This window comes from Arcicella sp. GW822-FHT02H01 (assembly GCF_058802005.1).
Window position 1 is genome coordinate 3,386,029 of record NZ_JBXANT010000001.1, and the last position, 230,686, is coordinate 3,616,714.

Annotated in this window: 174 protein-coding genes (2 of these 174 running past the window's edge); 89 read left to right on the forward strand and 85 right to left on the reverse strand. The window is 36.2% G+C overall.

Translation table 11 applies throughout. The features are described from left to right. Positions 1–950: the 5' portion of a T9SS type A sorting domain-containing protein gene (locus AC1RNE_RS14235; RefSeq protein WP_492801669.1), read on the reverse strand. Its footprint begins 307 nt before the window's first position; the window shows 950 of its 1,257 coding nt (coding positions 1–950); it begins with the start codon at positions 948–950; its stop codon lies beyond the left edge, outside the window. Positions 951–1,304: 354 nt separating this feature from the next. Here AC1RNE_RS14235 and AC1RNE_RS14240 point away from each other — a divergent pair, with 354 nt between their 5' ends. The 6 genes from AC1RNE_RS14240 to AC1RNE_RS14265 all read left to right on the forward strand — a co-directional run bounded on the left by AC1RNE_RS14240 (position 1,305) and on the right by AC1RNE_RS14265 (position 8,660). After that, positions 1,305–2,258, forward strand: coding sequence for a glycosylasparaginase (locus tag AC1RNE_RS14240; RefSeq protein WP_492801672.1), 954 nt, complete (start codon positions 1,305–1,307; stop codon positions 2,256–2,258). 296 nt (positions 2,259–2,554) lie between these two features. Further along, on the forward strand, positions 2,555–3,100 hold the full coding sequence (locus AC1RNE_RS14245) for a hypothetical protein (RefSeq protein ID WP_492801673.1): 546 nt from the start codon (positions 2,555–2,557) through the stop codon (positions 3,098–3,100). 158 nt (positions 3,101–3,258) lie between these two features. Next, positions 3,259–4,401: a helix-turn-helix domain-containing protein gene (locus AC1RNE_RS14250; protein ID WP_492801674.1), complete on the forward strand. Its 1,143-nt coding sequence runs from the start codon at positions 3,259–3,261 to the stop codon at positions 4,399–4,401. 57 nt (positions 4,402–4,458) lie between these two features. Further along, the gene (locus AC1RNE_RS14255; protein WP_492801675.1) at positions 4,459–5,505 is read left to right on the forward strand and encodes a serine hydrolase domain-containing protein; all 1,047 of its coding nucleotides are present in this window, start codon (positions 4,459–4,461) and stop codon (positions 5,503–5,505) included. 304 nt (positions 5,506–5,809) lie between these two features. Then, complete coding sequence (fusA, locus tag AC1RNE_RS14260) at positions 5,810–7,903, forward strand: elongation factor G (protein WP_492801677.1); 2,094 nt, start codon at positions 5,810–5,812, stop codon at positions 7,901–7,903. Positions 7,904–8,015: 112 nt separating this feature from the next. Beyond that, positions 8,016–8,660 carry a hypothetical protein gene (locus AC1RNE_RS14265; RefSeq protein WP_492801678.1) on the forward strand — a complete coding sequence of 215 codons (645 nt, stop codon included), beginning with the start codon at positions 8,016–8,018 and terminating at the stop codon, positions 8,658–8,660. Between the two features lie 104 nt (positions 8,661–8,764). Here AC1RNE_RS14265 and AC1RNE_RS14270 read toward each other — a convergent pair whose 3' ends face one another. Then, positions 8,765–9,709: an AraC family transcriptional regulator gene (locus tag AC1RNE_RS14270; protein ID WP_492801679.1), complete on the reverse strand. Its 945-nt coding sequence runs from the start codon at positions 9,707–9,709 to the stop codon at positions 8,765–8,767. Between the two features lie 283 nt (positions 9,710–9,992). On the opposite strand from AC1RNE_RS14270, the gene AC1RNE_RS14275 reads away from it, so the two are divergent. From AC1RNE_RS14275 to AC1RNE_RS14285, 3 genes are all read left to right on the forward strand, one after another. Continuing rightward, positions 9,993–11,543: an aldehyde dehydrogenase family protein gene (locus AC1RNE_RS14275; protein ID WP_492801681.1), complete on the forward strand. Its 1,551-nt coding sequence runs from the start codon at positions 9,993–9,995 to the stop codon at positions 11,541–11,543. Positions 11,544–11,692: 149 nt separating this feature from the next. Next, positions 11,693–12,070, forward strand: coding sequence for a DUF779 domain-containing protein (locus tag AC1RNE_RS14280; RefSeq protein WP_492801682.1), 378 nt, complete (start codon positions 11,693–11,695; stop codon positions 12,068–12,070). A gap of 364 nt (positions 12,071–12,434) precedes the next feature. After that, positions 12,435–13,460 carry an NAD(P)H-dependent glycerol-3-phosphate dehydrogenase gene (locus AC1RNE_RS14285; RefSeq protein WP_492801684.1) on the forward strand — a complete coding sequence of 342 codons (1,026 nt, stop codon included), beginning with the start codon at positions 12,435–12,437 and terminating at the stop codon, positions 13,458–13,460. Between the two features lie 98 nt (positions 13,461–13,558). On the opposite strand, the gene AC1RNE_RS14290 is transcribed toward AC1RNE_RS14285, so the two are convergent. The 3 genes from AC1RNE_RS14290 to AC1RNE_RS14300 form a co-directional block, all read right to left on the reverse strand. Next, positions 13,559–13,951, reverse strand: a complete 393-nt coding sequence (locus AC1RNE_RS14290) for an HIT family protein (protein WP_309920890.1) — start codon at positions 13,949–13,951, stop codon at positions 13,559–13,561. Positions 13,952–14,092: 141 nt separating this feature from the next. Then, on the reverse strand, positions 14,093–14,602 hold the full coding sequence (locus AC1RNE_RS14295; protein WP_492801686.1) for a gamma carbonic anhydrase family protein: 510 nt from the start codon (positions 14,600–14,602) through the stop codon (positions 14,093–14,095). Positions 14,603–14,763: 161 nt separating this feature from the next. Continuing rightward, a complete protein-coding gene (locus AC1RNE_RS14300; RefSeq protein WP_492801687.1) occupies positions 14,764–15,321 on the reverse strand; it encodes a Riean_0653 family protein in 558 nt (185 codons plus the stop codon). A 211-nt stretch (positions 15,322–15,532) separates the two neighbouring features. Between AC1RNE_RS14300 and AC1RNE_RS14305 the strand changes: the two genes are divergently transcribed. After that, the gene (locus AC1RNE_RS14305; RefSeq protein WP_492801689.1) at positions 15,533–16,639 is read left to right on the forward strand and encodes a DUF2911 domain-containing protein; all 1,107 of its coding nucleotides are present in this window, start codon (positions 15,533–15,535) and stop codon (positions 16,637–16,639) included. Positions 16,640–16,698: 59 nt separating this feature from the next. On the opposite strand, the gene hemB is transcribed toward AC1RNE_RS14305, so the two are convergent. Continuing rightward, positions 16,699–17,670 carry a porphobilinogen synthase gene (gene hemB, locus AC1RNE_RS14310; protein WP_492801690.1) on the reverse strand — a complete coding sequence of 324 codons (972 nt, stop codon included), beginning with the start codon at positions 17,668–17,670 and terminating at the stop codon, positions 16,699–16,701. Between the two features lie 614 nt (positions 17,671–18,284). Here hemB and AC1RNE_RS14315 point away from each other — a divergent pair. The 5 genes from AC1RNE_RS14315 to AC1RNE_RS14335 all read left to right on the forward strand — a co-directional run bounded on the left by AC1RNE_RS14315 (position 18,285) and on the right by AC1RNE_RS14335 (position 25,864). Beyond that, complete coding sequence (locus AC1RNE_RS14315) at positions 18,285–20,108, forward strand: glycosyltransferase (RefSeq protein ID WP_492801692.1); 1,824 nt, start codon at positions 18,285–18,287, stop codon at positions 20,106–20,108. Positions 20,109–20,255: 147 nt separating this feature from the next. After that, positions 20,256–21,785 (forward strand): GH3 auxin-responsive promoter family protein, encoded by a 1,530-nt coding sequence (locus tag AC1RNE_RS14320; protein WP_492801693.1) that lies wholly within the window; start codon positions 20,256–20,258, stop codon positions 21,783–21,785. A 236-nt stretch (positions 21,786–22,021) separates the two neighbouring features. Further along, on the forward strand, positions 22,022–22,378 hold the full coding sequence (locus AC1RNE_RS14325; RefSeq protein WP_492801694.1) for a winged helix-turn-helix domain-containing protein: 357 nt from the start codon (positions 22,022–22,024) through the stop codon (positions 22,376–22,378). Positions 22,379–22,449: 71 nt separating this feature from the next. After that, positions 22,450–23,187, forward strand: coding sequence for a sulfite exporter TauE/SafE family protein (locus tag AC1RNE_RS14330; RefSeq protein WP_492801695.1), 738 nt, complete (start codon positions 22,450–22,452; stop codon positions 23,185–23,187). A 58-nt stretch (positions 23,188–23,245) separates the two neighbouring features. Beyond that, positions 23,246–25,864: a TonB-dependent receptor gene (locus AC1RNE_RS14335; RefSeq protein WP_492801696.1), complete on the forward strand. Its 2,619-nt coding sequence runs from the start codon at positions 23,246–23,248 to the stop codon at positions 25,862–25,864. Positions 25,865–25,918: 54 nt separating this feature from the next. Here AC1RNE_RS14335 and AC1RNE_RS14340 read toward each other — a convergent pair whose 3' ends face one another. From AC1RNE_RS14340 to AC1RNE_RS14355, 4 genes are all read right to left on the reverse strand, one after another. Further along, positions 25,919–26,491: a cytochrome c oxidase subunit 3 gene (locus AC1RNE_RS14340; protein ID WP_492801698.1), complete on the reverse strand. Its 573-nt coding sequence runs from the start codon at positions 26,489–26,491 to the stop codon at positions 25,919–25,921. An 82-nt stretch (positions 26,492–26,573) separates the two neighbouring features. After that, positions 26,574–27,380, reverse strand: a complete 807-nt coding sequence (ispE, locus tag AC1RNE_RS14345) for a 4-(cytidine 5'-diphospho)-2-C-methyl-D-erythritol kinase (protein WP_492801699.1) — start codon at positions 27,378–27,380, stop codon at positions 26,574–26,576. A 49-nt stretch (positions 27,381–27,429) separates the two neighbouring features. Next, the gene (locus AC1RNE_RS14350; protein ID WP_492801700.1) at positions 27,430–28,275 is read right to left on the reverse strand and encodes a glycerophosphodiester phosphodiesterase family protein; all 846 of its coding nucleotides are present in this window, start codon (positions 28,273–28,275) and stop codon (positions 27,430–27,432) included. A 51-nt stretch (positions 28,276–28,326) separates the two neighbouring features. Continuing rightward, a complete protein-coding gene (locus AC1RNE_RS14355; protein WP_492801701.1) occupies positions 28,327–29,166 on the reverse strand; it encodes an AraC family transcriptional regulator in 840 nt (279 codons plus the stop codon). A 123-nt stretch (positions 29,167–29,289) separates the two neighbouring features. On the opposite strand from AC1RNE_RS14355, the gene AC1RNE_RS14360 reads away from it, so the two are divergent. The 7 genes from AC1RNE_RS14360 (at position 29,290) to smpB (ending at position 35,843) form a co-directional block, all read left to right on the forward strand. Continuing rightward, positions 29,290–30,162, forward strand: coding sequence for a 3-keto-disaccharide hydrolase (locus AC1RNE_RS14360; RefSeq protein ID WP_492801703.1), 873 nt, complete (start codon positions 29,290–29,292; stop codon positions 30,160–30,162). Between the two features lie 39 nt (positions 30,163–30,201). Further along, the gene (locus AC1RNE_RS14365) at positions 30,202–30,603 is read left to right on the forward strand and encodes a Dabb family protein (RefSeq protein ID WP_492801704.1); all 402 of its coding nucleotides are present in this window, start codon (positions 30,202–30,204) and stop codon (positions 30,601–30,603) included. A gap of 199 nt (positions 30,604–30,802) precedes the next feature. Further along, positions 30,803–31,264, forward strand: coding sequence for a GNAT family N-acetyltransferase (locus AC1RNE_RS14370; protein ID WP_492801706.1), 462 nt, complete (start codon positions 30,803–30,805; stop codon positions 31,262–31,264). Between the two features lie 265 nt (positions 31,265–31,529). Then, positions 31,530–33,977: a penicillin acylase family protein gene (locus AC1RNE_RS14375; protein ID WP_492801708.1), complete on the forward strand. Its 2,448-nt coding sequence runs from the start codon at positions 31,530–31,532 to the stop codon at positions 33,975–33,977. 26 nt (positions 33,978–34,003) lie between these two features. Then, the gene (locus AC1RNE_RS14380; RefSeq protein ID WP_492801709.1) at positions 34,004–34,414 is read left to right on the forward strand and encodes a hypothetical protein; all 411 of its coding nucleotides are present in this window, start codon (positions 34,004–34,006) and stop codon (positions 34,412–34,414) included. Between the two features lie 247 nt (positions 34,415–34,661). Beyond that, positions 34,662–35,261, forward strand: coding sequence for an OmpH/Skp family outer membrane protein (locus AC1RNE_RS14385; protein WP_492801711.1), 600 nt, complete (start codon positions 34,662–34,664; stop codon positions 35,259–35,261). A gap of 126 nt (positions 35,262–35,387) precedes the next feature. Then, entirely contained in the window at positions 35,388–35,843 is a 456-nt protein-coding gene (smpB, locus tag AC1RNE_RS14390; RefSeq protein ID WP_492801713.1) for an SsrA-binding protein SmpB, read from the forward strand. Positions 35,844–36,008: 165 nt separating this feature from the next. Here smpB and AC1RNE_RS14395 read toward each other — a convergent pair whose 3' ends face one another. The 3 genes from AC1RNE_RS14395 to AC1RNE_RS14405 form a co-directional block, all read right to left on the reverse strand. Continuing rightward, a complete protein-coding gene (locus AC1RNE_RS14395; RefSeq protein ID WP_492801715.1) occupies positions 36,009–37,772 on the reverse strand; it encodes an ABC transporter ATP-binding protein in 1,764 nt (587 codons plus the stop codon). Positions 37,773–37,916: 144 nt separating this feature from the next. Continuing rightward, positions 37,917–39,116: an L-2-hydroxyglutarate oxidase gene (lhgO, locus tag AC1RNE_RS14400; protein ID WP_492801716.1), complete on the reverse strand. Its 1,200-nt coding sequence runs from the start codon at positions 39,114–39,116 to the stop codon at positions 37,917–37,919. 126 nt (positions 39,117–39,242) lie between these two features. Beyond that, the gene (locus AC1RNE_RS14405) at positions 39,243–39,788 is read right to left on the reverse strand and encodes a hypothetical protein (protein ID WP_492801718.1); all 546 of its coding nucleotides are present in this window, start codon (positions 39,786–39,788) and stop codon (positions 39,243–39,245) included. A 280-nt stretch (positions 39,789–40,068) separates the two neighbouring features. Between AC1RNE_RS14405 and AC1RNE_RS14410 the strand changes: the two genes are divergently transcribed. The 6 genes from AC1RNE_RS14410 (at position 40,069) to AC1RNE_RS14435 (ending at position 48,231) form a co-directional block, all read left to right on the forward strand. Beyond that, a complete protein-coding gene (locus AC1RNE_RS14410; RefSeq protein ID WP_492801719.1) occupies positions 40,069–40,911 on the forward strand; it encodes an OmpA family protein in 843 nt (280 codons plus the stop codon). A gap of 143 nt (positions 40,912–41,054) precedes the next feature. Next, positions 41,055–41,429, forward strand: coding sequence for a 30S ribosomal protein S6 (rpsF, locus tag AC1RNE_RS14415; protein ID WP_492801721.1), 375 nt, complete (start codon positions 41,055–41,057; stop codon positions 41,427–41,429). A 35-nt stretch (positions 41,430–41,464) separates the two neighbouring features. Next, positions 41,465–41,716 (forward strand): 30S ribosomal protein S18, encoded by a 252-nt coding sequence (gene rpsR / locus AC1RNE_RS14420; RefSeq protein ID WP_184137058.1) that lies wholly within the window; start codon positions 41,465–41,467, stop codon positions 41,714–41,716. A gap of 109 nt (positions 41,717–41,825) precedes the next feature. Beyond that, complete coding sequence (gene rplI, locus AC1RNE_RS14425) at positions 41,826–42,269, forward strand: 50S ribosomal protein L9 (protein WP_492801723.1); 444 nt, start codon at positions 41,826–41,828, stop codon at positions 42,267–42,269. Positions 42,270–42,475: 206 nt separating this feature from the next. Then, positions 42,476–45,229: a T9SS type A sorting domain-containing protein gene (locus AC1RNE_RS14430; RefSeq protein ID WP_492801725.1), complete on the forward strand. Its 2,754-nt coding sequence runs from the start codon at positions 42,476–42,478 to the stop codon at positions 45,227–45,229. Between the two features lie 149 nt (positions 45,230–45,378). Next, positions 45,379–48,231 (forward strand): T9SS type A sorting domain-containing protein, encoded by a 2,853-nt coding sequence (locus AC1RNE_RS14435; RefSeq protein ID WP_492801726.1) that lies wholly within the window; start codon positions 45,379–45,381, stop codon positions 48,229–48,231. Between the two features lie 59 nt (positions 48,232–48,290). Here the strand turns inward: AC1RNE_RS14435 and AC1RNE_RS14440 are convergent, their stop codons facing one another. After that, positions 48,291–48,758: a redoxin domain-containing protein gene (locus AC1RNE_RS14440; RefSeq protein ID WP_492801727.1), complete on the reverse strand. Its 468-nt coding sequence runs from the start codon at positions 48,756–48,758 to the stop codon at positions 48,291–48,293. Between the two features lie 30 nt (positions 48,759–48,788). Then, positions 48,789–49,820, reverse strand: coding sequence for a biotin synthase BioB (gene bioB / locus AC1RNE_RS14445; RefSeq protein WP_492801729.1), 1,032 nt, complete (start codon positions 49,818–49,820; stop codon positions 48,789–48,791). Between the two features lie 374 nt (positions 49,821–50,194). Here bioB and AC1RNE_RS14450 point away from each other — a divergent pair, with 374 nt between their 5' ends. Continuing rightward, on the forward strand, positions 50,195–51,334 hold the full coding sequence (locus AC1RNE_RS14450) for a 2-isopropylmalate synthase (protein ID WP_492801730.1): 1,140 nt from the start codon (positions 50,195–50,197) through the stop codon (positions 51,332–51,334). A gap of 70 nt (positions 51,335–51,404) precedes the next feature. Here the strand turns inward: AC1RNE_RS14450 and AC1RNE_RS14455 are convergent, their stop codons facing one another. The 4 genes from AC1RNE_RS14455 to AC1RNE_RS14470 all read right to left on the reverse strand — a co-directional run bounded on the left by AC1RNE_RS14455 (position 51,405) and on the right by AC1RNE_RS14470 (position 56,746). Further along, the gene (locus AC1RNE_RS14455; RefSeq protein WP_492801732.1) at positions 51,405–52,694 is read right to left on the reverse strand and encodes an aminotransferase class V-fold PLP-dependent enzyme; all 1,290 of its coding nucleotides are present in this window, start codon (positions 52,692–52,694) and stop codon (positions 51,405–51,407) included. Positions 52,695–52,821: 127 nt separating this feature from the next. Then, positions 52,822–54,198, reverse strand: a complete 1,377-nt coding sequence (locus AC1RNE_RS14460) for an efflux RND transporter periplasmic adaptor subunit (protein WP_492801734.1) — start codon at positions 54,196–54,198, stop codon at positions 52,822–52,824. Positions 54,199–54,251: 53 nt separating this feature from the next. After that, positions 54,252–55,709 carry a TolC family protein gene (locus tag AC1RNE_RS14465; RefSeq protein ID WP_492801735.1) on the reverse strand — a complete coding sequence of 486 codons (1,458 nt, stop codon included), beginning with the start codon at positions 55,707–55,709 and terminating at the stop codon, positions 54,252–54,254. A 290-nt stretch (positions 55,710–55,999) separates the two neighbouring features. Next, positions 56,000–56,746, reverse strand: coding sequence for a M15 family metallopeptidase (locus AC1RNE_RS14470; protein WP_492801737.1), 747 nt, complete (start codon positions 56,744–56,746; stop codon positions 56,000–56,002). Positions 56,747–56,901: 155 nt separating this feature from the next. Between AC1RNE_RS14470 and AC1RNE_RS14475 the strand changes: the two genes are divergently transcribed. Further along, a complete protein-coding gene (locus tag AC1RNE_RS14475; protein WP_492801739.1) occupies positions 56,902–58,137 on the forward strand; it encodes a nucleoside recognition domain-containing protein in 1,236 nt (411 codons plus the stop codon). A gap of 429 nt (positions 58,138–58,566) precedes the next feature. After that, positions 58,567–59,832 carry a nucleotide sugar dehydrogenase gene (locus AC1RNE_RS14480; protein ID WP_492803647.1) on the forward strand — a complete coding sequence of 422 codons (1,266 nt, stop codon included), beginning with the start codon at positions 58,567–58,569 and terminating at the stop codon, positions 59,830–59,832. Positions 59,833–59,977: 145 nt separating this feature from the next. Here AC1RNE_RS14480 and AC1RNE_RS14485 read toward each other — a convergent pair whose 3' ends face one another. The 3 genes from AC1RNE_RS14485 to aspS form a co-directional block, all read right to left on the reverse strand. Next, positions 59,978–62,443 (reverse strand): TonB-dependent receptor, encoded by a 2,466-nt coding sequence (locus AC1RNE_RS14485; RefSeq protein WP_492801740.1) that lies wholly within the window; start codon positions 62,441–62,443, stop codon positions 59,978–59,980. Beyond that, positions 62,403–63,530 (reverse strand): DUF4249 domain-containing protein, encoded by a 1,128-nt coding sequence (locus AC1RNE_RS14490; protein WP_492801741.1) that lies wholly within the window; start codon positions 63,528–63,530, stop codon positions 62,403–62,405. The genes AC1RNE_RS14485 and AC1RNE_RS14490 overlap by 41 nt, the downstream gene beginning before the upstream one ends. A 324-nt stretch (positions 63,531–63,854) precedes the next feature. Next, entirely contained in the window at positions 63,855–65,618 is a 1,764-nt protein-coding gene (aspS, locus tag AC1RNE_RS14495) for an aspartate--tRNA ligase (protein WP_323246571.1), read from the reverse strand. Positions 65,619–65,848: 230 nt separating this feature from the next. On the opposite strand from aspS, the gene crtD reads away from it, so the two are divergent. From crtD to AC1RNE_RS14510, 3 genes are all read left to right on the forward strand, one after another. After that, complete coding sequence (gene crtD / locus AC1RNE_RS14500; protein WP_492801743.1) at positions 65,849–67,327, forward strand: 1-hydroxycarotenoid 3,4-desaturase CrtD; 1,479 nt, start codon at positions 65,849–65,851, stop codon at positions 67,325–67,327. Positions 67,328–67,398: 71 nt separating this feature from the next. Continuing rightward, positions 67,399–68,289: a hypothetical protein gene (locus AC1RNE_RS14505; RefSeq protein WP_492801744.1), complete on the forward strand. Its 891-nt coding sequence runs from the start codon at positions 67,399–67,401 to the stop codon at positions 68,287–68,289. A 70-nt stretch (positions 68,290–68,359) separates the two neighbouring features. Continuing rightward, entirely contained in the window at positions 68,360–68,836 is a 477-nt protein-coding gene (locus AC1RNE_RS14510; RefSeq protein ID WP_492801746.1) for a DUF4293 domain-containing protein, read from the forward strand. Between the two features lie 248 nt (positions 68,837–69,084). On the opposite strand, the gene AC1RNE_RS14515 is transcribed toward AC1RNE_RS14510, so the two are convergent. Continuing rightward, on the reverse strand, positions 69,085–70,605 hold the full coding sequence (locus tag AC1RNE_RS14515; RefSeq protein ID WP_492801748.1) for a serine hydrolase domain-containing protein: 1,521 nt from the start codon (positions 70,603–70,605) through the stop codon (positions 69,085–69,087). A gap of 121 nt (positions 70,606–70,726) precedes the next feature. Continuing rightward, on the reverse strand, positions 70,727–72,175 hold the full coding sequence (pdxR, locus tag AC1RNE_RS14520; RefSeq protein WP_492801749.1) for a MocR-like pyridoxine biosynthesis transcription factor PdxR: 1,449 nt from the start codon (positions 72,173–72,175) through the stop codon (positions 70,727–70,729). A 95-nt stretch (positions 72,176–72,270) separates the two neighbouring features. On the opposite strand from pdxR, the gene AC1RNE_RS14525 reads away from it, so the two are divergent. The 7 genes from AC1RNE_RS14525 to AC1RNE_RS14555 all read left to right on the forward strand — a co-directional run bounded on the left by AC1RNE_RS14525 (position 72,271) and on the right by AC1RNE_RS14555 (position 84,199). Continuing rightward, positions 72,271–72,924, forward strand: coding sequence for a pyridoxamine 5'-phosphate oxidase family protein (locus AC1RNE_RS14525; protein WP_492801751.1), 654 nt, complete (start codon positions 72,271–72,273; stop codon positions 72,922–72,924). Positions 72,925–73,012: 88 nt separating this feature from the next. After that, a complete protein-coding gene (locus tag AC1RNE_RS14530) occupies positions 73,013–73,528 on the forward strand; it encodes a DinB family protein (protein ID WP_492801752.1) in 516 nt (171 codons plus the stop codon). Between the two features lie 120 nt (positions 73,529–73,648). Next, positions 73,649–74,242: an RNA polymerase sigma factor gene (locus tag AC1RNE_RS14535; protein ID WP_492801754.1), complete on the forward strand. Its 594-nt coding sequence runs from the start codon at positions 73,649–73,651 to the stop codon at positions 74,240–74,242. Positions 74,243–74,441: 199 nt separating this feature from the next. Continuing rightward, a complete protein-coding gene (locus AC1RNE_RS14540; RefSeq protein WP_492801756.1) occupies positions 74,442–75,560 on the forward strand; it encodes a FecR family protein in 1,119 nt (372 codons plus the stop codon). Between the two features lie 157 nt (positions 75,561–75,717). Then, positions 75,718–79,071: a TonB-dependent receptor gene (locus AC1RNE_RS14545; RefSeq protein ID WP_492801758.1), complete on the forward strand. Its 3,354-nt coding sequence runs from the start codon at positions 75,718–75,720 to the stop codon at positions 79,069–79,071. 11 nt (positions 79,072–79,082) lie between these two features. Further along, positions 79,083–80,723, forward strand: a complete 1,641-nt coding sequence (locus AC1RNE_RS14550) for a RagB/SusD family nutrient uptake outer membrane protein (RefSeq protein WP_492801760.1) — start codon at positions 79,083–79,085, stop codon at positions 80,721–80,723. Between the two features lie 110 nt (positions 80,724–80,833). Next, on the forward strand, positions 80,834–84,199 hold the full coding sequence (locus AC1RNE_RS14555; protein ID WP_492801762.1) for a VCBS repeat-containing protein: 3,366 nt from the start codon (positions 80,834–80,836) through the stop codon (positions 84,197–84,199). Positions 84,200–84,203: 4 nt separating this feature from the next. On the opposite strand, the gene AC1RNE_RS14560 is transcribed toward AC1RNE_RS14555, so the two are convergent. Further along, positions 84,204–85,436 (reverse strand): alkaline phosphatase family protein, encoded by a 1,233-nt coding sequence (locus AC1RNE_RS14560; RefSeq protein WP_492801764.1) that lies wholly within the window; start codon positions 85,434–85,436, stop codon positions 84,204–84,206. Positions 85,437–85,865: 429 nt separating this feature from the next. Between AC1RNE_RS14560 and AC1RNE_RS14565 the strand changes: the two genes are divergently transcribed. Next, the gene (locus tag AC1RNE_RS14565; RefSeq protein WP_492801765.1) at positions 85,866–86,855 is read left to right on the forward strand and encodes a sterol desaturase family protein; all 990 of its coding nucleotides are present in this window, start codon (positions 85,866–85,868) and stop codon (positions 86,853–86,855) included. A gap of 237 nt (positions 86,856–87,092) precedes the next feature. On the opposite strand, the gene AC1RNE_RS14570 is transcribed toward AC1RNE_RS14565, so the two are convergent. Further along, positions 87,093–88,733 carry a M28 family metallopeptidase gene (locus AC1RNE_RS14570; protein ID WP_492801767.1) on the reverse strand — a complete coding sequence of 547 codons (1,641 nt, stop codon included), beginning with the start codon at positions 88,731–88,733 and terminating at the stop codon, positions 87,093–87,095. Between the two features lie 949 nt (positions 88,734–89,682). Between AC1RNE_RS14570 and rpoB the strand changes: the two genes are divergently transcribed. The 3 genes from rpoB (at position 89,683) to rpoC (ending at position 100,002) form a co-directional block, all read left to right on the forward strand. Continuing rightward, on the forward strand, positions 89,683–93,543 hold the full coding sequence (gene rpoB / locus AC1RNE_RS14575) for a DNA-directed RNA polymerase subunit beta (RefSeq protein WP_492803649.1): 3,861 nt from the start codon (positions 89,683–89,685) through the stop codon (positions 93,541–93,543). Between the two features lie 77 nt (positions 93,544–93,620). Continuing rightward, positions 93,621–95,615, forward strand: coding sequence for a hypothetical protein (locus tag AC1RNE_RS14580; RefSeq protein WP_492801768.1), 1,995 nt, complete (start codon positions 93,621–93,623; stop codon positions 95,613–95,615). Positions 95,616–95,667: 52 nt separating this feature from the next. Further along, positions 95,668–100,002, forward strand: a complete 4,335-nt coding sequence (rpoC, locus tag AC1RNE_RS14585; RefSeq protein WP_492801769.1) for a DNA-directed RNA polymerase subunit beta' — start codon at positions 95,668–95,670, stop codon at positions 100,000–100,002. Positions 100,003–100,295: 293 nt separating this feature from the next. On the opposite strand, the gene AC1RNE_RS14590 is transcribed toward rpoC, so the two are convergent. After that, positions 100,296–101,303, reverse strand: a complete 1,008-nt coding sequence (locus AC1RNE_RS14590; RefSeq protein WP_492801771.1) for a Gfo/Idh/MocA family oxidoreductase — start codon at positions 101,301–101,303, stop codon at positions 100,296–100,298. A 223-nt stretch (positions 101,304–101,526) separates the two neighbouring features. Between AC1RNE_RS14590 and AC1RNE_RS14595 the strand changes: the two genes are divergently transcribed. From AC1RNE_RS14595 to AC1RNE_RS14605, 3 genes are all read left to right on the forward strand, one after another. Continuing rightward, the gene (locus tag AC1RNE_RS14595) at positions 101,527–102,099 is read left to right on the forward strand and encodes an adenylate kinase (protein ID WP_492801773.1); all 573 of its coding nucleotides are present in this window, start codon (positions 101,527–101,529) and stop codon (positions 102,097–102,099) included. A 76-nt stretch (positions 102,100–102,175) separates the two neighbouring features. Continuing rightward, on the forward strand, positions 102,176–103,231 hold the full coding sequence (gene obgE, locus AC1RNE_RS14600) for a GTPase ObgE (RefSeq protein ID WP_323246703.1): 1,056 nt from the start codon (positions 102,176–102,178) through the stop codon (positions 103,229–103,231). A 108-nt stretch (positions 103,232–103,339) separates the two neighbouring features. Then, positions 103,340–107,665, forward strand: coding sequence for a T9SS type A sorting domain-containing protein (locus AC1RNE_RS14605; protein WP_492801775.1), 4,326 nt, complete (start codon positions 103,340–103,342; stop codon positions 107,663–107,665). 114 nt (positions 107,666–107,779) lie between these two features. On the opposite strand, the gene AC1RNE_RS14610 is transcribed toward AC1RNE_RS14605, so the two are convergent. The 3 genes from AC1RNE_RS14610 to AC1RNE_RS14620 all read right to left on the reverse strand — a co-directional run bounded on the left by AC1RNE_RS14610 (position 107,780) and on the right by AC1RNE_RS14620 (position 109,447). Next, the gene (locus AC1RNE_RS14610) at positions 107,780–108,682 is read right to left on the reverse strand and encodes a hydroxypyruvate isomerase family protein (protein WP_492801777.1); all 903 of its coding nucleotides are present in this window, start codon (positions 108,680–108,682) and stop codon (positions 107,780–107,782) included. A 113-nt stretch (positions 108,683–108,795) separates the two neighbouring features. Beyond that, positions 108,796–109,155, reverse strand: coding sequence for a TM2 domain-containing protein (locus tag AC1RNE_RS14615; protein ID WP_309913091.1), 360 nt, complete (start codon positions 109,153–109,155; stop codon positions 108,796–108,798). Then, on the reverse strand, positions 109,118–109,447 hold the full coding sequence (locus AC1RNE_RS14620; protein ID WP_492801779.1) for a DUF2752 domain-containing protein: 330 nt from the start codon (positions 109,445–109,447) through the stop codon (positions 109,118–109,120). The genes AC1RNE_RS14615 and AC1RNE_RS14620 overlap by 38 nt, the downstream gene beginning before the upstream one ends. A gap of 330 nt (positions 109,448–109,777) precedes the next feature. Here AC1RNE_RS14620 and AC1RNE_RS14625 point away from each other — a divergent pair, with 330 nt between their 5' ends. From AC1RNE_RS14625 to AC1RNE_RS14640, 4 genes are all read left to right on the forward strand, one after another. Next, positions 109,778–110,209, forward strand: coding sequence for an HYC_CC_PP family protein (locus AC1RNE_RS14625; protein WP_492801781.1), 432 nt, complete (start codon positions 109,778–109,780; stop codon positions 110,207–110,209). Between the two features lie 103 nt (positions 110,210–110,312). Next, entirely contained in the window at positions 110,313–112,571 is a 2,259-nt protein-coding gene (locus AC1RNE_RS14630) for a TonB-dependent receptor (RefSeq protein WP_492801782.1), read from the forward strand. 5 nt (positions 112,572–112,576) lie between these two features. Next, positions 112,577–113,140, forward strand: coding sequence for a helix-turn-helix domain-containing protein (locus tag AC1RNE_RS14635; protein WP_492801784.1), 564 nt, complete (start codon positions 112,577–112,579; stop codon positions 113,138–113,140). Positions 113,141–113,223: 83 nt separating this feature from the next. Continuing rightward, a complete protein-coding gene (locus AC1RNE_RS14640) occupies positions 113,224–113,565 on the forward strand; it encodes a heavy-metal-associated domain-containing protein (protein WP_492801785.1) in 342 nt (113 codons plus the stop codon). A 110-nt stretch (positions 113,566–113,675) separates the two neighbouring features. On the opposite strand, the gene accD is transcribed toward AC1RNE_RS14640, so the two are convergent. The 4 genes from accD to AC1RNE_RS14660 all read right to left on the reverse strand — a co-directional run bounded on the left by accD (position 113,676) and on the right by AC1RNE_RS14660 (position 122,035). Further along, the gene (gene accD, locus AC1RNE_RS14645; protein WP_492801787.1) at positions 113,676–114,518 is read right to left on the reverse strand and encodes an acetyl-CoA carboxylase, carboxyltransferase subunit beta; all 843 of its coding nucleotides are present in this window, start codon (positions 114,516–114,518) and stop codon (positions 113,676–113,678) included. A 215-nt stretch (positions 114,519–114,733) separates the two neighbouring features. Continuing rightward, the gene (locus AC1RNE_RS14650; protein WP_492801789.1) at positions 114,734–117,361 is read right to left on the reverse strand and encodes a T9SS type A sorting domain-containing protein; all 2,628 of its coding nucleotides are present in this window, start codon (positions 117,359–117,361) and stop codon (positions 114,734–114,736) included. A 192-nt stretch (positions 117,362–117,553) separates the two neighbouring features. Further along, positions 117,554–118,996 (reverse strand): RagB/SusD family nutrient uptake outer membrane protein, encoded by a 1,443-nt coding sequence (locus AC1RNE_RS14655; RefSeq protein WP_492801790.1) that lies wholly within the window; start codon positions 118,994–118,996, stop codon positions 117,554–117,556. Positions 118,997–119,026: 30 nt separating this feature from the next. Continuing rightward, positions 119,027–122,035, reverse strand: coding sequence for a SusC/RagA family TonB-linked outer membrane protein (locus tag AC1RNE_RS14660; protein ID WP_492801791.1), 3,009 nt, complete (start codon positions 122,033–122,035; stop codon positions 119,027–119,029). A 779-nt stretch (positions 122,036–122,814) separates the two neighbouring features. Between AC1RNE_RS14660 and AC1RNE_RS14665 the strand changes: the two genes are divergently transcribed. Further along, a complete protein-coding gene (locus AC1RNE_RS14665) occupies positions 122,815–124,569 on the forward strand; it encodes a phospho-sugar mutase (protein WP_492801792.1) in 1,755 nt (584 codons plus the stop codon). A gap of 53 nt (positions 124,570–124,622) precedes the next feature. Here AC1RNE_RS14665 and AC1RNE_RS14670 read toward each other — a convergent pair whose 3' ends face one another. From AC1RNE_RS14670 to AC1RNE_RS14685, 4 genes are all read right to left on the reverse strand, one after another. Beyond that, positions 124,623–126,224 (reverse strand): peptide chain release factor 3, encoded by a 1,602-nt coding sequence (locus tag AC1RNE_RS14670; protein WP_492801794.1) that lies wholly within the window; start codon positions 126,222–126,224, stop codon positions 124,623–124,625. Positions 126,225–126,364: 140 nt separating this feature from the next. After that, on the reverse strand, positions 126,365–127,849 hold the full coding sequence (locus AC1RNE_RS14675) for an APC family permease (protein ID WP_492801796.1): 1,485 nt from the start codon (positions 127,847–127,849) through the stop codon (positions 126,365–126,367). A gap of 223 nt (positions 127,850–128,072) precedes the next feature. Beyond that, the gene (gene secDF, locus AC1RNE_RS14680) at positions 128,073–131,027 is read right to left on the reverse strand and encodes a protein translocase subunit SecDF (RefSeq protein ID WP_492801798.1); all 2,955 of its coding nucleotides are present in this window, start codon (positions 131,025–131,027) and stop codon (positions 128,073–128,075) included. A gap of 123 nt (positions 131,028–131,150) precedes the next feature. Beyond that, positions 131,151–131,513, reverse strand: coding sequence for a hypothetical protein (locus AC1RNE_RS14685; RefSeq protein WP_492801800.1), 363 nt, complete (start codon positions 131,511–131,513; stop codon positions 131,151–131,153). Between the two features lie 119 nt (positions 131,514–131,632). Here AC1RNE_RS14685 and nadC point away from each other — a divergent pair, with 119 nt between their 5' ends. Then, positions 131,633–132,487, forward strand: coding sequence for a carboxylating nicotinate-nucleotide diphosphorylase (gene nadC / locus AC1RNE_RS14690; protein WP_492801801.1), 855 nt, complete (start codon positions 131,633–131,635; stop codon positions 132,485–132,487). A gap of 90 nt (positions 132,488–132,577) precedes the next feature. Further along, a complete protein-coding gene (gene nadA, locus AC1RNE_RS14695) occupies positions 132,578–133,567 on the forward strand; it encodes a quinolinate synthase NadA (RefSeq protein ID WP_492801803.1) in 990 nt (329 codons plus the stop codon). A 138-nt stretch (positions 133,568–133,705) separates the two neighbouring features. Here nadA and AC1RNE_RS14700 read toward each other — a convergent pair whose 3' ends face one another. Both AC1RNE_RS14700 and AC1RNE_RS14705 read right to left on the reverse strand, forming a co-directional pair. Beyond that, on the reverse strand, positions 133,706–134,173 hold the full coding sequence (locus AC1RNE_RS14700; protein WP_492801804.1) for a DUF4890 domain-containing protein: 468 nt from the start codon (positions 134,171–134,173) through the stop codon (positions 133,706–133,708). 156 nt (positions 134,174–134,329) lie between these two features. Then, the gene (locus AC1RNE_RS14705) at positions 134,330–136,810 is read right to left on the reverse strand and encodes a ribonucleoside-diphosphate reductase subunit alpha (RefSeq protein WP_492801805.1); all 2,481 of its coding nucleotides are present in this window, start codon (positions 136,808–136,810) and stop codon (positions 134,330–134,332) included. A gap of 739 nt (positions 136,811–137,549) precedes the next feature. Between AC1RNE_RS14705 and AC1RNE_RS14710 the strand changes: the two genes are divergently transcribed. The 5 genes from AC1RNE_RS14710 to AC1RNE_RS14730 all read left to right on the forward strand — a co-directional run bounded on the left by AC1RNE_RS14710 (position 137,550) and on the right by AC1RNE_RS14730 (position 141,879). Next, entirely contained in the window at positions 137,550–137,795 is a 246-nt protein-coding gene (locus tag AC1RNE_RS14710; RefSeq protein ID WP_309913032.1) for a type B 50S ribosomal protein L31, read from the forward strand. 237 nt (positions 137,796–138,032) lie between these two features. Continuing rightward, positions 138,033–139,193, forward strand: a complete 1,161-nt coding sequence (locus tag AC1RNE_RS14715) for a GlmU family protein (RefSeq protein ID WP_492801806.1) — start codon at positions 138,033–138,035, stop codon at positions 139,191–139,193. 145 nt (positions 139,194–139,338) lie between these two features. Next, the gene (locus tag AC1RNE_RS14720; protein WP_492801808.1) at positions 139,339–140,448 is read left to right on the forward strand and encodes a DNA polymerase III subunit; all 1,110 of its coding nucleotides are present in this window, start codon (positions 139,339–139,341) and stop codon (positions 140,446–140,448) included. A 56-nt stretch (positions 140,449–140,504) separates the two neighbouring features. Further along, positions 140,505–141,434, forward strand: a complete 930-nt coding sequence (hemC, locus tag AC1RNE_RS14725) for a hydroxymethylbilane synthase (protein WP_492801809.1) — start codon at positions 140,505–140,507, stop codon at positions 141,432–141,434. A gap of 52 nt (positions 141,435–141,486) precedes the next feature. Continuing rightward, entirely contained in the window at positions 141,487–141,879 is a 393-nt protein-coding gene (locus AC1RNE_RS14730) for a hypothetical protein (RefSeq protein ID WP_492801811.1), read from the forward strand. A 97-nt stretch (positions 141,880–141,976) separates the two neighbouring features. On the opposite strand, the gene AC1RNE_RS14735 is transcribed toward AC1RNE_RS14730, so the two are convergent. Then, a complete protein-coding gene (locus tag AC1RNE_RS14735) occupies positions 141,977–143,557 on the reverse strand; it encodes a GDSL-type esterase/lipase family protein (RefSeq protein WP_492801812.1) in 1,581 nt (526 codons plus the stop codon). A gap of 228 nt (positions 143,558–143,785) precedes the next feature. Here AC1RNE_RS14735 and AC1RNE_RS14740 point away from each other — a divergent pair, with 228 nt between their 5' ends. Both AC1RNE_RS14740 and AC1RNE_RS14745 read left to right on the forward strand, forming a co-directional pair. Then, the gene (locus AC1RNE_RS14740) at positions 143,786–144,496 is read left to right on the forward strand and encodes a peptidylprolyl isomerase (RefSeq protein WP_492801814.1); all 711 of its coding nucleotides are present in this window, start codon (positions 143,786–143,788) and stop codon (positions 144,494–144,496) included. 225 nt (positions 144,497–144,721) lie between these two features. Beyond that, positions 144,722–145,636: an SDR family oxidoreductase gene (locus tag AC1RNE_RS14745; protein ID WP_492801815.1), complete on the forward strand. Its 915-nt coding sequence runs from the start codon at positions 144,722–144,724 to the stop codon at positions 145,634–145,636. 118 nt (positions 145,637–145,754) lie between these two features. On the opposite strand, the gene AC1RNE_RS14750 is transcribed toward AC1RNE_RS14745, so the two are convergent. The 8 genes from AC1RNE_RS14750 to AC1RNE_RS14785 form a co-directional block, all read right to left on the reverse strand. Continuing rightward, positions 145,755–147,470 (reverse strand): GMC oxidoreductase, encoded by a 1,716-nt coding sequence (locus AC1RNE_RS14750; protein ID WP_492801817.1) that lies wholly within the window; start codon positions 147,468–147,470, stop codon positions 145,755–145,757. Between the two features lie 127 nt (positions 147,471–147,597). Then, positions 147,598–148,128 (reverse strand): gluconate 2-dehydrogenase subunit 3 family protein, encoded by a 531-nt coding sequence (locus AC1RNE_RS14755; RefSeq protein ID WP_492801819.1) that lies wholly within the window; start codon positions 148,126–148,128, stop codon positions 147,598–147,600. Positions 148,129–148,352: 224 nt separating this feature from the next. Further along, positions 148,353–150,593 carry a GH92 family glycosyl hydrolase gene (locus tag AC1RNE_RS14760; protein WP_492801820.1) on the reverse strand — a complete coding sequence of 747 codons (2,241 nt, stop codon included), beginning with the start codon at positions 150,591–150,593 and terminating at the stop codon, positions 148,353–148,355. 96 nt (positions 150,594–150,689) lie between these two features. Continuing rightward, entirely contained in the window at positions 150,690–151,802 is a 1,113-nt protein-coding gene (locus AC1RNE_RS14765; RefSeq protein WP_492801822.1) for an acyltransferase family protein, read from the reverse strand. 121 nt (positions 151,803–151,923) lie between these two features. Beyond that, on the reverse strand, positions 151,924–153,507 hold the full coding sequence (locus AC1RNE_RS14770) for a RagB/SusD family nutrient uptake outer membrane protein (protein ID WP_492801824.1): 1,584 nt from the start codon (positions 153,505–153,507) through the stop codon (positions 151,924–151,926). Positions 153,508–153,625: 118 nt separating this feature from the next. Then, entirely contained in the window at positions 153,626–156,976 is a 3,351-nt protein-coding gene (locus AC1RNE_RS14775; protein ID WP_492801825.1) for a TonB-dependent receptor, read from the reverse strand. A gap of 315 nt (positions 156,977–157,291) precedes the next feature. Further along, the gene (locus AC1RNE_RS14780; RefSeq protein ID WP_492801826.1) at positions 157,292–158,296 is read right to left on the reverse strand and encodes a FecR family protein; all 1,005 of its coding nucleotides are present in this window, start codon (positions 158,294–158,296) and stop codon (positions 157,292–157,294) included. Positions 158,297–158,381: 85 nt separating this feature from the next. Further along, on the reverse strand, positions 158,382–158,939 hold the full coding sequence (locus AC1RNE_RS14785) for an RNA polymerase sigma factor (RefSeq protein WP_492801828.1): 558 nt from the start codon (positions 158,937–158,939) through the stop codon (positions 158,382–158,384). A 197-nt stretch (positions 158,940–159,136) separates the two neighbouring features. On the opposite strand from AC1RNE_RS14785, the gene AC1RNE_RS14790 reads away from it, so the two are divergent. The 3 genes from AC1RNE_RS14790 (at position 159,137) to AC1RNE_RS14800 (ending at position 162,472) form a co-directional block, all read left to right on the forward strand. After that, positions 159,137–160,255 (forward strand): glycoside hydrolase family 26 protein, encoded by a 1,119-nt coding sequence (locus AC1RNE_RS14790; RefSeq protein WP_492801829.1) that lies wholly within the window; start codon positions 159,137–159,139, stop codon positions 160,253–160,255. Positions 160,256–160,474: 219 nt separating this feature from the next. Beyond that, positions 160,475–161,593 carry a TolB family protein gene (locus AC1RNE_RS14795; protein ID WP_492801830.1) on the forward strand — a complete coding sequence of 373 codons (1,119 nt, stop codon included), beginning with the start codon at positions 160,475–160,477 and terminating at the stop codon, positions 161,591–161,593. A 21-nt stretch (positions 161,594–161,614) separates the two neighbouring features. Continuing rightward, on the forward strand, positions 161,615–162,472 hold the full coding sequence (locus tag AC1RNE_RS14800) for a sugar phosphate isomerase/epimerase family protein (protein WP_492801831.1): 858 nt from the start codon (positions 161,615–161,617) through the stop codon (positions 162,470–162,472). A 56-nt stretch (positions 162,473–162,528) separates the two neighbouring features. On the opposite strand, the gene AC1RNE_RS14805 is transcribed toward AC1RNE_RS14800, so the two are convergent. From AC1RNE_RS14805 to mgrA, 11 genes are all read right to left on the reverse strand, one after another. Continuing rightward, entirely contained in the window at positions 162,529–163,977 is a 1,449-nt protein-coding gene (locus AC1RNE_RS14805; protein WP_492801832.1) for a nicotinate phosphoribosyltransferase, read from the reverse strand. A 4-nt stretch (positions 163,978–163,981) separates the two neighbouring features. Next, a complete protein-coding gene (locus AC1RNE_RS14810; protein WP_492801833.1) occupies positions 163,982–164,365 on the reverse strand; it encodes a hypothetical protein in 384 nt (127 codons plus the stop codon). After that, on the reverse strand, positions 164,349–165,188 hold the full coding sequence (gene prs, locus AC1RNE_RS14815; RefSeq protein ID WP_492801834.1) for a ribose-phosphate diphosphokinase: 840 nt from the start codon (positions 165,186–165,188) through the stop codon (positions 164,349–164,351). Before prs ends, AC1RNE_RS14810 begins: the two co-directional genes overlap by 17 nt. Positions 165,189–165,260: 72 nt before the next feature. Further along, entirely contained in the window at positions 165,261–165,953 is a 693-nt protein-coding gene (locus AC1RNE_RS14820) for an NUDIX hydrolase (RefSeq protein WP_492801835.1), read from the reverse strand. Between the two features lie 298 nt (positions 165,954–166,251). After that, positions 166,252–166,962 carry an EF-Tu C-terminal domain-related protein gene (locus AC1RNE_RS14825; protein ID WP_492801836.1) on the reverse strand — a complete coding sequence of 237 codons (711 nt, stop codon included), beginning with the start codon at positions 166,960–166,962 and terminating at the stop codon, positions 166,252–166,254. An 18-nt stretch (positions 166,963–166,980) separates the two neighbouring features. Further along, positions 166,981–167,457, reverse strand: a complete 477-nt coding sequence (locus AC1RNE_RS14830; RefSeq protein WP_492801837.1) for a PDDEXK-like family protein — start codon at positions 167,455–167,457, stop codon at positions 166,981–166,983. Continuing rightward, entirely contained in the window at positions 167,454–167,753 is a 300-nt protein-coding gene (locus AC1RNE_RS14835) for a hypothetical protein (RefSeq protein ID WP_492801838.1), read from the reverse strand. The genes AC1RNE_RS14830 and AC1RNE_RS14835 overlap by 4 nt, the downstream gene beginning before the upstream one ends. A 150-nt stretch (positions 167,754–167,903) precedes the next feature. Then, positions 167,904–168,668: a ThuA domain-containing protein gene (locus AC1RNE_RS14840; RefSeq protein ID WP_492801840.1), complete on the reverse strand. Its 765-nt coding sequence runs from the start codon at positions 168,666–168,668 to the stop codon at positions 167,904–167,906. A gap of 35 nt (positions 168,669–168,703) precedes the next feature. After that, the gene (locus tag AC1RNE_RS14845; RefSeq protein ID WP_492801841.1) at positions 168,704–169,690 is read right to left on the reverse strand and encodes an aldo/keto reductase; all 987 of its coding nucleotides are present in this window, start codon (positions 169,688–169,690) and stop codon (positions 168,704–168,706) included. Positions 169,691–169,701: 11 nt separating this feature from the next. After that, entirely contained in the window at positions 169,702–170,124 is a 423-nt protein-coding gene (locus AC1RNE_RS14850) for a Dabb family protein (RefSeq protein WP_492801843.1), read from the reverse strand. Positions 170,125–170,293: 169 nt separating this feature from the next. Beyond that, entirely contained in the window at positions 170,294–171,298 is a 1,005-nt protein-coding gene (gene mgrA, locus AC1RNE_RS14855) for an L-glyceraldehyde 3-phosphate reductase (RefSeq protein WP_492801844.1), read from the reverse strand. 812 nt (positions 171,299–172,110) lie between these two features. Between mgrA and ilvD the strand changes: the two genes are divergently transcribed. From ilvD to ilvN, 3 genes are all read left to right on the forward strand, one after another. Then, positions 172,111–173,793 carry a dihydroxy-acid dehydratase gene (gene ilvD / locus AC1RNE_RS14860; protein ID WP_492801846.1) on the forward strand — a complete coding sequence of 561 codons (1,683 nt, stop codon included), beginning with the start codon at positions 172,111–172,113 and terminating at the stop codon, positions 173,791–173,793. 86 nt (positions 173,794–173,879) lie between these two features. Beyond that, the gene (gene ilvB, locus AC1RNE_RS14865) at positions 173,880–175,622 is read left to right on the forward strand and encodes a biosynthetic-type acetolactate synthase large subunit (RefSeq protein WP_492801848.1); all 1,743 of its coding nucleotides are present in this window, start codon (positions 173,880–173,882) and stop codon (positions 175,620–175,622) included. Between the two features lie 114 nt (positions 175,623–175,736). Next, positions 175,737–176,267, forward strand: a complete 531-nt coding sequence (gene ilvN / locus AC1RNE_RS14870; protein ID WP_309912936.1) for an acetolactate synthase small subunit — start codon at positions 175,737–175,739, stop codon at positions 176,265–176,267. Between the two features lie 102 nt (positions 176,268–176,369). Here the strand turns inward: ilvN and AC1RNE_RS14875 are convergent, their stop codons facing one another. The 14 genes from AC1RNE_RS14875 to AC1RNE_RS14940 all read right to left on the reverse strand — a co-directional run bounded on the left by AC1RNE_RS14875 (position 176,370) and on the right by AC1RNE_RS14940 (position 194,766). Next, complete coding sequence (locus AC1RNE_RS14875) at positions 176,370–176,948, reverse strand: YdeI/OmpD-associated family protein (RefSeq protein WP_492801849.1); 579 nt, start codon at positions 176,946–176,948, stop codon at positions 176,370–176,372. 10 nt (positions 176,949–176,958) lie between these two features. Next, entirely contained in the window at positions 176,959–177,372 is a 414-nt protein-coding gene (locus AC1RNE_RS14880) for a DUF1761 domain-containing protein (protein ID WP_492801850.1), read from the reverse strand. A 75-nt stretch (positions 177,373–177,447) separates the two neighbouring features. Beyond that, a complete protein-coding gene (locus tag AC1RNE_RS14885) occupies positions 177,448–178,140 on the reverse strand; it encodes a helix-turn-helix transcriptional regulator (protein ID WP_492801851.1) in 693 nt (230 codons plus the stop codon). Positions 178,141–178,277: 137 nt separating this feature from the next. Beyond that, positions 178,278–179,717 (reverse strand): TolC family protein, encoded by a 1,440-nt coding sequence (locus tag AC1RNE_RS14890; RefSeq protein WP_492803650.1) that lies wholly within the window; start codon positions 179,715–179,717, stop codon positions 178,278–178,280. Continuing rightward, entirely contained in the window at positions 179,710–182,916 is a 3,207-nt protein-coding gene (locus AC1RNE_RS14895) for an efflux RND transporter permease subunit (RefSeq protein WP_492801853.1), read from the reverse strand. Before AC1RNE_RS14895 ends, AC1RNE_RS14890 begins: the two co-directional genes overlap by 8 nt. Positions 182,917–183,036: 120 nt before the next feature. Then, positions 183,037–184,122 carry an efflux RND transporter periplasmic adaptor subunit gene (locus tag AC1RNE_RS14900; RefSeq protein ID WP_492801854.1) on the reverse strand — a complete coding sequence of 362 codons (1,086 nt, stop codon included), beginning with the start codon at positions 184,120–184,122 and terminating at the stop codon, positions 183,037–183,039. Between the two features lie 148 nt (positions 184,123–184,270). Next, positions 184,271–184,693 (reverse strand): hypothetical protein, encoded by a 423-nt coding sequence (locus tag AC1RNE_RS14905; RefSeq protein WP_492801856.1) that lies wholly within the window; start codon positions 184,691–184,693, stop codon positions 184,271–184,273. A 501-nt stretch (positions 184,694–185,194) separates the two neighbouring features. Then, entirely contained in the window at positions 185,195–186,772 is a 1,578-nt protein-coding gene (gene rny / locus AC1RNE_RS14910) for a ribonuclease Y (protein ID WP_492801858.1), read from the reverse strand. Between the two features lie 344 nt (positions 186,773–187,116). Continuing rightward, the gene (locus AC1RNE_RS14915; RefSeq protein WP_309912912.1) at positions 187,117–187,407 is read right to left on the reverse strand and encodes a cell division protein ZapA; all 291 of its coding nucleotides are present in this window, start codon (positions 187,405–187,407) and stop codon (positions 187,117–187,119) included. Positions 187,408–187,491: 84 nt separating this feature from the next. Beyond that, positions 187,492–187,821 (reverse strand): hypothetical protein, encoded by a 330-nt coding sequence (locus AC1RNE_RS14920; protein WP_309912909.1) that lies wholly within the window; start codon positions 187,819–187,821, stop codon positions 187,492–187,494. Positions 187,822–187,960: 139 nt separating this feature from the next. Continuing rightward, positions 187,961–189,478, reverse strand: coding sequence for a lipopolysaccharide biosynthesis protein (locus AC1RNE_RS14925; protein ID WP_492801860.1), 1,518 nt, complete (start codon positions 189,476–189,478; stop codon positions 187,961–187,963). Positions 189,479–189,817: 339 nt separating this feature from the next. Continuing rightward, positions 189,818–191,212, reverse strand: coding sequence for an FGGY-family carbohydrate kinase (locus tag AC1RNE_RS14930; protein ID WP_492801861.1), 1,395 nt, complete (start codon positions 191,210–191,212; stop codon positions 189,818–189,820). A 6-nt stretch (positions 191,213–191,218) separates the two neighbouring features. Next, positions 191,219–192,493 (reverse strand): sugar isomerase, encoded by a 1,275-nt coding sequence (locus AC1RNE_RS14935; protein WP_492801862.1) that lies wholly within the window; start codon positions 192,491–192,493, stop codon positions 191,219–191,221. Between the two features lie 146 nt (positions 192,494–192,639). Then, on the reverse strand, positions 192,640–194,766 hold the full coding sequence (locus AC1RNE_RS14940; protein ID WP_492801864.1) for a bifunctional aldolase/short-chain dehydrogenase: 2,127 nt from the start codon (positions 194,764–194,766) through the stop codon (positions 192,640–192,642). Between the two features lie 456 nt (positions 194,767–195,222). On the opposite strand from AC1RNE_RS14940, the gene AC1RNE_RS14945 reads away from it, so the two are divergent. Beyond that, positions 195,223–197,895, forward strand: coding sequence for an MGH1-like glycoside hydrolase domain-containing protein (locus AC1RNE_RS14945; RefSeq protein ID WP_492801865.1), 2,673 nt, complete (start codon positions 195,223–195,225; stop codon positions 197,893–197,895). Between the two features lie 58 nt (positions 197,896–197,953). Here the strand turns inward: AC1RNE_RS14945 and ilvA are convergent, their stop codons facing one another. Continuing rightward, complete coding sequence (ilvA, locus tag AC1RNE_RS14950) at positions 197,954–199,231, reverse strand: threonine ammonia-lyase IlvA (RefSeq protein WP_492801867.1); 1,278 nt, start codon at positions 199,229–199,231, stop codon at positions 197,954–197,956. An 83-nt stretch (positions 199,232–199,314) separates the two neighbouring features. Next, positions 199,315–200,199 (reverse strand): AraC family transcriptional regulator, encoded by an 885-nt coding sequence (locus tag AC1RNE_RS14955; protein ID WP_309912888.1) that lies wholly within the window; start codon positions 200,197–200,199, stop codon positions 199,315–199,317. A 222-nt stretch (positions 200,200–200,421) separates the two neighbouring features. Between AC1RNE_RS14955 and ilvC the strand changes: the two genes are divergently transcribed. After that, positions 200,422–201,906 carry a ketol-acid reductoisomerase gene (ilvC, locus tag AC1RNE_RS14960; RefSeq protein ID WP_492801869.1) on the forward strand — a complete coding sequence of 495 codons (1,485 nt, stop codon included), beginning with the start codon at positions 200,422–200,424 and terminating at the stop codon, positions 201,904–201,906. A 72-nt stretch (positions 201,907–201,978) separates the two neighbouring features. Here the strand turns inward: ilvC and AC1RNE_RS14965 are convergent, their stop codons facing one another. After that, positions 201,979–202,467, reverse strand: coding sequence for a hypothetical protein (locus AC1RNE_RS14965; protein ID WP_492801870.1), 489 nt, complete (start codon positions 202,465–202,467; stop codon positions 201,979–201,981). Positions 202,468–202,782: 315 nt separating this feature from the next. Between AC1RNE_RS14965 and AC1RNE_RS14970 the strand changes: the two genes are divergently transcribed. The 13 genes from AC1RNE_RS14970 to AC1RNE_RS15030 all read left to right on the forward strand — a co-directional run bounded on the left by AC1RNE_RS14970 (position 202,783) and on the right by AC1RNE_RS15030 (position 217,553). Continuing rightward, positions 202,783–203,790: a DUF6089 family protein gene (locus AC1RNE_RS14970; RefSeq protein WP_492801871.1), complete on the forward strand. Its 1,008-nt coding sequence runs from the start codon at positions 202,783–202,785 to the stop codon at positions 203,788–203,790. 162 nt (positions 203,791–203,952) lie between these two features. After that, positions 203,953–206,211, forward strand: a complete 2,259-nt coding sequence (locus tag AC1RNE_RS14975) for a RelA/SpoT family protein (RefSeq protein ID WP_492801873.1) — start codon at positions 203,953–203,955, stop codon at positions 206,209–206,211. 107 nt (positions 206,212–206,318) lie between these two features. Then, entirely contained in the window at positions 206,319–206,819 is a 501-nt protein-coding gene (locus AC1RNE_RS14980; RefSeq protein ID WP_492801874.1) for a Fur family transcriptional regulator, read from the forward strand. Between the two features lie 284 nt (positions 206,820–207,103). Further along, positions 207,104–208,384: an adenylosuccinate synthase gene (locus AC1RNE_RS14985; RefSeq protein ID WP_492801876.1), complete on the forward strand. Its 1,281-nt coding sequence runs from the start codon at positions 207,104–207,106 to the stop codon at positions 208,382–208,384. A gap of 115 nt (positions 208,385–208,499) precedes the next feature. Further along, on the forward strand, positions 208,500–209,024 hold the full coding sequence (locus AC1RNE_RS14990) for a YkgJ family cysteine cluster protein (RefSeq protein ID WP_492801878.1): 525 nt from the start codon (positions 208,500–208,502) through the stop codon (positions 209,022–209,024). Positions 209,025–209,187: 163 nt separating this feature from the next. Further along, a complete protein-coding gene (locus AC1RNE_RS14995) occupies positions 209,188–210,099 on the forward strand; it encodes an ROK family protein (RefSeq protein WP_492801880.1) in 912 nt (303 codons plus the stop codon). A gap of 122 nt (positions 210,100–210,221) precedes the next feature. Beyond that, positions 210,222–210,458 carry an acyl carrier protein gene (locus AC1RNE_RS15000; RefSeq protein WP_184128888.1) on the forward strand — a complete coding sequence of 79 codons (237 nt, stop codon included), beginning with the start codon at positions 210,222–210,224 and terminating at the stop codon, positions 210,456–210,458. Between the two features lie 273 nt (positions 210,459–210,731). Then, complete coding sequence (gene fabF / locus AC1RNE_RS15005; protein WP_492801882.1) at positions 210,732–211,982, forward strand: beta-ketoacyl-ACP synthase II; 1,251 nt, start codon at positions 210,732–210,734, stop codon at positions 211,980–211,982. Between the two features lie 132 nt (positions 211,983–212,114). Further along, positions 212,115–212,846: a ribonuclease III gene (rnc, locus tag AC1RNE_RS15010; RefSeq protein ID WP_184128894.1), complete on the forward strand. Its 732-nt coding sequence runs from the start codon at positions 212,115–212,117 to the stop codon at positions 212,844–212,846. Between the two features lie 286 nt (positions 212,847–213,132). Next, complete coding sequence (locus tag AC1RNE_RS15015; RefSeq protein ID WP_492801883.1) at positions 213,133–214,260, forward strand: DUF8457 domain-containing protein; 1,128 nt, start codon at positions 213,133–213,135, stop codon at positions 214,258–214,260. 97 nt (positions 214,261–214,357) lie between these two features. Continuing rightward, the gene (locus tag AC1RNE_RS15020) at positions 214,358–216,427 is read left to right on the forward strand and encodes a ComEA family DNA-binding protein (RefSeq protein WP_492801885.1); all 2,070 of its coding nucleotides are present in this window, start codon (positions 214,358–214,360) and stop codon (positions 216,425–216,427) included. A gap of 53 nt (positions 216,428–216,480) precedes the next feature. Continuing rightward, complete coding sequence (locus AC1RNE_RS15025) at positions 216,481–217,038, forward strand: GNAT family N-acetyltransferase (RefSeq protein WP_492801887.1); 558 nt, start codon at positions 216,481–216,483, stop codon at positions 217,036–217,038. Between the two features lie 155 nt (positions 217,039–217,193). Next, positions 217,194–217,553 carry a bleomycin resistance protein gene (locus AC1RNE_RS15030; protein WP_492801888.1) on the forward strand — a complete coding sequence of 120 codons (360 nt, stop codon included), beginning with the start codon at positions 217,194–217,196 and terminating at the stop codon, positions 217,551–217,553. Positions 217,554–217,642: 89 nt separating this feature from the next. Here the strand turns inward: AC1RNE_RS15030 and AC1RNE_RS15035 are convergent, their stop codons facing one another. The 5 genes from AC1RNE_RS15035 to AC1RNE_RS15055 all read right to left on the reverse strand — a co-directional run bounded on the left by AC1RNE_RS15035 (position 217,643) and on the right by AC1RNE_RS15055 (position 221,309). Beyond that, positions 217,643–217,951: a PIN domain-containing protein gene (locus tag AC1RNE_RS15035; RefSeq protein ID WP_492801890.1), complete on the reverse strand. Its 309-nt coding sequence runs from the start codon at positions 217,949–217,951 to the stop codon at positions 217,643–217,645. Positions 217,952–218,079: 128 nt separating this feature from the next. After that, complete coding sequence (locus AC1RNE_RS15040; RefSeq protein ID WP_309912831.1) at positions 218,080–218,283, reverse strand: DUF8507 family protein; 204 nt, start codon at positions 218,281–218,283, stop codon at positions 218,080–218,082. Between the two features lie 87 nt (positions 218,284–218,370). Continuing rightward, a complete protein-coding gene (ispF, locus tag AC1RNE_RS15045; protein ID WP_492801891.1) occupies positions 218,371–218,850 on the reverse strand; it encodes a 2-C-methyl-D-erythritol 2,4-cyclodiphosphate synthase in 480 nt (159 codons plus the stop codon). A 136-nt stretch (positions 218,851–218,986) separates the two neighbouring features. Beyond that, a complete protein-coding gene (locus AC1RNE_RS15050) occupies positions 218,987–219,760 on the reverse strand; it encodes an alpha/beta fold hydrolase (RefSeq protein ID WP_492801892.1) in 774 nt (257 codons plus the stop codon). Between the two features lie 217 nt (positions 219,761–219,977). After that, positions 219,978–221,309 carry an MFS transporter gene (locus AC1RNE_RS15055; RefSeq protein ID WP_492801894.1) on the reverse strand — a complete coding sequence of 444 codons (1,332 nt, stop codon included), beginning with the start codon at positions 221,307–221,309 and terminating at the stop codon, positions 219,978–219,980. 262 nt (positions 221,310–221,571) lie between these two features. Here AC1RNE_RS15055 and AC1RNE_RS15060 point away from each other — a divergent pair, with 262 nt between their 5' ends. Continuing rightward, positions 221,572–222,762, forward strand: a complete 1,191-nt coding sequence (locus AC1RNE_RS15060; protein ID WP_492803652.1) for a Gfo/Idh/MocA family protein — start codon at positions 221,572–221,574, stop codon at positions 222,760–222,762. Positions 222,763–222,837: 75 nt separating this feature from the next. Here AC1RNE_RS15060 and AC1RNE_RS15065 read toward each other — a convergent pair whose 3' ends face one another. Then, a complete protein-coding gene (locus tag AC1RNE_RS15065) occupies positions 222,838–223,059 on the reverse strand; it encodes a hypothetical protein (protein WP_492801895.1) in 222 nt (73 codons plus the stop codon). A 17-nt stretch (positions 223,060–223,076) separates the two neighbouring features. Next, positions 223,077–223,349, reverse strand: a complete 273-nt coding sequence (locus AC1RNE_RS15070; protein WP_492801896.1) for a YHS domain-containing protein — start codon at positions 223,347–223,349, stop codon at positions 223,077–223,079. 194 nt (positions 223,350–223,543) lie between these two features. On the opposite strand from AC1RNE_RS15070, the gene AC1RNE_RS15075 reads away from it, so the two are divergent. From AC1RNE_RS15075 to AC1RNE_RS15095, 5 genes are all read left to right on the forward strand, one after another. Continuing rightward, positions 223,544–224,596 (forward strand): sensor histidine kinase, encoded by a 1,053-nt coding sequence (locus AC1RNE_RS15075; RefSeq protein WP_492801897.1) that lies wholly within the window; start codon positions 223,544–223,546, stop codon positions 224,594–224,596. Positions 224,597–224,701: 105 nt separating this feature from the next. Further along, positions 224,702–225,415, forward strand: coding sequence for a LytR/AlgR family response regulator transcription factor (locus AC1RNE_RS15080; RefSeq protein WP_492801899.1), 714 nt, complete (start codon positions 224,702–224,704; stop codon positions 225,413–225,415). 161 nt (positions 225,416–225,576) lie between these two features. Then, on the forward strand, positions 225,577–228,426 hold the full coding sequence (locus AC1RNE_RS15085) for a TonB-dependent receptor (RefSeq protein WP_492801901.1): 2,850 nt from the start codon (positions 225,577–225,579) through the stop codon (positions 228,424–228,426). Between the two features lie 59 nt (positions 228,427–228,485). Further along, complete coding sequence (locus AC1RNE_RS15090) at positions 228,486–229,349, forward strand: DUF4249 domain-containing protein (protein ID WP_492801903.1); 864 nt, start codon at positions 228,486–228,488, stop codon at positions 229,347–229,349. A gap of 7 nt (positions 229,350–229,356) precedes the next feature. Continuing rightward, positions 229,357–230,334: a GSCFA domain-containing protein gene (locus AC1RNE_RS15095; protein WP_492801904.1), complete on the forward strand. Its 978-nt coding sequence runs from the start codon at positions 229,357–229,359 to the stop codon at positions 230,332–230,334. Positions 230,335–230,399: 65 nt separating this feature from the next. Here the strand turns inward: AC1RNE_RS15095 and AC1RNE_RS15100 are convergent, their stop codons facing one another. Further along, positions 230,400–230,686, reverse strand: partial view of a DUF4136 domain-containing protein gene (locus AC1RNE_RS15100; protein ID WP_492801905.1) — the 3' portion only. 259 nt of this gene lie beyond the right edge of the window; the window shows 287 of its 546 coding nt (coding positions 260–546); its start codon lies beyond the right edge, outside the window; the stop codon is at positions 230,400–230,402.

Consider the following 230,686-nt stretch of genomic DNA (forward strand, 5'->3'; position numbering starts at 1 on the left):
ATTAGTTTTAAACGATAGTAATTTGTGCCAAATGATGGCGTTTCATCAACAAATTGATACGTTGTTTTATTAGAAGATTCTCCCGCAGCTTTTATTTTACTGATTTGAGCATAATTAATATTATCCCTACTTCTTTCCAATACAAAATAATCACTATTGATTTCTGTAGCGGTTTCCCAACTCAATGCCACTTTATGCGTTTCTACTGACTGCGCTTTGAAAGAGGTAAGGGCACTAGATAATTGTATGAAATCATTTTTAATGATAAAATTATCAAAGTCCAATGTCGGAGAACCTGTAAAGCTTTTTGTTAGAATTTTGAATTTTGTCAGATTCCCATCAAGGTTATCAAGGGGCAGGTCGTTGCTGATTAATGTAGCACCAACATACAAATCATACTTTTTGGCATTAACAAGTCCACTTCTAACACCATCATTATAGCTCATTGTCCCATTGCTATTATTAATAAAAAGGGTAACAGAAATAAATGAATTAGCTAATTGGGGCGCTCCTTGAATAATAAGCGTTGAAGGAGTATTTACACCAAATTTAATGCTCATGACTGGTAAAATAGGAGGGGCTGTACTATTATCAAAATTGGCTCCATCACCAAAATAAAACTCCACCGCATTGAGATTTTCTGCCCCTATACTGCTTGCCCTCATCGAAAATTGAACATATAACGTAGAAGGAGTAGGGGAAAAAGCAGTGCTTCTGGTTGCTCTACAAATGGAATTATTCCCTATAAATTTTAAATACTTCTCTCCAGTTGTATTAATTAGTACGTTAGTGAGGTAATTAAATTGACCTACCGTCGGACTATTTTCACTTTCAAAAGGTGTTTGGGAGCTTGTAGCAGCGTTTTCGAAGTTCTGATTGAAGTAAATAACTTGTGAGTGAGCCACTGTGAAGAAAAATCCCCAAAAAAGTACAATAAATGTTGATTTCATTAAGCGTGTTAGATTTAATGTTGTAGAATTTATTGTACGAAAATAAATAAATATTTTTCTGGATAAAATATTTTGTGAATTTTAAATCTTATAATCAGCTATTTATGAGATTTTTTTTAGTGAACGTACAATAATTCAAAGAATTGAGATATTTACACCCATTTTTAGGAATGCCTGCACGCTTTTTTATTAAATACCTGTGAGCATAAGATTTACTAGAGATTAATGTGATAGTTTTTATATGTTTAGATTTTTTGATAAATTGAGTAGCTATCAACAGCAAATTTATTTATCCTTTTTATTTAAAAATCTAAGCAATTGGAAAATTGCTGTTAATCAACAAATTAATTCTTCATGCAACGCAGAACCTTTATTAAACAAACAACAGCATTAACGGCACTTGCTTCTGTAAGTGCGAAAGCGACTGATAATTCAAACCTTGCTACGTTTCCATTGGTAATATCAACTTGGAAAAATGAAAAGGCCAATTATGCCGCTTGGGAGTCACTACAGAAAACGGGTAGCGCTTTGGATGCCGTTGAGGCGGGAGCAAGAGTGCCTGAAGCCGACCCAAATGATACATCAGTAGGGTATGGCGGATTCCCAGATAGAGATGGCTTTGTTACTTTAGATGCCTGTATCATGGATGCAAAGGGAAATGCAGGTTCTGTGAATTTTTTGCAAAATATCATGCATCCTATTTCCGTAGCAAGAGCCGTGATGGAAAAAACGCCACACGTAATGTTATCGGGTGAAGGTGCCTTACAATTTGCAATTTCTCAAGGATTTAAAAAAGAAAACCTCTTGACCGAAAATGCTAAAAAAGCATGGATAGAGTGGAAGAAAACATCAAAATACGAACCTAAAATTAATATCGAGCGTCATGATACAATCGGATTATTAGCTTTAGGAAATAAAGGTGAAATTTCTGGAGCTTGTACGACGAGTGGATTAGCTTTTAAAATGCATGGTAGAGTAGGAGACTCACCCATCATTGGTGCGGCGGTTTTCTGTGATGATGAAGTAGGAGGAGCTTGTGCTACAGGGCTAGGTGAATTTGTTTTAAAAACCCTAGGTTCTTTTTTGATTGTAGAATTGATGAGAAATGGAAAGACACCTCAACAAGCCTGTGAAGAAGCCATCATGAGAATTGTAAAAAGATACAATTATAAGGAATTTCAGATTGGATATCTAGCAGTGAATAAGAAAGGAGAATATGGTGCTTATGCTATCCAACCGGGCTTTAATTATACAGTGACGATAGAAGGTGTGACCAAAGTGTATGATGCTGGGTCTTATATGAAATAAGAAATTAACAAAAAAATAATTTATATAAACCAACCTTTTTTTGTTTTTTTCAGTCCTTATAAATAGTACTTACTAATACCTTTAGATTCAATAGTTTATAAGCAATTAAGTACTCAATACGTCATTAAACAAAATCATTGACCGTTTAATAAATTAAAAATGACTTAATGATAAGTCTTTTGTAATTTTCGAAAAATTATTAGTAATTTTGTCGGACAAATATAAGAAAAGTACAAAAACTTTAATTAAACTCAAGAAATTAGTAGCTTAGTAAAATAAGTGATTTCAACAAACCTATGAAAAGAATTTTAAAAAATAACCCTTTAATCGTAGTAGCAGTTTTATTGCTTTCTATAGGAACATTAATTACGTATAGTAAAAACTTAGAAGTCATAAACAACTCAAACAAAGGGTTTTTCTCAGGTAGAATCACTTTTGAAGAAAATCAAAAGCATACAATTTACTCAGATAAGGTAGAAGTAAAAAAAGGTATTGAAAGAGGTCTGAAAACTTTAGCAATAGCAATAATAGATGAAAAGACATCTGAATCAGTATTTATAAAGTTATATGATGTTCAAGAAAAAGGAACATTTTTTATCCCAGGTGAAGGTAAAGTACAAAATATAGGGAATTTGATTAAAAATGTAAACCATTTCAGAGAATTAAACAACTTTTACCAAACTACCTTAGTGAACGAAGAAGGATTGAAGAACGGAGTAGGAAGAGTAAACATTACAAAATTGACTGATACTGAAATAGAAGGAGAGTTGATTATCATCGGAAATAATTCTGAAGGAAAGCAAGCTCAATTAGAATCAGCAAGATTTAAAGCAAAGATTTAATAATAAGTATTAAAATACTTGTTAAAGATATTATATTTAGTGGTTAGGTGATACCAAAACGTCTGTGCAATTGCAACAGACGTTTTTTGTTTTGTTACCAATCCAATGAAAACTATTTATGGTTCGCTATATTTAACTTTATTAAAAAACTAAATATTATGAACCAACAATTTTCTGTATTTGAGGTAATGCTATTTGTTGGAATAGTACAAGGATGTGTAATTTCTATTTTGTTATTTTTGCAGAAGCCATTATACCTCAATAAGAAGCTATTAGCTTATATTCTTGTTGTTTTTAATATTTTATGCATCAAAATACTTCTTCATACTACCCATCTTTGGGATAATCCCTTTATACGTTATTTGCCCATTTCATTAGAATTATTGATTCCACCGATAATCTATTTTTATGCGCTTTCCTTAACCAATTCATCTTTTAAATTAAGGACAAAATACCTTTGGCATTTTGCCCCTTATGCTATTTTCGCCGTGTATTCAGTAATAGTATATCTAACAGTATTGCCGATAAACACAATTATAGAAAAAGATAAATTAGCGGAGGCATTATATTTCAATGAAATCAAGGCTTTTGAAGATGTCTTATCTGTCATATCGGCTATTGTATACTGGTTATTAAGTTATCGTCAAATAGTTCATTATGATAAAATCACCTATCTGCAAACCGCAAATTCTGATGCCTCAACATTGCAATGGCTCAGAAATATCATGGTGCTTTCGGGTATTTTGATTGTTTTATTAGGCTTTAGTCTTTGGCAAAATCAGTTAGTATCATGGAAAGTTTTTCATGTTTTTCTGGCAGGGTTAATTTATTATATGGGCTTTAGAGGCTATAACATTAACCCTCTTAATATTCCCAAAGAAGTCAGTTTTGTATCAAGCATAGAAAAAGAGGGTAATACAGCAATGTCAAGTCCTGAACGACAGTCTGCTCAAATCGCAATTCTACAGGCCTTAGAACAAGATAAAATTTACCTAACTGTTGAATTAACTATTGATTCACTGGCAAAAAGTATAAACCTATCACCCAATCTGATTTCTTCAGTGATTAATAATGAATTGAATACAAACTTCCGAAGCCTTATCAACCACTATCGCATTGACGAAATAAAGCAAAGACTCTTGACTAATGATGTTGAAAAGTTATCCATTGCGGGGTTAGCCTATGAATGTGGCTTTAATTCAGAAGCCAGTTTTTATCGTGTCTTCAAGGCAATAGAAGGGGTATCTCCCAAAGAATTTCTAGAAAAGCATAAAAATAATGACTCTCAAAAAATGTTTTGAGAGTTTTTTCTGACATAGAAAGCCTTGGTTTGCAAGACAAATCAACATCTTTCGCTCATGAGAAAAATTATTTATCTAGGTATTTTCGCATCGCTACTTTTTTGTTCTTGCTCTTTGCGGTTTTTAAATGGTAAAAATAAAGCTTACAAACCACTACCTTTTAAAGAACAAATTAGTCATCCTGACAAAATCGAGGAGGCTTACGATTTCTTAAAGAATAAAACCGAATATGATGCTTTCGTAGCTATTAAAGACGACAGTATACTAGCCCAATGGGGCGAAGTAGATTTGCCTATTATGACTCATTCTGCCCGAAAAAGTATTATCAGCGTTTTGTATGGAATAGCCATAGACAAAGGTATCGTCCGGCTAAATCAAACACTTGATGAATTGGGAATTGATGACAAAAAAGCTCCTTTGACAGCCCTTGAAAAAACCTGTACGATTAGAGATTTGCTGATGTCGAGGTCGGGTATTTATCTTGAAGCCTCTGGCGAGACGAAAGAAATGAAGGCATCGCGTCCGCAAAGAGGAATGCATAAGCCTGGCGAGTTTTATTATTATAATAATTGGGGGTTTAATGTATTAGGGACGATTTTAGAGACCCAAGCCAAGATGAGTATTGGGCAAATGATAGAGGAATGGCTTGCAAAGCCCTTAGGCATGGAAAAATTCAGGGCGAATCATGTGACTTATAAACAGCCTTCCTTTTCTGAACATCAACAATATATCATTTATATGACGGCCGCCGACTTAGCCCGAATAGGACTTTTGGTATTACACGAGGGAAAATGGCGAGGCAATCAAATAGTTTCGTCGCAATGGATTAAAGAAAGTACTGTATCTTATTCAGCAGTAAAAGACAATGAGCCAATGGATTATTATGGTTATTTGTGGCTGATTGACCAAGACGATAAAACCATCTGGGCATCGGGTTGGGGAGGACAATTTATGATTATTGACCCACAAAATCATTTAGTAGTCGTTTCCAGAAATGATACTGGTCGTTCTTTGATGCAACAAGGACTATTTATGTGGAAAGGTAAGCAAGGGCTTAGGATGCATCATCAATTACTTTACCATTTGATGGTAGATGCTCAATAACTTTGGATGAGTATCTTGTAAATCTTTGAAACGGTTGTCAACATTCTGTAGAAATAGAGAAACAAGGGAATCAATTCCTTTATAGAATTCAGTGTTTTATTTTGTTCGGATATTTTGTATTTACCCAAGTTAATAAAAAGATATTGCACTTCGCTTTTGTATTTAACTAAGAATCAGTAATTTTGCACCCTAATTTATTAGGATAAAGGAGTACATACACGAGAACCTATATTGGTTATTCTGTTTTGTATGTAAAAATTAACCTAAGAAAAACGATAAAAAACAAATAATCAACATATTAACAATGGCACGTGATTTAAAGTACACAAGAAACATTGGTATTGCTGCCCACATTGATGCGGGTAAAACAACAACAACTGAGCGTATTCTTTACTATGCTGGTGTAAGCCACAAAATTGGTGAAGTTCACGACGGTGCAGCAACAATGGACTGGATGGAGCAGGAGCAAGAAAGAGGTATTACAATTACTTCAGCTGCAACTACTGTAGGCTGGAAATACAGAGAACAAGATTACCACATTAACATTATCGATACTCCAGGTCACGTGGATTTTACCGTTGAGGTAAACCGTTCGTTACGTGTATTAGATGGTCTTGTATTTTTATTTAGTGCCGTTGATGGTGTTGAGCCTCAATCTGAAACTAACTGGCGTTTAGCAAACAACTATAACGTAGCTCGTTTAGGTTTCGTTAACAAAATGGACCGTTCGGGTGCTGACTTCTTGAATGTTTGTAAGCAAGTAAAAGAAATGTTAGGTTCTTATGCTGTGCCTTTACAATTACCAATCGGTTCAGAAGATACATTCGAAGGTGTAGTTGACTTAGTTAACTTCCGTGGTATCAAATGGAACGAGCACGATAAAGGAATGACTTTTGAAGTTGTGCCTATTCCTGAAGATATGATTGAAGAAGCGACTCAATACCGTGAGAAATTATTGGAAGCAGTAGCTGATTTTGATGAGACTTTGATGGAGAAATTCTTTGAAGATCCAGAATCAATTTCTGAAGATGAAATTTTAGCCGCTCTTCGTGCAGCAACGATTGGTATGAAAATCGTTCCTATGCTTTGTGGTTCTTCTTTCAAAAACAAAGGTGTTCAAACGATGTTAGACTACGTGATGGCATTATTACCTTCACCATTAGACAGACAAAACACTATTGGTACAGATCCTCGTACTGAAGCTGAAATCGTTCGTCACCCTACAGTTAATGATCCATTTGCAGGTTTAGCATTCAAAATTGCAACTGACCCTTACGTAGGTCGTTTATGTTTTGTTCGTGCTTATTCAGGTGTATTAGAGGCAGGTTCTTATATTTTGAACAACCGTTCAGGAAATAAAGAGCGTATCTCTCGTATCTTCCAAATGCACGCTAACAAGCAAAATTCTATCGAAAGATTAGAAGCTGGTGATATCGCTGCGGTTGTTGGGTTTAAAGACATCAAAACAGGAGATACTCTTTCTGATGAAAAACACCCAATCGTTCTTGAATCAATGGTATTCCCTGAGCCAGTTATCGGTTATGCAATTGAGCCTAAGAAATCAGCTGACCAAGATAACTTCTCGAAAGCTATCGGTAAATTAATCGAAGAAGATCCAACGTTAAAAGTTGAATCTAACGAAGAAACAGGACAGACTATCATCAAAGGTATGGGTGAACTTCACCTTGAAATCATCATCGACCGTATGCGTCGTGAATTCAAAGTAGAAGTAAACCAAGGTGCTCCGCAGGTAGCTTACAAAGAATCATTGACGAAATCTACTGAACACCGTGAAGTTTACAAAAAACAATCGGGTGGTAAAGGTAAATTTGCCGATATCGCATTTGAAATCGGACCAAGAGAAGATGGTAAAGAAGGATTGGAATTCATTAACGCAATCGTTGGTGGTGTTATTCCAAGAGAATTTATCCCTTCAATCCAAAAAGGATTTGATGCAGCAATGAAAAATGGTGCTTTAGCTGGATATCCAATGGATTCAATGAAAGTACGTTTATATCACGGTTCTTTCCACGATGTCGATTCAGATGCGTTGTCATTCGAAATGGCGGCTCGTTTGGGTTACAAAGAAGCAGCTAAACAAGCTGGTGCTAAAATCATGGAACCAATCATGTCAGTAGAAGTAGTTACTCCTGACGAATACACTGGACCAATCACTGGTGACATGAACCGTCGTCGTGGTATGATGAAAGGTATGGATTCTAAGCAAGGTGCTGTTATCTTGAAAGCTGATATTCCATTATCTGAATTGTTCGGTTATATTACAGACTTACGTACTATGTCTTCTGGACGTGCTACTGCAAACTTAACTTTCTCTCACTATGAATTCGTGCCACAAAACTTGGCTGATGAAATCGTGAAAAAAGCGAAAGGATTGTAATTAGTAACAGTTTGCTTTAAATATAAAAACTCCCTTAAAATTGATTTTTGAGGGAGTTTTTTTGTTTGAATAAGTTTTTATAAATTTATCCACAAGCATATACCAAGTAATAATGAAAGAATATTTAAGCTACCAAAAATTTTCATCTAATGATGAGGCCATGTTATTTATAGAACTTGTGAAGGCAAATAACATTAGATTTAAAGTTGAAGACACCTCTCAAATTTTTAACCCATCAATGGCAAATAATAAGCATGAGATGAGTATAAGCATTTTAGTTCATGCAGATGATTTCTCTAAATTGGATACCATTTTAGAAAATCAAACAGCGTTATCATTAGATGATTTTGATAAAGACCATTATCTATTCAGTTTTAGTGAAGAAGAGTTAAAGGATATTCTGAGAAAACCTGATGAATGGAGTCTTCAAGACCGTATTCTTGCTCGATTAATTCTTGAAAAAAAGCAGATAATATTTTCAGATGAGCAATTGATAGATTGGAAGAATAAACGTTATAAGTTCTTAGAAAGTGAGAAAAGAAAAAATGATACAGGAAGTCATAACAATTTAATTTCAGTATTGAGTGAGGCGAGAGAAGGATTTGATACTTGGCAACAAAAAGAGATACTTACTGATGGGGCAGAAGCCCCAGTTGCAGACGAAAAAAATAGAAAAAATGGACTCTTAAAATTCGTTATAGTAGCTGTAATAGCTATCATTATTATCTTATTCAAAATATTCAAACGAATTCATTGAGCATTATTTTAATAATAAAATCATGGTTTTGAAGCCTTTCGATGATTGCATATTGATTGTTACCTGATTTTTGATTTTGTATTAATAAGTTGTTCCGTTAAACTTTATACTAGATTTTGCCCTCCCCTCAAAAAACACAATTCTTTAAACTTCCCAGGCGTGATGCCTACATGCTTTTTGAAGATGATAAAAAAGTAATTGGTACTGCCAAAACCCGCCTTGAAACAAGCATCGCTAATATCATTTTTGGTTTCAGCTAATAATTCCTTTGCGATTTTTATTCGCTCTTGATTGATAAAATCAACAGGTGTAATGCCTAGTTCTCTTTTGAATTGACGAAAGAAGTTAGGCTTGCTCATACAAGCCAAATCACAAAGCTTTTCGATATTCAGTTTCTCGGTGATGTGTTCTTTGATATATTGAATCACGAAGGCAAAGCGATTCGTATTAGCGTATTTCTTATAATTATCTACAATCAATACCCTTGCTTGGGTCTGCATGAGTCTGATTAACAATTCATTAATCATGAAATTGGCAAATAAGTCTTTTGCTGAATTGGTTTCGGTAGAAACTTTTACAAGGCGGTCAATGGTATTGCTGACTTCCAACGAGTTTTTTAAATGGAAGGTATCTAAGTCTATCTGCCAAGATTCATGTTCTTCTACTTTGGCATATTTTTCATTTAATAGATTGACTGTTTCTTTAATTTGCTCACTTTTAATCGCAAGAGCCATACATTGCGTAGGATTCGAGAAATCAGCTTCTGGGAAATCTATCTTCATTTCCTCATTAGCAGGTACAATTACTGACTCGCCAGGGAGGTATTCAAAACCTTGTTTATCAAATAAATGCATTACTTTTTTCCCACGAAACATCGTAGTAAGCACAAAGCTATTGAATTTTAAACGGACGTCTTCACTTTGCTGATGAGTCTCGAATATATTCAATTCAAAATTATCCAATGAATATACAGTACGGTTCTCAACGAGCGTAATTAAATCCTTTACCGGCTTTAATGCTGGTGACTGGGGCTTATGAATCTGTTTCATTTTACTTTGATTGAACTCAATGGTTAATGGCAGCACAAGTGCTGTAAAACTTTATTTACAATAATACTAAGATGAGTTTACCCATGCAATTTGCTAAATATTAAATGATACAATTGTCAATTTTAATGATACTATTATCATGTTTATGGCAATAATTCAATATTATGTCTAAAAAATACTATGATACAATTGTCAAGTTTTGTGATATAAAAGTAAATAGTAATAGTAATAATTCAAGATAAATTTGTAAAAAATAAATCACGAAACGAATTTAATTTTTATTATGGAAAATCTTGAAGCAGAAGCTCCTGTAACTGCGAGCTCAAATACCGACAATCTTATAGCAAGACCAATTTTTAGAAATCAATACGAAAACTTTATCGGTGGAAAATGGGTAGCACCAGTAAAAGGACAATATTTTGAAAATCCTTCGCCGATTGATGCTAAAATTTTCACTAAAGTACCTCGTTCGACAAAAGAAGATGTTGATTTAGCCTTGGATGCCGCTCATGAAGCTTTTGCTACTTGGTCTAAAACTTCGGCAACAACACGAAGTAATATACTGCTAAAAATTGCAGATATTATCGAGCAAAACCTGATGTATTTAGCTACCGTTGAAACCATTGACAACGGTAAGCCAATTAGAGAAACGATTAATGCAGATTTACCTTTAGTAATTGATCATTTCCGTTATTTTGCTGCTTGTATCAGAACTGATGAAGGTTCGGCAGCAGAGCATGACCCCAATACACTTTCTTTGATTATCCATGAGCCTATCGGCGTAGTTGCTCAAATTATTCCTTGGAATTTCCCTCTTTTGATGGCTACTTGGAAAATGGCTCCTGCTTTGGCAGCTGGGTGTACGATTGTGATGAAGCCAGCAGAGCAAACGCCTGTAAGCATTTTGTGTTTATTAGAATTGATTCAAGATGTTTTACCTGCGGGCGTATTGAACGTAGTAAATGGCTTTGGTTTAGAGGCTGGCAAGCCTTTGGCAAGCTCTACGAGAGTAGCAAAGGTTTCCTTCACAGGAGAAACTACGACAGGTCGTTTGATTATGCAGTATGCTTCTGAGAATATTATTCCTGTAACAATGGAATTGGGTGGAAAGTCACCGAATATTTTCTTCCCAAGTATCATGGATGCCGACGATGATTTTTTTGACAAATGCTTGGAAGGTGCTACCATGTTTGCCTTAAACCAAGGTGAAATTTGTACTTGTCCTTCAAGAATCCTTGTACACGAATCAATTGCTGATGCCTTTATTGAAAGAGTCATTGAGCGTGTGAATGCTATCAAAAAAGGTCATCCATTAGACATGACTACGATGATTGGTGCGCAGGCTTCGAACGACCAATACGAGAAAATATTATCATACTTAAAAATCGGAGCGGACGAAGGGGCAGAAACACTTTGTGGAGGGGCTGCGCATTTACAAAAGGGTGATGCTGCTAATGGGTATTATATTCAACCGACGATTTTGAAAGGACATAATAAAATGCGTGTTTTCCAAGAAGAAATCTTTGGCCCTGTAGCTGCCTTAACGACTTTTAAAACGGTGGAGGAAGCCATCGAAATTGCTAATGATACGCTGTATGGTTTAGGGGCTGGTGTGTGGACACGTGATGCGCATGAATTGTATCAAGTACCAAGAGCTATTCAGGCTGGTCGTGTTTGGGTAAATTGCTATCACGCATATCCTGCTCATGCTCCGTTTGGTGGATACAAAAAATCTGGATTTGGTCGTGAAAATCATAAAATGATGCTAGATCATTATCGTTCTTGCAAAAATATGTTGATTTCTTATGATAAAAAGGCATTAGGGTTCTTTTAGGGGCTATCGGCTTTCGGTCATCGGCTTTCAGTAATATGTTTGCTTGCAGGAAGTAAAAAGCCGACTTCTGATGACCGATAGCTGAAAGTTCACTCCCGAAGACTGAAAGCTGAAATCCGACGACCGATAACCATTTAATCATAAAATTCATGGACAAAACCCCAAGAGTATTGGTTACTGCCAAGGCAGAGGAGTTAATTGACCGCCTTCGTAAGGAACATGGTCCTATTATGTTTCATCAAAGCGGAGGGTGTTGTGATGGTTCTGCTCCCATGTGTTTTCCTGTTGGTGAATTTAAAACAGGTGCTAATGATGTTTTATTGGGCGAAATTCATGGGTGCGAATTTTTTATGAGTGCCTTTCAGTTTGAATATTGGCAATATACGCAGTTAACATTAGATGTTGTTGAAGGGAGAGGAGCTAGCTTTTCTTTAGAAATCCCTTTGGGTCTGCGGTTTATTATTCGGTCACAAGTGTATAGCGAAGAAGAATTACAAAATCTAAGTACAGTTTCAACGGGAGAATAAGTTATTAATCACTAGGGAGGGACTTAAGTCCCTCCCTAGTGATTAATAGCTGTATATAGGAAAGTTTATTTACACTGGCATCAATAAACCATTTTTAGTAAGGAGTCTCAAATAATGAAGATTTATTCATTGTTTGAGACTCCTTTATTTTATCGATTTCTGTCATTAATCGCCAACGAATACTAATCTCTTCAAAATATTGTTTTGTTTTGTTTTCTTTTTGCTCAGAGCCTTGTTAGCTTTGCAAATCAACCTTTGTAGCAATCCGCACAGATGCTTTTAATCATCAAGGGATGGTCTGGGCTAATAATAGATACTTGAACTAATTGTCTTAGTAAAAGTATTTCTTCTCTTAATATTTAACATGACAGAAATACCTGCTTTCAAAAAAGGTTTACCCACACAAATTGCCGTATTGGGCGGTGGTAGTTGGGCAACGGCTATCATCAAAATTTTAACCGAAAACAATGTCAAAGTAAAGTGGTGGCTTCGCCGTAAATCGGATGTTGATTTTATTAAAAAATATAATCACAACCCTAGCTATTTAACAGATGCATTGCTTAACCCAAGAAAAGTAAAGGCATATTATAAAATGTACGATGCCCTCTATGGGGTAGATTATGTGATTTTGGCCGTACCCGCAGCTTTTGTGCCTGATGCATTGAAAAACCTTACGCGTAATCATTTTGCAGGGAAAAAAGTTGTATCAGCTATTAAAGGGATGATTCCAGATGAAAATATGTTAGTAACCGACTGGATGGAAAAAGTATTTGGTGTACCGCTTACTCAAATGTGCGTAATTGCTGGTCCTTGTCATGCTGAAGAAGTAGCGTTAGAAAAGCAGTCATATTTAACGATTGGCTCGCCCAATATCAATTTAGCCCAAGAGTTTTCTAACTTATTGAGTTGCAGATATATTCAGGCAAACCCTATTGCAGATTTATACGGCGTTGAATACTGTGCAGTAATCAAAAATATTGTAGCAATGGCTTGTGGTATCACCCACGGCTTAGGTTTTGGAGATAACTTTCAGGCGGTGATGGTTTCTAATGCCATGCAGGAAATTAAACGCTTCTTAGACTATGCTTATCCGCAGGCCTCGAGAGATTTGAATAATTCAGGCTATTTAGGCGATTTACTGGTAACGGCTTATTCGCAGTTTTCAAGAAACCGTACTTTTGGAAATATGATTGGGCGTGGGTATTCGGTTAAATCAGCACAGATAGAAATGAATATGGTAGCGGAGGGATATTATGCCGTGAAGAGTATTCATCAAATTAACGAGAAATATGGCGTAGATATGCCAATTATTGATGCAGTCTATAAAATTTTATATGAAAGAGCTGCGCCAGTAGCCGAAATCAATATTTTGAAAACATATTTGAAGTAGGATTTGAAGATTTGAGAATTTGAAGATTTGAAAATGATTAAATACCGAGTGGGTTACATTCATTTTCAAATCTTCAAATCAACAAATTTTCAAATTAATTATAAAAGCCCTCTGATTTTATCAGCCGTTGCTTTTAATTCTTCTTGCGATGGTTTCAGCTTCTCTCTTGTAAAATTAATATCATTCATCGTATTCAAAGGAATTAAATGAACGTGAGTATGCGGTACCTCCAAGCCAATAACAGATACGCCAATTCTTCGGCATGGAATAGCTTGTTGTAAAGCTGGAGCAATCTTTTTAGCAAAAATCATTAGACCTGCCAATAAATCATCGTCTAAATCAAAGATATAGTCTATTTCTTTTTTGGGAACTACTAAAGTATGTCCTTCGGCAAGTGGCATAACATCCAAAAATGCAATGAAGTTTTCGTCCTCCGCAATTTTATGGCAAGGAATCTCGCCATTGATAATTTTAGTGAATATTGTTGGCATGGAAAAATTTGTTTAAGCTATCAGCTTTGAGCATCAAGCTTTGAGATTTTTAAATTAATATTAATGATTTTCTTGAGAGAGATTGATGATTTAGAACTCTAAAAGCTCAAAGCTCACGGCTCAAAGCTAATAGCTAAAAAGCTATTTAAACCATCCTGCATACATGATATAATTATTGGCGGTTCTCATAAATACCTCTGCTGCTTCTGGAGAAATATTCTTTAAGAATTTGGCGGGATTACCTGCATAAATAGTTCCAGCGGGCACACGTGTATTTTGTGTAACGATAGCCCCTGCTGCAATGATTGACCCAGTTTCTATCACAGCCCCATCCATCACGATAGCACCCATACCAATCAATACTTTATCTTCAATCGTACAGCCATGCACAATAGCATTATGGGCAATAGAGACATAATTACCAATGGTTGTTTTGGTTTTCTGATAAGTACAATGGATAATAGCGCCGTCTTGTATATTAGAATTATCCCCAATTGAAACGCTATTAACGTCTCCTCTGATAACAGCATTGAACCAGACGGTACAATTTTTCCCGAGTGTTACATCACCAACAACGGTAGCATTTTCGGCCAGCCAACAATTTTCGCCCATAGTAGGCGATACTCCTTTTACAGGTTTTATTAAAGGCATTCTTTTAAGATTAAATTAAATACAAAAACCTTCTTCTTGGTAACAAATATACAAACTAACTGAGCTTAGGCAATAAAAAAAGGTTGTTCAGTGAAATACCAAACAACCCCGAATTAATGTAAAATATAATTGTTTTTGATTGAAAATAATACATTTTAAGATTACTCTTTGATGTCAAACCTGCCATCTTTTAAAGCGACTATTTCAGCAGGATTTTCTTTGTTTTGAAAAGTTACGTTAAAAGTACCCGAATAGATTTTTGAAACAGGGTCAAAACGAATAATATTCACTTCGTTTTCACAACTTTGACAAATAGCGTATTGAGAACAATTGCCGTCTATACACTTTTGATAAACACTCGCAAAAGGTGTAAACTCTACAGCATTTTTAGGGAAATATTTCATGAACTGGTATTTGCCAGTATCCTGAACATTATTAATCATAAAGCTAATCGACTCTAAAGTATTTTGATTAGTTACGGTTAATCTGAGTGTCGTATTTTGATACTTACCCCATACTACTGGAGCTGGCTTAAAATTCGGGTTGGCTTGGTATCGCTGAAAGGGTGTCCAGATAGTTCCATTAATTTTTGCACCAAAAGTTTGTTTTCCAATCTGAGTAATTTCGGGCAATGCATCTGGATGGACATAGTCGTTCATCTCACAGCTAAGGAGTGAAAATGACAGCATAAAGATGATTAAGTACCGATTTTTTCTCATATAAAGCACCCTAAGAAATCCAGTTTTGCGAATTTATAAATAATCTTTAATTAAAATGCACTAATCTAAGAAATTTATTTTAAATTATTTTAAGAATACGTTTTACGCTAAAAATATACGTAAAAAAAGACTATGTTGAGAAATCGTTGATTATAAATATTTTTTTTAGTAAATCATTTTCGTCTTTTGTCAAAAAATAAATCTAAAAAACATGAAAAAAATCATTTTAGCATTATTCCTATCAATATTCTTTATGTTGGATGGAACGGCTCAATTAACAGTTCCACCCAACGGTGGAAATAAAATGGCTTCTATTAGCGAAAGGATAGGATTAACAGATGTAACAATTAATTATCACCGCCCTGGTGTAAAAGGACGCGAAGGTAAAATTTGGGGGCAATTAGTGCATTATGGCTTTGCAGATTTGGGTTTTGGCACATCTGTGTCGGCACCTTGGCGAGCAGGCGCTAATGTAAATACAACGATTAGTTTTTCAACACCTGTAAAAATTGAAGGACAAGCACTCCCAGCTGGTAAATATGGGTTGTTTATGGCAGTACAAGAAAATGAGGTAACAATTATTTTTTCAAAAAATGCTACGTCGTGGGGAAGCTATTATTATGATGAAAAAGAAGATGCTTTACGCGTAAAAGTAAAACAACTAAAAGATCAACCTTTAGTTGAATGGCTAAAGTACGAGTTTGTTGACCAAACTGAAAAATCGGCTACGGTAGCTTTGTTATGGGAAAAATGGAAGATTCCTTTCAAGATAGAAGTTGATGTACATGCTGTTGTTTTGGCTTCTATGCGTGATGAACTGAGAGGTGAAAAGGGCGGTACTTGGCAAACTTTAAATCAAGCAGCTAACTATTGTTTACAAAACAATGTAAACTTAGAAGAGGGATTGTCATGGGCAGAACGCTCTATTACCGAACGCTATGTAGGCGACGCAAATTTTACCACATTAAGTACAAAAGCTGAAATCTTGAAACTGTTGGGCAGAACAGCCGAAGCTGAAACGATAATGAAAGAAGCTTTACCCAAAGGAAATATGCTGGAAATACATCAATATGCCAGAGCATTATTGAAACAGAAAAAAACACAAGAAGCCTTTGAAGCATTTAAACTCAATGCCAGTAAAAATCCAAATGAATACACTCCTTTGGTTGGTTTGACAAGAGGATATTCCGCTTTGGGAGATTATAAAAATGCGTTGAAGCAAGCAAAATTAGCCATAGCCATTGCGCCAAATGATGTAGAAAAAGATAATGTCGCCAAAATGATTAAAACACTTAGCGAAGGGAAGGATATTAATTGAATTAATCAAAAAGGGTAAAAGTCTATCGAACTTTTACCCTTTTTGATTAACAGTTACCATTATTTTGTAAGGCTTGCGTATTCCTTGGCAAAGTATGTCAATATTACTTTAGCGCCTGCTCTTTTGATAGAAGTCAAGCATTCAACCATTGTCTTGGTGCCATCCAACCAGCCATTTTGCGCAGCAGCCTTTACCATAGCATATTCGCCAGAAACGTTATAAGCAGCAATTGGAATATCAAAATTATCATTCAACGATTTGATAACATCCAGATAAGCCAAAGCAGGTTTCACCATCAAAAAGTCTGCTCCTTCGCTATAATCAAGTTCTGCTTCAATTAAGGCTTCACGCACATTGGCAGGGTTCATCTGATATGTTTTTTTGTCCCCAAATTTAGGCGCAGAATCTAACGCATCACGGAAGGGACCATAAAATGCGGAAGCATACTTCGCAGAATATGCCATAATGGAAACATTGATAAAGCCTTTGCTATCCAGTGCCTCACGGAGTACTCTTACTCGTCCATCCATCATGTCTGAGGGACCAACAATATCAGCACCAGCTTCTGCTTGAGCCACCGTCATTTTTGCTAAAATCTCTAAGCTTTCGTCATTCAGGATATTTCCTTTTTCATCCACATATCCATCGTGTCCGTCTGAAGAATAAGGGTCCATCGCTACATCCGACATAATGGCGATTTCAGGAAACTTACTTTTAATTTGATGAATGGCTTCTAAATAAACATTTCCTTGGCGATAGCTTTCAGAGGCAATTTTATCTTTTTTGTCTTCAGGCAATAATGGAAAAAGTGCAATAGAACGAATCCCTAGGTCCTGAACAACAGACATTTCTTCTAATATCTTATCAATAGAATACCTGTAAATGCCAGGCATTGATTTTACTTCGCTAGTTAGGTTGTTGCCTTCCATCACAAACATCGGGTAGATAAAATCATTAACCGATAAAGTTGTTTCTTCTACCATCGCACGAATAGCTGCTGACTGGCGATTTCTTCTGGGTCTTCTTAGCATAATTATAATTGTTGTTCTCTGGTTTTGCTGATTTTATTCAGCCACAAAGTTCGTAAAACCTTCGAACAAATTTTGGAATATTTTAACTTTAATATTTACCTGATGATAGAAGTATTTACGTGTTTGTTGATTATAAACCTAGATTTTTACGTTTTATAAACAGTATCATAGATATTGCTCTATCTCTTTTACAACCACGATAAAGTATTATTTTGTTCAGTTATTCAGCAAAAAAACTAAAAAAACGAAAACATTTATCCTTAAAAAGAGTAAATATGATGTTAATTACTACATAATATCAAAAGCGTTAAATATTAATTAGAATTAAGCACAAAATTGTCCTCATTCTTTTAGATTTGTATTCGATTTATCAGCAATGTGTATTACTTTTAGGATAAGTATATATAATAGTAACAACATTTAAAGACAGTCTTGTATTTCATTATAAGCATTTTTATAAATAAATATAGATTACAAAATATTACTTTGGCTTGAAATAGTAATAAAATTTAGGCAAAAGTAAAATTGATTTTATTTTAATTTTTCTTGAAATATGAATATTACTTACGTTCATATTTGTAAACAGAAAATATTCTAAAACTTAATACCGACGAATGGAAATTCAAAACCCTCTCACATCATCCGCTAATAAGCAAAAAGTTTTAATTGAAATTGCTTGGGAAACCTGTAACCAAGTTGGTGGAATCTACACCGTAATTCGTACCAAAGTGCCATCAATGGTTGAAAAGTGGGGTAATAATTATTTTTTGTTAGGGCCATATTTTCCACAAACAGCTTCTGCTGAATTTGAACCTATTCACGATTTGGACGATTCAATTTTGGGTAAAACCATTCAGAAAATGCGTTCGATGGGTTTGGGCGTACATTATGGATATTGGTTAGTAACAGGAAAACCTAGAATTGTATTGTTTGATTTAGCTACAGTTGCTGATAGACTTAATCAGATAAAAGCAAATCTGTGGGATAAACATCAAGTATCAACGCTACATGTTGAAGATATCGTAAACCAAACAATATTGTTTGGAGAAATGATTCGTATTTTTTTAACAGAATTGGCCAATGATCAAGGAAATAAAACGGAAATAGTTGCTCATATTCACGAATGGATGTCGGCTACTTGTATTCCTGATTTGAGAAAAGATAATGTTAAAATCGCTACTGTTTTTACTACCCATGCTACCATGCTAGGGCGTTATTTAGCAGGAAACGTACCTGATTTTTATGATAAATTACATACATTCAATTGGCTAGACGAAGCTCGTCATTATGGTATCGAAGCCCAAGCCACCATCGAACGCTTGGCCGCTAATATGTGTCATGTAATGACAACGGTGAGTGATGTAACTGCCAGAGAATGCGAGTTCTTGTTGGGTAAAGTACCAGACTTGATTTTACCGAATGGATTAAATATTACCCGATTCTCGGCTATGCACGAACATCAAAATTTACATACGCTTTTTAAAGACCGTATCAATGAATTTGTGATGGGGCACTTTTTCCAGAGTCAGCCTTTTGATTTAAGTAAAACACTTTACTTTTTTACGTCGGGTAGATACGAGTTTTCAAACAAAGGCTATGATATTACTTTAGAAGCCTTAGCACGTTTGAACTGGAAAATGAAACAAGCCAAAATAGATAAAACGGTTGTGATGTTTTTTATTACTAAACAGCCTTATCATTCTATTGACCCTGAGGTATTACAATCAAGAGCGGTAATGGACGAAATTCATGAAACTTGTAATGCTATTGAAAAACAAATAGGCGAGAAACTTTTCAACGCTTCGGCTTCGGCAACAGATTTACAGATGCCAGATTTGAACGGCTTCATTGATGAATACTGGCGTTTGCGTTTGCGTAGAACCATTCAAACTTGGAAAACTAACAAGCGTCCGAAAGTAGTAACACACTTGTTGAAAAATGAAGATGGGATTACGGATTATACCAAAAAAGCAAATCTGATGAACAATCCTGATGACAAAGTAAAAATTGTTTATCACCCAGACTTTATCGTTTCGACAAACCCACTTTTTGGGCTTGATTATGGACAATTCGTAAGAGGTTGTAATCTTGGGGTTTTCCCAAGCTATTACGAACCTTGGGGTTATACGCCGCTTGAATGTATTGCCAGAGGTGTTCCTACGATTACTTCAGACCTATCAGGCTTTGGTGATTATATGATGCAAATCATGCGTGACTATGAACAATGGGGCGTAATGGTAGTAAACCGTAAAACGCAAGATTTCCACAAAGCCGCAGAACAACTTTCAGAGATGCTTTTGAAATTTGTAAAACAGTCGCTTCGTGAAAGAATTACCCAGCGAAATCGTGTAGAAAGTATTTCTGATACATTTGATTGGAGCAACCTACGAGCATATTATGATACCGCTCAGGACTTAGCCTTAAAGAGAAGAAAATAAGAATTAATAGGAAGTCGGCCGTTGAAAGCTGACTTCTGTATTTTTAGCATAGCGTCGCCCTATTATTTGCTTACTTGATACATTCAATAAATTCTATTAAGTTTGTAAATAGACAATCTCTAATTTTAAAGCCGACATTCTTAACTTATGGATATTCTTAATGAAACAATCGCTTGGTTGATGAAGAGACGTTTGCCCCGTATCCAGTCTTTTATGGAACGACCTATGGAAACGCAGGAAGATATGTTTTGGAGTCTTATTGAGTCGGCAAGACATACAGAATGGGGAAAAAAATATGATTATCAGTCAATTTCTTCCATCAAGCAGTTTCAAGAAAGAGTACCCATTTCAAATTACGAAAGCCTTTATCCTTATATTGAAAGAATGATGCGTGGAGAACAAAATGTTCTGTGGCATTCTGATATTCAATATTTCTCAAAATCTTCTGGCACAACCAACGCTCGCAGTAAATATATTCCTGTTTCTAAAGAATCTCTGGACGATTGTCATTTCATGGGTGGAAAAGACATGATGACACTTTTGGTAGAAAACAAACCTGATACAGCCGTTTTTTCTGGCAAAGGTCTTTCTATTGGTGGAAGCTTGCAGTCTAATCAGTTAAATGCACGCACTTATTTGGGTGATGTCTCGGCTGTAGTCATGAAAAATCTTCCGATTTGGGCTCAACTCATTCGTACACCCTCTTTGGATGTTGCCTTGATGAATGTGTGGGAAGAGAAGATTCAAAAAATGGCGGAGGTAACCTCCCAAGAAAATGTTACGAGTATCTTGGGCGTGCCTACTTGGACTTTAGTGTTGATTGAAAAGATACTAGAAATTACGGGTAAAGATAATATCTTGGAAGTATGGCCAAATTTTGAGTTCTTCATTCACGGAGCGGTGGCTTTTCAACCTTATCGTGAAATGTTCAGTCATCAGGTTTTCCCATCTCCTTCTGTAAATTATCTTGAAATCTATAATGCTTCCGAAGGCTTTTTTGGGATTCAAGATGATTTCAACCGAAAAGATGAAATGCTTTTGATGCTTGATTATGGCATTTTCTATGAGTTTATTCCGATGGAAGAAATTGAGTTAGCTCATCCAAAAGCACTGACAATAGATGAAGTAGAACTTAATAAAAATTACGCCATTCTTATTTCGACTAACTCAGGGTTATGGCGTTATAAAATTGGTGATACTGTAAGATTTACTTCTCGTTACCCTTTCAGGATTAAAATATCAGGTAGAACGAAGCACTTTATCAATGCTTTTGGCGAAGAATTGATTATTGAGAATGCCGAAATAGCCATTACGCGTGCCTGCGAAGCAACGGGTGCTATTTTGAGCGATTATACTGCTGGCCCAGTATATATGGATAACAAGCAACAGGGCTGTCATGAATGGATTATTGAATTCTCGCAAGCACCAAACGACCAGCAGGTATTCAATGCGGTGTTGGATGAAACGCTAAGAGAAATCAATTCTGATTATGATGCCAAAAGATATAAAGATATGGTATTGAGTCCCCCTAAGGTAAATGTAGTACCGAAGGAGACTTTTTATGCTTGGATGCGTAATCGTGGAAAATTAGGCGGACAACATAAAGTACCAAGATTGAGCAACTCACGAGAATTTTTAGAACAAATTTTAGTATTGGCTAAAGAGGTTTGTGTGTGATAGTTTTGAGCCGTGAGCTATGAGCTGTCAGCCTTGGGCAATGAGCTGTCAGCCTTGAGCAATGAGCAACGAGTAATGAGCTTTTGGATGTCGGCTTTCAGCTTTCAGTTATGAGCTATCCCTAAAATCAAAAAGTCTTTAGTCTAGTATCTTTTGTCTAAAAATCTTAAAGTCCAAAATCCTAAAGTCTTAATACCTAAAGTCCCAACCCCCAAAGTCCAGAGTCCATAAAAAAAATGAAAACCCTTCTTCCAACAAATAAAGACGTATGTGTAAAAGGAACAATTTGGATAGAAAACCATGATGGTTCAGAGCGTTTTTTAGGCAAAGGACGAATTCAATTATTAGAACTGATTATTGAACACGGGTCAATTTCCAAAGCAGCCAAAGCAATGGAAATGTCTTATAAAAGAGCTTGGGATTTGATTACTTCGATGAATACTCAAGCAACCAAACCTTTTGTGATAACACAAGTAGGAGGTAAAAGCGGTGGAGGCACCATCGTTACGCCAGAAGGGCTCCAAGCCATTGAAGCTTACAAGTCTCTTCAAGCTCGTTTTCAGGCATTTCTCGCCCAAGAAAATCAAAAATAGTCAGTAGGTGATTTTTTCTATGTGATGGATTTATTGAAAAACGCTATATTTGTTGAAATATAACGTTTGATATGGATGCAACTTTCCTTTTGATGCTATTGCTTTTAAGCATAGTAGCATTTTTATATTCTTCTGTAGGGCATGGCGGTGCGAGTGGTTATTTGGCAGTCATGGCGATTGTTGGAGTAGCTCCTTCGTTAATGAAATCTTCGGCCTTGATTATGAATCTTGCCGTTTCCCTTTTCTCATTTTTTGGATTTTATCGAGCAGGGCATTTTAAGTTTAAACTATTCTGGCCTTTTGCGATAGCCAGTATTCCCTTGGCTTATTTAGGAGGAACCATGACCCTTTCAGATGCCATCTATAAGAAAATTCTAGCCGTTTGTATCCTCATTTCCATTGCACGTTTATTGTATCAGTTCAAACAAGAAGAAACCGAAAACAAAGAAGTACCACTTTGGGCTGGCTTGACTTCTGGTGGAATAATCGGTCTGTTGTCTGGCATGATTGGTATAGGTGGAGGCATCGTTTTGAGTCCACTTATGCTGTTGATGAAATGGGCAAAACTGAAAGAAACTGCGGCAGTTTCTGCACTTTTTATTTTTGTTAATTCTCTCTCTGGGTTATACGGACAAATTGCAAAAGGAAATATGCATATTCCAGAAAACCTACAATGGGCTATTTGTGCTACTGTTTTAGGGGGCTTACTAGGCTCGTACTTTGGAAGTCAAAAGTTTAACCTACCTACGCTTCGTTACTTGTTGGCTTTGGGACTAATAATTGCCTCTGTTAAATTGATATTTACTTAATAGCTTTTCGGCTACTTATCTAAACTTTATCTAATATTTTAACAACAACGTTACCTCTATGATAACAACCCTATTCAAATGTTTATCGTTATATTTTATAAAATATAATGCCTTTAAAACAAAATATTCCTTTTTACTGCTCGGTTTGGTCGCAATAAGTTTTACAGCACAATCTCAGAAAAAAATCCAACAAATAGTTTACAAAGATACTATTCGACAGTTATCAGAAGTAGTCGTAACAGCATCAAGAACGCCCGAAAGTGTGTTGAAATCGCCCATAAGTATTGCTTTATTGGATAATAGAACGATTCAAAATGCAGCCGCTCCTTCCTTTTATGATGCTATCGAAAACATCAAGGGTGTTCAATTACTGACGTCAAGTTTAGGGTTTAAAGTATATAATACCCGTGGTTTTGCAAACCCTACTAATGTACGATTTGTGCAATTGGTAGACGGTGTCGATAACCAAGCCCCTCATATAGGCTCGCCCATCGCTAGTGCTTTAGCACCTACCGATTTGGATGTTGACCATGTTGAGATTCTGCATGGAGCGGCTTCTGCCTTATACGGAATGAATGCACTAAATGGTTTGGTGAATATTTTCTCTAAAAATCCATTTGAGTATCAAGGACTTAGTTTTCAACAAAAAACAGGTGTCAATCATTTTAATGATAACAATGCTTCTGTACATATTTTTAGTGAAAGCTCCATTCGGTGGGCAAAAGCATTTAATAATATGTTTGCGACAAAAATCAATATTGAATACCTGACGGGCTATGATTGGATTTCGGATAATAACAGCGATTTAAACCCAAATGGGAATGCTAGTTTGAATCTATTTGGAAACGATAATCCCGCTTATGACGGTATCAATGGATACGGAAATGAATCGTCGAATAGAAGAAATTTGACTTTAGGGGGTAAACGTTATTCAGTAGCCCGAACAGGATATATGGAAAAAGAAATAGCAGATTTCTCTCTCAGAAATATTAAAGGGGACATTAGCTTATTCATTCGCCCTATTAAAAACTGGGAGATTGCTTATACTTATCGCTTCGGAGTATTAGATAATCTTTACCAACGCACTAACCGCTTTCGATTGAATGACTACCGTATCGACCAACATAGTGTTAGCTTAAAGACGCCCTCTATTCAAGCAAAAATCTATATGACTCACGAGAATACTGGACAGTCATATAACATTCGTTCAATGGCTGAGAATATCGACCGTAGTTTTAAAGGGGATGATGCTTGGTTTACAGATTTTACTAATCAATTCAATGCTAGTACAAGTGCAGGTAAAAGTGTTACCGAAGCATTACAATTAGCCCGTAGCCAAGCTGATAAAGGAAGACCTCAACCTCATACAGCCGAATTTGATGCCTTAATCAAGAAATTAGGCGATATTAATAACTGGGACATTGGTGCGGCTTTGCGCGTACAATCGTGGTTATATCATGCAGAAGCACAAGCAGATTTAACCCAGCAGTTATTAAGCAACTTACGAGAGAAATGGGGACTGAATATCCTAACAGGTATTGATTACAGAACGTTTGAAGTAGTACCCGATGGAAACTATTTTATTAATCCTACGAAACCTGATCAAAACCTGACTTATGATAAAGTAGGAGGGTTTGTGCAGTTAACAAAATTGTTTTTGAATGATAAACTCAAATTCAATGGAGCGTTGAGAGCAGATAAAAATCAGTATTTTGATTTACGATGGAATCCGAGAGTAGCCCTTGTTTACTCGCCTACTGACGACCAGAATATTAGGATTTCCTATCAAAATGCCTATCGTTTCCCAAGTCTTTTTGAGGCTTTCTCGAATGTTAATAGCGGAGGGGTAAAAAGAGTAGGAGGCTTACCAATAATGTCTCAGGGAATATTTGAAAACTCTTATTTCAAAACCTCTATCGATGCTTTTCAAACGGCTATTACCAACGATGTCAATAAAAATGGATTAACAACGGCACAGGCATTGGTTAAAAACAAAGGACTTTTGAAAAAGAATGATTATGGTTATATTCAGCCTGAATCAGTCAATAGTTTTGAGATTGGCTATAAAGGACAATGGTTTGATAAACGACTATACGTTGACATTGATTTTTATTATAATCAATACCAGAACTTTATGGCTCAGGTAGAAACAAATCTACCACTTACTGCTAGTGCAAATCCTGATTCAATCGCCTTTGCTTTGAACGACCGTACTAAAAATCAACGCTATCGTTTGTGGACAAACTCTAAAACAACAGTTTTCAATTATGGTGGAAGCATAGGGTTGAGTTATAGGGTTTATAAAACTTTTATGCTCTCGGGAAATGCATCGTATGCTCAGTTAGATCATAAAACTACCAACGATGGATTAGAAGAAGCCTTTAATACACCAAGATGGATAATGAATGTTTCGCTCAGTAATCGAAAAATCACAGAGCGGTTAGGATTTAATATCAACCTGAAATGGCAAGAAGAGTTCTTATGGCAATCGTCTCTAGCGACGGGCACTGTACCAGCCTATTCAACACTAGACGGGCAATTGACGTATGCTTTACCTACACAAAACTTGACACTGAAATTGGGAGGGACAAACCTTTTAAATAAGTATTATTATAACTTTTTAGCTGGGCCAAGTGTAGGGGGCTTTTATTATCTAAGTGCAACTTTTAATCTTTAGCATAGTTGTGGATTTGTGATTTAACGTTTTACTACAAAATCTCAAATCCACCTTTTAGTTTTGCCAAAGTAAAAACAAGAAAAGTAATATCCATAGCAAATCTACAAAGTGCCAATAGAATACAATCAGGTTGATTTTTAATTGATTCGGAGGATTAACTGAATACACAAAAGAATCGATATACGGAATCCTTTTGATAGCTTCCAAGAATATTTTGATTAGAAAAAATAGTCCTACCAGAAGATGTAAGATGTGTAACCCTGAAAGAATATAGACAAACCCACGGGCAGTACGGAAGTTATTATCTATATTAAGTGATAATAATTGTTGCCAGCCCAGTAATTGCATCACAACAAAGAGTAAGCCTAGCACAACGGTAATACCCGTATAAATACGATAATTCAGGAATTTATCTTCTTTAAAATTCGAATTTCCTAAATGAAGCGTCAGGCTACTGATTAACATTAGCAAAGTACTCACCCAAAAAATAGGAGGTAATATTAGCTTACCAAAACCTGCATCGGGTCTTTCAATACCCAAATAGGTTAATAATAAGCCTAGAAACATCAATCCACTTCCGAAGATTGCCATCTGAAGCATAAATTTAAAAGGTTCTCTGCGTTGCATATTTGTGTTTAATCTTAAGTTTAGACTACTACAGAGGAAAATTCAGTAATTAGTTTTCAAATTAGCGTATCTTCAAATCAATTTATAGTTTCCCTTCCCAAACGGCGTATTGTTCAAAGTATTTTTTTGCTTCTATCACTTCTTCAAAAATTCCAAAGACAGTTGAACCTGAGCCAGTCATGCTTGCATACGAAGCTCCAAGCTCGTATAATTTATTCTTGATGTTTTCGATACGTGGATATTTGGGTAAGAGATGCGTTTCAAAATCATTTTTTACCACATTTTTCCATGTGTGAACAGGTTCTTTCAATACTTCTCTTAAGTCAATCTCATTCTTTTGTGGCTTTACGCCTGAATAAGCCTCAGCCGTAGAAATATGAATGTTAGGGTTTACCAATACGATAAACTTTCCCGCTAAATCAATAGCAATATCAGCAAATTCATCTCCTTTCCCGAAACAATATTGTGGCTGATTTTGAATAAAAAAGGCACAATCGCTTCCTAGTTGCCGAGCGTAGTTTTCCATTTGCGCTACTGATAATTGTAACGCAAAAAGTTCGTTCAAAGTTTTGATAGTAAAGGCACAATCTGCTGAACCTCCTCCCATGCCTGCCCCAATTGGAACAACTTTATGGAGATGAATACTGACAGGTGGAATATCAAAATCTTGTTTTAATAAATGATAGGCTCTTAGGCAAAGATTACTGTCTGGATTCCCCGGAATAGGCAAGCCTGTGCTTTTAAAAGACAATTCTTGGGTGGGTAAAATCTCTAAGATATCACACCAACCTACAGGATAAAAACAAGACTCGAGGTTATGAAAACCGTCTGGACGTTTTTCAGTGATGTATAAACCAATATTGATTTTTGCGTTTGGGAAAGTAACCATCAGACTTTAATAATTGAAAATGTAAAAACAAAAATACTTTACAAAACGCCTATTTCCATAATTTTAAGGCTCTGTCTGGATAATCGGTAATGAGCCCATCAGTGCCAATATTTTTCATGGCTAGCATATCTGCCGTTTGATTGACCGTCCAAGGAATTACTTTCATCCCTTTTTGATGGCATATTGCTACTTTTCCTCTTGTCAATTGCTTGAAATAAGGACTGAAAACATCGGGAATAAAACCCAGTTTTTGCAAAGATGGCTCAATGCCTTCACGCTCAACCAAAACCGATAAAGTACATTTATCATACTGCTTTATTTGGATTTGCTGATGCCAAAAACGAAGGACATTAAAATCAAAACTCTGGATAATTACTCTTTCAAAAGGAACATATTGGATGACCGTTTGATAAACTAAATTAGCAAATACTTCAATGCTTTCAGGCTGAGAAATGCCATACTCTTTTGCTTCTGACTTGATTTCTATGTTATAATGAATAGGAGCAAGGCTTTTTTCTTGGCTATATGCTTCACAAAAAGCCAACATTTCACTTAATAAAGGTTTGTTGCTAGCAAGTTTCTGTTGTTCAGGAAAAAGCCTATTGCCACGCAAACCAGTATCATACCGATTGATTTCGTCATAAGTCATCTGATATAAATTTAGTGCTTTTTCTTCCTTTTTAGTAACAGCTAAACCATTTGGATGGGTTGAAAAAAGTGCATTGATATAGGGTTCATGCGAAACCACTACCTGATGGTCTTTCGTAATACAAACATCCAGTTCTAATGTTCCAACGCCTAAATCCACCGCTTTTTTAAAAGCTGGGATAGTGTTTTCTGGCATTAATCCACGGCAACCTCTGTGCCCTTCTATTTCAAATGCTTTCTGTTGCATAATTAGTTATTGATGATTAGAAAATGACTACATCAAAGCCTTTTGAAAGAATTAAGATAAAGAAATTTTCCTGAAAGTAGTGGGCGTGCTACCTGTGTATTTTCTGAACTGCTTACAAAAATGACTTTCGTCGGTATAACCAAATTCATCAGCAATTTCTGTTAGGGTTAGTTGGCTGTACAACAAGCGGGCTTCTATGAGTTTGATTTTGTGCTTGATGATATATTGTTTCAACGATTCGCCAGTGTGCTTTTTGAAAAAGATGCTGATATAAGCAGGTGCATAATTGAATACTTCTGCTAAATGTTCTACACTTAGTTCAGTTGGATTATAAATATGTTGCTTGATATACATCAGGATAGCTTCCACAGAATCTTGAAGAACTGGCTTTATGGGTGTCTGACCAAATAAATTTCGGGCAAGAATCATCATCATACTTCTCATTAAACTATCACGAATGATTTCAAAATACTGAGACTGCTGAGTCGCATATTCGCCTTCGAGTACTGTTAATAAGTTATGAAGTTTCTGCTTCTCTTGTTTGTCCTCTACGATAGACCCACGGCTCTGGGAGGAGGTATACAACAAGGTTTTCATTATCTGTTGCCAAGCGCCGTCTTTTTCCCCTATTTGTTGATGAAACGACTCATTAAAACGGATAAAACAAAACTCTGTTAAGGCATGTATTTCAAAATCGTGATAATCTTCTGGTCCTAACAGAAAAACGTCTCCCTCTGAATATAGAAAAGTATTTCTATTGATGTTATGAATACCATTTCCTTGTAGGATAAAAATAATCTCAAAGTAGGTATGCTTATGTACCGAGTGCATCCATTTCGTAGTCTCGAAATGATAAATATTAAAAGGGGTATGCAGTACATATCGTTTCATAATTATCTTATTAATAAAGCCATAAAAGTACCGAAAAATATTAGATTTTTACAACCTGTACTGATTTGCTTTGAAGTAGTTTTACAACTGTATAACCAACATACAAATAAAATAAATATAACTATGAAACGTATATATCTATCAATTACGCTGTTATTGTCTATTATTTTACTTCCTTCAATCAGTAAACTTGATGAATGGGAGCCACTTTTAGACAAAGACCTTACCCAATGGGAAAGCTATTTAAGCTATCGTCATAAAAATGATTATAATGGAAAAATACCGAAAGACTCACTAGGGAATTCTATTCAACCTATTGGTTATAATAAAGACGATACGCATGTATTTTCTGTATTGAATGAACCAAGTGGTCCTGTTTTAAAAGTAAGTGGGGAAATATATGGTTGTCTGATTACACGCAAGTCTTACGAAAATTACCACCTTAAACTTCAAGTAAAATGGGGTAAACAAAAATATGAGCCAAGGAAAAACAAATTGCGAGATTCGGGCATACTTTATCATTCCATCGGAGAAGCAGGCGCAGAATATTGGCATTCGTGGATGCTTTCTCAGGAGTTTCAAATTATGGAAGGACACATGGGCGATTATTGGTGTCAAGCTAATTCAGCCATTGATATACGCTCTTTTCCCTCAGAAGGTGTTATGAGTAGCATTGCCGATGCAAAACAACCATTCGGTACATTCAAAAAAGGAAGTGATTATTATTGTATGCGTTCTGATAACTATGAAAGTCCTAAAGGAGAATGGACAACGCTAGAGCTAATTTGCTTTAATGGCAAAAGCCTTCATATTGTCAATGGACACGTTGTAATGGTACTTAAAAACTCACGATATATTACACCAAATGGAAAAGAAGTACCAATGACTAGTGGTAAGATACAACTGCAAAGCGAGGCAGCCGAAACATTTTACCGTGACATTCGGATAAAACCATTGACCGCTATGCCTAAAATGTATGAAGGATTATTTAAATAGAAAATTACTCATTCCATTAACTTCCAATAAATCAATGATATGAAAACAATAAAACGACGTTCATTCTTGGCCAATATGGCAATTACTTCGGCACTAGCTACCGTTACCTTACCATCAGAAGCAAAGCCTAAAGACAAAAAATTTGTGCATCACGTATATTTTTGGTTGAAAAACCCTTCGAGCGAAGCCGATAGGACAAAGCTCATTGAAGGATTAACGACGTTATCAAAAGTGCCTACTATCCGTTTCCATCATATTGGCGTGCCTGCTAGTACCAATCGTAGTGTGATTGATCGGAGCTATTCAGTTTCGTGGATGCTGTTTTTTGATAACCTGGAAGAAGAAGAAGTGTATCAAACACACCCTATTCATTTAAAGTTTATAGCAGATTACTCACACCTTTGGGAGAGAGTAACCGTGTATGATTCAGAACAGGTTTAGATTAAAGTAAAGCTAAACACATCATCCCTAGCGAATGACTTAAGTCACTCACTAGGGATGATGTGTTTTATAAAAGATATGAGCAATATTTCTAAACGTTCAATAGTATTTCTGAATAATTCTTCGTCTTTTAGTATCTTCAAACGAAATTTAGAAAAATTTCCGTCAATCCCTTTTGCATATTCAAGATACAAAACCCATGAACCAGATTACTATAAGAAAAGCCACTTTTTCTGATTTAGAAACCCTCTATCGTTTTGAACAAGGAGTTATCGAAGCCGAAAGGCCTTTTGATAATACACTGAAAAACGGGCTTATTCATTATTACGATTTAGAAGGCATGATTACCGCCTCACACATTGAATTATTAGTGGCTGATTTAGAGGGCGAATTAATAGGTTCAGGATATGCTCGTATCGAAGATGCAAAGCCATATCTTCAACACCCTAAGCATGGCTATTTGGGTTTTATGTATGTCGACCCTAACCACCGTGGAAAAGGAGTGAATATGAAAATTATTCAAGCATTGAAAGAGTGGGCACGTTCACAAAATATCACAGAACTTCGTTTAGACGTATACCATGATAATATATCGGCTATAAAAGCTTACGAAAAAATTGGATTCAGCAAACACATGATAGAGATGAGGCTGGGCTTATAAAGTGCAGAAATGGAAATAATCAGCAACATGATATTATGCTATCTATTTTAAAGTATTATAGCAATACGTCCAGATATTGAAGTATCAATGATAGATAAGTCATAATAAAGCAAACTGCTCAGAATCAGTATCCTATGTTAATTTTAAAAAGCACTGAATATTAAATAAATTTCTTTACTCGCTTAATTTTCTTTGATGACTAAGATTAATATAAAATTTATCTAAATTAGTGCAATTATCGTCGAACTAACATTTCCTACTGTCAATGAAAGATTCTAGAGTACCAGCAATTATCTCCTTGGTTATCACCTTTGGTTTGTGTTATGCCCTTAGTACAAATTGGGGAACTGCCCCTGCTTTTGGTCGTTTCCTAAGTCCTTTTACAGGTTTCTGGGTGAATGCAGAAAAACCTTTTACTGATAAGGTTGTTCAAGGTTCCCTACAAATTGAAGGGTTAACAGATGAAGTAACCGTTGAGTACGATGAATTAGGTATTCCGCACATTTTTGCCAATAACGACCACGACTTATATCTAGCTCAAGGATATGTTACAGCAAAAGACAGGTTGTGGCAAATGGAGTTTCAAACACATTATGCGGCAGGACGTTTGACGGAAATAGTAGGAGAAAAAGCGTTAGAGTCGGATAAATATAATCGTAGGATGGGGTCTGTTTATGGTGCAGAAAAATCTTTAGCAGGAATGTTAGAAGACCCACAGGCTAAAGTAGCTATTGAGGCTTATTCAGATGGGGTAAATGCTTATATCAACCAATTAAAAGCTAGAACGCTACCAGTAGAATACAAGCTTTTAGGGTATAGTCCAGAGCTATGGACACCTTTGAAAAGTGCCTTGTTCTTAAAAAATATGTCTTTCGTACTAGCTTCTGGTACAGATGATTTACGTATGACGAACATTTTGAGAAAATATGGTAGAGAAGTTGCCGAAGAACTTTTTCCTAATTATCCTTTTGAAGAAAGTCCGATTATTCCTACAGGAACGCCAATTGATTTTACGCCACTACCTTTGCCTAAAGCTCCTGCCGATTTTGTAGGCATAGGAAGCATGAAAGCAAGCACAGAGCGCGATAAAGGAATAGGCTCAAACAACTGGGCAGTAAGTGGAAGTAAATCAGCTTCAGGTTTACCATTGTTAGCGAATGACCCACACCTTACTTTAAGTTTGCCTTCTATCTGGTATCAGATGCAATTAGTGGCTCCGAATGTAAATGTATATGGTGCAACAATGCCTGGAACACCCAATGTTATCGGAGGTTTTAATCGTGACATCGCTTGGGGTGTTACCAACGTAGGTGCTGATATTGTAGATTGGTATGAGGTGAAATTTAAAGATGCTAAAATGGAAGAATATTGGCATGATGGACAATGGAAGAAAATCACCAGACGCTTCGAACAGTATATCATGAAAAATGGTGACGTAGTAAAAGACACCGTTTTGTTTACCCACCATGGACCAATTGTATATTTAGATAACGAAAAACCTTTCAAGAAAAATATTCCTACAGGACATGCTCTTAGATGGGTAGCACACGATAAATCACAGGAATTGACGACATTTTATCGTTTGAATCGTGCTAAAAATTATGACGATTATGTTAAAGCCCTAAGTTTTTATTCTGCTCCAGCACAGAATTTTGTGTTTGCCAGCAATCAAGGCGATATTGCGCTGTGGGTAAATGGCAAGTTTCCATTGAAAGCCAAACTACAAGGCAAATATATTTTAGACGGAAGTGACAAAGCCGCTGATTGGCAAAGCTTTATTCCTCATGCACATAACCCTCATGTGAAAAATCCAGCAAGAGGATTTGTGAGTTCGGCTAATCAATCATCTACTGACCCTAGTTATCCATATTATATCAACTGGGAATTTGCGCCTTCTGAACGTGGCAGACGTATCAATCAGCGATTAGAAAGCATGACTAAGGTTACTGTAGATAGTTTAAGAGATTTGCAGAATGATAATTATAACCTAAAAGCCAATGGGATGTTGGATAAATTAATTAGTTTGGTAAAATCACCAACTGCGAAACAAGCCAAAGCCATCAAAGTATTACAAGCATGGAATAAGAAAAATGACCCAAATGAGATTGCTCCAACAATCTTTGAGACATGGTCTAACTTTTTATATGAGTCTATTTGGGAAGATGAGTTTGGTTATGATGGAAATATTCCAATGATGTATCCTTCTTGGGATAAAACAGCACAGATGATTAACCAAACCCCAACAGTTAAATGGTTTGATAATGTAAAGACTAAAAACAAAGTTGAAACGCTTGAAGACATCGCCAGTATATCATTAACAGCTACAATGGATAGTTTGACAAAGTGGCAAAAAGCAGATATGGGCGATAGTTGGGCATGGGCAAATTATAAATCAACAGATATTAGGCACTTGATTCCGGGATTGAATTCATTTAGTAAGATGGATGTGAAAATCGGAGGAGGTAAAGGTATCGTAAACGCTACAACCGAACGCACTGGGCCTTCGTGGAGGATGATTGTGCAACTAGGCAAAAACAATACTTTTAAAGGATATGGCGTAATTCCAGGGGGACAATCGGGAAATCCGGGTAGCCCTCATTATGATGATATGATTGAAACTTGGCGACAAGGTAAATTGAATGATTTATTATTCCTTCAAAGCAAAGATGAAAAATCGGCAAGAATCAAAAAGACGATTAAGCTAACCAAATAATAAGTAGCGTTAAAATTTTTAAAAAGATGGCAAATAATATTTCAACCACAGATAAAGAATCGACATTATTAGGTAAAATAGGTTCTTCATTTTTTAGTCCGCTTACTTCAATCATCGTTATGTTGGCTTTTGTGAGTCAGTATTTTTTTGATTGGTGGGTAATAGCCCTAGCAGCCTTTACTGCCTGTTATTTACAAGCAAAATCTAGCGGAGAGGCTTTTCGTAAAGGAGCAGCAGGGATTGCAATCCTGTGGCTTTTAGTGACATTATATTATCATATAGCTACTGATGGAATACTTTCTACCAAAATTGCATCCATACTTCCTTTGGGTGGCAACGCTGGTCTTTTAATAGCTGTGACGGTATTGATTGGCGGATTAGTAGGTGGTTTTGCAGGAATGAGTGGCTACTTAGTAAGGAAGTCTTTAAATAATTAAGACAGGCTTTTGACCTTTTAGAATAGAAGTTTATTAGACAAGCTAGCTATACTTCGATTAAATAGTGTAGTATAGAAAAATGGTAAAAAATATAACTGTTTGATTATCAGTATAATATTAAACAAAATATCACATTTTCAAATTGATACAAAATTAGTATATTTGTTAAATTTTTATCTTCTAATTACCCCATCCGAAGACTAACATAATTCAAAAATTATCCCTTGGGGCAGGGGCTTTAACTGAAATGAAAAAATTATCCCTAATCTTGTGCAGTGGCTTATTAGCAATTGGATGTTTCTCGTGTGATAAATCTGCCAACAAGGAAAACGCAACATCAAGCTCTTCAACCTCAACTGCTAGTGGTGAAAAGAAAACAGTTTATGTAAATACTGATTCATTATTGGCAAACTATCAATTCTATAAGGATGCTCAAAAAGAATTTGAAAACAAAGGCTACCGTTTACAAGTAGATTTAGGTCAACGTGAAAGAGCTTTACAAGGTGAATTACAAGCAATTCAACAAAGAGCACAAACAATGACACAAGCAGACTTGCAAGCTGCTGATATGATGTTGAAGAAAAAAGGTTCTGAATTACAGCAATACAGCCAACAAAAACAAGCAGCTTTAGCCGAAGAACAAGGCAAAAAAATGCAAGAATTGTATGCTAACATTCGTGAATATATCAAGAAGCATAATGCTGAAAACAAGTTTGAATTTGTATTAGGATATACTTTGAGTGGCGGTGGAATCTTGTTCGCTGATGATAGTGCAGACAGAACAAAGGAGATTGTTGAAGGCTTAAACAAAGAATATGCTGAGAAAAAAGGACCTGAAAAGAAATAAATAAAGATTATTCTTTAAAGTTTTTATAATTTTGTGAAAGAAAAGCCGTACAGATTTGCTGTATGGCTTTTTTTAGCAAGAATTAATCCTACACTTTTTATAAATAAGCATTAAATTTTACAGAAAATGGCAAAGGAGAGCATAGAAAAAAATATAGAAATTAAGAATAGAAGGGCTTCGTTTGAATACTTTTTCCTTGAGAAATTCTCGGCAGGAGTAATGTTGATGGGTACAGAAATTAAGTCAATTCGTCAAGGGAAAGTGAATCTTACTGACGCTTATTGCTTGTTTTTAAATGAAGAACTGTATATCAGACAAATGAATATTTCTAAGTATAACGAAGGGACACACTATAACCACGAGCCACTAAGAGACCGCAAATTATTATTGACAAAAAAGGAGATTAAGAAGTTACAAAACAAACTGAAAGACCAAGGGTTGACCATTGTTCCGACCAGAATGTATATTTCTGACAGAGGTTTTGCTAAAATAGACATTGCTTTGGCGAAAGGTAAAAAACTGTACGACAAGCGTGATACTATTAAAGAGAAGGATGTAAAGAGAAGTATGGAACGTGAATAAACAGTGTTTTAATTTTTTCCTGATTAAAACACTGTTTATCTAATGAACTAAGTAATCAATACAATTTAAGCAACGTTTTTATTTATCGTAAACGATTGATAGCTAGTAATACTAATTACTATTTAAGTAATAGCTCAAATCTCATCACTCATAACTGTAACGTATCTAGTCTATTTCTATCGAATCTTTTTCGCCAACCTGTTGTCTCCACATCGCATAGTACAATCCTTTATTGTCTAATAATGCAGTATGTGAGCCATTTTCTACGATTTTCCCTTTTTCCAATACAAAAATCTTATCAGCATGCATAATGGTAGAAAGTCGGTGGGCAATTACGATGGTAAGATGAGTATGTCCTTCAGAAACCTCACGAATAGTTTCTGAAATTTCTTCTTCTGTTAGCGAATCCAACGATGAAGTAGCTTCATCAAATACCAATAAATTGGGGTTACGCAATAAAGCTCTAGCAATGCTCAAGCGTTGTTTTTCACCACCCGATACTTTTACGCCGCCTTCCCCAATTACGCTATCAAGTCCTTTGTCGGCACGTTCTAAAAGCGTATTACAAGCTGCTTTTTTCAATACATCCAAACATTGTTCGTCAGTGGCAGATGGGTTTACGAATAATAAATTCTCTCTGATTGTTCCCGAGAAAAGCTGAGTGTCTTGTGTTACAAAACCAATACGCTCACGTAGTTGGTCGAAATCAATCTCATTATAGTTATGCCCATTGAAAAGAATTTTACCATCTTTTGGTCGATACAAACCTACCAGTAATTTCACCAAAGTAGATTTCCCAGAACCAGAAGGCCCTACAAAAGCAATGGTTTCACCTTTTTTAGCTTCAAATGAAATTTTACGCAAGGCATCTTTCGTAGCAGATTGATGGCGGAACTGTACATCTTCAAAAGCCAAGGTATCGATGCTAATCACTGGATATGGATTAGCTGGCTTTACTTCTACTGGAATTTTAAAAATGTCTTCAAAATTCTGTAAAGAAACTTCTGCTTCACGATAAGTATTTACGACGTTCCCAATTTCTTGTAATGGGCCAAAAAGGAAGAATGAGTAGATATTCAATGAATAAAATTCACCAATGGTTATCTTTTTTTCATATATCAGATAAATCAATACCAGTACCATTAATGCACGAATTAAATTCACGCACGTACCTTGTACAAAAGACATTGAACGTACATAACGTACCTTTTTGAGTTCAAGGGCTAGGATTTTCTGAGTAGTAGCATTCAATTGAGCCACCTCTTGTTTGGCTAAACCTAGTGATTTTACTAATTCAATGTTTCTTAAAGATTCTGTCGTAGAACCTGCCAAACCCGTTGATTCTCGAACGATTTGTATTTGAATCGTTTTTATTTTTTTACTCAATACCGAGCTAATCCACGCAATCAGTGGGCCTGTTACTAAAAACAAAGGCAGAATCATCCAATGTACGGAAAAGGCATATATTGAAATAAATATCAGGGCAATTACCGACTGGAAAAGGATATTGATACCTACAGAAATTAGCTTTTCTACATCTACTCTTACTTTTTGAAGCTTACCAAGGGTTTCTCCAGAGCGTTGGTCTTCGAAGCTTTCATAAGGTAATTCTAAGGAATGGCTAATACCATCGGCATAAATCTGCGCGCCTACACGTTGTGTAACAGTACTGATAAAATAATCTTGAAAGTTTTTAGCTACTCTACTTACAAATGCTACTCCTACCGAAGCACCAGAGAGGGGGAGAATAGCATATAAGAACTCGTGAACAGTATGATTGTCTGAATTATAAACCGTTGCGACATCATCAATGATTTTACGAAAAATAAAAGGGTCAAGAAGTGAAAAAATTTGATTAATAGCCGCCAAGGCTAAGGCACCAAGTACGGTAGCTTGGTATTTTTTTAAATAACGGTAAAGTATTCTCATGTGGATTGATCGCTGAATTATGGGATTACTTATTTAACTGAAACAAAAAAAAATAAGTTCTAAACAACTTACTTAACCATAAAAGAAATAGCCTCAAAACTATTAAATCTAGTTCTGAGGCTATTTTATTAATATTAACTTTATCTAAAAACGCTTTAAAGCCATTTCAGAAACTGTTTGTCCGATTGATAATGAAGAAGTTGCGGCAGGAGATGGCGCATTCAAAATATTGATTACTTTCTCGTCTTCGATGATAGAGAAATCGTCCAATAAACCACCTGTACGGTCGCAGGCCTGTGCTCTTACACCAGCACCACCTTCAATTAAATCAGATTCTTGAATGTCTGGAATTAATTCTTGTAAAGCCTTTGTAAAAGCCGCCTTAGAAAAACTTCTGTACATTTCGCCCAAGCCTGTTTCCCAATATTTGGCTGCTACTTTCTGGAAACCACCCCACGTAAGGGTCTCCCACAGTTCTTTTGGGTCGATGTCTAATTTTTTATATCCTTCTTTTCTGAAAGCCAGTACCGCATTTGGTCCTGCTTCGATACCTCCACGCATCATTCTGGTGAAGTGTACGCCTAAGAATGGGAAATTTGGGTCTGGAACAGGATAGATTAAGTTTTTAACCAAATAATGTTTCTCTGGACGAATTTTGAAATACTCGCCACGGAAAGGAACAATACGCACATCAATTGGATAATCTTGCGACATCTGAGCTACTTTATCAGAATACAATCCTGCACAGTTAATCACCAATTTAGTTTCGTAGGTATTTCTTTCAGTTTTGATGATTGATAACGAATGCCCTTTGGTAACGCCTATTACTTTTTCATTAAAAAGTAACTCAGCACCAAGGCTTCTTAATTTATCCGCCATTTTTTGAGACACTACTTTATAATCAACAATTCCAGTTTGTGGAACCCACATACCTTCTACACAAGTAACATAAGGTTCATATTCTTTTACTTCTGCCGACGAAATTTTACGCAAACCCTCTAATCCATTTTGTTGGCCACGGATATATAAATTCTCAAGCTGTTGGCGTTGTTCGTGCTTGGTAGCTACTACTACTTTTCCCGTTAATTCATAAGGGATATTTTCTTGATTACAAAAATCTATTAGCTGATGATATCCACGGATACAATTGGTTGCTTTCAGTGAACCAGGCTTATAATAAAGCCCTGAATGAATAACACCAGAATTATTACCTGTTTGATGAACTGCTACTTCACGTTCTTTTTCAAGTACCAAAACTTTCATTTCTGGGCGTTGTTCCTTGATTCTTAGAGCGGTAGCAAGCCCAACGATTCCTCCACCGATTACGATAATATCGTGCTGCATAATATATTTTAGGGTTTTCTCTTTAAATTCCTTAACGAAAATAGGCTGTAAAGATACAACAAAAAGACCTCTGACGATTTAAAACATCAAAGGTCTTTTAAATTAGTCCCTAATTTCACTGAAATATTATATCGGAGATAGTTTATACGTTGTTGTAATCTCTGTAACCGAAGAGGGTGAAGCGCCTAAAAAAGCCAAAGTCATCGTCCAAGCGTCGTCCTGAGAACCATTTGGTCTTAACACAGAATTATACTCAATTACATCTTTATTGAATTGAACAATATCAAACACTTCTACTGGACTATTTTCAATAGCCAGTTCTAATTGTTTGTCATTATTGAGCAATTTCCACTTACCTTTCTGTACAACCAAACCTTCTTGAAGGCTTACAATAGTACCATCAGTCTTGAAATTGATTTGGATTTTAGAAATTGTATTGTTCAAGCCAACATTTTGTTGTCTTGAAAACACAAGTTTAGTTTTTGAGCCACCTTGGATATTAATTTCTCCATATTGCCAAAAACTGTTAAGAAGCGTTTGTTTAACGCTAGTAGTAGTGCTCTTTGCACTGCTTGCAGGAACTACCTTTTCTAAAGGCGTAATACTTTCGTTGCAACTAGTCATCAGCCCAATACACAGTATTGAGATGATCAATAATAATGGTTTTCTCATGAAATTTAATGGCGGTTAAATTCATTACAAATATAGTTGCTACAATGAGATTTCAAAGGGCTTCTGTCATGCTGACAGCCCTCTGAAATTTTATGATTCCCATAAGAAAGATAAATCAGTGTTTTTCGTTATAAATCTTAAATAAACGGCGTATTTTTTTTTGTTAAAAGCTGAAAATTTTTTCTGATTTTTCTCTATTATCTTTGATTTTCGCCAAAAGCCATAAAAGTATAGGCTAAAATGCATTCAACATGAAATATTATTATAACCAGCAAGTCCAATGAAAACACTTCTATTGCTCATGTTTTGTAGCTTTTGTACAAGCCTTTTTGCTCAGGTAACAACAACGAAAGAACCCAGATTTTACCTGCTGAAACTGAAAGTAGTGGATAGCGAGACAAGTGGAAATCTGGAAGGCTCGTTTGTGAAAGTATTCAATAAGACCAAACAGCAGTTAGTAGACTCTGTTAGGGTACAGAATGGCTATGCAAAAATCAAACTTGAAAAAGGGAGTGACTACGATGTCATTGCGCGATTGGATGAATACTTGACGCGCCGTGCAAACTTTAATGCTGCTTGTTATTTGCTTGATTCAAAAAAAACTTTTTGTGTGTCGGGCATCATGATTGAAAATGTAACTGCTTTGGCTAACCAAAATGAATTAATAGAGGCTACTATTAATATGCAAAAAATAAACCTCAATGATATTTATAGGATTGATAACATCCATTATGATTTTAATAAATGGGAAATCAAGAAAGAGGCTTTTCAAGGATTGTACACGCTAATACAAATTCTGAAAGACAACCCTGATATAAAAGTAGAGCTAGGTTCGCATACCGATAGTAGGGCAGACGAAGAATATAACATGAGCTTGTCGCAAAAACGTGCATGTCAAGCGGTTAATTTCATTATTACAAAAGGGGGGATTGCCCAAGAAAGAATTATTGCCAAAGGTTATGGCGAAACCCAGTTGCTGAATCAATGTAAGGATGGAGTAGTATGTTCAGAGAAAGAACATGCTATTAATAGGCGAACCGAAGTAAAGGTATTAGGGTATAAAAACAGTGAAAATATCAATAAATTACAAAAGGCGGGGGCTATTTCGGGGGCTAAAAATTGAAGATATGTTAAGAACAAGTGTTTAGGAATGCCTTTATATAATTCTATCTTGCTGATTATCAAAAACTTTATCAGTAATGTTTTGTAATTACAAAGGTTATATGTAATTTTGCACTCCAATTTTTAAAACAACATTACATACTTATGGAATTACGTAATTATGAAACGGTATTCATCTTAACTCCCGTTTTGTCTGAACAGCAGACAAAGGATGCCGTTGAAAAGTTCAAAAAAATCCTAACGGATAACAATGCTGAAATCATTAATGAAGAAGCATGGGGAATACGTAAGCTGGCGTATCCTATCAAAAACAAACAAACTGGTTACTATTATATCATCGAGTTCAAAGCAGAAGGAACTTTAGTAGCTAAATTGGAGCTTGAATACAAGCGTGACGCTGAAAGAGTGATTCGTTACTTGACAACTGTTCTTGATAAGCACGCAGTTTCATACAACGAGCGTAAGCAAAAAGGTTTGGTAGGTAAAAAACCAGTAGCTGCAGAAGCAAAAGCAGAATAAGTTAAGACATTCACGAAATTCAACATTTTGAAATCATGACATTAGTAAACGAACCAGTTGACAAAAGCGTAATCCGCAAAAAATATTGCCGTTTCAAGAAATCAGGCATTAAATATATCGATTACAAAAACCCTGACTTTTTATTGAAGTTGGTAAACGAACAAGGAAAAATTCTTCCTCGTCGTCTTACAGGTACTTCTTTGAAGTTTCAACGTAAAGTAGCTGTAGCTATCAAACGTGCTAGACATTTGGCTTTAATGCCTTACGTAGCTGACGGATTGAAATAGTTATCATAAATAAGGTTTTAGATAATAGGTTTTAGGTAATAAGAAATGGACTGATGGTTTTAACTGTTGCCTTTCAATAAAGCCCTGATACCTTAATAAAATAAAAAAAATGGAAATCATCTTAAAGACTGACATCGCAGGTCTCGGTTATAAAAATGACGTAGTTAACGTGAAACCAGGATATGGACGTAACTACTTGATTCCACAAGGTTTCGCATTACAAGCGACGGGATCAAACAAAAAAATTCTTGCTGAAAATATCAAGCAAGTAGCTCACAAAGCTGAAAAAGTGAAATTAGATGCTTTAGCTTTGGCTGAATCTATCGGTGATATTACATTAGCAATTGCTGCTAAAGTAGGAGAAAGCGGTAAAATCTTCGGTCGTGTTACTACTATCCAAATTTCTGAAGCTTTGAAAGAAAAAGGATTTGACGTAGATAGAAAGAAAATTGCTTTGGATTCTGAAGTGAAATTTGTTGGTGATTATACTGCAACACTTGATTTACACAAAGAAGTGAAACACAAAGTGAAATTCACTGTAGTAGCTGACTAATTATTTATCCATAAAATGGTTAACTACCGTTTGATAAATTTTTAAATAAAATAGAAGAAAGCATCTCAGATTCTGGGATGCTTTCTTTATTTTTGTAGGATTTTTCTATGATTATCCACTTATTATTAGCCAATAAAGCAACGCTTTTTAGGCTAATGGCGTCTTATACTTCACAAACACTTGTACTTTACTTAAATTCAGTGAATATGCTTAAGAGATTGTTACTGATTTTGTTGCTCATCAGCACCCATAACTTATTGTTTAGTCAAACAACAATCAAACTCACTTCGCCTGTACTCAGACAAATATTTCAACGTAATTTGAGTAACGAAGCTATTGTTACTGTCACTGGAACTTACTCACAACCAATTGATACACTTCAAGTAAGGATGAGTCCTGTGAAAAGTGGACAAGGAATTGCGATAGACTGGACAGTCTTAAAGGCTAATCCACTTGGGGGATTATTCAAAGGCTCGGTTACGGTAAAAGGTGGCTGGTACAAAATGGAAGTAAGGGGCTTATTAAGAGGAAAAGTAGTGGGTGATGTTGCAAGTATTGAGAAAGTAGGAGTAGGTGAAGTATTTGTAATCGCAGGGCAGTCTAATGCGGGAGGTAGTGGACTTCGGTCTGATGCAGAAACTGCTGCTGGAGATGATAGAGTGAACTGTGCCAACTTTTTAAAAGATTATAGCGAAAACGGCTACAAAAAAGAATTTGACCCAAAGAATACAAGTTATGTAACATACACTACCAACAATTACTCACTTATTGAATTCTCTCAACTCAGCAAAAATGTAACGATTGGTCCTTTAGGTCTAGGCCCTTATTATTGGGGAAAAGTAGGAGATGCTCTTGCTGCTAAGCTGAATGTGCCTATTATGTTTTTTAATACTGGCTGGGGGGGCTCGTCAGTAAGAACTTGGAGAGAGAGTGCTGAAAACCCTACTGTGCCTGCTTTAGGTGATTTTCAAGATGTTGGTATGCCACTTCGGTATTTTCCTGTAGGTTATCCTTATGAAAACCTAAATTCTGTATTACGCTATTATGGTATAAACCTAGGAGTAAGGGCTGTACTTTGGATGGAAGGAGAGACCCAAAACCTTGTGAACCTTGAAGCCATTGCTCAAGGCAAGCCTGCTCCAGTAACGATTGAGAATTATTTGGATAATCTTCAGCGTTTAATTAAAAAGAGTCGCCAAGATTTAGGTACTAATAAACTAGCGTGGGTAGTTGCACGTAATTCATATTCAAGCCAGCGTGGTTGTGATTCTATTTTATCACCCCCAAAACCCTCGCCAATCATTGTAAATGCACAGAATCAAGCCATCACAACTGATGCGCTTAGACCTATTTTCCCAGGGCCATTTACAGATAACATTCAAGTAGATTTTATTGGTGAAAGAGACCGTTGTGTACACTTTACTGGCAAAGGACTAACGGATGTTGCCGACGCATGGATTAGGGCGCTGACAGTAGATAATAAAAACTTTTTTGAAACAGTAGAGCCTATTTCAGCAGATACCATTCCTAGTGTTTCACTTGAATGTGTTTCTACAGATTTAGTAAGGTTGAGTTTGCCAGCAGGTTATCAACAATATCGATGGGTAAATGAAACAACTTTTCAAGAATATACTACCAGAACAGTAGATGTTCCTGCGGGTTCGTATGTAGTTAAAGTAACACGGGCCAATGGTAATATTGTTCAAGTGCCTAGCTTTACGGTAAAAACAAATTTGCCTCCTAAAGCTCCAGTTATCAAGGCTATCGACGATGTTAATTTTTGTATAGGTACTAGCGTAACCATACAAAGTACCACAGAAGCAGAAAATCCTATTTATCAATGGATGGCTCCCACTTCTAATATCGCTGCTACCAATAATATTTCTGTAAGCAATGAAGGAAGTTATAAATTAAGAGTAGTTGATAAAAATGCCTGTCAATCACCTATTTCAAATGAAATAAAATTGACGGTAAAACCTCGTCCTGTTGCACCTACCATTTCATTCACAAGTTCTACTGAATTTTGTGATGAACAGAGTGTCACATTGGTATCATCGAATGAAGGAGCCGTAAGTTATTTATGGAATACAGGAGAAACAACTCAAAATATTGTCGTTAAAAAAGCAGGAACATTCTTTGTTCAAACGCGTGGAGCTAACAATTGTTTATCGCCTACTTCAAAAGACAACATTACAACGTTTGTAAACCCGTTACCTAAGCCTCCAACCATCAATGCATTAAGCGATGTTGTATTTTGCGAAGGCTCAAGCGTAAACATCAACCTTACGTCGCCAGATGCCAAAAAGTACACTTTTACTTGGGAAAGAAACGGAGTTCTTACTAATAACAACCCTTCATTGATTAAAGTCTCTGGCACGGAATTAGTAAAAGGTTTTGTAAGAGACGAAAAAGGCTGTTTATCAAAATCATCGAATGTTGTTCAAACGACATTAAAAGATAACCCAACGTCAGTAAGTATCGTACAAAAAGGGACTTATACTTTGGGTGTGAAAACAGCTAAACTGCCTACTGAGTTTATCTGGAAATATGAAGGAAAAACATTGGCTACGTCTCCCAAAGACACTATCATCAGGGCAATAGATGCAGGTAATTATACTGTTCAGGCTAGAAATATTTACCAGATTCAAGGCTATGTGAATCCATTGGTATGTATTTCAGAAATAGCCACTTATGGTTTGGTATCTTATGATGATAAAGGGCTATCGGTATATCCGAATCCTTCAAAAAATGGTAGATTTACTTTAGAGAGTAGGTATAATTTAGAAAATACGATTATCGCTATTTATACAGTGGATGGAAGACTACTTTATCAAAGTAAAATAGATATGCTAGATGCACAAAAAGTGCTTGATTTGAGTACCCTATTAGATGGGACATATATCTTAAGAGCAACGAATAATAATTTTAAAATTTCGAAGAAAATACTTATCGAAAGATAAGTATTTTTGGATAAATACATCATAAGGTTCACTTTGCGTGAATTTTGTATATTTTTACTACCTAGAAAGTTGGCCAATGGGCTTACGCTAAAAAAATTACCTCCTTACTTATTTTATCTTGTTGAGATAAAGTTTAAACAATAATTCTGATGTTATTTCCCAAAAGAATTCTTTTGTTGGTATTAAATCTTTGTATTCCAACTTTACTTTTTTGCCAGATAAAGATTACTTCGCCTCAAAACCGAGCTGTGTATCAGAGAAACCAAGAAGGCTTTTCACAAATTACCATTTCAGGTACATACGAAAAACAAATTGATAAAATAGAAGCTAGATTAATCCCTGTTGAAGCTGGACAAGGTGAATTTGTAGATTGGACAGTCATAAAAGTACTGCCACTCAACGGTAATTTTAGCAGCGTCATGAGAGTTAAACAAGGCTGGTATAGCTTGGAACTAAGAGGCAGTTTGTATGGAACACTCATTGAAGGTACTACACGACTAGAAAGAGTAGGAGTTGGGGAAGTTTTTGTAATAGCTGGGCAATCTAATGCCCAAGGTATGCCCCAGATTGCGGGAATTGGGGCAACAAATGACCGAGTTAACTGTTTTGGGTCTGCCACAAACACAGATTCAGGAGGAGATTTTTATATTTCGTTATCTCCGTTTTCAAAATTAGAAGCCAATAGTAGAATTGCCCCAAGAGGAATGAATGGTTGGTGCTGGGGAAGACTGGGCGATTTACTCGTAAATAAATTAAATGTACCAGTGATGTTTTTTAATGCTGCTTTTGAGGGTACCTCAAGTAGCACTTGGGCAACTACTGCCAATGGAAACAATGCACCTAATCCATACATTGGTGGTACTTATCAAAACAAACTTCCTTATCAAGACCTTTCAGATGCCTTTCATTATTTTGTGGCACAATTAGGTGTTCGTTCTGTTTTATGGTGCCAGGGGGAGTCGGATAATTTTTTCATTAATCAAAAACTGGCTACCAATAGCGAAGTATATCGTTCAAATCTTCAAACAATCATCAATAAGTCTAGGTCAGATTCTGGCAAAGATATTAGCTGGGTGGTGTCTTTGACTTCTGGAGGTTCGGCTACGCCATGTAATGGTATCTGTAATACAGCCATTATTCCTGACCAGAATATCATTAATGGACAGCTAGCCGTGATTAACCAAGCCAATAACAATGTATTTTTTGGCCCTAATACCGACCAAATTCAGGTTGTCGGTCGTCAAGATGGTGTGCATTTTAATGGAGTAGGTTTAGAGCAACTAGCAAATGCATGGAACAATGCATTGAACGATAACTTTTTTGGAAACTCAAGACCACAACTGCCAATGACAATTGGTAATTTGGATTTCTATTGTGGAAACAATCAGGTAGATGTAAACTTACCAGACGGTTATTCAAGCTATCAATGGTCAAATAATGGCAGTAATTTTTCAAGTGGTGTATTTTCAAGTCAGAAACTCACTAGGCTTTCGGTAGGAACTGATAAAAAGTATTATGCTCGTTTTCGTGATAATGTAGGTAATATTATTCAAGTACCTTATATCTCTTTTTTAGGTAGCTCAGTGCCGTCGGCATCTATTACGGCTAGTAGCGATGTTAGTTTTTGCGATGGAAACAGTGTAACATTAAACGCTAACGATGCTGCTATCTATGAATGGAGCAACGGAAGTATTGCGAAGTCTATTAATGTTTCTACCTCAGGAAGTTTTGCCGTAAGAACCGTTAACCAGTATGGTTGCCAATCAGATTTTTCATCTACTGTTACGACAACTAATAAGCCTTTACCACCAAAACCAACGATTGCTGCCAGTGGCCCAACAACTTTTTGTGCAGATACTGATGTAACCTTAACTTCATCCAATACACAGGCAGGTAGTTATTTATGGAGTACAGGAACCAATAGCCAGAACTTGAGAATAAACACTTCGGGTAGTTATAGAGTAACAACGATTAGTCCTCAAGGCTGTTCTTCTCCTGTTTCAGACGACATCCAGATTGTAGTAAACCCTTTGCCACCTACTCCAACTATCGTGGCGAGTGGCCCAACAACTTTTTGTGCAGATACTGATGTAACGCTTACTTCATCCAATGTATCGGCCAATAGGTATTTATGGAATACAGGAACTAGTACCCAAAACCTAAGAATAAATACTTCGGGTGATTATACAGTCAGAACGATTGATGGCAACAATTGTTTTTCAATGACATCAGCAGCTCAAAAAATAACCGTGAATCCATTACCTGCTACGCCTACTATTTTATCAACAAAAGATACTGTGTTTTGTGACGGAGATAATACTACTTTACAAATGAGCTTAATCGCTGGCAACAGACCAACTTGGCTTGCTAGTCAGAATGGGACAGTTACAAATTTTGGTATTCAAAATCTTACTGTTACTCAGTCAGGAGGGTTTCGTGCTTTGCAGACTGATGGGAATGATTGTAAATCGCCGATTTCGCCAACTGTATTTGTATCAGTAAAAGCGAATCCTCCGCGAGTAGACTCTATCGTTCGTTTAAGCCCTTATACTGTGGGAGTAAATGCTGTTAGGGCCGACCAATACGTTTGGCAGGTAAATGGCGTAGCAAACAATAGTCTATCGGGAAGCTCAATAAGATTTACTGAAGAAGCCAATCTAAGTGTTATTGCTAAAAACGTCTATAAGACATTGTTTTATGGAGACAAGGTTTGCTTTTCTCCTGTTTCAAACCAGTATGCCTTTAAATTCTTTAATGACAATGGCGTGTCAATTTATCCAAATCCAAGTAATGGCGTATTTAAAATTGAAGCCAGAGACCCTTGGAACAATACTACGTATGAAGTCTATAATTTGTTAGGAGGATTGCTACAGAGGGGAATAATTTCTTCATTAGATGCAAGCAGAACGATGAATTTAACTGACTTGCCCGAAGGAGAGTATATGTTAAGGTTAAATGCTGACTCGCTTTTAATTACAAAAAGGATAATTATTAATAGATAATAGATTGTATCTTAATCAAAAGGGCTCGTCATTTTTAAAAAGACGAGCCTTTTTAGTATTTATATTTTTGCTAATGTTTCCTTCACTGCCTCAAAGTTAGGAACACTACCAGCACTTTCTAGTACTTCTGCATACTGAATAATGCCATTGCTATCCACTACGAAAGCTGAACGTTTTGAAACACCTTTCATGCCTAAAACAAAGTTCTCATAAATGCTTTCATAAGCAGTAGAAACCTCTTTGTTAAAATCAGATAGTAAATCAAACGGAAGGCTTTGTTCTGCCTTGAATTTATCTAAAGTAAAAAGAGAGTCAACTGAAATTCCTATAATCTCAGCATTTAGTGCTGAATAGGTAGCAATATTATCTCTCATTTCACAAAGTTCGGCTGTACAAACACTTGTAAAAGCTAAAGGGAAAAAAAGAATTACAACGTTTTTGCCTTTATAGTCTGACAGACTAATTTCTTTTTTTACCGTATTAAATAAAGTAAAATTTGGAGCTATATCACCAATTTGTAAAGCCATTTTGTATTTTATAAAATGTATGAATAAAATTTATACAGTTACTTCTTCAATGCCTAATGCTTTTGCAGCCGAAGGTATCACTTGAAATTCAACACCTGATTTTTTAGTATCTTTAAAAGCTTCACGTGGTTTGATGCTTAGAATCTGAAATAATTCTTGGTCATTTTTAACCGCAGGGTTTGGCGTAGTCAATAACACATCGCCTGAGAAAATAGAATTAGCACCAGCCATGAAACAAAGTGTTTGTCCTTCGTAAGTCATATCCATACGTCCAGCCGAAAGCCTTACCATTGATTTTGGCATCAAAATTCTAGCTGTAGCTATAGTTCTTACCATATCCCAGATAGAAGCAGGCTCTTGGTCACCTAGTGGTGTTCCTTTGATAGGCACAAGGTTGTTGATAGGTACAGAATCAGGGTGCTGAGGCATATTTGCCAATGTTTTCAACATTCCGATACGGTCGCCGTCAGATTCACCTAAACCGATAATACCGCCTGAGCAAACCGAAATTTTTGCCTTACGCACATTATCAATAGTATTCAAGCGATCAGAGAAAGTACGGGTAGAAATTACATCTTCGTAGTGTTCTTCACTAGTATCAACATTGTGGTTGTATGCATATAAACCCGCATTTTTCAGTTTTTCAGCCTGAGACTCTGTCAACATCCCTAAAGTACAGCAAACCTCTAAACCCATAGCGTTTACGCCTTCTACCATACCCAATACTTTGTCAAAATCTTTGTTATCACGTACTTCACGCCAAGCAGCACCCATACAAAAACGTGAGCTACCAGCATTTTTAGCTCTTTCTGCTGCCGCCAATACTTCATCAAGTTCCATTAACTTTTGAACTTTCACATCGGTATGATAACGAGCTGCTTGCGAGCAATAAGAACAATCTTCAGGGCAACCGCCTGTTTTGATTGAAAGTAATGTGCTGATTTGTACCTCCTGAGGGTCATTGAATTGGCGATGTACAGTAGCTGCACGGTACACTAATTCCATGAAAGGGAGATTATAAATTTCTTCGATTTCCTCTCTAGTCCAATTATTTTTTATCATGGTATCATCTTGGCGATTTTTATTCGCTTTATGTTAATTAATCAAAATTAAACATGGATTTTGGGTTTGACAAATTGACAAGCCTTTTTGTGTTTTGAAATTTATCTAAAAATAGGATTTTTTACGGATTTTAGTTTACTACTATATCCATAATTATTTTTTTAATAAATTTTATCAAGAAATAATTAATATACTAAATCTTGAATGATTAGGTTTTAATTCTTTTTAATGTGCCATGTGTAGAATTTAATGCTATAAAGGCTTATTTTTTAGATTTTTTTAGAATTTAATTCTAAAATGAAGAATTTGTGAAATTTGTTTTTTCTATAATCACGTGTTATTTTTGATTAAGAATCCTTCAAAAAGCAATAACCATGAGTCAGAAAATTTTAATATTCGATACAACCCTTCGCGATGGCGAACAAGTACCGGGTTGTCAATTAAATACCGAAGAAAAGTTACAAGTTGCAGAACAACTAGAACTCCTAGGGGTAGATATTATCGAAGCTGGTTTCCCGATTTCTTCACCTGGAGATTTCCGTTCGGTAGAAGAGATTGCAAAATTAGTTAAAAATGCCACTGTTTGTGGGCTGACTCGTGCCAAGAAAGAAGATATTGATGCGGCTGCCGCAGCATTGAAGCATGCTAAATATCCAAGAATCCATACGGGTATCGGTTCATCAGATACACATATCAAATATAAGTTTAATTCAACACGTGAAGAAATTCTAGAAAGAGGTGTTTGGGCTGTAAAATACGCAAAGTCGTATGTAGAAGACGTTGAGTTTTTTGCAGAAGATGCTGGTCGTGCAGATTTAGTATTCTTAGCACAATTGACAGAGGCTGTAATTGATGCAGGTGCTACAGTGGTCAACTTGCCTGATACTACAGGTTATTTGTTACCTCAGCAAATGTTCCAACGTATCAACTATTTGTTTGAAAATGTACCGAACATCCACAAAGCGGTTATTTCAATGCATAATCATAACGATTTAGGATTGGCTACTGCTAATACCATTGCAGGTATTCAGGCAGGTGCAAGACAAGTAGAGGTAACTATCAATGGAATAGGAGAACGCGCTGGTAATACTTCTTTAGAAGAAGTTGCCATGATTTTGAATACACACAAAGATTTAGGCTACCATACGGGTATCAATGCTAAACAACTTTATCCGTTCTCTCAGTTTGTTTCAAACATGATGGGAATGCCCGTACAAGCGAATAAAGCGATTGTAGGAGCGAATGCTTTTGCACACTCTTCGGGTATACACCAAGATGGTTTCTTGAAACACACTCAGAACTACGAAATCATGAGTCCTGAAGATGTGGGTGTACCTTCTTCTGCTATCGTATTGACTTCTCGTTCTGGTCGTGCTGCTCTTCGTCACCGTTTGCAGTTACTAGGATTTGAATTTGAAAAACCAGATTTAGATAAACTTTATACACGTTTCTTGTTAATGGCTGATGCTCGTAAACAATTAAACGATGAAGATTTGAAAGAATTGGTTGGATAAAATATATCAGACAAACACAAAAGGCTTCCCTGTTTATTCAAGGAAGCCTTTTGCATTTTATATAAATCCACTAAACTTTAGTCGACAAATACTTTAAGCCATCCAAAAGCCTATCTAAATCTTGCAGACTTGTATAAACATGTGGTGTTACTCTTACGCCATCCAATTTTTCCCATTTTACAGGCGATGTATGGATTTTATATTTAGCGAACAATTCTCCTTCTATTTTGCCTGCATCCATCCCTTCAACACTAAAATGTGATAGGGCTCCCGAGTATTCAGCTTTCAGAGGAGTATTCAATTTGATTTTAGGCATGGTTGAAGCCTCTTTAGCCCAATAGTTTTTCAAGAAGCGAAGACGAGCCTCTTTTCGGGCATTCCCAATGGCTAATTGGAAGTTTAAAGCCTGACCAATGGCTTGCTCAATAGGAAAGGGGCGAGTTCCCAAGTTTTCAAACTTTCTGATATTATCTCCATTGGGTTTGTCATTAGGAATCAATGGAAACACTTTACTTATTTTCTCTTTTTTAATCCAAAGCATTCCAGAGCCAATTGGGGCAGATAGCCATTTATGCAAACTAGTTCCATAATAGTCTCCTCCCAAATCAGGGATTTTGTATTCCAAATGGGCGAATGAATGTGCCCCATCTATCAATACTTCAATACCACGTTTGTGGGCTTCATCTGCAATGCGTTTAGCAGGCAAAATTTGTCCATTCCAATTAACAATATGCGTAATATGTACTACTTTAGTACGGGGCGTCATTTGTTCAACATACTTTTGAACAATCAAATCGTTGTCTTCCAAAGGTAAATCAATGTTTACATAATTGATTTTTAGTCCTTCACGGAGTTCTCTTTGTCGCCACGCATGTAGCATATTAGGATAGTCATATCTACTCATTACTATTTCATCACCACGAGTGAGAGGCAAGCCTAGGATAACAGTGTCAAGGGCTTCGGTAGCATTGCGATTAATGGCGATTTCTTCCGAAGAAACGCCTGCAAATTTCGCTAGGTTTTCACGGAGTGGTTCACGGCCTTGGTCTAGAATCCTCCACATAAAATAGCTTGGAGCCTCATTGGATAATTTGTTGTAGCGTTCTACAGCATTTTGTACAACCGTTGGGGCAGGACTAACACCGCCATTATTCAAATTAATGATTTGAGGAGAAACCGTATAAGCTTGTTGAATTTGATACCAAAAGTCTTCATCAGAAGCCATTAACATGGCTGATTTGTCTGGTGAAAAACTACTAATCGACTGTAAGTCGTTGGAAGATAAACCTTTAAATGTTGGAAGTAAGGAAGTACCGGCAAGCGCAGTAACTTGGTTTAGAAAATATCGTCTTGATGCCATATTTAGTTTGTTTTACATAAATATACAAAACAATTCAACACGATATGGCATGAAAGCACACAAAAAAGCCAGTCAAAACATTCCTGACTGGCTTTTTCATAAACCCTAAACCAAACTAATCTATTGACTATTTTTTGTCTTTTTTAACTTCTTTTTTGTTCACTAATTCACCGTCTTTTAATTTTTTAGAAACGGTTAAATAAGGACCAGAAATAATGGTTTCACCATCTGTTAAACCTGAAAGGATTTCAATATTTTCAAAGTCAGAGATACCAGTTTTTACTTCTTTCATTTTTGCTTTGCTGTCTTTTCCTAGTACAAAAACTACTTCCTTAACTTTCTCTTTCTTGATTACTTTTTCATCTTCCTTAGGTTCTGCTGGTGCATCACCCTCTTTTTTCTCTTCGCCATCTTTCATACTTGGGTCACGAGTAGTAACTGAAGCTAATGGTACTGATAAAACGCCATTTTTGCGGTCAGTAATAATTTCAACAGAGGCTGTCATTCCCGGTTTTAATGGATAAGAGTGTTTGCCTACAATTAAATCTTGATATGATTTACGCAATACTCTAATTTTTACTTCAAATTCAGTTACTGCATCTGTTGAAACGGTAGTTGCTGAAGTACCTAGCCCGTTGGCAGAACTAGCTATTTCATAAACAACACCTTTGAATTTTCTGCCAGAAGCACTGTATGAATCTACATCAACAATTACGGTATCATTCATTGAAACACGTGTGATATCGTTTTCGTTCACGTTTACACGCACTTCCATTTTATTTAAATTGGCAATTCTAAGTAGTTCAGTACCAGCCATTTGAGATGTACCTACTACGCGTTCGCCTAATTCAACATTCAACTTTGAAATGGTTCCACTCTGTGGAGCATAAATAGTTGTTTTAGTCAAGTTAGCTCTTGCTTCTTTCAAAGCCGCTTCTGAACTTTTCACATTGAATGATGACGCCAATACACTTGCCTTGGTCGACTCCACATCTTGTTTAGCTACTAAATACTGTGAATTGAATTGGTCAAAATCAGCATCAGAAATTACCTTATCATCATGTAATTTCTTATTACGGTCGTAATCAATTTTAGCTTTCAACAAACGTGACTCTGCTTGAGATTGCATTGCTTTTGATTGCTCTACTGATGCCTTAGATGAATTTACTTGTGCCTCTGCCCGAGCCAATAATGATTCATAATTATCAGGACGAATTTTCAAAAGTAATTGACCAGCCACTACAGAGTCACCTTCGCTTACGTATAGTCCTACAATTTCCCCTGAAACATCTGGCGAAAGCTTAACTTCAATCTCAGGTTGAATTTTTCCAGAAGCGGATACTCTTTCGATAATATCAGCTTTTTTAGCTTTAGTGAATTCAACTTCTGTAGATGGTTCTTTTCCAATGAGGCCTTGTTGTTTTGCAACCATCAATGCAATAACTAATATCACGATGATGCCACCTAATATCCACCAGATTTTATTTGAAGATTTCTTTGCCATAATGTTGGGTAATTGTGTGATGATGTGTAATCGTTCTATACACAAATCACAAGTTAAAAGGTAAGTGGTTTATTTTGATAATAATCTAAGATTTTTGTTCTAAAAATAAAGTCATATTTTGCTTGTACTTGGTTGCCACGAGCTTTATCAAGATTTGTTTTTTGTAGACTGTAGTTTACAAAATCAATTGCTCCAGCGCCGAATCTGCTTTCTGCTGCTCTGAAAGATTCCTGTAAGGCAGTTACCTGTACTGTTAAAGCATCAAAGCGTTTAGCAGCGTTATTCATGTTTGTGTAAGCTTGTTCGATATTTTGACGTAGTGTTTGGCGAACTAACTGAGCGTTATAGTCAGCATTGCTTTTTTGTATTTTAGCTTGCGCTACTCTGTTTTTGTTTAAGAAACGGCTAAAAATAGGAATAGTAGCATTAAAACCAAAGCCATAATTGGCGGTATTTTTTAGCTGTTGAAAATAAGCTACAGTTCCGTCTTCTACAAATTTTGTTTGAGAAACAATCAATGGGTAGTCTACTCCATTTACATTTACATTTCCTAAATTAGAAGTAGTTACTCCATCTTGGCGGTAAATTTTCTGAGCATTAGACTGGTTAGCACCTAAGCTAGCTCCTGCTGATATGGTTGGTAAAAAGCCTGCTCTAGCAATATCAATTCCTTTGATTGCACCTTCAATTCTCAAATCGGCGGCTTTGATGGTTGGTTGGTTTCTCTCGGCTATTTCATATATTTTAGCAGCAGTAGCATCATATCCCTCAGAAGTAGTAGGAACAGGCAATGCAATTCTTTCAACAGTTACATCAGTAATGTTTTTATCATTCAATAGCTGTATCAATGAAAGCTTAGCTAAATCTAACGTACTTTGGTTATTAATAACAGTTGTTTCTTCTGTTGCTAATTGTGCTTTTAAATCTAGTAGGTTAGACTGTGGTAAAGAACCCGCATTCACTAATTTTTCAGTACGTTGAATTTGTAAAGCTGTAATTTGTGTCTGGCTCTGCGAAATCACTAGAAGGTCTTGCGCATTCAAAATATTAAGATAGGCTAAAACTACTTGCAAAGAAATGCTTTCTTTCATTGCTTGTAAATCTAATTCAGTAGCTTTCAACAATAAATCATTCTGAAGTATCGTATTTCTTAATAGAAAGCCATTGAAAAGCGTAACGTTAGCATTAACACTCAAACTGTTGTAATTGATGTTCTTTTCAACATACGTGTTGGTGAATGGGTCAAGGCTTCGACCAAAGTTGAAAGATTCGTTAATAGAACCATTAGCATTGGGCAAACGGTTGTCTCTTGATTGTTTCAATTGTAAGCCGTTCAATAATACTTGGTTTTCACTTTGTTTTATTGAAATGTTGTTTTTCAAGGCAATGTTTACAGCATCTTGCAATGATACTTTATTGTTATCATTTGAGCTTGCTTGGATTGCGTTTTGAGCTTTTGCTTGAAAAGTCAATAAAGTAATGCCTGTTAGGATTAGTAATGAGAATTTCATAATTCTTATAATTTATGGTTCAATGTTACGAATGATTTTTGGGGCTTTAAAAATTTTTAGGATAAACGGCTATGATGCTAGGATAAAAGGGAAATAGATAATATTCCTTAAAATTCGAGATCATGGAAGTGTATCACCAAAAGATTTTTCACGGAAAAACCACAAGTAATATGCCATCCACTATAAGCGGTTGTCTTACAGATATTTATGAATACTATTTAACAAAAAAGTGTCCGTTTTCGGACACTTTTTTGTTAAAATCGAACGATTAAGAGCTTTTTACTAAAAAACTATTCAATAATCTGATAAATCTGTTTTGCTTCTCTTCTAGAAACAGCATTAAAATGCCACCACTCGTAATCAATTGCTGTAAAACCTGCCGATTTCATGACGGTGCGAAGTAGTACTCTATTAGCCACTTGCTGTTTCGTAAGTTTCTTTTGTTCAAGAAAATAATCTTCTTTGGTTGGATAGGCTAAAGCACCAAAGTAATCATATTTAGTACCCATGTCTAATGCTTTACCATCTGCTGTGGCAATGGTCAAATCAACTGCACTGCCGTAATTATGAATTGACCCCTCGGTAGGGTTCGCTACATATTTGGCTCTTTCTTTTGGCGTATATTGCGTAAGTGTATTCCATAATATTTTTTGGATGCTATGCGGGCGACCGCCATCATATACCAACAGCCGATAATTTGGGTATTTTTGTTGAAGGATAGTATTAGCTTGTTTCAGCATTTTAGCTGGGCGCTTCTGCATAAAACAATTGGTGATACAACCATAGACATCTTTTCCCACAAAATTATCTGTAGTAGAATATTTCAACTCTACTAAAATAGAAGGGTCTATTTCTTGAATATTGACTAACCCTTGTTGAGCCATTTTTTGTTCATACTCACAGTCCGTCTGTGGTTTCTTCTTAAATGTCTTTGGAGGATTATGATCGTTTTTCTCAACTTTTGTTCCTTTTCCACTAGCTAATACTAGCAGAGAAGGCATCACGAAAAGTAATAGACAGAAAATTTGTTTTCTCATATTGTTGATGTCATTAAAGAATAAAACATAAATTTAAGGGTGAAATGCTTTGAATAGTGAAAATAAAGCAATTTTCGCTTTTAATACTTGCTTTTCAAGCGGTTCGCCGCCCGATTAAAATTTTCAAATTGAACTCATCAAACCCTAATGATAACATGGCCTTAAATTACCTATGGATTGCCTTTTTTATTGTCGCTTTTATTGTTGCATTAATCAAACTCATTTTTACGGGAGATACCGAAATATTTAAAATAATTATTGATGGAATGTTTGATTCTTCCGAAGTGGCGGTAATGAAAATAGCTTTGCCTTTGGCGGGTGTCATGACGTTTTTTATGGGTTTATTAAACATTGGCGAACGTGCAGGTGCTATCAATTTTTTAGCTCGTTTAGTAGGCCCTTTTTTTAGCCGATTGTTTCCTGAAATTCCTAAGAACCATCCAGCCAACGGACAGATGATTATGAACTTCTCTGCCAATATGCTAGGGCTAGATAATGCCGCTACACCATTTGGGCTAAAAGCCATGCAAAGTCTACAAGAATTGAATCCGAGTAAAGATGTGGCATCTAACGCACAAATCATGTTTATGGTTTTGCATAGTGCTGGGCCAGTACTGATTCCACTTAGTATTATGGCGCAACGTTCGATTTATGGTGCAGCAGACCCGTCCGATATTTTTATTCCTTGTCTGATAGCTACTTACGTTGCTACAGTTACGGGCTTACTCTTTGTAGCCATTCGTCAAAAAATCAATTTGTTAGATAGGGTAATCCTTACTTGGTTAGGGGGCATTTCGTTATTTATCGGGTTAGTGCTTTGGTATTTTTCAAGTATTCCGAAAGAGCAAATTGAAGTGGTTTCAAAGATTTCTTCCAATGTTATTCTCTTTACATTCATCATCTCATTTCTTGTAGGCGCACTGATAAAAAAGGTAGATGTCTTTAGTGCCTTTATTGAAGGAGCGAAAGGCGGATTTGAAACATCTGTCAAAATTATTCCTTATTTAGTAGCAATGCTTGTAGCGATTGGTGCCTTACGCAATTCTGGAGCATTAACGTGGGTAGTGGATGGCATGAAATATGCCTTTGCTTTAACAGGAATGAACACAGACTTTACCGATGCGTTGCCTACAGCTTTGATGCATCCTTTGAGTGGTGGTGGGTCAAGGGCAATGATGATTGATACGATGAAAACCTTCGGCGCTGATTCTTTCGCAGGTCGTTTGTCTTGTGTTTTCCAAGGTTCTTCAGATACCATTTTTTATGTATTGGCTTTATACTTTGGTTCTGTCAATATCCGCAATACTCGTTATACTCTTTGGGCGGGCTTAACAGCCGATTTAGTAAGTATCATTACGGCTATTTGGGTAAGTTATATTTTCTTTCATTAAGCGTTTAGCTTTGAGAGGTAAGTTTTGAGCTATCGGCTTTCGGGTTTCAGCTTTCGGAATAGATTAACAATCTGCGAAAATCAGCGGTTTTAAATCTGTAAAATCAGCGGGTAAAAACATTGATTAAAAGCCTTGAGAGGTGAGCTTTGAGCTATCGGCTTTCGGGTTTCAGCTTTCGGAATAGATTAACAATCTGCGAAAATCAGCGGTTTTAAATCTGTAAAATCAGCGGGTAAAATATTTTACCGTAATAGCTTAAATCTAGCACCAAGAAAATCATTTTAATAATGATTCAGTCGCCTAACATTGAAAAAAATGTAGTATAAGCTTACCTTTATGTTTTAATTCAAAAAATCACTACTTAGTAAAGTAATACGAGTCTTTGAAGAGGTAGTAATTGACAATAGTAAAGTTTTAAAATTGAAGTTCATTTTGGATATACAAGCAACGAAAATCGCAATTATTGGCCTTGGTTATGTAGGCTTACCTTTGGCTGTAGAATTTGGGAAAAAGTACCAAGTTTTAGGTTTCGATATTAATCAAACACGTGTAGATGAACTAAATGCTGGTCACGACCGTACGCATGAAGTAGCATCGGCACAATTAAAAGCTTCTGAGAAACTTACTTTTTCGGCTACGCCAGAGATGTTGAGTAGCTGTAATATATTTATCGTAACAGTACCTACGCCGATTGATAAATACAAAAAGCCAGATTTGATTCCTTTGCTTTCAGCCAGTAAAACGGTAGGGAAGTATTTAAAGAAAGATGACATTGTAATTTATGAATCAACCGTATATCCGGGCTGTACAGAAGAAGACTGTGTTCCTGTCTTAGAAAAAGAAAGTGGATTGATATTCAACCAAGATTTCTTCTGTGGTTATTCCCCTGAACGCATCAATCCAGGCGATAAGATTAATACCTTGACAAAAATCAAGAAAGTTACTTCTGGCTCAACTGAAGCAATTGCTGAATTTGTTGATAAGCTGTATGGTTCAATTATCGAAGCAGGTACTTATAGGGCATCTTGTATTAAAGTTGCCGAGGCTAGTAAGGCTATCGAGAATGCTCAACGAGATGTAAATATTTCGTTTGTCAATGAATTATCGTTGATATTTGACAAAATGGGCATTGATACCTCAGAAGTATTGGAAGCAGCAGGTACAAAATGGAATTTCTTGAAATTTAAGCCAGGCTTAGTAGGCGGGCATTGTATCGGTGTAGACCCTTACTATCTATTGCATAAATCAGAAAGCTTGGGCTATTATCCACAAGTTATTTTATCGGGAAGACGTGTAAACGATAATATGGGGATTTTTGTGGGAGGAAAATTGATTAAGTTACTAATCAAAAAAGGACATAAAATTGAAGGAAGTAAAGTGCTGATTTTGGGTATTACTTTCAAAGAAAATTGTCCAGATATTCGTAATTCAAGAGTGATTGATGTGTATCAGGAATTAAAAGAATTTGGTGTGAAAATAGATGTGTATGACCCTTGGGCAGATAAAAAAGAAGTTCATGAAGAATATGACATCACGCTTATTGATACAATTACCGAAAAATATGATGGTATTTTACTAGCCGTTTCGCATGACGAATTTCAACAATTGGATTTAGAAAAACTTAAAAATCAAGACGCAGTAGTGTACGATATTAAGTCTTTATGGAATAAAAATTTAGTAGATGCTAGATTGTAAAAATTATCATTTGTTAATAACAATAAATGTTATATCTTTACTACGCCACTGATGGTGGGACTAGATAGAAAAAAAGACGAGCAGCTTTGTTCGTCTTTTTTTGTTGTATTTTAGGGATAATAAAACGGTCGAATATCCTCCTTGATTACATAAATTTAAAGTTGTATGTCAATGAAGGGATAGGAGAGCCAAAGATTGTCAATTGGTAGGCTTTTAAACCCTTTTCAGACCTCATGTATACTGAATACGCATTCGCTCGTCCATAAATGTTATACACAGCAAAAGTCCACGAACCTTCCCAACGCTTTTTCTTTAAGCTTGGATTATTAATCGTCCAAGAGAAATCAAGGCGATGATAATCCTTGATTCTATCGTTATTTCTATCTTGGTAAAAAGGATATTTTGCACCATTATATTCTACAAAACCATTAGGTACAGTAAAAGGTCGACCAGTGTTATAAACAAAAGTAAAGCCAAATTCATGATGCTTACTTTGAGCAATACTGATGGTAGCATTAAAACTATGCGGTCTGTCAAAGTTTGTCGCATACCAGTTACCGCTATTGATTTGCTCCTCGAAGCGTTCCCCTACTTTTATTTGATTTAAAGCCCTAGAATAGGTATAATTTATCCAACCGGTAGTAGCTCCTTTTTTCTTACTGACCATAAATTCTAAGCCATAAGCCCTCCCTTTTCCTTGTAATGTTTGCGTTTCAATATAAGGTTGGAATAAAAAATCAGCTCCAGGTTTAAAATCTATGATATTTTGGGTAGTACGATGATAAGCTTCTAAAGAGAACTCATAAACGTTATCTCTTGAGTTTTTAAAATATCCTACTGAGACTAACTCACTTACCTGAGGCTTAATGTATTTATTGCTTGTTGCCCAACGTGATGTAGGCAGTGGTGTTGTTGTATTAGATACTACTTGTAGGTACTGCCTCATTAAACTATAGCCAAACTTAAGTGAGCTTGTTTCATTAAGCGTATATTTTAAGGCTAGGCGTGGTTCAAAGCCGCCATACGATGCTGAGGATTGTCCCGATTGATAAACGGTAGAGTCTATCACACTAAAATCAGATTTAGGCAATGATGGGTCATAATCTCTGACCGTCGTAGGACCCATTGCCCAGTACTGAGAGTATCTAAGTCCGAAGGATAAATTAAGGCGTTTGCTCAGGGCATATTCATCTTCGATATAAATGCCCGATTCTATGCTTTTCTCTTGAGGAGCCGATTTATAATTCACGCTTGTAGATGTCCCCGGATTTAATACTCCCGGATTGATATTATATAAAATTCCGCTTATGCCTACTTCTATTTTATGTAGTGCTGTCGTATAGTTTAAGCTAGATTTTAGTTGATGATATTTAATGCCGGATTCTATTGATACTTTATTGTTACTGTTTAATTCTGGTAACAAAGTTGTAGGTTGATAATTGGTATAAACTGCGACTGTTTGCAAGTTCAGGTTATTATTGAAAGCATGAAACCATTTAAGCGAAGCATTGGCTGTAGTATAATTATACTGCGTGGAGGTAGCATTCACGTTTCCGATAGTCCCTAATAAGTCTGTTTGGAAGAAATCCTTGCTTAAATAGCTTGAAAATGACAACGTGTTTTTCGTGTCTATTTTATAATAAAGTTTGATGGCTACATCATAAAAATTAGCTTTAATATTTTCTAATCTAGGTGGCCCCAACTTGAACAGGAAATCATTGAAAGAGGCTCTTCCCGAAACCATGATGCCTAATTTGTCTTTTATCAAAGGTTGTTCTATGGTCAATCGATTAGATACCAAACTAATTCCTCCTGTCATTTTAAATTTCTCTAAAGAAGGATTTATCATGTAAATATCAATAACAGATGATGCTCTACCACTAAATCTGGCGGGAATACCTCCTTTGTAGAGGTCTAATCCTGCTACGGCGTCAGGAGGAAAAATTGAAAATAACCCAAAAAGGTGTGTTGGATTAAAAATGGGCGTGTCATCTAAGAGAATAAGGTTTTGGTCAGTTGTACCTCCTCTGATATTTACGCCGTTGGCAGCTTCACCAACAGAAGTAACTCCTGGCAACATTTGTAACCCTCTTAAAATATCCGTTTCGCCCATCATCGCTGGGATTCTCTTAATCATTTTTATACTCAAAGGGTTTACGCCTAATAATGGTCGGGCTACATTATTATTACCCCCTTGACTATTAACAATCACTTCGTCTAGTTCTCGGGCTACGTTTACTAAGCTAATATTCAAGCTTAGGTTTTTGTTGTCCACAAATAATCTCATATTAAAAGGGCGATACCCTAAATGACTTATCGAAAGCGAATAAGTACCTTTTTTTAGATACAAAGTGTGTATGCCTGAAGTATCTGATGAAAAATTCACCTTTTGAAAATCTACTCTTACGGTGGCTTCTTTCAAAATATTATTATCACTTGAATCTCTCACGGCTATTTTAATCGTAAAAAATCGCTGTTTGTTAGCTTCTTGTGCGAAGCTGTGGGAAAAGGAAAGCAATAATGTCGTAATCAGGATAAGTATCGTTGTCTTCATTAGTTTCTGAGGGGGATTATTGCCAGCCTTGAGGTTTGATTGGAGTACGAGTGGCACTTTTTTTACAAGCAGCAAAAGGAGCTCTTGGGTCATCAGGAAGCTTAACTGGGTGTCCTAAAATATAAGCACGATCACCCGTAGCAGTTGTTCTATCCACCCAATGGCGTGTCTTTTGAATATTTGCAACACTGAAATAACCTACTATTTTTTCTGATGGATTAGTAATGTTATTAATATTCCCAACGATGGCTGTAGGAGGAGTGTCTGCTAGCCCACCTGTAGATTGTAGTTGCGATTCAAGGTTTTTATAAAAGGTGTAAGCATCTGGAGAAATACACATTTGCTGTATTTCAACCAAACATCCTTTAGGATAATAAAAAGGTATTTGAGCCACTAGTCGACCAGTGATTAAACGACCATCAGATGCCAAATCAGAAAATACGTTTACTTTGCTACTTTTAAAAATAGCATAACATTCGCCCTCACAGTTATAATCTACAGAAGCATCACGCGAGCCAGCGACTGACATACAACTTTGTGTAAAAGTATTATAAACACCATAGTTGCAAGTGGCACATTGTTCAATTCGCTCATAGTGAATAGTTCGCCATAAGTAATAATTTTTTTCTGAGGGATTATCCTGAAAATCTACAAAAACATCGTTGGCCGATTGAAAAGTTTTGCCATCATCTGACACCTTACTTTGGGGATTAAAGGTATCATACGCCTTTAAAATCGGCGAAGTAGAGACTACCTGCTGGGGTGTCGATTCGTATTGTTGGTTATTAGGTAAAGTAAACTTCAAGATATATTTTTCAGAAGGGTTTATCTTCAAATTTGAAGGAGGTGTAAAATTCCCACTTCCTGTTTCAATAAGCTTGATAGCTTGTTTTGAATTAACTAAATAAATAGAAGCTTGGATAGAGGAAATTGATTCTGGACGAATGTACTGGTCTGTATAAACAGAATATCTAATTTTGATGGTGTCGGGGTTTTCTGTGTCATTTGTAAGCAATCCTTCTACGACCAATATTTTATTGTTTTGATTGAAACTAACATCGTACGGATCAATACAGGCATAAAGACCTGTTAAGAAGAGAAGGATTAAAAACAAACGACTAATTGATGAAAAAGTATTGTTCATGTATTTGTTAAATTGGATGGAGTGTTTATTTAAAAGTCATGTGATGATTCAGTATCATCACAATCGGCTGTAGAATTAAATGAATGAGGAATCGTTAAAATGAAACTAGTATGAAAATTTCATTCTTTGAAATTAGTGATAATTTTATATATTGTAACAAAAAAGTACAATCATATTCTTAATATTTTTTAAATGAGACTATCGGGGGATTTTTGCCTATATATAGCAGAATTGTTAAGCTCTTCGCTAAGAATAAAGGTTGCTGATAATGACAAAGGGGTTATCTCAATTACTTGAAATAACCCCTTTTGTATGAATAACTAACTAAACCACAGTACGAATTTTTAATTCATCTAATTGTTTTTGATCGATTGTTGAAGGCGAGTCAATCATGATATCGCGTCCTGAATTGTTTTTCGGGAAGGCAATAAAATCACGGATTGAATCTGAACCACCGAATAAAGAACAAAGACGGTCGAAACCGAATGCTAATCCACCGTGTGGAGGTGCTCCGTATTCAAAAGCATCCATCAAGAAACCGAATTGATGTTTTGCTTCTTCATCCGAGAACCCTAGTACTTCAAACATTTTCGCTTGTAGTTCTTTTTGGAAAATACGAATAGAACCACCGCCTACTTCAACGCCATTGATTACTAAATCGTAAGCGTTTGCACGAATTTTTCCTAATTCTCCTGTTTCCAGATACTGCAAATCCTCTGGTTTAGGGCTAGTGAAAGGGTGGTGCATCGCAAACCAACGGTTTTCGTCTTCGCCATATTCTAATAATGGGAAATCTACCACCCAGTGAGCAGCATATTTTTTAGGGTCACGCAAACCTAAACGATTACCCATTTCAAGGCGTAATTCATTTAATTGTTTACGTACTTTATCACCAGTACCCGAAAGAATCAAGATTAAATCTCCTTTTTCAGCACCGAATGCTTCAGCCCATTTCTTCAAATCTTCTTCAGCATAGAATTTATCTACCGACGATTTTAAGCTTCCATCAGCATTGTAACGAAGGTAAATCATACCTTTCGCACCAATTTGCGGACGCTTTACAAAGTCAGTCAATTCGTCAACTTGCTTACGTGTATATTCTGCACAACCTTTGGCATTGATACCCACTACGACATCGGCAGCGTCGAATACAGGAAAATCTTTTCCAGAAGTCAAATCTATTTCGTCACTTTTCAATTCCACAAACTTCATGTCAAAACGAATGTCTGGTTTGTCAGAACCGTAATATTTCATGGCGTGTGCATACGTCATACGTGATACTTCGCCCAATTCCATATTTTTTACATTCAAGAATAAATGGCGAATCAAGCCTTCAAACATATTCAATACGTCTTCTTGCTCGATAAACGACATTTCACAGTCAATCTGAGTAAACTCTGGCTGACGGTCAGCACGTAAATCTTCATCACGAAAACATTTTACGATTTGGTAGTAGCGGTCAAAGCCTGAAACCATCAATAATTGCTTGAATGTTTGTGGTGATTGTGGTAAAGCATAAAACTCCCCTGGGTTCATTCTTGAAGGAACGACAAAGTCTCTTGCTCCTTCGGGAGTAGACTTTATCAACACAGGGGTTTCTACTTCTATAAAATCTTGTTTGTCGAGATAATCTCTTGTGAAACGCGCCACTTGATGACGTAACTGTAAGTTAGCTCTTACAGGATTACGACGTAAATCGAGATAACGATATTTCATACGAATATCATCACCACCATCTGTGTCGTCTTCAATCAAAAATGGAGGCAATTTTGCTGGGTTGAGTACTTCTAAAGAAGTAACTTTTATTTCAACATCACCAGTCGGAATTTTATCGTTTTTAGAAAGACGTTCAACTACATTACCTGTCGCAGCAATAACAAATTCACGACCGAAGGTACGAGCCAAATCTAACACTTCTTTAGGCGTTTTGCCTTCTTCAAGCATCAACTGCGTGATACCGTAGCGGTCACGGAGATCAATCCAGATCATACCGCCTTTGTCACGAGTTTTCTGTACCCATCCACAGAGGGTAACCGTTTGGTTTACATTTGTGAGGCGGAGTTCGCCATTATTGTGTGTTCTGAGCATAAAGAATTATATCCTGCCACAGGCTTTGTTGCGAAAATCAATAGGAATTTTCCAATTCCAGATAGGCAGAAACTTGTGGTAAGTTTTTATTTTTTGCAAAATTACAGAAATTAGACGTTTTGAAAACTATTTGATTGGTTTAAAGATTGGTATTTATAGCATGATTGATAAAATAGATTGAATAAATTAAATATTTTTAGGTACGATTCTAAAAAATCGGGCTATGATTTATGAAGAAAGTAGCAATAATTGGAGCAGGCATTGCGGGCATTGCAACCGCCATTCGGTTGGCTCATAAAGGTTTTGAAGTAACTGTTTTTGAAGCAAATGCTTATGCTGGAGGCAAATTAAGCAGTTTTGAGTGCGAAGGGTATCGTTTTGATGCAGGGCCTTCTTTGTTTACTTTGCCTCATTTGGTAGACGAACTTTTTGAGTTAACAGGCAAAAACCCTCAAGAATATTTTAATTATGTAAAGTTGCCAGATATTTGTCATTATTTTTGGGAAGATGCTACAAAACTTACCGCTTGGGCTGAAACTGAGCGATTTGCAAACGAAGTTGAGCAGGTTACGGGTGAGCCTGCACAGAAAATTCTGGATTTCTTGAAAGATAGTGCTTTTAAATATGAAGTGCTGGACGGACTCTTTTTACAAGACTCATTGCATAAACTTTCTACATGGACATCGATGAAAGCCTTCAAGGGTTATCTGAATTTACCCAAGCTCGGTATTTTCGGAACGATGAATCAGGCGAATGAAAAACTGTTTAAGAACCCTAAGGTTGTACAACTCTTCAATCGTTATGCCACTTACAACGGTTCAGACCCTTATCAAACCCCTGCTACGCTCAATATTATTCCTCATTTAGAATACAATATAGGAGCATTCTTTCCAAAAAAAGGTATGGTTTCTATCACAGATTCATTGGTAAAACTGTCCGAAGATTTGGGTGTAACATTCAACTATAAAAGCAAAGTAGAAGAAATACTACTAACCAACAAAAAAGCGGCGGGCATTCGATTCAGTAATTCATCAGGGCAACATATCGAGCAAAATGTTGACATAGTGGTTTCTAACATGGATGTAACCCATACCTATCGCAAGCTTATGCCCACTCAACAGCATCCTGAGCGATTATTAAATCAACCAAAGAGCAGTTCGGGCGTAATTTTTTATTGGGGTATCAAAAAACAGTTTGCCGAATTGGGGCTACATAATATTTTCTTTAGTGACGACTATCGGAAAGAGTTTCAGACAATGTTTAATGATAAAACCATTACATCCGACCCTACGGTTTATATCAATATTACCTCCAAATTAAAAAAAGATGATGCTCCCGAAGGCTGTGAAAACTGGTTTGTACTCATCAATGCGCCAGCCAATGAAGGACAAGACTGGGATAAAATCATTGCTGATACTCGCCAAAATGTGATTAAGAAAGTATCAAGGATATTAAAAGTAGATATTTCCGACTTAGTAGTATGCGAAGAAATTCTTGACCCACGAACTATTGAATCGAAAACGTCGTCGGCACAAGGCGCTTTGTATGGCAATTCATCCAACAATCGTTATGCTGCCTTTTTAAGACACGCAAATTTTTCGTCCAAGATAAAAAATCTATATTTTGTGGGAGGTAGCGTACACCCTGGCGGAGGTATTCCTTTGGCGATTTCCTCGGCCAAGATTGCTTGTAAATATATCGATGCTTAGAATAATAATAGTATCAATTAGGGGTTTTTAGTGTATCATTTGTCTTGCTTAAAACTAAAGCTTTATAAAATATGAAAAGACTAATCGCTATACTGGTTTTGATGATTTTAGGAGGAAAGATTACTGCTCAGAATGTCTTTACCAAAATCCCGACCTTGCCTCATACACACGAGGTAGATATTTTTTTCTTGCATGAATTGCCCATCACAGAACCTTATTTTAAAACATTGATGATTGAAACCGATGGCAATGATTATAACGATGCCATCGTACAGCTCAAGCAAAAAGCACAGTCTGTAGGGGCTGATGCGGTAATTATCCTGAACTATGATAGGGGACATTTGATAAGCGTTGGAGCGAAGTATAAAAAAAATATGGCAAGTATTGATTCTACCGTGGCTTTTTTAAAAACTATCAGAGTAGTGCCTATTAATAACAACAAAGGCAGTGGTGATATTCAATTTGATATTGACGGAACGATTAAGCCTAATCAGAGCAAAGAACTAATTAATTATTTTGAAGACAATATTTTGAACTATGATTTTGATTTTCTGATAAGCGATAAGTCATCTCGTTGGCAAGAAACCGCTGATATTTATAATCGCATTGAAAGACGAAAATTAAAAAATAATAACGGGACAGTAGTAAAAAAGGTAACGCTGAATTATGTTAATAGCAATAGTAAAATTCCACAGGTTTTAGACGTAGACGACCTCAATCAAAATTATGCCTCCTCGTCAATGTGGCATACTGAAAGATTATTCCCCGTGTATAATAACATAGGTAAACTTACTGAACTAAGTGTTTATTGGAAAAATGCATTGGTGCGTCGTCAACAATTATTTTATGATGCCAAAAATCGATTAATCATGGCTGATTGGGTAAAATTTGAAAATCAGAAGCCAATTCCTTTCCTCCGAGTAGAGTATGAATATTATAAAAATGCGGATTTGAAATTGTAATCTTGCGTACATTCGTAAAGTTTTAGAACTTTGCCTTATCAAATTTAAAATTTACGAATTACATAAAGAGATGCTTCAAAGAATTCAGACCTTATTATTACTTGTCGTTGCCGTAGCAATGGCATCAGTAACAGTTTTACCTATCTGGGAAAAAAATAGTGCTTTGTTGAATGAAAGGGTAGTGTTAACTGCTTTTAACCTTGAACATTGGAAAGAGAATGCTTGTATCAGCACAGCTAGTACTGCTGCTATTGGTATTTTAGCAATTATCGTTGTTTCGATTGCGATTTTTTCAATTACACAATACAAAAAAAGGGTATTGCAGATGACGTTAGGTTTAATCAATTCGCTATTGATTGCCATAACGCTGGGGATTACTTTTTATGAAGTATTTAAAGTAGGCGTACCTATGTTTGAGCCAGAAGTACAAGGAAATTACGGTGCTGGTTTTGTAGCGTCAGTAGTAGCGATGTTAGCCAACATGATTGCTAATCGTTTTATTCGTAGGGATGAAATGTTAGTGAAATCTTCTGATAGAATGAGATAGGTTTTAAATATTTTACCCGCAGATTTACAGAGATTTTTATCGCTGATTTTCGCAGATAGTATATGTTCTGTGAAAATCAGCGTTTTTTATCTGCCAAATCAGTGGGTAAATATAAAATCAATTTTTTACTATAAATTTTATCTTTTCCTTACCCGCAGATTTACAGAGATTTTTATCGCTGATTTTCGGAGATAGTATATGTCTGCGAAAATCAGCGTTTTTAATCAGCAAAATCAGCGGGTAAAAACTTACTTCGCCACTGACTTAATATGATATTCCTGTATTAAAGCAGGGTTCTCTGGCGTCAGGGTAAAGCTAATTTCAATATTGGCTTTTTCGCCTTCTAATACAAAAGTACCTCTCAGGTTATTCTCTGGCTTAATTTCTTTTATTCCTACAATCTTTCCTGCATTTTCAAAAATAGGTGTTGCTTCTTTCTGCAAGCTTGGCACGAAATAATCAAGGAAGAAGTTCTCTGCAAAAATGCCACTCGTTTCAGCATTTTTCCAAGTAGGCAACAGTGCTGTTAGCTCATTAATTCGTTGTTTCAGAATAGGCGAAACAGGAATTGGCTTAGGTTTTAGTTTAGCTAACGCTACTAAAGTATCCAATACTTGTATATTAAAATAACCAGCGTTGGCATAAGTAAGATTACTAAATGAAATTACGCCAATGCCATAATCTTGTAAGATGCGCCAGTTACTACCAAAGCCCGGTAAACCTCCACTATGCCCAACCGAACGCCTGCCTTCGGCATCTGTAGACTGCCCTAAACCATATCCATAAGCACTTGCCATAGCCACCTTACGACCTGTAGGATATTTATAATTTTGGTTTATGCCAATAAACTGCCAAGGTTGTTGCATTTCTCGAACGGAACTTCTTTTTACAGGCCCTTTTTCAATACCGTCGCTAGCTGGCCACACAGATTGATGAAAAGCTACATATTTACTAAAGTCTTCTATGGTTGTAATCATTCCGCCCATTGCCCCATAAGCACCGTCGTGTAATAATGGTTGTTCTACCCATTGTTCGTTTAACCAACGGTAACCATGTGCCAATTGTTCTGCGGGCACTTTGCTGTATTCCCAATAGGTATTGTTCATTCCTAAAGGCTTTAAAATATTCTCGTTGATGTATTGTTGATACGACTGTCCAGAAACTTTTTTGATGATATATCCCAACATCGCAAAACCCATGTTACTGTATTCATAAGCGGTACTTGGGTTATTAGAGAACGTAATTCCCTTTTTGAACATTTTTAGCATGGCTTCATCGCTGATAGCCAACTGACGATCGCCCCAAGGATTATCTTCAGGAAAACCTGCCGAATGCGTTAACAAATTACGGACAGTAATGTCTGGAGCATCTTTCGTCAACAAATGTTGCCCTTTTAACTCAGGGATGTACAAATACGCAGGATTATCCAACTTTAGTTTGCCTTCATCCCTTAATTTCAAAATAGCCATAGCCGTAAAGCTTTTCGACATGCTGGCAATTCTAAAATCTGACTGTATGGAAGCGGGTGTTTTTTTATCAAGATTGCTATAGCCCACAGCACCCGAATGTATTAATTTGCCATCTACCACTAAGCCATACGTAAAAGCAGGATAATGGTTTTTTTCAGCATAAGCTTTAAAAATTTGGTCGATTTGAGGTAAGCTAGCTTTAATATTTTTTAAGCGTTCGTCTTCATTTTGCGCCTTTATTGGGTAGCTAGATAATAAACAAAGAAAAAGGCAGAGAGATAGTAGTTTTTTATAAATCATCTGTTTGTTGAGTTTGTGAGTATGATGTGAAAAGAATAAACCAAAATACTTAAATTATTAGATAATATACCGTATAAAAATGAAATTAATTAACAAATATTTGACGACAGTGAATAGCTATTCAAATAGCATTTTTCAAAATCTTCACAGCGTCTTCGGTTTCTTTAAAATTCATGGAAGCAAAACCTATTCTACAAGCATTCTCAGACGGATATGCTGACCCATCTGAGATATAAAGTCCATTTTTAGCCACTTTTTTAGCAAGGTCTATTAAAGAAATACTGTTGTCAAACTTTGTCCAGATAGCCATACCGCCATCAGGAATTTTAAAGTCGATAACATTCCCCAATTCCTTTTTCAATAAATCACAAGTAAAGTCTCGTCGTTCTTTATAGATTTTCAACACTTTTGCGGCATGGCGTTTTAGCGTCCCGTTTTCCAACATATCTGCTAACGATAATTCCAGAATGGTATCACCTTGTCGGTCTATAATACGCCTAAGCTTGGCGAGTTCTTGAATGATTTCTTGATTTGCTACGACATAACCCACCCGAAAAGTAGGCGCAATTTTTTTAGTAAACGAACCAATATACACGACCAAACCATGTCGGTCGGCACTTGCTAAAGGCAATACTGGTCGATTGGCATAATGGAAGTCATAATCATAGTCATCCTCAATAATATAAAAACGATACTTTTCTGCCAAAGCCAATAGTTTAATCCTTCGTTCGGGTGTAAGCGTCACCGTAGTAGGATGGTAATGATGTGAAGTAACGTAAATTGCTTTAATGGGTTTTTTGAGGCAAATCTCTTCAATGGCATCCACCATGATTCCGTCTTCATCAATAGGAATAGTATTAATTTTTGCTCCTAACGTGGCAAAAGTCATATTGGTTGCTGGATAATTTAAAGCACCCACAATTACTTCATCACCTTTTTCAAATAATGCTAAGCCAACTAAATAAATAGCCATCTGGCTTCCTCTAGTAGTAATAATCTGTTCAGGTGATGTATTCATACCCCGTGTTTCATTCAACACTTTTGAAAAAGTTTCACGAAGTCGCCATGTACCATACACAGAGGAATAATTAAGTACTGAAGGTTCACCAAACTTAATATAATGAGCATACAAACGAGCTAATTCGTCTCTAGGTGCTAAGCGTACATCAGGTAGTCCATCATTAAAGGCTAGTCTTTGTGTAATAACAATAGGAATTTTTACGTGGACATTCTTAGGAAAATCCATTGAAAAGTTGTCTTTGCCTTCTTCCTGAAAGTCTTTTTGTGATAATAAAATGGGCTTTACATTGGGTAGATGTTGGGCAATGAAGGTTCCTTTTTTAGGCAATACCTCAATCCAACCCTGCGAATACAATTCATCGTAGGCTGCCACAACAGTTTTACGATGTAGAGCCAGAAGCTCTGCCATTTGTCGGGAACTCAACAATTTTGTACCTTTTTTCAGAATACCCGATTGGATATTCTTGATGATTTCATTGGCTATTTGTACATAAACAGGCAAAGAAGCATCCTTCCTGATGTCAAGCAAGGTTTTATAAGGAATTTCCATCTGGACTACTTGTATGTAAAATTGTGGAGTACTAAACTAATCCAGTAAAGATAGAAATTTGTAAATAATCTTGACAGAAAACCCCAATTAAAAATATGGCAACATTACCAATTACCGAAAGAACAAAAATTAGTCGTGCAGCAAAAAAAGGCGATTATACTGAAGAAACTATCCATAGTATTTTAGATGAAGGGCTTTTCTGCCATGTTTCTTATGTCGAAAGAGAAATACCCATGTGTATTCCGACAGGCTATGGTCGTATCGGCAATACATTATACATTCATGGTTCAGTGGGCAGTCATTTTATGCGTGCTATTGCCGATGGCAGAACCGTTTGTATTAGTGTATCTTTGATTGATGGACTAGTATTAGCGAGGTCAGCTTTTAGTCACTCAGTCAATTATCGCTCTGTGATTATGTTTGCCCCAGGGACAGTGGTTACAGACGAAACCGAGCGGTGGAATGCACTAGAAGCCATTACAGAACAATTTATTGCAGAGCGTTGGGATAATGTTCGTCTACCCACTAAAAGTGAAATGCAGAAAACAATGGTTATCTCGTTTCCTTTAGAAGAAGCTTCAGCAAAAACAAGAACAGGACCACCTAATGATGATGAGGAAGATTATGATTTTCCCGTTTGGGCGGGCGTTTTACCTTTGAAATTACAGGCACAAAACCCTATTCCAGATCCAAAAATGCAATTTGATATACCTGTGCCGGAATATGTTAGTAAATTAGTTAGTAAATGAGTGAGTTGTGAGTTAGTGATTAATTATTTTAGTCTATAGAAATAATAATCACTCATTCACAATTCACTAACTCACAATTATAAAACTCATGCAAATCCTACCTCCATCACCCGAAGAAAATTTTGGTCTTTTTAGTAATTATATCAACAAAGTAAATACCGTTGAATTACTAAAAGGCCTAGAAGACAACCAAGAAATACTGATTCAAAAAATGCTTTCATTGGATGAAGCAACATTAAATTATCAATATCAGCCTAACAAATGGACTATCAAAGAAGTGGTAGGCCACGTGATTGATACAGAAAGAATTTTTGCTTACCGTGCTTTACGCTTTGCCCGTCACGATAATACTCCTTTGGCTGGCTATGATGAAGTATTGTATGGTGATACATCCAATGCTGGGCAACGAACGATTCAAGATTTACTAGAAGAATTTACGGCTGTCCGTAAAGCTACCATTACTTTATTCAAAAGTTTTAATGAAAAAATGCTTGAAGAAAGAGGCGTAGCTAGCAGTTTTACTATTTCTGTACGAGGTATGGGCTATGCTATTTTAGGGCATTGTACGCATCATTTGCAAATTATTGATGAGCGATATTTATAAAGGAAATGATTTTTAGCTTTAATATACCATACGCTGGCTAAGATAAATGGATAGAGAATAACATAAAGTATTGTTATTTTTAGATATTGTTGGTTATTTCGTGTAAATATTGCTTGAAAAATGACCAATCCCATTAAAAGTACACAACTATCGCAAGAACAATTGCTCTGGAATCATTTCAGAGCAGGTGACGAAGTGGCTTTTACGCAATTATCTAAGCAATATTATAAAACGTTGGTGCATTATGGCAGAAAGTTTACATCCAACAATCAAATTATTGAAGATGCCATTCAAGACTTGTTGATAAAATTATGGGTTCGTCGTGCTTCTCTTAATGAAGTAGAATCTGTAAAGTTTTATTTATTAAGGGCTTTCAGAAACCAACTTTTCAAAACATTACAACTTTTCAAGGCCGTTCCTTTAGAAGATGATTTTAACGATATTCATGTAGAGGATTCTTCTGAAATCTCTTTTATCGCAGAAGAATCCTCTAATAGTATCAATAGCAAAGTATCTTCTTCGTTAAAACAGTTGCCAGAAAGACAACGCGAAATCCTGTACCTTCGATTTTACCAAGACCTTCGGGTGGAGGAAATCGCTCAATTGCTCCAAATAAAACCACAGTCTGTCAGTAATACTATTCAAAGAGCTTTGGCTACTATTCGCGAAAACTGGGAACTTGTGTTATTGCTATTCTGCTGGTTTGCTTTCTAATATTTTACCTCCTCTCTCATTATATCTCCCTTATTAGCATTTTAAAATTGGTTTTTATCAAACCGAAAGGCTTGATAATTAGTAAAATACGAAGCCAAAAAAGAGATTTGTATAATTTTATTAAAAAATTGTCTTTTTTGTGAGTATCCGATGACTCCTTTTGGGATGTTAGCATTAGAACAGCTATTTCAAGCATTTTATGATAACTAATAAAGAATTTCAAGAGCTATTGGAAAATCCAAGTTTCAGGACTTGGGTATTTGATAGAAATTCACAAGATGGTGCTTACTGGACATCTTGGATAGCAGCAGATATAGATAGAAAGGAACTTGTAGAACATGCCCGAGATTTCTTATTGTCGATTCAAGGAGAAGTTGTTGATTTGGAAGATCAGTATATCGACTCTCAGATTCAGAAAGCACTCACCGAAGCTAAAAAACAAGAGCATTTACCAGAAGAAGAAGTAGAAATAACCGAAGTGGTTCCGCTTTGGAGAAGATATTGGACCGTAGCGGCCTCTGTTATCTTATTGATAGGTGTGAGTTGGTTTTTCTTGAATAAGAATGAAGCAAAACAAGAATATGCCCTCTATCAAAAACAAACCTCTGATGCAAAGGCGAATAGTGAACTTGTAGAGGTGATTAATGATGGAGAAAAAAGTAAGTTAGTACAGTTGCCTGATGGAAGCTCCATTGTGCTACAAAAAAATAGCCGATTGAGCTATCAGAAAGCTTTTAATAATAACAAAAGAGAGGTATATCTAGTTGGTGAAGCCTTTTTTGAAGTAGCCAAAAATCCTGAACGTCCATTTTTTGTATATGCCAATGAATTGATTACCAAGGTACTAGGAACAAGCTTTACCATAAAGGCTTTTGGAAAAGATAAAGACATTCGGGTAATTGTAAAAACGGGGAAAGTATCTGTTTTTACTCAGCATGATGAAAGTGCTTCACAGCTTAAAAATAATAGAGAATTAACGGGGATGGTTTTAACGGCTAACCAACAGGCAATCTACCAACGTCAGGAAATTAGGTTAGTGAAAGCCATTGTGGATAATCCTGTGATATTAACATTACCGATTGAAAACCAGAAGTTTGAATTTAATGCAACCCCTATTTCAGAAGTATTTAGCATCCTTGAAAAATCGTATGGTGTGGATATTGTTTACGACGAAGAAGTAATGTCTAAATGCAGCATTACGGCAAAACTGGGTGATGAACCTCTTTTTGAAAAACTAAAATGGATTTGTTCGATTACAGAAGCTAGTTATGAGGTTTTAGACGGACAAATTATTATTTCTGGTAAACCTTGCAAGTAATTTAACATGAGTACTACATAATCAATAAAAAAGGTGAACGATGTTGACGCATCATTCACCTAGAATGTCCCCTTCGCTTTGCTTCGACACAAACATCCAGAAATGGATGAGGGGATTCCTTTGCCAATTCTTTCCAACTAACAAATTATTCAAAAGTATGAAAAAAAAGTTGCCATCGTATCAAATTTTACGAAAAATCATGAAAATCAGTTTACTGCAAATCGCTTTATCTGTTTTGTGCATGAGCTTCTCATTTGCTCATGATACTAAAGCTCAAGATTTGTTGAACAAGAAAGTGACGCTCCATTTGAAAAAGAATGAAGTAGAGGATGTTTTACAAAAAATTGAAAAGTTAGTAGGAATCAATTTTATGTATAGTCCCGAGTTGATTGAATCCAAAAGAAAGGTTTCAATTGATGCAGAAGGAAAACCACTTTCTGAGGTTTTGACTGACTTTTTATCTCCATTAAGTATTAATTATGAAGTATCTGGACAGCAAATTCTTTTAAAAAGAAAAAACGAAGTCCCCTCAGAAAACAAAATCAGTACCACCCAAGAGTCCGAAAAAATTGAGGAGGTAATAACGGGTACTGTGACTGATGATAAGGGGGAAGCGCTTGTTGGAGTAAGTATTTTAATAAAAGGAACAAGCCGAGGAACTACTACGGACCCAAACGGAAAGTTTAGGTTATCAATCCCGAACGAACAAGCCGTTTTGGTATTTACTTCTGTGGGATATTTGAAAACAGAGGTGGTTGTTGGCAAGCAATCTTCATTGAATGTAGTTTTAAAGGCAGATATTGGCAATCTTGATGAAGTAATCGTAGTAGGTTATGGTACGCAAAAGAAAAGTGAAATTTCTGGCGCAGTATCTGTCGTAACCCCCAAAGAAATAAGTCAGAACCCTTCTCCAAACCTTAGTAATTCATTAGTTGGACAAACCGCAGGGCTCATTGCTACACAGCGGTCGGGGGAGCCGGGCAAAGATGCTTCTAATATTTATATCAGAGGGATTGGTACTACAGGAGATGCTTCGCCAATCTTTGTTATTGATGGAATTGTGCGTTCTTCTAGCGACTTTGCCCAATTAAATTCTAGTGAAATACAGTCTTTCTCCATCTTGAAAGATGCCGCAAGTGCTGCTGTTTTTGGGATTCGTGCGGGTAACGGTGTAATTCTTGTGACTACCAAAAGAGGTGCAGAAGGAAAAATGCAAATCAATTTTTCTTCTAACATTGGCGTACAAGAAAGAACCAGAAATCCTCAATTCTTGAATTCATACGAATTTGCATCATTATATAATGAAGCCTTAGCTAATGAAGGAAAATCTCCACTTTATACTGAAGACGATTTACAAAAGTACCGCACGCATTCAAGTCCTGATACGCATCCAGATTCCGATTGGTTTTCTGTATTGAAAAAAAGTGCTTTGATGCGTAGTTACAATCTATCTGCTACAGGTGGGTCGGATAAAATACGCTATGCTACTTCCTTTGGTTATTTAAAACAAGAGGGTATTATTCCTTCAAACGTATTCAATAGATACAATTTCAGGACTAATATTGATGCTAATGTTACCAGTACTACTAAGCTATCTTTTGATATTTCTGGGAGAGATGAAAAAACTAATAATGTGGCATCAACAGAGGTATTTCGTTGGATGTCTGGAACGCCACCTAATAGAGCACCCATACAATGGTCGAACGGACAGTATTCTAATGGCCCGTCTTATTTAACCTTGCCAGACAATGGTTATAGAAAAACAGGAATACAATCGTTTAGAGGTAGAATAGAATTAGAACAACAATTGCCATTTATATCGGGCTTATCAATAAAAGGTATTGCTGCTTATGACAAAACTTTTACAGGAGACAAAAACTGGACTTTTACTAAAATTCCATTTTATAGTAGAAACACGGACGGAACTTTTGTAGAAGGAGCGAAGGGCGCTAGTTTGTTGGAACAACGAAATTATGATGACCAATCGATAACACTTGAAGCACATTTGAACTATAAAAAGACGATTGGATTGAGTGCGTTATCAGGGTTATTATTATATACACAAACAGAACAATCATGGAATTCATTATGGGCATCTAGAGATGGATATAATTTAGGAATAGATGAATTGAATTTTGGTGCAGCCGCCAACCGCAATAATAGTGGATATTCAGGAAGTAGTGGTAGACAAGGGATTGTTGGTAGATTTAACTGGTCTTATGACGATAAATATACGATTGAAGGTAGCTTTAGAGCCGATGGTTCAGAGCAGTTTGCTAAAGGAAAACGTTGGGGCTTTTTCCCTTCAGTTTCGCTAGGGTATGTAATATCACAAGAGTCATTCTTGAAAGAATCTTCTACGATTGATTACCTGAAAATTCGTGGTTCTTACGGGATTTTAGGAAACGACCGTTTGGGTAGCCAAAGATTCCTTTATCTACAGTCTTATTATGTCAATAGCTCAGCCGTTTTTGGTAATGGAAGCGTACAACCAGGTATTGATGAAGGTCGTTTATCTAATCCAGATGTAACGTGGGAAACTGTTAAAAAACTTAATATTGGTGTTGACGGAACCTTTTGGAAAGGTAAATTGACAACAAGTGTTGACTATTTCTTTGATAAAAGAAGTGACATTTTAGCAGATAGAAACCTTTCAGTTCCTGGTCTTTTGGGTATTGGATTGCCTATTGAAAACTTAGCAAAAGTTAATAACGGAGGTATTGAAATAACCGTGGGGCATAAGAATAGAGTAAACAAAGATTTACATTATTCGATGAGTGGAAACTTCACTTTTGTGAAAAACAAAATTATTTTCATTGATGAAGCTGATTCTGAAAACCCAAATATCAAAAGAACAGGTCAGCCGCTTAATACACAATTTGGTCTTAGAGCTATTGGCTTATTCCAAACACAACAAGAAGTTGATAATGCACCAACCCAAATAGGGAAGACTGCGCCAGGTGATATTCGTTTTGAAGACATCAACAAAGATGGCAAAATAAATGACCTAGACAGAGTACCAATAGGGAAGTCTAATACGCCAGAAATTATTTTTGGGTATAACGGTAACGTACAATACAAAAACTTTGAGTTTTCATTCCTATTCCAAGGAGCTACGAATGTAAATCAATATTATGCAGGAGAAGGAGCATGGCCATTCTTCGTGGGGGCTGGTGCTTTGAAAGCTAATTTAGACCGATGGACTCCAACAAATCCTAATGCCAGTGAGCCACGTGTACTAATTGATGTGAGTAACCTTAACCATAGTGAATCTTCATTTTGGATGAAAGATGCCTCGTATATACGTCTTAAAAATATAGAATTGGCGTATAATCTTCCAGTAGAGAAATTAAAGCAAAAATTTATCAAAGGGATGCGCATTTATATTAATGCCAATAATATAGCTACGTGGTCGAAGATAAAAAATTATGACCCTGAAAATGCAAGTGGTAGAGGGTGGGATTACCCACAATTTAGAATCTGGAATGCAGGAGTAAACTTTAAATTTTAGAAGACATTAAGATGAACATAATCATTAAAAAAACAATATTACTTAAATGTACACTAGTGGTGTGTATATCAATACTATTAGGTTGTGATAGCAGTATCTTAAACCAAGTTCCTAAAGATTCACTTACGGAAGAAACAGTTTGGACTGACCCACAAGGAGCAACACAGTTCGTTAATGCCATTTATGGTAGAATGCCTTCTGGTTTTGACCGTAACTACGAAGGATGGGCAAAAGGACTTTATTTACTAGATGGTGTTTCAGATGATGGCGAAGTGTGTATGCCTTGGACGCATTCTAACAATTTACAATCGGGTAATTTTTTGCCTTCTGGAACCCCTTGGGGCGAAACGTGGGGTGATTATTACGCTTTGGTTAGAAAAACAAATGTTGCCTTAGAGAATCTTGGTAGACTAAAAGATGAAACTCTTAGGAATCGACTTATGGGAGAAACTTATTTTTTAAGAGGATTCATTTATCATGAACTTTTGAGATTATACGGACAGAAATCTACAGGTAGCGAGCCAACAGGAGTACCATTGATTAGTAAAAGTTTGACCCTTAATGATAATTTTCAATTACCGAGAGCAACTTATGACCAAGTAGTTGATTTTATCATAAGCGACATGGATAAGGCTATTTCGATGCTTCCTAAAAAAGGAGCTATTGAGGCAGGAAGAGCAACATCAGGGGCGGCCAATGCACTAAAAAGTCGTGTATTATTATATGCCGAACGTTGGGCGGCTGCGGCAGATGCTGCCAATAAAGTAATTAATACAGACTATACGTTGTTTAGTGATTATAGAACATTGTTTCTTGTAAAGAACAACAATGAAGTAATATTTGCCAAGAAATTTCAAGCACCAGATAAAGTTCATTATGGATTGAATAACGGATTTGACGTTGTGAATTCACCGCCTTCATTCAAAGGAGGTAGTGATGCAGGATGGGGCGGTAATGTGCCTACACAGAATTTTGTAGATTCTTATGAAATGATTGATGGAAAGCCACAAGCTACTTCGCCTTTATATAAACCAACTGATCCTTATACAAATCTTGACCCTCGTTTTGAAGCAACAGTGGTACATAATGGTTCTACTTTCCGTGGGAAAGTCATAGAATTATTCGCTGGCGGAGGGGATGTAACTGGTAAACCCGAAGATACCAAGACAGGCTACATCCTTCGTAAATTTCATGAAGAACAATATGTTATTTACACAAAAAGTAGTGACCAAGATTGGCTTTTTATAAGATACGCAGAGGTTTTATTGAATTATGCAGAAGCTAAAAACGAAGCGTCTGGTCCTGATGCAACGATATATAGTGCTATCAATGCTATCAGAAAAAGAGCAGGAATGCCAGATTTAGAGACTGGACTTTCAAAAGAACAAATGCGTGCTAAAATCAGAAATGAACGTAGAGTAGAATTAGCCTTTGAAGAACATCGCTTTTTTGACATTCGTAGATGGAAGATAGCTGAAAGTTTATTGAATGGGCCTTTGTATGGGATGAAAATAACTAAAACGGGTAATACGCTTACTTATACAAAGTATGCTTTTGAAACAAGAAGCTTCCCGTCTAAATTATATGTGTTACCGATTCCACAATCAGAAATAGATAAAAATCCAGCGGCTAAACAAATAGCTGGTTGGTAATTATTTAGATTTTTTAATAGTTGAATTTATTTAATCAAAGAGGTTATTAAGGACTAACATGCTATAAAGTTAATTCTTGATAACCTCTTTCAATATTCTGGCTTTTCACAATGATACAGCGACTACTTCTTTTGTCAGTACTATTTCTTTTTTATGCCTGCAAATCGTCCTCAGACGAAACGTTGTTTCATCTGGTAAAACCCGAAGATTCGGGAATAACGTTTGTGAATGAAATTCAAGAAAATGAACAATTAAATGTATTAGAATACCAATATTTATATAATGGTGGTGGGGTTGCTATCGGCGATGTAAATAATGATGGACTACCTGATGTTTATTTTTCAGGAAATATGGTTTCGAATAAACTATATCTCAACAAAGGGAAATCAGATAAAGCGGCTTTTCAGTTTGAAGACGTGACAGATATTGCAGGGGTGGGTGGTAGAAAGAAATGGAAAACAGGAGTAACAATGGTTGATATCAATGCCGATGGAAAGCTTGATATTTATGTTTGTTACTCTGGGTCGGGTACTGACGAAGATCGAAGAAATGAACTGTATATTAATACTGGAAGCAAAATTGGTGTTCCCACTTTTGTGGAAAGTGCGGCAAAGTATGGCTTAGATGCCGTTGGTACATTTACCACACAGGTGGCTTTTTTTGATATGGACCATGACGGCGACCTTGATATGTTTATGGTCAATCATGCAGATATGTTTTATAATGCATTTTTTAATACTGAAAAGCTACGAAAAACGAGACACCCTAAATTTGGCAATAGGTTATACAGAAACGACAAGGGATATTTTACAGATATAAGCGACGAAGCAGGAATTAATGGAAGTGGTTTGAACTTTGGGTTGAGTGTTGCCATTGGCGATGTAAACAATGATGGTTGGGCTGATTTGTACGTAACCAACGATTATAACGAGCAAGATTTTTTATACCTAAACCTTAAAAATGGACATTTCTCTGAAATATTAAAGAAAAGCATTGGTCATATTTCTAAATTTTCGATGGGTTCGGATATTGTTGATTTTAACAATGACCAAAATGCTGATATTGTGACATTGGATATGCTTCCAGAGGATAATCGCAGGCAAAAACTATTAAAAGGACCTGATGAATACGATACCTATCAATTATTAGTAGATAGTGGTTTTCACCATCAGAATATGCGCAATATGTTGCAGATGAATATTGGCAACAATACTGAAGGTATTCCACAATTTAGTGAGATAGGGCAACTGGCAGGGATGTCTAATACCGATTGGAGTTGGAGCCCGCTAGTGTGTGATTTAGATAATGATGGTAACAAAGACTTATACATCACCAATGGCTATCTACGAGATTTCACTAATATGGATTTTTTGAAATATACCTATCAAGAAGAGGTAAATAAAGCCAAAGTACTGGGGCAAAAACTTAATACTTGGGAGTTGATTAAAAAGATGCCAAGTACCAAAACTAGCAATTATTGTTTTTTGAACAGAAACAGTAAAGAAGGCTTGATTTTTCAAAATACAACAGCAAAATGGGGTTTGGCTGAGCCTTCTATTAGCACAGGCGCTGCCTATGCAGATTTAGATAATGATGGAGACTTAGATTTGGTTGTCAGCAACAGCAATTCACCTGCCATGGTTTATGAGAATCGTAGCAGACAAGTTTCAACCAATCATTACATTAAACTGCAATTAAGAGATAGCGGAGGGAATCATTTTGCATTAGGGGCAAAAGTGATGCTGAAAACAGCTCACTCAACCCAGATGCAAGAAATGTATCCTTCACATGGCTTTCAGAGTAGTGTTGAGCCATCATTACATTTTGGATTAGGAAAGGATACAACCATAAAATCATTAGAAATATATTGGGCTAATGGAAAAAAAACACAACTGAATAATATTAAGGCTGATACAGCCATCACTATTCATAGCAATACGGCTAGTATTCATAGCGAAAAATCTCAGAAGCCTGCCTTTTGGTTTGCGGATAATTCATCCTCCGCAGGTTTTTCATATACGCATCAAGAAACGCCTTATGTCGATTTCAAGCATCAATCACTCTTACCTTATCAGATTTCAAAACAAGGACCATTTTTAGCAAAGGGAGATGTAAATGGGGATGGACTAGAGGATGTTTTTGTAGGAGGAAACCAAGTGCATTCAGGAGAGTTATATCTTCAAAATGATAGTGGAGGCTTTCAACGAAGTGTATCTCAACCTTGGGCAAAACAGACGTTAGCTAAAGATATGGGTATGAGCTTTTTGGATGCTGATGGTGATGGAGATTTGGATTTATTTATTGCAAGAGGAGGAACAGAATTCGATGCCCATCATGAAGTGTACCAAGACCAATTGTATCTCAACAATGGCAAAGGCATTTTCACTAAAGCTGAAAATGGATTGCCTGATTTGACAAGTAATGGTAGCTGTGTAGCGGTGGCAGATTATGATAAAGATGGTGATATAGATATTTTTGTAGGAGGACGCTCTATGCCAAATAGCTTTCCAGAGCCTGATTATTGCTATTTGCTGAGGAACGAAAGTAAAAATGGAAGTATTAAATTTCAGTATGCATCTGAACAAAAAGAGAAGACATTAAGACAACCAGGAATAGTGAATACTGCTTCGTGGGCAGATATGAATCATGATGGCTGGTTAGACTTAATTATTGCAGGGGAATTTATGCCCATTACTATCTATGAAAATCATAAAGGACAGTTGGTGAATGCTACAGCCAAATATGGACTAGAAAATACTGATGGTTTTTGGACAAAGCTAATGATAGAAGATATGGATAATGATGGAGATTTGGATATTGTAGCTGGAAATTTAGGACAGAATACTCAATTCAAAGCCTCTGAAAAAGAACCGTTGAACCTCTGTTATGGCGATTTTGACCAAAATGGCACTATTGAACCACTGATTTGCTATTATATTCAAGGAAAAAGCTATCCGTTGGCTTCTCTGGATGAGTTGGCTAATCAAATGCCTTCCGTTCGTAAGAAATTCTTGAAGTATAAAGAATATGCGGAGGCAACTTTAGAGAAATTATTATCTCCCGAGCAACTCAAGGACGCTAAAACATTAAAGATTAATATCCTTAGCACCACTTATTTTGAAAATACAGGTAACGGAAAATTTGTGGCAAGAACCTTACCTTTAGCAGCTCAGGCTTCTTTGGTGACAAGCATCATAATAGATGATTTTAATCATGATGGAAATAAAGACATTATAGTAGCTGGTAATTTTTATCCTTGGCGTGTTCAATTAGGTAGGAATGATGCCTCAATAGGTTCGGTTTTGTTAGGCAATGGTCATGGGAAATTTACTTCAATTCCTTATCAAACTTCTGGATTGAATGTTAGTGGTGATGTCAGAGATATGATGATGGTTAAATCAGCCAATCAATCAAAAAACATGATTTTCACTCGGAATAGAGGAAAGCTAGGAGTTTTGAAAAAGTTGGTGAAGTAAGAACTTACTTCACCAATACCCAGCGATTTACAGTATTATATCGTCCTTCAATCAATATTTTGTAGATGGACGATTTTTTTGTACTAACATCAATTTTCAAAGATTCTTTCGTTGTAGGTACAGTATCAATTAATTCATAAATATCTTTTCCTCCTTCTTCAAAGTGATTACTAGTGCTCAGCCAGATTTTTACTTCGCCTTTTTTCTCTAAAGCTTTCCAACTAATTTGTAAACTATCATTCGCTAAAATAGCATTTGGATTGACTACCGAAACTGGATTAATCAATGCTACGCCATCCATTTCTACCAGATTTTCTTTTGGAATTTCTAAACCCATAAAGCGAGCCATCGTAGGCATAATATCCACAATAGCAGGTTGGTTTTCCTGAAAATAATTGTTCAGTTTTGGTGCATTCGTTGCTATCCACGTGGTACGTTCTCTGTCTGATTGACCTCCATGATTTTTGCCCGTTTTGGCATCTCTTCCGTGGTCAGTAGTAATCACGATTAGCCAATCTTCTTTAAAGTTCTTCTTTCTATATTCAATAGCTTCCCATACTTTTCCGATTTGATTATCTACATAGCCTAATGCTTTTGTAAATTGTTCGCTGTCACCATATTTATGTCCCATATCATCGGAATATTCTAAATATACCCACGAAAGGTCTGGAGCATTTTCCTTAATAGTTTTAGCGGCTTCATCGCTTACTTTTTCGTCGATTTTATGAATATATTCACTTTGTTTATCGTGTGGATAAGTAAGGGTATCTAGTTCATAACCATCAGCGACAAAATCCATTTTGATATTACCCGCATCGGCTAACGATTCACCAATAAGCTTTGTTCTGTTATCTAACCAAGTAGAGAATACGCCTATTTTTTTGGCTGGGTACTGACTTTTCAATAATCTAAAAATATTCCAATAATGATAATTAGGCTTTTTAATATCGTTACCCCAAACATTGTGTTTATTCACCCAAGTACTTGTCAGCAAACTATTATAACCCACTGCCGAAATAGTAGGTGTTTGCGAATATTGCCCTTTTTCACCACCCACATAGGCTCTTTTATAAGCACCAACGCTGCTGATTTTTTTCAGATTAGGCATATCTGTTTTTTCAATCGCATCGGCAGGAATACCATCTACAATCATAAAAACTAATTTTTTAGCAGTTTTCTGTGCAAAAACAGTGGAAGAAAAAATCAGGAAAGTAAAAAGGAGTTGAATTGTTTTCATCGTTTTATTAGTTGTCGCTTTATTAATGAAGTCAAAGCTATCAGGGTACAAAATTCCCCTTTCTTATTCAAAACGCTATCATTATCTGTTTTATTTAATTGTTAATAAGCTGTGAGGTTTTAGATGTCGGATTTCGGCAATCAGATTTCGGATTTTAGAATAGCTTTGCTTTATTCAATTTAAAATCACTAAATCTTCAATCACTCATTCCCTCAATAAACAAATCCCTACAAATCAGTAGAGTATTTATTAACGGTATTTATATTTTCGCTTTTATTGATGAGATAAAAAACTAAAAATACTCATGGCATGACTATTAAGTCATTTTGAGAAAAGATAACATAAGGTTAGTCATGCCATGAGTGGACGATAGCTTATCAACAAATAATCACTAAATCACTCATTCACAATTCACTCATTAACTTATCTATGGAATTTTTAGAAACACTTTATCAAGAAGTCGTCGGCTTTTTTAGTTTCAATGGGCTTATCGAAATCATAAAATCTGGTAATTATCAAGCATTGTTTACTCAGAATGGTATTGGTAAAGCTTTAGGTCCCTTGATTCCCGTATTGCTATTCATTGAAATTATTCGTGCTTTATTCTATCGCCGACTTACTTTTCATCAATACAAAATCTCCTTTTTTACCTATGTTTTCAATCGGTTTATCTCTCGCTTTATCTCGATTGGCATGGTTGGGTTGTGTATTGCTTTGTTTGAGCCTTATGCTATTTTTAAGTCTGAATTTACTTGGTATTGGTTTATCTATGGCTATATTGTGTGGGAGTTTGCTCATTTTATCTATCATTTTCTAGGACATAAAGTACGTCTTTTCTGGTGTCTGCATTCTACGCATCACGCACCCGAATACATGAATTTGTCAGTGACTTATACTCATTTTTTCCTAGAAGGTCCTTATGCAGATATTATTCGGACAACTATCTGTATTTTATTGGGTGTCAATCCTCCCTTGCTATTTCTCATCATGTTTATTGATGGCACATGGGGTGCTTTTATTCATGTCGGAGAGAATATTATGCATGACGGTCGTTTGGGATTTTTAAATAAAATCATCCTTACGCCTTCACACCACAGAGTACATCATGCCAAAAATCCTGTGTATATGGATACCAACTTTTGTAATTTACTCAATATTTGGGACAAAGCTTTTGGCACGTTACAAGATGAAAAGCAAGAGGAAGAAATAGAATATGGTATTAGCAGACCAATGAAATCAGGTGATTTTTTAGATGCCTATTTCGGAGAAATCACTTTGTTATTGAAAGATGTTTATCAAGCACCTAGCCTAAAAGCTAAGGTTTTGTATATTGTTATGCCTCCAGGATGGCATCATTCAGGCAATCATAAAACAGCGAAGATTGTGAAGAAGGAGTATTTTGATAGTGTTAAGCTTTGAGTTTCGAGCAGTGAGCTATAAGCTTTTGCCTGTTGTTTCATGTCTAAAGATATGAAACCATAAATAATAATCAGTCTCAGACTGATTATTATTTGTATCACGAAGTATAATACTTCGAGAAGCGTAGGCATTTTTTAATACATTTCCCTTAAAAACAACCATAGCTTTCCAAAATCAAAATAATTCTGAAAAGCTATGCTTAAATAAAACTCAAAGCTCATGGCTCACTGCTTAAAGCTATTTCCCAAACTTCCCTCCAAAGAAATCTCCTTTGTTCCAAGTAGGAGCAACGCTATCGTTGGCAACAAAATAGCCAATTAAGAAATTTAATTTTACATGAGTAGCAGCAGCTTGGAAGTCGAAAGGCTGACTCATATCATCTTGTGGTGTATGATACGTGGTAGTTCTCCATGCCACATCCGATTTACTTCTGTCAATTGTATCCGTTGGTACTGTCATAAAACCACTTTTGATAAATAAGGCAGGAATACCCTTTTTGATAAAGCTAAAATGGTCGCTTCTTACAAAAACTACTTGTTCTGGAAATGGGTCGGGGCTAACCTTTAAGTTGAGAATTTTTGTTGCTTGGGCAACTTGTTTTGAAAGACTTGAATGCTGTGCTCCATAAGGTACCACGTCTAAAACAGGATGGAAGAAGAAAGGCATATCAAGGGCTAGATTGGCTACAATTTTGCCATTTTTTATCGGCGCATTAGTGGCAAAATAATCAGACCCCAACAAACCATATTCTTCTCCAGTTACCACCGTAATAATAATAGAACGCTTGGGTGCTTTGGGTAAAGAACGATACGCATGGGCGATTTCTAAAAGGATTGAAACGCCCGAAGCATTATCATGCGCACCATTATAAATAGAATCATTTTTTACAGGGGCACCAATACCAAAATGGTCAAGGTGGGCGGCATACACTACGTATTCATTTTTGAGTTTTGGGTCGCTTCCTTCAATAAGTCCTACTAAATTTGAGCCTTGTACAAATTGATAAGACGTTTTTACTTTGATTTTAGCACTAACATTCAAAGGGAAAGATTGTACTTTTCCTGCTTTTGCATTGCTATAAATTTCGTCCATTTTTTTGGCTGTACTACTAAATAGCTTTTCAGCATGTTCAGTATTATAAAAGATTACGCCTTTTAATTCAGGGAAACCGTCTTTTGCTATATTGTTGGCATCCAACCATTTAAAAGAACCTTGTCTAGCACGACGAACAGTTGCATCCCAAGTAGTTCTTTTGTCGGTAGGAAGGTTAAATGAAATTACGCCGACAGCACCACGCTTGATAGCTTCATTAGATTTAACGGTATTGTTGCTGAAGTATGCTCTTTCGTTAGAGGCAAAAGTTTCTGGAGCGCCATTGAGTATCACTACGATTTTGCCTTTTACATCAATGTTTTGATAATCGTCATAATTCATTTCGGGTGCGTGTACCCCAAAGCCTACGAACACTAAAGGAGCTTCAATCTCAGAGGCCTCGTTGATGAAATTTGGACTAGCAATAAAGTGCTTGCCATAATCCAACGTTTCTTCTTTCCCATTGATAACTAAACTCAACCCACTTGCTTTGTCATTCACTATGCCTTTCCTAAGCGGTACTTTTTGAATATATGAATTGCCATTGATGACAGGCTTCAATCCCAAAGCCATAAATTCTGTTTCGATATACTTTGATGCCAAATCGAAACCTTTTGTTCCGGGTTGACGACCTTCCAATAAATCATCAGCGAGGTACGTCATCGTGGCTTTAATAGCATCAGGGTTAATTGCTTGAAGGGCTTGTTTGGGTATGGATTGTCCAAACATTAAAGATTGTACAGATAAAAATAGAAGGGAAATCCCTGTTATTAAGTTTTTTTTCATGTTGATGAATTATTGAGTGATTTACTGGATGAGTGATTTAGTGATTGATAATCAATGAATGGATGATTGACTTAAAGTTGTTTAGTTTAAGATGATGATGAAAGCTCAAACCTTTCTATTGGCTGGCGACTTAAGTTCCACTGATTACCCACATCTTTATAAAAGTTGAAATCAAGATGTGATTATTGATAAAATGGGTTAAAAGGGGCTTAAATTATCCTTCAAACCTCATCCCCCAACCCCTTCTCCTTCAGAGAAGGGGAGCAAACTCTGGGTCTTAAAGCTCCCCTCTCTGAAGGAGAGGGGTTGGGGTGAGGTTGTTATACTTTGATTATCAGTCATTTATATACTTGTAGGTAATCAATAGGACTTAAGTCGCCAGCTAAGAGAAATGTGACATCAATATGCAAAAAGCTCATTGCTCAAGGCTTAAAGCTCACAGCATTGTCACAGCATTTTACAAAAATACTTAACAAAGCCAGAGTTCATAGTGCTTTGAATTTTTTCTTTGTTGCTTTAATTTAAAAATCATCGTTGATGAAAAAATATTTTGGAATAGTAGAATAATTCTTAAATTTTCTTGTCTAATCCCTTGATAATCAAATTAAAATGTGTACTTTTGCAAGCTAGTTGAAACTCAACGAAATCTCTTAGCGTTTCAATAAAAGTTATTATTTCCGAGACACATCCTTTTTTCGTAGGAAGAATGCAAGGGAAATGATTTACTCACTTCTACGAGGCTCCATTTTTGCTTACGCTAATTAGCTGTAAGTCATTGATTTAAAGATTTTTTAGATATGTTTTTATTCGGAATTGAAAGGTATTTCAATGCAAAAGTTTCCAGTTTGATGTTCCATTGTTGAACACCAAAGACTTTGCTATTGACCTTATTTTACCGATTAAGAAATATCATATTGTAAACTTCAAAACAGTAACAGCCTTGACACAGATGACAAAAACGGGCAGAATTTCTTTTGCCAAAGTCAAAAACTTACTCGAATACCCAGATTTTTTGGATATTCAGGTTAAGTCGTTTCAGGATTTCTTCCAGTTGGAAACCGCAGCGGAGAATCGTACTGACGAAGGTCTTTTCAAAGTATTTGCTGAGAACTTCCCAATTGCCGATTCTCGTGAAAACTTTGTCCTTCACTTTATTGATTACTCAGTAGATCCACCGAAATACTCTGTTGATGAGTGTATCGACCGTGGTCTGACGTATTCAGTACCTTTGAAAGCAAAGTTGCGCCTTATCTGTAATGATACAGACAACGAAGATTTCGAAACTATCGAACAGGAAGTGTTCTTAGGGAATATCCCTTACATGACCGAACGTGGTTCATTCGTAATTAATGGTGCTGAACGTGTAATCGTTTCTCAATTACACCGTTCGCCAGGTGTGTTCTTCTCTCAGAGTCGTCACACAAATGGTACAAAATTATATTCAGCACGTATTATCCCATTCAAAGGTTCTTGGATTGAATTTGCTACAGACGTTAACAACGTAATGTATGCTTATATCGACCGTAAGAAGAAGTTTCCAGTAACTACGCTTTTGCGTGCTATTGGTTATGGTTCTGATAAAGACATTTTAGATTTATTCGGTCTTTCAGAAGAAATCAAGGTTGATCGTGCTAACTTGAATAAAGCTGTTGGTCGCCGTTTGGCTGCTAGGGTTTTAAGAACTTGGCAAGAAGATTTCGTAGATGAAGATACAGGTGAAGTAGTTTCTATCGACCGTAATGAAGTATTATTAGAACGTGATTCTACGATTACTTCTGACGATATCGATACAATTATTGATGCTGATTTAGATACAATCATTCTTCATAAAGAAGATATGAACGTGAACGATTATAACATCATCTATAATACTTTACAGAAAGATTCATCTAACTCAGAAAAAGAAGCGGTTGAGCAAATTTACCGTCAGTTGCGTAATACAGAAGCACCTGATGAGCAAACAGCGCGTGATATTATCCAAAACTTGTTCTTCTCTGACAAACGTTATGATTTAGGTGAAGTAGGTCGTTATAGAATCAACAAGAAATTGGGTCATGATATTCCGATGGAAACAAAAGTATTAACGAAAGCAGATATTATCTCTATCGTGAAATACTTAATCGGATTGATTAACTCAAAAGCACTAATTGATGATATTGACCACTTGTCTAACCGTCGTGTTCGTACAGTAGGTGAACAATTATATGCACAGTTTGGTGTTGGTTTGGCTCGTATGGCTCGTACTATCAAAGAACGTATGAACGTTCGTGATAACGAAGACTTCAAGCCAGTTGATTTGATTAATGCTCGTACACTTTCGTCAGTAATTAACTCATTCTTCGGTACCAACCAGCTTTCACAATTTATGGATCAGACCAACCCATTGGCTGAGATTACGCACAAGCGTCGTCTTTCAGCACTTGGGCCAGGTGGTTTATCTCGTGAACGTGCAGGTTTTGAGGTTCGTGACGTTCACTATACGCACTACGGTCGTTTGTGTACTATCGAAACACCAGAAGGACCAAACATCGGTTTGATTTCATCACTTTGTGTGCATGCTAAAATCAACTCGATGGGCTTTATCGAAACTCCTTATCGTACGATTGAAGACGGTAAAGTGAAAATCGATGAGATTACATTCTTTACTGCTGAAGAAGAAGATGGCAAAAACATCGTACAAGCGAATGCTCGTTATGATGAAGATGGCGTATTTACTGCAGACCGTGTAAAAGCTCGTTTTGAAGGTGACTTCCCGTTGGTTAATCCTAAGGAAGCTCAATTGATGGATATTGCACCAAACCAGATTGTATCGGTAGCGGCTTCTTTGATTCCTTTCTTGGAACATGATGATGCCAACCGTGCCTTGATGGGTTCAAACATGCAACGTCAGGCTGTACCATTGTTACGTCCTGAAAATCCAATTGTAGGTACTGGCTTAGAAGCAAGCGTTGCTTTAGATTCACGTACTTTAGTTGTTGCTGAAGCTGACGGTGTAATTGAATATGTAGACAGTATCAAAATCGTAGTAAAATACGATATGTCGCCAGAAGAATATTTAGTAAGTTTTGACGGAGATACTAAGGAATATAAATTAATTAAATTCCGTAGAACCAACCAAGATACTACTATCAACTTAAAGCCAATCGTTCGTAAAGGACAGCGCGTTTCAAAAGGACAAGCACTTTGTGAAGGATACGCTACTCAGCAAGGAGAATTAGCATTAGGACGTAACATGAAAGTGGCCTTCATGCCATGGCAAGGTTACAACTTCGAGGATGCGATTGTAATTTCTGAAAAAGTTGTTCGTGATGATATCTTTACTTCTATTCACATTGAAGAATTTGAATTGGAAGTACGTGATACAAAACGTGGTGAAGAAGAATTAACAGCGGAAATCCCGAACGTAGCAGAAGAAACTGTGAAAAACTTGGATGAAAGCGGTGTGATTCGTGTAGGTTCTGAAGTAAAAGAAGGAGATATCTTGATTGGTAAGATTACACCAAAAGGAGAATCTGACCCTACTCCAGAAGAAAAATTATTGCGTGCTATCTTCGGTGATAAAGCAGGTGATGTGAAAGATGCTTCTAAAAAAGCACCTCCATCATTAAAAGGTGTTGTAATTGATACAAAACTTTTCAGCCGTCCTAAGAAAGATAAAGACGAACGTGAGAAAGCTAAGAAAGAAATTGCTGGACTTTCAAAACAATTATCTAAAGATTTGACTGCCATCCGTGCAATGATGATTGGTAAGATGATTGAATTGTTAGAAGGTAAAATTTCTGGTGGTATCAAGCATAAATTCGGAACGGTAATTATTGAAGCAGGAACGAAATTGACTGGTCGTATGATCGAAGAAGCATTGTTCCCAGCTAAAAACTTATACCGTGACGATAGTTCATATAGCGTTCCTGAAGAAGCTAACTTATTAGCTGATTTAATTCTTGAAAATGCTACTGAAGAATCTGAAATCAACATCTTGTTGTTACAAATGGTGAAAAACTATAACGTTCGTCGTAACGAAGTAGTAGGTCGCTACAAACGCGAGAAGTTTGTTTTAGAAGTAGGAGATGAATTACCAGCAGGTATCGTGAAATTGGCGAAAGTATATATCGCTAAGAAACGTAAGTTGAAAGTAGGTGATAAGATGGCGGGTCGTCACGGTAACAAAGGGGTTGTTGCCCGTATTGTACGTGATGAAGATATGCCATTCTTGGAAGACGGAACACCAGTTGAAATCGTGTTGAACCCACTTGGGGTACCTTCACGTATGAACATCGGTCAGATTTATGAAACCGTATTAGCATGGGCAGGTGAAAAACTTGGTCGTAAATACGCTTCACCAATTTTCGACGGTGGTACTGAAGCTGAAGTTGCCAAAGAATTAGAAGAAGCAGGCTTACCATCATGGGGACGTACTTACTTATACAATGGTTTAACAGGAGAAATGTTTGACCAACCAGTAACAGTAGGTATTATCTATATGTTGAAATTAGGTCACTTAGTTGATGATAAAATGCACGCTCGTTCAATCGGACCATATTCATTAATTACACAACAACCATTGGGTGGTAAAGCCCAATTCGGTGGTCAGCGTTTTGGTGAAATGGAGGTTTGGGCATTAGAAGCCTTCGGTGCTGCTAATATCTTGCAAGAAATCTTAACGGTGAAATCTGATGACGTGATTGGTAGAGCTAAAGCCTACGAAGCTATCGTTAAAGGAGAAAGCATGCCAAAACCAGGTATTCCAGAATCATTCAACGTATTGATTCACGAATTAAGAGGTTTAGCATTAGAGATTACGTTAGAATAATAGATAGATTGGCACACGAGTACTCGTGTGCCAATTAAAAGATAATCATGTAAAGTGTAAAGGTCAATCGTTTATTTATGAGTCAATATTCAAAAAAAACCTTCGTATGGATTGCTTGGATGTGGATGATTTTTTTGCTTTTGCCATCATTTGAAGGAGTACATGAATATACTAAAGGACTCGACCCCTCTTGGTGTATCGCATTAAAAGTAGCGATTGAAGATAAATTTAAGTTCGGACAGGATTTCCTTTTTACTTATGGCCCACTAGGGTTTTTGAATACAGGATATACGCCCAATGGCTTTATTTATCAGCTTGTAGCATTTTTAGTTCATTTGTTAATACAAGTTGGGTTTGTTGTATTAATCATTGAAATCGTAAAAAAGTCAGTATCAAAAGCGATGGCTTTGTTTTTTGCGGGGCTTTGTTTTTTTCCTTATCGCTTTGTAGGCGACTTATCATTTTCCTTATTGATTCTTCAAATAGGATTTTTGTTAGTCTTCTTGCAACATAAGAAAATATACAGTTTGGGCGTCGTTACTATCATCACCATACTTGCCTTTTTTATTAAACTGAATTTAAGCCTAGCGATGCTAGTAATATGGTTCGGTTCGTTATTGTTCTTTGGTTTAAGGCGTTATTTAACAATAAAATTTGTCATAGCATTGGCTAGTACTACTATTGTACTGATGCTGATTCTGGCATATATATTACAAACGGATATAATGGTGTACCTGTCTTCAGGTATTAAGTTGGTCGATGGATATATAGATGCGCAGGCTGTGATGAACGATATTAATGGAATTAGGCTTGTTTTAGCTTTATTGGCATTATTGGTGATAGTATCTCTATTTCTAGCAATCTGTTGGGATTATCTACCATTCAAAGCGAACAATAAGGACTTAATGGCAGACCGTTTCTATGTGATTTGTTTGATAGCAATGTCTTTGTTTCTGAGTTATAAACAAAGTTTTGCTTCATTATCATCAACCAATTTATATGGTTTCTTTTTGTTTTTTCCAGTAATGATAGGGTTAATCTTATTGGTTGAAAACAACAAAAGGATACAAATAAAAGTAATCATTTTGATTCTCTGTAGTCTTTTGTTTAGGAACATCATTCATTGGTCTTGGTCAAAAAGCAATTTTAAAGAATATGTGTTTTCAGCTTTGCCAACCGCTAAAAGAGATTTAGGAAATTGGCAACACAGAAAATCAACACTCGAAGGTATCGGCACCTTTATCAGTAGCTCTTCGGCAGTACGATTTTTTACGCATTCATTTGATGACGAAATCGTTACTTATACCAAAGCAGATTCACTGGAAAGAGCATTCCCGAAGGAAGTGAATGATTATCTAAGCAAAGGAACAGTTGATATTTTGCCTTGGGAAATATCTTATATAATGGTTAATAAACTAAAGTATAATCCAAGACCCATTGTACAAACATATCAGGCATATTCTGGTTATTTAGATAGTTTGAATGCTCAGAAGTACCAGTCTGCTACGGCTCCTGATTATTTATTATATCAGGAATTCCCTTACAGAGAACAGTATTTCTTCTGGGATGAAGACAGAACTAAATTAACGATGCTGGCCAATTACAAAGTTGTTGATACACTTGCCGTTAAACAGTCTGTTGGTTACGATAGTCTACTGGTTTTAAAACAAAACCTGAATAAGAAAGAAGTTAAATATAATCTGACTAAAAAAGCTGTCATAAACACTTTTGAAAAGATTGATTTACCTAATTCAGATGAATTACTTTTTGTAAAATTCAACCTGAAATATTCCTTGTTTGGACAAGTTACCAGATTAGCTTTTCAGCCGCCTTATTTGTTTGTGAACTTTGTTTATGACGATAATACTGTAGAAAGGTTTAGAGTAATTCCATCGGTATTAAAAGGAGGAGTTATTGCCAATATTAAAGTAAAGAGTTTTTCAGACGCTATGAAGTTTTTTAACACTAGTGGTTTGAAAAATACAAAGATTAAATCAATTCAATTAGATAGTCCTTATCAATGGGGCTTCAGTAATACTACTGAGATTTCGATTGAAAAAGTGATATTTTAATAGTTTTCATCTGATTGATAATTAATTGAACGTCAATAAAATACATTCTTATATGTCATTCAAAAAGAATAGAAAATTGAACAGTGAATTCTCTAAGGTGACCATCTCATTGGCATCACCTGAGTCGATTCTTGAAGGATCACACGGAGAAGTTACACAACCGGAAACAATCAACTACAGAACTTATAAACCAGAAATGGGTGGTTTGTTCTGTGAGCGTATTTTCGGCCCTACAAAAGACTGGGAATGTCACTGTGGGAAATATAAACGTATTCGTTATAAAGGTATCATCTGCGACCGTTGTGGGGTAGAAGTTACTGAGAAAAAAGTACGGCGTGAGCGTATGGGACACATCGAGTTAGTTGTGCCTGTAGCCCACATCTGGTACTTCCGTAGCTTACCAAACAAAATTGGTTATTTGTTAGGTCTTTCTACGAAAAAACTTGACCAAGTAATTTATTACGAAAGATACGTAGTAGTTCAAGCTGGGGTAAAAGCGGAAGATGGTGTAAACAAAATGGACTTCTTAACAGAAGACGAATATTTGGACATTATCGACAAGTTACCTCGCGAAAACCAATTATTACCAGACGAAGACCCTCAGAAATTCATTGCTAAAATGGGTGCTGAGGCGTTGGATATGTTGTTAAAACGTACTGAATTAGATAACTTATCTTATGATTTACGTCACTCGGCTGCAAACGATACTTCTCAACAACGTAAGGCTGAAGCCTTGAAACGTTTGAAAGTAGTTGAAGCTTTCCGTGAGGCAGGTACTCGTATCGAGAACAGACCAGAATGGATGGTTATCAAAATGGTACCAGTAATTCCACCAGAATTGCGTCCGCTTGTACCTTTAGATGGTGGTCGTTTTGCGACTTCGGATTTAAATGACCTTTACCGTCGTGTAATTATCCGTAACAACCGTTTGAAGCGTTTGATTGAAATCAAAGCTCCTGAGGTAATCTTACGTAACGAAAAACGTATGTTACAAGAAGCTGTCGATTCATTATTCGATAACTCGCGTAAAATTAACGCTGTTCGTTCAGAAGGTAACCGTGCGTTGAAATCACTTTCAGATATGTTGAAAGGTAAGCAAGGACGTTTCCGTCAGAACTTACTAGGTAAACGTGTAGATTATTCAGGTCGTTCGGTAATTGTAGTTGGTCCAGAATTGAAAATGCACGAATGTGGTTTGCCAAAAGATATGGCTGCCGAGCTTTTCAAACCATTTGTTATCAGAAAATTGATTGAAAGAGGTATCGTGAAAACGGTAAAATCTGCCAAGAAAATTGTTGATAGAAAAGACCCTGTAGTGTGGGATATCTTGGAAAACGTAATGAAAGGACACCCTGTTCTTCTAAACCGTGCTCCAACACTTCACCGTTTGGGTATTCAGGCATTCCAACCTAAATTGATTGAAGGAAAAGCAATCCAATTGCACCCATTAACTTGTACGGCATTCAACGCCGATTTTGATGGTGACCAGATGGCGGTACACGTACCACTAGGTCAAGAGGCAATTTTGGAAGCATCTCTTTTAATGTTAGGTTCACACAATATCTTGAACCCAGCCAACGGAGCTCCTATTACTGTACCTTCACAAGATATGGTTCTTGGTTTATACTACGTAACAAAAGGACGTAGAAATACACCAGAATATGAAGTGAAAGGTGAAGGAATGAAGTTCTACGGTTTCGAGGAAGTGGTAATCGGGATGAACGAAGGTGTTGTTTCTAAACACGCTAATATTGAAGTAAAAGCAGTTGTTCGTAAAGATGATGGTACGTTGGTTTCTGAAATGGTGAAAACTGTTGCTGGCCGTGTATTATTCAACCTTTGTGTTCCTGAAGAAGTAGGATATATCAATGAATTGTTGACTAAGAAGAAATTGCAACAAATCATTGCTACAGTATTTAAAATCTCTGGTGTTGCTCGTACTGCGAAATTCCTAGATGATATTAAAGACTTAGGATACCAAATGGCATTCAAAGGTGGTCTTTCAATGGGTATTGGTGATATCATCGTTCCAGAAGAAAAAGCTGCTCTTGTTGCGCAAGCAAAAGATAGAGTATCTGAAGTAACAGATAACTATTTGATGGGTTTAATTACAGATAACGAACGTTATAATGCTGTAATTGACATTTGGACATCAGTGAACAAGAAAATCACTGATACGTTGATGAATCAAATGGAAAACGATAAACAAGGTTTCAATGCCATCTATATGATGATGCACTCTGGAGCCCGTGGTTCTCGTGAACAGATTCGTCAGTTAGGTGGTATGCGTGGTTTGATGGCGAAACCTCAGAAGAACTTACAAGGTTCGGTAGGTGAAATCATCGAAAACCCAATTCTTTCTAACTTTAAAGAAGGTCTAGACGTACTTGAATACTTTATCTCTACGCACGGTGCGCGTAAAGGTCTTGCAGATACAGCCTTGAAAACTGCCGATGCGGGTTACTTAACTCGTCGTTTGCATGACGTTGCTCAAGATGTAATCGTAAATGAAGATGATTGCGGTACTTTAAGAGGTATTCAAACATCAGCATTGAAAGATAATGAGGAAATCATCGAACCATTGTCAGAACGTATCTTGGGTCGTGTTTCTATCCATGATGTTTATGATCCAGTTACGGGTAAATTGTTAATCACAGCAGGTGAAGAAATCAGCGAAGAGGCAGCTCTTTCTGTAGATGATACTGCGATTGATTCAATCGAAATTCGTTCGGTATTAACTTGCGAAACGCGTTATGGTGTTTGTGCTAAATGTTATGGACGTAACCTTTCAACAGGTAGAATGGTAGGTATCGGTGAAGCTGTAGGTGTAATTGCATCACAGTCAATCGGTGAACCAGGTACGCAGCTTACACTTCGTACATTCCACGTTGGGGGTACTGCTCAAAACGTAACGTTAGATGCAGCTATCAAAGCTAAATTCGACGGTATTATTAAATTTGAAGAGATGCGTACAGTTTCTTCGGTTGACCCAGAAGGAAAACCAGTTGAAATTGTAATGGGTCGTTCAGGTGAGGTTCAAATTTTGAATGCTAATAATCCTCAACAAGTATTTATCGCTAATAACGTTCCTTACGGTTCTTATTTGAGAGTTAAAGACGGACAGACGATTACTAAAGGTGAAGAAATTTGTGCTTGGGATCCATATAATGCTGTAATCTTATCGGAAGTTGAAGGTACTATTCAATTCGATGCTATCGAAGAAAATGTTACTTACAAGGAAGAAGCCGATGAGCAAACAGGTTTACGTGAGAAGGTAATTATCGAATCGAAAGATAAGACTAAAAACCCTGCTATCTTGGTGAACGTAAAAGGTGCTGACGAACCAGTAGCTTATAACGTACCAGTGGCGGCTCGTTTATCAGTTGAAAACAAAACGAAAATTAAACCAGGACAAATCTTGGCGAAAATTCCTCGTGCTGCTGGTAAAACACGTGATATTACGGGTGGTCTTCCACGTGTAACAGAATTATTTGAAGCACGTAACCCATCTAACCCAGCAGTAGTTTCTGAGATTGACGGTGTTATTACTTTAGGAGGTATCAAACGTGGTAACCGTGAGATTTATGTACGTGCTAAAGATGGTGGCGAACGTAAATACTTGGTGCCGTTGTCTAAACACATCCTTGTTCAAAATAATGACTTTGTGCGTGCTGGTGTACCACTTTCAGATGGTGCTATTACGCCTTCAGATATTTTGGCTATTAAAGGACCAACGGCTGTACAAGAGTACTTAGTAAATGAAATCCAAGACGTTTACCGTCTGCAAGGTGTGAAGATTAACGATAAGCACATCGAGGCTATCGTTCGTCAGATGATGCAGAAAGTAATCATCGTTGAATCTGGAGATACTATGTTCTTGAACGGACAAAATGTTGATAGATTCTTATTCCGTGAGGAAAATGATAAAATCATGGATAAGAAAGTAGTTATGGATGCTGGAGATTCTGAGAAAATGAAAGTAGGTATGATTGTTTCTGCTCGTGCTTTACGTGACGAAAACTCTTCATTGAAACGTCGTGATATGAAGATTGTTACAGTACGTGATGCTTCACCAGCGGTTTCTCAACCAAACTTACAAGGTATCACTCAAGCATCTTTAGGAACTGATTCATTCATTTCTGCGGCTTCTTTCCAAGAAACAACGAAAGTATTATCTGAAGCATCTATCCGTGCTAAAGCTGATACATTAGATGGCTTGAAAGAAAACGTAATTGTAGGTCACTTAATCCCAGCAGGTACGGGTGTTCGTAAATATGCAGACTATGTGATTACTTCTAAAGAAGAATTACAACAAGTAGAAACAGCTAAGGAAGCCAAAGCCCAAGAAAAGGTTGGAGGTTATCGTAAAGCTCGTTGGATTGTGTAATCTAATTTTGTAGCAATATAAAAAATGCCCTTTGATTCATTTCAAAGGGCATTTTTTTTGACTTTAGGATTTTTGGACTTGAAGACTTTAGGATTTTTGGACTTGAAGACTTTAGGAGTTTTAGACTGTAAGATATAGGACTGTAGGATATAAGACTTTTATTCCGTGGCTGGTCTCCCGACCAGTCCACAGGTTCACATGGGAAAATGGTCTGGTCGGGAGACTAGCCATGGGAGCAAGCCTTAGTTCTCTCCAACCGATACCCGAATACCGAAAGCTGATAGCCACCTCTACTAATACCTCTTAATCTGTTCCATAATTTTAATCTGTTCCAATACTTCTTCTGGTTTTATCAGTAGTTCAGTTTTTCCAGTAATGGCTTCGTAAAGATTTTGGAAAAGTATGCCCCAATCCCCTTTCTTTGTTTCAATAGTTCCTCTGAAATGCAAACCATTGATGTCTGTATTAATAATGCCTGAATTACTTTCAGATTCAATACCGAAGGCATCCATGCCTGGCATAATACCTGCTTTCAGATGATCTTCTTGCATATCTATTCCGTACTTTACAAAAGAACCTTTTGTTCCATACAAAATATATCGTGGGCCTTCTTCACGAACTAATAAGCTCGATTTTAAAGTAACTTTCAATTTACCATAATTAAGCCTAATATCGAAAGAGTCATCAATTTCAGAGCCTTCTCTTTCCGTGCAAGTTTCGCCCCAAACCTGTTGTGGAACGCCAAAAAGCACTATCGCTTGGTCGATGATATGTGCACCTAAATCATACAAAATTCCATTAGCCGCATTATTAGTTTCTTTCCATTTCTTAGCATTCAAAATGGGCTTATAACGGTCGTAATGTACTTCATAGCTCAATAAATCGCCCAATAAACCATCTTCAATTACTTTTTTGACGGTCATAAAATCACTATCAAAACGACGATTCTGATAAACAGAAATAACTTTACCTCGTTCTTTAGATAATTGTATCAATTCTTCGGCTTCGCTGGCTGTGGCTGTAAAAGGTTTTTCTACTAATACGTGCTTGTCTGCCAGTAAACATTTTTTTGCAAATTCATAATGCGTAGCATTGGGCGAACAAATACTAACTAAATCAATCGTATCATCAGCTAATACTTCTTCTAAACTCTTAGCGACTTGAACCTCAGGGAACAAATCTCTTGGATTCTGACTGTTTGAAACAATCGTTTTAAGATTGAAATTAGGATTTACCGAGAAAAATGGGGCTTGGAGGTATCTGCCAGATAAACCAAAACCAATAAGAGCAACATTGAGCATTATTAATTGGGATTCTGTGTATAAATCAATTTTAACAAAAATAAGCAAAAAACTATCAAACTCTACTCGCGGTTATCATTGGATATTGCCTTTAATTTTTGTTCATCTATACCTCATTTGCTAAATTATCAGACATTTAGCGGATATTTCACTATGGTTCTAGTAAATTTGTAGTCTTATAACAAAACAACTATTAAGAACTTTAAAAATAACGGTATAACCAATGTTAAATCTAGTCTTATTCGGCCCTCCGGGTGCAGGTAAAGGAACACAGTCAGCTAAATTAATTGAGAAGTATCAGTTAGTTCATATTTCTACAGGAGATATGTTTCGCATGCACATTTCTAATAATACTGAACTCGGGCAGCGCGTGAAACAAATCTTAGCTGATGGGCTTTTAGTACCTGATTCAGTGACGATTGATATGTTAGAAGAAGAAGTAAAAAACAATCCTAAAGCAAAAGGCTTTATCTTTGATGGATTTCCACGTACTGTCACTCAAGCAGAGGCATTAGATGCATATTTGACCAAAAACGGACAAAAAATCAATGGCGTAGTTCAGTTAGATGTGACTGAAGAGGAAATTAAAAATAGAATTGCTGAAAGACAAAAAGTGTCGGGTCGTGCAGACGACGATGCTGATAAATTGTTGAAGCGTATTGACGAGTACTTCTCGAAAACAGTCCACGTATTACCTTATTATGAAGCACAAGGCAAAGTATCTAAAGTAAACGGAATCGGAAATATCGAAGAAATTTTTACTAATATCTGTACTGCAATTGATGCAGTAAAATAATTTAAAATGGGGTAATTTGTAGTGATTTTGTAGTTCTGCGAATTACCCATTTTAAATCAATCAATAATAATTAAATATCATGGCATCCAACTTCATTGACTACGTAAAAATTAACGTCCGTTCGGGCCACGGAGGAAGCGGTTCAAGCCATTTCCGTCGTGAAAAACACGTACCTAAAGGTGGTCCAGATGGTGGTGATGGCGGCCGCGGAGGACACGTTGTATTGAGAGGGAACTCACAACACTGGACTTTGCTTCACTTGAAATACCAAAAACATATTTTTGCTAAAGACGGAAAAGGTGGCGAAGGCGGACGTCGTTCTGGGCTTCAAGGAGAAGACGCAATCATTGACGTTCCATTGGGAACAATCGTAAAAGACCCTGAAACAGGAGAGGTATTAGCGGAAGTTACCAAAAATGGCGAAGAAGTAATTTTGTTAAAAGGCGGAAGAGGCGGTTTAGGCAATACCAATTTCAAATCATCAACCAATCAAGCACCACATTATGCACAGCCTGGCGAAATAGGCGAAGATATGTGGGTGGTATTAGAACTTAAAGTATTAGCAGACGTTGGTTTGGTGGGCTTCCCGAATGCAGGGAAATCTACGTTGCTTTCTGTAATGTCTGCGGCTACTCCTGAAATTGCTGATTATCCTTTTACAACCCTCGTTCCAAACTTAGGGGTGGTGGCTTATCGTAATTTCAAATCATTTATTATGGCTGATATTCCTGGAATCATTGAGGGAGCAGCAGAAGGAAAAGGTTTAGGAACCAGATTTTTAAGACATATAGAACGAAATTCTATTTTGTTGTTTATGGTACCAGCTTCGGTAGAAAATATCGAAGAAGAGTACCTGATACTATTGAATGAATTAAAAAAATACAATCCTGCTTTATTGGATAAAGAAAGAATTTTGGCTATTTCTAAAATGGATTTAGTACCAGATGAAGAAGACAAAGCTCGTATTTTAAAGCAGATTCCTGACAATATACCTTACGTCCTGATTTCTTCAGTGATGCAACAAGGTCTGACAGAATTGAAAGATTTATTATGGACAACGTTACAGAATGCTCAACCTGAGGTCATTGAAAGCGAAAGTCCAGAAGAGTCTACAGAAATTGATTTTGAGTAAATTACCTTTATCATCTACATTTAGCTGTAAGGCTAAATGTAGATGACATTACCTGTTTCATCTTCATTCATTACCGCAATCGATGGTAATTATATCAACATGATAATTATGAAAAAAAGCTGTTCATATCTTTTGATGATTTGGTTGGTCTTATCATTTATGATATCGTCTGCTCAAACACCTACGATTACGGCAACGGGTGTTTATACCTGTACTGGTTTAGGTACTTCTCAACTTACGCTTCCTAGCGGCTATGCCGTTTATGAATGGTATAATGCAAGTAATGTTTTGGTAGCTTCTACAAGAACTTACACAGCAACTACGGGAACTTATACCGCCAAAGTAAAGCAAACTGCGGTTGGGTCTTATATTTCAGTAAGTGCTTTTACGGTAACACAGATTGTCCCGACGGCACCTACTCTTACTCCTCCAAGCGATGTGCTAACGGCCATTTGTGGGGTAAGTAGTAGAAATATTGTAGCGAGTGGAGCTACCAATTATGATTGGAAAAGAGATGGTGTCTCTACAACAGTTACCACAGCAACTTTGCCAGTAACAGGTAGTTCTGTGACTGTCCCTGGCACTTATGCATATACTGTATCTACTACGAATAGTGTTACAGGTTGTACTGCAACAAGTACGGCTGTGAACTTAAAAGTATCTCCCAAACCTACAACGCCAGTAATTACGCCACTTACGCCCAATCTAATTTGTGGAACAGACTCAAAAACATTAACGGCTACAACAGGAGGCGCTAGTTATACTTGGAAAAGAGATGCTACAATTCTTGGTGCTACGATAAACACTTTAACTGTTACTGGAACGGATGTACCAACAGGTACCTATAATTATAAAGTAGTACTTCAAAATGCAGTAGGCTGTGTTTCTGATACCTCTGCCTCAGTGAGCTTAAAGGTATCTCCAAAGCCAACAACACCAGTAATTACCTCAGTTACTACTGATTTAATTTGTGGAACAGATTCAAAAACATTAACCGCTACTAGTGGCGGAACAAGTTATTTATGGAAAAGAAATAATACGATCCTTAGCTCAACAATTAATACACAAGTCGTTACTGGAACAGATGTTTCAGTAGCTGGTACTTACAATTATAAAGTAGTACTTACCAATGCTGTAGGCTGTTCTTCTGATACTTCGTTGGCAGTTGCCCTAAAAGTCTCTCCGAAGCCTAGCAGACCTGTAATTTCTGTTCCTGATACCAACGCGATTTGTGGCGTAAGTACTAAAATTCTGACAGCAACGGCTGGCGGAGCTACTTATACTTGGAAAAGAGGTACTACTATTTTATCCCCAGTCACCAATACTTTAACGGTTACAGGAACAGATGTATCAGTAGCGGGTAGTTATAGCTACAAAGTTGTTCTTCAAAATTCAGTTGGTTGTGTATCAGATACTTCTTTAGCTGTAGCGGTAAAGGTTTCTCCCAAACCTACAAAGCCGATTATTGAAGCAGTTGTTGATACCAATGCCATTTGTGGCGTAGGAAATAAAACACTGACAGCAACGAGCGGAGGTGCATCTTATGTATGGAAAAGAGATATTACAGAATTGTCAAGTTCAAAAATAAATACGTTGTTAGTAACAGGAAACGATGTAACTACAGCAGGAAAATATAGTTATACAGTAACCTTAATTAATTCAATAGGCTGTCTTTCAGATGTTTCGACGGCTGTTGTGTTAAAAGTTTCTCCAAAACCAGTTAAGCCTATCATTGTACCCGATACTAGTATAACGCTAGTCTGTGGAACGGATTCTCGTACATTAAAAGCAACCAGTGGCGGTTCTTCTTATACCTGGATTGTTGGAAGCAATACCTTGACAGGTTCTACAAGCAGTGCTATTACAGTAAGAGGATTAGATAGCTCACTTGTCAATAGTGGTAGTAATCATACCTATACTGTGGCATATACAAACTCAGTTGGTTGTCAGTCTGATTTTTCAAATGGTTATACCTTACAATTGTTTAAGACAATTCCTTCTAAACCAACTATTACTGCTGGTGGAGTAACGACTTTCTGTGATGGAGGAAACGTGACATTGACCTCATCGTATGTGACCAATGCCAATGTTTGGAGTTCTACTACTGCTAAAGATACCATTACTTCAAAAGCAGTAGGATTAATCGTTACAAAAACAGGGATTTATACCGTAAAAGCTAAAGATGCAAATGGATGTGTATCGCTTGCCTCAGATGCCAAATTGGTTACTGTTAATCCAAATCCAACAGCACCTACTATACTAGAGGGAACAGCAGTAAGTATTTGTGAGCTTGAAAGTAAAACTTTAACAGCTAATGATAAAGGCACTGGTGTATATACGTGGAATACTGGTAGCAAAACAAAGAGTATCACCGTTAGTACGGCAGGAAGTTATAGTCTTACCTTTACCGATGCTAACACTTGTACTTCTAAGTCATCTATCGCTATAGTGCTTACGGTAAATCCGTTGCCAGCTAAACCTACCATTTCAATTATTCGCCCTGCGGAGTTTTGTGATGGTGATTCTACTGTGTTGCGGTCATCAACGGCTTCAGGATATATTTGGAGTACTAACCAAAATGCTGCGCAAATTATTGTGAAGGAATCAAAGACCATTTCAGTCATTGCTGTTTCTGACAAAGGTTGTAAATCAAAAGATGCTTCCGACCCTGTTGCAGTGATTGCCAACCCTTTACCTGCCACACCAACTGTTGTAGCAAATGGACCATTGATTTTCTGTCCAGATTCTACCGTTACGCTTTCGTCTTCGGTAGTAGGTAATGAATATACGTGGACGAATATAGGAAGTAGCATTGTTTTTGGTAAAACTCAGTCTGTAATAGTTGGAGAAGCAGGAGAATATGCTGTGCAAGCGATTAGTGTGAAGAAATGTATTTCTAAGATTTCAAAAAGTGTAAAAATCACTGTGCGTGAAGCACCACAGCCAGCGAGTATCTTAGCTTCGCCTATTGCTACTTTCTGTAAAGGAGGAACAGCTACATTAAGAGCATTAATAGCGAATGGTAATGTGGATAGATATAGTTGGAGAGATGAAGATACTAAAAGAGAAATTGCTACGACGGGAGCTATCACAACTGATACTTCGGGAAGATATGCTGTAAAAGTAAGAGATACCTTTGGATGCTTTTCGGCATATTCAAAAGTATTGAAAGTTACCGTAAATCCATTGCCTGCTAAACCAACATTGAGAATAGTACGACCAAAGATTTTCTGTGATGGCGACAGCACTTTGTTAGAAGCAAGTTTACCAACTACTACTACCAATGGCTTGAAAAATGTATATCAATGGACAGTCGATGGATTATTACAAAATGGCATCAGTGGTAGAACCTTTACATGGAAAAAAGCTAATGGAATAGGAGTAGCCGTAATCGATACAAATGGATGTAAGTCTGTAGCAAGTTCGGATACCATCAAAACAACGGTTAATCCATTACCAGCTGCACCATCTATCACTTTGAGAGGAGCCAATCCTTTTTGTGCAGATAAAAGCGTTTCTTTAACGGCAATAGGAGTACAGGCAAGTAGTTATAAATGGAGTATTTCGAATAGTACGGCTAGCACTATTACAGTAAATTATGCGGGCAATGTAACAGTACAGGCAGTGAGTGCTTTTTCATGTTATTCACAATCATCACAACCCATTACTTTAAGTGTATATCCACTACCAGCGACACCACAAATTAGTGCTACAGGTAATCTTACTTTTTGTGATGGTGGCAGTACTGTGTTGGCTACTTCAAATACCAATAAAGCATACTGGTATAGAAGTACAAATGATTCGCTAGGAAATGGTAGCAACAATACTATCTCAGTAAATAAATCAGGAAGTTATTTTGCAAGGGTAGAAGATAAAAACTTCTGTTTGTCGGCGCCATCAAATGCTATTACAGTAGATGTACGTTCGCTTCCTACTACGCCAGTGATTTCGCAATCTGGAGCTTTCTTCTTAATCGCTCAAAGTTCTGGAGACGAAAGTGGCTATATCTGGAAATATAACGGAGAAGAACAGAAAAGCTTTATTACAAACACCATCAAAGTGAAAAAGGATGGTGATTATCAAGTACAGGCAAGTACAGTATATAATCAAGTTGCTTTGCCAAGTGGTAAACTGCAATGTTATTCACAACCATCATTAGTATATAAATATACGCAGGATTTAACTTTTGAAGGAATGAACGTTTATCCAAACCCAAGTGCTACGGGTGATATTACGATTCAGGTTGTTGAAGATTTGATAGGTGCTGATGTATCAGTGTATACAATGGACGGAAGACTGATTGAGACATTTAAGGTTAATAAATTTGATACGCCAAGAACACTTAAACTGAGTGGTTCTATAGGAAATATTTATTTTATCAAACTTAAAACAGATAGTTTTGAAAGAATAAAGAAAGTAGTTATCACACAATAAAGTAGTTTTGAGTGAAGAGTTGTCCTTCAATAACATAGATTGATATATAAATGAAATAGCCTTTTAATTCTGACTTGAATTAAAAGGCTATTTCATTTATACTATAACTTATAACTAGACATCACAAATTAAAACACCTTGCTTTAATGAAGCGATTTTATCAGATTTTGCAGGAATGAACTCTTGCCCGATGAATCCTTTGTAACCAGTATCAAGAATAGCTTTCATAATGGCTGGATAATACAACTCTTGCGTATCATCAATTTCATTTCTACCTGGAACACCACCTGTATGGTAATGCGAAATATATTGATGATATTTTTTAATCGTTGCAATTACGTCCCCTTCCATGATTTGCATGTGATAAATATCATAAAGTAATTTGAATTTATCTGAACCAACCATTTCGCACAAAGCCGCCCCCCAATCTGTATGGTCACATTGATAATCCTTGTGGTTTACTTTTGAATTCAGCAATTCCATCGTGATGGTTACATCATGTTTTTCGGCTGTTTTCATGATTCTCTGTAAACCTTTCTTACAGTTGATTAGTCCATCTTCATCGCTTAATCCATTTCTGTTTCCAGAAAATGTAATTAAGTTTTTGACACCAGCTTTGGCTGCTTTCGGAATCAAATCTTCATATAAAGCCACTAGTGCATCATGATTCTTTACATTGTTGAAACAGCTAGTTAAGCCCATTCCATTTCCCCATTGGTTACCTTCTGGCCAACCGATGGCTGATGTTAAATTATATTTTTTTAAAATTTCCCATTCCGAAGGACCTGTCAACTCAAGGCTTTGCATACCAATATCTTTGGCAGCTTTACAAAGGTCTTCAAATGGAATAGAGCCATAACACCAACGACAAGCAGAGTGATTTACTCGACCTTTCAATGCGGCACCTATCTGTGTGTCTGCCGCTTCAATTCGATTACTGAGCGAAGAAGTTAGCATGGTTGCAGTTACCGCACCGACTCCCTGTAGAGCCGCTCGGCGTGAAAAAGTTTTTCCCATAGTTTTTTAAAAGTCCTGAATTAGAATTTAAAGAGTATATAAAAACAGATTATACTCAAATTCGCTGGAATTTAGGGGATTTTTTTGAAAAAACAATCCTGCAATCTATAGATTTACGAATGCCAAGTTTTCATCATGTGTAATGTATCATAAGCGGCCTTTTGATTGTACTCAAAAGCCAAGCTTTTGTAGTTAACTAAATCTACAATGGTACCGATAAAACATAAACCACCTGTGAAGAAATAGAGAATCCCCATCCCGATTTGGTCAGTTAAAAAACGTTGGATACCTGCAAATCCAAAGAAACCGATTACTGTTGTTATCAAAATAAGGGTAGTATCCCTGCGTTTGTTTTGATACATCATGATAAAGGTCTTTTGTTGGTCTTCAGACATATCTTTGATTAAACTTTGGATAAACATTGCTTCCTCAGCCTCAAGGTTCGAAAGCATCATCATTATGTTGGGTGTCATTGTCTTGTATGTTTAAGTTTAAATGTTGGTAAGTATATTTTAGTAAAGTGATAATTCTGGCAACAATCACGATTAGGGCAAAAATGCCAAGTGGGTGACTGTCAAATGATTGTTGGAAGTTTCCATGAAATAAAAAAGAAATAGCATGACCTAACCCACAACCTGGACAAAATGAAAATCCTAAGTTTTTTATCGGACAAAAACTAAAATGGTTTTCGTGTGGATTATCAAGAAACAACCAGATTAATCCACTAATCCAAAACAAGAGTTCGATATTTAATTTCCGTATCATTGTGAATCAAAGGTGATGGATATTTTCTGATATTAGCTATAATTCTACACAGAATGTCTTTTTTAGGGGTGGATAATGTGTTTTGTAGGATGGATTTAATTTTAGGGAGCAAATCGGAAAATTATGCAACATAATCAGAAACTAATATAAATACTTATCATGTTGAAAATACGTATATTTGTAACATACTTTTAGTATTCAGCTTTCTGTAGTCAGCTATCAGTTTTTCTTTTGTAATAAGATTTAGTATTAGATACAAAGATATTTTATTTAACATTTTAGCCGAAAGCTGATAGCCGACGACTGAAAGCTTTATTCTTAAAGCACATCATGAAAAAAGTACTCATACGCATATTTTGCCTTTTGATGGCCTTCCAAGTGCTTTTCGCAAGCGTTGGATTTGCTATGTATGAGCATCTTTGTAAAATAAGTGGCAAAAGCAATTATATGCTTTCGCAACCTAAGCGTAGTTGTTGTGCTAAAAAAGCCAAGATGACAGCGCATTCATCAAAGCTTAGTATCAAAAGAGCTAAATGTTGTTCAGATTCAGTTACTCATTATAAAATCAATCCGAATGCATCACAAGGAATCAGTATTGACTATAAAATTCCTTCTTTAGCATGGATAATTGAAACACCCATTTTCTATACTTTTACTTGGGTAGCTCAATCTGTTTCTTTCAAAATTCCTCATTACTATAATACGGCTCCGCCTTTATTTGGACGGCTCCGTCTTATCTTTATTCAGTCCTTTCTTATTTGATTTTTGTTAGAATATCAAACGCTATCTTTTGGGGTATTGCGTTATCTAAGTGTGTTGATAACCCAAAAACCTCGGTCGTTTAAATATTTTAATATGAAAAATCATGAATTCTATTATAGTTTCAAAAATATTCTCTAGGTTCATTGTGCTGATATTCAGCAATGTAGTGTTGTTTTCGCCATTGTTTGCACAGAGTGGCGAAACAGTTCGAGGCATTGTCCAAGAGAAAAAAACTGATGGCAAAACAGAAGCCATCATCGGTGCTACCCTCCGTTGGCAGAATGCCCAAAGAGGAACCACCACCAACGAAAAAGGAGAGTTCTCTATCAGTAAAGAATCTCAAAACCATCAATTAATTGTTAGTTCTGTCGGTTATAAAACCGATACACTGATGGTACATTCATTAGACTTTTTAGAGATTAATCTTGTCCCTATAAATGCGAATTTATCTGAAGTTGTCGTAAAAGCGGAGGCTAGTGCTATGGATAGAATGAACCCTATTCATACCGAAATTATTACTTCAAAAGCACTTGCCAAGGCAGCTTGCTGTAATCTCTCAGAAAGCTTTGAAACCAATGCGTCGGTGTCTGTCAGTTATGCTGATGCGGTAACGGGTGCAAAGCAAATTCAATTATTAGGGTTATCAGGAAATTATATCCAAACCAATGTTGAAAATATTCCAGCTATTCGTGGCTTGAACAGTACTTTCGGACTCAACTATATTCCCGGCACTTGGATTTCTTCTATTGATGTAGGCAAAGGAGCAGGCTCCGTAATAAGTGGTTATGAGTCTATGACGGGAGCATTGAATGTAGAATTAGCTAAACCAGATGTTGCCGAAAAATTGTATTTGAACACCTACTTGAATAGTCAGGGTAGAGGAGAAATCAATCTTACATTAGCCAATAAGCTCAACGAAAAATGGTCTGTTGCTTTACTTACGCATGGGAGTACTTTGCAAACTAAATTAGATAAAAACAAAGATGGTTTTTTAGATTTACCACTTTATACCCAGTATAATGCCATTAATCGTTGGAAGTACCAAAGTGATAAAATGATGGCTTCGTTTGGCATAAAAGCATTGTATGAAGACCGTTTGGGTGGACAAGTAAAATTTAATCCAGATACAGACCGCAATACACCAAATGCTTATGGTTTTGGAAGCACCACAAAGCGGTATGAATTTTTTAGTAAAACCGCCAAGCTATATCAAACTAAGCCTTATCAGGGCTTAGGGCTTATTATCAATGGTTTGTACCATGACAACCAGTCGTATTTCGGGTTTAAAAAATATACGGGCACTCAAAAGAGCTTATATGCCAATTTAATTTATCAGAATATACTAGGCAATACCAATCACCAATACAAAACAGGAATAAGTTATCTGTTGGATGATTACAATGAAAAGTACTTAGATTCTACCTTTAAAAGAACAGAATCTGTTCCGGGTGTTTTTGTAGAATATACAGAAACCATTCCTGAAAAATTAACGCTTGTAGTAGGAGGAAGGGTAGATTTTCATAATTTGTATGGTACAAGGTTTACGCCTCGTGTACATGCTAAGTATGATATTACATCTGACATTCACTTACGCCTTAGTGCAGGGAAAGGTTGGAGAATGCCTAATGCCATTGCCGAAAATTTTGGGATGTTAGTAAATTCCAGACAATTGGTTGTACCTGAAATCATTAGACCAGAAGAATCTTGGAATTTTGGCGCGAGCCTAAGTAATGATTTTTATCTTTTTGGAAAGAAAGGAACCCTCATTTTAGATGCCTACCGAACGAACTTCCAGAACCAATTAATCGTAGATATGGAAAATGCTGATTTAGTCCGTTTTTATAATTTAAAAGGTCGTTCATTCTCGAACAGTTTTCAGGCAGAAGTCAATTATGCGCCTAGTAAACGAATAGAAACTAAATTAGCTTATCGCTTATTTGATGTTAAAAACGACGTGCTGACTCCAGCGGGGGAGCTTACTTTATTACCAAAACAGTTTGTTAACCGCGAGCGGGTGTTATTCAACATCGCTTATGCCTTGCCTTATAATAAGTGGAAGATTGACTTTACTTGGCAATGGAATGGCAGACGTAGGATTCCTGATACTGCTGAAGGACATGTACACTCTGTGACGTCGCCATCGGTATTTGCTCCTGCTTTTTCAAATATTAACGCACAAGTGACGAAGGCCTTCTTGAAATGGGAAATGTATGTGGGAGGCGAAAATCTCAATAACTTTACACAGAGCAATCCTATTATTGCAGCGAACGACCCTTTCGGAAAGAATTTTGATGCTTCAATGGTATGGGGACCCGTTATTGGACGAATGGTGTATGTAGGGATGCGTTATAAAATTAAATAAAAGCGATGAAGTTATATATCAAAAATATGGTTTGTGATCGCTGTAAGATGGCCGTAAACCAAATCCTTACACAACTGAATATTGCAGTACAGCAGATTGAACTTGGCGAAGTTATCATTCAACAAGATTTAGACGAACAAATGCAGACTATTTTGGCTCAAAAATTGAATGATGTAGGCTTTGAATTATTGGATGATAAACGAAAGAAAACTGTTGAAAAGATAAAGAATGTAGTGATTGAGATGATTTATCAAACAGACGACAGTGTTGACAAAATAACACCATCTTTTCTGATTGCTGAACGTGTGGGACGAGATTATAAGTACCTGAGTACCCTATTTTCGGAAATTGAAGGAAAAACGATTGAACAATATTTAATTTTTCAGAAGATAGAAAGAGTGAAGGAATTGCTAGTATATGATGAATTAACACTAAGTCAAATAGCTGATCAACTGCATTACAGTAGTGTTCAACATTTATCGAATCAGTTTAAAAAAGTAACGGGTCTGACTCCTAGTCGTTTTAAGGAGTCACAATATCACACAAGAAAAGCCTTGGATGAGATATAATTTAGAAGTTGAATTAGACTTTAAAATGCCATAAAAACAACTATATTTTAACAAAATAATCAATCAATAAAACAAACAACAACATGAAAAAGAACATCTTAGCATTAATCCTTTTATTAGTTTCAGTGCTTACATTTGCGGAAACACCTAAGACAGAAACAGTAAAAATCAAAACCTCTGCCGTTTGCGAAATGTGCAAAGAGCGTATTGAGAAAAAATTAGCTTTTACAAAAGGCGTTTCAGAATCTAATCTGGATATTGAAAGTAAAGAAAAAGTTGTGACTGTAACATACAATCCAAAGAAGACATCGGTAGAAAAAATCAAAAAAGCTATCGCAGATGTAGGATATTCTGCTGACGAAGTAACCGCCAATGCTAAAGGCTATGAAAAATTACCATCTTGCTGTAAGAAAGGTGAGATGTAGTTTTTTAGCTTTGAGTGATAAGCAATGAGCTTTGAGCATAAAAAGGGGCTGTCGATTCAAAATCAACAACCCCTTTTTGCTCAAAGCTCATCGCTCAAGGCTTAAAGCTATTACGCCAACATTCCTAATAAAGATGAAAGCTTATCTTTTAAATCTTTTCTATCTACGATAAAATCAAGGAATCCATGTTCTAATACGAATTCTGCACTTTGGAACCCTTTTGGTAAATCTTTACCGATGGTTTCACGAATAACTCTTGGACCAGCAAAACCAATCAAAGCTCCTGGTTCAGAGATATTAAAATCTCCGAGCATGGCATAAGATGCCGTTACCCCTCCAGTTGTTGGGTCAGTCAATAAAGAAATATAAGGAATTCCTGCTTCAGCTAATAAAGCTAACTTTGCAGATGTTTTTGCCATTTGCATTAACGAGAACCCTGCTTCCATCATCCTTGCACCCCCTGAACGAGAAATCATTAAGAATGGAATTTTATGTGCAAGAGCATAGTCGATACCACGAGCAATTTTTTCACCTACTACAGAACCCATCGACCCACCAATAAATGAAAAGTCCATCGCAGAAACGACCATCTCGATGCCATTTACTTTGCCATGGGCAGTTCTAACAGCATCTTTTAAACCCGTTTTCTTTTCAGTAGCTTTAATACGATCAGGATAACGTTTTGTATCTACAAATTCCAAAGGGTCGCCAGAAGAAAGCATGGCATCCAATTCTGTATATCTTGTTTGATCGAAAAGAATCTCAAAATATTCTTGAGAGCCAATCTTTTCATGATAATTGCAGTTTGAACAAGTATAAGCGAACAACTTATGTTCACGAGTGTGCATTGCTTTTTTGCAAGATGGGCATTGATACCAAAGCCCGTCTGGAGCTTCACGTTTTGATTCGGTAGGGGTTAAAATACCCTTATCTTTTCTGGTAAACCAAGACATATTTTATGATTGCTAGATTCGAATGTTAATGATTGAAAGCCTTTTGTTCCAATATATAATTATGGTTAATGCATTTGTTGGAAATGCAAAATCTTGGCAAAGATAAGGTATTGCGTTTCGACTTATAACATTTTTGTAAAAAATTGTTATGTAACAAAACAAAAACGGGCCTTTTTGAATACACAAAAAGGCCCGTTTGAATTATTTTAAAAAAATTATTTAGCTAAAACTATTTTTTTATTAATCATTCCATGCTCTGTTTGAAGTTTCAAAAGATAATAACCATTTGAAAGATTCGCTAGGTTGATGGTATGGTTAAACTCATTTCCTGAGTTGCTATGTTGTTCGTTAAAGACAGATACTCCAAAGATATTTACAACATTGATGGTTACACTCTTTGTCGCTTTAGCAAAGCTCGCCTTTAGTTTATACTCACCAGTAGGCGAAGGGTTTGGAGAAATAGTTACTTCAATTGTACTGCTTGGCTCATTGCCTAATACTGTTGGCGTTACTATCACAGGTTTGCCCGATGGCCCTTGTATATTCAAGTTATCGACTGTCCAGCCCCATCCATAAGCCAGAGGGTCAGCTAGCAATCTGAAACGAACTAATACATTATCACCCGCTTTGAAATCCCCAGAAGTTAGCATATCTATTTCTCTTTTTCTAAAAAGACTAGGAGTGCCGACTACCTTTGAATTTTGATCTTTATCTATATTTAAAGAAGTCCAAGCTTTTTTCCAGTCGGGGTCATCATTTGAATCCCAACCTGATTGAAACCACTGCCATGTTTTACCATTGTCTTTAGACCCTTCCACTACTACATAATCAAAGAAATCTCTATCAGGAAAAACAGCACCATCTGCACCAGGCTCTACCAATACTATTTCATCAAAGTAGATTTTTGCAGTATCACTCCTTAATACGATAGGTCTTAATAATTGAGCAATGGTATTTGTAAATAAATTCCCATCTACTTCAAAAATCTCTTCTGACCCATTTTTATAAGGGTGGTCAGAGTTTAAAGCAATGCTTGTAAAATTAGTTGGTTTCGAGAAAGTAAACCCTTTGAGGTAAAAATCATCAGGAGCCGCTGGCGAAGTATCAAAATTATTGACGTAAGTATTTACGGCAGCAAATAATTTCAATACCTTAAATTCATAAAAACCAGCTTCTGGCGAGAATCGAGTATTCTTAGCCTTTGCTTTATCTTTGATTACAATGCGATATTTTACTACATCATTTCCTTTAAATTGAGCCGATGTAAATTTAAAACTGCCATTAAAAGTAATGGTTTTGTCGCTAGTAGTATAGGTCAACATGATAGGCGCTTGCTTTACATCATTGATATAATATTCTACATAAGCACTATCAATACCTATGTTATCATAGGCTTGTCCTTCTGGAAGTTTTATTTCTGTTTCAGTGTTATAAATTGAAAAAATATTATTGGTATAAGAGATAACAGGCTTTACAGTATCTGCCCCAATGGTAAATTGATAATAATTTGTAAAACCTTTAGGGCTCAACGGTGCTTCTGCTGGCGTAGCTAATTTTCTGCCTGCTAGGTCTTCACCTTGCCAGTAATAACTAATTTTGCGTCTTTCTGTCGATTTTGGTAATGTGTATGAATATTGATTACCTGACTTTGTGAGTGGTACTTCTTTGGCATCTGCAATACTATTGGTGGTAGTAATATACAATTTCACAGAACCATCTTTTATGGCAGTATCACCCAATACTTTTGCCGTAAAAATGTAGTCTTTACTAGTATCTTCATTATCCGTAAGAGGGTCATGTGTAATTGAACTACTAACCCAACCCAAATCTGCAAAGAAGTTTAAGACAATCGGGCCAATACTACGAGTCATTTCACCCGCCGCCATCGAAGGAGTCATTAAAGCATTTGGGTCACCAACTCTATAGGTAGCTTGATCAACGTGATAAATACTTGAACCAGCACTATACGTTGTCGGAGCATATAATTTAGCTTGTTTGTTGGCATTTGCTTTCGTAGCAGATGGACTATTCAAAAATAATTTTCCACCCGTTACTTCCTTACGAAGAGCCTCAGAAAAATTTGGTATAGCTGTGGAGTCAATCAAAGAAACGCCTGTACTATTTACAATGAAATTATCAAAAATACCAGCCGAACCCACAAAACTGCCACTACCCCAACCAGCGATGGTATCACTTGCGCCAAAAGTTCCAATAAAACCAAGTCCATGACCATATTCATGTAATACTACTGAATACAAATCATATTGTAATCTTGTCGGAGTTGATTCCCCTGTGTACCAGTCAGTACGGTCAGAGTTAAAAGTAGCAACAATATCTGCTTGATCTTCACCATTTAAATCCTTTCTTGCCATTTTCTCAGCAAGTGCTATCGGATACCAAGTGCCTGCTTTAGCGGCTCCAGGAAAGTTTCGATAATAAGTTGAAGCCCCTGCTGACCCTAATACGCCAGATGCTAGACTTCTCCAACGAACCAATATTTTAATAGGCACATCTGAATTTAAAGCATTAGCCCATGTAGCAGCAGCCCTTTCAAAAACACTTTTTACATCAGCAGGCAGATTTGACCCTTGCTCATAGAAAACCTGAAAATTAGCTGATTGGCTAGATGCACTTCGGGTACTAGCAGCAAGCTTTTTATCTGCTTCTAGTTTAGCTTTCATCATCTCTGTATATCCCATTGGCAAAACACGCTCTTTTGCCTGTTCAGGTGTTGGTGCATAATCAACAATCTGATTACCAGGAATAGATTCCATTTTGATTTTTTGCGAGAAAGCAGCAAAGCTTCCCAGCGTTATGAAAGTAGCAAGTAATAATTTTCTCATATTAAAATAAATTTTAGGAGACTTATTAAATAGAATTTGAAGTGTTTGCTACACAAGATAATAACTATTTTTGATAGAAATTAATAAAGGTTTTAGAAACATAGTTAATCAATGAGCAGGCATATCTTAAACGAATAAAAAGGCTTTCTTTTTATATCAAGAAAGCCTTTTAAGAAAATATTTTTATACTTGTTAATAACCAGGATTCTGAGTTACGTTCGCATTTGTACGAATTTCGTTGGTTGGAATTGGTAATTGGAATCTAGTATCACCCGCAGGTAACGTTCTGAATCCATAGGTTGTTCCTGTTCCATCATATCTGTCTCCCCAATTTGAACGATTAATGGCTAATCCCTTACGTTTGATATCGAAGAAACGATGACCTTCAAATGCTAATTCAAGGCGTCTTTGTAAATCAATTTCAGTTTTCAAGGCATTACCTCCTTCTTGGTTGTCTGCTGCTACAAACCCTACATAACGGTTTGCTCTCAAAGTATTCAAATCTTTTAAAGCATCAGCATCTTTGTTTAATTGTGCCAAAGCTTCTGCACGATTTAATAATACTTCCGCAACCCTGATTACCTTAGGGTCAACCACGTTAGCATTACCAGTAGCACGACCAAAATACTTGATAATGTTGTTATATCTAAAACCGCCAAATGAACTTGAACCAATGTAAGCACTTTTACGAACGTCAGTATCTTTAAATAATCTAAAGAAGTCGTAATCAACCACATATTCAGAACGTACGCCCGAAGAAGAACTTTGGCTATATTCTACTCCTGGTGAAACGGCATCTTTATCAACAATTTGTAGTTTTAACAATACGCCATCATTACTTGCATCTTTCCAAATGCTTGAGAAATTAGCAATTGAACCAGGGCTAGCGCTTAGTGCCAATGATTGAGTAGCCGCATCAGCTGCTTTTTGCCACTGACCTTCATATAAATACAAACGTGAAAGCAACGCATAAACGGCTGATTTGTTGAAACGATAAATGCCATTGGCGCTACCAATTAAACTTGCTGCTTCAACTAAATCTGCTTCTATTTTTTGATAGTTAGATTTAACTGTTTCACGAGACGGTTTAGCGGTTGGGTCGGTGCTTACTACATAAGGAATCCCCAAATCAGCATCACTTGCTTGTGTATAAGCTTTTCCGTATAATTTAACCATATCAAAATGAGCCAATGCTCTTACTGCCAACGCTTCACCTTTGAAGTTGTTTTTGGCTGTGCCATCTGCTAATTTATTGATGTTTACCAAAATACCATTTGCTCTACGAATAGATGAATAAGCTTGTGTCCATAAATCCCAAGCGATGTCGCCATTATAACGCCATTCTTGGAAAAAACGGTTTGACAAACGACCTGTGCGACACATAATAGCATTGTCGGACATGATATCAGGAAGACTAATAGATGAACCTGCATAATATAAAGTTCCTGATAAGCCTGATAGACCATTTACGCTACGCGCATACATTCCTCTTGCTGCGTTACCAAAATCAGTCTCGGTTTCAAATGCTTGTGTATCAGTTACAGAGTTGTATGGACTTAATTCAAGTTCTTTATCGCTGCAACTTGTTACTCCAATCAGAGTAAAAATGCTAAGAGTTAAAATATATTTTTTCATATTTCTTTGAAGTCTGTATTATGGATGAATTTAGAAGGTTAAATCAATACCAAATGTTAATTGACGTGCCACAGGGTAGCTATAGCCACGGAATAAACCTTGAACTTGTCCGCCTGTACTTTCTGCTTGACCAAACCCAATTTCAGGGTCTCCTTTGGCTTCAAAAGCATAATACCACCAGTTTTGTGCCTGCGCATAAATTCTAACAGATTGTATTTTTGCTTTTTTAGTAATACTTGAAGGAATAGTATAACCTAAAGTAACATTTCTTAAACGAATAAAATCACCCTTTTGTAAATAACGGTCAGTAGTATAACTAATTCCAGTTGGCGTAGGTAGTACATTTGTATCACCTGCTTTTTTCCAATAATTCAAAGCATCTGCTGCTTGGTTATTATAAATGTATTCACCATCCGACGTTAAATCAGCCCACATTGAGTTGAAAATATAATTACCGCCTGAATAATACAAATCAGCACTTAATGAAACGCCTTTATAGTTTACTTCTGTACGGAAGTTTCCAAAACGAGTAGCTAAACGAGATTTTCCTTCTAATACTACGGCATCACTAGGGCTATAGTTTTCTACAATTTCTCCATTGATATTATAGAATTGTTGTGCGCCAGTTTGTGAATTTACACCAGCGTAACGAGTCATGAAATATACATCGATAGGTTGTCCGATTCTCAATTGAGAAAGCCCTCCGTCACGATTCAACCCATCTTCTGTCAAAGCTGTCACTTTGTTTTTATTGATTGAATAATTAACGTTTACATCCCATTTCAAATCTTTTGATTCAATAATTTTATAACCCACGGTAAATTCTACACCCCTGTTTTGTACAGCACCAACGTTTTCAGTTCTTACTTGGAAACCTGTCGTAGCAGATAATGGACGGTTATAAAGTAAGGCAGAGTTGTCTTTGTTATACCAATCGATTGTACCATACAGACGATTATTAATGATAGAAAAATCAAGACCAATATCAGTAGCTTTTAATTTTTCCCATGTTAAGTCTGCGTTGTCTACTTGTGAAGGGAAGGTAGCAGACGTTAAGCCATAACTACTATAGCGATATAGTCCTAGTGGAGTATAGTTTCCTATTCGGTCATTACCTGTTAGACCATAACTAGCTCTTAATTTTAACGAATTGATGAACGTCAAATCTTGTATAAAAGATTCTTTATCTAAATGCCATCCTACGCTTGCTGCACCAAACAAACCATATCGATTATTTTTTCCGAAACGAGAAGAACCATCACGACGGATAGACAAATCAAGAAAATATTTTTGATTGAAATCGTAATTTACACGTCCGAACAAAGAATACAAAGCCCAATCTAATTTAGCAGTTGTTGCCGCTGTAGGCGTTGAGGCATTATCTTGAGTATTTACTTTATCAGATGGAAACCCTTTTGAAGATAATGAGAAACTTTTGATTCTGTCTCTCGTAAATTCAATACCGCCCAATACTTTAAAATTATGGGTATTATCAATAGATTTGCTATAGGTAGCAGTATTGGTAAATACATAATTGAAGTTTTGAAAACCATTATCAGTCTTTGAACCTGGTGCAGAAGGGTCACCAACATATTGATCTAGAATAGACCCTGGTTTGATATAGTATTCTCTGTCATAATTGGTATAAGTAAGACCAATTTGTGAGCGTACTTCTAAATCTTTTACAGGAGATAATGCCAAGAAAAAAGTACCTAAGCCATTTGCCGTATTTTGTTTTTCAGTATTATTTACGATAGCTTCAGAAATACTAAATCCATTCACTGTCAAGTTGTAAGTACCGTCATCATTAAATTCTGGCTCGTAGGCATTATAGGCATAAATAGCATAAAATGGATTTTGAACGTTATAACGATCTCTTTGTTCATTGGTTATTATCGAAGTAAATTGCAGATTTGCACCAGTTTTTAACCATTTAGAAGCGCGATACTCTAAATTAATTCTACCCGTATTCAAATCTGAGTTAGATGCATTTGATAAACCGCCAATCTTTGATGTTTGTAGACCAATGTTATAAGAGAAAGCTTCGTTTGCACCACTAATGCCCAAACGATGTGTTCTTAATTGTCCTTTTTGCAATAATGTTTTAAACCAATCGGTTTTTCCAGCAGCAAGTCTGGTTACTTCTGCTTGGTACTCAGCATCAGTCATATTCGTAATATCATCTGAAAAATAACCGTTAGTATAGCCCAAATCTTTTTCATAACGAAGCTTTTCTTCAAAAGTCATCATTTTGAAATTATCAGGTGTTTTTTCAGAATAACCTGCTTGGAAAGAATAAGTAAGTTTTGGTAATCCTTTTTTGCCTTGTTTGGTAGTTACCAAAATTACGCCATTGGCTCCTCTTGAACCATAAATAGCCGCAGAGGAAGCATCTTTTAATACCTGAATATCTTCAATTTCATTAGGGTTGATAGTATTCAAGATGTTGATACCGCCTTGAGCTTCACTATTGGCTACTGGTGCACCATCAATAACGATTAATGGTTGAGAACCTGCGGCTAAAGAGCCTTCTCCACGAATACGCATGAAAGTTTGACCCGAAGGGCGACCATTTACGGCAACTATTTGTAGACCTGCTGCTTTACCTTGTAAAAGGTTATCGAAAGAGCTTCCTCCTGCTTTGCCTTCTAAAGCTTTTCCAGATATGGTAGATTGCGACCCTGTTAAATTTTGCTTTTTAGTAGTTCCATAACCTACTACAACTACTTCTTCAATATCAGTAATATCTTGTACCAGCGCTATATTGACAATTGTTTTTGTTCCAACCGATACATCTTGTTTAATAAATCCTACAAAGCTAAAAGATAGTGTTGCATTATTGGGAACACTAATTTTATACGAACCATCTGAACCAGTAGTTGTTCCTCTGGCTGTACCTTTAACCGACACACTTACACCTGGGAGTACTGCTCCATCTTCTGACGAAGTCACTTTCCCCGAGATAATTCTGTCCTGAGCCGCTATTTTTAGCGTTAAAGTCAGCATCAGTACAAAAATCATTAGTAGTTTTCTGTTCATGTTGTTGATTTTGTTTTTAAAGTTTCGAATGTTTAGTTAGAAAAAAAATGAATCTGGTAGGTTTGACTTTACTTTAAAACGTATACTTATAAATTATCAGTATATAAACGAATATTGATAATTTATTATTTTAAAATTAACATATATTACTGATGTTTTGTTGTGTTTTTTCTGTGAAAACATGGTTTTTATTTTGTTATCACTAAAAAACTCCGTTTAATAAATAAGTATTCGCTAAAACAATAGAAGAGTATTCAATACTAAAGATAATTTTTATTTTATATACTAGTATAGGTAAATATAACTATTTTTGAAATAGAAGTATTGCTCTAGCATAATCGTGCCAAGTAGAAATGCTATAGATAATTACTGTATGGCATTTGACGGTAACATATATACTAGCTTTAATAGTGACATTATTTTAGATATATATGATGTTTTGCTATTAATAGCCACCCTTATCGATGTTTCATCAATTGGGTTACAGTTCAAACAATTTAGCCACCTTAAAGTTTATATACTGAAAACATACTTAGATAAGCCTATTTTTTGGTAGGTTGTTGTCTTTTACTGTTCTCACTAAATCGAGATATTTAATCCTAGAGGTTCTTAGAAATAACTATGTTTTATTAAAACCCTATTTTTTATTGGCTAATTCCTAAAAATTACCGTTCAATAAATCGCAATAGACTAAAGCTATAGAACAGTACTCAAAACAATAAATAATTTTTATATTTGTTGGTCGAAAAATCTCAGACTTTAACTTAACAAATAATATTATGATCGCTAGCTTAGACGCACTTACCCAAGAAAAAATTAACTTGTGGCTTTCAGGAAACTATGATGCAGATACAAAAGCCATCATCCAGCAATTTTTAGATGAAGGAAAAGAGACAGAGTTAACAGATTCTTTTTATAAAGATCTTGAGTTTGGAACGGGTGGAATGCGTGGTGAAATGGGTGTTGGTTCAAACCGTATGAACAAATATACTGTTGGTTCAGCTACACAAGGATTTGCTAATTACCTAAAAGCGAATTTCACAGGAGAAAACATTAGTGTGGCTATCGCTCATGATTCAAGAAATAATGCTTCATTTTTTGCTAAAGTAGCTGCGGATATTTTTTCGGCCAATGGCATTAAAGTGTATTTATTTAAGGAATTACGTCCAACGCCTGAATTATCTTTTGCAGTAAGACACTTAGGATGTAATGCAGGGCTAGTAATTACGGCTTCGCACAACCCTCGTGAATACAATGGTTACAAAGCTTATTGGAATGATGGTTCGCAGGTAGTAGCGCCGCACGATAAGAACATTGTTGCTGAAGTAAACAAAATCCAATCAGTAGATGAAATCAACTTTACTGGTAATCCAGACTTAATTACATTAATCGGGGAAGAAATCGATGCTGAATATTTAAAAACTATTCAAGCCAATTCAATCAACCCTGATGTAATTACGCGTCAGAAAGACTTGAAAATTGTTTATTCATCTATCCACGGAACAGGTATTACCCTTGTCCCAAAAGCCTTAAAATTATTAGGCTTTGAAGATGTAAACGTAGTAGAAGCACAAGCTGAACCTAACGGAGATTTCCCAACGGTAATTTATCCAAATCCAGAAGAAACAGAAGCAATGACTTTAGCCATGAACTTGGCCAAAGAAATTGATGCTGATTTAGTAATCGCTACAGACCCTGATGCTGATAGAGTAGGGGCGGCGGTAAAAAATCCAGCAGGAGAATGGGTACTGTTGAATGGAAACCAAATGGCAAGCTTGATTATCTATTACTTATTAGATGCTTGGAAAAAAGCTGGGAAGTTAACGGGTAAAGAATTTATTGCTAAAACCATCGTTACGACCAACATCATTGATAAAATGTGCGAAACACAGGGTGTTAAATGTTATAATACTTTAACAGGCTTTAAATTTATTGCTGCTGTCATTCGTGAGTTGGAAGGTAAAGAGAAGTTTATTGGTGGAGGCGAAGAATCTTATGGCTATTTAATTGGTGATGCTGTGCGTGATAAAGATGCCATTGCTTCATGTGCCATGATTGCTGAATTAACAGCTTATGCTAAAGATAATGGCAAGTCGTTATTTGATTTCTTGACGAGTATGTATATGGAAAATAATTTCTATTACGAGGGCTTGATTTCATTAACGAAGAAAGGTAAAGCTGGAGCAGAAGAAATTCAGAAAATGATGGCTGATTTACGTAGTAACGTACCAGCTACAGTAGCAGGTTCTGAACCAGTGACGGTAATTGACTATACTAATCTTACATCAACTGATTTGAAATCTGGAGCGGTAACAAATATTCCAACTGGATTAGGTATGGAAGCTTCAAACGTAATTCAATTGGTTTTGGCAGATGGTACAAAAGTATCTGCTCGTCCTTCAGGAACTGAGCCTAAAATCAAGTTTTATGTTTCTGTAAATGAGCCTTTAGAAAAAGCGGAGGATTTTGAAACAGTATTGGCTAAATTGAAATTGAAAGTTTCAGCTATTCAAGAAGATTTAGGCTTGAAGTAATCAATACATCTTTTAAACAAAAATGGCGAGAAAGATTTCTCGCCATTTTTGTTTTATGCTTCTACCGCTCTCTTAAACTCTGAGGTAAAGTGGAATTGAATATCTGGATTATTCTGAATATTCATCCTTAAAATCCATTCAGATTCTGCTAAGAAAACAAAGTTCCCATCTTTATCTTGGGCAATGTTTTGTGCTTTTAAACGAACAAATTCTGCTAGTTTCTTTTCGTCGTCTGAGGTTACCCAACAAGCTTTGGCAATATCACGGTGGTCAAAACGACATTTTGCGCCGTATTCGTGTTCTAAACGATATTGAATTACTTCATATTGAAGTTCTCCAACCGTACCTACAATTTTTCTGTTTCCTAAATGTGCTTGTACAAATAATTGGGCTACTCCTTCGTCGGTTAATTGTTGAATACCTTTTTCCAATTGTTTCGATTTCATTGGGTCAAGGTTCATCAATTCTTTGAATATCTCAGGCGAGAAACTTGGAATACCTTGGTATTGTAATGCTTCTCCTTCTGATAGCGTATCGCCAATCTTAAAGTTTCCTGTATCATACAAACCAATTACATCCCCTGGGAAGCCTTCGTCAATTACCTCCTTTTCTTGTGCCATAAAGTTGTATGGGTTGTTGAAACGAAGGTTTTTGTCTAAACGAACGTGTTTATAAAATTTATTACGCTCGAATGTTCCCGAACAAACTCTCAAGAAGGCAATTCTATCACGGTGTTTTGGGTCAAGGTTGGCGTGAATTTTAAAGATAAAACCAGTGAATTTTTTCTCTTCTGGCTCTACTATTCTTACATCTGTTTTTCTGGCTTGTGTACTCGGTGCTATTTCTGTAAAAGTATCCAGCAATTCTTGCACACCAAAATTGTTAACAGCTGAACCAAAGAATACAGGGGCTACTTCTCCAGACAGATAAACACTTCTGTCAAAATCGCCATAAACTCCCTCAATCAATTCAATATCTTCACGCAATTGATTGGCATCTTTTTCACCTACTTTTTTATCTAATTCTTCCGACCAGATGTCTACAGCAACTACTTCTTTTTCAATCTTAGTTTTGTTAGCATTGAAGATATTCAATGATTTATCATAAATGCTATAAACACCTTTAAAATTTGAACCAATGTTGATAGGCCAAGTAAGCGGACGAACTTTAATATTCAGTTTTTGCTCTAATTCATCTAATAAATCAAAAGGGTTTTGCCCTTCTCTATCCATCTTATTGATAAAAACAATTACAGGTGTATTTCTCATCCTGCAAACTTCCATCAATCTTTCTGTTTGCTCTTCAACACCTTTTACACAGTCAATCACCAAAATCACTGAGTCAACAGCTGTTAAGGTTCTATAAGTATCTTCAGCAAAATCTTTGTGGCCAGGTGTATCTAGAATATTGATTTTAAGGTTGTTGTATTCAAACGTCATTACTGACGTAGCAACCGAAATACCTCTCTGGCGCTCAATCTCCATGAAATCGGAAGTTGCTCCTTTTTTAATTTTATTTGATTTTACTGCACCAGCCGTTTGGATAGCTCCACCAAATAAAAGCAATTTTTCTGTGAGCGTAGTTTTCCCTGCATCGGGGTGAGAGATAATACCGAAAGTACGGCGTTTATGTATTTCTTCTTGTATGGTTGCCATTGTCAATCTATAAATAAGTGACTGAGCGATAATAACCCAGTCCTAAAAAACTAATCAAGTCGCAAAATTACTCATAAAAAAATAAACCTCACAGAATTTTGTTTTCTGTGAGGTCTTAAAGTCAAACTAAAAGAATAATATTATTCTACCTCGTTGAGGTTACTTTTGCTTTTGCTATAAATAAAATAAACTACTAGTCCAATTCCCATCCAAACAAATGCAAACAATTGAGCTTTGCTATCTAATAAAGACATCAATGCCACATTGGTAATAATCCCAAGCGGAGCAACTAACATCAATAAAGGAGTTTTGAAAGGACGGTCACGATTAGGTTCACGTTGACGTAAAATTAATACCGCTAAACAAACCATTGCAAAGGCAAAAAGCGTTCCGAAGCTAGTCATATCACTCAATACACCAATAGGAGTAAATGAGGCTACCAAAGAAACTACAAGACCTACCAACAATGTGCTTTTCCAAGGAGTTTGGAAAGTTGGGTGAATTTTACTGAAAAAGTCTGGTAATAAACCATCTTTAGCCATCCCTAAGAAAACGCGCGTTTGTCCAAGCATCATCACCAACATTACTGAAACCAAACCTACAGTTGCAGCAGTAGTAATGATAAATACTGCCCAAGGCTGTCCTACTTGGTCAAAAGCATAAGCTACTGGAGCTTTTAATGCATCACCAGTAATATCTTTATAGTTTAGCATACCCGTAAGTACTAATGATACTAAAATATACAATAACGTACAGATAGCTAAAGAAGCAATAATGGCAAAAGGAATATCTTTTTTAGGATTAATCGCTTCACCTGCTGAAGTAGAAACAACATCGAAACCAATGTAAGCAAAGAAAATAGCAGCGGCACCGCTTAAAATACCTTTGATACCATAAGCTTCTTGCATCTTACCATCTGCGTGTTTTACCATTTCAGGCTCAGGAATAAATGGATGCCAGTTATCAACATTCACAAAGAATACACCTACAATAATAACAAATAAGATAGCTGATAATTTAAGGATTACAATTAAGTTATTTGTATTGGCAGCTTCTTTAACGCCTTTTACTAGAATCCAAGTAACTAGCCATGTAATCAAGAAAGCAGGCAAGTTAAAAGAAAATGCTGCGGGTTCTGATATATTATTATCAATGGCATACTGAGCACCAGAAAAAGGGTCATTGGTTAAGTAATAGGGCATCGTAATGCCGAAGAGATGCAGTAGCTTATTAAAGTACCCGGACCAGCTTACGGCGACGGTCATTGCTCCCATGGCATATTCGAGAATTAGCCCCCAGCCAATAATCCATGCAAAAATTTCGCCCATTGTACCGTATGCATACGCATAGGCAGAACCTTCTACAGGTAACATTGAAGCAAATTCAGAATAACATAATGCAGCAAAAACACAACCAATACCGGCAACAACAAATGATAATGCCAAAGCAGGCCCAGCATGATAATGCGCAGCAGTACCTGTTAATACGAAGATACCTCCACCAATGATACCTCCGATACCGATTGCAGTGAGGCTCCATTTGCCAAGCACTTTATTTAATTTATTGTTTTTAATATCAGCTTCATAAGCTGACATTGGTTTTTTACGCCAAATACTGTTGCTCATAGGGTTTTAGTTTTTGTGTGAATTTGAAGTGATTTTTAGATTTTGGTTACTTGATTAATATGCTTTTTGTATTAAAGAAAAACTTGTCTTCCTAAAAAAGTACTAATGTCTAATTATACGAAAGTATATTTTGTTTAAACATCTTTGAAGATACAGAATATTTTGTCTCAAAACAAAAAAAGACCTGCAAGTAATAAAACTAGCAGGCCTTTTGAATTAAAATTTAAGCTTTTGTCGCAGGTTCTACTTTCTTTTTACCTGTACCTAAATCGATAACGATTGGGGCAGCTACGAAGATTGAAGAATAAGCACCAAACACAACACCGATGAACATTGCAAAAGAGAAACCTCTTAAAATATCTCCACCGAATATTAATAATACCGTCACTACCAAGAATACTGTAGTAGCTGTCATTACTGTACGGCTCATTGTATGGTTGATAGACTGGTTGATTGTCTTAATCATCAATTCTTTATTGCTAAGGTCTGCATCAACGCCGATTTCTTCACGGATACGGTCAAATACTACCACGGTATCGTTAATAGAGTAACCGATTACCGTCAAAATAGCAGCGATAAAGATTTGGTCAACTTCTAATTCAAAACCGAATAAACGAACAATACCAACCATACCTAATACCACTAGTGAATCGTGTAAAAGAGCGATGATACCACCCAATGAATACTGCCATTTACGGAAACGCAATAGAATGTAAATAAAGATACCTACTAAAGCATAGAAAATAGAAATGAATGATTGTCTTAAAATATCATCAGCAATTGTTGCACCTACTTTAGATTCTGAAAGAATAGTTGGTTTAGCATCAGCAAATTTCGTTAAGCCTTTCTCTAAAGCTTTACGTACTTTTTGGTTAGCCTGAATCGATTCATCTTCAACCAAGTAAGCAGTAGTGATTTTTAATTTAGTATCGCCGTTGAAAGTTTTTACTTCTACGCCTTTACCTTCAAAACTATCCGCTAAGCCATCTTTAATTGTTCCTGCTTCTACAGGTTTAGATAATTCTACTACGTAAGAACGACCACCCTTAAAGTCAACACCTAAGTTAAAACCACCTTGGATAGTCAGTACAATAGCACCCAATGCAATTAAACCCCACGAGAACCAGTAAGAATATTTACGTTTTCCGATAAAGTCAAAATTCATTCCTTTGAAAAGGTCTCTTGAAATGAATGTTTCAAAAGTAACGTCTTTTTCTTTACCAGCTTTGATAGCACGTTTTGCCATCCATTCTACTAATACATGAGAAACAAAAACAGCAGTAAATACTGAAGTAATCAAACCGATACATAGAGTAACTCCAAATCCTTTTACAGAACCTGACCCGAAGATAATTAAAATAACCCCAACGATAATGGTGGTTACGTTACCATCAATAATTGCTGAAAGTGCTTTTTCATAACCCACTCTAATAGCATCTAGTAAACCTTTTCCTTGGTGTAATTCTTCACGGATACGTTCATTAATCAATACGTTGGCATCTACGGCCATCCCTAATGTTAATACAACACCCGCAATACCTGGCAATGTTAATGCCGCTTGAATTTGCACTAATACACCTGCAATAAAAAATACGTTAAAGAAAAGTGCAGCATTGGCCATCCAGCCTGGGCTTCCATAGTAGCCAATCATAAAGATAACTACTAATAGTAAACCTAATGCCATCGAGAAGTACCCTTGATTGATAGCTTCAGCACCTAATGAAGGACCGATAAAAGCGTCTTCAACAATACGAGTAGGCGCTGATAACTTACCTGATTTAATTACGTTGGCTAAATCTTTCGCTTGTTCAACTGTGAATGAACCAGAAATAGAAGAACGACCACCAGCAATTTCACCATTGATGTTTGGAGCAGAATAAACATAGTTGTCTAGTACAATAGCAATTCTTTTTCCAACATTAGCAGCCGTTAAGTTTTTCCAGATTCTAGCACCAGTACCATTCATACTCATGGTTACTTCTGGGCGACCATTTTGGTCAAAATCCTGTGATGCATCAGTAATTACTTCTCCGTCTAAAGGTGCTTTTTGTCCTTCAGCTTTTCTCAAGAACTCAAAAGGAATAATTTCATCACCATTTGTAGCAGGAATTCCAATAGCATTCCAAGCAAATTGAAGACCAGAAGGGAACATGATTTTTACTTCTGGGCGACTGAATAATTCGTTTACACGAGCAGTATCTTTACGGAAAACACCCCATGATCGTCCTTGATTATCCAAAGGCAAGAACAATTTAGTAAGTGCCGAACCAGCAGTAGTATCTTTCACAGCAGAATCTTTCTTCGCTACTTTCGCTGCACCAGATAACTGGCTAGCTAAACCGCCTGCTTTAGTAGTATCTGTCGCTGTAGTTTTAGTAGTTGTAGCCGCTTTTTTAGCTTTTTCTTCTGCTGTCAAATATTCACCTAAACTATTTAAGCCAGGACCCCATTCTGAAATCTCAGCTACTTCGATAAATTCTAATTTTGAAGCAGCAGATAATAATTTTCTAGCACGTTCTGGATTATCAACACCTGGTAATTCAACTTGGATACGGTTGGTACCTGGCAAACGTTGAATGTTTGGGTTGGCAACTCCTAATTTATCAATACGCGTTTGAATCGTTTTATAAACACGGTCAACAGCACCATCAATTTCGTTGTTAATTACTTTCTTTACTTGTGAATCAGAAGAATTAGAATTTAATTTTTCACGGTTGATTGAATTAGCAAAAATTGTTGCCAATCTTTGATTGGGAGCAATTTTAGCAAAAGCTTCATAAAACAATTCATTGAATGTTTTTGTTGAAGTTGCTTGTGCAGCAGTTGCTTGGTCAAGTGCTTTGATGAAATTAGGATCATTGCTTTTGCCTGATAGTGCACGAAGAATTTCTACAGGAGAAACCTCTAACACAGCATGAAGTCCACCTTCTAAGTCCAAACCTTTATGCAATGCATAAGTGGTTACTTCTTGTAATGTAAAACCTAAATAGATAGGTTGTTTCCACAAAGAATCAATATAGTGGGTTTTCTTGGCAGGATCTAATTCACCAGATTTTGAAGTGGCATAAGCAAGAGCATCTTCACGAACTGAACTTGCTTTCCATGTGAATGAAAGAAAAAATAGACATAAGGCTGAAATAATTCCAGTCAGCCAAATGATGGCACTTTTATAACGCATTTTTGTAGGGAAAAAGTAATTGTGAGTAAATAAACGGATGATTAGGGTTGCAACATTTTAGCCAGACATGGCAAAACGTCTTTGTTTTGATAGATTATCTATCAAAAATATGTATTAGAAAAATTATGGGGCGTTGGTAACGATAAAATGTTCGAAGAGGACTTCGAGATGAGGTAGGCGAAATGCTAAATTTTGAACTGCCTGAATAGGGCGTTGTGCTGATAAAAAAGCAAATTCGTAGGGACTAAAAATAAACTCTTGTGCAAAATCAATGTTGACAGGTACAGAAACCTGCATGACCGAAAGCTCTGAAATAGAACATTGCTTAGGCGTGTTATTATCCTGAGTTTGTTCTGTTTTGACTTTAGATACCGCTATTTGGCTTCTTTGTGAAGCATTTATTGTTTTACCAAAAACGGTAAATACAATAACTAGCGACATAAAAAAGACGCTTACCAAACGAGCTATGTGAGAATGTTTTTGCATTTTGAATTACAAAACTATCACTTTTTGTTTGGTATTTCCAAATTCTGACTTAAAATAATTGTTCTGCCTGTTTGAAAATATTTCTTACTTTTGAGCCATCATTCATAAAATGCTTAGAAATGTTTAATTATTTAGAACCAATATATATCAAGAAATTCATTCAAACAGCCCTAGCTGAGGATATTGGTGATGGTGACCATACGTCATTATCAACCATCCCGAGTACCGCTACTGGACGAGCAAGATTGCTAGTGAAAGAAGACGGAGTTTTAGCAGGGGTAGATTTGGCAACAATGATTTTTGAAGAAGTTGATAAAACACTTGAAGTCCAGATATTATTGGAAGATGGTGTAGCGATTAAAAAAGGAGAAGTTGTTTTAACCGTTGCAGGGTCTTCGCAATCTATTCTTAAAGCAGAGCGTCTGGTACTCAATTGTATGCAACGGATGTCGGGTATTGCTACTTATACAGACGCTATGGTGAAGTTGTTAGAAGGAACAAATACAAAATTATTAGATACCCGTAAGACAACACCCAATTTTCGACTTTGCGAAAAGTGGGCTTGCAAGATAGGCGGAGCAGAAAACCATCGTTATGCCTTGTTCGACATGATTTTGATTAAAGATAATCACGTTGATTATGCGGGAGGTATTAAAAATGCTATCAACCAAGCGAATGAATACCTGAAAGAGACGGGGCGTGATTTAAGAATAGAAATTGAAGTAAGAAACTTAACAGAGCTTCAGGAGGTTTTAGTAATAGGCAATATTCATAGAATTATGCTAGACAATTTTTCTTTTGAAGATTTGCGTGAAGCAGTTCGATTGATTGATGGAAAGTATGCTACTGAGGCATCTGGAGGAATTAATGAAAAAACAGTGAGACAATATGCTGAATGCGGGGTAGATTATATTTCTTGCGGAGCTTTAACACATCATGTAAATAGTTTAGATTTGAGTCTAAAAGCATATTAGCATCATTAGTGAATAGTGATTGATGAATAGGAGAGGAATTTGTCCCTATTCAATAAAAGATGTCTTTTCTTACGGTATAAAATTTTAACAATGAATTTATTAGATGAATCACAAAGAGTAGGCTATGTGAGTCGCTCGGTGCCCTTTAAAGGAGATGATTTAAAGGAACAAATTTTAAAACTGAAAAAGGAAAAAAATGCGGTAATCTTAGCACACTATTATGTAGATGCTGAGATTCAGGAAATCGCAGACTTTTTAGGAGATAGTTTGGGATTAGCACAGGCGGCAGAAAAAACGGATGCAGACATGATTGTTTTCTGTGGGGTACATTTTATGGGCGAAACAGCTAAAATTTTAAACCCTAATAAAAAGGTTGTTTTACCAGATTTAAATGCGGGTTGTTCTTTGGCAGATGCTGCTCCTAAAGAAGAATTTGCTGCCTTTAAAGCAAAGTATCCTGAGGCAGTAGTGGTAAGTTATATCAATTGCACGGCCGATATTAAAGCCATGACTGATATTATCTGTACTTCATCCAACGCAGTAAAAGTAGTAGAATCGATTCCTGCTGATAAGCAAATTATTTTTGCACCTGATGCTAATTTAGGTCGATATGTAGCCAAGAAAACAGGACGAGAGTTGATTTTGTGGGAAGGTGCTTGTATCGTTCATATTGATATTTCTTTAGAGAAATTAAAGAAAGTCAAAGAAGAAAACCCTAATGCATTATTGATTGCTCACCCAGAATGTAAGGAGGTGATTTTATCTCAAGCTGATTTTGTAGGTTCTACCACAGCATTGTTGAGCTTTGTGCAAACATCAGACTGTCAGGAGTTTATTGTGGCGACGGAAGCAGGTATTTTACATAAAATGAAAATGTCCGTACCGCATAAAAAGCTTATTCCTGCACCAGCGAACGAGAAAAATTCTTGTGCTTGTTCAGAATGCCCGTATATGAAAATGAATACAATGGAGAAATTATACAACGCCATGTTCTATGAATTACCAGAAATTCAAGTATCAGAAGAAGTAAGGATTCCAGCATTGAAAGCTCTAAAGGCAATGTTGGAAATTAGTAAATAAATAGTTTATTGAAAATATAAAAGCCCTCGAAATCAAATATGGTTTCGAGGGCTTTTATATTTTACAATCTATCAATCGTTAGGTTTTTCTACTATTACTCAACCATGCGATTTTGTACTTTAAGGCTTATTTTCTTATTTAATAATTATCCTTCTTTTTCAAATAAATTTGAAATTGCTCTTCTGTTAATATCGCTTTCAATTCTTTGTCTCTATCTTCTTTTATGCTTACGGCTTTTGCTCTAATTTTTGAACGAATTTCTTCCGATACAGGAGGCACCAGCTTTTTTACCTCTTCCGAAAAATCCATTCTTTTAAAAGCATAGTTAATATTAGCATTCTCTACTTTGGGTAGTTGCTCTTCTGTTAATTTAAGCTTTTTGGTCATCCAACGGGTTTCTTCAGTAGCAATTTTTTCAGGATCCATGCTTTCAGGTTTCCTTTGCATACCTTCGCCTGCTTGTGGAAGCCTGCCACCACCTAAGCCACCTCTTCCGTATCCTCCTTGTCCATATCCTTGACCGTATTGGGCTTTGCTTTCATTGATATGTAAAAAAATAAAGACAGATAAAGCAATTAAAAATGATAAATAATTATTTGATTTCATTGGAATCTCGACTGTTTTAGTGATTTTTTGATGTTACTTCAAAGAACAGACGGTTAAATTAATAATTTTCTGGAATTGTTTTAAGTTATTTTATATGAAGTTTACAAAAAAGCCCTTAATCTGTTAAGATTGAGGGCTTCTACTACACTGAAACTATTAAGACCCGCAGGCTTCGCATCCATCAGGATCGTCAATTGAGCATTGCATCGCCGACCAGTTTTGTTCGACTACGGTGTCTAAACCTCCTACAACGAGAGAGGCAGCTGATGATTTTGCTTGTGCGGCTTGTGCGGCATAAGCTTCATAACTCATCTCGTGCTCTTGCACAACATTTGCTTGCTCAATGGCCACTTCGGCTTGTTTTTCGACTGTAAACTTGATAGCATCGGCAGCAGCTTTTGTTCTAAGATAATACATCCCAGTTTTCAAGCCTTTTTCCCATGCGTAGAAGTGCATCGAAGTAAGTTTACCAAAGTTCGGGTCTTGAATATGTATATTTAATGATTGCGACTGGCAGATATAAGCACCTCTGTCGGCAGCCATTTCAATAATTACCTTTTGTTTAATTTCCCAAACTGTTTTGTACAAATCTTTCATATCCTGAGGAATCTCAGCAATGTTTTGTACTGAACCGTTAGCAGAAATCAATTTGTTTTTCATCGAATCGTTCCATAGGTTCAATTTCACCAAGTCACGAAGAAGGTGTTTGTTCACTACCGCAAATTCGCCTGAAAGTACTCTACGTGCATAAATGTTTGAAGTATAAGGCTCAAAACATTCGTTGTTACCCAAGATTTGTGAGGTCGAAGCAGTTGGCATTGGTGCTACTAACAATGAGTTTCTTACACCATGTTCTTTTACTTTCGCTCTTAATTCTTCCCAGTTCCAACGTCCTGACTCTGGTGTTACTCCCCACATATCAAATTGGAAAATACCTTGTGAGATAGGTGAACCAGCCCAAGTTTCATAAGGACCTTCTTTGATGGCTAGCTCCATAGATGCTTCCATGGCAGCATAATACATCGTTTCAAAGATGTCTTTATTTAATTGTTTTGCTCCTTCTGATTCAAAAGGCATTCTTAACAAAATAAATACATCTGCTAATCCTTGTACTCCTAAACCGATTGGGCGGTGACGCATATTTGAACGTCTTGCTTCCTCAACAGGATAATAGTTACGGTCGATGATTTTGTTTAAGTTTTTAGCTGCAACCTTCGTTACTTTATACAAAGCCTCGTGGTCAAACTCTTGGAAACCTCTTGCATTGGTTTTTAAGAATTTTGGTAAAGCTAGAGACGCCAAATTACAAACAGCAACTTCATCTTTAGAAGTATACTCCATGATTTCAGTACATAAGTTTGAAGACTTAATCGTACCTAAATTCTTTTGGTTTGATTTGCGGTTTGCATGGTCTTTAAATAACATATAAGGCGTACCTGTTTCTGTTTGAGATTCTAGAATCTCGAACCATAAATCCTGTGCCTTAATTACTTTGCGAGCTTTACCCGCTAATTCATAACTAGTATAAAGTTTTTCAAATTCTTCACCATAAGTATCTGCCAATCCTGGGCATTCGTGTGGACATAATAACGACCAAGTGTCATTGTCTTTTACACGTTTCATGAATAAATCAGGAATCCACAATGCATAGAATAAATCTCTTGCACGCATTTCTTCTTTACCATGATTTTTCTTTAATTCTAAGAAATCAAAAATGTCAGCATGCCAAGGTTCTAAGTAAACAGCAAAAGAACCTTTTCTTTTTCCACCGCCTTGGTCAACGTAGCGAGCAGTATCATTGAATACTTTCAACATCGGTACAATACCGTTTGAAGTACCGTTTGTTCCTTTGATATATGACCCAGTAGCACGGACATTGTGGATAGACAAGCCAATACCACCAGCAGACTGAGAAATTTTTGCACATTGTTTTAATGTATCATAAATTCCTTCGATAGAATCGTCTTGCATCGTTAATAAGAAACAAGATGACATCTGTGGTTTTTGTGTACCTGCGTTGAAAAGCGTAGGAGTAGCGTGCGTAAACCAACGTTCTGAGAGCAAATTGTAGGTTTCAATAGCACTTTCAACATCAGCCCCATGAATACCAATGGCTACACGCATCAACATGTGTTGCGGACGTTCAGCAATCTTACCTTCCATTTTCAGAAGATAGGACTTTTCTAACGTTTTGAAACCAAAGTAATCATAACCAAAGTCTCTGTCATAAATAATAGCAGCATCTAATTCTCCTGCATTTTTCTTAATGACATCATATACTTCTTTGGATAATAACGCTGCGTTTTCCCCAGTTTTTGGGTCTGTATAATTATAAAGACGCTTCATTGTTGCTGAAAACGACTTCAGAGTCTCTTTATGCAAATTAGAGACAGCAATTCTAGCTGCGAGCACTGCATAGTCGGGGTGCTTGGTTGTCATCGAAGCTGCCGTTTCTGCTGCTAAATTGTCTAATTCGCTCGTGGTTACTCCATCATAGAGCCCCGTAATAACTTTTTTAGCTACTTCGAGAGGCTGCACAAAGAATGGATCGAGACTATAGCAAAGTTTTTCGATTCGGGCTGTAATCTTGTCAAACTTTACAGACTCACGTCTGCCATCTCTTTTTATAACGTACATAATAACTCGGGTTTTTGTTGTGTTTGATTCAGAAAAATAAGAAAACAGGTTTAAATATAATCATTTTAAGAAATCAAATAATCATACCATGACTATATCATTCATACCAATTTGGTGGTGTTCAGATGAACACGAACCGTTTGTTTTTCATTCCGCAATCTCCATTATTTTTTATTCAAATCATTATTTTTTCTTTGAAAGGGAAAAATGATTTAAAATGATTGAATCTAAAATTTTGAGAATTTATATAATAGCTATCGCAAAGAAATCAAAATCTGATTCGATAGGCTAAATCTTTAAATAACTGCAAAGGCTTTTTGCTGGATGGTTTCGGTATGCACTTCAAAGATAACAATTTCTTAATCTATTCGCAATGAATAAATCGCTATTAAGAATCTAAAAAAAATACAAACTATGTGTTATGTACAATAGGAGTTTTGGTCTGATGGCATTCTACGAAGTGTTCAACTTGGAATAATCATACAGAAAAAAATCAGAAAAAATTTAGATTACTTTTTCTCAAAAACTTAAATCAAATTACCTTAAAAAAGTTTTTGAAACCACCAAAAAAAATGTAATTTTGCACCCTCAAATAGAAAAGTGCCTTTGTCGATTGTTATCAGTAATTCGTTTAATTTATCTTAAACACGTTGAATACTGTATCTCCCAATTTAACAACAGACTAATTATATACAAATACAGAGACGGCGGGGAATCGTCTCAAAATCAAAATATTACCATGAAACAAGGAATTCATCCAGATTACAGACCAGTGGTTTTCCATGATTTGTCTGCTGATTACAAGTTTTTAACGCAGTCATGTGTTAAAACTACTGAAACTACTGAATTTGAAGGAGAAACTTATCCAGTATTCAAAATCGAAGTTTCTTCTCAATCACACCCATTCTATACAGGTAAAAACGTATTGTTGGATACTGCGGGTCGTGTTGATAAATTCTACAAACGTTTCGGTGGAAAGAAATAATTCTTCCGCACAACAGGAGTCGAAATTAACAAAAAGCCTTTTAGAGAAATCTGAAAGGCTTTTTTGTTGTAAAATATCGGCAATATATCACGTATCTTTGTAGGTATAAACCTGTTGATGATAAACAGATAATATTTGAGTTATTAAGTGGCTGTTATTCATCCACTAATTTTGTATCATTACAACATATCATAAAATAATCTTGCCCTGCGGATGGGACCGTCCGTGCTAAGCTTTATGAATTTTATTCTTTTTGATGAAATACAGATTCGTCAGTCTTTGTTACCTCTCACTTTTACGCGCCCTGTTAGTGAAATCCGTATAGGTATACAAACCATCAGTCAGAAATGGCAGGACTTCCTAGGGAGCGATGTGTCATTTTATACACAAGATTATTTACAAGCCAAATACCCCCTCGTGTTGGCTGATGATAATATATTTATCAATGGTGCTGTTTGCCCTACAGCGCTATTAACAGAAGCTATTCTAGGATTAGCACCAGCAACGGCTTTAGTACAAGAAGGGCTTATTCTTGCTTATAGAAGCAAAACGATAGCCGATGTATTTGAAGATACCGTCGCTTTTGAAGAGGAACTCAGAATCGTTCGTCAAGCAATTGATATTTATACACACAATGGTGAACAGATTATTAGCGACTTCCAAAGAATCACTAAAAACAGGACATCACAGCCTATTAATGATAGATTTACGGCTTTTTACAATGAAGAACAGATTTTTATTGAAGAAGGAGTAGAGCTAAAAGCAGTCGTATTGGATGCTAGCAATGGCCCCATCTATTTAGGAAAAGGAGTAAACATCCAAGCAGGTGCTTTGATTCAAGGGCCTTTTGCTATCTGCGAGAACTCAGTAATCAATATGGGCGCTAAGATGAGGAGAAATACTACGATTGGTCCGTTCTCTAAAGTGGGCGGAGAAATCAGTAATTCCGTTATCTTTGGCAATTCAAACAAAGGACACGAAGGTTTCATGGGAAATTCCGTGATAGGCGAATGGTGTAATTGGGGGGCAGATACGAATAATTCTAATTTGAAAAATGATTATTCAAAAGTTGAATTGTGGAGTTACGTTACCAATCGATATGAAAATACGGGGTCGCAATTTGTGGGCTTAATCATGGCCGACCATTCTAAATGTGGTATCAATACGATGTTTAATACGGGTACGGTAGTAGGCGTAAATTGTAATATTTTTGGTGCTGATTTTCAACCAAAACATATTCCTTCGTTTTCGTGGAGTAATGGCAATGGAACGTTTAAAACCTATCACCTTCGTAAGGCAAACCAAGTAGCACGTGCTGTGTTGGAACGCAGAGGGAAAGAGTTTGACGGAGTAGAAGAACAAATTTTAAAAGCAGTTTTTGAGCACACTAGTGTTTAATTTGATGATTTGAAAGTGTGGTAATTTGAAAATGTGGATGGAATAAAAATTAATTATTTTCAAATCATCAAATTTTCAAATCATCAAATGATGAGAGAAATCATTTTCAAATTTTCAAATCATCAAATTTTCAAATCGAAAGTAAATGTTATTTAAAGATATCCCAGGGTTAAGGTCTATTAAAGATACACTGATTCGATCGGTGCAGATGAACCATGTGGCTCATGCCCAATTGTTTCATGGAGCAGTCGGTGGAGCCAATCTGGCTTTAGCATGGGCGTATGCAACTTATATCAATTGCGAGGAAAGAGGAGAGGAGGATGCTTGCGGGCGTTGTGCTTCGTGTGTCAAAATGGCAAAAATGGTGCATCCAGATATTCACCATATTTTCCCAACACCAAGCGCCAAAGAAACCATCTTAGAATTATTGCCTACTTGGCGGAAGTTTTTAATGGAAAGTCCGTATCGTAGCCTAACCGACTGGCTGGAATTTACAGGAACAACGGGCAATAAACAAGGTATTATTCCGATTAAAGAAGCACATAATATCATTGATAAAATCTCGCTGAAAGCTTTTGAGGCTGAATATAAAATATTGATTATCTGGCAACCAGAATTAATGAACATAGAATCGGCGAATTCTTTATTGAAAATTTTAGAAGAACCGCCTATCAAAACCTTGTTTATTCTCGTATGTAATGATGCGAATAAGTTATTAACAACCATACTTTCTAGAACGCAAAGGGTGATGATTCCCGCACTTTCGGATGAAGACACTGTTGAGTATCTGGTTCAGAAAGAAGGCGTCGTTAAAGAAAGAGCCAAGCAGATTGCTTATCTATCAGAAGGGAATATCTCTAAAGCCGTTGCACTGACAGGTCAAGATGGACAAGCACAACATGAGTGGTTTGCCAAATGGATGCGGATGGCTTATAAGCTGGATGCGGCAGCTTTGATAAAATTAGCCGATGAATTTGATACATTGCCCAAAGAAGAACAAAAGGGAATGATGGAATACGGATTGAATATTTTCAGAGATTTGTTACTTTGGAAAAATGGTGCAGAGGTTTTGGTGAGGTTAGAAGGAGAGGAGCTTACTTTCGTTCAGAATTTTTCGAGAGCAGTAAAAATAGAAGCCATCGAACAGATTGTACAGGAATTCAGTCAAGTATATTATTATTTAGAACGAAACGCAAGGGCGAAGATTTTACATTTAGATTTATCATTAACCGTCGGTAGATTGTTTAAAAGTTAATAAAAACATTCATCATAAAAGCTTACAGCTTACAGCTCAAAGCTAATAAGTCAACCATGAGTACAATAAAATTAGGAACGAGAGGGTCAAAACTAGCCCTTTGGCAAGCATACTTCATCAAAGAAACATTAGAAAAAGGCGGCTTATCTGTTGAAATCGTCATTATTAATACCAAAGGAGACCAAATTTTAGACCGCTCGTTGTCAAAAATCGGCTCAAAAGGTGTATTTACAGAAGAATTAGAAGAGAAACTTCGTTCTGGAGAAATTGATATAGCACAGCATTCTGCCAAAGACTTACAGTCGGAACTGGCGGAAGATTTAGCATTAATTGCTTTTACCGAGCGTGAAAAAGTAAATGATGTTTTGGTAAGTTTTAATAAAAATCTTTCTTTAGAAAGTGGAGAACCTTTTGTAGTGGGAACTTCTTCTACACGTAGAGTGGCAATGTTGAAACACTTTTACCCACATATCCACACTGTAGATATGCGTGGTAATTTACAAACACGTTTAGCTAAACTAGAAAGTGGCGTTTGTGATGCTTTATTATTGGCTTATGCAGGCGTACATCGCATGGGTTATGAAGAACATATCGCAGAATTAATTTCGCTTGATACCTTTACGCCTGCTGTGGGGCAAGGCTCTGTTGCCATAGAATGTGCAGCGAGTTTGGATGCTGAAAAGAAAGCCAAAATCAGAACATTGTGTAACCATCCTGAAACAGAGCAACAACTATTAGCAGAACGTGCTTATCTGAGACGTTTGCAAGGAGGTTGTAGTATTCCTGTTTTTGGACTAGCTCAGCCTACTGAAAATAATGAATTGGCTATGACGGGAGGAATCATCAGTTTAGATGGGAAGGAAATCTTAAAAGAAACTATTACAGGAACAGATGCTGTTGCCGTGGGCGAAGCTCTAGCTGAAAAGATTTTAAGTTTGGGTGGAGACAGAATTTTGAAAGATATTCGTGCGGGGTTGAATAATTAGTGAGTTAGTGAATTGTGATTTAGTGATTACAGTAATATAACATCTTTTACTTATGTCTGCTGAAAAGATATTCAAAAAACTTCGTTTAGATAGCGATAAAGCATTGTTGATTGTGAATGCTCCGTCAGAGTATCTAGCTTTATTAGAAGGTTCTAGCTTTGATACTGAACCCAAAGGAGAGGGGCTTTATGATTTTGTACAAGTATTTGCCATTCAACAAGCTGAATTAGAGACTTTGATAAAATCTGTGGGTAAGGCTGGTAAATTCGACTGTGTATTTTGGGCTTGTTATCCTAAAGGTACAGGAAAAATAAAAAGTGACATCAAACGTGAAACTGTTTGGACAGCGTTTGATTTAATTGAACTTCAAGCAGTATCGCAAGTAGCCATTGACGAAACTTGGTCAGCCTTGCGTGGCAGACCTGTAACAATGGTAGGAAAGTAATTGATTTGAAGATTTGAAAATGTGAGAATTTGAAAATTAAATATTTATCAAAAACATTTTCAAATCTTCAAATTCCCACATTTTCAAATTAAAAGAATTATTTCAAGGCTTTATTAATCGCCTCATTCGCTAATTTCTCCATGATTTTATAGCAACTGATGGTTGGATGTACGCCATCTTCAGCCATTTCTTTACTCAACCCATTTCTTTCATCTTTCAGAGGAGTAAAATAGTCAAGATAAACCAAATTGTTTTGTTTGGCTAATTGTTTAATCCCTTCATTTAATGCTATTACTTTAGCTGGAACGTCTTGAATTTCTTTTCTCCAAGGAAACGCAAACGCAGGTATTACCGAAGCCAAGATTACTTTGATATGATTGGCTTTAGCAATTTCTATCATAGATTGATAGTTTGACAACGTATAGTCTTGCATATAGTCACCAGTATTTTCTGCAATATCATTGATGCCAATATTAATGATAACCACTTTTGGTTTCAAAGCCACTACATCCTGACGAAAACGAAGTAATGTTTGCGGAGAAGTTTGTCCACTGATACCTCTTCCTATATAATTATTGGTATTGAAAAAATCTGGGTCAGCCGATACCCATCCTTCGGTGATAGAATCTCCTGTAAATACTACCCTTGTTTTGCCCTGTTTCGGCTCGCCAATTTCGGCATTGGCTTTTTTGTATTTTACCAAATTAGCCCAATCTCTTTTTTCTCTTTCAGCATTTTGTTTTGAAAACGTTTCTAATTGCTCTTCACTAAATTGCTGTTCCCATTTGTTTGGGTAACGTTTTTTAAGATAACCTTGTAATTTCAACCAATCTCCAAAACGCTCATACCAAGTATCCGTCGGTATTTTTTGTTTATTCATGCCAAAGCCATGACCGCCCCTTTCGTAAATATGTATTTCTACGGGTTGTCCAGCGGCTTTCCAATCTAAATACAATTGTGCATTAGCAGGAGCAAAACCCAACTGGTCGTCGGAAGCGAGTGCGATAAAGATAGGTGTTTTTGCTTTAGGAACATTTTTGATATCGTCGAGTGCTTTGGTATAGGGGTAAATCGGTGCAATGAAATTTGGTTTACTCTCTTCAGTAGCTTGATAAATTGCTCCTAATGTTAACGTTCCACCTGCCGAAAAGCCCATCATGCCTATTTTAGTAGGGTCGATGTCATATTTTTCAGCATTTTTTCTAATGTATTTAATGGCTGTAGAAGCATCTTGAATGGCTAATGGAATAATGGGAGCGTTTTCTTCATCCAAGGTTTTGAAATTACCCATTTTACCCATTAATTCTTTTACAGGGTCGTTTGTGAAACTTCTGGCAACCCTGTATTTCAAGACAAAGGCAGCAATACCTTTTGAGTTTAAATATTTGGCTACCTCAATGCCTTCGTTATCAATCGAAAGCGTATGAAAAGCACCGCCTGGAGCAATTAATATGGCTGTTCCTGTAGCTTTTTCTTTATCGGGTAAATAAGCAGTGATGCTTGGAGATGCTACATTATAGATAACTCTGGTATTGAATGTATTCGTGGTGTTTTCGGCTTCTGACCATGTCCAGCTTTCTGAGCCTGGGGCTTTGTCTGAATACAATTTGATGACTTCTTGGGCGAATAATGAGGCACTCGTTAACAAGAAGCCACAGAGGGTAAATAAAATTTTCATGGTTTGATTTAACATTTGAGAGGGTTTTGTTGAGCGATATTTTTGATAACCAATGTTAGCCAAAAATTCCTTAATATTCATCATGTCTTATGATTTTTTAATGATGACAAAACCAGCCTTTTTCTTGAAAACTACAATAGGTTTTATCAATAAGATTCTGGCTATCCATTCAAAAAATAGTATATTTAATTTTCATCCATTCATCCAACTAAATACCCATCGTTTGACATGAATTCAAACAGAAAAATACTCTTATACTTTATTGCATCCATTATCACTTTTCAAACTTTCTCTCAGCGTAAAAGAAAAGATTACCTCGTGACTTTTAGCACTCCTTTTGGAGAAATGCACGCTATTTTGCACAATCAAACACCCCAACACAAAAAGAATTTTTTGAAACTGGTAGACGATAAATTCTATGATGGATTACTCTTTCATCGGATTATCAACACATTTATGATTCAGGGAGGCGACCCCAACTCAAAAAAAGCCAAAGAAGGTGAATTATTGGGCAATGGTGATGTAGGCTATAAAGTGCCTGCTGAAATTACGCCTGAATTGTTTCATAAAAAAGGGGTAATAGCCGCCGCTCGTGATAATAATCCCGAAAAGGCCTCCTCGGGCTGTCAGTATTATATCGTTCAAGGACAGGTTTGGAATGACTCAACTTTGGCTAGACAAATGGCTAGGAGTCCGTTGAGAACTTATACTGAGGAACAAAAAAATGTTTATAAAACCATTGGTGGCACGCCTCATTTAGATGGAAATTACACAGTTTTCGGACAAGTAATTGATAATCTTTGGGTGATAGATTCAGTGGCTAATCAGCCAAGAGACAAGAATAATCGTCCTTTGAAAGATATTGCCATGAAAATTACCTGTAAAAAGATGCGGAAAAAGAAGATTACTAAGTTGTATGCATATACGTTTGGAGAGTAATATCATGTTTATTTTACTGGAGAAATTAAAAAGACTCCTATTCTCCATATCTTACTTTTCTTTTCTTGACAAAAGAAAAGTAACAAAAGAAAGTCAAGAAATTCCGAAACTCGCTTCGCTCAAACAGCGGAATTTCGAGAAATGGTTGTCATATGATTTTATTAATTTATTTAAAGAAATTAATAAAAATAAAATTCTTCTTAAGAAAGTAATAGATAAAGAGAAATGTCAAAAAAGAAAATACTCATTACTGGGTCTAATGGACTACTGGGGCAGAAATTGGTTTCATTATTGGCGAATCAAGCGGATATTCATTTGATTGCTACTGCTCGTGGCAACAATCGTTTGTCGTTTACAGATGGCTATGAATATCAGGAAATGGATATTACTAATCCCGAACAAGTAGCGGACATAATTGAAACAATTCAGCCTAATGCTATTATTCATACTGCTGCCATGACGAACGTTGACCAGTGTGAATTTGAAAAAGATTTGTGTTGGGCAATGAATGTAAAGGCTGTCGAGTATTTGGCGGAGGCTTGCGAAAAGCACGACATTTATCTTTGCCATCTTTCTACGGATTTTGTTTTTGATGGAGTAGCTGGGCCATATTCAGAGGAAGCTCAACCTAATCCAGTAAGTTATTATGGTTGGACTAAATACGCCGCCGAAGAAGTGGTAAGACGTTCGACATGCCGTTGGAGTATTGCCAGAACAGTTTTAGTATACGGAATCGTTTCGGATATGAGTCGAAGCAATATTATTTTATGGGTAAAGAAATCGTTGGAAGAAGGCAAAAATATCAAAGTAGTAACCGACCAGTTTCGCACGCCCACTTTGGCAGAAGATTTAGCCAAAGGTTGTTGGTTAATGACTGATAAAGAAGCCGAAGGAATTTTTCATATTTCCGGAAAAGACTTTTTAACGCCCTATGAAATGGCGATTAAAACGGCAGATTTCTTTCACTTAGATAAATCACTCATAAGTACAGCTAACGCTAATAATTTCACACAACCTGCCAAACGCCCACCGAGAACGGGCTTTGTTTTGGATAAAGCTATTTCAGTTTTAGGTTATAATCCCGTAAGTTTTGAAGAAGGGATTTCGATTGTGGCAGAGCAGACGGAAGCTTTATTATAATTGACCTCGTTTACTCATGCCATGACTTTAAGTCATGGCATGAGTTTAGTTCGTCAAACAACAAAAAATCCCTACAAGAAATCAATTCCTGTAGGGATTTTTTAATAACTCAATATGACTAAAGATTCAATTTCTTCAATTCTTTCACCGCAAAATCGGCTGCTCTGGCTGTAAGTGCCATATACGTAAGCGATGGATTTACACATGATGCAGAAGTCATCGCAGCACCGTCCGTCATAAATACGTTTTTCACAGCGTGTACTTGGTTATGGGCATTCAATACCGAAGTTTTAGGGTCGCGTCCCATACGAGCAGTTCCCATTTCGTGAATAGCCATTCCTAAATAAGAACCATTGTCATACGTTTTTACATTTTTCACACCTGATGATTCCAACATTTCCTTCGCGTCGTTTGCCATATCGATACGCATTTTCTTTTCGTTTTCACGTAAGTCAGCATCAAACACAACTACTGGCATTCCCCACTTATCTTTAGTGGTTTTGTCAAGGAACATTCTGTTTTCGTAGTATGGTAATGTTTCACCGAAACCTCCAAAGCCCATCGACCAGTTACCTGGCTGAGTTACTTCGTTTTTGTAGTCAGCACCAAAAGTAAGTTCTGCTACATTGCGTTGCCAGCCTTGGCGACTTGCACCACCTTGGTAACCAAAACCACGTAAGTAGTCACGTTTGTCTGAACCAATGTTACGATAACGAGGTACATAAATACCATTCGCTCTACGTCCATAATAATATTTATCTAAATCGCCTTCCCAAGTACCCGAAGCACCCGTACGGAAGTGGTGATCCATCAAGTTGTGACCTAACTGTCCAGAATCATTACCCATACCCTCAGGGAAACGGTTTGAAACAGAGTTCATCATCAAGGCAGTAGAACCGATAGTACTACCACAAACAAAGATGATTTTAGCAAAATACTCGCGGTCTTGCATTGTTACGGCATCACGCACACGCACGCCCGTCGCTTTTTTCTTGTTTTCGTCGTACACGATTTCTCTTACGATTGAATCAGGACGTAAAGTTAAACGACCCGTTTTAGCGGCTGGAGGTAGCGTACAAGACTGCGTACTGAAATAGGCACCAAACGGACAACCCAAAGAACATTTGTTACGATATTGACAAGAAGAACGACCAATACCTAGTTGTTCTTTAGCTGCTGCTGAAAGGTTAGCTACACGTCCCATCGTAAGGTTACGACCAGGGAAGTTTTTCTCAAGACGTTGCTTCACTTCTTTCTCTACACAGAACATTTCCATTGGTGGAAGGAATTCGCCATCAGGCAATTGAGGCAAACCTAATTTTTCTCCTGAAATACCAGCGTATTTCTCTACATAAGAATACCAAGGAGCAATGTCTTTATAACGAATTGGCCAGTCAACTGCGATACCATCTTTTAAGTTAGCTTCAAAGTCAATATCACTCAAACGGTAAGATTGACGACCCCACATGATTGATTTTCCACCAACGATGTTTGGACGATACCAGTCAAAACGTTTTTCTTCTTTATATAATGAATCTGAATCATTCATCCAGTATTTTTCCGTCATTTCATTGTATGGATAATCACGGGCTAATTTTGGGTGAGATTCTTTTTGTTCTATCGTTAAGCGACCATTGTATTTCATTTCCCAAGGGTCTTTCATGGCGTTTTCGTAGCCAGTAACGTGTTCTAATTGCTTACCTCTTTCAAGCATTAGTACTCTTAAGCCTTTTTCGGTTAATTCTTTAGCAGCCCAACCACCAGAAACACCTGAACCAATTACAATGGCATCATAAGTCATTCCTTTAACTGCATCTATATTCAAATTTGACATCTCTTGATATGAGTTTTAAGCTTTAAGCTTTTAGCGGTCAGCTTTTGTTTTATAAAATAAAATTGGAAAAGAAATCTGTGAAAAGTAGAGCATAAACTTAAAGCTCATAGCTCATTTCTCAAAGCTACTATAATGCCCACGCTTTTTGCCCTGGCTTCAACGGTACACAACCTTGGAATTTCCCTGGAATCGGAAGGTATTCTAATGCTTTAGTAGCACCGATTTCAGACGTAAAGTAGCCAGTTACCGTCAATTCTTTCATTCTTAAGAAGAAAGTCTTGTCGGTTGTAGTACTTAGTTTAACCATTTCATTTTTCTGAGCAGTATCTAATTCCACAAAACCTTTTCCAAATTTAGCTTTGCTATCAGCATCTAATTTTGCCAAACCTGCATAGAATTTTTCTTGATCTTCTTTTTTATAACAATCACGCATGACACGTACAATGAATTTTTCAGCGCCAGCAGCTTTCGCACCAGGAGTATCAGTGGTTGGAATAATAATATCAGCAACCTCCGCAAGCAACGCTTCTTGCTCAAGACTCACGCTTACACTGTTGCCAGTATTGATAATTTGTCCCATTACTCCTGCCATTAAAGGGGCAGAAAGTACACCTCCCATCAGAAGGGCAACTCGTTGGACGGCTTCTCTACGGTTCATATTTTGGTTAAATAATTGATTATTAGATTATTAAAAAACGTTGTACTCAGCAGTTTATACTTTTTAGTAAAGTAAAGAAAAAAACGTTATCAAATTACTCCTAGTATAAGTTTTTATTGAAATAGTTTAATTCTGCCCTGTGTTATTATGGAGTTTATGAGTTTAGGGTTTATGAGTTTAACGTTTATGTCATTAGTATACTCATAAACCTTAAACTCATCATCTCATAAACTTTTGTGGCTCATTATGAATACTAAAACACCCCCTGCCATAATTTGTTGATGCGTAATGAATTTCTGTGTAAAAGGCTTTCCATTCAATGTAGCCGATTGAATATATGGCGCTTTTGCCAAATTACCTTTTGCAATAATCTTAAACTGTTTGCCGTCGGGTAAATTGAGCGTCGTTTCATCAAAAGTTGGGCTACCAATCACATAATTTGGCGTACCAGGACAAACAGGGTAATAGCCCATCATGCTAAAAACTAACCAAGCTGACATTTGTCCGCCATCTTCGTTACCACTCATTCCACCTGCTGAAATATCGTATTCTTCTTTGATAATCTGACGCACTTTTGCCTGTGTTTTCCACGCCTGATTAGCAAAAGGATATAGATACACGATTTGATTGTTGGGTTCATTGCCATGCCAATAATAGCCTTGGTCGAATAGCGTATCTAGCTTTTCTATAAAGCGTTTTTGTCCACCAATATGTTTTATCAAACCGTCTACATCTTGGGGAACATAAAAAGTATATTGGGCTGGCGAGCCTTCAGTAATGAAACTACTACGTTGTGCAAAGGGGTCAAATTTAGCAATCCAACTACCATCAGCATAACGCCCACGAGCGTAGCCAGTTTGTGGGTCTATTACATTTTGGTAGTTTTTAGAACGTTTCATTAAGGTTTCATAATCAGCCTTCTCGCCCAATTTCTGAGCTACTTGTGCTAATACAAAATCGTCATAAGCATATTCTAAAGTACGCGAAACCTGTTCTCTTTTATGGAAAGCTTGCCAAACGGAATCTTCAAGAGGGATAAAATTGTATTTTAAGTAAGATGCCAATGCCCTTCTTCCTTTGCCTTCTTCATAACTTTTTTGGTCTGTATTTACTTCAAAAGCATTTTTACGCATATATTGATAAGCCGTTTTAATATCAAAACCTTTAATACCCTTGATGTAGGCATCACCAATGGCCGCAATGGCGTGGTCGCCAATCATGGCCGCAGTATAATGATTCCAGCACGGAAAAATAGGTAACCAAGTGCCTTGTTCTGCTTTTTTGACTAAAGATTGCATCATATCTGCGGTTACTTTAGGTTCTAATAAAGTATGCAAAGGATGCACCGCTCTGTAAGTATCCCACAGGTTATAATCTTCGTAATAATCAAAACCTTTGGCTTTGTAAATGTTATCATCATCGGCAAAACCAGGATAGGAGCCATCAATATCCGAGAATATTCTGGGTGTAAGTTTGGTATGATATAAGGCAGAATAAAACAGGGTTTTATCGTATTCAGTACCCTTTACTTGGATTTTACCAAGAGCTTTATTCCAAGCTAAATTTGATGCTTGACGTGTTTTTGAAAAATCCCAATGATTGATTTCGCCTTCCAGATTCTTTCGCGCTCCTTCTAAACTAGTAAACGAAGTCCCGATACGCACTTTCACTATTTTATTACCGAATTGTGCATAAGCCCCAACAGCCTGTTTTTGTCCGTTGCCTTGTGCTTGTACAGATTTGGCATTTATATCATTGTTCTTCCAAGTGCCATAATCTGTAAAAGCTTGGTCAAATTGAATGACAAAGTACCCACTAAAACCAGCGGGTTTGCCAAATCCTTGATAAATTCTATGGACGGGATTATAACCAACTATTTCATTTTTTTCAGGATGAATCTCTACAAAACCTTCGCCTTCGTCTGAATTGGGTTCAATCACTATATAATTTTCCTGATGTTGGCTAAAAGTAAATTGCAAAAATCCCGCTCGAGATAGGGCTGTCATTTCGGCTTTGATATTCCCTTTTTTCAGATTTACCTGATAATAATAAGGCTTTACTATTTCAGTTTTTCGGTCGAAATCACTTCCTCTGTCTGTTGTATTCACATTCAGTTTACTAGACATTGGCATGACAGTCACACTACCATAATCTTGCACACAACTACCATTCATCCAGTGGGTTCCTCTAAAACCCTGAATCTTAGTATCGTTATAATAAAAAGGTGGAATACACTTTAACTCAGTAGCTCGGGTTTGGGGCGTCCAAGAGGTCATGCCTTGTGGCACACCGATGGCTGGTACAATTTGTCCTTTCATTTCCGACCCCGCTTCACTGTGTTTTTTAGCACTTTCTGTTGTACTAGGTGCCGAGCCAATCAATGGATTTACATAATCGACGGGTTGTTTTTGGGCTATGCTTGCTAAGGGAAATAACAAAGCGAGAAGAATATTTCTTTTGCTCATTTTATTGAAAATATGTTGCTTCGATTTTTTGGTAATCTTTTTATAAAGTAGTGATGATACGTGATTTACTGACCAGTAGGCTATATGTTGATTTTTCTAGACTTTCAAAAACCATTTCTGGCGATATAAAAAATACAAAAAGCCCAATTGTACTAAAACAATTCCTGTTGCTAATCCCACAGGTTGCCATGTAGTACTAAGTTGTTGAATTAATCCTCCGAACAAATAATTGGCTGTAGACTCAAAGTTAATTAAGCCATGAGCGGCCATGTAAATGGTAATAGAATTCATCCCAATCCAAACAAATGGCGCTATCCAAAATTTGATAGCAAGTACGTCTATCACCAAATAAAAGAAAGCCATAAAAAGTAAACTGAAACCACCTGAACAAAGTACAAATGAGCTTGTCCACATGATTTTATTAATCGGAAAAAATGGATTCCAAAGCCAAGCTAATAGGATACAAACAATGCCACTAGCTGATATTACAAATACCTTTTTTAATTTAGCAATATTGGTTAATAGTAAGAATTGCCCTGTAAAAACGCCTAATAGCGCATTGCAAATTGCAGGTAAGGTTGATAACAGCCCTTCAGGGTCATAAACCTTTCGATGAAGTTTTCCGGGAAGGAAAAGTCGGTCGAGATGAGCTGATAAATTGCCTTCTTTGGTCAAAATACCAGCACCAAAATTGGGGACAGGTACATAGTTCATCAGTAAAAAATAGCCAATAAGAATACCGAAGAAAATAAATATTTGTGTTCGGAAGTCAGTATAAATAAAAATAATTCCTGTGAATAAACATGAAAGTGCGATTCTGCCTAGTACACTGGCAATGCGTGTATTTTCATAGCCTTGCCATTTGAATAAACCATTGACGATTGTACCAAGAATAATCAGGATGACGGCTCTTTTTAACAAGCTTTTTAAAATTTTACTTTTAGGGTATTGATTTGCTAACTGTTTCCCAAGGCTATATGGCATCGAAACCCCAGCAATAAAAATAAAGAGAGGGAATATTAAATCATAAAAAGTAAAGCCGTTCCAATCTGAGTGATGTAATTGGCTAGACATCCAATTGATAAGCATATTGTCAGAGACTTTTGCCCATTCATGAATTAAGCCTTCGCCACTGATTATCCAAAACATATCAAAGCCTCTGAGGGCATCAAGTGATTGTAAACGCGAGGAAGGGCTACTTTTTTGCATAAGGGATGTCTATAAATTTATACAATTTACATTTTCATAATGGCTCTTGAAAACAATAGCTTTGCACCAAAAAAACTCTTTGATACAAAGCTATTGATAAGTAAGCGTAATCAACTAAATCTTAATACCCAGGATTCTGAGTTAATGAGGTGTTTAATTGTAAAGCATTTGTCGGAATTGGGAAAAGGCGTTTTTTAATATCCTTATCAGTTTTTGCTCCCCAAGTATCTTCATATTTACCAAAACGAATCATATCATTACGGTGCCAAGTTTCCCAAGCGAACTCTCTAGCTCTTTCTTCGTAAAGTTGTTGTAAAGTAACAGAAGTCCAAGCTGTTGAAGTAGTACGTTTGCTTCTTACTTCATTTACTAATGAGATAGCCGTTTGCCCGTTCGTAGCAGAACCTCCTCTAGCAATTGCCTCAGCTTTCATTAACAATATATCTGCATATCTGAAAATCGGTACATCGTTGTTTTGATTTCTAGTTGCCGAAGTACTGTCAGCATAAAATTTGTTGTTACGATAACCCATATTCCAAGCTTTCTCATCATTTCCTAAATCAAAAGTGGCAGGTTTTTTAATGATAACATCTGGGGTAATATCTACTTGATAAGTCAAAGCAGCCCCAGCATCTGCACCTTTATAATCTTCGTCATAACCTTGTTTGGTTGTGGATACCATTACAGGTACACCCTTGTAGTCAAATTGCTTACCCGTAATCCATTGCTGATTTCTTACGTCTTTAGGGTCATTGTAATAGGCATAGTATTCAGGTAAAGTACTTGATGCCGAACTTGGTGTAAATGGTAAACTGAATTTAGCACGCAATGATCTTGGTATCGAGTATCGAGCATAAAACATATATCCATTCGGGGCGGAGGCATCATAAGGAATCGCAAAAATAAACTCCTTGATTTGTGGTCCATTGTTGACAAAAAACATTTTACGATAATCGCTTTCAATGGCATATTTTCCTGAACTGATGATGTTATCACAAGCCGTGATAGCATCGTTCCAACGAGCAGTACCTGTGTAAACTTCAGCATTCAAATACATTTTCGCTAATATAGCATAGGCAGTATATTTGTTCGGACGACCATACGTTTCTTGACCAACTACTGTGCTTAGATTCGGAATACTTTCTTGTAATTCTTTTTCAATAAACTTAAATACATCAGCTCTAGCGGTTGTTTTAGCCGTAGTTGTATCACCAAATTTTGTTGAAATGGGAATATTTCCCCACATATCCATCATCATAAAGTAACATAAAGCACGTATAGTCTTTAACTCTGCTAAACTGGTTTGTTTTACAGTAGATTCTGGTGCTTTTGAAATCAAGAAAATATTCTGATTACTTGTACTGATGGTACTTGTCAACCATGCCCAAGCACTTTGTACGTGTGCGTTATCTTGGTTCCAAGTATGTTTGTGATGTTGTTCATAACGTCCGCCATCATACCAGTTTCCTCCACGTGCAGGTAAAATTGCTTCATCTGTACTCAACGACTGTAAAAACCAGTAGTCAGTTGCATAATTTTGACGAAAAGCATTGTACGTTGGGCCTGCAGCTTGGATAAACTGTGTAGGGGTTTGAGGGAAAATCTCTGGCGTTAGTTGTGTTGTTACGGGGACATCAAGGTCATGGCAAGCCATTAATCCACTTATGCTTGCAATGGTTATTATTAATTGAAATATTTTTTTCATCTGTTTCTAGCATTAATAGTTTTGAACAGCACCTAATTTTATAAGAAGAAATTCCCAAAAAATATTATTTATTCAGCTAATTGCTTCATAGGTACTGTTTGAATTATTGTAAATGTTTTTAGAATGAGGCGGAAACACCAAACAAGAATGTACGTGTTTTAGGATAGAAGTTGTTAGCATCTACACCTGGTGCTGTACCACCTTGATTGATTTCAGGGTCGATACCTTTATAGCCTGTAATCACAAACAAGTTGTTTACTGAAGCATACAAACGAATACGTTTGATGTTTTTGGTAATATTCTTGAATGAATAACCCAAAGTAGCATTGTCTAAACGCAAGTAGCTACCATTTTCTAAGAAACGTGATGAGTAACGATAAGAGTTAAAATCGTTTGCGGATTCTTCGGCAACTTCAACAGGAATATTGGTAAATCTTGCTGTACTTGGTCTGAATAAATCTGCACGGGTAATATTCATGATTTTGTTGCCTAAAACTGCACGCATGAAAATATTCAAGTCGAAGTTTTTGTACGTAAAGTTGTTTGACCAGCCTATTAATAATTTAGGTTGTGCATTTCCCAAAGCTTTGTAGTCTTTTACACTAATAGGTTTGGTAGTTAGTTCGCCTTTTGCATTATAGTATTGCGAAACACCATTGGCATCTTTTCCTGCGTACTCATAAGTAAAGAATTGTCCAATTGGTTGTCCTGCTACAATCAACTGTACTGTTTCTCCAGTTTGTCCTGCACCATCAGGTTGTACAATTTTAACTGAATCTGTTTTAAGCGTTGAATTAGAAAGGCTGACAATTTTGTTTTGATTATGCGCTAAGTTGATGGTAGTATTCCAAGAAAAGTTTTGGGTTTTAACAGCATTTACATTTAATGTAAATTCTACGCCTTTGTTGCTCATTTTTCCAACGTTGGCAGTTAATGAACCATTTGGATATAATACAGTACTCACGGGATACGTCCAAATCAAATCAGAAGTCGTTTTATCATACACTTCCAATGTACCGCTTACTTTTCCTTTCAAAATAGCGAAATCAAGACCTAAGTTAGATGTCGCTGTTTTTTCCCAACCCAAATCTGGATTTTCGTTTTGTAATGCACCAATAGCTGATAATTGAGAACCATTGTAATAGAATGTACCAATGTTTCCATAAATCAACTTGGTTGTATATGGACTAAAACCTAAAGAGTTACCTGTTACACCATAACTAAGACGTAATTTTAATTCACTGAAAACCTGTTGTTTTTCCATGAATCCTTCTTGGTCAACTCTCCAAGCGAAACCTACTGCTGGGAAATACCCCCACTGTTTGTTTAAACCGAATACCGAAGAACCATCACGACGGATTGACCCTTGCAATAAGTATTTGTTTTTGTAATTATAATTAACACGACCAAAATCTGAAATTAAACGTACTTGTTGATAATTATCACCGCCATAATTTACCCTGAATGAGTTAACGGCATAAGGGTTTCCTAAACCTAAATTGTTGTAACCAACCGCATCAACTGGGAAGTTTGTACTAGTTGCTTGGAAGCCGTCGCCATTGATACTTTCTTGCCAAGAATAACCCACTACAGCATTAATTGAATGGTCTCCAATTTGTTTATCCCAAGTAAGATAGGTTTCTAATAAGTTCTGGGTATTTTGATACGCATTTCTTGTTGCCAGACCATTGGCACCTACTAACGTGATGAAAGATGGGTTTCCGGGAGGTTCTGGTGTGCTACGAATATTATTATAATATTGTGTATAATAACTGTTGTAATATGCACCATAATTTGTTTGGAAATTTTGGTACGAGAATTTAACATCATAGGTAAAGCCTAAAGGAAGTTTTAACTGCCCGAAGAAAGTACCAATTAAACTCTTGTATTTCAAGCGTTCTTGTCCGTTTTCAATCAAAGAAACAGGGTTATAATAACTAGATTTGTTGAAGTTATCATAAAAAGAACCGTCTGCGTTATGTACAGGAACTGTTGGCAAATAAGTCAACATTTGTGCTAAAACAGTGTTTCTGTAAGGAACCCATTTGGCATCACTTACTGAATTGGTTACTGATAAACCCAATTTCAAATTATCGTTAAATGCTTTTTGTTCGATAGATAATCTTGCAACTACACGATTCAAAGCACTTGATTTTACAATACCTTCTTGGTCGAAGTAATTGATACTTGCATTGTAAATCGTATTTTCGTTTCCACCACCAAATGAAATATTATGGTTTTGGCTAATGGCTGAACTACGTTGAACAGCATCTTGCCAGTTGGTATTTGCCCCTAAATCATCCTCTGGTGATAAAGCTTGTCCATTTTTCGTTAAAAATGTTTTCAACTGAGTAGCATCCATCATGTTGTATTGCTTAGACACTTTGTCGATTGCCATATACGAACTATATGAAACCTGCATTTGCCCTTTATTAGCACGTTTTGTCGTAACCATGATTACACCATTGGCAGCACGATTACCATAGATTGCAGTAGCAGCAGCATCTTTCAAGATGTCCATCGTCGCAATATCATCTGGTGCAATCAACGAAATATCAGCTCCTGGCACGCCATCAATTACAAACAATGGTGATTGTGCACCATCACGAAGTGAAGACACGCCACGTAAAATAATAGCGGCCGCACGGTTAGGGTCACCACTACGAGTAATGTTTAAGCCTGGCACTTTACCTTGCAATAACTGGCCAACATCACTGATGGCTCCTCTGTTCATATCCTCTGGTTTGATTGTTGTAATAGCACTTGTCAAGTTTTTACGCGACTGCGTACCATAACCTACTACTACTACTTCTTCCAAACTTTGGTTTTCAACTAACATCGACACGTTGATTACCGAACGACCATTCACCACAACTTCCTGTTTCTGATACCCCACAAAAGAGAAAATCAAGGTGTTGTTTCCATCAGGTACAGCAATTTTATACTGTCCTTTTGTATCGGTTGCAGTACCTCTGTTGGTGTTTTTTACCAATACTGAAACCCCTGGCAATGCTTGTCCTTTTTCATCGGTGATGGTTCCGCTGATTGTTTGTTCGGCGATTATTTCGTTTGGGATGAGCGATTGAATGTTTTCTCTTTCAGCACTCGCTTTTTTACGAAGAAGAATACGATTGTCAATTACTTCATACGAAATATTTAAGGGTGTAAGAAGGTCTTCTAAAACCTTTGATAATTTATCGTCAGTAAAATTGAAAGACACAATTTGCTCTGCCTGAATGGCATTTGGGCTATAGACAAACTTAACATCTGCTTTCTTCTCTAGCTGGAACAATACCTTTTTAATAGTACTCGACCCAGTTCTTAGCGTAATACTTTTATTGAGTACCTCTTGCGAAAAAGCACTGTTTGCGAGAGAAATCCCACAACAGATTATCGAGAGGAATAGTTGGGTAATGGTAATTCGCATCGCTTTGGAGAGAATCTTTTTAAATGATAATTTTTTTTTCATACTTTTAACTGTTTTTAAACTGTGAAATGTGGAAAAACAAACCCTAAGCATCGTTGCGATGCCACCGAATTGGCGTTTGGTGGGGTTTTCTAAGGCCGGTAATGCTCGTAACATTATCGGCTTTTTCTTGTGAAAGCGACTATGTTTTCATGGAGTTAATGGGAATTAAGAGTTTGAGTTATTTTTAGCTTTAAGTAATGAGCAGTGAGCTTTGAGCAACAAAATTTTTAGTCATGACCTTTTTAGGTTTTATCCAAAAGATAATTGAATGATTAACAGCTCATTGCTCAAAGCTGATAGCTCAAGGCTAACAGCTTATTGACATCCAACGCCATTGACAAAAATCACCGTTCCACGCTGTTCGTAAGTAGCGTTGATGGATTTACAGATTAAATCAAGCTGGCTGTGTAATGGAATTTCATTCAAATCTGCCGTGAACACACATTTATTTAACTCATGATTTTCAACGACAAATTCAATTTGATAAGCTTCTTTTAAGCGATTGAGTACTTCGGTTAAGGGTGTTTCGTCAAAAATAAAATCAAGCGGGGTAGCGGGTGTGTTTACAATCACAGGGTTTTCAACCAGACTAGGAATTATTTTTTTTGTTTCTTTATCAAAAGTGATTTTTTGATTAGGCGTCAAAATCACACCGTTTTTATGAATGCCCGTTTTTTCTGAATTTTCATACACAGACACTCTGCCAGTTACTACCAATACTTCAATCGCTTTTGAATCGTCGTAAGATTTAATCGTGAAACTTGTTCCTAATACTTCTGTAACCAAATCGCGGGTATGCACAATGAATGGTTTTGATGGATTTCGTTTTACCTTAAAAAAAGCTTCTCCTTTTAAATACACACTGCGGTTTTTATCATTAAAGTGTTCTGGGTAGCTAATACTGCTTGCTGCTTTTAGTACGATTTCGCTACCATCTTCTAGTTTAATTTTCTGTGATTTTGAGGAGGTGTTTTTTACTTCAATTACACCCAAGTTGCTATCAATGCTTTCGGTAAATGAGCTTGTATAAGCCGTGGTTTTTTGATAATAGAATAAGCCAAATATGCCAATAATCAATGAAGCAGCAATGGCAACTGCCGTCCATTTGAAGCGGACAGAAATTACATTGTTTGGAAATAAACTGTGTTGGATTCTTTCCCAAAGGTGGTGTTCGATATTATTTTTTTCAGAAGGGCTCAATCTCAGTTCGCTATGCTTCAACATATTGTCGGACCATTCCTTTATCATCGCCTCTTCTTCAGTCGTGCAAGTTCCGTCAAGGTATTTTTCTAATAATTTATCGAAATCGTATTGGTTCATCTTTCGTGAATTTTTCTGCAAGTATGGAGTTGATTTATAAATGCTAGGCGTTGAATGGGGTTTAATATGTTTTAAATGTGAATGTTTAGTTATCTGAGTGATACACCTTTAAGTTTTCTCTTAGTACTTTTAGAGATTTGGTAATATGATATTCTACAGCTTTTTCGCTAAGGTCTAAACGTTGAGCGATGTCTTTCACAGATTGATTTTCGAATCGACTCATCTTAAATACTTCACAGGTTTTTTCTGGTAATTTCTTTAATACTTCATCCACTGCTTTTGATAAATCTGCAAAATGTACAATTTCTTCGGTTGAGAAAGACTGCTGGATTTCGTGAAAAATGATATATTCCTGAAACTTCCTATTCGTAATTTGAGATTTGATATAGTTGGTCGTAAGGTGCTTTATGGCTACTACCAAATAAGCACTCAAGAAACGAATGTTTAAATGCTCTCTTTTTAGCCAAAGACTTTCAAACAAGTCGTGCACAAGCTCTTCAGCTTCCTCCTTTGTGCCAGTTTCGTGATAGGCAACACCGAAAAGTTTGTACCAATAACGATGGTAGATTTCCTCAAAGGCCTTTTTGTCGTCCCTCTTCAGAAAGTCTATCAGTTGTTCGTCACTTAGTTGAGAATGCTTCATGTGATTGTTCCGGAATCAATATTTGATGTATAGTCAAACAAGTCGCTAAAATCCCTAAATGATTTTAAAAAATATTTTTAAAATACAATTTAAGGGGCTTTGCTATCCTGCTTACACTCAGAAAAGGGTAGAATGTGAATTTCTACGCAATATTTTTATGAATAATACATAATTCACTCAATTTTAAATTTTGAAACATGAAAAAGTTATTCATTTTACTTTTATTAAGCATCGTATTTGTTGAATTTGGCTATGCTCAAATTGATAAAAAAGCGACTAAGGAAACCAAAGCGTTATACCAAAGTTTAGCAAAAATTTCCAAGAAAAATATTCTTTTTGGGCATCAACATGCCACCGAGTATGGACATGGCTGGTTTGGTGATGAAAACCGTTCGGATGTAAAATCTGTAACAGGGTCGCACCCTGCTGTCATTGGCGTAGATTTAAGCGGATTGTCGGGTAGACCTTCAGCACAAATTGCTAAAACAGCCGAGTTATTAAGGAAAAACGTAGTGGATACCTATCATCGTGGAGGAATTACTACGGTAGCTTGGCATTTTTCTAATCCTGCATCCAAAGGTGGCTTTTATTGGAACGACTCTGTTTCGGTAGCGTCTATCGCCTTGATAAAGCCCGGAGAGTCGCATCATGAAGCCTATAAAGAAATCTTAAAAACAGTAGCTGATTTTGCTAAATCGGTAAAAGGGGAGGATGGGACGTTGGCTCCTATGATTTTCAGACCTTATCATGAATTTGATGGTGATTGGTTTTGGTGGGGAAAATCTCATTGTTCTCGTGAAGACTTTATATCCGTTTGGCAATTTACGGTTACTTATCTACGTGATAGTCTGGATGTTCATAATTTTATTTATGCCTTTTCACCAGATTGTAAATTCAGGACAGAACAAGAATTTTTAGAAAGATACCCAGGTGATGCATGGGTAGATATGGTAGGAATGGACAACTACGCTGACTTTGGCAGAAATGGCAAATATGATATTCAAACAGGCGTAAAAAAGCTAAAAATTGTAGCAGATTACGCCAAAAAGGCCAATAAATTAGCTGCCTTTACAGAAACAGGCTTAGAGTCAATCCCTAACCCTACTTGGTGGACAGAGACATTATTAAAGGCATTGAAATCTGAAAAGATGGAATTAGCCTATGTATTAGTTTGGAGGAATGATAGCAAAAGTCCAACCCACTTTTATGCACCGTTCCCCGAACAAGTAAGCGTGCCTGATTTTCTGAAATTTTATAATGACCCTTACACGCTTTTTGAAAATGATTTGAAAGATGTGTATGGTAAAAATAAGTAATTAGCTTATTTATAATACATTTATCACTAGGGAGGGACTTAAGTCCCTCCCTAGTGATAAATGTATTGAAAGCTTACTCTATTTATTTAATAGCACTCGATTTAAGTCCATTTAAATTATCTCTTTATTTACTTTAAAAAATGTTGATAATCAGTTGGACTTAAATCGCTTAATTTTATATTACATATTACCATCCTCTCATATATTCAATTTATCACTATGAAAATCTATATTACTTTTTGCTTACTATGCTGTAGCTATTTTGGCTTTTCCCAGAATACTCCAGTCGGAGTTTTTCAGAATCATGGCGACGTTGGGAAACCTAAAATTGTAGGTTCATCACGTTATGATGAAGCCACCCAGACTTATTATGTCAAGGGAGCAGGTTATAATATTTGGTTCAATCGAGATGAATTTCAATACTTGTATCAAAAGCTTAAAGGTGATTTTGTGTTGACAGCCAATTTTGAATTCATCGGTGATAAAGGCAATAATCACCGTAAATATGGCTGGATGATTCGGGAATCTGCGGATGAGTCCGCTGCGCATGTCAGTGCAGTTTCGCATGGTGATGGCTTGACCGTGATGCAATGGAGAGTATTACGTGGGGCTTATATGCGTGACCCTGAAGACGAAATCTTTTTTACAAAAAAAGGCTTTGAAGTAGTGCAGTTAGAAAGAATAGGCAAAAAAATTACGATGAGAGTAGCGCATCAAGGAGAACCTTTGCAAACGGTAGGCTCTTATATTTCAGAAATGAAGGATGCTGTTTTAGCTGGATTGTATGTTTGTTCGCATGATTCACTGGCGATTGATGAAGCTAAAATATGGAATGTCCGTATTGATAAGCCAATTAATTATTCCATAAAAACTGAGAAGACGATATCTTTACCAACACTTCTGACAAATGTAAATATCACCAATGGCTTATGTAAAAATCTTTCGGCATCAGAAGTCAATACCATAACGGGTAAAGTAATTACTGAAACAAAAGTAGGAGCGAAGTATCAATATATTTCAATCAATAATAAGGGCAATTCGCAAATCTGGCGAATAAAATCAGATGGTTCAGAAAAAGAGCAAGTAACCTTCGATGAGTATCAGAATACAGCACCAAGTATTTCGCCAGATGGCAAATGGTTAGCCTTTGTTTCATTTCCGAATGATACCGAAAATGCTAATCAATATAAGCAAGCGATGGTCAGGCTCATTCCTTTAACGGGTGGCATTGGTACAAAGGTTATTGCTCATTTTTATGGAAATCAGACCACTAGCAATTTGCTAGTTTGGTCTGCAGATAGTAAGTCTTTAAATTTTACGAATAGTATTTCTAATTAATTGAAACCCAATTTTATGAACATGAAAAAACAATCTTACTTGATAGCAATTACATTAATGTTGTTGCTTAACATCACAGATACTTTTGCCCAAAAGAAGAAACCTTTATTTAATTTTCCATTTGGTGTACAGGCTTATACTTTCCGTAAACATTTCCCTGTTTCTGTCGAGAACACGTTGGATAAAATCCAAGCAATGGGTATTACCGAACTAGAAAGTAGCGGAGCGAAGGGGTTGACTAATACTGAATATAAAAAGCTATGTAATGACAGAGGTATCAGCATTCCTTCAGCAGGTTGTAGTTATGAACAATTAGAGAAAAATCCGCAAGAGATTGTGGATAATGCCAAGGCACTAGGAGCTAAATATGTGATGTGTGCTTGGATTCCTCATAAAGGCAATGAATTTACTATTGAAGATGTCAAAAAAGCAGTCGAAGTTTTCAACAAAGCTGGAAAAGTATTGAAAGAAAACGGACTTACTTTCTGTTATCACGACCACGGCTATGAATTCAGACCTTATGAAGGAGGAACACTGTTCGACTATATGGTGAAGAATACTAATCCAGCTTATGTATCTTTTGAAATGGATGTTTTATGGACACTTCATGGTGGTGCCAATCCAGAAGCATTATTACAAAAATATGGCTCACGTTGGAAATTGATGCACGTAAAAGATTTGAAAAAAGGAGTGGTAGGTGATTCCTCAGGACATACTCCTGCAGAAAACGATGTTGTGTTAGGAACAGGACAAGCCAACTGGCCAGCCATCTTAAAAATAGCCAAAAAGATAGGCATCAAGCACTACTTCATCGAAGATGAAAGCGAACATGAATTAGAAAATGTGCCTTTGAGTCTTCAGTATTTGAAAGGGCTTTAAGAATAAAATAGTAGTCGCTTGCTTTAAGCAAGTGACTGCTATAGGTATAAATATATTTATCTTACTCTTTTTCTTATTTCCGCTAAAGTTTGGTCTATTAAAAGTTCGCCATCTCTAAATACTTCTTTCAATGCTCCTTGTTTTTCAACTTCCCAATCTACTTGGTCAATAAGTTTGTAATTACCGTTCTCTAATTCAATCTTCATAAGTCCTTTCGCAGATTTTTTTGTGCCATCATCTGTAATTGGGTCTTTGAAAATCTCTCTCCCTTCGCCATTAACTTCACCATAAGTAGCTTTCATCGCAAATCCGAAAGTATCTCGAGTGTTGTACTGATAGGTATATGAACCAATACCTAAAACTACATTAGTAGAGGCAAATCCTTTGGCTTTAAGTCGTTCACAAATTTGTGTTGCTCGGTCAATGGTTATGCTATCTCCGTAAATAGCACCAATTTGTGGAATAAGCTCTTTATATCCTTTGCTATTTGTTTGCCCTCCAAAAGTATCCCATAGTAATTCAATAACGCCTTTTCTTTCGTGTTCATTTTTGCCGTTCGGATTTCCACATATAATATCAACAGGGTCGCCGCTATCTGGTCTTACAACCACTTTTCCTGCTCTACTTGATATTTCATTTTTTAATGCAGGCAAATATTCTGTTAATACTTTCCATAAATCCCAAGTATCTGAAACTATAGAAACAATACCTTGAGGATAAATATCACAAATCAACCGTTTAAAGGTTTCTAATTCTCCTTCAGTAGTTCCCATGCACATGACAGAATGTTCTGTTGCAGCCACTGAACCACCTATTAATTCATTATCTGAATCTGCATTGTAATATTTTTCTAAAAAATCAACAGCAGGAATTGTATCAGTTCCTGTAAAACTTAATAAGTGCCCGCTTGCAGAAGAAACACCCGCTTCAATTCCAGCCATCCCACGCATTGAAAAATCATGTCCTTGCCAATCTACAAATTCTGGAATAGAAGATGTTTCGTTTGCATATTTATCCAATATTTTACGATACTGTTTGGCAATAGTAGCAGAGGTACAAGGCATCCAAATGACAGCAGAAAGGAGCGTTTCAAAATAATTTGTTAGCCAAAAGAATTCAGATTTGGTATTATACATGGTGAACATGGGTACTCTTATAGGTACACTTGTTCCTTCTGGTAATGCTTTGATTACCATTGGAATATATCCTAAATCGTGTAAATCCTCAATATGTTTGGTACCAACTTGGTTTTCGCCTAAATAATTATTAATTCTACGACTGTATTCTTTGATAACTTTCTCTTTAGGTTGTTTGAAAAAGTAGGTTTCAAAATCTTCTAAGATGTATTTTTTTATGAAGTATTGTAATCCGAAAAACACAACATGGTCAATACCTTGAATTCTACTTTTACGGGGTGTCCAGTTTGAATAAACTAAAGTTGTTCCTGTTGGATATTGTCTGCGATGGTCAACTTTATAGCCATCTGTCAATAATAGGGGATTCATAATTTTAAATGTTTTCTGTTAAATATTTTAATTCATTGTACACTTGAAACAGACCAGCTCTGTCATCTAAGTATGCATTAGCATAAATTTTCTTACTTTTTGATTGATGAAATGGTGGATTTTCATTGATAGCATCAAATGGAATTCCATTTTGGTCGAGGTAATTTTTTACAAATACCATATCTTCTTGACCAGTCCAACAAATCAAATAGCAATTAATTAATTTTAATTTTTTCAGTAAAGCAATCACATCATTGTAAAGCCGTCCCTTATTATGAAAATCATAAACTGTATCATCAAAATCAAAGGCTATTACCAACGACTTATATGCTCTGTATTCCTCCAATAATCTATTTGAAGAATTTTCAGGATTAAGATAGTAGTCCATTGTCCAAGTTTATTTGTGTTAAACAATCATGACTTAGCTCCTTAAAAGAATTTGTAGTGAAGATGTGTGTAAAATGTTTTTCTAATTCATCAAATCCTTTACTGAAAATGCCGTGACTTACTGCTAAATAAAGATTTCCGGCATTTTTCTTTTTTAGTTCACTGGCTAATCCAATAAATGTTCTGCCACCGTCGCAAATATCATCCACAATTAAGCAATCATCACCCTCTAAATCTTCAGCATAGACTTTAAATCCTGTTAATTTACCTGTTTCTATGTCTCTACTTTTACTACATTCTACTACTTCCAGACCATTTAAAAACTCAGAAACTTTATATATTTTCTTTAATGCCCCACCGTCAGGAGAAATCAGTTTTACATCTTTTCCAATTGCATTAATTACCTGTTTAATAAAATTATGATTTGAAATAGCTACGCAATTATTTAATAAAGCTGGTGTGACGTCTGAATGAACATCTAGTACAATTACTTTTTTAAAGCCTAAATTATTAACTATATCAGCATATACTTTAACAGATAGAGGCTCACCTTTCGTCATTACTCTATCTTGTCTGGCTGATGGGAAATAAGGTATTATTAATTTAGAAAGAATAATATCCATGCGCTTTAAAGCATCAACGGCTAAGCAAAGCAATCCTACATCATTGAATGAGTTTAAGCGATGAGTGACAACTACTTCTTTTTGAGTATCTAAATCTGTTTTGATTTTAATGTGAGGTTCTCCGCCTGAAAATGTAAAACTTTCAAATTGTATTTCTTCGCCATCTAATGGTTTGAAATTACTGTCTAGATTGAGTATCATAATTTTATATTTGCGTATATTTTACACAAATATAAAACTCAAAAATTGAAATCAAATATATTTGCGTAAAAATTACGCAAAATTAATTTCAAATAAAAAACCTTCCTTTGTTAACTCATTGTATTTCAGTTTATTGAACTTAAATAGCTTGGCAGGTCTTCCACTTTTTTTTGGAGAAAAATTTTCGGTTTCTTCAATAATACCAAAACTTAATATTTTTTTTCTGAAATTTCGTCTGTCTATTTCCTTTTCTAAGATGGTGCAGTACAAGTTTTCTAAATCAGAGAAAAGGAATTCTTTGGGAAGTAAGTCAAAGCCTATTGGCTGATAAGTAAGTTTGTTTTTTAAGCGTTGATGAGCAGTCTGTAAGATTTCTTCGTGGTCGAATGCTAAGGGAGGGAGTTCTTTGATTGGAAACCATTTCGCATCTTCTGCATCAGTATCGGCTTTTAAAATAAGCTTGCTAGAGTTCACTAAAGCGAAATATGCTACCGAAATGACTCTAAATCTTGGGTCTCTGTCTAGTTTGTCTCCAAAAGTGAAAAGTTGTTCTAAATAATTTACTTTGATACCTGCTTCTTCTTGTAGCTCTCTGTTTACGGCATTATTTAGCGTTTCATTGTCTTGTACGAATCCTCCAACCAATGCCCATTGGTTTTTTAAAATACCGTATTTTTGTTTTACCAGCAGGACATTGAGGCTGTTTTCTGTATAGCCAAAAACGATTGCATCTACTGCTATTTTAATATGCTGTTCAAGCTCCATTTATATCTATGCGTAAAGTGTACGCAAATCTACATATTATTTCTTGAGCTAAATATGTGTCTATTTAATACATTGGCTATACTGAAGGATTTTAAATGGGTATATTTTGTGAAAGCTTGTTGTTAAAATAGATGCTTTATTACTTTTTGTTTTTTATGGCTTGAAGCCTATTAATAGTGGTAACTCACTAGAAGTGAGCGACTGCGATAGTAAACATGAATTGGAAAATGTACCTTTGAGTATTCGGTATTTAAAGAGGCTGTAGATATTGAATTAACCGTTAGCGACGAAAAATTATCTATCGTGTTGATACTATCATACTTCCTGTTATATATGTATTGTTGTCACATATAGCAAAGAACAATTCTAGTTCAAAACTATCCTTATACCAATAAGTCTTAATCTTGAAAAATGAGTCTTTGAGAGGGAATAAATCTTTCCAATTTTTATAGAGTTCATCTGCAAAAGGTCTTAATGCACCTTTTTTATTTTTTAATTGACATTCAACAATTAACCTTTGATTGTTCCCAGAAGTCGTTTTAGCAAATTTGATGCTCTCAATCTGCTTCATCTTATCCATTAAGCTTTTTATATCAATCATGGTTTTATTGATACTTTTAAAATCAAATGGTTTATAGTTTTCGGGAAGTTGATTTTGAAAACTTTCAAAATCCCAATAGTTGAAATCAGGTTTAATTACTTTGGTTATTTTTCCTTTTCCAACTATGATTGAACCTTCTCTAATTTCAAATGTTTGTCCTATAAAAAACTGACCAATATGAAAGTGTGGACTTAAAGTCTGCAAATAAACTTTCACAGTTTCACCCATATAGCAGACCTCTTTGTCTATAAATTCTTGAGGAGCATCCCAATTTTGATTGTTGTAATAGAACTGTCCACGATATCCACTATAAACAGGATTATAGCGACCGCCTTCCTCATGTGTCAAATAATAAATTTCGGCTTCAAGTTCGGGGTTTTGTAGTTTCGAGTTTTGACTAATAATCATAGTATTCGTCTTTGAGGCTTATTCTTCTACCAGAGGAAAGTCAGAGAAGTCTGAAATATATTTGCTGAAATCAATTCCTGAACATTCTACTTTATCATCGGAATAGGCAAAGTATAATTTTAGATTACCTTCATTTACAGAACCTATATTATTACTTTGCCAATGGTCAAGTAAATAGTCTTGACGAATAATAATTGGCTTAGTCCATTGACTATTATGTCTAACAATAAAGACATAATGCACTGGAATATTGGAGATGTTCTTCAATTGTGTTAGTGGAACATTGAACTGCCCGCTAAAACTACTCTGTCTGACTGTAGATGTAGAAGTTTTAACTTGAACACGTCTTAATGTTCCATTGTCATCTTGGACAACAAAAATATCATCACCTATATCAACTTCTGGAATGGCAACATTCCATCCAAGTGTTAAGAATTCGGATATAACTGTTAGGTGACCAGCTTTTCCCAAATAGAGATGATAATTTTTTTTCATGCAGTAACTTTATGAGTATGTAAAACATTGCCAGTTTTTGTATCCATAAATATGATTTCATTTATTTTCTTCTTTAATTCTGATTGATTATTGACTCCAAGTAAAGCTGGATAAATATAGCTTTCAAGTTTTCCATAATACACTTCAAAGTCACTTTTTATATCATAAGAAACAAAGATATTGTTAGCAGGGTGAGCATCTGGAAACCAACTTTTAATCTGCTCTCTGATAGAGGGTGCAATACTAAAAGTATAACCATCCATTTGCTTATTAACACTTATTTTTATTGTTTCCATTTTATTCAAGATTTGTTAAAGCAAATATACGAAAAAGGGGGTATTGTAGATGATACGCACTTGCTGTTACCCTCAACAAAAAATCCTCACGTTTAGATGTGAGGATTTTTTGTTGAGATATAAACCAGATAATAATAAACGGTTTACTGACTACAACCCTTTACCAGTAGCTGCCCAGTAAATACCTCCATAGATATGATCTAAGAAAGTTTGGTCAGAGAACGTTAATGGAATATGCCCTAAAGCAGTATAGAATGCTCTACCGCCATCGTAGTTATGATACCAAGAAATCGGATGGAATTTACCCATTCCTTTTCCTTCGTTTGTTCCCCATTTTGCGTAAGGGTCATAAGATTTTTCATCTACTGAAACTAAGTAGTGTAAGTCTGTCGCTTTTAAGTCGCTAAACTCATACCATTCGTCTGTCCAAAGGAGTTTTTTAGGGAAACGCTCCATCCCAGGGAAGTTGCTATCTTCAACTTTCAAATAGGCGGTTTGTTGTGCAGGGTGAATTTTGAACATCATTCCTACCATTTTAGTGTACCAAGCCCAGTCGTATTCAGTATCCGAAGCCGCATGAATACCCACATACCCTTTACCCGAACGGATGAATTTTTCAAAAGCAGCTTGTTGCTCATCATTCAAGACATTGCCCGTAGTGTTCAAAAAAATTACTGCACTAAAGTTAGCCAAATCTTTGTCATTGAATACAGAGGCATTTTCTTGCCAGTTAACGGTGAAGTTGTTACGGGCTGCCAATTGACGAATAGCTGTTACGCCCTCATGAATTGATTCATGATGAAAACCGTCAGTTTTAGTAAACAATAATACTTTAAATTGCTGTGCAAAAGTTGTGCTGGTGAATGACAGAGCCAACATTAGCATCAGCGCGTTTTTAAGGAGATTATTTTTCATTTTTCTTGAATGGTTAAAAATAAATTGGAAAATACTTACCACAAGTGGTGGACTAACGGTTTAATACTTTTTTGATATACCTGATTGATGCTTGAAACTTCTTCTGCAGTCAAAGCTGGAATATTGAAAACATCTAAATTAGATAATACTTGTTCTGGACGAGAGGCTCCCGGAATGACCGTACTTACAGCATCGTGTTGTAAAATCCAACGCAAGGCGATAGGTGCTAAATTAGGATGTGCTGGAAATAACGCTTTTAATTCGTCCACAGCCGCCAGACCTGTTTCGTAATCGATCCCAGAAAAAGTTTCGCCTTTATCGAAATGTTCGCCATTACGATTGAAATTACGATGGTCTCCTTCAGTAAAAGTTGATGTTTTTGAGAACTTACCTGTTAACAAGCCACTTGCTAGAGGTACTCTTACAATCACACCAACGTCCTTTTTCTTGGCTTGTTCAAAAAACAATGCTGCTGGTCGCTGACGAAAAACATTGAAAATGATTTGTACGCTCGTTACGTTATCATATTCAATCCCTTTTAAGGCTTCTTCTACTTTCTCGACACTAATGCCTAAGTTCAATATTTTCCCTTCGTCCTTTAATCTATCAAACAATTCAAAAATCTCTGGACGATAATATACTTCTGTGGGCGGACAGTGTAGCTGAATCAAATCAAGGGTTTCTAAACCCATATTTGTTAAACTATCTTCCACAAACTTGCGAAGGACTGCTGGTTGATAAGCTTCGTTTACATGTGGGTTTAACTGCCTTCCACATTTAGTTGCGACAAAAAGCCTTTCTGAACGACTTTTTACAAATCTACCAACGGCCTTCTCGCTTTCTCCGTTGCCATACACATCGGCAGTGTCAATAAAATTAATACCAGCATCTACGGCAGTATGAAGGATTTTGTCAGCTGTTTCATGGCTAAAATCATCACCCCATTTACCGCCTACTTGCCATGTGCCTAAGCTGATTTCTGAAATTTCAAAACCTGTTTTACCTAACTTTCTATATTGCATTTTTTTGAATATTATTTTTGCTTTTCTCTTCTTGGCCCTATAGCATCATATACAACGACATGATCCCAAAGATGTGAGTATTCTTCTATGAATTTCAAGTGAATAGGATGCTTTTGATAGATTTCTTCTTCCTCCAAATTATCAAAGAAACATAACCAAGATACGGCATAGCCTTTTTCTATTACGCTTCTGTTAGTACTTGCTGGTGTCCCAATGTGTACAAACCTGATAGTGGGTACTTTCGTTAACGCATTCAATCCTTCGATTAATTTAGCCGTATCTGCCTCGTTGTTCGCATTCTTTAAATAAAAATACACATGATGAACAAATAGTTCTTTTGAAGGTTTGGCCTCAGTAGTATTCACCATTGCTAAACCCGCACCAGCAGTTAGTGCAGTGTTTTTAACAAAATTACGTCTGGAAATATTTTTCATAGTTGGCTTTTTTAGCTGATAGCTTTGAGCCTTGAGCTTTCAGCTTTTATGTTTAGTAAATGTTATTTGTTAGTGTTTTAAAAGCAACGAGCCTTGAGTTTTTTCTAGTGAGCGATTTGGCATTAAAAAACTCATAGCTCAAGGCTCACAGCTCATAGCTTAAAACAACCTACTTCAAAATCTCTTCAATCTTCGTTAATTCCTCATGACTAAAAGTTTTGTTTTTTAAACAATCTAGCGAATCTAATAATTGTGAAACTCTACTTGCGCCAATCAATACAGAAGTAACTCTTGCATCTTTCAATAACCAAGCGAGTGCCATTTGTGCCAAAGTCTGACCACGTTGTAAAGCAATGGCGTTTAATTGCTCTAATTTTGCTACCACTTCTGGGGTAACATGACTAGTTTGCAAGAAACCATGCGGTTTAGATGCCCTAGAGTCGCTAGGAATACCCTTTAAATATTTATCAGTCAAAAGCCCTTGTGCTAATGGTGAGAAAGGAATACACCCCACACCTTCGCGACCGAGTACATCTAGCAAACCACCTTCAACCCAACGCTCAAACATAGAATATTTTGGTTGATGAATTAAACATGGTGTCCCTAGTCGGTTCAAGATAGCAATAGCCTTTTCAGCTTCTGGAGCTTGATAATTAGAAATACCTACATATAAGGCTTTACCTTGTCTGACGATTAAATCCAAGGCCGCCATTGTTTCTTCTAAAGGTGTATCGGGGTCTGGACGGTGATGATAAAAAATATCAACATAATCTAAACCCATGCGTTTTAAGCTTTGGTCTAAGCTGGACACCAAGTATTTTTTTGAACCCCATTCTCCATAAGGACCAGGCCACATCAAATAACCTGCTTTGGTTGAAATCACTAATTCGTCACGGTATTGAGCGAAGTCTTTTTTCATGATAATACCAAAATTTTCTTCCGCCGACCCTGGAGGAGGGCCATAGTTATTGGCTAAATCGAAATGCGTAATACCATTATCAAAAGCAGTTTGTAAAATGGCACGGTAATTTTCAAATACATCGACACCACCGAAGTTGTGCCACAAACCTAAAGAAATAGCGGGTAATTTTAAACCACTGCTACCACAACGGCGATACTCCATTGGGCGGGTTCCTGATTGATCGTAACGAGTAGGGTTTGCTAGGTAAGTCATTTAATGAGTTCAGAAAATAGTTAATAAATCGAGTGAAAGTATTACTCAAGATTTTAAAGAGTTCGTATGTTTTTTTACGCTATTTAAAATCAAATGAATATATTTTTAAGCTATAACAAATGTAATATAATTCCTTATGTAGATTGATAGGTTTTGTCCTTGTTCGGAGACTTTAAGACAGAATTTCTCCAAAGTTATTTAAACCTATATTGTTGAGAGAAAATAGACAACTAGTAAAAATGCAAATTTCCTTGAAATAAATTGCCGATTTTTGATTTAGCGAAATTTCGCTAAATCAAAAATCGGCAATTTTGTAAAAAATATTTTCTCTGGAATCTGAAAACTTTTGCAAAATAAAACCTAATGATTTTAACTATTTAAAGAATTATCTTTTGAAACTAAAGGTTCATTCAGAAAATAATAATTGGTTTAAGTATTTATTACTAAAATATTATTTGGTATTTCCTTGGAATTAAGAAATTAACTCCTGTATATTTGTTAAGTAAACAAAGAAACAACAGCGAAAATTCGCTAGAAAAAATTCTAAGAAAAGATGTTAAACCAATTTATCAATATCGTCCTAGTGGTAATTCTACTCTCCCAATCGGTGTGAGACGGTTTAATATTTTCTAATATACCAAGACCTTTCTCACACCGGAGAAAGGTCTTTTGTTTAAAAGGATTTTGATTCTTAGAAAAATGTAATAAAAGTAGATAAAGTACAAATACTGTTTGCTGAAAAATAATCTTAAATAACCATCGAAGGATATAGTACAATCACTAGATTCTGATTCAAAACATTTCAATTCAAGATGTCACAAGAACTAAACAAATTCTCCAGAACCCTTACGCAAGAAGTTACCAACCCAGCAGCAAAAGCAATGCTATATGGCATTGGCTTAACGAAAGAAGATATGCAGAAAGCCCAAATTGGTATTGCCAGTACGGGATATGAAGGCAATACTTGTAATATGCACCTCAATGGTTTGTCGGTTCATGTAAAAAAAGGGATTCAGGAAAATGACATGGTGGGTTTGATTTTCCATACGATTGGAGTTTCTGATGGAATGACAAACGGAAACAATGGGATGTCTTATTCCCTTCCTTCTCGTGATTTAATTGCCGATTCAATCGAAAACGTAGTAGGAGCACAGTGGTACGATGGTGTAATTGCAGTAGTAGGTTGTGATAAAAATATGCCAGGTGCCATGATGGCGATTGCTCGTTTGAACCGCCCAGCGATGTTGGTATACGGTGGAACGATTCGTTCTGGTGAATACAAAGGACAAAAATTAGACATCGTTTCTGCTTTTGAAGCATTAGGAAAGAAATTCGCAGGTAATATCTCAGATGAAGACTACGAAGGAGTAATCAGAAATGCCATTCCTGGTGCTGGTGCTTGTGGTGGTATGTACACTGCTAATACGATGGCTTCATCGATGGAAGCAATGGGTTTAACCTTACCAAATTCTTCAACGTATCCAGCTACACACGAAGGCAAAAAAGCAGAGTGTTTGGCAATTGGTGCAGCCATGAAAAATTTGTTAGAGAAAAACATTTGCCCACGTGATATCATGACACGTAAAGCATTTGAAAATGCTATGACAGTGGTAATGGCAATGGGAGGTTCTACCAATGCTGTTCTTCACTACTTAGCGATTGCTCGTGCTGCTGAAGTGGATTTTACCTTAAAAGATATTCAAGATATTTCAGACCGTACGCCATTGCTTGCTGATTTAAAACCTTCTGGTAAATATTACATGGAAGATATGTTAGCTATTGGTGGTGTGCCAGCGGTAATGAAATATTTATTACAAGAAGGTTTATTACACGGAGATTGTATGACAATTACGGGTAAAACCATTGCAGAAAACTTGGCTGAAGTACCAGAAATTAATTTTGATACTCAAAAAATTATTAAGCCTATCGCTGACGCAATTAAAGCGACTGGTCACTTACAAATTTTATACGGTAACTTGGCAACAGATGGCGCTGTAGCAAAAATTACAGGAAAAGAAGGAGAGAAGTTTGAAGGTGTTGCCAAAGTATGTGAAAGTGAAGAAGAAGTAATTGAGTTCTTACAGAAAGGCGAAATCAAAGAAGGACAGGTAGTGGTGATTCGCAACGAAGGACCGAAAGGTGGACCAGGAATGCCAGAAATGTTGAAACCAACTTCGGCAGTGATGGGTGCAGGTTTAGGCAACAAAGTAGCGATGATTACAGATGGTCGTTTCTCAGGTGGAACACACGGTTTTGTAGTAGGGCACATCACACCAGAAGCACAAATCGGTGGAAATATTGCCTTGGTGAAAGATGGAGATTTAATTACGATTGATGCAGTAAATAATATTCTTCATGTACATGTTTCTGATGAAGAATTAGCAGAGAGACGTAAGGAATGGAAACCAACGCCATCACCATTCAGACAAGGGGTATTACGCAAATATGTTAAAAACGTATCAACAGCAAGCGAAGGCTGTGTGACGGATTTGTAAGAGCCTTTATAAAATGATTGGCTTATCAATCAAATAAAACCACAATCTGACATTTATTCATTATATATAAATAAAGAAATTTAAACATGGAAAACTCACAAACCATGACCATAGAGGAAAAGAAAGCTGAACCTGCTAAGTTTTTGACAGGTGCACAGGCAATCATGCAATGCTTGGTTGAAAATAATGTTAAAACCATATTTGGTTATCCTGGTGGCGCTATCATGCCAACGTATGATGCCCTCTATGATTATCAAGATAGAATCAAACATATCCTTGTCCGTCATGAACAAGGTGCTGGTCATGCTGCACAAGGTTATGCTCGTATGACGGGTCGTGCGGGTGTTGCCATGGTAACGTCTGGACCTGGAGCAACCAACTTAATGACGCCTATTGCAGATGCTTTACTAGACTCAACACCAATGGTTTGTTTAGTAGGTCAGGTTAAAGCAAACTTATTGGGTACTGATGCTTTCCAAGAATGCGATATCATCGGGATGTCGATGCCAGTAACTAAATGGAATTATCAGATTACTGATCCTAACGAAATTCCTGCGGCAATGGCAAAAGCTTTTTATATTGCTGAATCTGGTCGTCCAGGGCCTGTTTTATTAGATATTACTCGTACAGCGCAGGCAGATTTGATGACGATTCCTTTTGAGTACAAGCCATGTACCGAAATCGTTAGCTATCGCCCAAGACTTACACCAAAACAAGACCAAGTAGAAGCAGCCGCAAAATTAATTAATGCTGCTCAGAAGCCTTATATCTTTGCAGGTCATGGTATTATCATTTCCAATGCTCAAGAAGAATTTGATGCCTTTGTCCGTAAAACAGATATTCCAGTAGCTACTACGCTTTTAGGGATGTCGGCAATACCAACAAATCATCCAAATTATATAGGTTGGTTGGGAATGCACGGAAATTATGGCGCTAACGTGTTAACAGACGAGGCCGATTTAGTAATTGCCATTGGTATGCGTTTTGATGACCGTGTAACGGGCGATTTAGCCAAGTTTATCAAACAGGCTAAAGTAGTGCATATTGATATTGACCCTGCCGAAATCAATAAAAACGTATTTGCTGATGCTCCTGTAATTGGTGATGCTAAGCAAACATTGAAAGCATTGTTGCCTTTAGTAAAAGAACGCAAACATGAGGCTTGGAAAGCTGAATTTAAAAAATACGACGAAGAAGAATTTGAGAAAATAACGAAACGTGATGTATTCCATGAGGGTGATAAAATCAGAATGGGAGAAGCCGTTACAATGCTTTCTGCAAAAACTAAAGGTGAAGCCGTTACCGTTACGGATGTTGGTCAACATCAGATGGTAACAAACCGTTACTATCAATACAATACTTGGAATTCGTTAGTTACCTCAGGTGGAGCTGGTACAATGGGCTTTGCTTTACCTGCCGCTTTTGGGGCGAAAGTAGGAGCTCCCGACCGTGAGGTAATTGCTATTATAGGTGATGGTGGCTTTCAGATGACGCTTCAAGAATTAGGAACTATTGCACAAAGTGGCTTGCCTGTTAAGATTATTATCCTGAATAATAATTTCTTAGGAATGGTTCGCCAATGGCAACAGTTGTTTTTTGACAAACGCTATTCTTTTGTAGAATTACAAAATCCTGACTTTATCACGATTGCCAAAGGCTTTGGTATTGCCGGACATACAGTGAGTGATAGAGCCAACTTGTCAGAATCGTTAGATATGCTATTAGCTTCTGATAAACCTTATTTATTAGAAATCGTTTGTGAAAAAGAAGAAAATGTTTTCCCAATGGTTCCAGCAGGGGCAAGTGTTTCAGCAATTAGATTAGAGTAAATTCATTGAGTGAATAAGTGATAATTGAGTGATTTTTAATCAGTCAATTACTTCTTTTCAATTCCTCTTAGCATGTTTATTCTATTAGCTAAAATCTAAATTTAGAACTTTAAAATGACAACATACACATTATCCGTTTTCACAACTAATACCGTTGGTTTGTTGAATCGAATTACTATTATTTTTACAAGGAGAAGGTTGAACATTGAATCTTTAAACGTTTGCGAAACTGAACGTAAAGGTGTTTCAAGATTCACGATTGTGATTCGTCATGAAAGTCGTGAGGCTGTTGAAAAATTGGTACGTCAAATTCGTAAAGTTGTTGATGTATTAGCCGTTTTTGGTTATCTAGACCACGAAATTGTATTCAACGAAATTGCTCTTTTTAAACTGGCAACACCACTTGGCGGTTCTCCCTTGAATATCAAGGAAATAAATCTCGATTGGAATGCTAAAGTAGTTCACTGGGGGCTCGACTACGTAGTGATTGAAAAAAATGGCACTGAAACTGAAATACTAGAGTTTTATCAATACATGAAAAACTGGGAAATTCTGGAATACCTAAAATCTGGAAGAGTAGCGGTAGGTAAAACTGAAAAAGGTTTGGTAGAATATTTACCAGAACATGATTGGGAAATTGTTTAGTATTACAAATGTAATTTTATCACTAGAGAGGGAATTAATTCCCTCTCTAGTGATAAATGATTTTAGAAAGTCAAAATATAACCAATAGAAAAAGTCTTCTGTCTAAAACTGTCTTGGTTTTAGCTTTTGTGCTAACATTACTACTATTTCGTTTATTCTTTTCTCTCTAGTTTCAGCTCGTTTAGCTAGTACAATCCATTGTAAGATACTTTTCTTTACAGACTTGCTTAAACTCAAGAAATACTCCATTGAATCTGGATTAGCTTTAAATGCGTCTTCCAAATCTGTGGGGATACTTAGGGCTTCTACTTCATCCAATATTATCCATGAACCATTTTGTTTAGCAATTTCAATACTTTCATGACCAGCCTGTGTCATCAGTTCTTGTTCAATAAGGAGCAAAACTTTCTCTTTATTAACTTTTGACCAAGTACTCTTTGCTTTTCTTTTGCTGAAAAGCTGTATGAATTTCTCATCGTTTACGGTATTCCTTGTACTATCAATCCAGCCGAAACAAAGGGCTTCTTCCACGGCTTCGCTCCAAGAGATGGTTGGTGTATTAGTCTTTTTTTTATAGCAAACAAGCCAAATAGACTGTTTTGAGTGATGATTTTCAGCTAACCATTCTCTCCATTCTTGGCGATTTGTGGGGTAAAAAGTTTCTAAATCCTTGTTTTGCATGATTCCTTCATTATTTCATGATGAATAGAATACTATTTGTTATCAAAATACCCACTAAATGATACGAGCCACTAATAATTCCATAGAGTATTGGCTGAGGAATATTCGGATTGATGGCGATATTAAACGTGTTGGCAACCAAGTATCCAATGCCAGTAAGTAATGAAAATTCAAACATCTGTGCCCATGTAGATATATTCAGTGTGTACATTAATATGGCACTTACAATTGTAACCACCAATGTGCAAATTGCAGGGCCAATGATAAAAATGGGTTTGTTGGGTAAAGTTTCGTTTTCACGTCCTAAAGAGATTTTGTAGTGTTTACTGAATAGCAAAGTGAACCACAAAGCACCCTCAAAACAATATAGCATAAAAGCTACTAAGACACTAATCCAATTTAGATTTGCTAATTGATTGATCATAAAATTATTTTTTTAAGTTTATGATGCAAAGCTAAAGGAGGGTAATGACAGCCCTATGTCAGGGGTAAAAACAAATTAATGATACTTATCAAAATATTCTTGTAAGGTCATTTCATGGGGAGTAAACTGCTCGGTAAGCACATCTAGTTTTTTAATTCTATCAAGCCGAAAAAAGCGAAATTCATTTCGCAAACGACACCATGCTACCAATAACCAATTCTCTTGTGTACTTAATAAAGCAAAGGGTTCAATCAGTCTGCTCGTAACGTTTTCTCCTTCGTTGATATATTCAATCCTTGCCAGATAAAAATTTGTTAGGGCAAATTGTAACTCAGATATATTATTACTGTTTCTTTCGTTGTTGATGTTTTGATTAAATCGGGTGCGTTCTGCCAATAGATTTGCCTTGTCTTTTATACTATGTCCTAATACAGCCTTAATTTTGTCAATAGCTTCTGAGTAGTCTTTAATAAAAGAGGCATCCTTGTTTTTTAATACCAATTGTTCAGCAAGAATTAAAGCATTGGCTTGGCTTTCTGTAAACATTACAGGAGGAATTTTATATCCTTCCATTAACGTATAGCCTTTTCCTTCCTCTGTTAGAATTGGTACTCCTGCTTGCTCTAAAGCCCTAACGTCTCGATAAATTGTCCTGATACTCACCGAAAATTTGTTTGCTAATTCCCTAGCCGTCAACAGTCGTTTCGTTTGCAATTGTGTCAAAATTGCAGTTAAGCGTGAAAGCCGTTTTGTGTCGTTATCGTTCATTATTCAAATTTTCAAAATCGTTATTAGGATTCACAGTGTCCTTGAAGGGCTAAATTACACAAAAAGAGTCTGTTTCAAAAACAGACTCTTTTTGTGTAATCGTAATTCTTAAATAGCAAATGTTGATTGATTATCTACTAATTCCAACCACCACCTAATGCTCTATAAGTATTCACTAGCGCATTCATTTGTAGCATTTTGGTTTCAATTAGCTCCATTCTTGATTCCAATACATCACGTTGCGTTAATAACACTTCCATATAATCAGCTCTTGCTGATTTGAATAATTTCAGTGAGATGTCCGTCGACTTAGTAAGCGCTTGCACCTGATTATTTTTCATGGTGTATTTCTTTTCCAGATTATCAATATTTGATAACTGATTTGTCACTTCAATAAGAGCATTCAACACAGTTCGTTCGTAATCGTAAACGGCTTGTATTTGCTTGGCGTTCGCATTTTTGTAGGTAGCCGTAATAGTATTTTTATTAATCAAAGGCCCTGCTATATCACCTGCAATAGATGACATTAATGCTTGCGGGATGTTTACTAAATATAAAGGACTATACGACCTGAAACCTAAAGCAGCAGAAAGCCCCAAAGAAGGATAAAAATTGGCTTTAGCTATATCTATACTTAATTTAGCTGCCGACAAATTCAATTCTGCTTGCTTAATGTCTGGTCTGTTTTCCAATAACTGCGATGGGATACCCGCTGAAATTTTATCAGGCACTAATCCATTAAAATCTTGCGAACTCCTTTGTACATGTTGTGGCTGTCTACCTATCAGGAAGTTAATACGATTTTCAGTTTCAATAATCTTTTGCTGAATTTCGTATTGAAGACTCTGCGTTTTGAATACCTCTGCTTCAAACCTAATTACGGCTAGTTCGGTAACTTTCGCAGCATCTTTTTCTTGCTTGATAATTGATAGCGCATTATTCAGAATAACGATGTTCTTTCTGATAATATCTTGCTGATTATCAAGTGCCATCAATTCATAATAAGACTTAGCGACTTCAGAAACCAAATTAGTTACTAAGAAATTTTTACCTTCAATAGAAGCTAGGTAATTGGTTACTGCTACTTTTCTACCATTACGCAGTTTGTGCCAAATATCTAGTTCCCATCTGGCAAATGCTCCAAAATACATATCTGGTAATACCTCAGGGGTTTCTTTACCTGGTCTGATTTCAGACGAAGCATCACTAGCACCCTTACTCGTATATCTGGATACTTTTTCAACACCTGCTCCTCCGCCTAAGCTAACAAAAGGCAAGTATTCCCCTTTTCGTGCTTGAATTTCGTTTCTCGAAATTTCAATTTCCTGTAAGGTAATATTCAATTCCTGATTGTTGTGTAAAGCAGTATCAATCAATGCAGACAAGTTAGGGTCGGTAAAATAGTCCCTCCACTTCTTCCTAGCACTATTGGTACTATCCTGCGAGTTATTATAACTCGCAGGGACTGTTTTGTTTGCTGTTCTATTAACCTGAACCAATGAGGCTGGCATACAAGCTGCCACCAAGGAGAGTATGCTACTTGCTAGTAAATAGTTCAGTTTCTTTCTATTATTCATCATCTTTGCTGTCGTCTAATTGTGGGAAAGAGTCTATTGAATGAACCAAACTTTCGGTCAACGATTCGTCATCTTCGTCTCTGATAAGCTTACGGCCTTCAGCTATAGAGCCGAATATGTAGTATAAGCCAGGGACAATCAGTACTCCGAAAATAGTACCGAAAAGCATACCGCCTAGGGCAGATGCACCGATGGTACGGTTACCGATAGCACCAGCACCATGAGCCATCACTAATGGAATTAACCCTGCAATGAAAGCGAATGATGTCATCAAAATAGGACGGAAACGAACTTTGGCTCCTTCGATGGCGGCCTCCAATACGGTTGCTCCTTCATGATGTTTTTGCATCGCAAACTCTACGATTAACACGGCATTCTTACCTAGCAAACCAATCAACATGACTAACCCTACCTGTGCATAAATATCATTTGCTAGTCCCATCGACTTGATGAACATGAATGAACCAAACACCCCAGCAGGTAATGATAAAATTACTGCCAATGGAATAATGAAGCTTTCGTACTGTGCAGCCAAAACTACATACACAAAGGCTAACACGATTAAGAAGATATAAACGGCTTCGTTACCACGTCTTACTTCGTCATAAGAAAGAGCAGCCCAGTCAATATCAAAACCGTGAGGCAATGTTTTTTTCGCAACTTCTTGTACCGCAGCAATTGCCTCACCACTACTGAAGCCCTTGGCAGCACCACCTCTGATAGATGCCGTTGAGTACATATTATATCGGTTGATTTCGTTAGGTCCTTGCATCTTTTTGATTTTCATAAAAGCTGAAAAAGGCACCATTTCATCACGATTATTTTTTACATAAAGCTTCATAATGTCTTCAGGCAATCTTCTGAATTCAGGCGACGATTGCACAAACACTTTGAAGAAACGCTGGAATTTGATAAAGCCAAGTTCATAAGTACTACCCACCAAGATTGATAAAGTATTCATGGCGTTACCGATAGAAACACCTTTTTGCATCGCCAATTGGTTGTCTATCTCCAATTCATACTGAGGATAGTTAGCACTAAAGAAAGTAAACAAACCTGTCAGCTCTTTACGTTTTTCTAATTCTTTCATGAAGTCATTCTTTACACGTTCCAATTGGTTGTAATCACCACTATTGGTTTTATCAAGCAATTGTAAGGCAAAACCGCCTGCCGCGCCATACCCTGGTACTGCTGGTGGGTCAAAGAATTCGATGGTCGCTCCGGGAATAGTTTTCGCTTTTTCTTCTAATTCATAGATGATTTCAGAAACCGAATGCTTGCGATCAGACCAAGGCTTTAAGTTAATCAAACAAGTACCAGCGTTTGAACCACGTCCCTCTGTAAGTACTTCATAACCTGCCAATGCCGATACCGACTGGATTCCTTCTACTTCTTCTGCAATTGTCTGAAGCTTGCGTGAAATATCATTGGTTCTTTCAAGTGTTGAGCCAGGAGGTGTCTGGATAATGGCGTAAATCATCCCTTGGTCTTCACTTGGAATAAAGCCTGATGGTAAATTGCTAGTGATGGCAACGATTCCAACCACAAATACTATCCACATACCGACCGTAATCCACTTTTTATGAGCAATACGACGTAAAAGTCCTACGTATTTTCCAGTAAGCTTTTCAAAAGCATTGTTGAACACATCGAGACCTTTATCAAGAAATGTTTTCTTTTTAGGCTTTCCATGATTGTTTTTCAAAATCATCGCACACAATACAGGCGTAACCGTAAGCGCAATAACACCTGACAGAACGATTGAACTGGCCATCGTAATAGAGAACTGTCGATAAAAAATACCTACTGGACCAGACATAAATGCTACAGGCACAAATACGGCTGTCATCAATAAGGTAATGGCAATAACGGCACCACTGATTTCGCCAAGTACTTTCCGAACAGCCCTATAAGGGGAGAGATGTTCTTCCTCCATCTTGGCATGGACGGCCTCGACGACGACAATGGCATCATCTACCACAATACCAATCGCCAATACGAGTGCAAAAAGCGTAATCATGTTGATAGTCAGCCCAAAGAACTTCATGAACGTAAAGGCTCCAATAAGCGATATCGGCACGGCAAGCGTCGGAATAAGCGTTGAGCGCCAGTCGCCAAGGAATATAAATACCACTAACGCCACCAAGATAAAGGCATCTCTTAACGTATGGATTACGTTTTCGGTAGAAGCATCAAGGAAGTTTGAAACGTCATAACTGATTTGATAATCCATTCCTGGAGGAAAAGATGTCTTTTTCAGTTCGTCCAATTTGTCTTTTACATTCTTGATTACATCACTCGCGTTACTACCATAAGTTTGTTTCAATACAATCGCCGCTGAAGGATAGCCATTCAGGTTAGAATAAATATCATAATATTCACTTCCTAGCTCTACATTGGCGACATCCTTTAGCCGCAAGATTTCCCCTTTGGCATTCGCCCTGACGATGACGTCTTTATACTGTTCGGGCTTATTAAACCTACCCTGATACGTCAAAACATACTCTAGTGCCTCAGCCCGTTTACCATCTGCTCGACCTATACGACCAGGCGAACCAATCACACTTTGGTCAGATAATGCTGCCATTACTTCATCTGCTGAAATATTATAAGCACGCATTCTATCAGGATTTAACCACACACGCATGGCATATTGACGGCTACCCAAAATACGAGCCTGTCCGATACCATTGATACGCTGTAGTTCGGGAATCATGTTTACCCCCGCAAAGTTGAACAAGAACTTCATATCGGCGTTCTTGTCTTTACTGTAAAGGTTAACATACATCAACATACTGTTCATTACACGGTTTACAACTACCCCTTCGCGCTGTACCAAGGGTGGTAGTCTGTTCAATACCTGTGCAATCCTTGTATTAACCTGCACCAAGGCTTGGTCAGGGTCGGTCCCTAGGTTGAATACAATTTGGATGTTAGCCTCACCCGCACTGGTGGCATCGGAGGTCATGTATCTCATTCCCCACACACCATTGATGGCTTGTTCAAGTGGAATAAGAACGGATTCTGTCAGTACTTTGGCACTAGCTCCAGGATATGATGCACTCACCATTACTACAGGTGGGGCAATCTCAGGGAACTGTGAGGTAGGTAACGTCTTGATAGACAATACCCCCAAGAAGATAATGACAATTGATATTACTATGGCCAATACTGGCCTATGAATGAATTTACTAAACATATCCTTGATTTGTTTGAATACAGATAAAATGAGTGATTTAGCGAATGAGTGATTTTAATGATGTATAAAGGATTTAAGAATCACTTATGCATACAATCATTATTTCACACCATTGCCTGACTACTCTGCATAAACTTTCAGATTTGCAATTACCGACTTAGGGTCTTTGTAGTCGTAGGTAATCTTATCGTTGTCTCTCACCTTCTTCAAACCTTCAAGAAGTATTTTCTCATTGCCAGTCAATCCGCTTTTTACGATATACAAATCTGGCAATTCAGCACCAATTGTAATTTCTTGTGACTTAACTACATTGTTTTTATCTACTACAAAAACATATTTCTTTTCCAAGATTTCGAAAGTAGCTTTCTGTGGAATAATCACAGCATTTTTCAGCGGTACAGCCATTTGGATATTACCTGTTTCTCCGTGTCTTAATAGCTTATTTGGATTAGGGAAGGTAGCTCTGAAAGCAATATTTCCCGTTTCATTATTAAAGTCTGCCTCAATTGTTTGAACAAGTCCTGGATATTCAAAAATCTCCTGATTTGCCATCTTGAGTTTCACCGTTGGCACGTTGCTATTGTTTGACTTAGTCTTGAAATTTAGATATTCCGATTCTGGAACATTGAAATAGACCCACATTTTGCTGTTGTCAGACAGCGTAGTAAGCAAATCTCCTTCTGCCAAAAGGCTACCTTCTCTTACATAGAAATGGTCCATGATACCATCAAAAGGAGCTTTGATTTCGGTAAAACCAAGGTGTACTTTCGCCAATTCCATTTCAGCTTTTGCTTTATCGAATTTGGCTTTAGTCAATGCCAACTCATTGCGAGAAACGATATTACTATCTGCTAATAGTTTTGTGTTTTTATATTCAATCTCAGCATAATTAGCTTCTGCTTGAGTTTTCTGAAATTCTGCTTGGTATTGTAAAGGCAAAATCTGGAACATCAATTGTCCTTTTTTAACAAATTGTCCTTCGTCTACATATATTTTTTGTAGATAACCTCTTTCTAAGGCTCTTAATTCGATGTGTTGTATCGAACGAATTTGAGAAACGTACTCATTGATAGCGGTTGTGTCTTTCTTTAGTGGGCTGGTAACAAGCAGCTTAGTTTGCTCTTGTTTTTCTTCCTCTTTTTTTGTTTCGCAGCTAGTAAGGCACAACATAGCACCCATACTCATGAGGATGAGAATTTTTTTCATGATAAGTTTTATTTGGTTGGTTTACTGGATTTTAGATTGTATAGGGCACAAGAAGACATCAACAAGCGATTGAAGCCAAAATGATTAGCCTAAAAAACGAGATAATTGTGTGAAGAGTTGGGCAGTATGATATACCCACGATGTTAAATCATATTCTGAAGACACAGAATATAATGTTCAAATTAATTGAGAAGAAATGTGAATAATGCTTACAGAAATGTAAGACTTGAGGTAAATCGAGTAGGATTAATCTAGTATACCAACCAAAAAAAGGAATCGTAAAATACGAAGTGGTTTCTACATTCTTTTTTGGCGTTATAAAACTCTCTTCTTCTTCAACGTTCTCCTCATCATATGCAAAGAAGTTATTTCCTTTGCCATCTAAAGAACTTGATGTGAAAAAAAACTGGTTGGATACTTCTGTAATTGCACTTAAATTTTTTGATTCTTTAAGCGTTTTTGTAGGCACATGAAAGGCAGCCTCCTTGTGTGTCTGAGCAAACAATTGACTTGTAATACTCAACAGGAGAACACATAAAAATAGGGGATATTTTATGAATGCCTTTTTCATTTCGAGCTTGAAAGTAATTCGTGATAATTATACTTGCAAAATTTTTAATCTAAAATTTATACTAAGCATCACAAGTTCTTTTATTTTTTATATTCTATCTTTCATATTTTACATTGATTCGCTGCTTACTAAAAAAAATATCGTTGTCACAACAAAGTTTTTAGAAATGTTTTTGTTCAAAAACTGTTCCAAATAATAAATATTTTTAACAAATAATTATTAAAAATATTTAGATAAATACACTCAACGTCTACTAAATGTTTGGTAATAAGCCTTTTAACAAGGTTGTTTAAAAAAATACCATAATGCTCTATTTTTATGCTTTTTGAAAACTGATTTAAGTCATTTTTTTTATCAAAAAACGCTCTTAATTTCAAAGCAATTTTTTGGAATGTACACTTATATTTTGACTGTTTTCGTAGGCAGTTAAAATACAAATCCCCCTAAAAGAATAATTCTCTTAGGGGGATTTTGTTGTAGGAATATAGCTATAAACCGCTATTATTTTGCGTAGTTCACAGCTCTCATTTCACGAATAACCGTTACTTTGATTTGCCCTGGATATTGCATTTCTTTTTCAATTTTCTGTGAAATATCGTACGATAACATGCTTGCTTTTTCATCAGTAACATTTTCAGCATCTACCAAAACCCTTAACTCACGACCAGCCTGAATAGCATAACATTTCTGAACACCGCTGAAGCTAACCGCTAATTCTTCTAATTCTTTTAAGCGACGCATGTAAGATTCCATCATCTCGCGACGAGCACCAGGACGAGAACCAGAGATGGCATCACATACCTGAATGATTGGCGAAATCATAGAAGTCATCTCGATTTCATCATGGTGAGCACCAATGGCATTACAAACTTCTACGTTTTCCTTGTATTTTTCTGCCAATTGCATTCCCAAAATCGCGTGAGGTAATTCTGCTTCCTCGTGCCATACTTTACCAATGTCATGTAATAGCCCTGCACGCTTAGCTAACTTCGCATTTAAGCCTAATTCTGCTGCCATAGTAGCACAAAGCTTAGCTACTTCACGCGAGTGTTGTAAAAGGTTTTGACCATACGAAGAACGGAAACGCATTCTACCTACCATTTTGATTAATTCAGGGTGTAAACCATGAATACCTAAATCAATCACAGTACGTTCGCCGATTTCAATAATTTCTTCGTCGATATTCTTTTTCGTTTTGGCAACTACTTCTTCAATACGAGCAGGGTGAATACGTCCATCTTGTACTAAACGGTGTAGTGACAAACGAGCGATTTCACGACGAACAGGGTCGAAGCCAGAAATAATGATGGCTTCTGGCGTATCATCTACAATAAATTCTACTCCTGTAGCGGCTTCTAAGGCACGAATGTTTCTACCTTCACGACCAATGATTTTACCCTTTACGTCGTCAGATTCAATGTTGAAAACAGATACACAGTTTTCAATCGCATTTTCAGCCGCCGTTCTTTGAATCGTTTCAATAACTACTTTCTTAGCTTCTTTCGTAGCTGTTAACTTAGCCTCCTCAATCGTATTTTTAATAATAGACGATGCCTTCGTTTCTGCTTCTGCACGCAAAGCATCAATCAATTGTTGGCGTGCTTCGTCAGCAGTTAAGCTTGCTATTTTCTCTAATTGTGATACTTGCGACGCTAACATTTCGTCTGCTTGCGTTCTTTTCTTATCTGCTTCTTCAGTCTTTTTTCTTAGATTTTCCTCTTTAGAAGTCAACGATTGTTTTTGCGAATTTAACTCAGTTTCTAATTTCTTAGTCTGCTCCATCGAAATCTGTAAAGTACGCTCACGCTCTTTTAGTTTTTGCTCATTTTGAACTAAAATCTGCTTCTTTTTATTTGAATCATCTTCAAATTCCGAGCGAAGTTTCAAGAACTTTTCTTTGGCTTCGAGTATTCTATCTTTCTTGATGTTTTCTGCTTGTAATTCAGCATTTTTGACAATATCTGAAGCTTTGGAAGTTGCTTCTTCTTCAATTCTCTGGGTATTCTTTGCAAAAGCAAGCTTACCGACAAATATTCCCGCTATCAGCGAAGCAACTGCGGCAATGATGGGAGTTAGCATTATTTATATCGTTTTAGTTAATAGTTTTCGTGCATTGAATAATGCAATCCGACCAACTATTGAGTGAAAAAAAGGACTAAAACAGACAAATGCCTTGAAAATGAAAAGAAAAATTAAACGTTGGTATATCGTATTTAAAATCAAGAATAGTTAAATCAAACAAGTAAACTAGAATTTTGTATGGTTGTTTACGCAAACAAATCCAATCAAAATCATGTTATTAGAATGTTATAAGGTTTAATTTATGGTATTCAGGTACTTGCACTAATTTTTATAAATATGATTTATAATCGCTCAATTTTATACTTAAAACGTTTAAACGAATAATAAAGAAATATGTTAATTCATTCTGTAACAGAACTCAATAAGTTGTCTAATTCAGCAATCTTCCCCATCACAGATTTTTGAAGATCACCGTGTTTGACGCCAAATTTAAGGTTACTCATTACAAAGTCTAAAGCAACTATTGCTAACAGACGTTGGTGAGAGTCTACCTTTTTAGTTTCTCGATAAGAATCCATTTTTTCATTAATCAACTTAGCAGCTTTGCGAACAAATTCCTCTTCTTCCTTCCCAACTGATAGGCTAAAAGGTTCGTGAGCAACAACTATATTACAAGGGACTTTTTCGGCCATTATATTTTAAGTTTTAAATTAAAAGTTTTGAGTTATTTAGTCAAGAAAACTATGAACTGTTAAACAATTGATTTTTTAAACTTTTTATTTGCTAAGCTGACTAATACACCTATCTATTTCTAAGATATATTGGTCAAGTTTTTCTTTCAATTCGGCAGGATTGCCTGTACTATTTAGATTGTTTACTGCAATCTTAGTGATTTTATCTGATTTTTTAAAGTTTTTTACTCTTTGGTTTAATTTTTTGTTTAATTCTTGGTTTTCTTTTAAGGTCTCTGCCAATGTATGTTTTAAAGATTCGTTTTCTCGGGTAGCTAATTCAAGCCTAGTTTGCAAATCTTTATATCTTAAGACAACATTCCTTAGTTTTATTTCTAAGGCCTCAAATTGAGTCCGAATTTGATTATCAGTCATCATGTCTTTGTTTAGATAAGTATTTAGATTGCAAAAAACCTAAAGAAATAACGATACATTGAATAAAACCCTAAAATTAATTTAGGCTTTAATCCTATTTATTACAAAGTTCTATAATTTACTCGAAAATTTTATGTTTTTATCTTAAAAAAGCATACTTATCTCTGACTTTCAATGGAATAATTGTCTTTCGCTCAACTAAAACAACACCAGCAGCATATAAACTTAGTAATATGAAATGATATGGGATAGAAATCCAGAGATTTTCAATGTTAATCTGCATGGTACAAAAAATTAATACACCCGCTGAAATAATATATCCAAAGGCAGAGAGTATCTTATACGGTACGGGATAATACTTTTGTCCGAAGTAATAACAGAGTGCTGTCATCGAAAAGCAAGATATCAGAAAAGCTATCGCACAACCCATATATCCCATCTTGGGAATGAGGATAATATTGAAAAAGATAGTGATTGCTAAACCACCAAAAGTGATTCTAGTACCGAAATATGTTTTCTTGTTGAGTTTAAACCAAACAGAGATATTGTAATAAACACCTAGGAAAAGATTGGCTAGTAATAAAATCGGTACTACTTTCATTCCTTCCCAATAAATAGGCTTTCTTAAGAAAAGGACTTTTATAATGTCCAGATTTAGACAAACTCCTAACCAAATAAATATACAGGTTATCAAAAACCATTTTGTTACATCAGCTAATGTTTCAGGCGAATTTTTATTTTCAGTTTTTGCCAGAAAAAAAGGTTCGGCAGCATAGCGGAAAGCTTGTGTCGCTAATGCCATAAAAATAGAAAGCTTATAGACATTCCCATAGATACCCAGTGCCTCCTGAGAAGTACGGTTGGGATAAAAACCTTCGGGCAATAGTCTTTCTAGTAATATTCTATCAAACATTAAATTGAATGTACTTGCTAAGCCCATTATCATAATTGGATAGGCATATATCATTAAGTTACTGAAAGTAGCTTTATCAAATTGAAATTTGAATATTTTAAACTCAGCTCTCAAAAAATAAAATAAACTGGCGTTTGCTAAAAGATTAGCCAAGAAAATATAGCCTGCTCCAACACTCGGTATATATAATTGTTTAGCCAATGGTTGTAAGAAAAGTAGGTAATCGCCATCTGCTATTCTTTTAAAACCAGATACAAAAACTATGTTTAGGAGTACATTTAGAATAATATTATAAATTTTAGCTTTAACAAATTTAGTCGTTTTCTTTTCAAGTCTTAATTTGGCGAAAGGAATTGCCGTAATGGCATCGATAGCTACTATTAATGCAATCCAGATTAGGAAAATACCTTTTCCTGGTTCCCCAAAGGCACTGGCAATGGGTGTTGAAAAAATAATGATGATACTGGTAAATACCAAACTACTAACGGTAATGGCAGATTGAATGATGTTATAATATTTTTCTTTATCGTCAGTAGCAAAACGAAAGAAGGCTGTTTCCATGCCATACGTATAGATAATATTGGCAATGGCTACATAGGCATAAAGCTTTACGTTTATATTAAGTTCTGCGGGTGTAAAGGCAGCGGTGTGAACAGCCACTAATAGGAAGTTAAGTGATCGCCCTAAAATTGTACTTATGCCGTATGATGCTGTTTCGCTAGCTAATTTTTTTAAAACACTCATGTTAATCAGAATTGTGTATCAAACAATCGTTTATTTTTTTGCTTACCACAATGTAGTCGCAATTTACAAGGACTTATGTGTTAATACAATCTTGATTTCAAATGAATAGATAAAAAATATTTTTCAAAATAAGTATAAACACTTAAAAATATATGAGTATTTATACTATATTTGTGGCATAATAATCAATTCGTGGTTGAATTGTGCTTTTAACAGAGCTGAGTGATTAAACGCCCCAAATACGTTTAATCACTTTTTTTTTTGCCCATTAAACAAACAAGCGAACATTGTATTATCAATGTTCGCTTGTTGACTAAGAATTTATATTGCTTTAAAGTATTAACTTTCAAGCTGATACTTTTTTAGTTCTATCAAATTATCAGGTAAAGCTTTATTCGTCCAATATTGATGGATGGAAAGTGCAGCTCCCAACGACGTAGCCTGAGCAACTGAGGCTGCATAAACTTCTAAGGTAGGAAAAGCCATAGCTAGTAATGTCATGAAAATCTCATTTTTACCAAAACCTCCATCCACAAAAAGTTTTTTTACGGGCGAATTATTCAATACTAATTCTGTAGCAATTAATTGTTGAGCAACGATGTCAATAATCAATTGATGATATGCTTCTTCGTAATTATTGAAAACAGTCAAATCCCTACTTCCAAAAAGAGATTCTTGGAGCGGCGGACGTCGGGCTTCACGCAGATGGTCGTCGTCGCCATGTAGTTGACTTTCTCTTAATTTATGTAACAATTCAAGGTCACACGTTACAGTTTTATAATAATCATTTGCCAGATTGAAATGCGACGCCAAACGCTTGGTTTGTTGTTCATGTTCATAGCCAGCAAATAATCTTGAAGCTTTTACGGGCTTACCTTCATAGTGCATATACGACAAACAATCATACTGCAATTCCTCTGCACTCAATGGAATATGATTGAAGGGATTCAAACTAATACACCAAGTACCCGTAGAAAGCAAAATAAAAGGTTCTGTAAACGTAGCAAGATAGGGAATCAACGCAGCAGAGCTATCGTGAAGACCCACACCTATTTGCAATGGATGGCTATGAAGGTTTTTTTCTTGAACCTGATTAGAAGGAAAGATAGGAGCGAGCTTCTCGTCAACGCCTTCTGCATGCACCCATCTATGATAGGTGTTTTTAGTAAAGTCCCAAAGATTGGTATGACACCCAATACTCGTAATGTCTGAATAATAGTTACCCGTAAACAGAAAATTCAGGTATTGTGGTAAATGTAATGAGTAGTTGATTTTGGCAAATAAATCTGGTTTTTCGTATTTCAAGCGATATAGCACCATGCCTGAATTGAGGTTCCCTAATACTGGTGATGCTGTAACTTGTGAAAATTTTTGTTCACCATCATACGTATCATAAAACTGTTTTTTCAGGGTCTCAGAATACGTTTTTAAATAATTATACAAAGGAGCTACCGCTTTACCATTCGCATCAAGATGCACAAAGCTTGCTCCGTAAGTTGAAAAATTTAATGCCTTGATAGCAAAATCAGGAAGGCTTAGCACCTCCTCAAATGTTTGGGTTACCCACGAATTGAGGAGGTCTAAATCTTCACAGTTATCGCCATCTTCGTCTTGAGTTTCGTCGAATTGGGTCGATTTTTCTAAAACAATTTTGTACTGTTCATCAAAGAGAAACAGTTTTTTATTGGTTTTGCCAATGTCAAAAATAGCAATGACAGAAGTTTTGTTTGTCATAAAAAATTAAAGCCCAGTAGAAACGGCTTTCAAGCCTCTTTCTTGAATCAAATTTTCTCTAATTTTCAAGTTGCGATACAACGCAATTGGGTTTAATGCTCCACCAGCACGAAGGCGAGCCTCAGCAACTAATGCACGAACATCAGTACGGAAAGCATCTTGTAAAATCTCTTGACAACGCACTACATCATTTTCTTCTTGAGCAATCTCTAAAGATTTTTTATCAACAGATAATGCCTGCGCATAGGCCGTCATGATGGCTTCTACTGATTGCAATAAGTCTTCTAATGGGTCTTTTACATTGTGTGATGCATCAATCATCCATCCTAAGTCAGTAGCATGGTTCATTCCTCTTGCATCCATTCCTTCAACCAATTCGTTGAAGATTAAGAACAATTGGTATGGCTTTAATGCACCAGCCGTCAAATCGTCATCACCATATTTAGAATCATTGAAGTGGAAACCACCCAATTTACCTTCCATTAATAACAATGAAACGATTTGCTCGATATTGGCATTTGGCAAATGGTGACCTAAATCAACCAACGTAAAGGCTTTATCACCTAATTTTTTAACGTATGAATATGACTGTCCCCAATCTCCCACAGTTGTTGAATAGAAGTTAGGTTCAGCACATTTATATTCTAGGAATAATTTCCAGTTGTCTGGTAAAGCGGCATAAATTTCCTCTAAACTTTCCAAGGTATTTTGGTAAGCCTTACGGAAGTTTAATTGTCCCGGAAAACAAGAACCGTCAGATAACCAAACCGTTAGTGATTCAGAACCCAATTCAATACCATGCTTAATTACTTCAATGTTATGGTCAATCGCTTGTTTACGAATAGCCTTGTTAACATTTTGAAGTGAACCAAACTTATAAGTATATTCTTGATTCGCTTGGTCTTGGAAAGTATTTGAATTTACAGCATCGAATTTTAAGCCGTGCTGTGCTGCCAATACTTTGATAGCCTGAGCATTTTGAGGTATATCCCAAGGAATGTGTAAAGAGATAGCACCACTTGCTTGGTTTAAAGCGTGTAGTAAACCTACATCTTCAATTTTTTCTTCTATACTTCTTGGTTCGCCTCCACCAGAAAAACGACCAAAACGTGTACCCCCTGTGCCTAAAGCCCATGAAGGAATAGCGATTTGGAAATCAACTAGTTTTTGGATGATGTTTTCAGCATTTTCAACTTCTGAAAGAGTATATGCCAATTTACGTTGATGTCCAGCAAGTACATCTTCGTTATGTGAATGAATTTTATATTTTTCGAGCTGCATTGGAGAGGAGAAAGTTTATTATTGGATACAAGTGATTGGGAGTACAAGCAAACATATTGTTAAAATACATTCATCATCTTTATATACTAATAGCCTGTAAATAAAGAACCCCCTTTCCTAACGGAGAAGGGGGAATAAAATTATTTCTAACGATAGAAGCCCATTGCTACACCACCATCTACATTCAGTGCATTTCCAGTTGATTTACCTAATAAACCACCTACAAAAGCAAAACATGCATTAGCGATATCGTCTGGAAGAATGATTTCGTTCAATAAAGTACGTTTTGCATAGTAAGCTGGTAATTCAGCTACTGTGATTCCGTAAGCTTTCGCACGACCTTCAGCCCATCCGCCTGCCCAGATATTTGAATCTGAAATTACTGCATCTGGATTTACGGTGTTTACTCTGATTTTGTCTCCTCCTAATTCCGCAGCCATTAAACGTGTCAAGTGTGCTTGAGCAGCTTTAGCAGAACCATAACCAGGGTTGTTTGGTCCAGCTACTACGGCATTTTTAGAAACAATATTTACGATGTCGCCACCTAAATTTTGTTTACGCATCATCGCTACACCTACTTGTGAAACCAAGAATTGTCCTTTTACTAAAATATCGTATAATCTATCCCATTCTTCAATTGAATGTTCAGCGATAGATTTTGAAATACTGATACCAGCGTTGTTTACTACGATATCAACACCACCGAAAGCTAAAGCGGCATCATCAAAAGCTAAAGCGATTGAAGCGGCGTCAGTAACGTTCAATAAGGTAGAAGAAACGGCATCTTTACCAAACTTGCTTACAAACTCAGCTTTTGCTCCGTCTAAACGTTCTTGGTTGATGTCGTTGATTACTACGCAAGCACCTTCTTCCGCAAATTTCTTAGCGATTGCTTTACCAATACCACCAGCAGAACCAGTGATTAAAGCGATTTTACCAGAAAGTGCTTTTGGTTTTGGCATACGTTGCAATTTAGCTTCTTCTAATAACCAATATTCAATATCAAATGCTTCTTGACGTGGCAATGAAGTGTATTCAGAAACTGCTTCTGCACCTTTCATTACGTTCACGGCATTTACATAATATTCTGAAGCTAAACGTGCTGTTGTTTTATCTTTTGAGAAAGTAAACATACCTACGCCCGGGTAAAGAATTACTACTGGGTTAGGGTCACGCATTGCTGGAGAGTTATCTCTTTTACAATTATTATAATACTCAGTGTACATCGCACGGTATGCTTCAAAAGCAGGTTCTAATTTTGCTTTGATAGCGGCTACGTCTGTCAAATCTTCGTTTGGTGCTAATTCAAGTACTAACGGAGAAATTTTTGTACGCAAGAAGTGGTCAGGACAAGAAGTACCTAGTGGAGCCAACTTAGCAAGGTCGTTTGAATTGGTAAATTCTAACACACGAGCATCGTCAGTGAAATGTCCAATCATATTACGATATGAAGAACAGAAACCACGCAAGATAGGAGCAATAGAAGATGCTTGTTTCTTACGGTCAGCTTCAGGAAGGCTTTCAATTTTTTGACCGCCAAACACAGGAGCTTTCTTTCCGTAATTTGCTTCTAAATACTCAGCGCATTTTTCGATTACCTCTAATGTATTAATATAAGAATCGAAAGAAGTATCACCCCAAGTAAATAAACCATGAGAACCCAACATGATACCTTTTAATTTGATACCACGAGATTCAGCTTCTTCCAAACACTCACGCAATTGAAGACCCAAGTCGAAACCTGGACGTTGCCAGCCTACCCAGCCAATTTCACCGTTGAACAATTCCTCAGTGATTTGCTTACCATCTTTAGCTGCTGCAATAGCAATAGCGGCATCTGGGTGTAAGTGGTCGATATGAGCGAAAGGTAAAAATCCATGAAGAGGAGTATCAATAGAAGGAGCCTTAGAAGCTAAATCGAAGATACAGTGGTTGAATAATTCTACCATTTCATCTTCAAATTCGATACCACGGTATACGTTTTCTAAAGCACGAAGTCTGTCAACATACAAAGCTGCACAACCTGATTTTTTCAAAGTACCAATGTCACCACCAGAACCTTTAATCCACATCACGTCAGTTTGATTACCCGTCAAAGGATCTTTATCTTTGATTTTTACAGAAGTGTTACCACCACCATAATTGGTTAAACGTAGATCAGCTCCTAATAAATTTGAGCGATAAATGAATAGAGCTACTTCGTCGCCTGCTAATTCGGCTGCTTTGGCTTCGTCCCAAAGATAGCTGACGTATTTGAATGTCTTGGTTGCCATTTTTTTATAAAAAATATAATAATTAATGTTCAACAAAACTAGAATTCTCTGTATCTTAAACCGTCCTGTACTATCATGCGGAAAAAAGGTGTGTAAATAGCGCAATCTATTGTTGACACTTTTAGTATTTGAAATAGTAACTTTTTTGCCTGTTTTTTGATACTACAGCATGCTAATTTTGGTATAAATATTCAGAAATTTAATTATTTAATGATGATTGATTACCTATTTTTAAGTATAATTACTCTAAAACTTGCATTTTAATCTATTTAGATAGCCTATTATGATAAAGGTTTGGGTGTTTTTTTTAAATTTGGTAGTATTATTGCACATAAGTGCATAAGGTTGAAGCAACATTGCATTTGTTTGCAACTACTAGTATTATAAAGATAAAAATTATAAATAAAAGTAGTATAAATTTTAGAAATTTATTGATAACCATTTATATAAAAAGGTATGAGTAAAAGTATAAGTGCGGAGAAGTTGCGATTGAATACTCGCAAAGATAATAAGGGATGGAAAAAGTGGGGACCTTATCTCTCTGAGCGGCAATGGGGTACAGTTAGAGAAGACTATACAGCCAACCAAGATGCATGGAACTCTGTAACACATGATATGGCCCGTTCTATTGCTTATCGTTGGGGTGAAGAAGGCATAGCGGGTATCTCAGATAATAAGTCTCATATTTGTTTTGGCTTAGCTTTTTGGAACCATAATGATCATATATTAAAAGAACGCCTTTTTGGATTAACGGGAAGTGAATCTAATCATGGGGAGGATGTAAAGGAGCTTTATTATTACCTAGACTCTACGCCCACGCATTCGTATATGAAGATGCTTTATAAGTATCCTATCAATCCGTATCCTTATGACAAGCTGGTTTCTGAAAGTAGAAAGCGTTCGCGCTTAGAACCAGAATTTGAAATACTTGATACGGGCGTTTTTGATGACAACGAATATTTTGATATTTTCATAGAATACTCAAAGGCAGACGAGCAAGATATTTTAATAAAAATAACAGCTCATAACAGAAGCAAAAAAGCAGCACCACTCACGATTTTGCCTACCATCTGGTTTAGGAATACTTGGAGCTGGGGCTACGAAAAATATAAGTATAAACCCATGATGACGGGGGTGGCCAAAAAAGCCATTGATATTGATAACAAAAATATAGGGCATTATAAATTGTATTGTGAAAATGCCCAAGAGTTACTCTTCTGCGAAAACGAAACCAATTTTGAACGTCTTTATAAAGTAGGTAATGCTTCGCCGTATTGTAAAGATGGTATTAATGATTATATCGTTGATAATAAGAAAACGGCCGTAAATCCCAATAATATTGGTACAAAAGCGGCTGCTCGTTATACCAAAACGATTAAGGCAGGAGATAGCTATACCGTTAGGCTTCGTTTGGTCGACCATTCTATCCTTGAACCTTTTGGGGGCTTTGAAGATACGATGGATAAGCGTATTCGTGAAGGCAATCAGTTTTATGAAGAAGTACAGCAAGGTGTTGAAAACCCCGAGTTGCTAAAAATTCAGCGACAAGCCTATGCAGGTATGCTTTGGACTAAACAATGGTATTATTATAATGTCAACGAATGGATAAAGGGTGACCCTTCGATGCCTAAGCCATCGGAATATAGGAAGTATGGAAGGAATGCGGGCTGGCGCCACATGTATTCTGCCAATATTCTTTCGATGCCTGATAAATGGGAGTACCCTTGGTTTGCCGCTTGGGATTTGGCTTTCCATACCTTGCCCTTAGCACGGGTTGACCCCGATTTTGCAAAGCGTCAATTAGCAGTAATACTTCGAGAATATTATATGCACCCCAATGGGCAAATTCCTGCCTATGAATGGTCGTTCTCGGATGTGAACCCACCTGTACACGCTTGGGCTACTTGGAAAGTATATGAGATTGACAAAGAGATAAACGGAAAAGGAGATATAGCCTTTTTAGAGAAAATCTTCCATAAGCTTTTATTGAACTTTACTTGGTGGGTAAATCTAAAAGATGAGGGAGGAAATAATATTTTTGGAGGAGGTTTCCTCGGTATGGATAATATTGGGGTATTCGATCGTTCTGCCACTTTACCAACAGGCGGACGCTTAGAACAAGCTGATGGTACGGGATGGATGGCAATGTATAGCTTGAATATGCTAAGGATTGCCGTTGAAATTGCCCTTGAACGCCCTGTTTATCAAGATATGGCTTCCAAGTTTTTTGAACACTTCTTGCATATTGCAGGAGCGATGCAATCTCTTGGTGGTGATGAAATTAGTCTTTGGGATGAAGAAGACCAGTTTTATTATGATATGCTCCATTTACCTAATAATAACAGTATGTTGTTGAAAATCAGGTCGATGGTGGGCTTGATTCCTTTGTTTGCGGTAGAGGTTTTAACACCAGAAATGCTTGAAAAATTGCCTGATTTCCGTCGTAGGGTAGAGTGGGTATTAGCCAACAGACCTGACCTTGCAAGTTTAATTTCTCGTTGGTATGAATCAGGAAAAGGCGAGAGCAGGCTATTAGCTATTCTGAGAGGACACCGTATGAAAATGATTATGAAACGAATGTTTGATGAAACCGAGTTCCTTTCTGACTTTGGTATCCGTTCTCTTTCAAAATATCATTTAGAAAATCCTTATCAGTTTAGAGTAAACGGAGATGTACTAAGGGTTGATTATACTCCTGCCGAGTCAACGGGAAGTATGTTTGGTGGTAATTCAAACTGGCGTGGACCTATTTGGTTTCCAATGAATTTCTTGTTGATAGATTCTTTGATGAAGTTTCAAGAATATTATGGCAATGATTATGAGGTTGAATATCCTACCAATTCTGGAAATATGGTGAGTATCAAAGAGGCAGCACTAAGTATTTCAGAACGTTTGATTAACTTATTTACACAAAATAAGGAAGGAAGACGCCCGATGTATGAGAAATATGAGAAAATGCAGAGTGACCCGCATTTTAAAGACTTAATTTTGTTCAATGAATATTTTGATGGTGATACAGGTAAAGGACTAGGCGCTGCGCATCAAACTGGTTGGACGGGTCTTGTGGCTGAATTGATTTTGAGTGTTTCAAAAGCAGAAAAACATAGGGTTAGAGAATCAACAATGTAAATTCGTTTAATGATAAGGTAACAAAAAAGGTATCAGCAGTATGCTGATACCTTTTTTGTTAGACCAAAACCGAAAACAAATCTGGTTGTTCGTTCAATTTTTGATAAACAATGTTTTGTTCTATCATTCGCCCTAATAATGGCTCATAATCTTCTTTGTGTTTCAGTTCAATCCCTAACAATACTGGGCCAGACTCTCGGTTGGTTTTTTTCTGATATTCAAATAAGGTAATATCATCTTCTTCACCTAACACATTATTTAAGAAATTTTTCAAGGCACCTGCTCTTTGTGGAAAACGAATGATGAAATAATGTTTTAGTCCTTCATAAAGCAATGAGCGTTCTTTTATTTCTTCGGTACGCGTAATGTCATTATTGCCACCAGAAACTAAACACACTACATTTTTCCCTTTGATTTCATCTTTCATAAAATCTAAGGCTGCAATCGTTAAAGCACCAGCAGGCTCGGCTACAATCGCCGATTCGTTATATAATTCTAAAATAGTCGTACAAACTTTTCCTTCTGGAACAAGGATGATATTATCCAACGTTTCTTTACAAATATTGAAAGTCTTCTCTCCAACACGTTTTACGGCAGCACCATCCACAAATTTGTCAATAGTTTCGAGTTCTAAGACATGACCAGCATCAAAACTAGCCTTCATAGAGGCAGCACCAGCAGGTTCGACACCAATAATTTTAGTATGCGGAGAAAGTTGTTTAAAAACAGTAGAAACGCCCGCCGAAACACCTCCACCACCAATGGCCAAAATAATATAATCTATTTTAATATCTGAATCCTTAAAAATCTCTAAGCCAACAGTCGCTTGTCCCGTAATTACATCCATGTCATCAAAAGGATGGACATAAGTAGCATTATTTTCGTCACAATATTGTTTGGCAGCGTTTGAAGCATCATCGTAAGTATCACCTACCAACATTACCTCAATATCGTCTTTACCAAACATCTTTACTTGTTTGATTTTCTGATTAGGCGTAGTAGTAGGCATAAAAATCGTGCCTTTTACTTTCATTTTATGGCAAGCATACGCTAACCCTTGGGCATGGTTTCCTGCGGATGCACATACTACACCTTTGGCTAGCTCGTCGGCTGAAAGCATCGCCATTTTATTATATGCTCCTCTGATTTTGTAGGAGCGAACAATTTGTAAATCTTCTCTCTTTAAAAAAATATTAGCTTCATAGCGTTCTGAAAGCACAATGTTTTCAGTCAATGGCGTATGTACTGCCACCCCTCTAAGGCGTTCTGCCGCTTCATAGATGCTTTCAAGTGTCGGAAATATAGAATGTTTTTTTTGCTCTGTTTTATTAGCCATGTTGATGAGATAAAGCCTTTGATTGTAATACAATTCCTTTTTCTACAAATATAAGATAGTTTGTAGGTAAAAAATGATTTTCCTTACCTAGATAATCCGTTCCTAAATTCCAAAGGTGAAAGATTAGTCAATTTTTTGAAGTATTTTGAAAAATATGATTGGTCAGAAAAGTTGAGTTGGTAAGCAATTTCAGAAATCCCCAAATCGGTATGCGTCAAAAAGCGTTTTATTTCCATAATCATACGGTCATTGATTAAATCGGTTGATGTTCTTCCTGTTACACTTTTTACCGTCTCGCTTAGGTAATTGGGTGTAATAGCAAGTAGGTGTGCATAATCTTTCACCGATAAATTTTCCTGACATTTTTCTTCAATCAATTGTTTGAAACGTTTTACCATGATTTTGCCTTTGCTGGTTTTATCATCATAATTACTGAGCGGATAAATTCTTTTGCATTGGATTAGAATTAAATCTAACAAAGCACGAATAGCCTCTTCTGAATCGGTTAGGTTTTGCTGATTCTCGTAAATAGCATTTTTAAAAAGCTCTGTCAGCACCTGTTTCTCCGCTTGATTTTCTAAGTAAATCGGTGGTGTTTCTTGATTAAGGTTATAGAAAAACGGAAGTTCAAAAAGCTTGTAAGGGTCAGTCTTGTTAAAATGGTAAAAAGAAGATGTAAAAAGGAATATATAGCCTTTTACATCTTCAGAAAGGTCTAACTCATGAATCTGACCTGGAGAAAGGAAAAAAATAGTATTGGGTTTTATTGTATAATTCTGAAAATCAATCGTGTGAATGCCTTGTCCTTGTGTAAGGAAGAGGATTTCGTAAAAATCATCATGACGATGTGGATAAGTTACCTTAAAATTTCGATTGATATCAAAGGGTTCAATCTGAAATTGAATCGTTTTTTCAGATTTACTATTAAACCTATCGATACTATAAACAGGAATATCTAATTGTTTCATGTAATAAAATTACACATTTAGCTTTAGTTGTAAAAGTTTTAAAATCATCTACTTAAAATAAAATATGCTTACCCTGATATGAATTACCCATGAAAAGTACCTAAATAAAACACTAATTTACCATTCATTAATTGATGATTTTTATCAACTTTGTGCATATTTCAGCAATGTTGCGAATTTTAGCCTTCGACAACGTTATTCAAAATCAAAAACATTCAAAAAATGGCAAATTATTTCAATACTCTTTCTTTAAGAGAAAAATTAAATCAGTTAGGTGTTTGTGAATTCATGGAAAGTAATGAGTTTGCTGACGGAGTAAGTGCTTTAGTAGGGAAAAAAATCGTAGTAGTAGGTTGTGGTGCACAGGGATTGAACCAAGGATTGAACTTAAGAGACTCAGGTTTAGATGTTTCTTATGCTTTACGTCAGGAAGCAATTGATGCTAAAAGACAATCTTGGAAAAGTGCTACAGAAAACAATTTCAAAGTTGGTACTTACGAAGAACTAATTCCATCTGCTGATTTAGTAATTAACCTTACGCCAGACAAACAACATACATCAGTAGTAAATGCAGTAATGCCTTTGATGAAACAAGGAGCTACGCTTTCTTATTCACACGGTTTCAATATCGTTGAAGAAGGAATGCAAATCCGTAAAGATATTACCGTAATCATGGTTGCGCCAAAATGTCCAGGTTCAGAAGTACGTGCTGAATATGTTCGTGGTTTTGGTGTACCTACCTTGATTGCTGTTCACCCAGAAAATGATCCAGAAGGAAAAGGTTGGGCTTATGCAAAAGCTTATTGTGTAGGAACGGGCGGTCACCGTGCAGGGGTATTACAATCATCTTTCGTAGCAGAAGTAAAATCTGACTTAATGGGAGAGCAAACTATCCTTTGTGGTTTGTTACAAACAGGTTCAATCCTTTGTTTCGACAAAATGGTTGAAAAAGGAATCGATGCTGGTTATGCTTCTAAATTAATCCAATACGGATGGGAAGTAATTACTGAAGCTTTGAAACAAGGTGGTATTACTGCGATGTTCGACAGACTTTCGAATCCTGCAAAAATCAAAGCATTTGAGATTTCTGAAGAATTGAAAGACATTATGCGTCCGTTGTTCCAAAAACACCAAGATGATATCATGAGCGGAGAGTTCTCTTCAACAATGATGGCTGACTGGGCAAACAACGACAAAAACTTGTTGACTTGGAGAGCTGCCACTGGCGAAACTGCTTTTGAAAAAACTCCAGCAGGAGATGTTAAAATTGCTGAACAAGAATACTTCGATAACGGATTATTGATGGTAGCAATGGTTCGTGCAGGGGTTGAATTAGCCTTTGAAACAATGGTGGAAGCAGGTATCAAAGAAGAATCTGCTTATTATGAATCATTACACGAAACGCCGCTAATCGCTAACACGATTGCTCGTAGAAAATTATTCGAAATGAACTCTGTAATTTCAGATACTGCTGAATACGGATGTTATTTATTCGACCACGCTTGTAAGCCTTTGTTAGCTGATTTTATGTCAACAGTTGAAACTGACATTATCGGTACAAACTTCAATGCTGGTAAAGATAACGGCGTAGATAACAGAACGATTATCGCAGTAAACGAAGCACTTCGTTCACACGATATCGAGTTCGTTGGTGCTGAATTACGTCAAGCAATGACAGACATGAAAGCAATTTCTACGGTAGTGTAAGGAATGGATTTTTACTATGTAACCAAAAACTCCTGATGAATTTCATCAGGAGTTTTTGGTTTACGCTATCAACTATTTTTTCTCTATTATTTTCCACAATTTATTAGCAAACTCTTCTCTTAATGTTTTGTCTGTGAGGTTCTCATGCACATCGGAGTAAATCCTACAAGTTTTATTTTCTTCGCTTAGTAAAATTTTAAAATTCAAATCTAATACATGTTCAGCATTTTCGTTACCACCATATTGTCTATATTCTAAATCATCATATTTTACAATTGTCAAACAAAGATATGTGTCTTCAGCTAATTCTTGGAATGATTTTATTGTATAGTTATCTAACTGGAATGGTATTATTTTTGATAAAGCTTCTCTAACATGATTAATGTCAATCTCTTTTTTAATTACTACAGTTACGTCTAATGTTTCAGCAAATGCTAATGCATAGTCTTCACTTTGAGTCGTCTCTCGTAATACATCGGAGGCTCTTTGAGAGGCCATAAAATTTTTAAAAAGGCGTGCAATACCAAAAAGGACAATGCCAATAACGATTAAAACCTTCATTGTAGATTAATTTAAAGTTTCGTGGTTAGTTAAATATTTATAAAAGTAATTATTTTGAATGATTGGTTTACTATGCCAATTCCCTGTTAGGTTAATGAGATATTTTAACAGTAGAACATCCGAAAAGCCAATGTTTTTTTCTGATATTTCCCTATTTACAGAGGGAATTATCTATGTGAGATAATGCCAGTCTAAGTGAATTTAAGTAAATAAACTAAACAATAATAAGTAGAGGTTACTCAATTTGTGAAATTTAGTATATTTTTATACTCTGTTTGTCGTTTATAAGCAAAACATAACCCAATAGATTTCCTAATGTTGATTAAGAACTTATTTAAAATCCTTATTGCTTTATGTATATGTTTTCAAGCTTTTTCACAGAAAAAGCTTTTTGAGAAGCATTCTGATATCGCTTTTGGAATAGGCACTGCAAATTATTATGGAGACCTCGTACCAATAAACCGCCCCATTCAGTCTACTGTAGAAAATGTTCGTTGGAATGTTTCTGTGGATTATACAAGACATTTCACTCCTCGATTTTCAGGAAATATCGCTTTGACTTGGGTAAGAATTGTGGGTGATGATAGTAAGCTTGAAGGTGTACCTTTATTAGAAAGATCATTTATGAGAAATGCCCATTTCAGAAATGATATTCAAGAGTTATCTTTCAAGGGGATTTTTAATTTAATTAGAGAAAGTGATAGGTATCAAAAAAGAGCACAAATAACACCTTATGTTTTTTTAGGCTTTGCTTTTTTTCATCATAATCCAGTTGCCAAAGTACCTGTTAGTTATAGAGGGTCAGAGGCATCACCTGGTGATTGGGTGAGTCTTCAACCACTTCATACGGAAGGACAAGGTTTACCAGGAAATCTTAACAATAAATATGAGCTGTTCGCTATGAACTTCCCATTGGGGTTTGGAGTAAAATATAAAATAGATAGAAAAATTGATTTAGGGTTTGAGGTAGGTATTCGTTATAATTTAACGGATTATATTGATGATGTAGGAGGCTATTATACAAGTTTCAGTCAAATGTATGCGATTAACCCTCTTTCCGCTATCATGGGCCACCGAGAATATGAATTGATAGCGGCTAATACTGGAAATAATAGAGAAGCTTCTATTAGAAAATATTTGGCTGAAAATATTAACCCCAATTATAGTAATCCTAATTTGACCCCAGTAAGTACTTTTCCTGAAATATATAGACAAGGTACTATTAGAGATGGCGCTAGTAAATTAAATGATATTTATTTATTAACTAGCTTTCGGATAACATACCATCTTTCTCCCTCAATAAAATGCCCTGTGATTGAATAAAATAATTGTGACTAATTATTAATCAGGGCTTTAATGAAATTTCTATAAAAACCATTCACTTCTCTCATAAATTAAATGCACTTCCATTTGCCGTTTCCCTCAAAAATCGCTAATTTAGACTAAACACTAAATTAATGTTTCTTACAAAAAACTCATTTGTCCTTGAATAACACCGTGGAAGTAAAAGAAATAGACTTAGAGCAAGAACGGAAAGAGATTCTAAAGCGATACCGAAAATTACTCAACATTGCCCGTCCATATTTGCAAGATGATGATGCTAAACTGATAAAAAAAGCTTTCTTATTATCTGCCGAAGCTCATAAAGAGATGAGGAGGAAATCTGGCGAGCCTTATATTTATCATCCTATTGCTGTTGCCCAAATTTGTGTTGAAGAAATAGGTTTGGGAGCAACATCTATCATGTGTGCATTGTTGCATGATGTGGTGGAAGATACTGAAATAGAACTGACAGAAATTGAAGCTATTTTTGGAAAAAATGTAGCCAAAATTATTGACGGTCTTACTAAAATTACGGGCGTTTTTGATTATGGAAGTTCGCAACAAGCAGAAAACTTCCGTAAGATGTTACTTACGCTTTCGGATGATATTCGGGTAATATTAATCAAACTTGCCGACCGTTTGCATAATATGCGAACATTGGGAAGTATGCCTCGTGATAAACAACTCAAAATTAGCTCTGAAACATTTTATTTATATGCTCCGCTAGCACACCGCTTGGGGCTTCATGCGATAAAGTCTGAACTAGAAGACTTGTGTTTGAAATACACTGAGCCAGAAGCTTATAAAGATATTGCCAAGAAGTTAAAAGAAACCAAAACATCAAGAGAGAGTTTCATCCAAAACTTTATTCGTCCGATTGAGAAAGACCTTAACATAATGGGTTATAAACACATTGTGAAAGGACGACCGAAATCAATCTATTCTATTTATCACAAGCTCAAGAAGAACAATACGCCCTTTGAGGAAATTTATGACCTTTTTGCAGTGCGGGTAATTTTAGATGTCCCTACTGAATTAGAAAAGTCTGCTTGTTGGGCTGTTTATTCGATGGTAACAGACCATTATAAGCCCAATCCTGAGCGGTTGAAAGACTGGATTTCTAATCCTAAATCAAATGGGTATGAATCATTGCATACCACTGTAATGAGTTCTGGAAGACGTGGACGCTGGGTAGAAGTACAGATTCGGACAACTCGGATGGATGAAATTGCCGAAAAAGGATTTGCCGCACACTGGAAATATAAAGGAAATGATACGCGTACAAACAAAGCTTTTGAGTCGTGGTTAAGCCAAATTCGAGAAGCATTGGATACTACTGATAAATCACAGTCAGCCGTTGAATTGGTTGATGATATTAGAAGTAGTTTGTATAACGACGAGATTTTTGTGTATACCCCCAAAGGGAAACTGATTGTATTGAAAGACGGTGCTACGGCATTGGATTTTGCCTTTGAAATTCACTCAGAAGTAGGAGCAAGGTGTATAGGAGCCAAGGTAAATAATAAACTAGTCCCTTTGAGCCACAAACTCAAGACTGGTGATATTATTGAGTGTATGACCTCGGCAAAACAAAAACCATCAGAAGATTGGTTAGCCTTTGTAGCAACGACCAAGGCAAAAGCCCGTATCAAGGATTATATTAAAGAAGCCAACAAACAACACGTCATCATGGGGCGTGATATGATTGAACATCGTTTAAAAGTGTTGGGTGTAAATACGTTAACCTTAGAAATTACCAATCAACTAAGGGCGTATTTTAATGCAAAAGATACAAACGACTTATTTTATCGTTTTGGGAAAGCGTATATTAGCTTAGACGAGATAAAAAAATGGAAATCAGACAGAGAGGCGCATGAAAGAAAACAGGCTACAAAAACCATTCAGGAACCGCTAACGAATACTAAAAATATCGTTAAAGAGCTTAAGAAATTGCATGGCGATGTAAAAAATGCAGATGCAATTTTGATTGGCGAGGACATGGATAGGGTAGACTATACGTTGGCTAAATGTTGTAATCCTATTGCGGGCGATACTGTTTTTGGGTTTGTTACGATTAATGAAGGCATAAAAATTCATAGAACTTCGTGTCCAAATGCTACCGAGCTATTGTCTCGTCATGGCGATAGAGTAATCAAAGCTTTGTGGACGAGCCAAGTGAAAATGTCGTTCATTGCCCAATTAATTATTAAAGGCACCGACCGCATGGGCTTGATGAACGATGTAACAAGAGTAATTTCGCAAGAGTTAAAAGTAAATATTCAAAATCTTTCGATAGGAGTAAAAGAAGGTATTTTTGAAGGAAAAATAGCATTGATGGTGCAAGACACACAACATCTTGAAACACTTGTTCACTCTTTAGAGCAAGTTGATGGTGTAATTCAGATTGAAAGAGGAGACTAGAATTTCTTTTTCTCTTAAAAATTGATTTATTTTACTTTTCAAAATTGATTTAGTCTAATTATTAAATCAATAAATTTTATTTTTTGTTTTTCTGAAAATAGTCAGTAATGCCATCAAACGCCACATTAGAGGCAGTAAAGAAGATTTTTACTGCTTATCTTGAAAATAAAAGTCTTCGAAAAACTCCAGAACGATTTGCCATTTTGGAGGAAATTTACACAAGAGATGACCATTTCGATGTGGAGGAACTATATATTTCGATGAAAAATAAGAAATATCAGGTTTCACGTGCTACTGTGTATAATACACTTGACGTATTAGTAGAATGTGATTTAGTTTCTAAACATCAATTTGGGAGAAATCAGGCACAGTACGAGAAATCATACGGACGTCGCCAACACGACCACCTGATTTGTACAGAATGCCATCATGTTACTGAATTTTGTGACCCAAGAGTACAAACAATACAATCGATGGTAGGTGAAATGTTACAGTTCAATGTAATGCACCACTCTTTGATTTTTTATGGTGCTTGTACAAAAACAGAATGTGAACATAAAAAAGCAATGTTAGCGGAAAGAGCAATGTCTAGTAGAGACCATAATTAACAGTATTTATCAACAGCAAGCAAACAGGACTTTCATTCATAATCCGAATGAAAGTCCTGTTTTTGTGTTTTTTAGGAAATTTTTTGGAATACTCTTCAACTAAAACTACAGCATTATTGAAATTCTTGTGAGGTTTTATTTTTGTTTGTTTATCTTTGCGACTTTGATTAGGTGGTTTATTCTTTTTTGATTTTTCTGTTTCCTGTTATCTCGACGTCAGGAGGGAACTGGTCTGCCACCGCCAGATGCTTCCTTCGTGAGAATGACAACCAAAAAACAAAAAAATGGCAGTAGATGTATTGTTGGGTTTGCAGTGGGGTGATGAAGGAAAGGGTAAAATAGTTGATGTTTTAGCCCCTAAATATCAAGTAGTTGCTCGTTTTCAAGGTGGACCAAACGCTGGGCATACCCTTGAATTCGATGGTTTTAAACATGTTTTGCATCAAATTCCATCAGGAATTTTCCGTCAGGAAGTACAAAACATTATCGGAAATGGTGTTGTTCTTGACCCAATTATTTTCAAAAAAGAAATAGATGGTTTAGCAAAGTATAATTTGAACGTACTTGAGAACTTAGAAGTATCTAAAAAAGCTTCTATCATTCTTCCAACACACCGTTTGTTGGATGCTGCCTATGAGAAAGCAAAAGGTGATGCCAAAATTGGTTCAACCTTAAAAGGTATCGGGCCAACTTATACTGATAAAATTTCACGCCAAGGATTAAGAGTAGGTGATATGATTTCACCAAACTTCAAAGCAAAATACGATGCTTTGGTGGCTCGTCATACTGCAATTTTAGATGTGTACAAGTTTGAATATGATTTAACAGCCGCAGAAGCTGACTTTTTTGAAGCAGTAGAGTTTATGAAACAATTCCGTTTGGTAGATTCTGAATACTCTGTTAACAATGCGATTACTGCGGGCAAAACGATTTTGGCTGAAGGTGCGCAAGGAAGTTTATTAGATGTTGACTTTGGTTCGTATCCATTTGTTACTTCTTCAAATACTATTACAGCAGGTGCTTGTACAGGTTTAGGAGTTGCTCCAAAAAACATTGGTGAAGTTTATGGTATCTTCAAAGCTTATGCTACACGTGTAGGTTCAGGACCATTCCCTACGGAATTGATTGATGAAGTAGGTGAAAGAATGCGTCAGGAAGGTCGTGAATTTGGCTCAACTACTGGTCGTCCTCGTCGTTGTGGTTGGATTGATTTACCAGCGCTTAAATACGCAATGATGATTAATGGCGTAACGCAACTGGTAATGATGAAAGCTGATGTATTGAACATTTTTGAAGAAATAGAAGTATGTGTTGCTTATAAATTACCAGACGGTACTGTTACAGAACAATTGCCTTACGATATGACAGATACGATTGTAGAACCAATATATGAAACATTGAAGGGGTGGAACTGTTCGTTAGAAGGATTAAGAAATTTCGAAAACCTTCCAGCTGAATTAACAGGCTATATTACTTTCTTAGAAGAGAAATTAGGCTTACCAATCAATTTCATCTCTACGGGTCCAGACCGTGATGAATGTGTATTGAAAGGAGCTTTGGCTTAATCCAAAAGATAATATTTTCAAAAGGTTCGACAGTTTTTTGTAAATTGTCGAACCTTTTTATTTGACACTCACTTATATAGCTCTTTTATATTGAAGTGTTTTTATAAATTATCGTATGATATATACAGAAGAAACCATAGAAGCTTTCAACGAACAAGCTCGTTTGAAGTTTCCAGAAAATAGAAAGTTTTTTGATAGACTTAAAAATAAAAAAATCAAAAAGTTGGACGAGGCTTTTCACCCTGTACATGAAGATGTTTTTGATGAAGTAGATTGCTTGAAATGTGGGAATTGCTGTAAAACTACTAGCCCAATCTTTACAGACATTGATATTGATAGAATCGCAAAACATTTGCGTATTCGCCCTGCTCAGTTAGTAAAAGACCATTTGCATTTGGATAGTGACCACGACTATGTGCTGAATTCTTCGCCTTGTACTTTCTTGGATGCTGACAATTATTGTTCAATTTACGACTATAGACCTAAGGCTTGCAGAGAGTATCCGCATACTGACCGTAAGAATATTGCTGGAATTTTACCTCTTACGTTAGAAAACACAAAAGTTTGTCCAGCAGTTTTTGAAATAGTAGAACAACTTAAAAAAGCAGGTCTGGGGAATAAGGGCGGAATCATTGAGTAGTTATAGCTATAAAAAATGCTAAAAAAGTACAAATAGTTCCCGTCAATAATACAGGATAGTATATAAAAAGACGTAAATCGTTTTTAGTTTGTATTATTGACTGATAAAAATTCCGTATTTTTGAGACCACAAAACTTTTACTATCACTATACAATACAAAATAATGGCGGCAGTCGAGTACTTAGGCATAGACATTGGTGGAACGAATGTCAAAATGGGCATCGTAAATTCAGAAACAGGACAAATTTCTAATTTTTATAGTCACGATACTGTGAGCTGGCGAAAATCAGGACATTTCGAAGACCGTCTCGGAGAAGCAATAGGTTTACAACTTATTGATAATAAAAATATCACTAAAGTAGGAATCGGCTTACCGGGAATGATTAATTCGGCTAGAGTAACGCCAATTGAAATTACGGCAATCCCTGAGTTGAACAATGTTCCTTTGGTTGAGATACTTAAAAAACGCTTCCCAGCAGTTGATTTTTTCCTTGAAAATGATGCAAACGCAGCAGCTTTAGGAGAATTTTATTTTGGCGAAGATCGTATTGACGAAAGCTATATTTTTATTACTTTAGGGACTGGTGTAGGTGGTGCAGCCATCATTGGTAAAAAAGTATTTAGTGGTGGTAGAGGTAACGCAATGGAACCTGGGCATACGCCTTCAGTAAATGGTAAGGTTTTAGAGAGAAATATCGGTAAAAATGAATTGTTAGACCTTGCTAATACAATGAGAAAAGAATTCAGAGGTGTTACTCAATTACCTGATGATGGAACTATCTCAACAACAGGATTAGTAGCTTCTGCCTCAGAAGGAGATGCCCTAGCTTTACAGGTATTTACGAAAGTTGGAGAATTGCTTGGCGAAAATTTATGTCACTTAGTTGCCATCCTTGATATCAATTTAATCTTGATTGGTGGAGGTTTGTCAGCATCATTTGACTATATTTTACCATCAATTACATCCACCATGGAAGGTTGGTTAACCAAGTATCATGCCGACGGATTAACTATTAAACGTGCTACTTTGGGTAATGATGCAGGTCTTTTAGGGGCTGCTTCATTATGTTTTTAATAATATTCTTTAAATAATTATAGTAAATCTTTTCATAGTAATGCGGTATTAAAAAAATGTTTGATAATCTAATTTTTATCATCATCTTTGCACCGTTTTTCTAACCAAAAATCGTTCTAAAAATGGCAGACATTGCAGAAAAAGTAAAAGGCATTATCGTCGAGAAGTTGGGCGTTGACGCAGCAGAAGTTACTCCAGAGGCTTCATTCACAAATGATTTGGGTGCAGACTCATTGGATACAGTAGAATTAATCATGGAATTCGAAAAGGAATTTAACGTTTCTATTCCTGATGATCAAGCTGAAAATATCCAAACAGTTGGTCAGGCAATCACATATCTTGAAGAAAACGCCAAGTAATCTGAACTTCTTTATGTGCTAATTTGAAAGTAAAATTATTGATTCTACCTGAACTATAGTTTTATGACAGATTAGCACATTTTTATTGATTTTCAGGTTAATTATGCTCAAATTTGAGTATTAATTTATTTGAGTATTAATTTATATGCTTAGATAAAAGCCAAAGGAGTTAAAGATTAAGAAGTGTAAAAAACAGATAAATTAGATGGTGTTCTTTCCACTAATTTTATCTATCATCTTTTATCTAATACTTAGTTAAATTTTATTTTTCTCATGAAGAGTTTTAAAAGAGTAGTCGTAACGGGAATAGGTGCTTTGACTCCTATCGGAAATACTGTACCAGAATATTGGGATGGACTAAAAAATGGAGTCAGTGGTTGCGATAATATCACAAAATTTGATGCTTCAAAATTTCGTACTCGCTTTGCTTGCGAATTGAAAAATTTTGATGTTACAAAATTTATTCCTCGCCAAGATGCTCGTCGAATGGATCAGTTTACTCAATATGCAGTAGTTGCTGCTGATGAAGCCATTGTAGATTCAGGACTTGACCTTGAAAATATAGATAAAAATAAAGTTGGAGTAATTTGGGGTTCAGGTATTGGAGGCTTAAAAACTTTTGAAGAAGAAATGATTTACTTCGGAAAAGGGGATGGTACGCCAAAAATCAATCCTTTCTTTATTCCAAAAATGATTGCCGATTCAGCATCAGGTAATATTTCAATTCGTCATGGTTTCCGTGGCCCAAACTACGTAACTGTTTCGGCTTGTTCATCAGCCAATAATGCGATTATTGATGCTTTTAATTATATCAGATTAGGGCGTATTAATATTTGTGTGACTGGTGGTTCTGAAGCAGCAGTAACGATTGCGAGTGTGGGCGGTTTTACAGCCATGCGTGCGATGTCTGAACGTAATGATGACCCTAAAACGGCTTCACGTCCTTATGATAAAGACCGTGACGGTTTTGTAGTAGGTGAAGGTGCAGGAGCATTAATCTTAGAAGATTATGACCATGCGATTGCTCGTGGAGCAAAAATTTATGCTGAGTTAATCGGTGGAGGGTTCTCTTCTGATGCTTATCATATTACTGCGCCACACCCAGATGGTTATGGAGCATTACTTTCGATGCAAGATGCCCTCGATGATGCTGGAATCCAACCAGAAGAAGTAGATTATATCAATACGCATGGTACATCTACCCCTCTTGGTGACCCACAAGAATTGAAAGCAATTGTAGATTTATTTGGAGATCATGCTTATAAAATGAACATAAGCTCGACAAAATCTATGACTGGTCACTTATTAGGGGGAGCAGGTGCTATCGAAGCGGTGGCTTCAATCTTAGCAATACAGCATCAGCTTGTACCACCAACGATTAATCATTTTACGGAAGATCCAGAAGTTGACAATCGTTTAAATTTGACTTTGAATAAAGCTCAAGAAAGAAAAATAGATGTTGTTTTAAGTAATGGATTTGGCTTTGGAGGTCATAATGCTACGGTTATATTCAAAAAAATATAGTTTTTAGTTGATAGAGAAATAGGGGATAATTGATAGTAGTTAAGGCGAAGTCAAATTTTTTTATTAATGTTGCAATCTCATTCAATCAGCTTTAGCTATTAGGTTTTAACTATCAATTATCATTTTAGAAATATGCTATCACCAATTATTGATTTTTTTTCAAGTGATCCTAAAGACAAGAAGTTAAAAAATGCAGTAGAACATATTATCGGAGAGAATCCCTCTAATTTAATGCTGTATCGATTAGCTTTTATGCACTCTTCGGTATCCAAAGAAACAATCGCTAAAGGTTACAAGGATTCTAATGAAAGACTTGAATTTTTAGGAGACTCAGTATTAGGGATGATTACAGCAGAATATTTGTTTAAAAAATTCCCTTTTAAAGATGAAGGTTTTTTAACCGAAATTCGCTCGAGAATGGTTAGTCGAGAATCTTTGAATGTAGTAGCCAGAAAAATTGGTCTGGATAGGCTTGTAGAATACGATGGTAACCGCAAGACAGTACTTACTAGAACATCAATGTATGGCGATGCATTAGAAGCTTTAATTGGAGCCATTTACTTAGACAAGGGTTTTCGTTTTACAAGGTCGTTTATTATCAAAAAAATACTTACTCAACATTTTGATATTGAGACAGTTGTACAAAATAACCCTAATTTTAAATCAATAGTCATAGAATGGGCTCAGCGCGAAGGCAAGCCTATTAGGTTTGAAATCATCGAAGAGGGCTCAAAACATAATAAAGAATTTACAGCAACTATTTTTGTGAATGAAGAAGCCTTTTCGATAGGACAGGGATATTCCAAGAAGAAAGCCGAGCAAACAGCCGCCATGAAGGCTTGCGAAAAGCTAGAAATTAGTTAAATAAAAGCCTGTGAATACCACAGGCTTTTTTATGTACTAAGATATAAAATAGCCTACATCAATGAACTAATGGCTTCACTACATTTTTCTGGTTTGTCGTTTTGTTGAGGTGCACTTCTAATGTTTGGTTCAATTTTTGCTATAATTCTGCCGATAGGATGTTTAATCTTTACCGATTAGCACTTACCTTTTCTTTCTGATATATTAATACATTAAATTTGTTAATAAGAATTATTTTATTTCGTTATAGTTATATCCAGTAGTTAAAAAGACCCTCTAAGAAATCATGAAGTTAGACTTTTCGGCAATCGAAAATTACGGACAAAAATATGCTAACCAAGTTTGTGATGACTTTTTTAATAGAACTGCCACAATCAATGGACAACAAATTTTAAAACTTAGCAATGTTGCGCAAGTAAATATGTTTGTTGTAAGCGATTTGTTTGAGAAATGGAAAGCTGATACAGAAGCCTTTACCAGTCCTTACTTTAATTTTGATAGTGACGACGTTAAAGCTGCCTTGAAGACTTTCATGAATACGGCTTCACAAAATATCATGGTAAAACGAGAACATTTTGAACCAATGTTATCGAAAGCTGTTGTAAAAACCATTATTCTATTACTTGATCCAAGTAAGTATTTTGATGATTTTGTAAGAGATTCTCCAGAATTTACACTTACTAAAGAACGTTTAGCGCAACTCGCAAAATATACCAAGATTAACAGCCACATTGCTAAATCAATGACCGAAAAAATGGGCAATGATGATAAAGTATATGTAACTGTTGCTTTGAATTGGTTGAAAGAAATTAGCGACAACGTAGCGTTTGAAAATGTTGATAAGTATCTTGAAACGTTATCTGCTAAAGTACCTTTCAAAAAAGAAGATTTTATAAAAGCTTCAGCAAGACCTGTAGAAGAAGTTCTTGCTAAAAAAGCAGTATCTCAATCTTTTTTTGACATAGAAGAGGATTTAGACGATGAGAATGCTCCGTTACCAACGGTAGACAAAATTCAAGCTGAAATAGATAGAAAGGGAACGCCTGCGGAGATGAAATTACCGGGTTTAGATCGCCTAAATGACACTTTCGTAGGAGATTTACCAACGGTTAATGATTTATTGAAGAGAGATAACGTAGCGGGAGGAACTGCTTTGGCTGATTTAGCTTTCAATCGTCCTATTAAAAGCATTGCTGATGGAGTAAGTCTAAATCAGAAATTCGTTTTTATTGGTAAATTATTTGATGGCGACATCAACGCATATAGCAATGCTATTGATAAAATAGATGCTTGTAGCAACCTTTCAGATGCTAAAAATTATATGAATAAACATTTAGCGCCTAAATATAATTGGATTTCGGTGGCTGAAGAAGCTAATGATTTTTTAGAAGTAGTTGCTAGAAAATTTCATTAAAAATATTTAAATTGTTGGTATAAAGTCCTTTAAATGATGCTTTTGAGAATAATTACTCAAAGCATCATTTTTTTGTACTGCACTTTAACGATTTATTATGAAAAAACTCCTACTCCTCTTCATAAGCATTCTTTATGCTGCTCATGTAAACGCTCAGGATTATTCTACTAAAGAAAATAATATACGCAACCTTATTCAGGAAATCATGGGCAACCCCGTTGATGGTATTTCTGAAGACTTGTTTGAATCTCTTTATCAGAATTATCTGAATCCACTCGATTTAAATACTGTTTCTCGTTCCGAGCTCGCTTCTTTGTACATACTTTCTGAAAAACAACTAAACTCCTTCTTTAACTACCGTGACAAAGCAGGAAAGTTCCTATCTATTTATGAATTACAAGCCATTCCAGATTTTGATTTAGCGACTATTTATAAGTTTATACCATTTGTGACGCTGAAAGCCGATGGACTATCGATTAAAGACTTTCAAAATAGTTGGCAAAAAGCTAATCAGTATTTATTGCTTAGGTACACTCAATATGTAGAAACGAAGAAAGGCTTTACAGAGCCTGATTCACGCAGTAAAGTAAGGTATGAAGGTTCGCCCATGAAATTATATGCTCGGTATAAAGTGTCTTTACCAAAGAATTTTAGTGCTGGCTTTACCGTCGAAAAAGACGAAGGCGAAAGTCAGTTGACCGATTTTACTTCCTTTCACTTTCAAATTCAAAATAAAGGACATTGGAACAATATTAACTTAGGCGACTATCAATTGCAGTTTGGTCAAGGATTGATTGCCGCTGCGGGTTTCTATTTAGGAAAAGGCTCAGAAACAGTGCTTACTACCCGTAGGAATCATTTAGGCGTTCGTCCTTATACATCTGTTATGGAAAGCAATTTCTTTAGAGGAGGTGCGGCGACTTATCAATTCAAAGCTTTTGAAATGACAGGTTTTTATTCACGAGTAAATCGAGATGCTAATTTGGCTTTAGATAAGAATACTAACGCCAATTATGTCACTTCCTTACAAACAGCAGGTTTGCATAGAACATCTTCTGAAATTGCTGATAAAAGGTCGTTGATGGAAGAAAACTTTGGGGGAGATATTACCTTCAATAACAAAACCAATACTTTTCAAGCTGGGATTACCTTATTGAAAACTAATTTTAGTTTACCGCTAGTAAAAGCCGATAAAGTGTATAATCAATATGAGTTTTCGGGACAAGAGAATCTTTTGACTGGTCTTCATTGGAGTTATAATTATCAGAATTACAACTTTTTTGGAGAAGCTGCTCGCTCTACAAGTGGTGGTATTGGTGCTGTAACAGGCGTGTTAGCAAGCTTAAGCAATCGGACTGATATATCAGTTTTATTACGAAATTATGATAGAGATTTTCATAGTTTTTATGGCAATGGTTTTTCCGAAAATTCCCGCAATATTAATGAACGAGGAATCTATTCAGGGATAAAACATTCATTTAATAAAAAGTGGTCGGCCTCGGCTTATTTCGATTACTTTTACTTTCCTTGGTATAGATACCTCGTCGATAAGCAACCGACTAAGGGTTTTGATTATTTAGGAAGACTAACTTTTCAGCCTTCTAAAAAACTACAAGCCTATTTACAATTCAGACAGGAGAACAAAGAAGAGAATACTAAAATTACAGAAACCTATCTGGATAAAGGCAAAGAAAAAACCAGAGAAATTACGGTAGTAAGAGAAAGAAGTAAAAGAGCATTGTTGGCGAATATAAACTACAAGTTATCGAAAATATGGGAGTTTCAGACAAGGGCATCTTTCAGCACTTTTCAGTTTGAAGGACAAAGCTTGACAAAGGGGTTTGCTATTGCTCAGGATGTAAATGCTGATTTAGGACGGTTATCGATATCTGGTAGGATTGCCTTTTTCAAAACAGATGATTATGATAACCGACAGTATTTTTATGAACAGGATGTTCTCTATGCTTTTTCTTTTCCAGCTTATTATCAATACGGGTTTCGGCATTATCTCTTGGCAAAGTACAAAGTCAGTCGAAATGTAGATGCTTGGGTTCGTTGGGCGAGGACAGATTTATTAGGAGATGATGCTACTTTTGGCTCGGGACTAGAAGAAATTTTAGCGTCCCATCGCTCAGAAGTAAAAGTACAGTTAAGGTTGCATTTTTAAGATAGCGATAAGCATTTAGCCGTGAGGAATGAGCTTTTTATTAAATATTCTGTATGAACGAAGAGGGAAAATACATTTACCAAAGCAAAGCTTTTTCATTACGTCCTTTTCAAGATGGGGACGAAGCATCGTTAGTGATTCAAGCTAATAATATCAAGATATTTAATAATGTGCGTGACTCTTTTCCGCATCCATATACGTACGATGATGCAGTTTGGTGGGTAGATGCCAACAAAAAGATAGATAAGCCAACTAATTCTTTAGCGATTGTCATTGAAGGAAAGGTAGTAGGAGGAATTGGTATTATTGTGGGTAATGATATTTATCGTATCAGTGCTGAAATAGGCTATTGGTTAGGGGAAGCTTATTGGGGCAAAGGAATAATGCCTGAAGCGGTAAAAGCAATGACCAATTATGTGTTTGAAAATTTCCCAGAAATCATCAGAATTTGGGCTGGCATATTTGAATACAACAAAGCCTCTATGCGTGTATTAGAAAAAGCAGGCTATCAATTAGAAAGTATTCAAACAAAAGCATCTATTAAAAACGGCCAAGTGATTGATAATTATTTGTATGTGCAGTTTAGGGAAATAGATAGCTCAAAATACTGATGGCTTGCTTTTAAGTGACTGCCATCAGAAAAAAAAGTCTTTTACTGGTCTTAGGCTCTCCTAAGACCTAAAAGATGGAAGAGCGTCCCGCTCGAAATAGATTATAAAGAATAAGTAATTACAAAAGGATATATTAATACTCAACAATTAAAAATATGTTAACAAACATCAATCCAAAACTTCCTATGCGTAATAAAGCTACTACACGGGATTTTTATGTAAATCAATTAGGCTTTCAAGAATTTGGTAGTGCTGATTTTGAGGGCTACTTGATGGTGCAAAAAGACAATGTTCAAATTCACTTTTTTGAATTTAAAGAAATTGACCCCAAAGAAAATTATGGTCAGGTCTATATCAGAACAGATAATATTGACCAATTGTACCAAACATTTTTAGACACTAAAACAAGCATTCATCCAGCAGGACATTTAGCACTAAAGCCTTGGGGACAAAAAGAGTTTTCAATCCTTGACCCAGATAATAATTTGCTTACTTTTGGGCAGAGTATTTATTGATATTTTAGTAGTTGCAAGTAATAAGAAAAAATACAAATCACGAAGTAATAATGATATTATTACATGTTGAATACTCTTGATAGCTAAAGTCAAGCTTTGCTTAATATTTGAAATAGAGAGAGTAATAATTGCTTAAAATTTTCCGCAGTAATTACAGGTATTTTAGGGAAGTCAAGCTTTTTTAGGATATTAAAATGTTTGTCGTCAGTTACAATATAATGGGCATTTCCAACAAAAGCACAATCAACAAATTTATTATCATCAGCGTCAGACTGAATGATATTAAGTTGAAAGAAGACTTCAAGTTTTTCCACATTTGGTAAGATTATTAAGAAGTCAAGGAAGTTTTTAGCGACATCCTTATTGAAAAATTGCGTTATTTTTTCCTCATATTCCAAGTAGAATTTCTGTACTTACCAATGCTGAGTAGCTTTATAAATACAATTCATCAATCAGCATAGCATATTCAGATTTACTTGAGATAGCTCTTAATATTACATTTGTATCTAATACGACCTTCATACTGCTAATCTACTGCTTGCATTTGAGCATCTGTGTATCCTTTATCTTCCCAAATTTTATCGGCTGATTGACGCACTTTATCCAAGAAAAACTTTGCCATTGTTCTCTTTAATTCTAATAATGTTTCATCGGATACACCTGTTGCATAGAGTTTTAATAGCTCTAATTGAACATTTGAAAGTGGAGGCTTAATTGTTGATTCTGTCATCGTAAATTAATTTTTATTAAAATAAAACTTTTTTACAAATAGTTGTCTATGGCAGCATTTTATTCTGTTTAATAGTTTCAAATCAATTTACTCCTTACAAATCAAAGCCACACATTGTGCTGCAATACCTTCACCACGCCCTACAAAGCCAATGTGTTCGGATGTTGTCGCCTTGATAGCTAAATCTTCTTCTGGTATATTCATTACTGCTGCTAGGCAGGTTTTCATCGCTGGAATATGTGGATTCAGTTTGGGTTCTTGTAAAATCACTGTCACATCAAGATTGTTTACTTCCCAACCTGCTTCACGAATCATTTCTAATACTCTTTTTACCAAAATTTTAGAATCAACACCTTTATATTGAGGGTCTTTGTCAGAGAAATGATAGCCGATATTTCGCATATTGGCAGCACCCAATAAAGCATCACAAATTACATGGCAAACAATATCAGCATCCGAATGCCCCACAGCACCGTGAGTATGTGGAACTATAATCCCGCCTAACCAAAAAACTCTTCCTTCTTCAAGGCGATGCACATCATAGCCTTGTCCTACTCTTAATTTCATATCTTTTTAGTTTTGAGCTATAAGCTTTGAGAGATGAGCTTTTGACTTTGTTAGACACAACTGATGGCATGACTTGAAGTCATGCCATCAGTATTAGTAAAACTCATAGCTCAAATCTCACTGCTCAAAGCTGTTTTTACAGCTCTTTTAAAATGGCATTCTTAATTAAAAAAGGATGTGACCATGGTACAAAATGATTCATGGTATCTATCCTAACAATATCTACTTTAGCTGAATTGACCAACATTTTATCAGCAAAATCAGCGTTTTTTGGATTGACCAACATATCTTTTCCACCCTGAATTACAATAACTGGCTGTCGAATATTTTTCCACAAAGGTAACATCTTTTGTAATTCTGGTTTCAAATATAAGATTTCATCATTAGAAGCACGAAAAGATGCAGGAATTAAAATACTAATAGGTTTGAATGTCAGCGGAATTCTAAACCATTTCTCATTAGGTTCCAAGTCTGGCGAGATAGAACCTGCTACAATGATAAGATTATCAATCAATTCAGGATAATCCATCGCCATTCGGGCAATTATTGGGCCACCTAAGGAATGCCCAATTAGGATGATTTTTTTCCCAAAACGCTTTTCATGTGCTACAATCGGTTTTAATAATGCTACTTGTCTTTGTAATGATTTTTCGCCTTGTCCAAATTCTGAATTTCCAAAACCAATTCTATCTACTGAAACCATTTTTACTTTTTTCAAGAGAGAAGTGTCTTTCATGAAATTAATAAAGGCTGTCCATGAACCAGGAGAACCATGTACAAAAAAAGCTACTGGGAGACTATCATTCCCAATTTCAGCATAATTCATTTTTATTCCTTGTACATCAATTTGACATTGTATTGGTTTATTCTTCAAACCTGAGAAAGATGCATCTATTGCTTGTTGACTCATTTTGAAGTTAAAGCAAGAAGACAATATTTGTGAAATGACAAAAATGGTGAGATAGACAATAAGTAACCTTTTTCCGATTTTTAGCATTAGTATCAAATTTATGAATGCATAAATATTAACCTTTTATTGTTACGTAAAAGTCGGGAAAATGACAAAGAAAACCCCACAGAATAACAAGTATTTGTGGGGTTTGTTTTTTTTAACAATATTAAATTTTTTATGCGTGTACAGGATTACGTTTACGCATATAGAAATATAAGCCTATGAATGCGAAAATCAGGATTAATGGAAAAATCATCATTGTACTCAAAGTACTTTGACCTGCGGCTAACTCCATGGCATCGCCTGTTAAGCCCGCCGCCGTTTTTTCAGCCTTAGAATTATCAATCCAACGACCAATAATTGGTTGAAAAATAGAAGTAGAAAACATACCAACTCCTCCTACGATTGACATTCCCAACGCTCCAGAAAGGGGTACTTTTTCGGCAATAAATCCAAGCATATTTGGCCAGAACAGTGCTACCCCCATCGCAAAGAAAATAGCAGCAACGTAAGCCATTCCGCCTGTTTGGGTACTTAATAAATAAATCCCGATGGTGGCGAGAATAGCCGAACCAAGCAATACTCCCGTTTGGTCAAATTTTTTCACAATAGGACCTGCAAAATATCTAATAACTGCCATTAAACCCGTTACTAAAGCCAAAATTAACATTGGACTTGCACCCGATTTACTCATAATTAATCCCGTCCATTGTTGTGGACCAAACTCAGTGATAGCAGTAATAGCCATGCAAGCAAACATGAAAATATATAAAGGTGTTGCCATGGCTTGAAGGTTTTTACTAATTGAAGTAGCACCTTCAGTTTTTGGTTTTGGAAATGTTTGTCCCCAAAATAAATAAGCATAAATCAAAGTTGGAATTAAAATCAACCAGATTTGTGTTTTCCAACCCAAAGTAATAACCGTACCTAAAGAAATTAATAAGTTTATAATTACATTTGCTATAATACCAATTCCATTTTGAATAATATTGCCATCAAGCTCAACAAAAGTTCCTTGTGATGCGTGAGTAAATAAGAAAGACAATAAACTACCAACTACAATTCCACCAGGAAACCACATGTGAAAACGGTTCAATTTTGTACTCATTTCTGCACCTTGATAAGTATCAGCAATCATTGGGTTACAAGCGGCTTCTGTACAGCCATTACCAATACCAATTAAAAAAGTTGATACTAAAAGTCCTGTATATCCGCCAAGAAGTCCAGGATATAACGTTAAAATAATACCTAAAGCATGACACACAAAAGCCACCAGCATGATATTTTTAGGACCAAAAGTATGATAAACTAATCCTCCAACAATCATGGCAATCGGGAAGCCTAAAAACCACATTGAATTAATAAAACCTAATTGCTCGCCTGATAAATTGAAATCGATTGCCAATTGAGGCAAAATACCTGCACGAATGCTAAATGAAAATGCCGTTGTTATCAAAGCAAAACAGCTTGCGTTAAATAATCTTGACTTGTTAATAGTTTGATTCATAATTGATTAGGGATTGGAAATTGATTAAATTGGTTTGGAATCTTAGATATGTGAAAAATCATCAAAGAAAAATCTATCAAAAAAACGATTTTTTTTCCAGATTCTCTGTAAGTTCTTATCAGTATTTTTATGAAATTTTGTACTTAGTTTATCACAAGAAAGGATTTGAATTAAAATACTATACGGTAAATTTGTGATAATGAAATTTATAAAATAATTACTTACCGACTGATTGATACGAAAAATGGCAAGAAAAGTTAGAATGGGTATGATTGGTGGAAGCTTAGAGGCTTTCATCGGAGCTGTTCACCGCCGTGGAGCGGCATTGGATGGCGAAATTGAATTGGTTTGCGGAGCGTTTAGTTCTGACCCTGTAAAATCAAAAGCTACGGGTGAAGCATTGTATCTTTCTCCAGACCGTGTTTATGGTTCATTTGAAGAAATGATTTTGGCTGAAAAAGCCCTCCCTGAAGGAGAAAGAATGGACTTCGTTTCTATTGTTACCCCAAACCATGTTCATTTTCCTGCTGCTAAAATGGCATTAGAAAATGGTTTTCATGTGGTATCTGATAAACCAGCTACCTTGAATTCAAAAGAAGCCTATCTATTAAAAGATATTATTGAGGAATCCGGGTTGATTTACGCTTTGACGCATAACTATTCGGGTTATCCAATGGTTAAAGAAGCTCGTGAATTAATCAAAGCAGGAGCTATCGGTAAAATTCGTAAGGTAATCGTAGAATATCCACAAGGATGGTTAGCACAATTGGTTGAAGCTACTGGTCAAAAACAGGCTGCTTGGAGAACAGACCCTGCAAGAAGCGGTGCCGCAGGTGGAGTAGGAGACATCGGTACGCATGCTGAAAATTTAGCTGAATATATCACAGGCTTAAAAATTACAGAGATTTGTGCTGATTTAACGATTTTTGTGGAAGGTCGCCAACTAGATGATGACGCCAATATGCTTTTACGTTTTGATAACGGAGCAAAAGGAATATTGCACAATTCGCAAATTTGTAACGGGGAAGAGAACGATTTGAACATTAGAATATATGGAGAATTCGGAGGTTTGAAATGGAAACAAATGGATCCTAATACCTTGATTTTGACTAATCAAGAAAATGGTTCAAGAATCCTTCGTACTGGTGTGGGTAATCTTTCAAAAGCGGCTCAGGCACATACTCGTCAGCCAGCAGGTCATCCAGAAGGATACATCGAAACGTTTGCAAATATTTACAGAAACTTTACCTATGCCCTTAGAGCAAGATGGGGAGAAGAGGCACAGAAAAATGCCACAGGGGGCTTAAAAGGAGAATCTGCTAGTTCATCTGGATATGACCCAGAAATCCATGATTTTATGGGTATTGAAGAAGGTTTGCGTGGAATGGTATTTATTGACACCGTTCTGAAATCAAATGCAGGAGGAGCTGTTTGGACTAAAATGGAAGTATAGTTTTGTTATATTATAAAAAACACTCTCCAAAATAAATATTAAAGTTTTTGGAGGGTGTTTTTAATCAGTATTCATTTATTGAACCAATTTTGCCTCAAAGTCATGAGTCATCAATGTTATTTTTTGCTTCAATAATTTAGCACGTTGTAATAATAAATCAGCAACTCCTTCTATTGGTTGTTCATTATTTTCTTTCAATATTATATCAACTTCATTGCCTAAAGCTTCAATTTCTGAAGGATTTCTAGCATTATCTATCTTTAAAAAAATAGCGCTGAGTTTTTCAAGGGGCTTCATAACAAATAGTATCGCTTTTAATGTTTAACAGCATATTTTTCGGGATTTTTATCAAACATTTCCTTGCAAACTACACTGCAAAAACTTACTTTTTTACCTTGATAAGTAGAAGTATGTTTGGCATCTTTTTCTACATGCATTTTACAAATAGGGTCTTTACCCTCTTCTAACACTACCTCTTTTTTTATTTTACTGATGTGTCCCTTAATAGCTTTTGCTGGCTTTTCTTGTGAATAACCACTATGGACAAAGGCTAAAAAAGTAATTGCGGTGATGATTAATTTCTTCATTGCTGTATTTGATGATTGTTTTTACTAAAAGCATATCTAATTTTCAATGGTCGCTTTTATAAGGTTAATGGTCTGCACAAATTTACGGAATATACCATTATATTTTTTAACAGTTTATCTTTAATTAAATTTGTCTAAGTCTCTCTTTCATAAGGCTTTTTTATGAAGTAATTGCTAATAAATGAATGTCTAAAATGACCAAAAATAATTTATCAAAATATCAGATTATATTTCTTCATATTGCTTTTTGGGCTTTTATGCTGGCATTACCGTTTATACTGCAAGCACAAAATACTGAACCTGCTCGGGCAATTATTCACCGTCCGCCACCACCACCAAAAGTATCAATTACTATTTTTTTTGCAGTCTTTACATTATTGAATATCCCATTTTTTTACCTGAATAGTAATTTTTTGATTCCAAAGATTTTAAAAGTTAAAGGAATCGGATGGTATTTGCTTTCTATTGTTTGTTTGATAGCTGCGGTGTTTTTCTTAAACGGAATTATCAAAAACACCTTTTTTAATGCACGCACAATGCCCAAAACGGGTTTTACCTTTCAACTACTTTTCTTTCTTGCCATCAGTACGTCGTATCGAATAGTATCAGATAGCATGGAAGACGAAAAGTCTAAGAAAGAGCAAGAAAACGAAAGGCTAAAATCTGAACTATCCTTTTTACGCTCTCAAATTAGCCCACATTTTATTTTTAATGTATTAAATAGCATTGTTTCACTCTCAAGAAGAAAACCAGAAAAAGTAGAACCTGTAGTCGTAAAACTATCAGATTTGATGCGCTATATGCTATATGAATCTGATGATGCTATGGTCACCTTAGAAAGAGAATATCAATACCTCAGAGCTTATATTGAACTACAACAATTACGCTTTGGAGACGACATTGCTATTAATTTTCAGGTGGGTGAATTAGATAAAAATCAAACAATAGAACCCATGTTATTGATTCCATTTGTAGAGAATTCATTTAAACATGGAGTAGGCATGATTCTCAATCCAACCATTGATATCGTATTGACTACAGAAAAAAATAGCCTGACATTTGAAGTAAGCAATAAGGTGAATCGTCAATTTCAGGAAAAAAAAGATGATGCTTCGGGTATTGGTCTAACCAACGTAAAACGAAGATTAGAGTTACTTTATCCAGAGAATCATCAGTTAATTATTAAAGACGAAGCCGATTATTACAAAATAAAACTCATCATTATTCGTAAAGATGACGATGCTTAATTAGTTTTTGTAATGTTACAATCAACAAAAAGAGTATCTTTGATGTTAGATAAGACATGATTTAATCCTATTTTAGGACAAAGCTTGTAATAAATAAAATTGCTTATGCTTAATTGTATTGCCGTAGATGATGAAAATCTAGCCCTTGACTTACTTGAGGATAATATCAACAAAGTACCATTTTTGAAATTGGTAAAACGTTGTAAAAATGCTTTTGATGCCATCGAAGTTGTGCAAAATGAAGAAATAGACTTAATATTCTTGGATATACAAATGCCAGGCATCACTGGTGTGCAGTTTTTACATAGCCTGAAAAATAAGCCGATGGTGATTTTTGTAACGGCCTATAAACAGTATGCATTAGAGGGCTTTGAATTAGATGTAGTAGATTACCTCTTAAAGCCGATTGATTTTGAGAGATTTCTAAAGGCTGTCAATAAAGCTTTTGAACTATATACTTTAAAAAATAAGCCTCAGATTGCAGAAGAAATTCATGAAGATAAAATCTCTGCCATTTTTGTGAATGCAGATTATTCGCTAGTAAAAATCAGGGTATCAGAAATCACATATATTGAAGGTTTAAAAGACTATATTAAAATCTACATTTCTACTTCCACCAAGCCCATCGTAACAAGAATGACGATGAAAGCCATCGAGGAGAAATTGCCTACTCCCGATTGTTTTAGAGTACACAAATCTTTTATTGTTTCACTTGATAAAATAGAATCTATCAGAAATTTAAAGATTAAAATCGGCAATGCTCAAATTCCAATCAGCGAAAGTTATTCTGAAGGCTTTTTCAAAATCATAGGTCAATAAGTATACACATTTCTCGATTTCATATCAAATCATAAGCTTTTAACAATTTTTAACGCAACTATTCCACAATAATAGAGGTCTATTTGATGTATTCTTAAGTATGTGGCAATTTATGAGAAGATTGCCCTAACTTTGTACTTCGGATTAACCAACTGTATTTCATGAAAAAACTTTTTCTATTAACCACTTTAATACTATTCTCAGTGAAGGTATTTTCGCAGGTTACAACAACTACTGGGATTACTATCAAAGATGAATTCTATAATAATCGCCCCTTAGCTGAAATTCTAGCAGACTTAGAAGCAAAATCAGGCGCTAAATTTATTTATGACCCCACTAAAATTAAAGGTTTATATGCAAGTTACTGGTTTGATAATATGACATTGGAAACTGGAATGAGAGGACTTTTAAAAGGATCGGGTCTGAAATTCTATGTGGATGATAACCAATTAGTGCATATTGTTCCTAAAACACAAAAGGTGTATGTAAAGAGTAGCTATAACAGTGGTACTTATTATGGTGGTAACTCGGCAGTACCCGCACCTGCTATTGCTGATGCTGGCATCACGGCTCCAAGTACAAACGGTACGACTCCTCAGCTTTCTGTTAATCGCCCTGCGATTGAAGCTATTCCTCAAACAACTCGTCGTCAGGTTGCGTTAAAACCAGCTACTAAATTTGACTTTACCTTCACAGGTAAAATCCTTGATGCACGTTCTGCTGAGCCGCTTCCCTTCGTGAATATCATGATTAAGAGTAAGAAAACGGGTACCCAAACCAACGTGGATGGTTATTTTACACTCTTGAAAGTTCCGACAGATACGACTACGTTAATTTTGAGTTATATTGGTTATGTAACTACTACAATTAAACTTGTTCCAGATGCACCTATTAGTGGTATTACCATCGAAATGGAGCCTGATAATACAGAATTAGATGAAGTAGTTGTAAAAGGTGAAAAAACAGAGGTGTTGAAAGCTGCTGAAACCATCGGTATGTTTAAAATGACTCCTCGTAATATTGCTAAATTACCAAACGTTGGAGAAAAAGATATTTTCCGTTCTTTCCAATTAATGCCAGGGATTAGTGCTGCCAACCAGTCTTCTTCTGGTTTGTATGTACGTGGTGGTACGCCCGATCAAAACCTTGTGCTTTATGATGGATTTACCGTTTATTATGTAGATCACCTTTACGGATTCTTCTCGGCTTTCAACTCAAACCCAATCAAAGATGTTCAGCTTTATAAAGGTGGTTTTGATGCCAAATTTGGAGGAAGAATTTCATCGGTAGTAGAAATTACCAGTAAAGATGGTAACAAAAGAGAATTTAACTTCGGTGGAGATTTAAGCTTAATCAGTGCAAACGTATGGGCGGAAGGTCCAGTTACTAAAGATAAAAAGATAACTTTTTCAGTAGCAGGTCGTCGTTCATGGGCGGGTCCTTTGTATAATAAAATCTTTAATACCTTTAACTCAAGTACTACCACTACACAAGGCGGTGGCTTTGGCGGAGGTTTCAGAAGTGCACAGAGTGCGCAAACCGCTACATCATATTTTTATGACTTAAATGGTAAAATAACTTTTAAACCATCAGAGAATGAAAATATAAGTTTGAGTATCTATAATGGAGAAGATTATTTAGATAACTCTCAGAATTTAGGCTTACCATTTGGTGGAGGTGGCGGAGGTGGTTTTAATAACACCGACCTTTCTAAATGGGGCAATACAGGAACAAGTTTGAAATGGTCTAAAAAATGGAGTGATAAATTCTATACGAACACCTTGATTAGTTATTCTAACTTCTTCAGTGGAAGAGATAACACAAGTGAAAATACTTTTGTAAGAAATAATGAAACGACTACAGTTAAATTTGGTTCTATCGAAAGTAATGACTTAAAAGACTTTTCTGCTAAAACTGATATTGAATACAACACTTCTAAGAGCAATCAGTTGGCTTTTGGTATCCAAGCTACAAGGCTGAACATTCAATACTCAAATAGCCAAAATGATACGACAGTTATTATTGCTAAAAACGATAAAGGAAGTTTGTTAACAGCGTACTTGCAAGACCAATTAAAATTATTTGATAACAAACTTGTTTTAAAAGGAGGTATCAGAGCTAACTATTTTGATGTTACGGGTAAAAACTATTTTGAACCAAGATTATCAGGTACTTATTCTGTAAATGATCGTTTGAAATTCAAAGGAGCTTGGGGTGTTTATTATCAATTTGCTAAGCAGGTTGAAAGAGAAGATATTTCTAATGGTAGCCGCAATTTCTGGGTGTTGGCTAATGATTCTTACTTGCCTGTTACCTCTTCAACACATTATATTTTTGGGTTGAGTTATGAATTGAATGATTACCTGTTTGATGTTGAAGGATATTACAAAGATATTCAGAATGATACGCGTTATACGCTTCGTTTTGCACCACAGATTGGTCGTGGTTTAATTGCTAACGAAACATTCTTTAACGGTACTGGTAAAGTAAAAGGTATCGACTTTTTGGTTCAGAAGAAATTCGGTGACTATACTGGTTGGGTAGGTTATACTTTTGCTCATTCGGATAAATACATTGCTCAGTTTTCTGCTAACTCATTCCCTTCAAACTTTGACGTAAGACATGAATTTAAGTCTGTCAATATTTATAAATTGGGACGTTGGGATTTAGCCGCTACTTGGATTTATGCTTCAGGAAAACCTTATACTTCAATTGTAGGAGGATATACAGTAAAATTACTTGACGGAACAGAAAAAGACTTTACAGACCCATCTATCACTAACGGTAATCGTTTACCAGCATCACACCGTTTAGATGTATCAGCTACCTATAATTTTGGACATGGTAGTATTGGTCTTTCAGTATTCAACGTTTATGGAAGAACAAACGTTTGGTACAAAAAATACCAAACTGTTACAGACGAAACTACAGGTAATAAATACTTGTCTATCACTGATGTAAATTATTTGGGCTTTACTCCGAATCTTACTTTTAGCTATAAGTTTAAGTAAATAAGATTTTCTTTGTCTCGTAAATCTTGAAGACAAAGAGGCTAAATTAAAAACGACAAATGAAATCATATATCAAATTTATATCATCAAAAAATAACCTTTTGGCCATTATAATCTTTGCTTCATTGTTAGGGATTGTGGCTTGTGATAAAGATTCCAACTTTATCGAAGGTGGTGCAAGACCCGTTGTGGAAGCGTATTTAGTAGCAGGTAAGCCAATTTCTTTATCTGTGAAAAAAGAAATTGCTTATAACGAAGATACCTCAAATACGGAGGCGCCAATTAATGGATTAAATATCAAAATTTCGGATGGTACCAATACTTATTCATTAACTTCTAATGGTGCAGGGGTATACAAATCTGATTCAACCGTCAAATTAAAAGTAGGAGTTACTTACAATTTGTCATTCACTTATAATGGCAATGCAGTAACAGCTAGTACAATTATCCCTACAAAACCTGTTGGTTTCAAAACGGATATTACATCAATTGCAAGAACTAAACTGAACTTATCATCTGGCGGAGGCTTTGGTGGAGGTTTTGTAGATGGGAATGAAGATGTGAATTTATCATGGAGTAACCCAAATAGCGATTACCATTTTGTGGTAGTGGATAACATTGAAGCTAGCCCTGTGTTGATTATTACTTTGCCAACTACAACTAGTTTTAATGATTTGACAAGACGTTTCAGAAGTCAGCCTGTACAAGGAACTTCAACACAGTTGCGTTCTCAGCAGTTTCAATATTTTGGTAAACACAATCTTGTATTATTGAAAGTAAACCCAGATTATGCTGCTTTGTATAATAGTACAGGAAGTACTTCACAAAATATTAGTACACCACCTACCACCATTACAAATGGACTAGGTATCTTTACTGGAGTAAATGCAGATACATTGGCATTTACAGTAAAACAAAAATAAGCTATACATGGCTGAATTTCGGACAACATTTACTATTCCAGTTGTACAAAATAAAATTTCAATTGATTCCCAGTTAATCACGCTAGGCTCTTGCTTTGCCGATGTAGTTGGGAATCAATTGAAAAATAATAAGATTAAAATCGAAGTTAACCCACTGGGGACATTATTTAACCCTCTTTCGATTTTTAAAATCCTCTCTCCAGATTATCAATTTGCCGACGAACGCCTGTTTGTCGAGCATCAAAAAACTTGGTTTCATTACGATTTTCATTCACAATTCTTTGCTGAATCTAAGGACGTGCTAAGGGATAGTATCAACGAACAACTTAAGGGCATATCTAATCAATTACTTCATACTGATTTCCTGATTATCACCTTCGGAACAGCTTTTATATACAAGCTTTTGGAATATCCTGCCTATGTAGCTAATTGCCATAAAATGCCAAGCAAATATTTTGAAAAGGACTTACTAAGCGTAAAAGATATATGTAAAAGTTTTGCTATACTTTATAAGCAACTGAAAGAGACGAATCCGAATCTGAGAATCATCCTCACGGTTTCGCCAGTAAGGCATACCAAAGATGGTATTCCCGAAAATCAGGTTTCAAAATCTATTTTGCGTGCAGCTTGTCATTATCTAATGACAGATTATAGCGATGTTGAATACTTCCCATCTTATGAAATAATGATGGACGATTTGCGTGATTATCGCTTCTATAAAGCAGATTTAATCCATCCGAATGAAGTAGCAGAGCAATACATTTTTGAAAAATTCGCAGACACTTATTTTGATGAAGAATTAAAAGCATTCGTAGCAGAATGGACTCAAATTAAAAAAAGGCTGTCACATCGTCCCTTCAATGAACAATCAGATGCCCATCATAAATTTCTAAGCAATCTTTTATCAGATTTAAGCCGAATAAGCTCAACAGTTGATGTTTCAGACGAGATTAAGTTAGTGAAAGAGCGAATAGCCCAAAAATAAAAAAACCTCGATAGAATCGAGGTTTTCAGAGCTTCATTGTTAAATGGTATTGTATAAGAGGATAGTTAATTGTTTTTTGCCAAATAATTATTGGCGGTTACTCTATAATTATCAAAAATTGCTCTGGTAATATTTTTTAAATCTCTATTAGCTAAAGATTTGTTTGATTTCAAAATTTTAGAAGCATAGCCCATCCAAAATACTTTATTTGAATTTTTATCAATCATCGTAATGATTAATGTGCCATTATTCAAGCTTTTTCGATATACATCAAGTGTTTCGTGCTGTAAAGAAGTATTTATATATACTTTCTTAACATCTTGCATACTGAGATTTTTATCATAAACAGCAT

Coding starts and splice junctions, on each gene's coding strand:
- AC1RNE_RS14240 (WP_492801672.1), top strand. CDS start 1,305: ATGCAACGCAGAACCTTTATTAAACAAACAACAGCATTAACGGCACTT.
- AC1RNE_RS14245 (WP_492801673.1), top strand. CDS start 2,555: ATGAAAAGAATTTTAAAAAATAACCCTTTAATCGTAGTAGCAGTTTTA.
- AC1RNE_RS14250 (WP_492801674.1), top strand. CDS start 3,259: ATGAACCAACAATTTTCTGTATTTGAGGTAATGCTATTTGTTGGAATA.
- AC1RNE_RS14255 (WP_492801675.1), top strand. CDS start 4,459: ATGAGAAAAATTATTTATCTAGGTATTTTCGCATCGCTACTTTTTTGT.
- fusA (WP_492801677.1), top strand. CDS start 5,810: ATGGCACGTGATTTAAAGTACACAAGAAACATTGGTATTGCTGCCCAC.
- AC1RNE_RS14265 (WP_492801678.1), top strand. CDS start 8,016: ATGAAAGAATATTTAAGCTACCAAAAATTTTCATCTAATGATGAGGCC.
- AC1RNE_RS14270 (WP_492801679.1), bottom strand. CDS start 9,709: ATGAAACAGATTCATAAGCCCCAGTCACCAGCATTAAAGCCGGTAAAG.
- AC1RNE_RS14275 (WP_492801681.1), top strand. CDS start 9,993: ATGGAAAATCTTGAAGCAGAAGCTCCTGTAACTGCGAGCTCAAATACC.
- AC1RNE_RS14280 (WP_492801682.1), top strand. CDS start 11,693: ATGGACAAAACCCCAAGAGTATTGGTTACTGCCAAGGCAGAGGAGTTA.
- AC1RNE_RS14285 (WP_492801684.1), top strand. CDS start 12,435: ATGACAGAAATACCTGCTTTCAAAAAAGGTTTACCCACACAAATTGCC.
- AC1RNE_RS14290 (WP_309920890.1), bottom strand. CDS start 13,951: ATGCCAACAATATTCACTAAAATTATCAATGGCGAGATTCCTTGCCAT.
- AC1RNE_RS14295 (WP_492801686.1), bottom strand. CDS start 14,602: ATGCCTTTAATAAAACCTGTAAAAGGAGTATCGCCTACTATGGGCGAA.
- AC1RNE_RS14300 (WP_492801687.1), bottom strand. CDS start 15,321: ATGAGAAAAAATCGGTACTTAATCATCTTTATGCTGTCATTTTCACTC.
- AC1RNE_RS14305 (WP_492801689.1), top strand. CDS start 15,533: ATGAAAAAAATCATTTTAGCATTATTCCTATCAATATTCTTTATGTTG.
- hemB (WP_492801690.1), bottom strand. CDS start 17,670: ATGCTAAGAAGACCCAGAAGAAATCGCCAGTCAGCAGCTATTCGTGCG.
- AC1RNE_RS14315 (WP_492801692.1), top strand. CDS start 18,285: ATGGAAATTCAAAACCCTCTCACATCATCCGCTAATAAGCAAAAAGTT.
- AC1RNE_RS14320 (WP_492801693.1), top strand. CDS start 20,256: ATGGATATTCTTAATGAAACAATCGCTTGGTTGATGAAGAGACGTTTG.
- AC1RNE_RS14325 (WP_492801694.1), top strand. CDS start 22,022: ATGAAAACCCTTCTTCCAACAAATAAAGACGTATGTGTAAAAGGAACA.
- AC1RNE_RS14330 (WP_492801695.1), top strand. CDS start 22,450: ATGGATGCAACTTTCCTTTTGATGCTATTGCTTTTAAGCATAGTAGCA.
- AC1RNE_RS14335 (WP_492801696.1), top strand. CDS start 23,246: ATGATAACAACCCTATTCAAATGTTTATCGTTATATTTTATAAAATAT.
- AC1RNE_RS14340 (WP_492801698.1), bottom strand. CDS start 26,491: ATGCAACGCAGAGAACCTTTTAAATTTATGCTTCAGATGGCAATCTTC.
- ispE (WP_492801699.1), bottom strand. CDS start 27,380: ATGGTTACTTTCCCAAACGCAAAAATCAATATTGGTTTATACATCACT.
- AC1RNE_RS14350 (WP_492801700.1), bottom strand. CDS start 28,275: ATGCAACAGAAAGCATTTGAAATAGAAGGGCACAGAGGTTGCCGTGGA.
- AC1RNE_RS14355 (WP_492801701.1), bottom strand. CDS start 29,166: ATGAAACGATATGTACTGCATACCCCTTTTAATATTTATCATTTCGAG.
- AC1RNE_RS14360 (WP_492801703.1), top strand. CDS start 29,290: ATGAAACGTATATATCTATCAATTACGCTGTTATTGTCTATTATTTTA.
- AC1RNE_RS14365 (WP_492801704.1), top strand. CDS start 30,202: ATGAAAACAATAAAACGACGTTCATTCTTGGCCAATATGGCAATTACT.
- AC1RNE_RS14370 (WP_492801706.1), top strand. CDS start 30,803: ATGAACCAGATTACTATAAGAAAAGCCACTTTTTCTGATTTAGAAACC.
- AC1RNE_RS14375 (WP_492801708.1), top strand. CDS start 31,530: ATGAAAGATTCTAGAGTACCAGCAATTATCTCCTTGGTTATCACCTTT.
- AC1RNE_RS14380 (WP_492801709.1), top strand. CDS start 34,004: ATGGCAAATAATATTTCAACCACAGATAAAGAATCGACATTATTAGGT.
- AC1RNE_RS14385 (WP_492801711.1), top strand. CDS start 34,662: ATGAAAAAATTATCCCTAATCTTGTGCAGTGGCTTATTAGCAATTGGA.
- smpB (WP_492801713.1), top strand. CDS start 35,388: ATGGCAAAGGAGAGCATAGAAAAAAATATAGAAATTAAGAATAGAAGG.
- AC1RNE_RS14395 (WP_492801715.1), bottom strand. CDS start 37,772: ATGAGAATACTTTACCGTTATTTAAAAAAATACCAAGCTACCGTACTT.
- lhgO (WP_492801716.1), bottom strand. CDS start 39,116: ATGCAGCACGATATTATCGTAATCGGTGGAGGAATCGTTGGGCTTGCT.
- AC1RNE_RS14405 (WP_492801718.1), bottom strand. CDS start 39,788: ATGAGAAAACCATTATTATTGATCATCTCAATACTGTGTATTGGGCTG.
- AC1RNE_RS14410 (WP_492801719.1), top strand. CDS start 40,069: ATGAAAACACTTCTATTGCTCATGTTTTGTAGCTTTTGTACAAGCCTT.
- rpsF (WP_492801721.1), top strand. CDS start 41,055: ATGGAATTACGTAATTATGAAACGGTATTCATCTTAACTCCCGTTTTG.
- rpsR (WP_184137058.1), top strand. CDS start 41,465: ATGACATTAGTAAACGAACCAGTTGACAAAAGCGTAATCCGCAAAAAA.
- rplI (WP_492801723.1), top strand. CDS start 41,826: ATGGAAATCATCTTAAAGACTGACATCGCAGGTCTCGGTTATAAAAAT.
- AC1RNE_RS14430 (WP_492801725.1), top strand. CDS start 42,476: ATGCTTAAGAGATTGTTACTGATTTTGTTGCTCATCAGCACCCATAAC.
- AC1RNE_RS14435 (WP_492801726.1), top strand. CDS start 45,379: ATGTTATTTCCCAAAAGAATTCTTTTGTTGGTATTAAATCTTTGTATT.
- AC1RNE_RS14440 (WP_492801727.1), bottom strand. CDS start 48,758: ATGGCTTTACAAATTGGTGATATAGCTCCAAATTTTACTTTATTTAAT.
- bioB (WP_492801729.1), bottom strand. CDS start 49,820: ATGATAAAAAATAATTGGACTAGAGAGGAAATCGAAGAAATTTATAAT.
- AC1RNE_RS14450 (WP_492801730.1), top strand. CDS start 50,195: ATGAGTCAGAAAATTTTAATATTCGATACAACCCTTCGCGATGGCGAA.
- AC1RNE_RS14455 (WP_492801732.1), bottom strand. CDS start 52,694: ATGGCATCAAGACGATATTTTCTAAACCAAGTTACTGCGCTTGCCGGT.
- AC1RNE_RS14460 (WP_492801734.1), bottom strand. CDS start 54,198: ATGGCAAAGAAATCTTCAAATAAAATCTGGTGGATATTAGGTGGCATC.
- AC1RNE_RS14465 (WP_492801735.1), bottom strand. CDS start 55,709: ATGAAATTCTCATTACTAATCCTAACAGGCATTACTTTATTGACTTTT.
- AC1RNE_RS14470 (WP_492801737.1), bottom strand. CDS start 56,746: ATGAGAAAACAAATTTTCTGTCTATTACTTTTCGTGATGCCTTCTCTG.
- AC1RNE_RS14475 (WP_492801739.1), top strand. CDS start 56,902: ATGGCCTTAAATTACCTATGGATTGCCTTTTTTATTGTCGCTTTTATT.
- AC1RNE_RS14490 (WP_492801741.1), bottom strand. CDS start 63,530: ATGAACAATACTTTTTCATCAATTAGTCGTTTGTTTTTAATCCTTCTC.
- aspS (WP_323246571.1), bottom strand. CDS start 65,618: ATGCTCAGAACACACAATAATGGCGAACTCCGCCTCACAAATGTAAAC.
- crtD (WP_492801743.1), top strand. CDS start 65,849: ATGAAGAAAGTAGCAATAATTGGAGCAGGCATTGCGGGCATTGCAACC.
- AC1RNE_RS14505 (WP_492801744.1), top strand. CDS start 67,399: ATGAAAAGACTAATCGCTATACTGGTTTTGATGATTTTAGGAGGAAAG.
- AC1RNE_RS14510 (WP_492801746.1), top strand. CDS start 68,360: ATGCTTCAAAGAATTCAGACCTTATTATTACTTGTCGTTGCCGTAGCA.
- AC1RNE_RS14515 (WP_492801748.1), bottom strand. CDS start 70,605: ATGATTTATAAAAAACTACTATCTCTCTGCCTTTTTCTTTGTTTATTA.
- pdxR (WP_492801749.1), bottom strand. CDS start 72,175: ATGGAAATTCCTTATAAAACCTTGCTTGACATCAGGAAGGATGCTTCT.
- AC1RNE_RS14525 (WP_492801751.1), top strand. CDS start 72,271: ATGGCAACATTACCAATTACCGAAAGAACAAAAATTAGTCGTGCAGCA.
- AC1RNE_RS14530 (WP_492801752.1), top strand. CDS start 73,013: ATGCAAATCCTACCTCCATCACCCGAAGAAAATTTTGGTCTTTTTAGT.
- AC1RNE_RS14535 (WP_492801754.1), top strand. CDS start 73,649: ATGACCAATCCCATTAAAAGTACACAACTATCGCAAGAACAATTGCTC.
- AC1RNE_RS14540 (WP_492801756.1), top strand. CDS start 74,442: ATGATAACTAATAAAGAATTTCAAGAGCTATTGGAAAATCCAAGTTTC.
- AC1RNE_RS14545 (WP_492801758.1), top strand. CDS start 75,718: ATGAAAAAAAAGTTGCCATCGTATCAAATTTTACGAAAAATCATGAAA.
- AC1RNE_RS14550 (WP_492801760.1), top strand. CDS start 79,083: ATGAACATAATCATTAAAAAAACAATATTACTTAAATGTACACTAGTG.
- AC1RNE_RS14555 (WP_492801762.1), top strand. CDS start 80,834: ATGATACAGCGACTACTTCTTTTGTCAGTACTATTTCTTTTTTATGCC.
- AC1RNE_RS14560 (WP_492801764.1), bottom strand. CDS start 85,436: ATGAAAACAATTCAACTCCTTTTTACTTTCCTGATTTTTTCTTCCACT.
- AC1RNE_RS14565 (WP_492801765.1), top strand. CDS start 85,866: ATGGAATTTTTAGAAACACTTTATCAAGAAGTCGTCGGCTTTTTTAGT.
- AC1RNE_RS14570 (WP_492801767.1), bottom strand. CDS start 88,733: ATGAAAAAAAACTTAATAACAGGGATTTCCCTTCTATTTTTATCTGTA.
- rpoB (WP_492803649.1), top strand. CDS start 89,683: ATGACAAAAACGGGCAGAATTTCTTTTGCCAAAGTCAAAAACTTACTC.
- AC1RNE_RS14580 (WP_492801768.1), top strand. CDS start 93,621: ATGAGTCAATATTCAAAAAAAACCTTCGTATGGATTGCTTGGATGTGG.
- rpoC (WP_492801769.1), top strand. CDS start 95,668: ATGTCATTCAAAAAGAATAGAAAATTGAACAGTGAATTCTCTAAGGTG.
- AC1RNE_RS14590 (WP_492801771.1), bottom strand. CDS start 101,303: ATGCTCAATGTTGCTCTTATTGGTTTTGGTTTATCTGGCAGATACCTC.
- AC1RNE_RS14595 (WP_492801773.1), top strand. CDS start 101,527: ATGTTAAATCTAGTCTTATTCGGCCCTCCGGGTGCAGGTAAAGGAACA.
- AC1RNE_RS14605 (WP_492801775.1), top strand. CDS start 103,340: ATGAAAAAAAGCTGTTCATATCTTTTGATGATTTGGTTGGTCTTATCA.
- AC1RNE_RS14610 (WP_492801777.1), bottom strand. CDS start 108,682: ATGGGAAAAACTTTTTCACGCCGAGCGGCTCTACAGGGAGTCGGTGCG.
- AC1RNE_RS14615 (WP_309913091.1), bottom strand. CDS start 109,155: ATGACACCCAACATAATGATGATGCTTTCGAACCTTGAGGCTGAGGAA.
- AC1RNE_RS14620 (WP_492801779.1), bottom strand. CDS start 109,447: ATGATACGGAAATTAAATATCGAACTCTTGTTTTGGATTAGTGGATTA.
- AC1RNE_RS14625 (WP_492801781.1), top strand. CDS start 109,778: ATGAAAAAAGTACTCATACGCATATTTTGCCTTTTGATGGCCTTCCAA.
- AC1RNE_RS14630 (WP_492801782.1), top strand. CDS start 110,313: ATGAATTCTATTATAGTTTCAAAAATATTCTCTAGGTTCATTGTGCTG.
- AC1RNE_RS14635 (WP_492801784.1), top strand. CDS start 112,577: ATGAAGTTATATATCAAAAATATGGTTTGTGATCGCTGTAAGATGGCC.
- AC1RNE_RS14640 (WP_492801785.1), top strand. CDS start 113,224: ATGAAAAAGAACATCTTAGCATTAATCCTTTTATTAGTTTCAGTGCTT.
- accD (WP_492801787.1), bottom strand. CDS start 114,518: ATGTCTTGGTTTACCAGAAAAGATAAGGGTATTTTAACCCCTACCGAA.
- AC1RNE_RS14650 (WP_492801789.1), bottom strand. CDS start 117,361: ATGAGAAAATTATTACTTGCTACTTTCATAACGCTGGGAAGCTTTGCT.
- AC1RNE_RS14655 (WP_492801790.1), bottom strand. CDS start 118,996: ATGAAAAAATATATTTTAACTCTTAGCATTTTTACTCTGATTGGAGTA.
- AC1RNE_RS14660 (WP_492801791.1), bottom strand. CDS start 122,035: ATGAACAGAAAACTACTAATGATTTTTGTACTGATGCTGACTTTAACG.
- AC1RNE_RS14665 (WP_492801792.1), top strand. CDS start 122,815: ATGATCGCTAGCTTAGACGCACTTACCCAAGAAAAAATTAACTTGTGG.
- AC1RNE_RS14670 (WP_492801794.1), bottom strand. CDS start 126,224: ATGGCAACCATACAAGAAGAAATACATAAACGCCGTACTTTCGGTATT.
- AC1RNE_RS14675 (WP_492801796.1), bottom strand. CDS start 127,849: ATGAGCAACAGTATTTGGCGTAAAAAACCAATGTCAGCTTATGAAGCT.
- secDF (WP_492801798.1), bottom strand. CDS start 131,027: ATGCGTTATAAAAGTGCCATCATTTGGCTGACTGGAATTATTTCAGCC.
- AC1RNE_RS14685 (WP_492801800.1), bottom strand. CDS start 131,513: ATGCAAAAACATTCTCACATAGCTCGTTTGGTAAGCGTCTTTTTTATG.
- nadC (WP_492801801.1), top strand. CDS start 131,633: ATGTTTAATTATTTAGAACCAATATATATCAAGAAATTCATTCAAACA.
- nadA (WP_492801803.1), top strand. CDS start 132,578: ATGAATTTATTAGATGAATCACAAAGAGTAGGCTATGTGAGTCGCTCG.
- AC1RNE_RS14700 (WP_492801804.1), bottom strand. CDS start 134,173: ATGAAATCAAATAATTATTTATCATTTTTAATTGCTTTATCTGTCTTT.
- AC1RNE_RS14705 (WP_492801805.1), bottom strand. CDS start 136,810: ATGTACGTTATAAAAAGAGATGGCAGACGTGAGTCTGTAAAGTTTGAC.
- AC1RNE_RS14710 (WP_309913032.1), top strand. CDS start 137,550: ATGAAACAAGGAATTCATCCAGATTACAGACCAGTGGTTTTCCATGAT.
- AC1RNE_RS14715 (WP_492801806.1), top strand. CDS start 138,033: ATGAATTTTATTCTTTTTGATGAAATACAGATTCGTCAGTCTTTGTTA.
- AC1RNE_RS14720 (WP_492801808.1), top strand. CDS start 139,339: ATGTTATTTAAAGATATCCCAGGGTTAAGGTCTATTAAAGATACACTG.
- hemC (WP_492801809.1), top strand. CDS start 140,505: ATGAGTACAATAAAATTAGGAACGAGAGGGTCAAAACTAGCCCTTTGG.
- AC1RNE_RS14730 (WP_492801811.1), top strand. CDS start 141,487: ATGTCTGCTGAAAAGATATTCAAAAAACTTCGTTTAGATAGCGATAAA.
- AC1RNE_RS14735 (WP_492801812.1), bottom strand. CDS start 143,557: ATGAAAATTTTATTTACCCTCTGTGGCTTCTTGTTAACGAGTGCCTCA.
- AC1RNE_RS14740 (WP_492801814.1), top strand. CDS start 143,786: ATGAATTCAAACAGAAAAATACTCTTATACTTTATTGCATCCATTATC.
- AC1RNE_RS14745 (WP_492801815.1), top strand. CDS start 144,722: ATGTCAAAAAAGAAAATACTCATTACTGGGTCTAATGGACTACTGGGG.
- AC1RNE_RS14750 (WP_492801817.1), bottom strand. CDS start 147,470: ATGTCAAATTTGAATATAGATGCAGTTAAAGGAATGACTTATGATGCC.
- AC1RNE_RS14755 (WP_492801819.1), bottom strand. CDS start 148,128: ATGAACCGTAGAGAAGCCGTCCAACGAGTTGCCCTTCTGATGGGAGGT.
- AC1RNE_RS14760 (WP_492801820.1), bottom strand. CDS start 150,593: ATGAGCAAAAGAAATATTCTTCTCGCTTTGTTATTTCCCTTAGCAAGC.
- AC1RNE_RS14765 (WP_492801822.1), bottom strand. CDS start 151,802: ATGCAAAAAAGTAGCCCTTCCTCGCGTTTACAATCACTTGATGCCCTC.
- AC1RNE_RS14770 (WP_492801824.1), bottom strand. CDS start 153,507: ATGAAAAAAATATTTCAATTAATAATAACCATTGCAAGCATAAGTGGA.
- AC1RNE_RS14775 (WP_492801825.1), bottom strand. CDS start 156,976: ATGAAAAAAAAATTATCATTTAAAAAGATTCTCTCCAAAGCGATGCGA.
- AC1RNE_RS14780 (WP_492801826.1), bottom strand. CDS start 158,296: ATGAACCAATACGATTTCGATAAATTATTAGAAAAATACCTTGACGGA.
- AC1RNE_RS14785 (WP_492801828.1), bottom strand. CDS start 158,939: ATGAAGCATTCTCAACTAAGTGACGAACAACTGATAGACTTTCTGAAG.
- AC1RNE_RS14790 (WP_492801829.1), top strand. CDS start 159,137: ATGAAAAAGTTATTCATTTTACTTTTATTAAGCATCGTATTTGTTGAA.
- AC1RNE_RS14795 (WP_492801830.1), top strand. CDS start 160,475: ATGAAAATCTATATTACTTTTTGCTTACTATGCTGTAGCTATTTTGGC.
- AC1RNE_RS14800 (WP_492801831.1), top strand. CDS start 161,615: ATGAAAAAACAATCTTACTTGATAGCAATTACATTAATGTTGTTGCTT.
- AC1RNE_RS14805 (WP_492801832.1), bottom strand. CDS start 163,977: ATGAATCCCCTATTATTGACAGATGGCTATAAAGTTGACCATCGCAGA.
- AC1RNE_RS14810 (WP_492801833.1), bottom strand. CDS start 164,365: ATGGACTACTATCTTAATCCTGAAAATTCTTCAAATAGATTATTGGAG.
- prs (WP_492801834.1), bottom strand. CDS start 165,188: ATGATACTCAATCTAGACAGTAATTTCAAACCATTAGATGGCGAAGAA.
- AC1RNE_RS14820 (WP_492801835.1), bottom strand. CDS start 165,953: ATGGAGCTTGAACAGCATATTAAAATAGCAGTAGATGCAATCGTTTTT.
- AC1RNE_RS14825 (WP_492801836.1), bottom strand. CDS start 166,962: ATGATTATTAGTCAAAACTCGAAACTACAAAACCCCGAACTTGAAGCC.
- AC1RNE_RS14830 (WP_492801837.1), bottom strand. CDS start 167,457: ATGAAAAAAAATTATCATCTCTATTTGGGAAAAGCTGGTCACCTAACA.
- AC1RNE_RS14835 (WP_492801838.1), bottom strand. CDS start 167,753: ATGGAAACAATAAAAATAAGTGTTAATAAGCAAATGGATGGTTATACT.
- AC1RNE_RS14840 (WP_492801840.1), bottom strand. CDS start 168,668: ATGAAAAATAATCTCCTTAAAAACGCGCTGATGCTAATGTTGGCTCTG.
- AC1RNE_RS14845 (WP_492801841.1), bottom strand. CDS start 169,690: ATGCAATATAGAAAGTTAGGTAAAACAGGTTTTGAAATTTCAGAAATC.
- AC1RNE_RS14850 (WP_492801843.1), bottom strand. CDS start 170,124: ATGAAAAATATTTCCAGACGTAATTTTGTTAAAAACACTGCACTAACT.
- mgrA (WP_492801844.1), bottom strand. CDS start 171,298: ATGACTTACCTAGCAAACCCTACTCGTTACGATCAATCAGGAACCCGC.
- ilvD (WP_492801846.1), top strand. CDS start 172,111: ATGTCACAAGAACTAAACAAATTCTCCAGAACCCTTACGCAAGAAGTT.
- ilvB (WP_492801848.1), top strand. CDS start 173,880: ATGGAAAACTCACAAACCATGACCATAGAGGAAAAGAAAGCTGAACCT.
- ilvN (WP_309912936.1), top strand. CDS start 175,737: ATGACAACATACACATTATCCGTTTTCACAACTAATACCGTTGGTTTG.
- AC1RNE_RS14875 (WP_492801849.1), bottom strand. CDS start 176,948: ATGCAAAACAAGGATTTAGAAACTTTTTACCCCACAAATCGCCAAGAA.
- AC1RNE_RS14880 (WP_492801850.1), bottom strand. CDS start 177,372: ATGATCAATCAATTAGCAAATCTAAATTGGATTAGTGTCTTAGTAGCT.
- AC1RNE_RS14885 (WP_492801851.1), bottom strand. CDS start 178,140: ATGAACGATAACGACACAAAACGGCTTTCACGCTTAACTGCAATTTTG.
- AC1RNE_RS14890 (WP_492803650.1), bottom strand. CDS start 179,717: ATGAATAATAGAAAGAAACTGAACTATTTACTAGCAAGTAGCATACTC.
- AC1RNE_RS14895 (WP_492801853.1), bottom strand. CDS start 182,916: ATGTTTAGTAAATTCATTCATAGGCCAGTATTGGCCATAGTAATATCA.
- AC1RNE_RS14900 (WP_492801854.1), bottom strand. CDS start 184,122: ATGAAAAAAATTCTCATCCTCATGAGTATGGGTGCTATGTTGTGCCTT.
- AC1RNE_RS14905 (WP_492801856.1), bottom strand. CDS start 184,693: ATGAAAAAGGCATTCATAAAATATCCCCTATTTTTATGTGTTCTCCTG.
- rny (WP_492801858.1), bottom strand. CDS start 186,772: ATGCTAACTCCCATCATTGCCGCAGTTGCTTCGCTGATAGCGGGAATA.
- AC1RNE_RS14915 (WP_309912912.1), bottom strand. CDS start 187,407: ATGGCCGAAAAAGTCCCTTGTAATATAGTTGTTGCTCACGAACCTTTT.
- AC1RNE_RS14920 (WP_309912909.1), bottom strand. CDS start 187,821: ATGACTGATAATCAAATTCGGACTCAATTTGAGGCCTTAGAAATAAAA.
- AC1RNE_RS14925 (WP_492801860.1), bottom strand. CDS start 189,478: ATGAGTGTTTTAAAAAAATTAGCTAGCGAAACAGCATCATACGGCATA.
- AC1RNE_RS14930 (WP_492801861.1), bottom strand. CDS start 191,212: ATGACAAACAAAACTTCTGTCATTGCTATTTTTGACATTGGCAAAACC.
- AC1RNE_RS14935 (WP_492801862.1), bottom strand. CDS start 192,493: ATGCAGCTCGAAAAATATAAAATTCATTCACATAACGAAGATGTACTT.
- AC1RNE_RS14940 (WP_492801864.1), bottom strand. CDS start 194,766: ATGGCAACCAAGACATTCAAATACGTCAGCTATCTTTGGGACGAAGCC.
- AC1RNE_RS14945 (WP_492801865.1), top strand. CDS start 195,223: ATGAGTAAAAGTATAAGTGCGGAGAAGTTGCGATTGAATACTCGCAAA.
- ilvA (WP_492801867.1), bottom strand. CDS start 199,231: ATGGCTAATAAAACAGAGCAAAAAAAACATTCTATATTTCCGACACTT.
- AC1RNE_RS14955 (WP_309912888.1), bottom strand. CDS start 200,199: ATGAAACAATTAGATATTCCTGTTTATAGTATCGATAGGTTTAATAGT.
- ilvC (WP_492801869.1), top strand. CDS start 200,422: ATGGCAAATTATTTCAATACTCTTTCTTTAAGAGAAAAATTAAATCAG.
- AC1RNE_RS14965 (WP_492801870.1), bottom strand. CDS start 202,467: ATGAAGGTTTTAATCGTTATTGGCATTGTCCTTTTTGGTATTGCACGC.
- AC1RNE_RS14970 (WP_492801871.1), top strand. CDS start 202,783: ATGTTGATTAAGAACTTATTTAAAATCCTTATTGCTTTATGTATATGT.
- AC1RNE_RS14980 (WP_492801874.1), top strand. CDS start 206,319: ATGCCATCAAACGCCACATTAGAGGCAGTAAAGAAGATTTTTACTGCT.
- AC1RNE_RS14985 (WP_492801876.1), top strand. CDS start 207,104: ATGGCAGTAGATGTATTGTTGGGTTTGCAGTGGGGTGATGAAGGAAAG.
- AC1RNE_RS14990 (WP_492801878.1), top strand. CDS start 208,500: ATGATATATACAGAAGAAACCATAGAAGCTTTCAACGAACAAGCTCGT.
- AC1RNE_RS14995 (WP_492801880.1), top strand. CDS start 209,188: ATGGCGGCAGTCGAGTACTTAGGCATAGACATTGGTGGAACGAATGTC.
- AC1RNE_RS15000 (WP_184128888.1), top strand. CDS start 210,222: ATGGCAGACATTGCAGAAAAAGTAAAAGGCATTATCGTCGAGAAGTTG.
- fabF (WP_492801882.1), top strand. CDS start 210,732: ATGAAGAGTTTTAAAAGAGTAGTCGTAACGGGAATAGGTGCTTTGACT.
- rnc (WP_184128894.1), top strand. CDS start 212,115: ATGCTATCACCAATTATTGATTTTTTTTCAAGTGATCCTAAAGACAAG.
- AC1RNE_RS15015 (WP_492801883.1), top strand. CDS start 213,133: ATGAAGTTAGACTTTTCGGCAATCGAAAATTACGGACAAAAATATGCT.
- AC1RNE_RS15020 (WP_492801885.1), top strand. CDS start 214,358: ATGAAAAAACTCCTACTCCTCTTCATAAGCATTCTTTATGCTGCTCAT.
- AC1RNE_RS15025 (WP_492801887.1), top strand. CDS start 216,481: ATGAACGAAGAGGGAAAATACATTTACCAAAGCAAAGCTTTTTCATTA.
- AC1RNE_RS15030 (WP_492801888.1), top strand. CDS start 217,194: ATGTTAACAAACATCAATCCAAAACTTCCTATGCGTAATAAAGCTACT.
- AC1RNE_RS15040 (WP_309912831.1), bottom strand. CDS start 218,283: ATGACAGAATCAACAATTAAGCCTCCACTTTCAAATGTTCAATTAGAG.
- ispF (WP_492801891.1), bottom strand. CDS start 218,850: ATGAAATTAAGAGTAGGACAAGGCTATGATGTGCATCGCCTTGAAGAA.
- AC1RNE_RS15050 (WP_492801892.1), bottom strand. CDS start 219,760: ATGAGTCAACAAGCAATAGATGCATCTTTCTCAGGTTTGAAGAATAAA.
- AC1RNE_RS15055 (WP_492801894.1), bottom strand. CDS start 221,309: ATGAATCAAACTATTAACAAGTCAAGATTATTTAACGCAAGCTGTTTT.
- AC1RNE_RS15060 (WP_492803652.1), top strand. CDS start 221,572: ATGGGTATGATTGGTGGAAGCTTAGAGGCTTTCATCGGAGCTGTTCAC.
- AC1RNE_RS15065 (WP_492801895.1), bottom strand. CDS start 223,059: ATGAAGCCCCTTGAAAAACTCAGCGCTATTTTTTTAAAGATAGATAAT.
- AC1RNE_RS15070 (WP_492801896.1), bottom strand. CDS start 223,349: ATGAAGAAATTAATCATCACCGCAATTACTTTTTTAGCCTTTGTCCAT.
- AC1RNE_RS15075 (WP_492801897.1), top strand. CDS start 223,544: ATGACCAAAAATAATTTATCAAAATATCAGATTATATTTCTTCATATT.
- AC1RNE_RS15080 (WP_492801899.1), top strand. CDS start 224,702: ATGCTTAATTGTATTGCCGTAGATGATGAAAATCTAGCCCTTGACTTA.
- AC1RNE_RS15085 (WP_492801901.1), top strand. CDS start 225,577: ATGAAAAAACTTTTTCTATTAACCACTTTAATACTATTCTCAGTGAAG.
- AC1RNE_RS15090 (WP_492801903.1), top strand. CDS start 228,486: ATGAAATCATATATCAAATTTATATCATCAAAAAATAACCTTTTGGCC.
- AC1RNE_RS15095 (WP_492801904.1), top strand. CDS start 229,357: ATGGCTGAATTTCGGACAACATTTACTATTCCAGTTGTACAAAATAAA.